Origin of the sequence: Mycolicibacterium arenosum (assembly GCF_024320865.1) — a bacterium.
In the GTDB taxonomy this organism is placed as follows: Bacteria; Actinomycetota; Actinomycetes; order Mycobacteriales; family Mycobacteriaceae; genus Mycobacterium; species Mycobacterium arenosum.
On sequence record NZ_JANDBD010000001.1, the window covers coordinates 567,768 to 748,067 of the forward strand.

The 180,300-nt window shown below is 65.3% G+C and carries 168 protein-coding genes, 1 tRNA gene, 1 rRNA gene and 1 pseudogene; 102 read left to right on the forward strand and 69 right to left on the reverse strand.

The window, feature by feature from the left end; translation table 11 throughout:
- Window positions 1-431: 431 nt before the first annotated feature.
- Complete coding sequence (locus tag NM203_RS02800; RefSeq protein ID WP_255058079.1) at window positions 432-725, reverse strand: hypothetical protein; 294 nt, start codon at window positions 723-725, stop codon at window positions 432-434.
- A gap of 87 nt (window positions 726-812) precedes the next feature.
- Here NM203_RS02800 and NM203_RS02805 point away from each other — a divergent pair, with 87 nt between their 5' ends.
- Window positions 813-1,217: a DoxX family protein gene (locus tag NM203_RS02805; RefSeq protein WP_255058080.1), complete on the forward strand. Its 405-nt coding sequence runs from the start codon at window positions 813-815 to the stop codon at window positions 1,215-1,217.
- Between the two features lie 3 nt (window positions 1,218-1,220).
- Here NM203_RS02805 and NM203_RS02810 read toward each other — a convergent pair whose 3' ends face one another.
- Both NM203_RS02810 and NM203_RS02815 read right to left on the reverse strand, forming a co-directional pair.
- The gene (locus NM203_RS02810) at window positions 1,221-1,985 is read right to left on the reverse strand and encodes an SDR family oxidoreductase (protein WP_255058081.1); all 765 of its coding nucleotides are present in this window, start codon (window positions 1,983-1,985) and stop codon (window positions 1,221-1,223) included.
- A 26-nt stretch (window positions 1,986-2,011) separates the two neighbouring features.
- Window positions 2,012-2,932, reverse strand: a complete 921-nt coding sequence (locus NM203_RS02815) for a sugar-binding transcriptional regulator (protein ID WP_255058082.1) — start codon at window positions 2,930-2,932, stop codon at window positions 2,012-2,014.
- 157 nt (window positions 2,933-3,089) lie between these two features.
- Here NM203_RS02815 and NM203_RS02820 point away from each other — a divergent pair, with 157 nt between their 5' ends.
- From NM203_RS02820 to NM203_RS02850, 7 genes are all read left to right on the forward strand, one after another.
- Window positions 3,090-3,728 (forward strand): SIS domain-containing protein, encoded by a 639-nt coding sequence (locus NM203_RS02820; RefSeq protein ID WP_255058083.1) that lies wholly within the window; start codon window positions 3,090-3,092, stop codon window positions 3,726-3,728.
- The gene (locus tag NM203_RS02825; protein WP_255058084.1) at window positions 3,725-5,218 is read left to right on the forward strand and encodes an FGGY family carbohydrate kinase; all 1,494 of its coding nucleotides are present in this window, start codon (window positions 3,725-3,727) and stop codon (window positions 5,216-5,218) included. The genes NM203_RS02820 and NM203_RS02825 overlap by 4 nt, the downstream gene beginning before the upstream one ends.
- The gene (locus tag NM203_RS02830) at window positions 5,215-5,901 is read left to right on the forward strand and encodes a beta/alpha barrel domain-containing protein (RefSeq protein ID WP_255058085.1); all 687 of its coding nucleotides are present in this window, start codon (window positions 5,215-5,217) and stop codon (window positions 5,899-5,901) included. Before NM203_RS02825 ends, NM203_RS02830 begins: the two co-directional genes overlap by 4 nt.
- On the forward strand, window positions 5,898-6,935 hold the full coding sequence (locus NM203_RS02835; protein WP_255058086.1) for an NAD(P)-dependent alcohol dehydrogenase: 1,038 nt from the start codon (window positions 5,898-5,900) through the stop codon (window positions 6,933-6,935). Before NM203_RS02830 ends, NM203_RS02835 begins: the two co-directional genes overlap by 4 nt.
- Window positions 6,932-8,467, forward strand: a complete 1,536-nt coding sequence (locus NM203_RS02840) for a sugar ABC transporter ATP-binding protein (RefSeq protein ID WP_255058087.1) — start codon at window positions 6,932-6,934, stop codon at window positions 8,465-8,467. The genes NM203_RS02835 and NM203_RS02840 overlap by 4 nt, the downstream gene beginning before the upstream one ends.
- Window positions 8,464-9,498 (forward strand): ABC transporter permease, encoded by a 1,035-nt coding sequence (locus NM203_RS02845; protein ID WP_255058088.1) that lies wholly within the window; start codon window positions 8,464-8,466, stop codon window positions 9,496-9,498. Before NM203_RS02840 ends, NM203_RS02845 begins: the two co-directional genes overlap by 4 nt.
- A 62-nt stretch (window positions 9,499-9,560) precedes the next feature.
- A complete protein-coding gene (locus NM203_RS02850; RefSeq protein WP_255058089.1) occupies window positions 9,561-10,604 on the forward strand; it encodes a substrate-binding domain-containing protein in 1,044 nt (347 codons plus the stop codon).
- A 137-nt stretch (window positions 10,605-10,741) separates the two neighbouring features.
- Here NM203_RS02850 and NM203_RS02855 read toward each other — a convergent pair whose 3' ends face one another.
- The 9 genes from NM203_RS02855 to NM203_RS02895 all read right to left on the reverse strand — a co-directional run bounded on the left by NM203_RS02855 (window position 10,742) and on the right by NM203_RS02895 (window position 17,675).
- A complete protein-coding gene (locus tag NM203_RS02855) occupies window positions 10,742-11,395 on the reverse strand; it encodes a class II aldolase/adducin family protein (protein ID WP_255058090.1) in 654 nt (217 codons plus the stop codon).
- Window positions 11,392-12,429, reverse strand: coding sequence for a zinc-dependent alcohol dehydrogenase (locus tag NM203_RS02860; RefSeq protein ID WP_255058091.1), 1,038 nt, complete (start codon window positions 12,427-12,429; stop codon window positions 11,392-11,394). Before NM203_RS02860 ends, NM203_RS02855 begins: the two co-directional genes overlap by 4 nt.
- Window positions 12,426-13,961 (reverse strand): xylulokinase, encoded by a 1,536-nt coding sequence (locus NM203_RS02865; protein ID WP_255058092.1) that lies wholly within the window; start codon window positions 13,959-13,961, stop codon window positions 12,426-12,428. The genes NM203_RS02860 and NM203_RS02865 overlap by 4 nt, the downstream gene beginning before the upstream one ends.
- Window positions 13,958-14,782 carry a DeoR/GlpR family DNA-binding transcription regulator gene (locus NM203_RS02870; RefSeq protein WP_255058093.1) on the reverse strand — a complete coding sequence of 275 codons (825 nt, stop codon included), beginning with the start codon at window positions 14,780-14,782 and terminating at the stop codon, window positions 13,958-13,960. Before NM203_RS02870 ends, NM203_RS02865 begins: the two co-directional genes overlap by 4 nt.
- Before the next feature lie 54 nt (window positions 14,783-14,836).
- Window positions 14,837-15,361, reverse strand: coding sequence for a M15 family metallopeptidase (locus tag NM203_RS02875; protein WP_408633291.1), 525 nt, complete (start codon window positions 15,359-15,361; stop codon window positions 14,837-14,839).
- A gap of 26 nt (window positions 15,362-15,387) precedes the next feature.
- A complete protein-coding gene (locus NM203_RS02880) occupies window positions 15,388-15,561 on the reverse strand; it encodes a hypothetical protein (RefSeq protein ID WP_255058094.1) in 174 nt (57 codons plus the stop codon).
- Window positions 15,561-16,535, reverse strand: a complete 975-nt coding sequence (locus NM203_RS02885; protein ID WP_255058095.1) for an alpha/beta fold hydrolase — start codon at window positions 16,533-16,535, stop codon at window positions 15,561-15,563. The genes NM203_RS02880 and NM203_RS02885 overlap by 1 nt, the downstream gene beginning before the upstream one ends.
- 235 nt (window positions 16,536-16,770) lie before the next feature.
- Entirely contained in the window at window positions 16,771-16,959 is a 189-nt protein-coding gene (locus NM203_RS02890) for a hypothetical protein (RefSeq protein WP_255058096.1), read from the reverse strand.
- An 83-nt stretch (window positions 16,960-17,042) separates the two neighbouring features.
- The gene (locus tag NM203_RS02895; RefSeq protein WP_255058097.1) at window positions 17,043-17,675 is read right to left on the reverse strand and encodes a cutinase family protein; all 633 of its coding nucleotides are present in this window, start codon (window positions 17,673-17,675) and stop codon (window positions 17,043-17,045) included.
- 173 nt (window positions 17,676-17,848) lie between these two features.
- Here NM203_RS02895 and NM203_RS02900 point away from each other — a divergent pair, with 173 nt between their 5' ends.
- Together NM203_RS02900 and NM203_RS02905 are read left to right on the forward strand one after the other, a co-directional pair.
- Entirely contained in the window at window positions 17,849-18,493 is a 645-nt protein-coding gene (locus NM203_RS02900; protein ID WP_255058098.1) for an MmpS family transport accessory protein, read from the forward strand.
- Between the two features lie 236 nt (window positions 18,494-18,729).
- Window positions 18,730-21,336, forward strand: coding sequence for a PEP/pyruvate-binding domain-containing protein (locus NM203_RS02905; RefSeq protein ID WP_255058099.1), 2,607 nt, complete (start codon window positions 18,730-18,732; stop codon window positions 21,334-21,336).
- 149 nt (window positions 21,337-21,485) lie between these two features.
- On the opposite strand, the gene NM203_RS02910 is transcribed toward NM203_RS02905, so the two are convergent.
- Entirely contained in the window at window positions 21,486-22,061 is a 576-nt protein-coding gene (locus tag NM203_RS02910; RefSeq protein ID WP_255058100.1) for a hypothetical protein, read from the reverse strand.
- A 794-nt stretch (window positions 22,062-22,855) separates the two neighbouring features.
- Between NM203_RS02910 and NM203_RS02920 the strand changes: the two genes are divergently transcribed.
- The 7 genes from NM203_RS02920 to NM203_RS02950 all read left to right on the forward strand — a co-directional run bounded on the left by NM203_RS02920 (window position 22,856) and on the right by NM203_RS02950 (window position 28,821).
- Window positions 22,856-24,019 (forward strand): tyrosine-type recombinase/integrase, encoded by a 1,164-nt coding sequence (locus tag NM203_RS02920; RefSeq protein ID WP_255058102.1) that lies wholly within the window; start codon window positions 22,856-22,858, stop codon window positions 24,017-24,019.
- Between the two features lie 177 nt (window positions 24,020-24,196).
- Window positions 24,197-24,415, forward strand: a complete 219-nt coding sequence (locus NM203_RS02925; RefSeq protein ID WP_255058103.1) for a MerR family transcriptional regulator — start codon at window positions 24,197-24,199, stop codon at window positions 24,413-24,415.
- Between the two features lie 136 nt (window positions 24,416-24,551).
- Complete coding sequence (locus tag NM203_RS02930; RefSeq protein ID WP_255058104.1) at window positions 24,552-26,309, forward strand: AAA family ATPase; 1,758 nt, start codon at window positions 24,552-24,554, stop codon at window positions 26,307-26,309.
- A 649-nt stretch (window positions 26,310-26,958) separates the two neighbouring features.
- Window positions 26,959-27,450 carry a hypothetical protein gene (locus NM203_RS02935; protein WP_255058106.1) on the forward strand — a complete coding sequence of 164 codons (492 nt, stop codon included), beginning with the start codon at window positions 26,959-26,961 and terminating at the stop codon, window positions 27,448-27,450.
- Window positions 27,447-27,938, forward strand: coding sequence for a flagellar hook-length control protein (locus NM203_RS02940; RefSeq protein WP_255058107.1), 492 nt, complete (start codon window positions 27,447-27,449; stop codon window positions 27,936-27,938). Before NM203_RS02935 ends, NM203_RS02940 begins: the two co-directional genes overlap by 4 nt.
- 7 nt (window positions 27,939-27,945) lie before the next feature.
- Window positions 27,946-28,098 (forward strand): hypothetical protein, encoded by a 153-nt coding sequence (locus NM203_RS02945; RefSeq protein WP_255058108.1) that lies wholly within the window; start codon window positions 27,946-27,948, stop codon window positions 28,096-28,098.
- 33 nt (window positions 28,099-28,131) lie between these two features.
- Entirely contained in the window at window positions 28,132-28,821 is a 690-nt protein-coding gene (locus tag NM203_RS02950) for a recombinase family protein (RefSeq protein WP_255058109.1), read from the forward strand.
- Between the two features lie 87 nt (window positions 28,822-28,908).
- Here NM203_RS02950 and NM203_RS02955 read toward each other — a convergent pair whose 3' ends face one another.
- Window positions 28,909-29,559 carry a hypothetical protein gene (locus NM203_RS02955; RefSeq protein ID WP_255058110.1) on the reverse strand — a complete coding sequence of 217 codons (651 nt, stop codon included), beginning with the start codon at window positions 29,557-29,559 and terminating at the stop codon, window positions 28,909-28,911.
- 275 nt (window positions 29,560-29,834) lie between these two features.
- Here NM203_RS02955 and NM203_RS33455 point away from each other — a divergent pair, with 275 nt between their 5' ends.
- Window positions 29,835-29,975: a hypothetical protein gene (locus NM203_RS33455; protein ID WP_408633283.1), complete on the forward strand. Its 141-nt coding sequence runs from the start codon at window positions 29,835-29,837 to the stop codon at window positions 29,973-29,975.
- A gap of 142 nt (window positions 29,976-30,117) precedes the next feature.
- On the opposite strand, the gene NM203_RS02965 is transcribed toward NM203_RS33455, so the two are convergent.
- Both NM203_RS02965 and NM203_RS02970 read right to left on the reverse strand, forming a co-directional pair.
- A complete protein-coding gene (locus NM203_RS02965) occupies window positions 30,118-30,777 on the reverse strand; it encodes a cation diffusion facilitator family transporter (protein ID WP_255058112.1) in 660 nt (219 codons plus the stop codon).
- Window positions 30,774-31,133, reverse strand: a complete 360-nt coding sequence (locus NM203_RS02970) for an ArsR/SmtB family transcription factor (protein ID WP_255058301.1) — start codon at window positions 31,131-31,133, stop codon at window positions 30,774-30,776. Before NM203_RS02970 ends, NM203_RS02965 begins: the two co-directional genes overlap by 4 nt.
- 85 nt (window positions 31,134-31,218) lie before the next feature.
- Between NM203_RS02970 and NM203_RS02975 the strand changes: the two genes are divergently transcribed.
- The 8 genes from NM203_RS02975 to NM203_RS03010 all read left to right on the forward strand — a co-directional run bounded on the left by NM203_RS02975 (window position 31,219) and on the right by NM203_RS03010 (window position 36,559).
- Window positions 31,219-31,815, forward strand: a complete 597-nt coding sequence (locus NM203_RS02975; protein WP_255058302.1) for a class I SAM-dependent methyltransferase — start codon at window positions 31,219-31,221, stop codon at window positions 31,813-31,815.
- A gap of 130 nt (window positions 31,816-31,945) precedes the next feature.
- A complete protein-coding gene (locus tag NM203_RS02980; RefSeq protein ID WP_255058113.1) occupies window positions 31,946-32,179 on the forward strand; it encodes a hypothetical protein in 234 nt (77 codons plus the stop codon).
- A complete protein-coding gene (locus NM203_RS02985) occupies window positions 32,176-32,889 on the forward strand; it encodes a hypothetical protein (RefSeq protein WP_255058114.1) in 714 nt (237 codons plus the stop codon). The genes NM203_RS02980 and NM203_RS02985 overlap by 4 nt, the downstream gene beginning before the upstream one ends.
- A 27-nt stretch (window positions 32,890-32,916) precedes the next feature.
- The gene (locus NM203_RS02990; RefSeq protein WP_255058115.1) at window positions 32,917-33,744 is read left to right on the forward strand and encodes a hypothetical protein; all 828 of its coding nucleotides are present in this window, start codon (window positions 32,917-32,919) and stop codon (window positions 33,742-33,744) included.
- A 118-nt stretch (window positions 33,745-33,862) separates the two neighbouring features.
- The gene (locus NM203_RS02995; RefSeq protein WP_255058116.1) at window positions 33,863-34,081 is read left to right on the forward strand and encodes a hypothetical protein; all 219 of its coding nucleotides are present in this window, start codon (window positions 33,863-33,865) and stop codon (window positions 34,079-34,081) included.
- Between the two features lie 32 nt (window positions 34,082-34,113).
- A complete protein-coding gene (locus NM203_RS03000; RefSeq protein WP_255058117.1) occupies window positions 34,114-34,662 on the forward strand; it encodes a hypothetical protein in 549 nt (182 codons plus the stop codon).
- A 104-nt stretch (window positions 34,663-34,766) separates the two neighbouring features.
- A complete protein-coding gene (locus NM203_RS03005; protein WP_255058118.1) occupies window positions 34,767-35,039 on the forward strand; it encodes a hypothetical protein in 273 nt (90 codons plus the stop codon).
- On the forward strand, window positions 35,036-36,559 hold the full coding sequence (locus tag NM203_RS03010; protein WP_255058119.1) for a terminase large subunit domain-containing protein: 1,524 nt from the start codon (window positions 35,036-35,038) through the stop codon (window positions 36,557-36,559). Before NM203_RS03005 ends, NM203_RS03010 begins: the two co-directional genes overlap by 4 nt.
- 40 nt (window positions 36,560-36,599) lie before the next feature.
- Here NM203_RS03010 and NM203_RS03015 read toward each other — a convergent pair whose 3' ends face one another.
- Together NM203_RS03015 and NM203_RS03020 are read right to left on the reverse strand one after the other, a co-directional pair.
- Window positions 36,600-37,586 (reverse strand): hypothetical protein, encoded by a 987-nt coding sequence (locus NM203_RS03015; RefSeq protein WP_255058120.1) that lies wholly within the window; start codon window positions 37,584-37,586, stop codon window positions 36,600-36,602.
- A 9-nt stretch (window positions 37,587-37,595) separates the two neighbouring features.
- Window positions 37,596-37,892 (reverse strand): hypothetical protein, encoded by a 297-nt coding sequence (locus NM203_RS03020; protein ID WP_255058121.1) that lies wholly within the window; start codon window positions 37,890-37,892, stop codon window positions 37,596-37,598.
- Between the two features lie 1,610 nt (window positions 37,893-39,502).
- Between NM203_RS03020 and NM203_RS03030 the strand changes: the two genes are divergently transcribed.
- The 15 genes from NM203_RS03030 to NM203_RS03100 all read left to right on the forward strand — a co-directional run bounded on the left by NM203_RS03030 (window position 39,503) and on the right by NM203_RS03100 (window position 55,693).
- A complete protein-coding gene (locus NM203_RS03030; RefSeq protein ID WP_255058122.1) occupies window positions 39,503-40,795 on the forward strand; it encodes a PucR family transcriptional regulator in 1,293 nt (430 codons plus the stop codon).
- Between the two features lie 779 nt (window positions 40,796-41,574).
- Entirely contained in the window at window positions 41,575-42,033 is a 459-nt protein-coding gene (locus NM203_RS03035; protein ID WP_408633284.1) for a MaoC family dehydratase N-terminal domain-containing protein, read from the forward strand.
- Window positions 42,030-42,458, forward strand: coding sequence for a MaoC/PaaZ C-terminal domain-containing protein (locus NM203_RS03040; protein WP_408633285.1), 429 nt, complete (start codon window positions 42,030-42,032; stop codon window positions 42,456-42,458). The genes NM203_RS03035 and NM203_RS03040 overlap by 4 nt, the downstream gene beginning before the upstream one ends.
- 1,102 nt (window positions 42,459-43,560) lie before the next feature.
- Complete coding sequence (locus NM203_RS03045; RefSeq protein WP_255058304.1) at window positions 43,561-44,271, forward strand: MlaE family ABC transporter permease; 711 nt, start codon at window positions 43,561-43,563, stop codon at window positions 44,269-44,271.
- Entirely contained in the window at window positions 44,268-45,125 is an 858-nt protein-coding gene (locus NM203_RS03050; protein ID WP_255058124.1) for an ABC transporter permease, read from the forward strand. Before NM203_RS03045 ends, NM203_RS03050 begins: the two co-directional genes overlap by 4 nt.
- Before the next feature lie 5 nt (window positions 45,126-45,130).
- Window positions 45,131-46,591: an MCE family protein gene (locus NM203_RS03055; protein ID WP_255058125.1), complete on the forward strand. Its 1,461-nt coding sequence runs from the start codon at window positions 45,131-45,133 to the stop codon at window positions 46,589-46,591.
- 39 nt (window positions 46,592-46,630) lie between these two features.
- Window positions 46,631-47,659, forward strand: coding sequence for an MCE family protein (locus tag NM203_RS03060; RefSeq protein ID WP_255058126.1), 1,029 nt, complete (start codon window positions 46,631-46,633; stop codon window positions 47,657-47,659).
- Window positions 47,656-49,017, forward strand: a complete 1,362-nt coding sequence (locus NM203_RS03065) for an MCE family protein (protein WP_255058127.1) — start codon at window positions 47,656-47,658, stop codon at window positions 49,015-49,017. The genes NM203_RS03060 and NM203_RS03065 overlap by 4 nt, the downstream gene beginning before the upstream one ends.
- Window positions 49,014-50,333: an MCE family protein gene (locus tag NM203_RS03070; RefSeq protein ID WP_255058128.1), complete on the forward strand. Its 1,320-nt coding sequence runs from the start codon at window positions 49,014-49,016 to the stop codon at window positions 50,331-50,333. Before NM203_RS03065 ends, NM203_RS03070 begins: the two co-directional genes overlap by 4 nt.
- Before the next feature lie 5 nt (window positions 50,334-50,338).
- Window positions 50,339-51,472: a virulence factor Mce family protein gene (locus NM203_RS03075; protein WP_255058305.1), complete on the forward strand. Its 1,134-nt coding sequence runs from the start codon at window positions 50,339-50,341 to the stop codon at window positions 51,470-51,472.
- A gap of 2 nt (window positions 51,473-51,474) precedes the next feature.
- Window positions 51,475-52,929, forward strand: a complete 1,455-nt coding sequence (locus NM203_RS03080; protein ID WP_255058306.1) for an MCE family protein — start codon at window positions 51,475-51,477, stop codon at window positions 52,927-52,929.
- Window positions 52,930-53,079: 150 nt separating this feature from the next.
- Window positions 53,080-53,556 (forward strand): Rv1363c family protein, encoded by a 477-nt coding sequence (locus tag NM203_RS03085; RefSeq protein WP_308212799.1) that lies wholly within the window; start codon window positions 53,080-53,082, stop codon window positions 53,554-53,556.
- On the forward strand, window positions 53,553-54,218 hold the full coding sequence (locus NM203_RS03090) for an Rv1363c family protein (RefSeq protein ID WP_255058130.1): 666 nt from the start codon (window positions 53,553-53,555) through the stop codon (window positions 54,216-54,218). Before NM203_RS03085 ends, NM203_RS03090 begins: the two co-directional genes overlap by 4 nt.
- 7 nt (window positions 54,219-54,225) lie before the next feature.
- Window positions 54,226-54,711 (forward strand): CAP domain-containing protein, encoded by a 486-nt coding sequence (locus NM203_RS03095; protein ID WP_255058131.1) that lies wholly within the window; start codon window positions 54,226-54,228, stop codon window positions 54,709-54,711.
- Window positions 54,712-54,844: 133 nt separating this feature from the next.
- The gene (locus tag NM203_RS03100) at window positions 54,845-55,693 is read left to right on the forward strand and encodes an alpha/beta hydrolase-fold protein (RefSeq protein WP_255058134.1); all 849 of its coding nucleotides are present in this window, start codon (window positions 54,845-54,847) and stop codon (window positions 55,691-55,693) included.
- A gap of 60 nt (window positions 55,694-55,753) precedes the next feature.
- Here NM203_RS03100 and NM203_RS03105 read toward each other — a convergent pair whose 3' ends face one another.
- A complete protein-coding gene (locus tag NM203_RS03105) occupies window positions 55,754-56,383 on the reverse strand; it encodes a TetR/AcrR family transcriptional regulator (RefSeq protein WP_255058308.1) in 630 nt (209 codons plus the stop codon).
- Between the two features lie 792 nt (window positions 56,384-57,175).
- Here NM203_RS03105 and NM203_RS03110 point away from each other — a divergent pair.
- On the forward strand, window positions 57,176-58,213 hold the full coding sequence (locus NM203_RS03110) for an ABC transporter ATP-binding protein (RefSeq protein WP_255058135.1): 1,038 nt from the start codon (window positions 57,176-57,178) through the stop codon (window positions 58,211-58,213).
- 209 nt (window positions 58,214-58,422) lie between these two features.
- Window positions 58,423-58,866, forward strand: coding sequence for a hypothetical protein (locus tag NM203_RS03115; protein WP_255058136.1), 444 nt, complete (start codon window positions 58,423-58,425; stop codon window positions 58,864-58,866).
- A 405-nt stretch (window positions 58,867-59,271) separates the two neighbouring features.
- Here the strand turns inward: NM203_RS03115 and NM203_RS03120 are convergent, their stop codons facing one another.
- Window positions 59,272-59,859 carry a TetR/AcrR family transcriptional regulator gene (locus NM203_RS03120; RefSeq protein ID WP_255058137.1) on the reverse strand — a complete coding sequence of 196 codons (588 nt, stop codon included), beginning with the start codon at window positions 59,857-59,859 and terminating at the stop codon, window positions 59,272-59,274.
- 49 nt (window positions 59,860-59,908) lie between these two features.
- On the opposite strand from NM203_RS03120, the gene NM203_RS03125 reads away from it, so the two are divergent.
- Window positions 59,909-60,907 carry an AF_0692 family protein gene (locus NM203_RS03125; RefSeq protein ID WP_255058138.1) on the forward strand — a complete coding sequence of 333 codons (999 nt, stop codon included), beginning with the start codon at window positions 59,909-59,911 and terminating at the stop codon, window positions 60,905-60,907.
- Window positions 60,908-60,986: 79 nt separating this feature from the next.
- A complete protein-coding gene (locus tag NM203_RS03130; protein ID WP_456299309.1) occupies window positions 60,987-61,451 on the forward strand; it encodes a YqeB family protein in 465 nt (154 codons plus the stop codon).
- Between the two features lie 428 nt (window positions 61,452-61,879).
- On the opposite strand, the pseudogene NM203_RS33580 reads toward NM203_RS03130, so the two are convergent.
- The 3 genes and pseudogenes from NM203_RS33580 to NM203_RS03145 form a co-directional block, all read right to left on the reverse strand.
- Window positions 61,880-62,073 (reverse strand): annotated as a pseudogene (locus tag NM203_RS33580) (transposase); the annotation flags it as partial.
- A gap of 44 nt (window positions 62,074-62,117) precedes the next feature.
- Window positions 62,118-63,146 carry an LLM class flavin-dependent oxidoreductase gene (locus tag NM203_RS03140; RefSeq protein WP_255058140.1) on the reverse strand — a complete coding sequence of 343 codons (1,029 nt, stop codon included), beginning with the start codon at window positions 63,144-63,146 and terminating at the stop codon, window positions 62,118-62,120.
- Window positions 63,146-63,739 (reverse strand): TetR/AcrR family transcriptional regulator, encoded by a 594-nt coding sequence (locus NM203_RS03145; protein ID WP_255058141.1) that lies wholly within the window; start codon window positions 63,737-63,739, stop codon window positions 63,146-63,148. The genes NM203_RS03140 and NM203_RS03145 overlap by 1 nt, the downstream gene beginning before the upstream one ends.
- A 426-nt stretch (window positions 63,740-64,165) precedes the next feature.
- Here NM203_RS03145 and NM203_RS03150 point away from each other — a divergent pair, with 426 nt between their 5' ends.
- Window positions 64,166-64,795, forward strand: coding sequence for a TetR/AcrR family transcriptional regulator (locus tag NM203_RS03150; protein ID WP_255058143.1), 630 nt, complete (start codon window positions 64,166-64,168; stop codon window positions 64,793-64,795).
- Between the two features lie 456 nt (window positions 64,796-65,251).
- Here NM203_RS03150 and NM203_RS03155 read toward each other — a convergent pair whose 3' ends face one another.
- The 9 genes from NM203_RS03155 to NM203_RS03195 form a co-directional block, all read right to left on the reverse strand.
- Window positions 65,252-66,142 (reverse strand): alpha/beta fold hydrolase, encoded by an 891-nt coding sequence (locus tag NM203_RS03155; RefSeq protein WP_255058145.1) that lies wholly within the window; start codon window positions 66,140-66,142, stop codon window positions 65,252-65,254.
- A 58-nt stretch (window positions 66,143-66,200) separates the two neighbouring features.
- Complete coding sequence (locus NM203_RS03160; RefSeq protein ID WP_303624023.1) at window positions 66,201-66,638, reverse strand: PaaI family thioesterase; 438 nt, start codon at window positions 66,636-66,638, stop codon at window positions 66,201-66,203.
- A 370-nt stretch (window positions 66,639-67,008) separates the two neighbouring features.
- Window positions 67,009-68,610: an AMP-binding protein gene (locus NM203_RS03165; RefSeq protein WP_255058146.1), complete on the reverse strand. Its 1,602-nt coding sequence runs from the start codon at window positions 68,608-68,610 to the stop codon at window positions 67,009-67,011.
- A 32-nt stretch (window positions 68,611-68,642) separates the two neighbouring features.
- The gene (locus tag NM203_RS03170) at window positions 68,643-69,068 is read right to left on the reverse strand and encodes a Zn-ribbon domain-containing OB-fold protein (protein ID WP_255058148.1); all 426 of its coding nucleotides are present in this window, start codon (window positions 69,066-69,068) and stop codon (window positions 68,643-68,645) included.
- Entirely contained in the window at window positions 69,065-70,231 is a 1,167-nt protein-coding gene (locus NM203_RS03175) for a thiolase family protein (protein ID WP_255058149.1), read from the reverse strand. The genes NM203_RS03170 and NM203_RS03175 overlap by 4 nt, the downstream gene beginning before the upstream one ends.
- 312 nt (window positions 70,232-70,543) lie before the next feature.
- Window positions 70,544-70,981 carry a hotdog family protein gene (locus NM203_RS03180; RefSeq protein ID WP_255058150.1) on the reverse strand — a complete coding sequence of 146 codons (438 nt, stop codon included), beginning with the start codon at window positions 70,979-70,981 and terminating at the stop codon, window positions 70,544-70,546.
- Window positions 70,978-71,484, reverse strand: a complete 507-nt coding sequence (locus NM203_RS03185; protein ID WP_255058151.1) for an FAS1-like dehydratase domain-containing protein — start codon at window positions 71,482-71,484, stop codon at window positions 70,978-70,980. The genes NM203_RS03180 and NM203_RS03185 overlap by 4 nt, the downstream gene beginning before the upstream one ends.
- Window positions 71,485-71,925: 441 nt before the next feature.
- Window positions 71,926-73,089 carry a thiolase family protein gene (locus tag NM203_RS03190; protein WP_255058152.1) on the reverse strand — a complete coding sequence of 388 codons (1,164 nt, stop codon included), beginning with the start codon at window positions 73,087-73,089 and terminating at the stop codon, window positions 71,926-71,928.
- Window positions 73,080-73,877, reverse strand: coding sequence for a FadR/GntR family transcriptional regulator (locus NM203_RS03195; protein WP_255058153.1), 798 nt, complete (start codon window positions 73,875-73,877; stop codon window positions 73,080-73,082). Before NM203_RS03195 ends, NM203_RS03190 begins: the two co-directional genes overlap by 10 nt.
- Before the next feature lie 19 nt (window positions 73,878-73,896).
- Between NM203_RS03195 and NM203_RS03200 the strand changes: the two genes are divergently transcribed.
- Window positions 73,897-75,063 (forward strand): acyl-CoA dehydrogenase family protein, encoded by a 1,167-nt coding sequence (locus NM203_RS03200; RefSeq protein WP_255058155.1) that lies wholly within the window; start codon window positions 73,897-73,899, stop codon window positions 75,061-75,063.
- Window positions 75,064-75,132: 69 nt separating this feature from the next.
- Here the strand turns inward: NM203_RS03200 and NM203_RS03205 are convergent, their stop codons facing one another.
- The 4 genes from NM203_RS03205 to NM203_RS03220 form a co-directional block, all read right to left on the reverse strand.
- A complete protein-coding gene (locus tag NM203_RS03205) occupies window positions 75,133-76,689 on the reverse strand; it encodes an acyl-CoA synthetase (RefSeq protein ID WP_255058157.1) in 1,557 nt (518 codons plus the stop codon).
- Window positions 76,690-76,824: 135 nt separating this feature from the next.
- Entirely contained in the window at window positions 76,825-77,979 is a 1,155-nt protein-coding gene (locus NM203_RS03210; RefSeq protein ID WP_255058158.1) for an acyl-CoA dehydrogenase family protein, read from the reverse strand.
- A 59-nt stretch (window positions 77,980-78,038) separates the two neighbouring features.
- Complete coding sequence (locus NM203_RS03215; protein WP_255058159.1) at window positions 78,039-80,057, reverse strand: acetyl/propionyl/methylcrotonyl-CoA carboxylase subunit alpha; 2,019 nt, start codon at window positions 80,055-80,057, stop codon at window positions 78,039-78,041.
- 5 nt (window positions 80,058-80,062) lie between these two features.
- A complete protein-coding gene (locus NM203_RS03220; RefSeq protein WP_255058161.1) occupies window positions 80,063-81,664 on the reverse strand; it encodes an acyl-CoA carboxylase subunit beta in 1,602 nt (533 codons plus the stop codon).
- A 141-nt stretch (window positions 81,665-81,805) separates the two neighbouring features.
- On the opposite strand from NM203_RS03220, the gene NM203_RS03225 reads away from it, so the two are divergent.
- On the forward strand, window positions 81,806-82,984 hold the full coding sequence (locus NM203_RS03225; RefSeq protein ID WP_255058311.1) for an acyl-CoA dehydrogenase family protein: 1,179 nt from the start codon (window positions 81,806-81,808) through the stop codon (window positions 82,982-82,984).
- 88 nt (window positions 82,985-83,072) lie between these two features.
- Here the strand turns inward: NM203_RS03225 and NM203_RS03230 are convergent, their stop codons facing one another.
- From NM203_RS03230 to NM203_RS03240, 3 genes are all read right to left on the reverse strand, one after another.
- The gene (locus tag NM203_RS03230) at window positions 83,073-83,843 is read right to left on the reverse strand and encodes an enoyl-CoA hydratase/isomerase family protein (protein WP_255058312.1); all 771 of its coding nucleotides are present in this window, start codon (window positions 83,841-83,843) and stop codon (window positions 83,073-83,075) included.
- A 13-nt stretch (window positions 83,844-83,856) separates the two neighbouring features.
- Window positions 83,857-84,681: an enoyl-CoA hydratase/isomerase family protein gene (locus tag NM203_RS03235; protein ID WP_255058162.1), complete on the reverse strand. Its 825-nt coding sequence runs from the start codon at window positions 84,679-84,681 to the stop codon at window positions 83,857-83,859.
- Between the two features lie 434 nt (window positions 84,682-85,115).
- Entirely contained in the window at window positions 85,116-85,553 is a 438-nt protein-coding gene (locus NM203_RS03240; RefSeq protein WP_255058163.1) for a MaoC family dehydratase, read from the reverse strand.
- Window positions 85,554-85,832: 279 nt separating this feature from the next.
- Between NM203_RS03240 and NM203_RS03245 the strand changes: the two genes are divergently transcribed.
- From NM203_RS03245 to NM203_RS03270, 6 genes are all read left to right on the forward strand, one after another.
- Window positions 85,833-87,326 carry an acetyl-CoA acetyltransferase gene (locus tag NM203_RS03245; RefSeq protein WP_255058164.1) on the forward strand — a complete coding sequence of 498 codons (1,494 nt, stop codon included), beginning with the start codon at window positions 85,833-85,835 and terminating at the stop codon, window positions 87,324-87,326.
- Complete coding sequence (locus tag NM203_RS03250; protein WP_255058165.1) at window positions 87,323-88,420, forward strand: zinc-dependent alcohol dehydrogenase; 1,098 nt, start codon at window positions 87,323-87,325, stop codon at window positions 88,418-88,420. Before NM203_RS03245 ends, NM203_RS03250 begins: the two co-directional genes overlap by 4 nt.
- A gap of 49 nt (window positions 88,421-88,469) precedes the next feature.
- The gene (locus NM203_RS03255) at window positions 88,470-89,021 is read left to right on the forward strand and encodes a carboxymuconolactone decarboxylase family protein (protein ID WP_303624151.1); all 552 of its coding nucleotides are present in this window, start codon (window positions 88,470-88,472) and stop codon (window positions 89,019-89,021) included.
- A gap of 483 nt (window positions 89,022-89,504) precedes the next feature.
- Entirely contained in the window at window positions 89,505-91,058 is a 1,554-nt protein-coding gene (locus tag NM203_RS03260) for an acyl-CoA synthetase (RefSeq protein ID WP_255058167.1), read from the forward strand.
- A gap of 138 nt (window positions 91,059-91,196) precedes the next feature.
- On the forward strand, window positions 91,197-92,648 hold the full coding sequence (locus NM203_RS03265; RefSeq protein WP_255058168.1) for a flavin-containing monooxygenase: 1,452 nt from the start codon (window positions 91,197-91,199) through the stop codon (window positions 92,646-92,648).
- A gap of 432 nt (window positions 92,649-93,080) precedes the next feature.
- Entirely contained in the window at window positions 93,081-94,007 is a 927-nt protein-coding gene (locus NM203_RS03270) for an LLM class flavin-dependent oxidoreductase (protein ID WP_255058170.1), read from the forward strand.
- Window positions 94,008-94,043: 36 nt separating this feature from the next.
- Here the strand turns inward: NM203_RS03270 and NM203_RS03275 are convergent, their stop codons facing one another.
- The 6 genes from NM203_RS03275 to NM203_RS03300 all read right to left on the reverse strand — a co-directional run bounded on the left by NM203_RS03275 (window position 94,044) and on the right by NM203_RS03300 (window position 99,887).
- Complete coding sequence (locus NM203_RS03275) at window positions 94,044-95,189, reverse strand: acyl-CoA dehydrogenase family protein (RefSeq protein ID WP_255058171.1); 1,146 nt, start codon at window positions 95,187-95,189, stop codon at window positions 94,044-94,046.
- Between the two features lie 92 nt (window positions 95,190-95,281).
- Window positions 95,282-95,545 carry a hypothetical protein gene (locus NM203_RS03280; protein WP_255058172.1) on the reverse strand — a complete coding sequence of 88 codons (264 nt, stop codon included), beginning with the start codon at window positions 95,543-95,545 and terminating at the stop codon, window positions 95,282-95,284.
- Window positions 95,546-95,684: 139 nt separating this feature from the next.
- The gene (locus NM203_RS03285; protein ID WP_255058174.1) at window positions 95,685-96,515 is read right to left on the reverse strand and encodes an SDR family NAD(P)-dependent oxidoreductase; all 831 of its coding nucleotides are present in this window, start codon (window positions 96,513-96,515) and stop codon (window positions 95,685-95,687) included.
- 56 nt (window positions 96,516-96,571) lie between these two features.
- Window positions 96,572-98,308 (reverse strand): acyclic terpene utilization AtuA family protein, encoded by a 1,737-nt coding sequence (locus NM203_RS03290; protein WP_255058175.1) that lies wholly within the window; start codon window positions 98,306-98,308, stop codon window positions 96,572-96,574.
- Window positions 98,305-99,117 (reverse strand): TIGR03084 family metal-binding protein, encoded by an 813-nt coding sequence (locus tag NM203_RS03295; protein WP_255058176.1) that lies wholly within the window; start codon window positions 99,115-99,117, stop codon window positions 98,305-98,307. The genes NM203_RS03290 and NM203_RS03295 overlap by 4 nt, the downstream gene beginning before the upstream one ends.
- Window positions 99,118-99,119: 2 nt before the next feature.
- Window positions 99,120-99,887 carry an enoyl-CoA hydratase/isomerase family protein gene (locus NM203_RS03300; protein ID WP_255058177.1) on the reverse strand — a complete coding sequence of 256 codons (768 nt, stop codon included), beginning with the start codon at window positions 99,885-99,887 and terminating at the stop codon, window positions 99,120-99,122.
- A gap of 473 nt (window positions 99,888-100,360) precedes the next feature.
- Here NM203_RS03300 and NM203_RS03305 point away from each other — a divergent pair, with 473 nt between their 5' ends.
- Window positions 100,361-101,818 carry a cytochrome P450 gene (locus NM203_RS03305; protein ID WP_255058179.1) on the forward strand — a complete coding sequence of 486 codons (1,458 nt, stop codon included), beginning with the start codon at window positions 100,361-100,363 and terminating at the stop codon, window positions 101,816-101,818.
- 826 nt (window positions 101,819-102,644) lie between these two features.
- Here NM203_RS03305 and NM203_RS03310 read toward each other — a convergent pair.
- A complete protein-coding gene (locus tag NM203_RS03310; RefSeq protein ID WP_255058180.1) occupies window positions 102,645-103,430 on the reverse strand; it encodes a TetR/AcrR family transcriptional regulator in 786 nt (261 codons plus the stop codon).
- A gap of 68 nt (window positions 103,431-103,498) precedes the next feature.
- Between NM203_RS03310 and NM203_RS03315 the strand changes: the two genes are divergently transcribed.
- Window positions 103,499-104,644: an acyl-CoA dehydrogenase family protein gene (locus NM203_RS03315; RefSeq protein WP_255058181.1), complete on the forward strand. Its 1,146-nt coding sequence runs from the start codon at window positions 103,499-103,501 to the stop codon at window positions 104,642-104,644.
- Window positions 104,645-104,722: 78 nt separating this feature from the next.
- On the opposite strand, the gene NM203_RS03320 is transcribed toward NM203_RS03315, so the two are convergent.
- On the reverse strand, window positions 104,723-105,844 hold the full coding sequence (locus NM203_RS03320; protein WP_255058182.1) for an adenylate/guanylate cyclase domain-containing protein: 1,122 nt from the start codon (window positions 105,842-105,844) through the stop codon (window positions 104,723-104,725).
- Window positions 105,845-105,857: 13 nt separating this feature from the next.
- Window positions 105,858-106,520, reverse strand: a complete 663-nt coding sequence (locus tag NM203_RS03325; protein ID WP_255058183.1) for a TetR/AcrR family transcriptional regulator — start codon at window positions 106,518-106,520, stop codon at window positions 105,858-105,860.
- 237 nt (window positions 106,521-106,757) lie between these two features.
- Here NM203_RS03325 and NM203_RS03330 point away from each other — a divergent pair, with 237 nt between their 5' ends.
- Together NM203_RS03330 and NM203_RS03335 are read left to right on the forward strand one after the other, a co-directional pair.
- Window positions 106,758-107,555 (forward strand): enoyl-CoA hydratase-related protein, encoded by a 798-nt coding sequence (locus tag NM203_RS03330; protein ID WP_255058184.1) that lies wholly within the window; start codon window positions 106,758-106,760, stop codon window positions 107,553-107,555.
- Window positions 107,556-107,565: 10 nt separating this feature from the next.
- A complete protein-coding gene (locus NM203_RS03335; protein WP_255058185.1) occupies window positions 107,566-108,300 on the forward strand; it encodes an SDR family NAD(P)-dependent oxidoreductase in 735 nt (244 codons plus the stop codon).
- Between the two features lie 336 nt (window positions 108,301-108,636).
- Here NM203_RS03335 and NM203_RS03340 read toward each other — a convergent pair whose 3' ends face one another.
- The 7 genes from NM203_RS03340 to NM203_RS03370 form a co-directional block, all read right to left on the reverse strand.
- A complete protein-coding gene (locus NM203_RS03340) occupies window positions 108,637-110,145 on the reverse strand; it encodes a carboxylesterase/lipase family protein (RefSeq protein ID WP_255058186.1) in 1,509 nt (502 codons plus the stop codon).
- Between the two features lie 128 nt (window positions 110,146-110,273).
- Complete coding sequence (locus tag NM203_RS03345) at window positions 110,274-111,680, reverse strand: aldehyde dehydrogenase family protein (RefSeq protein ID WP_255058188.1); 1,407 nt, start codon at window positions 111,678-111,680, stop codon at window positions 110,274-110,276.
- 158 nt (window positions 111,681-111,838) lie between these two features.
- Entirely contained in the window at window positions 111,839-113,026 is a 1,188-nt protein-coding gene (mftD, locus tag NM203_RS03350; protein ID WP_255058190.1) for a pre-mycofactocin synthase MftD, read from the reverse strand.
- A 2-nt stretch (window positions 113,027-113,028) separates the two neighbouring features.
- Window positions 113,029-114,243, reverse strand: coding sequence for a mycofactocin radical SAM maturase (gene mftC / locus NM203_RS03355; RefSeq protein WP_255058191.1), 1,215 nt, complete (start codon window positions 114,241-114,243; stop codon window positions 113,029-113,031).
- Window positions 114,240-114,524: a mycofactocin biosynthesis chaperone MftB gene (gene mftB / locus NM203_RS03360; protein ID WP_408633286.1), complete on the reverse strand. Its 285-nt coding sequence runs from the start codon at window positions 114,522-114,524 to the stop codon at window positions 114,240-114,242. The genes mftC and mftB overlap by 4 nt, the downstream gene beginning before the upstream one ends.
- 2 nt (window positions 114,525-114,526) lie before the next feature.
- A complete protein-coding gene (mftA, locus tag NM203_RS03365) occupies window positions 114,527-114,616 on the reverse strand; it encodes a mycofactocin precursor MftA (protein WP_255058193.1) in 90 nt (29 codons plus the stop codon).
- Between the two features lie 181 nt (window positions 114,617-114,797).
- Window positions 114,798-115,811, reverse strand: a complete 1,014-nt coding sequence (locus NM203_RS03370) for a helix-turn-helix domain-containing protein (protein ID WP_255058194.1) — start codon at window positions 115,809-115,811, stop codon at window positions 114,798-114,800.
- 124 nt (window positions 115,812-115,935) lie between these two features.
- Here NM203_RS03370 and NM203_RS03375 point away from each other — a divergent pair, with 124 nt between their 5' ends.
- From NM203_RS03375 to NM203_RS03425, 11 genes are all read left to right on the forward strand, one after another.
- Window positions 115,936-116,256, forward strand: a complete 321-nt coding sequence (locus tag NM203_RS03375) for a 2Fe-2S iron-sulfur cluster-binding protein (RefSeq protein ID WP_255058195.1) — start codon at window positions 115,936-115,938, stop codon at window positions 116,254-116,256.
- Between the two features lie 21 nt (window positions 116,257-116,277).
- On the forward strand, window positions 116,278-117,669 hold the full coding sequence (locus NM203_RS03380; RefSeq protein ID WP_255058196.1) for a cytochrome P450: 1,392 nt from the start codon (window positions 116,278-116,280) through the stop codon (window positions 117,667-117,669).
- Window positions 117,666-118,874, forward strand: coding sequence for an NAD(P)/FAD-dependent oxidoreductase (locus NM203_RS03385; protein WP_255058197.1), 1,209 nt, complete (start codon window positions 117,666-117,668; stop codon window positions 118,872-118,874). The genes NM203_RS03380 and NM203_RS03385 overlap by 4 nt, the downstream gene beginning before the upstream one ends.
- A gap of 696 nt (window positions 118,875-119,570) precedes the next feature.
- Window positions 119,571-119,981: an SCP2 sterol-binding domain-containing protein gene (locus NM203_RS03390; protein ID WP_255058313.1), complete on the forward strand. Its 411-nt coding sequence runs from the start codon at window positions 119,571-119,573 to the stop codon at window positions 119,979-119,981.
- 36 nt (window positions 119,982-120,017) lie between these two features.
- Window positions 120,018-121,646 carry a long-chain fatty acid--CoA ligase gene (locus NM203_RS03395; protein WP_255058198.1) on the forward strand — a complete coding sequence of 543 codons (1,629 nt, stop codon included), beginning with the start codon at window positions 120,018-120,020 and terminating at the stop codon, window positions 121,644-121,646.
- 43 nt (window positions 121,647-121,689) lie between these two features.
- Window positions 121,690-122,796 carry an NDMA-dependent alcohol dehydrogenase gene (locus NM203_RS03400; protein ID WP_255058199.1) on the forward strand — a complete coding sequence of 369 codons (1,107 nt, stop codon included), beginning with the start codon at window positions 121,690-121,692 and terminating at the stop codon, window positions 122,794-122,796.
- A 409-nt stretch (window positions 122,797-123,205) separates the two neighbouring features.
- Window positions 123,206-124,297 carry a BtrH N-terminal domain-containing protein gene (locus NM203_RS03405; protein ID WP_255058314.1) on the forward strand — a complete coding sequence of 364 codons (1,092 nt, stop codon included), beginning with the start codon at window positions 123,206-123,208 and terminating at the stop codon, window positions 124,295-124,297.
- Between the two features lie 752 nt (window positions 124,298-125,049).
- A complete protein-coding gene (locus tag NM203_RS33460; RefSeq protein ID WP_408633287.1) occupies window positions 125,050-126,168 on the forward strand; it encodes a hypothetical protein in 1,119 nt (372 codons plus the stop codon).
- Window positions 126,165-126,689: a PaaI family thioesterase gene (locus NM203_RS03415; RefSeq protein WP_255058200.1), complete on the forward strand. Its 525-nt coding sequence runs from the start codon at window positions 126,165-126,167 to the stop codon at window positions 126,687-126,689. Before NM203_RS33460 ends, NM203_RS03415 begins: the two co-directional genes overlap by 4 nt.
- A gap of 15 nt (window positions 126,690-126,704) precedes the next feature.
- Window positions 126,705-127,145, forward strand: a complete 441-nt coding sequence (locus tag NM203_RS03420; RefSeq protein ID WP_255058315.1) for a PaaI family thioesterase — start codon at window positions 126,705-126,707, stop codon at window positions 127,143-127,145.
- Window positions 127,146-127,203: 58 nt separating this feature from the next.
- The gene (locus NM203_RS03425) at window positions 127,204-128,094 is read left to right on the forward strand and encodes an alpha/beta fold hydrolase (RefSeq protein WP_255058202.1); all 891 of its coding nucleotides are present in this window, start codon (window positions 127,204-127,206) and stop codon (window positions 128,092-128,094) included.
- A gap of 21 nt (window positions 128,095-128,115) precedes the next feature.
- Here the strand turns inward: NM203_RS03425 and NM203_RS03430 are convergent, their stop codons facing one another.
- The 3 genes from NM203_RS03430 to NM203_RS03440 all read right to left on the reverse strand — a co-directional run bounded on the left by NM203_RS03430 (window position 128,116) and on the right by NM203_RS03440 (window position 132,298).
- A complete protein-coding gene (locus tag NM203_RS03430) occupies window positions 128,116-131,142 on the reverse strand; it encodes an MMPL/RND family transporter (RefSeq protein ID WP_255058316.1) in 3,027 nt (1,008 codons plus the stop codon).
- A gap of 29 nt (window positions 131,143-131,171) precedes the next feature.
- A complete protein-coding gene (locus NM203_RS03435; RefSeq protein ID WP_255058203.1) occupies window positions 131,172-131,606 on the reverse strand; it encodes a DUF6188 family protein in 435 nt (144 codons plus the stop codon).
- 98 nt (window positions 131,607-131,704) lie between these two features.
- Window positions 131,705-132,298: a TetR/AcrR family transcriptional regulator gene (locus NM203_RS03440; protein ID WP_255058204.1), complete on the reverse strand. Its 594-nt coding sequence runs from the start codon at window positions 132,296-132,298 to the stop codon at window positions 131,705-131,707.
- A 154-nt stretch (window positions 132,299-132,452) separates the two neighbouring features.
- Between NM203_RS03440 and NM203_RS03445 the strand changes: the two genes are divergently transcribed.
- Window positions 132,453-133,070, forward strand: coding sequence for a TetR/AcrR family transcriptional regulator (locus NM203_RS03445; RefSeq protein ID WP_255058205.1), 618 nt, complete (start codon window positions 132,453-132,455; stop codon window positions 133,068-133,070).
- A 514-nt stretch (window positions 133,071-133,584) separates the two neighbouring features.
- Here NM203_RS03445 and NM203_RS03450 read toward each other — a convergent pair.
- Entirely contained in the window at window positions 133,585-134,559 is a 975-nt protein-coding gene (locus NM203_RS03450) for an AAA family ATPase (protein WP_255058207.1), read from the reverse strand.
- A 71-nt stretch (window positions 134,560-134,630) separates the two neighbouring features.
- Here NM203_RS03450 and NM203_RS03455 point away from each other — a divergent pair, with 71 nt between their 5' ends.
- From NM203_RS03455 to NM203_RS03465, 3 genes are read left to right on the forward strand one after another with little or no spacing between them, the layout of a single operon-like run.
- Window positions 134,631-134,954 (forward strand): helix-turn-helix domain-containing protein, encoded by a 324-nt coding sequence (locus NM203_RS03455; protein WP_255058208.1) that lies wholly within the window; start codon window positions 134,631-134,633, stop codon window positions 134,952-134,954.
- Window positions 134,951-135,400 carry a hypothetical protein gene (locus NM203_RS03460; protein WP_255058209.1) on the forward strand — a complete coding sequence of 150 codons (450 nt, stop codon included), beginning with the start codon at window positions 134,951-134,953 and terminating at the stop codon, window positions 135,398-135,400. Before NM203_RS03455 ends, NM203_RS03460 begins: the two co-directional genes overlap by 4 nt.
- Entirely contained in the window at window positions 135,379-137,364 is a 1,986-nt protein-coding gene (locus NM203_RS03465) for a S8 family peptidase (protein ID WP_255058210.1), read from the forward strand. Before NM203_RS03460 ends, NM203_RS03465 begins: the two co-directional genes overlap by 22 nt.
- 91 nt (window positions 137,365-137,455) lie before the next feature.
- On the opposite strand, the gene mobF is transcribed toward NM203_RS03465, so the two are convergent.
- Window positions 137,456-143,338: a MobF family relaxase gene (gene mobF, locus NM203_RS03470; RefSeq protein ID WP_255058211.1), complete on the reverse strand. Its 5,883-nt coding sequence runs from the start codon at window positions 143,336-143,338 to the stop codon at window positions 137,456-137,458.
- A gap of 396 nt (window positions 143,339-143,734) precedes the next feature.
- Here mobF and NM203_RS03475 point away from each other — a divergent pair, with 396 nt between their 5' ends.
- Window positions 143,735-144,202 (forward strand): hypothetical protein, encoded by a 468-nt coding sequence (locus tag NM203_RS03475; RefSeq protein WP_255058213.1) that lies wholly within the window; start codon window positions 143,735-143,737, stop codon window positions 144,200-144,202.
- Between the two features lie 79 nt (window positions 144,203-144,281).
- On the opposite strand, the gene NM203_RS03480 is transcribed toward NM203_RS03475, so the two are convergent.
- The 3 genes from NM203_RS03480 to NM203_RS03490 all read right to left on the reverse strand — a co-directional run bounded on the left by NM203_RS03480 (window position 144,282) and on the right by NM203_RS03490 (window position 146,051).
- Complete coding sequence (locus NM203_RS03480) at window positions 144,282-145,178, reverse strand: nucleotidyl transferase AbiEii/AbiGii toxin family protein (protein WP_255058214.1); 897 nt, start codon at window positions 145,176-145,178, stop codon at window positions 144,282-144,284.
- Window positions 145,175-145,753: a type IV toxin-antitoxin system AbiEi family antitoxin domain-containing protein gene (locus NM203_RS03485; protein WP_255058215.1), complete on the reverse strand. Its 579-nt coding sequence runs from the start codon at window positions 145,751-145,753 to the stop codon at window positions 145,175-145,177. The genes NM203_RS03480 and NM203_RS03485 overlap by 4 nt, the downstream gene beginning before the upstream one ends.
- Before the next feature lie 124 nt (window positions 145,754-145,877).
- Window positions 145,878-146,051: a hypothetical protein gene (locus tag NM203_RS03490; protein ID WP_255058216.1), complete on the reverse strand. Its 174-nt coding sequence runs from the start codon at window positions 146,049-146,051 to the stop codon at window positions 145,878-145,880.
- 132 nt (window positions 146,052-146,183) lie between these two features.
- Here NM203_RS03490 and NM203_RS03495 point away from each other — a divergent pair, with 132 nt between their 5' ends.
- Complete coding sequence (locus tag NM203_RS03495) at window positions 146,184-146,339, forward strand: hypothetical protein (protein ID WP_255058317.1); 156 nt, start codon at window positions 146,184-146,186, stop codon at window positions 146,337-146,339.
- Here the strand turns inward: NM203_RS03495 and NM203_RS03500 are convergent.
- On the reverse strand, window positions 146,336-146,545 hold the full coding sequence (locus NM203_RS03500) for a helix-turn-helix domain-containing protein (protein ID WP_255058217.1): 210 nt from the start codon (window positions 146,543-146,545) through the stop codon (window positions 146,336-146,338). The two genes, NM203_RS03495 and NM203_RS03500, sit on opposite strands and share 4 nt — an antisense overlap.
- A gap of 106 nt (window positions 146,546-146,651) precedes the next feature.
- Between NM203_RS03500 and NM203_RS03505 the strand changes: the two genes are divergently transcribed.
- Window positions 146,652-147,242: a helix-turn-helix domain-containing protein gene (locus NM203_RS03505; RefSeq protein WP_255058218.1), complete on the forward strand. Its 591-nt coding sequence runs from the start codon at window positions 146,652-146,654 to the stop codon at window positions 147,240-147,242.
- A 39-nt stretch (window positions 147,243-147,281) separates the two neighbouring features.
- The gene (locus NM203_RS03510; RefSeq protein ID WP_255058219.1) at window positions 147,282-148,475 is read left to right on the forward strand and encodes a site-specific integrase; all 1,194 of its coding nucleotides are present in this window, start codon (window positions 147,282-147,284) and stop codon (window positions 148,473-148,475) included.
- Window positions 148,476-148,670: 195 nt separating this feature from the next.
- Here NM203_RS03510 and NM203_RS03515 read toward each other — a convergent pair whose 3' ends face one another.
- A complete protein-coding gene (locus tag NM203_RS03515; RefSeq protein WP_255058220.1) occupies window positions 148,671-151,430 on the reverse strand; it encodes a tetratricopeptide repeat-containing protein in 2,760 nt (919 codons plus the stop codon).
- A gap of 300 nt (window positions 151,431-151,730) precedes the next feature.
- Window positions 151,731-151,803: transfer RNA gene (locus NM203_RS03520), tRNA-Arg, on the reverse strand.
- 203 nt (window positions 151,804-152,006) lie between these two features.
- Between NM203_RS03520 and argS the strand changes: the two genes are divergently transcribed.
- The 6 genes from argS (at window position 152,007) to rho (ending at window position 160,747) form a co-directional block, all read left to right on the forward strand.
- Window positions 152,007-153,659 (forward strand): arginine--tRNA ligase, encoded by a 1,653-nt coding sequence (argS, locus tag NM203_RS03525; RefSeq protein WP_255058221.1) that lies wholly within the window; start codon window positions 152,007-152,009, stop codon window positions 153,657-153,659.
- Window positions 153,656-155,077, forward strand: coding sequence for a diaminopimelate decarboxylase (gene lysA / locus NM203_RS03530; RefSeq protein WP_255058222.1), 1,422 nt, complete (start codon window positions 153,656-153,658; stop codon window positions 155,075-155,077). The genes argS and lysA overlap by 4 nt, the downstream gene beginning before the upstream one ends.
- Window positions 155,078-156,403: a homoserine dehydrogenase gene (locus NM203_RS03535; protein WP_255058223.1), complete on the forward strand. Its 1,326-nt coding sequence runs from the start codon at window positions 155,078-155,080 to the stop codon at window positions 156,401-156,403.
- Entirely contained in the window at window positions 156,400-157,479 is a 1,080-nt protein-coding gene (gene thrC, locus NM203_RS03540) for a threonine synthase (protein ID WP_255058224.1), read from the forward strand. Before NM203_RS03535 ends, thrC begins: the two co-directional genes overlap by 4 nt.
- A 15-nt stretch (window positions 157,480-157,494) precedes the next feature.
- Window positions 157,495-158,439: a homoserine kinase gene (gene thrB / locus NM203_RS03545; RefSeq protein ID WP_255058225.1), complete on the forward strand. Its 945-nt coding sequence runs from the start codon at window positions 157,495-157,497 to the stop codon at window positions 158,437-158,439.
- A 310-nt stretch (window positions 158,440-158,749) separates the two neighbouring features.
- Window positions 158,750-160,747, forward strand: a complete 1,998-nt coding sequence (rho, locus tag NM203_RS03550; RefSeq protein WP_255058226.1) for a transcription termination factor Rho — start codon at window positions 158,750-158,752, stop codon at window positions 160,745-160,747.
- Window positions 160,748-160,810: 63 nt separating this feature from the next.
- Here rho and NM203_RS03555 read toward each other — a convergent pair whose 3' ends face one another.
- Window positions 160,811-161,434 (reverse strand): TetR/AcrR family transcriptional regulator, encoded by a 624-nt coding sequence (locus NM203_RS03555; RefSeq protein WP_408633288.1) that lies wholly within the window; start codon window positions 161,432-161,434, stop codon window positions 160,811-160,813.
- A gap of 110 nt (window positions 161,435-161,544) precedes the next feature.
- Between NM203_RS03555 and fadD1 the strand changes: the two genes are divergently transcribed.
- Entirely contained in the window at window positions 161,545-163,125 is a 1,581-nt protein-coding gene (gene fadD1 / locus NM203_RS03560; RefSeq protein ID WP_255058230.1) for a fatty-acid--CoA ligase FadD1, read from the forward strand.
- Here the strand turns inward: fadD1 and NM203_RS03565 are convergent.
- Entirely contained in the window at window positions 163,106-163,543 is a 438-nt protein-coding gene (locus NM203_RS03565) for a MarR family winged helix-turn-helix transcriptional regulator (protein WP_255058231.1), read from the reverse strand. The two genes, fadD1 and NM203_RS03565, sit on opposite strands and share 20 nt — an antisense overlap.
- Before the next feature lie 66 nt (window positions 163,544-163,609).
- Between NM203_RS03565 and NM203_RS03570 the strand changes: the two genes are divergently transcribed.
- The 16 genes from NM203_RS03570 to NM203_RS03645 all read left to right on the forward strand — a co-directional run bounded on the left by NM203_RS03570 (window position 163,610) and on the right by NM203_RS03645 (window position 177,171).
- Complete coding sequence (locus NM203_RS03570) at window positions 163,610-164,227, forward strand: maleylpyruvate isomerase family mycothiol-dependent enzyme (protein ID WP_255058232.1); 618 nt, start codon at window positions 163,610-163,612, stop codon at window positions 164,225-164,227.
- Between the two features lie 143 nt (window positions 164,228-164,370).
- Window positions 164,371-164,610, forward strand: a complete 240-nt coding sequence (gene rpmE, locus NM203_RS03575; RefSeq protein ID WP_255058233.1) for a 50S ribosomal protein L31 — start codon at window positions 164,371-164,373, stop codon at window positions 164,608-164,610.
- A gap of 93 nt (window positions 164,611-164,703) precedes the next feature.
- Window positions 164,704-165,777: a peptide chain release factor 1 gene (gene prfA / locus NM203_RS03580; RefSeq protein WP_255058234.1), complete on the forward strand. Its 1,074-nt coding sequence runs from the start codon at window positions 164,704-164,706 to the stop codon at window positions 165,775-165,777.
- Entirely contained in the window at window positions 165,774-166,643 is an 870-nt protein-coding gene (gene prmC / locus NM203_RS03585) for a peptide chain release factor N(5)-glutamine methyltransferase (protein WP_255058235.1), read from the forward strand. The genes prfA and prmC overlap by 4 nt, the downstream gene beginning before the upstream one ends.
- 5 nt (window positions 166,644-166,648) lie before the next feature.
- Complete coding sequence (locus NM203_RS03590) at window positions 166,649-167,311, forward strand: L-threonylcarbamoyladenylate synthase (protein WP_255058236.1); 663 nt, start codon at window positions 166,649-166,651, stop codon at window positions 167,309-167,311.
- A gap of 31 nt (window positions 167,312-167,342) precedes the next feature.
- On the forward strand, window positions 167,343-168,536 hold the full coding sequence (locus NM203_RS03595; RefSeq protein WP_255058237.1) for a glycosyltransferase family 4 protein: 1,194 nt from the start codon (window positions 167,343-167,345) through the stop codon (window positions 168,534-168,536).
- A 262-nt stretch (window positions 168,537-168,798) separates the two neighbouring features.
- Window positions 168,799-169,266: an ATP synthase subunit I gene (locus NM203_RS03600; protein WP_255058239.1), complete on the forward strand. Its 468-nt coding sequence runs from the start codon at window positions 168,799-168,801 to the stop codon at window positions 169,264-169,266.
- Window positions 169,267-169,271: 5 nt separating this feature from the next.
- The gene (atpB, locus tag NM203_RS03605; RefSeq protein ID WP_255058240.1) at window positions 169,272-170,045 is read left to right on the forward strand and encodes a F0F1 ATP synthase subunit A; all 774 of its coding nucleotides are present in this window, start codon (window positions 169,272-169,274) and stop codon (window positions 170,043-170,045) included.
- Window positions 170,046-170,120: 75 nt separating this feature from the next.
- The gene (locus tag NM203_RS03610; protein WP_255058241.1) at window positions 170,121-170,378 is read left to right on the forward strand and encodes a F0F1 ATP synthase subunit C; all 258 of its coding nucleotides are present in this window, start codon (window positions 170,121-170,123) and stop codon (window positions 170,376-170,378) included.
- Window positions 170,379-170,390: 12 nt separating this feature from the next.
- Window positions 170,391-170,903 carry a F0F1 ATP synthase subunit B gene (locus NM203_RS03615; protein ID WP_255058242.1) on the forward strand — a complete coding sequence of 171 codons (513 nt, stop codon included), beginning with the start codon at window positions 170,391-170,393 and terminating at the stop codon, window positions 170,901-170,903.
- On the forward strand, window positions 170,904-172,235 hold the full coding sequence (locus tag NM203_RS03620) for a F0F1 ATP synthase subunit B/delta (protein ID WP_255058243.1): 1,332 nt from the start codon (window positions 170,904-170,906) through the stop codon (window positions 172,233-172,235). It begins immediately after the preceding gene.
- 47 nt (window positions 172,236-172,282) lie between these two features.
- On the forward strand, window positions 172,283-173,929 hold the full coding sequence (gene atpA, locus NM203_RS03625; RefSeq protein ID WP_255058244.1) for a F0F1 ATP synthase subunit alpha: 1,647 nt from the start codon (window positions 172,283-172,285) through the stop codon (window positions 173,927-173,929).
- A gap of 12 nt (window positions 173,930-173,941) precedes the next feature.
- Window positions 173,942-174,871: a F0F1 ATP synthase subunit gamma gene (locus NM203_RS03630; RefSeq protein WP_255058246.1), complete on the forward strand. Its 930-nt coding sequence runs from the start codon at window positions 173,942-173,944 to the stop codon at window positions 174,869-174,871.
- Window positions 174,872-174,894: 23 nt separating this feature from the next.
- On the forward strand, window positions 174,895-176,325 hold the full coding sequence (atpD, locus tag NM203_RS03635; RefSeq protein WP_255058247.1) for a F0F1 ATP synthase subunit beta: 1,431 nt from the start codon (window positions 174,895-174,897) through the stop codon (window positions 176,323-176,325).
- A 30-nt stretch (window positions 176,326-176,355) separates the two neighbouring features.
- Window positions 176,356-176,721 (forward strand): F0F1 ATP synthase subunit epsilon, encoded by a 366-nt coding sequence (locus NM203_RS03640; RefSeq protein WP_255058249.1) that lies wholly within the window; start codon window positions 176,356-176,358, stop codon window positions 176,719-176,721.
- Window positions 176,722-176,727: 6 nt separating this feature from the next.
- Window positions 176,728-177,171 carry a DUF2550 domain-containing protein gene (locus NM203_RS03645; RefSeq protein ID WP_255058250.1) on the forward strand — a complete coding sequence of 148 codons (444 nt, stop codon included), beginning with the start codon at window positions 176,728-176,730 and terminating at the stop codon, window positions 177,169-177,171.
- Between the two features lie 9 nt (window positions 177,172-177,180).
- On the opposite strand, the gene NM203_RS03650 is transcribed toward NM203_RS03645, so the two are convergent.
- The gene (locus NM203_RS03650; protein ID WP_255058251.1) at window positions 177,181-177,759 is read right to left on the reverse strand and encodes a cob(I)yrinic acid a,c-diamide adenosyltransferase; all 579 of its coding nucleotides are present in this window, start codon (window positions 177,757-177,759) and stop codon (window positions 177,181-177,183) included.
- A gap of 82 nt (window positions 177,760-177,841) precedes the next feature.
- Between NM203_RS03650 and murA the strand changes: the two genes are divergently transcribed.
- Both murA and NM203_RS03660 read left to right on the forward strand, forming a co-directional pair.
- On the forward strand, window positions 177,842-179,095 hold the full coding sequence (murA, locus tag NM203_RS03655; RefSeq protein WP_255058253.1) for a UDP-N-acetylglucosamine 1-carboxyvinyltransferase: 1,254 nt from the start codon (window positions 177,842-177,844) through the stop codon (window positions 179,093-179,095).
- A 338-nt stretch (window positions 179,096-179,433) separates the two neighbouring features.
- A 16S ribosomal RNA gene (locus tag NM203_RS03660) occupies window positions 179,434-180,300 on the forward strand; the annotation flags it as partial.

Here is a 180,300-nt window from a genome sequence, read left to right on the forward strand (position 1 = left end):
GCAGAATTGACGCCACCGTGACCTCTCAGCTACGTAGATACCGTTTCATGACAACCATCGGCTGATGCCTTGCCAAAACATACCATCCGTACGCAATAGGTGGTAGTGAATGCAGTCGCGCAAACGGTTGCGGGCATGATCAAGATCAGTTCGAGCCCGCAGGTGGGATGCATCTTATGACGTTTGACGTGCTGTTTTGATGCTGAACCTCGGAGGTGGACCGCGGCAGGATCGTCACCTCACGGCAATGCAAACACGCGCTGTCGTCGATTCTCTGTTGCTAAGCTCACTAATTTGCTGACTCGTCGTGCCCGTGAGCGATTTGTCGCAAGCACGTAGATCTGGCGAAGAGTGAGCCGATTGCGCATGGCGCCGACGCGGTCCAGCGCCGGATGCGTTCGACTTCGATCCGGGCGCCGATCGACGGCGGTTTAGGCTGTCGCGCGTCCTCGCGCCGCGTCCAGTTCGCGAAGCAGCGCGTCGACCTCGGAGCGCTTCTCGGCGGGCACGATCAGTGAGTAGAACGAGCCGACGCCGATGGTCAGTTGGAGCAGGTGCTCCTTCTCGCCGCCGAAGAGCTTCTTGCGGCGCGTCAGTTCCTTGATGTCGGTGCCGGAGTACTTGTCCGCGGGATTGCGGCCGATCGAGTTGTTCGCCCTGAGCTTCTCGACCCACACCCCGTCGATCACGATGCTTTCGCCGTTGATTCCGTCGATGCGAAACATGAGTGGGATCGTAGCGTCGGGGCGCGCTCCTATGAGTCGTCTATGAATGCGGTGACGCGCGACCGTGTGCTGGCGACCATGGTGTCCATGTCCACGCAGACCGCACCGCGCACGCTCGACACCCGCCTCACGTCGCAGTCCGCCATCGCTCTCGGCGTGTTCCGAATCGCCGTCGCCCTGCTGTTCATGGTGCACGGCACCGCGAAGCTGTTCGGCTGGCCGACGGGGTCCGCCGCCGCGCTCGGCGCCTGGCCGATGTGGTGGGCGGGCGTCCTCGAGCTCGTGCTGGGGCTGGTGATCGCGATCGGTCTGTTCGCGCGGCAGGTCGCGTTCATCGCGTCCGGAATGATGGCGGTTGCCTACTTCTGGCGCCACTTCCCGGAGAGCTTCTGGCCGAGTGTCAACGGCGGCGAGGCCGCCGTGCTCTTCTGCTTCGTGTTCCTGTTGCTGGTCTTCACCGGTCCCGGCGCGCTCACCGTGTCACGTCGCTAGTCGCTATTTGATGGTGTAGCCGCCGTCGATCAACAGGTCGGCCCCGGTGATCATGCCCGCCGCGTCGGAGGCGAGAAACACTGCGGCGGCGGCGATTTCGTCGGGGTAGGCGAACCGTCCCATGGGGATGAGCTCCTTGAGAGCATCGCCGCGCGGCCCGCTCCACGCCGACTTGCCGAGTTCGGTGAGCACCACGGTCGGCGAAATGGTGTTCACCCGGACGCCGCGGCCGCCCCACTCGGCGGCGAGCACCTTCGACACGCCGACGACGCCGAACTTCGATGCGCAGTAGGCCACATGTTGATCCAGTGCCACCGTCGCCGCCTGCGATGCCATGTTGACGACCGCACCGGCGCCCGCGGCGAGCATGTGCTTGCCGACGGCCTGGCAGACGAGGAACGTGCCCTTCAAGTTGATGTCGATCGTTCTGTCCCACATGTCGAGTGACAGGTCCTCGGCGGGTGCCAACAGGGCCACTCCCGCGCTGTTGACCAGGATGTCGATGCGTCCGAACGTCGCCACGACGCCGTCGACCGCGGCGGTCACGGACGTCGGATCCGATACGTCGCAACGGAATCCGCGTGATCCGTGACCGACGGCTGCCGCGTGTTCTGACGCCGCGTCCTCGTTGAGGTCGACGACGGCGGCCGTCGCGCCCTTGGCGACGAGGGCGGACACGATCGCCGCGCCGATTCCCGATGCGCCGCCGGTCACCAGTGCGACCTTGTCGGTCAGCGGGAAGTCGAGATCCACACGGGGTTCCGTCATGTCGGCTGTTTCCTCTCGGTTGGCGGTCATTCGAGTACGGCGGCCGCGATCTCGGTGTCGGTCACCAGGGCCGAGACCAGCCCGGACAGCAGCACGGCCCTGGTCGCCTCGATCTTCGCGGTGCCCGCGGAGATGGCGACGACGGTGGGGATCGCGCGCAGGCCCTCTTCGGTGATGCCCATGCGGCGTTCGTCGAGTCCGGCCACCCGCTGGCCCTTCGCGTCCAGCAGCAGGCCGCAGGTTTCGGCGCGGACCCCCTCGTCGTACAGTGCGCTCGCCTCGTCCTCCGACACCGACGTGTACACCTGGGACGCATCGGGATTCCAGCCGCCGACCGACACCAGCGCACACGTCACCCGGCCGTGGTTGGCGAAGGCGTCCTCGATCTGCGGGGTGCTCGCCAGGCTCGCCGCGGTGCGCGCGTCGGCGACGACGTAGGGCGCGTACAGCGGCCACGACCGGCCGCCGGTCACTTCGCTGATGCGCCGCGTCAGGTCGGCGCCATTGGATGTGAGCCCGCCGGCGAGTCCGGTGAGCTGGACGACGTCGCACTGCGGAAGTGCGCTGAGGTACGGCGCGATGCGCGTCATCGTGCGACCGCAGTCGACACCGATCACGTCACCGTCGCGCAGGATCGACTGCAGGAGTTCGGCCATGGCCTTGGCGACGGCCTCCACCCGGTCGTCGGTGTTCTTGGACTCGGCGGAGACGGCGTAGGCGTGCTGTAGCGCGTACTTACGCTGCAGTTCGGTCGACAGCGCGACGTCGATCGAACCGGGATCGTGGATCGTGATCTCGACCATGCCGGACTCGAGCGCCTCCTCGAGCATGCGGGCCACCTTGAAACGCGACAGTCCGAACTCCTCGGCGATCTCGACCCTGGTGCGTCCCTCCAGGTAGTAGCGCCGTGCGATCACCGCACGCTGGAACAGCTCATCGGCTCCCACGACGCCCCTTTCTCCGGCTCCACCGATCATCGCTCATATGAGCGCGACGGCTTGACATATGAGCGAAGCGTAGACGATGATCCACATCACAATCAATCACATGAGCAGTGTGTATCTCAGATGAGCGCGGGAACTCCGACAGCGTAGGAGGCGGCCGGTGAACGGACAGGACGACGAGTTGGCGGTACTCGCCGGCTCCGTGCTGTCTCGGGAATCGGCGGCCGTCGCGGCGCTGGTCGGAGCCGTGGAAGCGGGTGTCGTCGCGCTCGCACATCGGGTCCTCGGCATCGCGGGCAAGGTCGTCACGACGGGGTCGGGCACTTCGGGCGTCATGGCCGAGCGGCTGGCCCACCTGCTGTCCGTGTGCGGGACGCCCGCGGTGTACCTCCCCGCGATGGACGCGCTGCACGGCGGGATGGGTGCGATCACCGCGTCCGATCTGGTCCTCGCGATCAGCAAGACGGGACGGTCCACCGAACTCGCCGACCTCGTCCGACGCCTCGTCGAACGGGGGGTCGACGTCGTCGCGGTGACCGAGAACGCCGATTCGCCGCTGACCGGTGCGGCGAGCACCGTCGCGCTGCTCCCGCCGACCGCACCGGATGCCGACCCCGGCGACATGATCGCGCTCGCGAGCACGCTTGCCGTCGGAGCGTGGGGCGACGCCCTCGCCGTCGTCGCGATGGCGCTGCGCGGACACACCCTGCGCGACGTCGTCGACAGCCACCCGGCCGGTGGAGTCGGGCACCGCGGCCACCCGGCGGGCGACGCGACGGCGCCGGTGGTGAGCGTATGAGCGTGAATCCCGTTGTCCTGGGCGTCGATTCCTCCACCCAGTCGTGCAAGGTCGAGGTCCGCGAACTGGCATCCGGGCGCCTGCTCGCCCGCGGGTCCGCGCCCCACCCTCCCGCATTCCCGCCGAACAGCGAACAGCACCCGCGGGCGTGGATCACGGCTTTCGTCGACGCCGCCCGCGACGCGCTTCGCCGCTGCGCCGATCCGGTACAGGTGCGCGCGCTGGCGGTGGCGGCCCAGTGCCACGGCCTGGTGCTGCTCGGAAACGACGGACAGCCGTTGCGACCCGCCAAGCTCTGGAACGACACCACCGGAGCACCGAACCTCGCCCGACTCACGGCCACGATCGGTGCCGACGCCTGGCTGCGCCGTATCGGGTCCACGCCGACGGCTGCGTTCACCATCGCGAAGGTGGCCTGGATCGCCGAGCACGAACCCGCGACCCTCGACCGCGCGGCGACGATGCTGCTGCCGCACGACTACCTGACCTTCTGGCTGACCGGTGCCGCCGTCACCGACCGCTCCGACGCGTCCGGCACCGGATACTTCGATTCCGTTCCGGGGGAGTGGCTTCCGGAGTACCTGACCCTCGCCGGTGGCGACCGGGACTGGGTCGCCATGCTGCCCGAGGTGCTCGGCCCGTGCCAGGTGGCGGGCCGGGTGCGTCCGGTGGCGCTCGCCGACCTCGGGCTGGACGGTTCCGACATCCTCGTCGCCGCGGGTGGGGGTGACCAGCACGCCGCGTATCTCGGACTGGGCCTCACGGACGGCGACCAGTACATCGGCATCGGCACCTCCGGAGTGATCGCCACGTCGTCTCGTGCCCCCGTCTACGACGGCAGCGGAATGATCGACGGTGTCTGCGATCTCACGGGCGGGTACCTCCCGTTGGTCAGCACGCTCAACGCCGCGCGCGTCGGTGACGTCGCCGCACGACTGCTGGGCACCGACCACACCGGACTCGCCGACCTCGCGCTCGCCGCGGGTGACGCGAGAGGCCCGGTCCTGGTGCCGTTCCTCGACGGTGAACGCAAACCCGACCGTCCCGATGCGCGCGGTGCACTCGCCGACGTGACCTCCCACACCACCCGCGAAGAGGTGGCCCGCGCCTTCGTCGAGGGGCCGCTGCTGTCGTTGATGAGCGGCCGGGATCAGCTGTCCCGCTGCGGGATCACCCTCGACGGCGTAACGGCCGTCGTGGGCGGGGGCGCGCGTTCGCCCGCCACCCTGCAACTGCTCGCGGACCTGCTGGACGACGAGGTGCTGGTGTTCGACGCCGATGAGGCGACCGCTCGCGGGGCCTGCATCCAGGCGGCTGCCGTCGCCGCAAGGACCGATGTCGCCGGCTTGGTCGATCTCGCGAAGTCGTGGCAACCCGCTGTGCGGCAGAGGGTTTCGCCCCGCGCACGCACGCGCGATGTGACGGCGCTGCGCAACCGGTGGGCCGAACTGGCCGCATCGCCCATCCTCGACTCGGGGGTGTCCGCATGAGCGACGCCTGTGAGCGAATCGACGGCCACGGCGCGACGCGCATCGCCGAATGGCGGGACCGGTTCCCCGGCCGCGTGGCGGGATCGGTGTACGCGGCGGCACCCGCGGAACGGGTGCGCACAGCGCGGGAGCTCGCCGACGCCGGTCTGGACGTACACGTCGACCTGATGGCGAGCGATGAAGGCCATCCCGCAGGGGTCGGTCTCGGCGAACTCCGCGAGATCGCCGCGACCGTCCAGCGCTCGCGTATCGGCGTCCACCTCATCGGGTCGCCTGCATTCGTGGACACCGCTCTGCCCGAGGTGCTCTCGACTAGGCCCGGCAGGGTGTTCCTGCCGTGGCACGCCTTCACCGCGGAGCGCGCCGCGACCGTGCGGGGAGTCGGCAGCGCCGCGTGGATCGCGATGTGGGACGAGTGGGACGGCATCGGCTCGACCGCGTGGCCCGCTCAGCCGGACGGCGCGCTGGTGATGCTCATCGAACCAGGCACGTCCGGCACCTGCAGGCCGAGCCAGCTCGCCGTCGTGTCCGCCTGCGCGTCCGACATGCCCGTGCACGTCGACGGCGGCGTCACCGAAGACGTTGCGCCGCTCTGTCTCGCGGCGGGCGCCCAGTCCATGGTCGTCGGGCGCGCGCTGCTGACGCCGCGTCCCGTGAACAGCACAGCAAGGAGTACGACATGACCACTTCGGTCGAACCGACCCCCGCCACCATGCGAGCCAGCGTCATGACGGGCGTGCGCACGCTGGAGATCGAGGACCGGCCGGTGCCGGCGCCCGGTCCACACCAGGTGCTCGTCGAAGTGGCCGCCGTCGGGGTCTGCGGCTCCGACGTGCACTACTACCGACACGGCAGGATCGGCGACTTCGTCGTCGACGCGCCGATGATCCTCGGCCACGAACTGTCGGGCCGGATCGCGGCCGTCGGAGACGGCGTGGATGCCGGCCGAATCGGGCAGCGCGTCGCGGTCGAGCCTCAGCACCCGTGCCGACGCTGCAAGCAGTGCACAGCCGGCCGCTACAACCTCTGCCCGGACATGGAGTTCTACGCCACGCCGCCGATCGACGGCGCCTTCTGCCGGTACGTGCTGACCGACGACGACATGGCCCACCCGGTGCCCGACTCGATGTCGGACGACGCCGCAGCACTTCTCGAACCGCTGTCGGTGGCGATCGCCACGATGCGCAAGGCGCACGTGGTGCCCGGAACGTCGATCCTCATCGCGGGCGCCGGACCGATCGGCGTCATCTGCGCCCAGGCGGCGCGCGCGTTCGGTGCGTCGCGCATCGTCGTCACCGATCTCCTCGCATCGCGTCGCGAGAAGGCGCTGCAGTTCGGCGCCACCGAGGTACTCGACCCCGCCGCCGTCGACGTGACCGCCATCGAACCCGTCGACGCGTTCGTCGACGCGACCGGCGTGCCCGTCGCCGTCGTCAGCGGCATCAAGGCCGTCGGACCGGCAGGCCACGTCGTGCTGGTCGGCATGGGCGCCGACGAATACGCACTGCCCGTGAGCCATATCGCGAACAACGAGATCACCGTCACCGGGGTGTTCCGCTACACCGACACCTGGCCGGCCGCGATCCATCTGGTGGCGAGCGGCGCCGTCGACCTCGACGGCATGGTGACCGGCCGCTACGACCTCGAGCACGTGGGCGAAGCTCTCGACAGCGACACCGACCCCGAGAGCCTCAAGTCGATCGTGGTGCCGTCGTGACCGGGGCGTTGTTGCGCTGCAGCGACATTCACAAGAGCTTCGGTGGCGTGCCGGTACTCAAGGGCATCACGCTGGACCTGCAGCCGGGCACTGTGACCGCCCTCGCCGGCGAGAACGGTGCGGGCAAGTCGACCTTGATGAAGATCATCAGCGGGCAGTACACCGCCGACTCAGGTGAGGTGGCCGTCGGCGATACCACCCTGACGTCGGGCAACACCAAGGACGCGGTCAAGCACGGCGTGGCGATCGTGCCCCAGGAACTGGCGTCGATCGAGGACATGACGGTCTACGAGAACCTCTTCGTAGGAAGGGAACTCAAGGTCGGTCCGTTCCTTAACCGGCGCGCGATGATCGACGAGGCGCGTGACGCGCTGGCCGTGTTCGGCGTCGACATCAACCCGTCAGCGCGGATGGGCACGCTGCCGGTCGGTCTGCGCCAGATCGTCGAGATCGTCAAGGCCGCTCGCACCGGTGCGCAGGTGGTGATGCTCGACGAGCCCACATCGGCGATCTCCGAGCGTGAGGTCGAGGGGCTCTACAAGATCGTGCGGCAGCTGCGCGAGCACGGCGTCGCGATGGTGTACACCACCCACAAGATGGCCGAGATCCGTGCCATCGCCGATCGCGTCGTGGTGTTGCGCGACGGCGGGCTGATCCTCGACAAGGGCATCGGCGACGTCTCCGACGACGACATCGTGACGGCCATGATCGGCCGCGAACTCGACACGTTGTTCCCCGATCGCCCGGAGCCCACCACGGAAACGGTGTTGGAGGTCAAGGACCTTCACGTCGACGGTGCAACCGAGCCGGTGTCCTTCACCGTCAGGTCCGGCGAGATCGTCGGGCTGGCAGGTCTCGTCGGCGCGGGACGAACCGAACTGCTCGAGGCGATCTTCGGTGCCCGGCACTCGGGTTCCGGTGAGATCGTGGTGCGCGGCAAGCACGTCAAGCGCAATCAGCCGGCCGCCGCGATCACCGCGGGGATGGCCATGGTGCCCGAGGATCGCAAGCTGTCCGGCGTCGTGCTCTCGATGAGCGTGCTCGACAACGGCACCTTGCCGCGGCTGTCGGCGTTCTCCGTCGCCGGGTGGCTGCGCGGTAAGGCGCGCACCAAGGCCGTGTCCGACGTGATGGCATCGGTCCGGTTGCGCAGCAACGGGATGAGCCAGGAGGTCGGCACTCTGTCCGGCGGCAACCAGCAGAAGGTCGTGCTCGCCCGCTGGCTGACCGGCGACGTCAACGTGCTGCTGCTCGACGAGCCCACCCGCGGTGTCGACGTCGGCGCGCGCAGTGAGATCTACCGCATCGTCACTGAGTTCGCCGCCCAGGGCATGGCCGTGGTGATGGCGTCCTCGGACATGCCCGAGATCGTCGGGCTCTCGCACCGCGCGTTCGTCATGCGCGACGGCGCTTTCGTCGGCGAACTCGACCGAGACGCGCTCGACCATCCGGAGGTCCAGGAGTCGGTGTTCCGGCTGGCGACCGCCCTCGAAGCCAAACCCACGTCCCCGAATCAGGAGAAGGCATCATGACCACACCCGTCGACGCGCAGCCGCCCGGTCCGTCGGCCGCGCCGATCGTGGCGTCACCCACCACCGGCGAGCCGGTGAAACTGTTCTCCCGGCAATGGATCTCGGACACCCTGCTGCGCTACTCGATGGTCATCATCGTGCTGATGGTGATCGCCTACTTCAGCTACCGGAGCGCGCGGTTCGCCACCCCCGACAACCTCATCACCATCCTGGTGGCGGCGGCGCCGTTCGCACTCATCGCGCTCGGGCAGACGCTGGTGATCCTCACCGGCGGCATCGACCTCTCGGTCGGCAGCGTGATCGCCGTGTCGGCGATGGCCGGTGCGGCAACGGCCAAGGCCAACCCCGGCCAGGTCTGGATGACGGTGACCGTGGCGATGGCGGTCGGCCTCGCGTTCGGTTGCATCAACGGGGTCCTGGTGTCGCGCATCAACGTTCCGCCGTTCATCGCGACGCTGGGTACTTTGACTGCCGGATCCGGCGTGGCGTACGTGATCGGCGGTGGCGCGCCGATCAACGGCCTGCCCGCCGAGTTCGGTTCGATCGCCAACACCAAGATCCTCGGCCTGCAGATCCCCGTGCTGTTGATGATCATCGGCATCGTCGCACTGGCGGTCATCATGAAGCGCACCTCCTACGGCATGCGCGTGTACGCCGTGGGCGGCAACCGCAACGCCGCCGAGATCGCCGGTATCAACGCCAAGAACGTGTTGTTCAGCGTGTACGCGTTCTCCGGCCTGCTGGCCGGCCTGTCGGGTGTAATGCTGGCATCGCGCGTCATCTCCGGTCCGCCGAACCTCGGGCAGGGCTACGAACTCGACGCCATCGCCGCGGTCGTGATCGGCGGGGCGAGCCTGATGGGCGGCCGCGGCAGCATCTGGGGCACGGTGCTCGGCCTGTTCATGATCATGACGCTGAACAACGGCCTCGACATCCTGGTCGTGCCCGCGTACTGGCAGGACGTCATCAAGGGCGTGCTGATCGTCGCCGCGGTCGCGGTCGACGTGTGGTCCTCCAGGAGGCGTACTTGACGCCAATCGGATAGCCCAGCGCTGCAGAACATTCAGTGTCAATCGAAAGAGAAAGAGAACCCATGAGATCCATTGCGAAGATCGCAGCCATCGCCTCGGTCGGCGCGCTGGCCCTGACCGCCTGCGGCGCGGGCGACACCACGGCCAACTCCGACACCAAGCGCATCGGCGTCTCGGTGTACGACATGAGCTCGTTCATCACCGCGGGTAAAGAGGGCATGGAGGCCTACGCCAAGGCGAACAACATCGAATTGGTCTGGAACTCCGCCAATCTCGACGTGTCGACCCAGGCCAACCAGGTCGACTCCATGGTGAACCAGGGCGTCGACGCCATCATCGTCGTCCCCATCCAGGCCGATTCGCTCGGCCCGCAGGTCGCCACCGCCAAGTCCAAGGGCATCCCGCTGGTAGCCGTGAACGCTGCGCTGAACAATCCGGACGTCGCCGCGAGCGTGCAGCCCGACGACGTCGCCGCGGGTGCGCAGGAGATGCAGATGATGGCCGACCACCTCGGCGGCAAGGGCAACATCGTGGTGCTGCAGGGACCGCTCGGGCAGTCCGGCGAGATCGACCGCACGAAGGGCATCAAGCAGGTGCTCGCCAAGTACCCCGACATCAAGATCCTGGCGATGGACACCGCCAACTGGAAGCGCGACGAAGCCGTCAACAAGATGAAGAACTGGATCTCCGGCTTCGGTGACCAGATCAACGCGGTCGTCTCCGAGAACGACGACATGGGTCTCGGTGCGCTGCAGGCGCTGAAGGAGTCCGGCAAGACGGTGCCGATCGTCGGTATCGACGGGATCGAGGACGGTCTGAACGCCGTCAAGAGCGGTGAGTTCATCGGCACCTCGCTGCAGAACGGCACCGTCGAACTGTCGGCGGGCCTGGCTGTTGCCAACGCGTTGGCCAAGGGCGAGCAGGTCGACACCAAGCCGGTGTACGTGATGCCCGCTATCACCAAGGACAACGTCGACGTCGCGATCGAGCACGTCGTCACCGAGCGGCAGAAGTTCCTCGACGGGCTCAGCGAGCTGACGACCAAGAACCTCGAGACCGGCGACATCGCCTACGAGGGCATCCCCGGTCAGACGGCGCCGCAGTAGTTTCCTGCGCGAGCAGTCCGTTAGCGACTCGCAAGCTCGCCGCTAACGGCTCCAACAAAATCCCCTGAATTCTCGCGATTCAGGGGATTTTGCTGGAGCCGCCGGCCGGTCCGCTCGCGGACCGGCCGGCGGACTGCTCAGCGGGAGGCTGAGCCGGCTTGCTGGCCGTACCCGGAGAGTCGGCGGGCGACGTCGGCCAGTTCCTCGTCGTCCAGAACCCGCACGGGGGCCCCGCTCGCCATCGCGCGCAGCTGGACGTCGCAGATGTACTCGAGATAGGGCACCCGGTCGAGAACCTTCGGGAGTGCCTGCCCGGTGAGCACGGCGCCGTGGTTGCCCATCAGCGCCGCGGTGCGGTCCCGCAGGGCGGCGGTCACGTTGTCCGCCAACTGCCGTGTGCCGAAGCCTGCGTACGGCGCTACCCGAACGGTGCCACCGAATAGCGCCGTGTAGTAGTGCGATCCGGGCACCTCGTCGACGACGGTCGAGAGCGCGGTCGACGCGGGGGCGTGCGTGTGCACGACGGCCGTGTGCTCACTCGCCCCGTACACCGCGAGGTGCAGCGCGAGCTCGCTGGAGGGCTCCAGCGTGGCCTCGACAGCGTTTCCGTCGAGGTCGTGAATTCCGACGTCTCCCGCCGACATCGCCTCGTAGTCGACGCCACTCGGTGAGATCACGACGAGATCGTCGACCCGAATGGAGACGTTGCCCGCGGTGCCTACGACGAGACCCGACCTGCTGAGATGGCGGCACGCGTCGACGACCTGCTGCCGCTCGTCACCCAGCCTCATGGCTCGAGGATGTACTTGGAGCCGCGGCCCGCGGCCATGTCCTCGAGGCTCGCCACCAGGGCGTCCAGCGGTCGGCGCTCGGTCACCAGCATGGAGCCGTCGACCTTTCTGCTCGCCAGTAGTTCGACGGCGGTGCGGACGTAGTTCGGCGTGTGGTGGAAGACGCCCTTGAGCGTGTACTCCTCGTAGTGCATCGCGCTCGAGTCGACGGAGAACGGTGCGCCCTTGGGTGTTCCGCCGAACAGCACCGCCGTGGCACCGGGGCGCAACGTGCGGACGGTCTGCTCCCAGACCTGTGGCAGGCCGACGGCCTCGATTCCGACGTCGGCTCCGCGGGCGAACGGGGTGTGGTTCTTGATCAGTGCGACGCGATCCTCGAAGTCCGCGACATCGGACAGGTCGACGGTGTCGACCGCACCGGCCTTGATCGCCTCCTGCAGTCGCCACGGCGACTGGTCGACGGAGATGACGTTGGCGCCGCGCAGGGTGGCCAGCCGCACGAACATGAGACCGATCGGACCGGCTCCGTGCACGACGACGGTGTCGCCGAGTTCGATTCCGGTTTCCGCCATGCCGTGCACGACGGTGGCCAGTGGCTCCAACGGGGCGGCATCGGCGAAGTCGAGGTCGTCGGGCAGCTTGTATGTGTTGCGCGCGACGATCGCCGCCGGGATGACGACCTCCTCGGCGAACGCGCCGTTGAGGAATTCGAGGTTCTCGCAGAGGCTCTCGCGGTTGCGGATGCACGCCCAGCAGTAGCCGCACGGCACGGTGTTGGCGGCGGTCACGCGGTCGCCGACGGCGAACGTGTCGACACCGTCCCCGACGGCGGTCACGACGCCGGCGAACTCGTGTCCGAATCGCGACGGCAGGGTGGGGAAGAGCTTGGGGTGGCCGCGCCGGTACGACTTGAGGTCCGTGCCGCAGGTGGCGGCCGCCTTCACTTCGACGAGCACCTCGCCGGGAGCGGGTTCGGTGGAGGCCACGTCCTCGAGCTGTAGCTCGCCGGGGCCGTAGAACATGGCCGCTCTCATGATTGGTCTCCTCGTGCTTGGTCGGATGATGGGAGGTCCGGTAGGTCGTGCAGGGTGTGCAGGAGATCGCGGGCCTCGTCGAAGACCCGCGTGTAGACGGACCGAAGCGCCTTGTACTGGGCGGCGTTTCGCGCAATCGGTTCGACAATCGCGTCGGTCCTGGCGACGGCCGACGCGGCCTCGGGGAGCGACGGGTACTCGCCGATCGTGTCGAGGGCGATCGCAGCGGCGCCGAGAGCGCTGACCTCTCCTGACGCGCACACCTCGAGGGGGCGGTCGAAGACGTCGGCCAGGATCTGGGTCCACAGCGGGCTGCGGGCACCGCCGCCCATCGCGCGGATCACGTCGACGCGCTGACCGCGAGCCCGCTCCAAACCGTCGAGCTGCGAACGCAGTTCGAGTGCGATGCCCTCCAGCAGCGATCGGTAGAAGTGGGCGCGGGTGTGGCAGCCCTGCCACCCCAGCGTCATGCCGGATGCGCGACCGTCCCAGTGCGGCGTCTGCGCACCGTTCCAGTAGGGCAGCGTGAGCAGCCGTTCGCTGCCCACGGGGACCGCGGCGGCAGCGCGTTCCAGGGCGGGGTCGGGGGCGCCTGCCAGATCCAGGTCACCGAATTCGCGGCGGAACCACGTCGACAGGAACGTGCCGGAGGAACTGAAGGTTTCGACGGTGGTCTGCCCCGGCATCGCGGAGACCATCGACCGATACGCGCGAGAGGGGAGGTAGGACGTGGTCTCGCTACCGATCACGACGGCTGTGCCGAGGACGAGGTACGCCACTCCGGGATCCGTCACACCCAGCCCAATCCCGGCGGCCTGGCCGTCGCCGGTGCCCGCCACGACGGTGACGTCGGGCCGCAGACCCCACGCGTCGGCGAGGTCGGCTCGCAGTGGCCCGAGCGACGTTCCGGTCGGTACCAGCTCGGGAAGCTGATCGCGCTGCAGCCCGGCGAGTTCGAGTAGCTCGTCGCTGTAGTCGCCGGTGGCCTGGTCGAGCAGCGCCAGCGGATCGACGGATGCGGTGCTCGAGACCCAGCGTCCCGTCATGGCGTGCACCAGGTACGAGTGAGTGTCAGCAACGCGGCGGCAGCGCGCCAGCGTGTCGGGCTCGCGGTCACGCAACCAGAGCAGCTTGTAGAGGCCGGGTGTGATGTCGGCGGGCTTGCCCGACAACAGCTCCACCCGCTCGGTGCCGTATCGCCGGGCCTCGGCGTCGGCACGGCCGTCCATCCACAGGATCGCCGGCCGAATGGGCGTCTCATCGGCGTCGAGGCAGACGAAGCTCTCGCGCTGGTGGGTCACGCAGACGGCCGCCACCGCGCGGCGATCGCCGATCTCGTTGAGCGCCTGCTGAACTGCGCGATCGGTGGCCCGCCACCAGTCCGGCGCGTGCTGCTCGAACCAGTGCGGCGCCGGGCTGCGGGTCTCGAGAGGCTCGGAGCCCGACCCGACGTGCTGCCCTTTGCCGTCGACGATGATGGCCTTGGCGGCCGTCGTCGAACAGTCGACCGCGATCACGAGCGGTGACGTCATCGTCGCTCTCCGTCCGTTGGGGTGGTGTCGCGTGGGGCGACGACGACGTTGGCGCCGCCGTCTTCGAGGCGGGTGAGTTCGTCGGCGTCGATGCCGTCGTCGATCACGACGGCATCGAAGTCGATGAGGTCGCAGATGCGGTGGATCGCGCGCCGCGCCACCTTCGTGTGATCGACCATGAGCACCCGCAGTTCGGCGCTGTCCATGAACGCCCGCTTGAGATCGGCTGCGGCACTGGACGGATGGAAGCACATCCCGCGCGAGACCGCGGGCACCGACATGAACAGCACGTCGTAGTGCATGTCGCGAAGCGCGCGGACCGACTGCGGTCCGACGAACGAGGAGAACTCGGGAACGTAGTCGCCGCCGATGGCGTTGAGGCGGACTCCGGGATCGGTCGACAGTTCGTTGATCGCGGGCAGGAAGTTGGTGACGACCGTCAGCGGCAGGTGTCCGAGGAGAGTGGGCAGCAGGTGCAGTGCGGTGGTGCTGTCGTCCATCGCGACGGCCTGCATGTCGACCCGGCTGGCGGCCCAGTCGAAGGCGGCCCTGGCGACGGCCTGCTTCTCGGCGAGGTTGAGCGCTTTGCGTAGGTCGATATTGCGTTCGAACGCCTCGCTCGGCGGTGCTTCAGCCCCCGAGCGGACCTTGCGCAGCCTGCCCTGGGCGTGCAGTTGGTCGAGGTCGCGGTGGATGGTCATGGTGCTGACGTTGAAGTGGTCGGCGAGTTCGTCGATGCGGGCGACACCCCGAGTCCGGACGAACTCGGCGATCTCGGAGCGCCGGTGCTCGTGACTGCTCGCTCGAGTCGGGGTGGCCACGTGCGTAACCTAACACGAAACATCACACAGATAACAGATCAGGTGTGATGTTGGTTAGCCCGCCGCATTCGGCCGCAACGGCGGGCAGGCGCCGCCGTACGCGGAGGCGAGTTCGAAATGCCAGATCTCGTTGGCGTAGATCTGGCACAGCCCGAAGCGCTGGCCGTTGGCGAGCAGCCAGTTGTCCGCGTCGGTCGGGCCGATGTCAACGGCCTCGCCCGTGACGTGTTTGGAGACCTCGGGAGAGGCGACGTACTGCGCGGCGATCTCGGCACTGCCGTACTGGACGACGGCATCGGCGAACAGTTGTCGCTGGAACTCTGGGGAGCGCCACCCCGACGTGAGACCGATGGTGACGCCGTCGACGGCGGCAGCGGTGGTGGCCTGCCGCACCGCGTCGAGCAGCGCGGGATCGAGGCGGTTGACCGCCGGCGTCGACGGGTCGAAGGGGCTGAGCAGTTGACCGGCCGGCAGATACCCGTCGCCGGGAACGGCGACGGCCGGCGCCGCTGTGAGCAGCAGCGCGACCGGTACCGCGCTGATACCGATGACGACGTCGCGAAGCGTTCTCAAGCCCACCACGCTACCGCCGTCACCCTGATGGTTCAGCCGGCCCGTCGCAACTCCGCCACGAAGGACTGACCGAGGTTGTCCACCACGCTCCAGCTGTAGGGGCCGATCATCGACGTGACTCCGAGCATGTGGACGGCGCGGCGGGCGTCGTTCTCGCACCTGATGCCGTCGACCCGCGATCCGCGGGAGGTCGTGACGCTCCACATCACGCACCCCGCGAAACCGCGTAGACGGGTGGGTCGTTGCGCAGCAGCGACGCCATGACGTGCTGGTCGTAATCGGCCGGTGCGGTCGAGTCGATGAACCGCTCGACGGCTGCGACGAAGCGGTCGGGGTGGTCGTGGTGCGGCATGTGGCCGGAGTCCTCGAAGATCTCGAGCTCGGAACCGGGCATGGCGTCGTGAGCGATTCGGGCGTGACTGACGGGGATGACCATGTCGTCCCGACCCCAGATGATCTGCTTGGGAACGACGTCCACCAGGTAGCTCCGATCGAGCATGGTGACGAACTGGCCGTGACCGTCGACGGCGCTGCGCAGGGTGCGTGAGAACGCCGACAGGGCGGCGGGATCGCGGAGCCGTTCGATGACCCGCAGGAGGTCGGGGATGTCACGACCGACCGGGGTGGACCCCAGCACGGCTTTGGCGGCGCGACCGAAGAGCCGCAGGGCGGGTACCGCGCCGGGGATGCGCAGCGCGGCGAGTGCCTCGGCGCCCATCGGCATCGCGACCAACTTGAGTGCGGGGCTCACGTCGGTGGTGACGCCGCCCGCGGCGACCAGGACGACGCGCTCGACGAACTGCGGGTACTGGTAGAGGAACTGCGCCGCGACACCGCCGCCGAGGGAGTGGCCGACGACCGTCACACGATCGATGCCGAGCGCGGTGAGCAGGTCGCGCATGCCGTTGGCGAAGGCTGCCAGCGAGTAGTCGGCGCGCGGCTTGTCCGATTCGCCGTGACCGAGCAGGTCCGGCGCGATGACGGTGAAGCGCTGGGCGAGCTGGGCGTGGACGGTGCTCCAGGTGGCGGAGTCGTCACCGACGCCGTGGATCATCAGGAGCGCTGGCCCGGAGCCGGCGATGCGGTACGCGCGGCGGTGGCCGTGGATGGTGCGGAAGTGCAGGGTGGGCTCCGCGTCTCCGGTTACCGGCCGAAGGTTTGGCCGGGTGTGGTTCTGCATCGTGGACTCCTCTCAGGTGGGTTGTTGAGAGAAGACTGCCGGTTGCTACTTGACGAATTCTTGGCTTGCTCTCGGTGTTCGCGCTGTGCTTTAGTCGGGCACGGATGGCCTTGCCGTCCGCAGCGCGCCGCTGTTCGCGGACAAGCGTGAGAAGTGTTGTACAGCAGAAACATAACGCGAACCCGCCGCACGAGTGCGGCGGGTTCGGGAGGAAAGGAGTGCGACGGTTGACGGGCTAGCCGGCGCGCCGTAACTCGGCGATGAAGGTCTGGCCGTAGTTGTCCACGACGCTCCAGCTGTAGGGGCTGATCGCGGAGGCGTAGCCGAGCATCCGTACGGCTTGCCGGGCGTCGTTCTCGCTCGCGATGCCGTCGACGCGGCAGCCGCGCGACGTGGTGACGGTCCATCGTGTGGTGTTCTGCATGGTGAGCTCCTCGTCAAGTGTGGCTGTTGAGAGGAAGCCTGCAGGGCGCTGCTTGACGAAAACTTGGCGAATTCTGGGTGCCGCTAAAGCTTTCCGGCGGCGTAGCTGGCGGCCTGATCGATCAGGCCGGAGCTGAGATACGACGGTTGCAGATGCGACGGCCAGTCGATTCCCCGCCCGCAGATGGGGTCGCCGTCCGCGCACTGATCGATCGTCCGTCCGGCGAAGGCAGGGGCCGGTCCGAGACGCTTACCGGCGTTACCGAACAGTGCGATCGCCGCGATCTGCCGGTTCGCGCTCGACGAAACCCCGCCTCGGGCCATCAGATCGGCCGCCGTGGCCCCCAAGGAGTAGCCGCCGAGAACCAGGCGCGTGTTCGGACAACTGCTCGCCATGGATTGCGCGTGGGCGCGCATGTCGTCAGCGCCGCTGGCTGCGCTCAAGTCCGCGGGGTAGTTGACGCCGTAGACCCCGACGGACAACGAGGTCTGCGAGCGCAGCGCATTGACGAGTGCATCGCCGATCTGACCGACGCCGGGCGGCTCCTGTCGGCCGCGTGCGAACACCACCTCGACGTCGGGGCAGGACGCCGATGCGGTGGGAATCGGAGGTGCTGTCGATATGGCCGGGGCGATCACCGCAGCGGTGGCGAGGAGTGGAGCGGCCACCAGGGTGAGGACGCGGCGCGCGGTTGGTGTTATCGCGGAAGGTCCCATAACGACTCTTCGGCGTCGAAGCGGCGACCGTTACGTCGCGGCGGTGCGTCCTTTTTCCCAGGTCAGCCGCCGAAAGAGTAGGGAAACTACCCATTCCTTTGCCGGGTCGCGACGTTAATATTCAGACATTCATCTCGATCCACAGGAAGAGCTGGGGGAGTGTCATGCACGGGTTGACGAAATTGATGGCGGTACCGACGTTCGCTGTGTTGCTCGCGGCAAGCGTCGTGTCGGTGGCGCCGCCGGCGGCAGCCGCGCCGCCGCAGGTCACGTTCGAGGCGTTCGGGTCCGGGTCGGCGACCACCATCGACCTGGATCCCTCCCCGGCCGGCGGGACGATCTTCGATGCGCCGCTGCCGTTCTCGCGCACCGTGCCGCTCCCGTCGGGGACGACTCTGCTGCAGGTCGTCGTCGTCGGGAGCACGGACGTGAACCCCGGCTGCCGGATCAAGATCAACGGAAGCGTCATCGTCGAGAAGCCGGTCGGAGCCGATGCGCACTGCGTCGCCGATATCAGCGACATGTCCTTCGGCGACACCGACGAGCCGACGCCGGGGGCGCCCAAGGGAATCACGTACGAGGTCAAGGGCTCGGGGACGGCACTGACCATCAACATCGAGCCGGGCGGCATCCGGCTCGAGAACGTGTCGTTGCCGTTCACCAAGACCGTGCCCAGCGCCCCCGGCCAGCTGCTCGAGATCGCTGTGGTACCCGGCGGAGACCTCGAATCGAACCCCGGCTGCCGCATCACCGTCGACGGGGTGGTTCGGGCGGACAAGCCCAATGGCAGTGACGGGTTGTGCGTCGTCGATCAGTGAGGTCGTGCGGCCGCGGTGGGTGCTTCGGTCTGATCTGAGCGCGGCCGACGTACGGCTACCACGTCAACGACCGCGTGCTCAAGGGAGTTCGCGCGTCACAGTTTGCGAAAGACGTTGGCCGCGAGACCCTGTCGGCGCACCACTCGCGCCGCGCTCAGGCGCCGTGTGCACGCCCACCGCAGCTGAGGGACTTCCGGCCCTGTCGACGACATCGTCGGATGGGTACGTTGCACGCCATGACCGACGCGATGATCTGTCGGCTGACCGACTCCAATGCCACCGATCCAGATCGCACCGGAGGCAAGGGAGCCAATCTGGCAGTGCTGACGCGTGCGGGCTTGCCGGTGCCGGCGGGCTTCGTGGTCTCGACCGCGGCCTACCGTGAGTTCGTCGAGGAACACCGCCTCGACGCGGTCATCCAGCGTGAGCTCGCTGACATCGGCGATCCGGACACCGTCGACGCTGCATCGTCGCGCCTGCGCCGCGCCTTCGAGTCGGCGCCGATGTCCCCCGGAGTGCGCAACCGGCTCGCAGCGGCCGGTACGACACTCGGCGACTGTCCCCTGGCTGTCAGGTCGTCGGCGACCGCCGAGGACCTACCCGAGGCCAGCTTCGCCGGACAACAGGACACCCTGCTCAATGTCGTTGGCGCTGAGGCCCTCTGCGACGCGGTTCGGCGATGTTGGTCGTCACTCTGGACTGCGCGAGCGATTGCATATCGACGCGACCAGGGGATCGGGCACGAGAACATCTCGGTTGCCGTCGTCGTGCAGCAGATGGTGCCCGCCGAAGTGGCGGGTGTGCTGTTCACCGCTGATCCGGTGTCCGGGCGGCGGGATCACGTCGTCATCGAGGCCGCAGCCGGGCTCGGCGAAGCGGTGGTGGGTGGGGGAATGACGCCGGAGCGCTGGATCATCGACGCTCCCACGCGCGAGGTACTGACCCGGCCCGCCCGCGCCCTGTTGGTTCCCGAGCACCTCGACACCCTGATGGACCTGGCGACGCGTTCCGCCCGTCTGTTCGGGACCCCACAGGACATCGAGTGGGCTGTGCACGACGGGCGGTGCTGGCTGCTGCAGTCCCGGCCCATCACATCCCCGTTTCCGATACCGCCGGCCACGGTCCCCGGTTTACGCGTGTATCTGCCGGTCATGCTCTTCGCCCAGGGCATCGCCGAACCGATGACACCCGCGGGCAATACGTTCTTCCGTGCGATGGTCAGCGGCTGGTTTCGATTCTGGATCTCCGGGCAGCGACCCGGAGAGATCGACGAAGCGCCCGCCTTCCTGCCGATCGTGGCGGACCGCTTGTTCCTTGACGCCACCGCAGTGCTACAGCGTCCACGAGTAGCGGCGCGGCTGGTGGCCAACTTCAGGCTGAAGGATCCGACGGGGAGTGAAGCGCTACGAATGTGGTTGTCGCAGAACAACGATCGCCTGCCACAGCCGAACGGGCCGACGCTTCCTTGCGGGCTGGTCCGCTGGATTCCCTCGCTACTGCTGGATGTCACGGCCTCCCTTGTCGCCCCCGCACGCGCTCGTCGACGACTGATCGCCGGTGCCGACAGCGCCATAGCGCGCCTCGACGCGCACGCCATCGGGCTGTCCACCCCGCAGGAGCAGCTGAACTTCGTGGAACGCGTGCTGCCCGCGGCGACCTGCGACATGATGTTGCGCCAACTGGCTGCCGCGTACGCCGAGTGGCTGACACGAGTCGTCATCCAGCGATCGGTGCGGCGCTGGCTCGGGTCGTCGCAGGGGTTCGACCCGGTGGTGCGCTGGCTGCCGCACGACCCGACCATCGCCATGGGCGCGGCGCTGGCCCGGCTGGCGCGCGATCACGCGGCCGCAGGCATCGAGCCGTCACCGGGCAGCCCGGGTGTCGCGGAGTTCCTGGCCACCTTCGGTCATCGCGCGCCGGACCGGGAAGTCGACCTCGGTCTGCCGCGGCTCACCGACGATCCGACGTACGTGGTGGAACTCATCAACGGATACCAGCGCTCCGGTGAGTTGGACACCTTCGAGGCCGGAGCCGAGCAGTCCCGCACCGCAGCCGCCGAACTGGTCGCCGACGTCAGGCGGATACGAGGCCCGCTTCGGGCCGCCATCCTCAAGAACCTTCTCGGCCGCCACACCGAGCTCGGCGGGTTGCGCGAGCGGCCGAAGTTCGACATGGTGCGCGCGATGGCCCTTGGTCGGCGCACGCTGAAGCGCTGCGCCGCAACACTGGTCGATCGAGGACTTCTCGACGACCCCGACGACGTGTTCTTCGTCGACGGCGCCGACGTGCGCGTCGCGCTGGCGGGCGGCCCGCGCGACCTGCGCGCACTCGCGCGGGCCAACCGTCGCTCGTTTCGGCGTGAACTTGCCCGCCGCCTCGTGCCCCGCGTGCTGACCAGTGACGGTGAGGCCGTCTACGCTTCGGCCCCAACTTCGTCCGACGACACGAACCGCATGTTGGTCGGGACCCCGCTCTCACCCGGTGTGTACGAAGGCGTGGTTCGGGTGCTGGACTCTCCGGTGGGTGCGACGTTGCAGCCCGGCGAGGTCCTCGTGGCGGCCAGCACCGATCCGGGCTGGACTCCGCTGTTCCTGCTCGCTGGGGCCCTGGTGATGGAGGTCGGTGGGGTCGTGTCGCACGGCGCGCTGGTCGCCCGCGAGTACGGAATCCCCGCGCTGGCCGGGATCACGGACGCGATGACACGACTGCACACCGGACAGCGCGTCCGCGTCGATGGCACCGCGGGGCGCATCACGTTGATCGAACCGACTAGTGACGAGGGGCAGGGTGTCGAGTCGGTCACGGCGGGCCGACAACCGAGTCGGGGCCTAAGCCGCTCATAGCGTTTACGCGGTCAAACGAACTGGGGCGATGGGTGTTTGGGGCGGGCGGCGTGAATCCGCCGCCCAGGGAAGGAGACCCGATGATCCCCGCGCACCTCCTTCGGCAGTTGGTCGCCGCTGCCCTGGCTCTGCGTACGCCTAGAAGCACATCAAGAGTGGGGCGGTCCCATCATGCCGCCGGGTCCCATCATGCCCTGCATCATCGCTGGCATCCCGTCGCGGACGAAGCCGGTGACCTCGCGGGCGTGTGCGCGGATCACTTCTATCAGGTTGGGATCGTCTGCCGTTTCCTCGGCAATCACTCCCGTCGGGGTGAGCGTGAGTTGGCGTCGGTAGCCGCCTGCGTTTCGGAAGAGGGTCGGCAGGGTCTGGCTCATGCACATGACCTCCTCGCCCTGGCCGATATGGGAGTACATGCTCGATACGTGCGCCTGTAATTGAGCAGTAAGGTCGGGCGAATCCGATTCGGTGATGGTGCGCACGCCACCTGCAATTTCTTCCACCGTGCGCCTGATCTCATTGTGCCGAGCGAACATGTCCATATAGACCCGCATGTCCGCTGGCCCGCCCATCATGCCGCCGTCGCCGGGCCCGTTGGTGAGCCGGAGGTCCGGCGTCCGCGGTTCGAACATGTTGCGGATGACGTATCCAACGCCTAGAACACTGCCCGCCGCCAACGCGCCCAACGCAGCAAGCGCCGTTCGGCGATTCATCGACTGCGCCATCACAACCTCACTCGGCAGCGGCCTATGGCCGTGGTGTAGTGGGAGCCGTCGTCGTTGGCCACTGATCCGGTCCCGTCATTCCGCCAGGACCCATCTGGCCAGGACCCATCTGACTTGGGCCCATCATCATCCCCGGCTGGTGGTATCCGACACGGAAACTGCCGGATGAGCTCCTCCCGATGAAAAAACCGGAGAAGAACACCACAGCGACGATGAACACGACACCGGCGACGATGCCCACCCAGGCCGCGACGGATCCCGCCCCGTTGCGCCTGTCGTCGTGCGGCGGCGACCCAGCGGCGCGCTGTTCCCCGGCCACTGTGCTCCGTTCTGCCCCCGACATCAAAGGTCCCGTCATCGCGCAATCGTAATGCTCTCAGAACCATGCCCCGTAGGGTATTTTTCCTCTAAGTTGGCGTAGGGCGAGGGTCTATTCATGATCGGTTTCGACCGCTAACACCGGTCAATGACGATGAACTCTCCGGCGGCCATGGCGCTGCCGGTATCGCGCGAGAACTTGGCGGGTGCGGTCGCGCTGTTACAGCGGCAGGGAGACGCCGTGGCGTTGTGCCCCCGCTACGGCAACGAAGGCCAACTGCGATACGTGTATGTGCCTGGTGCCCCCGGCAGGATTCGAATTAGCCGACGAGTACCGTGCAATATTGCCGGTGACCATGCCAAACACTCGAATACCTGCATCTACCAGCTAGTTTCGACGTTGCGAACCGTGAGGTTCTGTCGGGTTCCGCTATGGTCACTATTGCACGGAGATTGCACGGCGACGGGAGTAGAGCATGGCGGGTCAGAGGACGGCGGCGAAGGCCGAGCGCACGCGGCGGTCGTTCGGGCGGATGCGCCAGCTACCCTCGGGCCGCTGGCAGGCGTCCTACCTCCACAACGCCGCGGTCTATAAGGCGTTGGCCACGTTCCCGACCAAGAGCAGCGCGGGGCACTGGCTACAGGCCGAGGAGGACTTGATCGACCTCGACCGGCGACGACCGGGGGAGTGGACGCCACCCGCCGAACGAGCCGCCCGCAGGCAGGCCGAGAAGCTGACGCTGCGCACCTACGCCAACACGTGGCTGGACAACAAGACCAAGCTGGCCCGGCGCACCCGCGACAACTACCGGGGCCACCTCGACAACCACATCCTCCCGGCCCTCGGCGACCTCGGGCTGGCCGAGATTACGCCCGAACACGTCCGCACATGGTTCGCCGGGCTGGGCACCGAGCACGACACCCGCAACGCGCAGGCGTACGCGGTCCTCAACGGCGTTTTCAACACCGCTGTGGCCGACGACCTCATCGACCGCAACCCGTGCCGGATCAAGGGCGCAGCACAGGTGAAGCACGCCAAGCGTTCGGTGGTGCTGCTCGACGCCGCCCAACTGACCGAGTTGGTGGCCGCGATGCCCGACGACGCCCGTCTTGCCGTTCTGCTGGCCGGGTGGTGCGGGCTGCGCAAGGGGGAGGTGTTCGCGTTGCGCCGTTGCGACATCGCCGCCGACGGGTCCACGGTGCGCATTGAACGCGCGGTGACGTACCGGGAGGGCAAGTTCGAGGTGGGGCCGACCAAGACGCGCGAGTCGCGGCGCTTGGTGTCGGTGCCGCCACACGTCCGGCCCGCTGTCCTCGACCACCTCGACCGCCACACCGCCGAGGGCGACGAGGCGCTGGTGTTCACCGAACCGTCCACGGGGTCGTTCGCGGGGGAGAAGCGGTTCCGCACGGCGTGGGAGGCCGCGCGCGAGGCAATCGGGCAGCCGCAGTTGCACTTCCACGACCTGCGCCACGCGGCGGGCGTGATGGCCGCGCAGACTGGCGCGACGTTGCGCGAACTGATGGACCGGCTCGGCCACACGTCGCCGAACATGTCGATGCGCTACCAACACACCGCGGAGGGCCGCGCCGCCGCGCTGGCCGACAAACTTTCCGCGCTAGCCGCGACAAACCCGTAAACGTCGGGATTGTCAGTCGCCCAACGCAATTCGGTTCGGCGTGTTCCGCGCGGAATGTGGCGCAACCTCACGAACCCGCGCTATATTCGTGATGGTTTCGGCGGAACTGTGCCCGCCCTACCCGAGAGGGCCAACCGGCTCTACTCGGTTACGGCGAGGTCAGAGGAGAGACCCGTTATGTCCCGCACCGCCACCATCCCCGAGTACGAATCGCTGCGGTCGGCGTCCGCCCGCACCGGCTACTCGATCTACACGTTCCGCGAGAAAATCGCCAGCGGCGAGTTGCCCGCCTACCGGATCAGCGACAAGCCCGGCAGCGCGATGCGGGTCAAGGTCGCCGATGTCAACGCGCTGCTGCGCCCGGTGATTCCTGTGGAGATTCAGGCTGCGCGGTGAGTGGCCGCACACCAAAAGTCAACGCGCACATAACCGTAACGCGGTGATGCCGCACCAGCCGCGTGCTTGGCCTCGCCCGCGATGTGCCGGTGCGGCACCACTTCCAAGGACTCCCCATCGCCACGAAGTAGGAGACATGACCGAGAATACCTCCCCCGGCGGCAACCGCGCCGATGCCGCCGCCGGGGCCACCGCCAACGGCCACCGCAGCCGTGCCGACGACCTCCTCGCCGCCATGCCCGCCGAGTTCGGCAAGGCCACCGCCCGGCTGCGGCGGGATGGCGATGCGCACACCGGCGACGACGACGGCAAGACCGACGTGAACGGCCTGCGCCCCGGCGACGACGGTTACAACCCGTACAACAGGCCGTCGGTCAACGCCAAGCACGCCGCCGCTGCGAAGGTGCAGGAGGCCAGCGAGAAACGGCTGCGACGGTGGGCGTCTCGCCGTTACCCGGTGCGGGCTCTCGATGGGCGCACCGAGCCGTGGGCGCGCGCACTCGCCGCCGACATCGCGCGCCGCAACGCCGGGCGCGATCCGGTCAAAGACACGCCGGACATGATGTTCAGCGGCGACAAGGCCGTGAACGCGGGCGCGACCGACGCCCACCTCGCCGCGCTGTCGGACCTGACGCCCGACGAGATCGGTGCCTTGAAGATCGAGGCGGCGGCGATCCGCGAGTACCACCGCGCGCAGGTGCGTCGGAAAGCGGCGGCGATGGCGACCCCGCGCCACCCCCTGGCCGAGGTCATCCGCCACGTCTCCGACATAGCCAACGACCCGCCGACCGGCACCCTCATCGACGGGCTGATCTACGAGCAGACGGTCACCCATTGGGTCGGCGACGGCGGCACCTACAAGACGTTCACGGTGCTCGCGCTGGCGTGCTCGGTGGCGGCTGGGCGCGACTTCACCCACCAACTGAAAGTGCCGCAGAAACACCCGGTGCTGTACTTCTGCGCCGAACGCCGCCACTACGGCATGGGCGCGGATGTCGCCGCGTGGTGCCAGCGCGCCGGGCTCGACATCGCCAGCCTGGACCTCCTCGGTTGGGACGACGTGGTGCAGTTGGCCGACGACGAGTGGATGGCCGAGTTGGTCGAGTTCGTGAAGGCGCGCGGCATCAAGCTCATCGTGTTCGACACCCAGCGCAAGGCCACCAAGGGCATCGAGGAGAACTCGTCCACCGACATCGGCGCGGCCCTGGCCAACGCCCAGAACCTGGCGATGAGGGCCAACGCGGCGGTCATCGTGATCCACCACACCGCGCGCGGCCAGGACCACGCCCGAGGGTCCAGCGTGGGGCGCGACGACACCGACGCGACGGTGGTGCAGAAGGCGACCGGGCCGAACGAGGCTGAGTTTCGCATCGACAAGCACAAGTCCGAGGCGACCGGCACGCGCTACCCGGTGAAGGTCGAGAAGGTGGGCGGGACGATGCCGCCCACCGAGGGCCGGGCCGGGTACGGCTACACGACCCTGGTGGCCACCGCGCGCGACCCGCTGACGATGGAGGAGACCGCCGACAAGGTGGCGGCGGCGCTCACCCAGGACGACAAGATTCTGGTGGCGGTCGTCAACGACGCCGACGACGGCCCGCTCTCGCCTGCGGAGGTGACCCGCCGTGCCCAGGCGCGCGGGTGCCAACTCGGCAAGGACGCGGTGGCCACCCACCTGGCGAGGCTGGCCAAGGACAACTACGGGCGACTGGTGACCCAACACGTCAACCCCACCAACGGGCGGCGCACCTACTCGCCGAAGCCCGCAGCCGACGACACCGGCCCCACCGACGTGAGCGCCGAGGTGGTCGACCTGACGGCGCGGAGGCGCGGCGGGAAGTCGGCGCAGACGGGCGCCCCGACACCGCCCGATACACCGCCGCCCGGCGACTGAGCGGGCTACAGCGAACATGCAGTTCACAGCGTTGGCGTCAAACTTCGCGGCATAGCCACGAACTTAGCCACCAGTCCGCGAACACCTGGTCAGCGGCATTCCAAACATTAACCACAGAGGCGAATCATGCGAACAGCGACCACCCGGCCCGCGTCGAATCAGCGTTTGCGCAGGTCAGAGGGGTGCAACTTCGCGGCACCGGGTCACCGCGAAGTGAGCCGCGAAACCGGGGTTCGCGGCATTCGCGGCAATGCCGATAACGCTGGTTTATGCCCTCTGACCTGGGGTTCGCGGATGTTCGCGGTTTTGCCGATGAACAGTTCCCACTTCGCGGGTGTTCGCGGCCCCGCTATAGGGATAGCGGGACGCACCCGAGAGGGCCGGTATTGGAGGGTGGCCGTCGAAACCAACATCGACCTGTCCGCCACATCCGGCGGGCGCGGTGACGGCGGGCGGGGCGGTGGACCGAACGGTGGCGGTGGACCGAACGGTGGCGGTGGACCCGGCGGCGGTGATGCAGGGCGGCGGTGGACCCTGACCACAGCACACCCGACCGGGGCGGTGGCCGCGAATTGCCCAGCACCGCAACGGCTTAACCCCGTAAAAGTCGGCATTCTCCTCGGCGCGGTTTGTTGACAAGATGTTGACCATGACGAACCGACTCGAAGCGCGGCACCGTGCCGAGCAGGCGGCGCGGATGAGTTTCACGGGGGCGACGTGGCAGGAAATCGCCGACGCGCTCGGGTACCGCAGCCGCCAGGCCGCGCAACTGGCGGTGAAGCGGTTGGACGACGCGGCCCCGGCTGAGACCGTCGAACAGGCACGCGCCCGGCACGACGGCGCGCTGCAACTACTGCAACGGCGCAACTTCAGCCGCTACCTCCACGCCATCGAGGACGGCGACGACGACACCGCCCTCGGGTACAGCAAGGAGCTACGGGGCATCGTCACCGAACGAGCCAAGATGGCCGGGGTCTACGCGCCCGCCCGCACCGAGGTGGACGTGAACGTGACCCACGACGCCACCGCCATCATCGACCGCATGGAGTCCGAACTGCTGGCGCTGGTCGCCAACCGCCCGCCGCAGAACGCCATCGGCGGCAACATCATCGACGCCGCCGTTGAGGAGATCGAACGATGACGACCGTGACCCCCGAGGACACCATCAAGGCCGCGTCATCCATCGCGCGCGACGTGGCAGAGGGCGCGTTGTCGCCGACCGCGTTGCAGGACCAGGCTGTCGCGGAGTTGCGCGAGATGGTCGGCACCGTCGTCGGGCCGGACGACCCCGCATGGTCGCTGCAATGCGACATCGCCCGCCAGGTACTCGCCCTCGACGGCGTGCCCGCCGACGAACTGGCCGAGTGGTTGGCCGTCGCGCGCCAACGGGCCGGTGAAGCGGTCAGCACGCCCGCCCCTGCCGACACCCCGCCTGACCCGGTTCCGCTCGTCAGCGTGGCGCACGACCCCGAGACGGTGCCGTCCGACGACGCCGACGACGCAGCCGTGCCGGACATCGCCGACGAGCCGGCAGTGGTCGCCGTGGTCCACCCCGTGCCGACATCGCCCCGGCCCGACCACTACGACCCGACAGCCGCGTGGCTGGCGGGCAACACCCGACGGGATTGACCACGCCATGAAGCGCGCCGACATCGCCACGACCGCACGCCAACTCAGGCTGATCCTCGAAGCCATCGAGCGCGGGGAGTTGGAGGCCACCGCGACCGAACGCGCCCGCCTCGAAGGCGCGGCGGCGGCACTCGATGCGATGACGGGCGACAGTCTTTAACCCAAACGGTCATTTGCGTTATACGATGGCGGCATGACCGCACCCCGCACCCGCCGCCGTCGCGTCCAGACCGCGCCCGTCGGCACCGTCGTCGCCTACGTCCGCGTGTCCACCGAGGAGCAAGCGGCCAGCGGTGCCGGACTCGACGCGCAGCGCGCCGCCATCGCCGCCGAGTGCGACCGCCGGGGCTGGACCGTCGTCGGGTGGCACGCCGACGAGGGCATCGGCGGCGGCAAGGCCATCGACGCCCGGCCCGGCCTCACCGCCGCGCTCGACGCCGTGGAGTCGGCGCAGGCGGCGGTGTTGATGGTGGCCAAGTCCGACCGCCTGGCGCGCAGCCTGCCCACCCTGCTCGACGTGCTCGACCGCACCCAACGCGCGGGCGGCGTGGTCGTCGCCGTCGATGGCACCGTGGACACCAGCACGGCGGCGGGACGGTTCACCACGCAGATCATGGGCAGCGTGGCCGAACTGGAACGCGGCCTCATCAGCGACCGGACCAAGGCGGCGCTGGCCGTCCGCAAGGCGCAGGGTGTGCGGCTCGGTCGCCCAACCACCGTGCCGCCGTCGGTGGTGGCCCGCATCGCCCGCGAACGCGCCGCGGGGGCGACGTGGGCAACCATCGCCGACGGCCTGAACGCCGACGGCACCCCGACCGGCCAGGGCGGGTCGAAGTGGTTCCCCAACACGGTCGCCCGAATCCACAAGCGAGCGGAGGCGTGAACCTGCTGCCCCGAGAAGGAGACCGATGATCCCTGCGCACCGCTTCGGCGGTTGGTCGCCGTTGACCGTGCCTCTGCATAAAGCACATCAGGAGTGGGGCGGTCCCATCATGCCGCCGGGTCCCATCATGCCGCCGGGTCCCATCATGCCGCCGGGTCCCATCATGCCGCCGGGTCCCATCATGCCGCCGGGTCCCATCATTCCTTGCATCATCGCTGGCATTCCGTCGCGGACGAACCCGCTCACCTCTTGAGCGTGGGCGCGGATTACCTGGACGAGGTTCGGGTCGTCGGCTGTTTCCTCGGCGATCACGCCCGTTGGGGTGAAGGTCAATTGACGGCGATAGCCTCCGGCGTTTCTGAACAGGGTTGGCAGCGTCGAACTCATGCACATGACCTCTGAACCTTGTCCCAGATGGCTGTACATGCTCGAAACGTGCGTTTGTAACTGTGTCGCCAGGTCCGGCGAGTTCGATTCGGTGATGGTGCGCACTCCACCTGGTATTTCTTCCACCGTGCGCGTGATCTCATTGTGCCGAGCGAACATGTCCATATAGACCCGCATGTCGGCGGGACCGACACCCATCATCCCGCCGTCGCCGGGCCCGTTGGTGAGCCGCAGGCCCGGCGTCGGCGAGTCGATCATGCTGCGGATGACATAGCCCATGCCTAGGACACTGCCCGCCGCCAACGCGCCCAACGCGGCTAGCGCCGCTCGGCGGTTTATCAACTGCGCCATCGCGACCTCCGTCGGCAGGGGGCTACGGCCGTGGTGTAGTAGGAGACGTCGTCGTTGGCTGCTGACCCGGCCACGGATAGTTCGGGCCCATCGTTCCGCCGGGGCCCATCGTTCCGCCGGGGCCCATCATTCCGCCGGGACCCATCATGCCTGGTCCCCACTGGCCAGATGGTCCCGTCTGGCTGGGCCACATCATCCCGGGCTGGTGATAGCCATCCCTGAAAGTTGCGGTGTTTCTTCCTATGAAGAACCCGGCGAAGAACACAACGGAAACGATGAAGACGACACCGGCAACGATCCCCACCCAGGCCAAGATCGAGTTCGGCCTGCTGCGGCTGGCGTCGTATGGTGGCGACGCCGCAACGGCGCGTCGCTCCGCTGCCTCTGCGGGCGACCCATCGGACGCGGGTTCGTGAATGTCACTCATGATGGAATCGTCGCTCGCCCTGGATCCGGCGGGGTAGGGCATTTGTGCCTCTTCAATTGGGGCACAGTGCTGTCTTTTTCAGTCCGCGGACCGGCCAGAGCAGCGCGCTTGTCCTCCGTGGCGCGCTCCGTTCAGTCGTCGTCATTGTCATCGTCGTCCTCGACCAGTTCGCCCTCCCAGGCTTCTTTGCCTTCGTGGATGGCGAACGCGGCGATGACGAAGCCAGCAACGGGGTCGAGCCAAGCGGCGCCCGTGAGGGCGTAGAGCCCTACGCCGAGCAGCGTGGAGATGCTCAGCAGCACACAGATTCTCGTCTCAGCGGCGTCGGCGAGAATGAGGTTGTCCTTGAGTTGGGTGCCGACCTTCTTCTTGGCGGCAGCCAGCACCGGCATCACGATGATCGACGCCACCAGCAGACCGATGGCCAGCGGCGAGCTTTCCGGTTCCTCGCCGCCGATCAGGCTGCGGATGCCCTCGATGGTGACGTAGGCGGCGAGCAGGAAGAACGTGCTCGCGACCAGCTTGAGAGCGATGCGCTCCTTGCGTTCGTCGGCGTGGCCGTGGCGCAGCCGGGCCGACAGCCGGATGGCGACCAGGACGGCGGCGATGGACTCGATGGCTGAGTCGATGCCGAACCCGACTACCGACACTAGGCCGGCCATCAGCCCGGCGGTGATGGCCACCGCGCCCTCGATGACGTTGTAGCCGACCGTGAATTGAGCAAGGCGAAGCCCCCGGCGAGTGAGCCGTTCGGTCTCGGCGGCGGTCAGTGTCGTGTCCGGTGTGCTCATCGAGTCGTCCTATCGGTGCCGTAGGTGGGGCAGAGCGCGACGGTGTTGCCTGTCGCGGCGAGGAGGGTCTCAGCAGCGTCCAGCAGGTCGAGCAGCTCGGGCCGGGCCAGTGAGTAGAACATCTGCCGCCCCTCGGGGCGTCCGTTGATCAGTTCGCAGTCGCGCAGGCAGGACAGGTGCGAGGAGACCGTCGATTGCGGCAAGCCGAGCGTCCGCACCAGATCGACCACGCGCGCCTCGCCGCTGCTTAGGTGGCGGACGATGGCCAGCCGGGTCGGATCGGACAGGCCGTGGAATAGGGCCACTGCCCCCGCCAAGTCCTCGCGTGACGCCGGAGGGACGCTGCTACTTTTCATCGGCATTTCACGATGATAGCTTTCGATCTAGATTAATCAACTTCTGCCGATGACACCGGCAGGTAGCGATGAAGCGAGGTATCCGGTGAAGCTCAACGCCATCGAACGGGCCGCGATGAACAACCCCATCCGCGCCGCCCATCAACACCATCGGGAAGCGGCGTGGTTCCGCCGTCTGGCCGGTGGCGACCTCGCGGGCCAGGACGTGCTCGAAGTCGGGTGCGGACGCGGAGTCGGGGCCGAGGTCATCCTCGACCGCCTCCACGCAAGCCGTGTCACCGCGTTCGACCTGGACGAGGCGATGGTGGACCTTGCGCGCCAACGCCTGCACGGTCGTCCGGTGTCGCTGTCGGTCGGTGACGCCTGCGAGATAAAACAATCCGCCGCCAGCCAGGACACCGTGATGGACTTCGGCATCATCCACCACGTGCCGCAGTGGCAGGAGGCCATTGCCGAGATCGCCCGCGTGCTGCGCCCCGGCGGGCAACTGTTGTTCGAGGAGGTTCCGCGTCACATGCTCGACACGTGGGCGTTCCGCACCCTCACCGTGCACCCCAGCGATAACCGTTTCGACGCAGAGGAGTTCGCCGCCGAGCTGGCCCGTCACGGTCTGCACGGCACGGCTCTCATCGAGCAGCATCTCGGCGGAATGCTGTTCGTGGGTGCTGCTCGAAAGTCCTAGAACCGGCCTCGGGGCACGTCCAGTTTCCCGACCTTTACGGGTTATCTTTTTGTTCCGCAACATGTTTCGTGACACACCCATGATCGCAGCCTCGACCGTCGGTGCACCGTCGGCGTCTATTGTCGCCACTATGCAGAGCACGCTCCTCCCCGACCCGACGGCGCTGACCCCGGCGCAGTGGTCGGGCCGACTGGCCGCATATCTGGCGCGCGGTCGCGGAAATGACGACCCTGATGTCTTGGCCTGTCGTGCTGCGTTGAGCTACTGGCGCACCCGCCGCGCCATCGACGCCGAAGCCGGTCAGATAGCACCCGGCCACATCGACGCCCTGACGGCCTGCCTCCGCGCGGCGGTGGCCCCGTGAACGACATCCCGTCTCACGTCATCGCCCGGCGCGGCACCCCCGCCGCGCTCGCCGCACTGCGTCCACAGCCGCCGCGCCGGTATTCGCAGGCCGAGTTGCGCGAGCGGCGGCATATCGGGCTTCCCGCCGCCCACTACGACGGCACCTGGTCGCTGGCCCGCGAGATCGCTGATGTGGTCGGCCCGTTGGCGCAGCGCATCGCCGCCTACGACCGGCCCACAAGGTTCATGCGCTCCACGGCCACGGTGCCGATGCTCGCCGAGGCTGTCCACGAACTGGTCGGCGTCGTCGTGGGGTGGGTGGCCGAGGCGGATGCCCGCCGCCGCACTGCGCATCTGGCCAACGAGCCGGGCAAGCGCAAGTACGCCATGACCACGCTGGTGGACCTCGCCCCGCGCCCGGCTCTGCCCGACATCACCGAGAAGGACATGGCGTCCGGCGCGTGGGCGGCGGCGGTGGTGGCGATGGCCGAGGCCGTCGATGCCGAGTTCTCCACACTGTTGGCGCGGTCGCATCCGCCCAACGCCCCCACGCTGCGTGGCCAGCCTTCCCGCTCCGACCAGTTGGCGCGGTTGCTGGCCCGCACCATCGACCGCGCCGCGTTGGCTCTGCAACGCCGCCTCAACCGCGACGACTACGCCGACCACCGCCCGACCGAGACCGACCGGGCGCGTGCCGAGTTGGCCGCGCTGGGCATCGACACCGACTAAGCGCCAAAGACATTCGAGGAGACACCGATGACCACCGCACTACCTGACTTCCCGGTCGCCACCCACCCCGCGATGCTGCCTGTGCACTTCGAGGTTCCGGCGGTCAATCCGGCACCGCAGGGTCTCTACCCGGCGACGTTCTGGACCGACGACACCGGCCCGACGCGCTGGCTGAATGGCGTCGAGGTCCGTGGCGCGAACTACGGCGGTGCGGACGCCGCCGGGGTGTGGGAGGCGGACTGGTGCACACCGCCCGCCATCGACGGCGACGACCGCAAAGAGGGCACCCGCCCACCGATCCTCGACCCGTTCGACCCGGTGACGGTCTGGGGTTACGACGAGTGCGACCTCACCGAGCCGTCGCGCACCGAGGTCCGCGCCCGCGCGGCGCAGATCATGCGGTTACAGGAACAGCCGATGGTGGAGCGGGAGTTCGCCGAGCGGCTGTTGACCGACGCCGCCGATACGGCGGCGGGCATCGTCTCGGCGGTGGACCTGACCCTGGCCCTCGGCCACCTTGAGGCGGCGTTCGCCGAGACGAACACCGTCGGGTTCATCCACGCCGGGGCGCAGTGGGCGGCGGTCGCTGCCGAGGCGCGCCTGGTGAGCCGCACCGGCACCGGCTGGACGACCCCGATGGGCCACCGCTGGGTGTTCGGCGGCGGGTACGTCGCGGGGCTCGGCGACACGCTGGTGGCCACATCGCAGCCGTTCGGGTGGCGCAACACAGTCGCGGTACGCGAGGCAATTGACGAGCGGCACAACACGTTTGCCGCCATCGCCGAGAGGTCGGTCACCGTCGGTTATGAGGCTGTCATCGCGGCGGTGTCGGTGACGCCCGAGGTGACGCCGTGACGATGACCGCCGAGCGTGAGGCCGACACGGTGACCGGCGCGGACATAGCCGACGGCATCGACTACGACGGCCGCGTTGCCAGTCGTGCGGCGGGCCGTGCTGGCACTGGAAGGGCAGCGTGTGGGAGTACACCTGCACCGACTGCATCGACCGCCACCTGGACGAGTCGGCGGCGCGGTGGGCTGTCCGCATGGCCAAGGAGCGCGAGAAGAACGCACGAAAACTATTGCAAAGCAACGATTCAGAGCCATCGGTCATGGCGAATGGTCGGCGTTCCGACGGCGACGGCCCGGTTGTGTACCGCGCCGCCGTCGGAGCGTCGGCCACCACGCCGTAGCCGCCACCACCACCATTAGGAAGGACACCACCATGACCCGTCGCAAGCCCCCGCTGACCCTGGCCACCATCACCCCGCGCGAACGGCACCACCTCGAAACGTGCGTTCACGAAGCGGCCCACGCGGTCCTTGGTGTCACCTTCGGTGGCCAGCTGCGCAGCGCGGCGGTGTCCAACAGCCGCGTGTGGGGTGTCGAAGGTCTCGCGTCGTTCGCCGACACGCCCCACGGGCGTGACCCCGAGATCGCTTATGCGGGGCCGTGGGCACAGGCCAAGTTCCGCGCCGGTGGCCGCGACAACCGCCCGACTCAGCGGCAGGTGTTGGCGATTCTCAACCGTGGCGGCGGGTACAAGGACGACCGGATGCTGATCGCTTCCGGCGGCACGCATCTGGGGCACTTCGTCACCCCGCTCATCGAGCGGACATGGCCCGCTGTGATGCGTGTGGCGCGGCGGCTCTACGACACCGGGGAGGCGACCCACGCCGACGTGTGCGCCGCGCTTGGCATCACCGACGGCGGTGGGCCGACCAGTGCGCAACTGGCCGGGCTGCGGTCCGGTATGCACCGCGTGCCCGCCTGACATCGCCGCGCCGCCGCGCTCCGATTGGCCTCGGACGATTGCGGCGGAACAGTCCGCCACAACCGCACGGGTAGGCACCTCACCATCGACACAGAGGAGACACCGTGACCAGCCCCACCGCCACCCCGTCCGCAGACCGACGGTTCCACGACTTCTGGCTGCCCGACTACTGCCCGCAGTGCAACCCGGCGGGTCACAACGCCGACCGCTGCGTGCGCTTGGCCACCGAGACCGAGCCCGATGCCGTTACGTGGCGCGGCGGCAACGGGGTCGTGTGCGAGTACGTGTGTGATCGCTGCGGGCACCAATGGCGTCGGGCCGACCTGTGGACCGCCGCGTGCGCCGGTTTCAAACCCAACCGACGGAAGGCCGCATGACCACGACGACCGACCGCCTGCGCGACCCCATCGCGTCGATGACCGCCGCCCGCGCGCTGCGGGCGGCGCGTGGCCGAGCGGTGCCCGACACCCCGGCAGAACTGGCCCGGCGGCTGGACCCGAAGTTCGTTGTCACTCCGACCATTCGACTGTTGTCCGACCTCGCCGTGCGGTCGGTGACAGCCTCCGACCAGCGCGACATCGTGACCACCCCGCCGCGCACCGGCAAGTCGCGGCTGCTGGCCATCTGGACGGTGGTGTCGGCGCTGATGCGCGACCCCGACCTACAGGTGGTGCTCGTCAGCTACTCCGACGAGTTGGCGCAGGCGCACAGCCGTGAGGCGCGGCAACTCATCAACGAGCACGCCGACTACCTCGGCATCCGACTGGCCCAGGACAAGACGGCGGTGGGCCGGTGGCGCGTGGAGGGCCGTGCGGGCGGGCTGCTGGCCACCGGCATCAACTCCGGCGTGACCGGGTTCGGTGCCGACCTGCTCATCGTGGACGACCCGGTGAAGGACGCCGCCGAGGCCGACAGCGCGGCGCACCGCCGCCGCGTGATAACCGAGTACCGCTCCACCCTGGCCACCCGTGTCCATCCCGGCGGGTCGGTGCTGCTCGTGATGACGCGGTGGCACGAACGCGACCTCGCCGGTGAACTGCTCGACGCCGAGCCGGACGTGTGGACCCACACCAACGTGCCCGCCGTCGCCGATACTGGCGTCCCCGACGCGCTGGGCCGCGCGCCCGGTGTGGCCATGACATCCGCACTCGGTTTCACTGCAGAGCACTTCGCCGCCGCCCGCCGGACTTCCGGTGAGCGGGCATGGTTTTCGCTCTACGAGGGTGTGCCGTCGGCACCCGAGGGCGGTCTGGTCAAACGGGGGTGGCTGGACACTTGGCGGCTCCCCACGGCCCCGCTCGGCCCCGTCAAGACAGTGGTGGGCGTGGACCCCTCCGACTCGGGTTCCGGCGATGCTTGCGGCATCGTCGCGGCGTCGATGACAGCCGAGGGGGTGGTGGCCGTCATCGCCGACATGTCCGCGCCGATGACGAGCGACCAGTGGGCCAGAGCGGCTGTCGATCTGGCCGTGGACGTGGGTGCGTCCGAGATCGCGGTGGAGGGTTTCGCCGCCCGCGAGACGTACCAGCGGGTGGCCAAGGACGCACTGCGCCGCGCCAGGCTGCCCCGACCAATCAAGGTGACGACGTGGCCACCGAAGGGCAGCGGGCGCGGTGGCGGCGACGCGGTGGCCCGGTCGGCGGCGCTGCTACAGGGACTCGAAACAGGCACCGCCCGAATCGCGGGGCATTTACCGGGTTTGGAGGGCGCGGCGATCACGTGGCAGGCCGGGCAGCACCAGCCGGACAGCTTCGCCGCGCTCGTCGTCGCCCACGACGTGCTGGTGCACTCCATCGGGCAGCAGATCTACATCGTGTCTCCGCTTGATGTCGAGCGCCGCGCCCGCGCGGGCCAGGTGCCGCCGCCACCCGCGTGGATGCGCCGCCGGATCACCTGAGGGCGAGGGCGCAGGCCGATGCCTCTGCCAACGGCCAGCCTTACCGGCTGGCCGCCTTGTCTAGAAAGCCGCGTTTGACCTCTTCGTGCGAAAGCCCGGTTAGCGAGATGTCGAGAATCGAGGTGAGTGTCCGGAAGTGTGGTGAGTCTCTGACCTGGTTTATAGTCTCGGCTTTGACTGTCCCCCGCTTCCGATCGCACTCGATGCATAGAACACCGAATGCTTCACCGTGAACGTCACGCCTGAGCTTCGTGGCCGTCATCACGACAGTGTGCAACTTCAACGCTTCAGCTTCTGATCTGGAGAAGCCGTAGGACTCCACCTGAGTGTCAATCCAGTCCTGCCGGTCGGCGGGGAACGTAACGTTCGTTTTGTCGTCGGCGGCGCGCCAGACTTTCCCAATGAAGCCTTGCGTGTCGGGGTACGAGGTGCGTCCCACTGCCGCGTAGTCCTCATTCGGTGAGACTCGCCCTACGAGGTAGAACTTGTCGTCACTATGCCGGTACACCGAAAGCCGGGTATCGCCCTTGTAGATCTCGATGTCGTTCGCCAAGTCTCGCAATAGGACGTTGACGACATTAATTAGGTTCGTCGTCCGGTTGTCTATCTGTTGATTACACTGCGTGACCTCGCGTCTCAGCTTCTCGTTGTCGGTGTCGAGTTTCAATAGGGTCGGGCGGTGGTGACGGCGGTTGTGGAAGATTGCGCTACCCGCGAGCAGAAGCCCGAACACAACGAGCGCGAGAACAACCTTTCCGTTCCATTTGTAAGACGGCCCGATGCTTGCAACGCAAAAAGTGACCGCGCTTGCGGCAGTCAGGGCATCAGCAAGGTATTCATCGACACACAGACGGACGGTCTTGCGAACACGCTCGGGTATCCGTGGGACTAAGTACCTGCGGACCAGCAGCCATAGTCCAACGATTAGCAGCGAGCCGGCGGCCGCAGTGACGAATTCCAAGTGCAGCAACCACAGTCCAACGATCAGAAGTACGACGACGGCCGCAGTCGCAAACACCAAGTGCATCGGCGTACGTCAGGCGAGGGTGAGTTCCCGTTGTCGTTCTCGGACTTCACCTTGCCCAAAGTGACCACGGAGAATCTGCTTGATGGCCTCGACGGCTCTCTCGGCGTCCGCATCAGCCTGTTCGGCGTCGCCGCTCGTCATCGCGAACTTGATGATGAAGCTGTCGTCGTCCCCGCCTTCCACGCGAACGTCTGACACCCCATACTCGGCGGCGTTGAAGGTTTGCAGAGCATCGCGAACCTCACGAATCGCGGACTCAAGGACCTGCTCCTTGACCCCGAAATACGCATTCGACCGAATCCCCACGCGGCGAACCTCCTTCGGCTGTGGTGCCTGTTGCCGTTATGCAGCACGTTACCCGCTACAGCGATACAACGGCTGGATTGATGGTACGTATTGCGACCGACACCAAAATGTTGCTAGCTCGAGCTGAGCGTTGCGGCCAACACGGGCTGAGTGCGTTTCGTCGGCAATCGGAGGCTCAGGACCGGCGCAATCCGACTGACTTCGGCGGCGAGATTGCACGTAAATTGCACGCGCTGGTCAGAAATATCGTCTGACCTGGTGCCCCCGGCAGGATTCGAACCTGCGGCCTTCTGCTCCGGAGACGGATTCAACCTGGTTTCGGCGGTCCAGCGGCGGTTGTCTACGTCAGCGGTTGCGCACAGTTTTGTGCCGCTGAACTGCGATTTCAGTTTCCTGTAGTCCGCCGGGGTGCGCGGTCGTTCGCTGACGAGTTCTGGTTGAGTTGTGTCACCCTCGTGTCACTCTCACCCGGACATGCACTTGGCGGAGCGAAGCAACGACCGGAATGCAGATGTCGGCGCGGAATCCCTGCCGTATGGTCGTGGCCAGGTGTTGGCGTCGTGCGTCGGCGCCACCGATCAGGTTCGCCGACACGTTAGAGTAACCATCGGTGCGCCTGACCCGCCCCGTGTAGTGCATTCCGCTGCGACGTTTGAGGGTCGGGCGCAAATCGTTCATTTGAACAAGGGGTTAGGGATTTGAATCCCTTCCTCCTGGCGCGGTGATGAGTCGAGTCACGGGGTTACATCTGAGTCGCGTGGCGAATTCGTCGAGGAGGCGTTGTGCGTCGGCGATGGTGGTGGGGTGGGGGCGTGCTTTGAGCCAGCGTTTGAGGGTTTGATGGAAGCGTTCGATTTGCCCTGGGTTTGGGGGCGGCCGGGGTTGCCGTTCTTCTGGGTGATGCCGAGGTTGGCCATGAGGTGTTCGAAGTCGTTGTGGCCGTTGGTGAATCGGGATGTGTAGACGGTTCCGGTGTCGGTCAGTGATGGTCGAACTCTACTGCCGTGTCTGACCCTGCACACTGCGGATCTAACAGTAGGTCGGCCCGTGTGGCGCTGCTGGTGGAATGCTTGATCTTGTCGCCGCCACGGTCGTGGTGGACGGTCAACTCAGAGTTGCTCGACGTGCCCGAATACGAACCTCAGGGTCGTTGACCAATGTCCCGGAACGCCGCACCCGGCGTGTACCACCGTGCCAAAGATGCGATCGAGTCATAGCGCTAGTCGAGCAAACCGCCGCCCAGGCACACTGCGCTAACCACCTGGCGTCAATCCAGGTGTGTTCACAGCGACGGATTCGCCTTTGCATGTTCGAGTGCGAGAGGATCCTCACCGATAATCGCCAATCTCCGAGAGATTGCCGGACTTGAGAGGAGTAGGGCGCGCACGGGTTGAACCATCAGGGCACACATCGAGAGAAGAGTGAATGACAACACAAACGACATTTGTCGCCCTCTCATGTTGGTCGCCTGCTGGTGAACAGGTCGACTGGCGCGGCCACATGCGGTACCTCGACCGTATTGCCCTTCTGCAGAGACAGCTACGTCGCGGGCCGCCAAAGTCATGGAGATTTTTGTGCTCCGAACACAATCCGAGCGATAGAGTCGACCGGTGACGGACTCGGCCCAACCGCATCAGGCGTTGACCGACCACATTGCCCAAGTACTCGGTGGACTGGGTGAGAAGCTGCGTGACCTCCCCACGTCGATTTTCGGGCTTCTGAGCGCTGAAGTCACCGAGTTAAGCGGCGACGGACAACTCGAGGATCTGCTGAACGAGACGGTGTCGGCAAACGTCGAGACATGGTTCACCGCACTTCGCCACGACATCCCGATCGACATGGTCGAACCTCCTGCTGCCGCGCTTGAGCACGCTCGACGGATGGCTCAGCGCGCTGTTCCTGCCAATTTCTTGCTCCGCGCCTATCGACTCGGACATCAACAGGGCCTGCGATTCGTCATCGGAGAGATCAGGAGGTCGGGGCTGCCGGCCGACACGAAACTCGACCTCTATGAACACATCACTCGGGTGTCGTTCGGCTACATCGATTGGGTTTCCGAGCAGGTGCTCAGCACCTATCAGGATGAATACGCAGTTTGGGAGGAGGATCGCCGAAGCGCTCGAACGCAAATCGTGCGGGATGTACTCGGTGGCGCAACAGTCGACGTTGCGGCGGTGTCCGAAGCGATCCGTTATCCGCTAGGCGCACTGCATGTCGCCGTCGTGTTCTGGTGGGATGACCCGCAGGGGGGCGACAGGACGCAAACTGATACCGCGAGGGCCATATTGCGGCGCGCCGCTGACGCCGTTGGCGCCTACTCCACTCTGTACATCTCGGTCGATAGCGTGCTGTCGTGGGCGTGGATTGCTGTGGCCGACCAGCAGTCGGCGGTGCGTATTCGCTGGTCGATGGAGTCGCATCAGAGCGCAGTCCGGGTGGCTGCTGGCGCACCGCTGACCGGCACCGATGGATTTCGACGATCGCACTCTCAAGCGAAAGGAGCCCGAGATCTCGCTATCGCCACCAAGAACACGGACGCTCAATTCATCTCCGCGACCGACGCTGGCGTTGCGCTCTGCTCACTGTTGCTCACCGATTTCGAGGCGATGAGAGCATTTGTCAGCGACACTCTCGGCCCGCTCGCCAATCGCTCGGTAGCCGACCGTCGGCTGCGAGAAACCACGGCCGCTTTCCTACGCCTGGGATCGAGCTTCAAGGCCGCGGCCGAGGAATTGCACCTTCACGCGAACACCGTAAGGTATCGTATTGAACGAGCAATTGAACGGCGCGGTAGCAACTTTCGCGATGACCGTCTCGACGTCGAAGTCGCCCTCCTTCTGTGTGAGCTCATTGGAAGCCCCGTGTTGCGTAGCGATACCAGCGGGCCAGCCGACATCGAGTGAAGCGCCGACCTCAGTTGGGGCCGTGATCTAAGTTGTGTGGGGAACCGCTAGTGGTGTTCCTTGTTTGGCGTTGACGTGTGCCTGCTCACCTATCAAAGGTTTGCCCTTTGGACCGACTCGGGAGGGGTGACCGGGCGGAGGCAGGAGTGCAACTACCGCCAGGCGAATGGGGAGCCTGTGCTCGGATCGCCGCAAGTTTGATGTAGGCGGTTAGCGCAGTAGGGCTTTCGCCAACTACGACACAACTCTTGACGCCCCTACGCACGGGCGGGACCTCCCCATCCCCTCCGTGGGCCAAATTCACAAGAACTTGATCCGATCGACTATTGGGACCCACGCCGCCGATGGAGGTTGATTGTTAAGGGGCATTCCTCGATGACGGGATCGAGTGATTGATCGCAGTTGTCGCGTTCGAAGCGCACGACGGCAAAGCATGGGGCGCCGCTGAACAGCGCATAGTCGTTGGTGCCGGTGGCCACGACCAACGTTCGTGTCGCGGTCGTCGAACGGTGGTGCCGAAGCTCGCAGCGCGATCCTCCCCACGGGCCCAGATGGCTGCGCGGCCTACTCACGGTGGACTCGGGTTGCGTGACTACATCCGCGGCAGGGTGCAGAAACGCCACCCATTAAGCGCTACCGTGTGAACACCTAATAACCTTCGGAATGCCCTGCCAACTACGAGAGGAGCCCTGGGGTCGAGCACCTCGATCCCATCCCTTCATCGAATATCTGTCTCTCCGGCCCCATGGCCGTGAACACACATTAGAAAGAGAGCTGACATGCCGATAGGCCCTGGTGTGATCGGAAAAACGATGCCCGATACGGTCTTGACGATCGAGGCTGGCAGGCTGCAGTTTTTCGCAAAGGCTACCGGGCAAACCGACCCCGTTTACCTAGACCGTGAAGCCGCCGAGGCCGCTGGGCACCCCGATCTCCCGGTCCCGCCGACGTTTCTCGCTGCGATCGAACTCGCACAGCCGGACCCTTTTGCCTTCCTTGCCGACCTCGGGGTGGATCTGCGTAGCGTCCTCCACGGAGAACAGGCGTTCACGTACTACTCCACGGCGTATGCCGGCGATACGTTAGTCGCGAAGACTCGCATCGCCGACGTGTACACCAAGAAGGGCGGCGCTTTGGAGTTCATCGTCAAAGTCACCGAGATATCCAAGGATGACGGAACCGCAGTCGCTGAGATGACCAACGTCGTCGTCATCCGCAACCTGCCAGGCTCGAAATGACCTCATCGAAGCGGGAAAATGAGATGACCTTTACAGACACCATCACGGTCGGCACGGCCCTGCAGTCACTGGTCTTGCCTCCGATCTCACGCACTACGCTGGCTCTGTTCGCCGGCGCGTCTGGTGACCACAACCCGATACACATCGATATCGACGTGGCCAAGTCTGCGGGGCTCGACGATGTTTTCGCGCACGGCATGTTGTCGATGGCCTACCTGGGTCGTTTGTTGACAAACTGGGTGCCCCAGGAGCGGATCCGCTCGTTCCGCGTGCGGTTCGCGGCGATAACCCCTGTACACGGCAACATCACTTGCACCGGCCGCGTGACTTCGGTCGATGGGGGCAACGCAACACTTGAACTAAAGACGGCATTGGACGACGGAACGGTCACCCTCGTCGGCGATGCGGTCGTGGCTACCGGTTGACTCGAACGTGTCATCAGGATCGCACGGTCGGTTCGCGGCACTGGGTTGCCGATCGATCACCTAGTGTCGGAAGGTCCGCGGAGTTCGTTCGACCTTGGCCGTAGCATTCTGCGGCAGTTCGTCCTGACCACTGCCACGTGGCGCTCTCGTTGTCGGCGATGTGCTGACGACGGAACCCGTTGACCCGCGCGGCGCGATTTCGGCGGCACCGTCGGTGGCGGGTCGTCCGAACGTCAGAGGAATTTAATGCAAGTTAATCGCAACGTCAGAAGAATTTAGTGCAAGTTAATCTCATTCTGAGCGGTACGCATTCTTGATTCGGCTGGCGAGCACATCTTAGGTTGCGGCTTCGATGCGAGTCGCGGGGCTACGTCGTGCCGTGGCAACAGCAGCCCTGGCGTTCGAGTACCGGAGCGCACACCGCCAGTCAGCGATCCCTTCGCCGTACGGACATCCGAACAAGCACTTACGGGCCCGTCAATCGGCGCCATCAGTCGCGGCGCTGTGCATGTGCCTTCAACGCAGACGGGCTGAATATCGCCCGTTGGAATCACGCACGGGTGTACCAATCGCGACCGGCCTTCTCTTCGGATTGGCTTTCGATTCTGGCTTGTGAGGACGCTCCGCCGGCGTGGCCGCCAACGCGAGAGCAGCGACCGCAATGTTCATCGCCGGAATGCCGAAGCAGCGTCAATTGCTCTGCGAGACATGTTGATTAAGTTCGCAAGGATCGGGTCGGGGTGGAGCTGTGCAAGACCCCGAGGTTGGTCGCCGAAATTGTCGGTTAGGTCAAATTGCCTGCGGTGCAGGAAAACCGACATCGGCTTGTGGAGTTCCAGTTTTTAGTCTAGGTTCAGTTCGGTCGTGAGCCACGTCACTACGACGACACCTGCGGTTACACCGAAAATTTCACGAAAGGCGAACCGTTGAGCCTGTTCGAAGTCAATGTGGGCGTGTCCCCACCGGGCCTACGGTCGGCCATAGCGGCAGCTGACGCGGAGTTCCCAAGTTGCTCATTCGGTCCGGCCCGAACGCAGGTCGGTTAGTGGCGTCCTTCGGCCTTGCCGCAAAGCCCCTTCGCGGTTTCGGCGGATTCATCGCGATGTCGCTCGACACATTCGCGTGCATGTTCCAGCGTCCGTTCGCGTGGCGTGAGTACCTGCTTCAAACGTGGTTCGTAGCACGTGTCTCGTTGATCCCGACATTGATGCTGTCTATCCCGCTCACAGTGCTCACGGTGTTCACCTTCAACGTACTGCTGGTCGAGTTCGGAGCCGCCGACTTCTCAGGCACAGGCGCCTCTCTGGGAACCGTGAATCAGACGGGGCCGATCGTGACTGTGCTCGTGGTTGCCGGCGCAGGTGCCACCGCGATGTGCGCCGACCTCGGTGCGCGCACCATCCGCGAAGAACTCGACGCCTTGCGGGTGATGGGGATCAATCCGATTCAAACGCTGGTCGTGCCGCGCGTCCTGGCGGCCACTACGGTTGCGCTACTTCTGTCCTCTCTGGTCATCCTTGTGGGATTAGCTGGTGGATTCGTTTTCTCGGTCTACTTCCAGCATGTGACGCCGGGGGCGTTCGTCGCGGGGATGACGCTGATAACCGGCGTCGGTGACGTCGTCGTCTCACTGGTCAAGGCGACCTTGTTCGGCCTGACCGCCGGCTTGATCGCGTGCTATATGGGCACTTCGGTGGGTGGAGGCCCTGCGGGCGTCGGAAACGCCGTGAACGAGACGGTGGTGTTCTCCTTCATCGCCCTGTTCGTCATCAACGTGATTATCACCGCAGTCGGCTTCCAGGTGACGCTATGACCACGAAATCAACTCTGCAAAAACGCCTTCCGCGATTTTCGCGTCAGCTCAGGAGCCTGGGTGACAGTGCCGAGCAGCTCGGTGGCCAGGCCGAGTTCATCGCTACGACGATGGCCTCCATAGGGTTTGCTCTCACGCGTTACAAGAGCGAGACCATCCGCCTCGTCGCGGCGATGAGTCTGGGAACGGGGGCGCTCGTCATGATCGGCGGCACGACTGCGATCGTCGGGTTCCTAACGCTGTCGACTGGCGCGCTCGTCGCGGTACAGGGATACAACCAGTTCGCCGATGTGGGCGTAGAGGCACTCATCGGCTTCGCGTCGGCGTTTTTCAACGTTCGTTTGATCGCGCCCCTGACTGCGGCTGTCGCCATGGCGGCAACGATCGGCGCGGGGGCGACGGCACAGATTGGAGCGATGCGCATCAACGAAGAGATCGACGCGTTGGAGGTGATGGGGATCCGATCGGTGGCGTACCTGGCCTCCTCGCGAGTCGCTGCAGCGGTTGTGGTGGTGGTTCCGCTCTATTGCGTCGCTGTCATGGCGTCCTTCCTGGCGGCGCGATTCGGAACGACGTTCTTCTACGGGCAGTCAACCGGTGTCTACGATCACTACTTCTACACGTTCCTGTCGACGTCGGATCTGCTGTGGTCCTTCGCCTTGGCGCTCGTCATGGCCGTCGTCATCATGACCGTCCACACCTATTACGGCTACAACGCGTCGGGCGGCCCTTCCGGAGTCGGCGAAGCTGTCGGTCGTGCCGTGCGCACCTCGATGATCTGTGCCGCAGCGGTGGTTCTGTTCACGTCACTGGCGATCTACGGCCAGACCGGCAACTTCAATCTGGCGGGATGACTTCGATGACCCAGAAGGACACCGGGCGTAGGCGCAAACTCGTTTGGGCAGTGGCGCTTGTGGCGGCGGTGGTGCTGTTCGTGTATGCGACAATGGGTTTCTTCACACAGACCTTCACCAGCTATTCGCGCGTTACGCTCACCTCCGACCGGTCCGGCTTGGTCATGGAACCCGGTGCCCGAGTGAAATTGCGCGGCGTTCAAGTTGGCGAGGTCGGCTCCGTCAACAGCGGTCGGGATTCCGTCAGTCTGACACTGAACCTGTTTCCCGATCAGCTCCAGTACATACCAGCCAATATCGAGGCGCGGATTCGTGCCACCACGGTGTTCGGTGCTAAGTACGTCGATCTGTCGTATCCCCGCGATCCCAGCCCGCAGCGCCTCGCGGCGGGGGCAGTACTGAAGTCGGAGAATGTCAGCACTGAGGTCAACACTGTGTTCGAGAACCTGGTCGGACTGCTCGACAAAATAGATCCGGCGAAGCTGAACGCCATTCTTTCCGCACTGGCGGAGGGTGTCCGCGGACAAGGAGAACGCATCGGCGAGGCGACCACAGCGCTCAATGAGGTTCTGCAGCAGTTGAATCCACGGGCGGAAGTCATTCGGGACGACTGGCGTGCCCTGAAGGGATTCTCCGACACGTACGGCGCGGCAGCTCAGAACATTCTGAGCACACTTGATGCCGCAAGTATCACGAGCGCGACGCTGACGAATCAGGCAGACCAGCTAGACGCCCTGCTGCTGGGCGTCACCGGATTCTCGAACAGTGGAATCTCGTTGCTGGGACCGAACAAGGACGACTTCATTCGCGGAATCAACGATCTTGAGCCGACCACCGCGCTGCTCGCCAAATACAACCCTTCGTACCTGTGCCTGCTGCTCGGTACAAAGACGGTGTTGGAAAGTTACGACTTCCCAGCGATCACTGGCGGACGCAACGGGAAGTCCCTGATCGTCGACGCGGCACTGCTGTTCGGAGATGACCAGTACCGGTATCCCGACAATCTCCCCATCACCGGGGCGAAGGGTGGACCTGGCGGTCAACCGGGCTGTGGATCGCTGCCCGATGTCGCGAAGAACTTCCCGGTGCGCGCTCTCGTGACGAACACCGGTTGGGGCACCGGAATCGACTATCGCCCCAATCTCGGTATCGGGCGACCTTTCTACATGGATCTGTTGCCCACCACCCGTGGGTACCCCCAGCCGCCGGTCCTGCGAGGACAAGACCGGGGGGCAGCACCGGGACCCATCCCCTACCCCGGAGCGCCGCCATACGGCGCGCCGATGTACGCGCCCGACGGCACACCGCTGTATCCGGGCATCCCCCCTGCGCCCGGCCCCATGGAGCCGCGCGAACCTGGTCCGCCACCTCCTGGGACTGAGCCGTTCGTTGTTCCCAATCCCGCTGAGACACAACCGTTCCCGCCGGCAACACTGCCGCCGGTGCCGGCCGCGCCATCGCCGTGACGTGCCGGTCGATGATTGACCCCGGATGGAGAGGACACCGTGAGAGATAACCTGTCAGGCGCCGTGGTGCGACTGATCGTGTTCGTCGTGGTCTGTCTGCTGGGGACGTTCGCGCTTCTGGCGATCTATGCGCAGCTTCGCTTCGAGAAGGGCAGTACGTATAGAGCGCTGTTCAGTAACGTCAGTGGTCTGGAGGTGGGCAACTTCGTCCGCGTCGCAGGCGTTGAAGTGGGGAAGGTAACGGGCATCTCCGTGACCGGCGATAACACCGCCGCCGTCGAGTTCAACGCGAGCGACACGGTGATCCTGACCGAAGGCAGTGGAGCCGCGATCCGCTACGACAACTTGATCGGCGGCCGGTATCTGGAACTCCTCGAAGGGGCGGGCGGGACTCGGAAACTGAATCCGGGGAGCACCATCGCACTCGACCGGACAACGCCGGCGTTGGATCTGGACGCGTTGATCGGCGGCTTCCGACCGCTGTTTCGGGCCTTGGATCCCGACCAGGTGAACAAGCTGTCGGGCCAACTGATCGACGCGTTCCAGGGTCAAGGAGGCTCCATCGGGTCATTTCTGACGCAGACTGCGGCGTTGACGAACACATTGGCTGACCGTGACCAACTCATCGGCGAGGTGGTCGTCAACCTCAACACGGTGCTCGGCTCATTGGCGGGTCAGGGCGACCAGTTCGCGAAGGCGGTGGAATCGCTGTCATCGCTCGTGGCCGGGTTGAACGGCCGCAAGGAGGACCTCAGCAACGGGTTGGCATACGCGAACGCGGCCGCCGGATCGATCAGTGATCTCCTCGATGCGGCGCGTCCGGCGTTCAAGGAGACGGTGACGCAAACCGACCGTGTCGCGACCACCGTTCTGAACGACAAGGACTACTTCGACGACTACCTCAACACGCTGCCGGATGCCTATCGGATGCTCGGTCGTCAAGCATTGAACGGCGACTACTTCAGTTTCTACATCTGCGACTTGGTCTTGAAGATGAACGGGAAGGGTGGCCAGCCGGTGTACGTCAAACTGGCCGGGCAGGACACGGGAAGGTGCACACCGAAATGAAACCCTTCTCCGAACGCAATCCGGTGACGCTCGGGCTCGTCGGCGCGGTCGTCATAGCAGCGATTGTCATCGCTGCACTCCAGTTCAAGAGCCTTCCGTTCTTCTCTAGCGGTCGCACCTACTCGGCCTTCTTCGCGGACGCGGGCGGGCTGAAGACCGGTGCCGCGGTGCAGGTCGCGGGCTTCCAGGTCGGCGAGGTACGCAGTATCACACTTCGCGACTCGCACGCGCTGGTCACGTTCGACGTGTCCGACGACATCAGAGTGGGAGACCGCTCGGAAGCGGCGATCAAGACCAAAGCGCTGCTAGGCAGTAAGACACTTGAAGTCACGCCCCGCGGTGACGGAGAACAGCACGACATCATTCCACTGGAGCGCACGACCTCGCCGTACCAACTCCCGGATGCTCTGGGAGATCTTTCGGCGACCATCAGCGGCCTGAATACCGACCAGCTCTCCAGCTCGTTAACGGTCCTGTCACAGACATTCGCCGACACGCCACCACAGATTCAGGAAGCAGTTCAGGGCGTAGCGCGGTTCTCGCAGACGCTCGCCGAACGAGACGCGGACTTGCGGTCGCTGTTGAGTAATGCGAATAAGGCGACGGGAATCCTCGCGGAGCGCAGTGACCAGATCGTCAGTCTGGTGCACGACACCAACGCCCTGTTGGCCGAACTCGAGAGTCAGAGCAGCGCGCTGGATCAACTGTCCAACAACTTCGTCGCACTAGCGCAGCAGCTGAGGGGATTGATCGCGGACAACCGTGAGACGCTCAAGCCCGCCCTGGACAGGTTGAACGGCGTCCTCGCGATCATCGACAATCGCAAGGCCAAGATCCAGGAGGCGTTCCGGGGCCTGCGCGACTATGCGACCGCCCTCGGTGAGGCAGTGTCCGCGGGGCCGTTCTTCAAGGCGTATCTGTCGAACCTTCTGCCCGGCCAGTTCGTGCAGCCGTTTATCGACGCCGCGTTCTCCGATTTGGGACTCGATCCGAACGTACTCCTGCCCTCTCAGCGCGTCGATCCTGAAACAGGGCAAACTGCCACCCCGCCACTGCCGGTCCCCTACCCGCGCACCGGTCAAGGTGGCGATCCGAATCTCAATCTCCCCGATGCGATCACCGGTAATGCCGGCGATCAGGGATGCGGACCGCCGGGGGTGCCGCTGCCGGGTCCGACGGGCTGCTACCCGTACCGCGAACCGGAGCCGGCACCGCCGCCTGGCAGTGCACCACCTGGACCGCCGGCGATCGTTCCCGACGCGCCTCAGCCGAGTCCCGTTTACGTCCCAGCACCGGGCGAACCGCCGGCTGGTCCCGCGCCGGGACCCGCACCGACCGAAGGGGGGCAGGGCCAGTGAGTATTCGCAACGGACGCATCGGCGTGGCCGTCGTTCTCGCGCTCGTCCTGATCGCCGGAATCGCCGTCGTTGTCCTGCGCCAATCCGGGGTCGGTCGGACCCACCTCGTCGCGTACTTCAACAACAGCAACGGCATCTTCGTTGGAGACGAAGTGCGTATTGTCGGCGTGCCGGTGGGCGGAATCGATGAGATCCAGCCGGAGCCGACACGAGTCAAGATCAGTTTCTGGGTCGACGATCAGTACAAGATCCCCGCCGACGCGAAGGCCGTGATCCTTTCTCCGACGCTGGTCACCTCGCGTGCGATCCAGCTCACGCCGGCCTACACCACGGGACCCGTGATGGCTGACAATACCGTCATCGGGCAGGACAGAACTGCCGTCCCAGTGGAGTTCGATGACTTCCGTGAGCAACTGCAGAAACTCAACGAAGCGCTGCAGCCGACCCAGCCGGGTGGAGTGAGCCCACTCGGAGCCTTTGTCAACACGACCGCGGACAACTTGCGCGGGCAGGGCGCGAACATTCGGGACGCCATAATCAAACTGTCTCAAGCAGTTTCGGCGTTGGGGGACCACAGTGGGGACCTGTTCTCCACACTGAAGAACCTGTCAATCCTCGTCTCGGCGCTGCGGGATTCCTCCGACGTGCTGTCACAGTTGAATCGCAACCTCGCCAGCGTCACGAACTTGGTCGCCAACGATCCCAACGAAGTCGGGAATGCCGTGCGCGAGCTGGCCGGTCTCGCGGGAGAGTTGACGGGTTTCGTCCACGACAACCGCGAATCATTAGGCGTCACCGCAGATAAACTGGCCTCGGTCTCGCAAGCACTGAATGACAGCATCCCGGATATCAAAGAGGCCCTGCACGTCGTTCCGAACACGTTGCAGAACTTCATCAACATCTACCAGCCGGCACAGGGCACATTGACGGGCGCCCTATCGGTGAACAACTTTCAGAACCCGATCACCTTCCTTTGCGGTGCGATTCAGGCCGCGTCAAGGATGAACGCCGAACAGTCGGCGAAGCTGTGTGTGCAGTATCTGGCACCGATCATCAAGAACCGCCAGTACAACTTCCTACCAATCGGTCTCAACCCGATCGTCGGTGCCACCGCGCGCCCGAACGAGCTCACTTTCAGCGAGGACTGGATGCGCCCGGATTACGTGCCGCCACAGCCACCACCGGCGTCGAGCCCGCCGCCACCTCCCGCCGCACCCGGCGCGCCGCTGCCCGCGGAAGCTCCGCTGTCGGCTGCACCAACCAACCCGGGGGACGGCCTTGCGGGACTCATGGTTCCAGCCGGAGGGGGAGGGTAGTGGCGATGCATACTTCGCCCTGCCGGTCTCGCATCGCGATCGTGCTGATTTCGGTTCTCGCGGTGTCGGGTTGCGGCTGGAGAGGCCTGAACACCCTGCCGTTGCCTGGTACTGCGGGCGGCGGCCCAGGTGCCTACACGATTCAGGCGCAGCTGCCCAATGTCACCAATCTGCAACCCAACTCGCGTGTCCGAGTCGGCGACGTCCTAGTGGGTAACGTTACGAAGGTCGAGATGCAGGGCTGGCACGCACTTCTCACGATCTCCCTCGATGAAGACGTCGACCTGCCCGCCAACGCCACGGTGAAACTCGGGCAGACGAGCCTGTTCGGCTCTCTCCACGTCGAGCTGGCACCCCCGCTCGATCAGCGTCCGGAGGGTAGGCTCCATGAGGGGTCGTTGATTCCCCTGTCGTCCGCTAGTACATATCCGAGCACTGAGCAGACTCTGGCGGCGATCTCCACGGTGCTGAACGGCGGCGGGGTTGCGCAGGTTCAGGACATCACCGAAGCTCTGAGCACTGCTTTCGACGGCCGCGCGGACGACTTGCGGAGCCTCATCGGGCAGCTCGATCAATACGTCGGTCAACTGAACGACCAGAAAGACGACATAATCGCCGCCGCCGACAGCCTGAACAAACTCGTCGGTCAGTTCGCTGCACAGAAGCCGGTCGTCGACAAGGCTTTGAAGACCATTCCGGACGCCCTCGCGGTGCTGAGCGATCAGCGAGACGCGATTAGTGAAGCCATCGACAAGCTCGGTAAATTCTCCGCTCTCACAGCAGACTCGGTGAACCAAACGAAGTCTGCCCTGGTCAAGGAGCTTGAGGACCTCGCGCCGACACTGCGTGCGCTAGCCGACGCCGGTCCCGCCTTGACGCAGTCACTCGACCTTTTGACAACCTACCCCTTCCCCAAGAGCACGATGGGGAAGTGGATTCGCGGCGACTACGCCAACCTCACCGCAGTGATCGATCTGACGCTCAGCCGAATCGACTCGTCGTTCTTCACAGGCACCAGATTCGAGGGAGACCTGACCGAACTGGAACTCCAGTGGGGTCGTACCATCGGCCAGCTGCCCAGTCCGTACACCGCAGCGAATCCGCTGGTGGTGCCCTACCATCTCAATCAAGGGCCCTAGCGATGCATCTATCGAGGCGTGTAGTCATCCAGATAACGATCTTCGTGGTCGGCACTTTGGTCGCCGCGTCCATCATGGTGTTCCACTACATGGGACTGCCGAACTACCTGTTCGGAGTCGGCCACTACCGAGTGACGCTCAAGCTCCCCAACGCCGCTGGGCTTTACGCCAACGGCAACGTGACCTATCGGGGGACCGAAGTCGGCCGGGTGGAGCGACTTGACCTAACCGACACCGGTGTTAACGCGGTGCTGTCGATGAGGTCCGGCGTCGACATCCCGGCGGACCTGGACGCAGAGGTGCACAGCCAGTCCGCTGTCGGTGAGCAGTTCGTCGCGTTGCTACCCCGCAGTGCTAACGGACCGGCCCTGAAGAACGGCGACGTTATCCCCATTGATCGCGCCTCTGTTCCACCCGACATCAACTCGCTTCTAGAAGCGACCAATCGAGGAATCCAGGCGATTCCCCATGACAGTCTCAAAACCGCGATCGATGAGGCGTATACCGCGGTGGGTGGACTCGGTCCAGAGTTGTCCCGTCTCGTCAAGGGCACGACGGCTCTCTCGATCGACGCGCAACGCAATCTGGACGCTCTGACTACCCTCGCTGATGAGTCTCAACCGCTCCTGAACTCGCAGACCAGCACCTCGGACTCCATTCAAGCCTGGGCTGCGCATCTCGCCACCGTTACCGATGAACTGAAAGGGCAGGACGCCGCTGTTTCGACTGTACTGTCCGCTGGACCGGCCGCCGCCGACGAAACTCGTGCGCTGTTCGACCGATTGCAGCCCTCGCTTCCCGTTCTGCTCGCCAACCTGGTGAGTCTCGATCAAGTCGGGCTCGTGTACAACGACAACCTCGAGCAGATCCTCGCACTCATTCCCCAAGGCATCTCCATCCTGCAGGGTGCCGGCTTAGCGAACCGCGACACCAAGCAGGCGTACAGCGGTGGATACCTCAGCTTCAATCTGAACTTGAACCTGCCGCCGGCGTGCACGACGGGCTTCCTGCCGCCGCAGCAGCAGCGGGCACCCACCGATGTCGATTTCCCCGATCGGCCGTACAACCTGTACTGCCGAGTGCCGCAGGACTCGCCGTTCAACGTCCGCGGGGCGCGCAACATCCCCTGCGAGAGCAGACCGGGCAAGCGGGCGCCGACGGCGGCGATGTGTGAGAGCGACGAGAACTACGTCCCGCTGAACGACGGGTACGCCTGGAAGGGCGATGCGAATGCGACGTATTCAGGACAGCCAATCCCGCAGCCACCCACGGGCGCACCAGGTTCGGCCCCGCCCACGCAGGCGGCGCCACCGCCCCTCGCCGTCGCTGACTACGACCCGGCCACTGGCACCTACATCGGACCGGACGGCAAGACCTACACCCAAGCCAATCTCGCTCGCGACGCCGGTGAGCAACAGACGTGGCAGGACCTGCTACTACCCCCGAAGGGCCCGTGATCAACCGTGGTTACTCGAACCGAGGAAGAACGTTCAGACTGCGACTCGTCGGATGACGACGTCGAGGACGAATCCGAGAACATGGACGACGGTGGGGTTGACGAAGAAGTCGGTGACGGCGAGATAGGCGATTCAAGCGGAGTCCGGCGGATGTTCCGCACCGCAGCCCTGGTCGGCTTGGTCCTTCTGCTGGCCATGGCCGGCCTGGTGGGCTGGCTCGGTTACCTGGGGTACCAGGATCACCGAACGTCGGCGAGTCGCGCGTTGTTCGTCCAAGTCGCGCGACAGGGCGCTGTCGACCTGACCACGATCGACTGGAACCGCGCGGACGCGGACGTCGAGCGCATCCTGTCCGCTGCGACGGGGACGTTCCACGACGACTTCGCTCAGCGCTCCCAACCGTTCGTGGACGTGATCAAGCAGACGAAATCCACGACCACCGGCACCGTCACCGCAGCCGGCCTGGAGTCCTCCTCAGAGACCGAAGCTCAGGTGATGGTGGCTGTCAGTGTGCAAACAACGAGCGCGGCCGTTCCTCAGCAGGGTCCCAGAGCATGGCGGATGCGGATCGGCGTTCAGAAAGTGGGAGACGACGTGAAGGTGTCTAACGTGGAGTTCGTTCCGTGACCGAGTCGAACGCCTCCTCGATGACTCTCGCGCAAGAAGACGGAGAAAGCCTGCCTGAACAGGGCGAATCATCTCCAGATAACGAAACGGACGACGGGGCGCGGCACGCGACCGAGGAATCCGGGAGCGTGCCCGCCACCGCCGAGTCGGCATCGCCCAGCAGCGGTACAGGACGCCGGAGATCATTACGCGGTGTCATGACGTTCGGTGTTCTTCCCGCACTCATCATCGTGCTGGCCGCCGCCGCCGGTTACCTCTCGTATGTCGACAGCTCTGCTCGCGCTTCGCGGGCAAGCGCCATCTCCTCGGTTCAGGCAGCGACGGATGGCACGATTGCGCTGCTCTCGTACACCCCCGACACGGCGGAGGCAAAGCTGACCGCTGCTCGAGACCTGCTCACAGGAAGCTTCAGGGATGATTACACGGCCCTGACCAACGATGTCGTCATTCCGGGCGCTATCCAGAAAGGTATCTCGGCCACCGCCAAGGTACCGGCAGCCTCAACCACTTCGGCCAGTGCCGACCATGCTGTAGTCCTTGTGTTCGTCAACCAGACGGTTGTCGTCGGCGGAGGCGCACCGTCGCAGACGGCATCGGCAGTCGAGGTCACGATGGAAAAGTCAGGGGACCGCTGGCTCATCTCAGGTTTCGATCCGAAGTGATGTCGCGATGACCTCGAAAAGATCGGTTGCGTTGGTCGTTGTGACGTCGGCGTTGCTCGGCTGGGTCGTGCCTGCTCCGGCCGCGCACGCCGACAACCGACGTCTTAACAACAGTGTGGCCGCCAACGTCTACACCATCCAGCGTCAGGCTGGCTGCACCACTGACCTGACCGTTAACCCGCAACTTCAGCTGGCGGCGCAATGGCACACGAATGACGTGCTCAACAACCGATCGCTCGACGGCGACCTCGGATCAGACGGCTCCACTGTCGCGATACGGGCTGCGAATGCCGGCTATCAGGGAAACGTCGCTGAGACCGTAGCCATCAACCCCGCGCTCGCGATCAGTGGCATCGAGATTCTGAACCAGTGGTACTACCGATCCGACTACATGGCCATCATGTCCAATTGCGCCTTTACCAACATCGGGGTCTGGTCAGAGAACAGTCTCGACCGAACCGTTGTCGTAGCCGTCTACGGGGAACCAGCCTAAACCAGCCGAGAACGGAGCTTGAAACGTGAGAGCTAGGTGTATTCCGACTGGTCACCGGCGGAGGCATTCGAACGGGACGCGACGCGCTGAAGTAGCCTTATCGATTAGAGCCCTCCGAATCGCCCTCGCGATCATGATGACCAGCTGTCTGTGGTCGGCATATCAGGCCAGAGCCGAACCGCCGGCGATCGAGTACCTCCAGGTGCCCTCTGCGGCGATGGGCCGCGACATCCCGGTGGCGTTTCTCGAAGGGGGCCCCCACGCTGTCTACTTGCTCGACGCCTTCAATGCCGCACCCGACATCAGCAACTGGGTGACGGCAGGCAACGCGTTCACGACCCTTGCTGGAAAGGGCATCTCTGTCGCTGCACCGGCCGGGGGGGCCTACAGCATGTACACGAACTGGGAACAAGACGGAAGTAGGCAGTGGCAGACATTTCTGTGTGACGAGTTGCCCGAGTGGCTCGCCGCCAACAGAGGACTCGCCCGCGGTGGACACGCGATCGTGGGAGCCGCTCAGGGTGGATCAGGCGCAATGGAGGCGGCAACATTTCGGCCCGATCGATTCCGGTACGCAGGTTCGATGTCGGGATACCTGGCCCCCGAAAGAACAGGGGTTGATGGCGCAATCACCGCCGGCCTCCAGCAGTACGGCGGCGTCGACATCAGAAACATGTGGGGGCTTCCGCAATTGGGCCGATGGAAGAATCACTCGCCGAATTCCCACGCACAACTGCTGGCGAGCAACAACACGCGGCTGTGGGTGTTCAGTCCGCAGACGCTTGTGTCTTCGGATCCAGCGGGCATGATCGGCTATCCGGAAATCGCACAGGGGACCAACAGGACTTTCTACGCGCAATACCGAGCGGTCGGCGGCATGAACGGCCACTTCGACTTTCCCGTCACTGGAGACCACGGCTGGCCTAGCTGGGCCCCCGAACTGGCGGCGATGTCGAATGACCTCGCACAGTCGATTAGGTGATCACGTCGGCTGGATGGGAGCGGTGATGCAACGCCTTCGACGCGTGAATTACGTCGTCCGCTAGTTCGCGTCCGAGAGTCCGTGGCGAATGATTGACTGTGCGTTGGCAACGACCGCTTCGAGAGACCCGCGGCGCTCGTCCCACCATTCGACAGACCAGTTCATCGCACCGAGGATCAGCATCTGCGCGATATACAGATCCAACTCGGGGCGCAGACCCCCTTCGCGAGCAAGATCATTGATCAGCCGGCGCCAGGTCTCCCCATAGCGCTCCTCCTCCCGCATCTGGCGCTTTCGGATGCCTGGTGGAACCTGTCCGGCATTGCGAATCGAGGCACGCGAGTAATGAGAGATCTCCAAAGCATGACGGAGGTGCGCCTCGACCGCGACCATTAAGCGATCCAACGCCGCCGTACCGTCTGCCAGATCAGCCAGGGCGCGGTCGACGTTCTCGCGGACGTCCGCGATACCCGCCCACATCACCTCTTCGATCAGGTCGTCGCGCGAACTGTAGTAGTAATAAATCGCCGGCGCTTGAACCTCGGCCTCTGCCGCAACATCCGTCAAGCGAAGACCGGCGTAGCCCTTCTTGCTCAGCAAGTACGCAGCGGCGTCGAGGATTCTCGCGCGAGTCAGTGCGGATTTCTGAGCGGGTTCGGCGTTCGCAGCGCCGGTAACAGCTTGACGCACCGTAAGAGGTTTTCGCTTGCCCACAAAGTAACCCTATGTCGAAGTCACCGCGCGCGATGCGCATCGTCAACAGCGACTTCCTCGTCATCGGCGAAGACGCCTCACCCGCAACGCGCGTCGCTGGTCGCCCAGTTCGCGCCTCGTTCATGCAACCGGCCGCAGTGACGAGTTCAGAGCTCGGAGTTGTGCCCGGAAGAAACAATCGCAAATTCGACCGGGGCCGTCATTTTGACGCACAATTCAATTTTGCAGTGCTTGCGGGACTGCGACGAGCAACATTAGGCCGATTTCTCACATCTTTCGACTTGTGCGACCGCTTTTCGTTCGTTTAGTCTATGTTCAATTATCCACGTTCAATTATCCACGTCATCGGTACAGTGCGCGTACCGCAGACGCCTGGGGCGGAGGTTACGGAAGGTGCCACACAGGATTGACCATCCTCATGTTGGACCCGTTTCTGCAGCCGTAATCGGGCGACGCTGTGGATCTTTACTACGCGGCATCGCCGTCGGTCTTGGGGCACTGATCGTCGTGTCGGTGATTACTGCCGGTGGAGCCTCTGCTCAACGCGAAGACCCCTGCGACTTGGCGGTCACTTTCATCTGTCGGTTGATCCCGATGGCACCGGATCTTGATGAGGATCTCGATCTCACACAGAACCCGCCGCCAGTGGAACCAGCACGCCCTTCAGACCTGGGACCAACGCAAGCCAATGGCTGTGTGGAGGCCTGTCCATGATTCCCGAAGACGCCGCGGTTGTTCCGCCCTACACGCCAGAGAGAGGGGTGGGACGTGGGTATCGGTGTACAGGTTGAGGGATTGACGAAGTCCTTCGGTTCCCAGCGAATCTGGGAGGACGTCACCTTCGAGATCCCTGCCGGTGAGGTCAGCGTGCTGCTGGGCCCGTCGGGTACCGGTAAGTCGGTGTTCCTCAAGTCGCTGATCGGGCTGCTGCGTCCTGAGCGCGGCAAGATCCTCGTCGACGGCACCGATATCATCCAGTGCTCCGCGAAGGAGCTCTACGAGATCCGCACGCTGTTCGGCGTGATGTTCCAGGACGGCGCCCTGTTCGGGTCGATGAACCTCTACGACAACACGGCGTTCCCGCTTCGTGAGCACACGAAGAAGAAGGAATCCGAGATCCGTCAGATCGTGATGGAGAAGCTCGACCTGGTCGGTCTGAGCGGCGACGAGATGAAGTTCCCCGGTGAGATCTCCGGCGGTATGCGCAAGCGCGCCGGGCTGGCCCGTTCGCTGGTGCTGGATCCGCAGATCATCCTGGTCGACGAGCCGGACTCCGGCCTGGACCCGGTCCGTACGGCCTATCTGTCGCAGTTGTTGATCGACATCAACGCGCAGATCGACGCCACGATCCTGATCGTGACGCACAACATCAACATCGTCCGCACCGTGCCCGACAACATGGGCATGTTGTTCCGTAAGCACCTGGTGATGTTCGGCCCCCGCGAGGTGCTGCTGACCTCAGATGAGCCGGTGGTCAAGCAGTTCCTCAACGGTCGTCGTCTCGGCCCGATCGGTATGTCGGAGGAGAAGGACGAGTCGACGATGGCCGAGGAGCAGGCGCTGGCCGACGCCGGCCATCACGATGGTGGTCTCGAGGAGATCGAGGGCGTGCCGCCGCAGATTCAGGCCACACCGGGTATGCCGTATCGTCAGGCCGTCGATCGCCGCCGGGCCCGTGTTCGCGAGATCATGCACACCCTGCCGCCCGCCGCGCAGGAAGCCATCCACCACGAGTTGGCCGGTGAGGCGCGGCATCGTGCGAGGGAAGAGGCCGCAACAGTACCGGCGTTGGGGCTTCAAGTATGACCGCGGTGCGACCGCTTCAAAAGGAGTTCGAACGACTCGCGGCGGAATTGCTCGCGGGACGCTATCCACCGGCGCCGGCGCGGGGACCTCAACCTTCAATTACGAGGGAAGCGATCTGTCAGTACGCGATAGAGTTCGTAGACCGTGACGGTCTTGAAGCGCTAACAGTTCGGCGACTCGCCGCTGACCTCGAGATCTCTACTCGTACGTTGTACAAGCGGATCGGCAGCCGTGCGAACCTGGTCGCTGAGCTCATCGAGATGCATACGGGGCGCATCCAGTTCGAGTTCCATCCCTGCGGTACCTGGGAGGACATGATCTGGGATTGGTGTCAGCAGTTGCATCGGTCGCTAGCTTCCCGACCTCACCTCACCCTGATGGCCCAAGGTCGGGTGCCCGCCGTGATGAGGTCGTCGGTCCAAGCACTGATTGCAGCCGTCGTGCGGGACGGGGTGCCGGTTGAAGTAGCTGGAGAGTGCTGCTGGTCTCTGGCTGACCTCACAATCAACGACGCAGTGGAGCTGGCGCGAGAGATGACCGGCGGCGAGTCGGTCACAACGAATGGTTCCGTTCAGCTCTCGAAGCGCACGTCCGACGCGATCAAATGGGTGCTGCGCGGGGTTGGCGCAGCGATTGAGTCGCCCGACCGCTAGCCCGTTCGAACTCCGTGGCGTCGTGGCAAGACGCGACACCCGTTGCTCGGCAATTCCGAAACGCATTAACGCACACCGTACTCGAAACTGCACGCCTCCGCCGGACCCTTGCCCGCCGTCTTGGACGAGGCTCCGACGAGGGCCTGCCGCTCACCGCGGTGGTTTGATCGCCGATCTGGGAGTCGTTTGCTCACGAATTTCGGAGTCGCTGGCGTGCAGTAGTAGGCGAATGTGCTTACGGATTCGGGTCGTCTGGTCACCTCGGCGCTGACATGGTCCGACCCGTACATGACAGCGGTCGCCGCCGCTCCCGCACGCACGGCGACCGGCGTGACCTACCAACGGAAGCGCTACGCGGCCCGCTGCGGCGGTCGATGTCGCTTCGAAGGCAACGACGTTTGGTTTTCACGTTGTACCGAGAAATCGCGCGACGATCAGCCGTAACATCGGGATGGGGTCACCGTCACCGTCTCCCGCGTGCAGGTACACCGCATCGACGATTCGCCGAATCCAGGTGGCAGCCACGTCGATGTCGAGGTTGTGATCGGCTTGCCCGACCCGTACTGCTTGTCCGACTAACTTCGCAAGCCCTTCCTGCACGACTGCCTCATTCGCGGCGACGATCTCCATTAGTTGCGTATCGTTACCGACTCGCCGGAGCAGCTCGACCAGCAGTCGCGGCGCCAACTCGTCACGCGCAGGTGCGGCAAGAACGGTGACCACATCGAGTATTGATGCGGCCGGATTATCAGTCTCGGCGTGGGCTTGGAACAGGCGCCGCGACGCCGCGATGTCGTCTTCGAAGATCGCTCGAAAAATTGCCGACTTGTCCGGGAAATAATAGAAAAGGCTTCCAGTGCTGATGCTGGCCGCTTGGGCGATCTGCGCTGTCGAAGTCTCCGCGAACCCATACCGTGCAAAGAGCTCGGCGGCCGCTGTCGTCACGGCTTCGCGCCGGGCGCGATGTTGCTCAGTGTTCACCGTTCTCGCCACAGGGCAATCATAAACTGACTAGTCGAAGTATTGCTGTATGCTGGGCGCCGTGTCCCGATTGCAGCGGCTGGCACCCGTCGTCGGCCTCTTCGTGCTCGCCCCCTTCGTCGGCGAGTTCCTTCTGGGAAACTTGACGCTCGCCCAGTTTCCGATCGGCACACTCCTCGCGCCGCTGTATGGCGGCGGCGCCGTGCTGGTACGGGAGATCGCCCGTCGGCGCGGAGGAGGCTGGCCGATGATGGCGTTGCTGGCGTGTGCCTATGCGCTCATTGAGGAAGGCACGTTGGACCAACTGCTGTGGAACCCCGCCTACGCCGGTGTCGACAGCTTCCACACTTCGACCTATGTGCCGATGCTCGGTACGAGCGTGGAACTCGTCCAGACCGTCGTCGCCCTGCACGCGGTGTGGAGCATCTGCATCCCGATCGCGTTGGTTGAGACCTTCGTTCCCGGCCGCCGCACCACGCCGTGGCTCGGTGTGACCGGGTTACTCACCGTGTCGATTGTTTTCGTTCTTGGTGCTGCATTCGTGTTCTGGGGTAATTACGCGGAATACCGGTTCCTCGCCCCCGCACACCAGCAGGTCCTCATCGGCACCGCCGTGGTCGGCCTCGTCGTCGCCGCGTTCTCAGTACGCTCACGCACTCCGACGGGGGACGGCGGCCGAGCGCCGTCGCCGTGGATCCTCGGCACCGCAGCCCTGGTGACGACCAGTGCCTACTGGATGGCGTCGGGTCTCAGCACCGCCGGTTGGGGCGAATGGATCGGCGTTGCACTGTGGAGCCTGATCGTCGCGGTTATCGTGCCGATGGTTCTGCGTTGGTCGCGATCACCCGACTGGGGTTCTCGCCATCGCTTCTCGCTGGCCGCTGGAGCCACCCTCACCTACGTGTGGCTGGCGTTTCCCGTCGTGCCGGCAGGTGGTGGTTCCGTTGTCGTCGACCTCATGAGCAACGCGGTCTTCGGTGCCGCCGCGGTCGTCGTGCTGTTACTAGCGAGCCGCGCCGCGGCCCGGTCGGATCGTGCCCTGATGGCAGAACAGCGATGACGACCGCCCGACCCATCTGGAGGTGCGAGCTGTGAACGATCCAAACCCCGCCGACGGCATTGCGTCAGCTGACGATGCGGTGTCGGTACTCGAACTCAGTGCGGGGGAACGCAATTGGGCTGTGCTAGTCGGGGTGGTCGCCGGCGTCGCGGTCGGCATCGCACTCCCGCTGGCGTGGGGTTGGTTACGCAACGTCGACTGGATCCCTTTTCACGGCATCGCCGAAGCGATCATGGGCGCGCAGTTCGCGGCAGCGGCCATCCTGCGGCCAGTCGTGCTTGGGCTGACAGGCGGAGCGATCGTGCTGGTATGGGCGGTCAGACAGCCGCGGCTGACGATCTCCAATAGTGCGATCGAAATCGAGCGCCGCGGTCAAAAGCGCGTCATTCGCCGTGAACAGGTCGCCGGCGCTTACCTTGAGGGCTCAAAGCTCATCATCGACTCGACTGAGGGCCGACGGTTATTCGACGAAGAGGTCGAGGGCGCGAAGAAACAGGCAGGGCCCGCGTTCACAGCGCACGGTTACCCGTGGGAGTCGCGCTGACTTCCAAAGCCGTTCGTGGCACCCAAGTTTGCGCAGTTTCGAGCTTCAAACGATCGAAGATCCGCTTGGCGTTGCGGCGCTGCTCGTGTGGGGCAGTCAACTCCGCGCGCAGCCAGTGGTCGATGACGTCGCGATGTTAATCGATCCCGCTGCCCCGACTGGGGTAGTGGTTCGGCTCGGCCCGCCATGCCGGCCTCAGGACCTTCTGCACCGTCGTCTACGAGACCCGGTACTCGCGCTGAATCGCCCGCGCCGACTCCCCGAATCAGCAGTCAGAGTCACCGCGGCGTTGGAGCGGCTGCTGGTGGGTGCGAGCGGCCTACGAGGTCTGTCTGTGGATCGGTGGCGTCTTCGCCACCGTGCTCGAGGCAAGAGGTAACGCGCCATGAGTCGACGGCCGTACTCGCCAGTACCACGCGGCCCGCCTCCCTCGTGTGGCTTCGCGAGACCGCCGACGTGGCGGCGGTCAAGGTGGCGTTGATACTTCTGACGATGTGAGGCTCGAACGTTGCGGCCCGATCGCGGGCACGTCGACGTCGATGCTTCCGCACGCATCGGTCAGGACGGTCTTCGATCGGGTTCCGTTGCGGGAAGTGCCACTTCCGTGTCCAGCCTGGTGGTGTGGGGTCTCGTCGGCCCTGGTGGCTTGACATCGTTGGTCGATTCTCATCTTGGCGGCCGCTTGCCGGGGGCGCATTCGCGGATGAGGCTGTCGATGTTCTCCTGTACGCGTTCCGGCGCGATACCGACTGACGGTGCGTACAGCATGATGTGGTCGAGGACACCTTCGTACCGGGTCAGTCCGCGACGCACTTGGTCTGCTGTGCCCGCTACGCCCATCGCGTCGATCATGTCGTCGGTGACGGCGTCGAACATCGCTTGAAAGTTGTGTTCAGCGAACGCCTCTCGAATGATTCGGCCTTCGGCGCTGAAGCCGTTCACGTCGAGGACGGTCTCATATGTTCGCACCGACGAGTAGAACGCGATCTGCTGGGCGAGTTCGCGTCTTGCAATGAGCGGATCGTCGTGGATCGAGCACATGACCATTGATATGACCTCCACGTCGGCGGGATTCCGCTCGGAGTGAGCAGCGCCTTTGGCAATCGCCGGCCGAACGATCTCCTCGACGTACTTGGTGGTGAATAAAGGATGTCCAGCAAGGCCGTCGGCGACGCGTCCGGCAACTTCACACATGCGCGGGCGTACGCCGGCGGTAATGATCGGGATATCGCGCACAGGCGGTTCGACTTCGCCGGTCGGAACTAGATGCATTGTGTAGAAGCGCCCGTCGTGATGTACGGGACCGTTGTGCAGATTCCACACGCGGCGCAGTAAGGTCACAAGTTCCTCCATACGCACTGCGGGCGCGGAAGTGTCGGGGACGCCGTGCCAGTCGCTCATCATTCGTTTGGTTCCGTTCCCGATGCCCAGGATTACTCGTCCGTTCGAGAGTTCATCCAGGTCGCGTGCTTCGGTGGCAAGGACCAACGGGCTGCGTCCGACGCCGTAAAGGATCGACGATCCGATTCGGCATTGGCGTGTGCTACCTGCCATCGCCGCCATGGAGATCGACCCTGAACGCGTGTAGAACTCCGACGCCCATACCGCGTCGAACCCGGCCCGGTCGGCCGCATCCGATGCTGCCGCAAGCGCGGTTAGGTCTGCGCCGAGAACGGACACTCCGTATGTCGTCATCACTGATCCTCCCGTCGGGGCCGAAGCCCTTCGATTACAACGCTGTGCAACGCGGAGCCCACGGCGGCCCCGTCGAGGCGATGGTCGTTAACGAGGTACATGAGTGCTCCGATCGTCACAGCGCCGAAGAGGGCGATCGACGCGGCGCGCGGGTCTGATTGGGGTGCAAGGGATCCATCGGTCGCCCCGGCCACCAGCAGCGCTTCGACGGGCTTCTGGTAGGCCACGTTGATCATGTCGGCGATGGTCGGCATTCGACCGGCCCTGCCCAGCTCACCGATCAGTGCGCGGCACACGGCGGGGCGGCGCGCCATGATCTCGATTTGGGCATGGATGACGTCCTCGAGGCGTTCGGCCGCGGGTTTAGAGGTCGCGGCGACGGCGCTAACGGCGCGCGATGTTTCCTGCAGAAGGTCTTCGAGGAGGAAGGCGAGAATGTCTGCCTTCCCATCGAAGTAGTAGTAGAGCGTCGCTTTGGGGACGCCCGTCACCTCGGCAACCTCGTCGATTCTGGATTTGTCGAGTCCCCGCTCCGCGAACAAATCGGCTGCAGCGCGGAGTCGTTCGGAAATCTGCGGTGGAACCCGTCGCATTGATCTTTCCTTGACCTGACTATTTAGACTGGCAGTCTAACGCGTTGGAGTACGACGAAGGAAGGGTGCGTGATGGCGGCACGGACGCATCCGCAATTGAATGCGGTGCCGTCGAGTCCCCGCACAGTCAGGTAGGAGACCCGAGTGTCGTCCTCGTTTGATGGCGCCACAGTCCGTCTGCCGAAAGGTCGTCCAATCCGGGTTCGACGACCTTACGGACGACTCGCCTACGCGGTAATCGAGACATCCAGGGATGGTTGCCAAATCACGTGGCGTCACCGATGGGCGTCGAAACCTGACCGATCGGTTTGCACCGAGATCGGTGTCGTTGGCACAGTTCGATCATCGCCGTGGACGGATTCATCTCGAGCGACTGTCACACCTGTCCATCTGTGGACGTTGTGTCCATGCCGTTACACTGGGCGCATGGTTGTCGAGCCCGCCAGGGTGTCGTTTCGTCGGCACCTCCGCTCTGAGGCATTGCGAGCTGCACAGGAGCTGGCGATTCAAAAAGGTTGGGAGAAGGTGCGATTCAGTGAGGTCGCGTCTCTCCTTGGCGTGTCGCGCCCGACGTTGTATCGAGAGTTCGCCAGCAAGGCCGAACTTGGCGACGCGTTGGTGATGCGCGAAACGCACGTGTTTCTGGATGGCATCCGCGAGGTTCTCGAGGCCAATGCGGCGGACGTTCGAAGCGCCATCAGTGCGGCCGTGCTGTACACACTGGATGTCGCCGTAGAAAGCCCACTACTGCGCGTCGCTCTTGCGCTCTCAGATGACGATTCCCGCGTGGACACCGGAGTTCTGCCGTTGATAGCAACATCGACGACGATGTTGGAGTCTGCTAGCGCCCAACTCATCGGATGGATCCAAGCGCACCTTCCACACCATCCTCCGGCGGAGGTCACCTCTGCCGTTGACATTCTCATCCGACTCACCGTCAGCCACCTCGTATTGCCGGCCTCCTCGGCCGACACCAGCGTGTCGATCGCCGAGCAGATATCGTTGTCGGTGTTTCGTTACCTCGGCCTGGAGAACACGCTGGAGACGCGAGGTTAGGGCGGCGGAGCTGGGCGATGGGGACATCGGAACGACGAACCGATCTGCCGGATGGGCTCGCTCACGGCCCCGTCAACTGTATCCGTGCGATCGCACCCGGAAGTCGTCGTCCTTCCCACCGCACCACGCCGCCACCAACGATGGTGGTCGGTACAACTAGCAGTCGAGTACTGCGCCGAGTTTCTCGGCAGCCTCGCTGTGTGGTGCAGCCAAACGCAGGCGCTTCGCCCGCGCGAGCAGTTCGGGAGTTAGTGTGCAGTTGGTCGAAGGGCCCGAGCGCGGGCGCCGTTCCTAAGCGGCATCGCCGCTACGTGGACGTCTGAGCGTCTCAAGTCCGACGCTCTTGTCGCGGGGTGGACGGCCTTGCCCGAGAACATGGCTGGAGCCCGGAAGTCGTCGCCATGCGCCCGATTGGGAGTGGCACCGCTTTCGACGTCGTCCGACCGGCGTCGATGCCTACAGGGTGCAGCGGCCGAGGAAGTCGGTGACGGCGGCTGTGAAAGCGTGGTTGTCATCACCGGCGATCATGTGACCCGTGCCAGACACGTCAACGGTTTCGGCGTGGGGGACTAGCTCCGTGAACTCGTCCACGGTGCTCTGAGACACGACGTCGGACAAGAGTCCGCGTACCAGGAGTATCGGTACCGTGACGCGTCGGGCTCCGTCGATCAGCAGGCGACTGATCGCGTCGAACTGCTCGGTTCCCGCGGTCGATTCGTCGCGGAGAAAGTCGAAGTTTGAGTGAATGAACGCTGGGTCCCAACGCCACATCCACCGGCCGTCGTTGCGTTGCCGCAACACTTTATTGAGGCCGTCGACGTTGTCGGGTCGCGCGCGATGCGGGTTGTATGCGGCGATGACCTCCGCGGCCTCATGGAGGCTACCGAACCCCTCGGGGTGGGCCGACATGAACGATACGACACGTCGCGCACCCTGAAACTCCAACCGGGGGGTGACGTCCACCAGCACGACCGCAGCCCACATCTGCGGGGGTGCGAGCAGATGCGCACCTAGAATCGTCATGCCGCCCAGGGAAGCACCCACCACAGCGGGTGGCTCGTCGGCGCTGAAATGATCGCGAACGGCGATCAGGTCAGTCGCCAGTCGCTCGACGTCGTATCGGCCCGCCGGGTCCCAGTCACTGTCACCGTGGCCGCGCGCATCATAAGTGACGACCGAGTACCCACAGGAATGAAGGCGACGCGCTGACGCGCTCCACGCGTGGCGGTTCTGGCCGCCGCCGTGCAGGAGAATCACCACAGGATGCGCGCCACCGTGGCGGTAGTACTCCGCGGCCAACGTGATTCCATCGGCGGTCCGGACGCGATGCTGAGCGACCGAGATCATGACACGGTGTCGGCAAAGCCGGTGTTCAACTGCAACTTGCAGTCGGCGACGGAGACGATCACTGCGTGCTGACGATCGTCACGGTGCCCTGGGCGGCGCAGACGGCCTTGTCGCCATTGGATATGTCGATCCGTGCCACGCCGCTGCGCTTACCCAGTGACACGATGTCGGCGACGGCGACGCACACGCCACTGGACACGGGTCTGAGCAAGTTGAGTTTGAACTCGGTGGTCGCCACCCAGGATCCCGCCTGGATGACGGGGTAGAACACGACCCCGAGGCAGTGATCGACCATCGCGGTAAGACATCCACCGTGTAAGTTGCCAAACGGTGTTAACAGTTCCTCGCGGGTGTCCATCTCTGCGACCAGTCGGCCGGCAGTGAGTTCGGTGTGCCGGAAGCCCAAGAATGTCGAGAGGCCACCAGCGGTGTTCGCCGATCTGAGCATCTGCTCGGCGATCTCCTCGTCGAAGTGCGCAAACTTCACATTAACCATCGCCTATCCCCGCCCTCATAGTCGTTAGCACCCTCCGTGTCGGAACAAGCCCAGCCACATGTGAGTCATCGTTCACTTTCATGACCTTACCCGGCGGTGTGGTGGGAGTGGCATACAGCCTGCCAGTGCGGCACGTATTAAGGTGTGGCTCCCACCTGATGTGCCCCGCAGGACCCCGTCGCTGGCCCTTGCCATCAATAGGCGACGGCTGACGAGTTCTCGCCGTTCGAACGACGCGGCGCTTGGATCGTGCGTAACGACCGAGCAACGCGCGCGGCGCCGAGCACGTTGCGGGCTCGCGGCGTCCCAACAGTGGTAACGACTTGCAATAGTGTACGGAACTGCCGTCCGCGACTGACCGGCCTGCGCGTCATTTGTCGAAGTGGTGGCTGTGCTGCGCCCGCAGCACATTCTTCTGGATCTTGCCGGTGGCCGTACGTGGCATCGCGTCGGTGAACAGTACGGCCTTTGGCACCTTGAACCCCGCGAGCCGAGTGCGCGCGGCGGCGATCAGGTCCTTCTCGGTGAGCACCACGCCGGACTTGGGCGTCACGATGGCTACGACCGCCTCCGACCAACGCTCATGGGGGAGTCCGATCACCACCACCTCCTCGATCCGTGGCTCGACCTCGTAGAGCGCCTTCTCGACTTCGATGGAGGCGATGTTCTCGCCGCCGGACTTGATCACGTCCTTCTTGCGGTCGGCGAACCAGAGCAGCCCGTCGGCATCCACGTGCCCCACATCGCCAGAATGGAACCAGCCATGCGCAAAAGCCTCGGCCGTCGCGTCCGGGTTTCGCAGATACCCCTCCATGGCGTGCGGGCCGCGGTACACGATCTCGCCGGTCTGGCCGGTCGGCAGGAGATGGCCGGCGTCGTTCATGATCCCGACCTGAACGTTGGGTACGGGCAGACCAACGGATCCGGCGTGGCTGAGCTGGTACTCGGGCGGAAATATCGTCGTGAGCGGGTTCATCTCCGTCTGGCCGAAGCCCAACGCGAAGTCGCAGCCGAACACCTCGATCGCCCGGCGCAGTTCGGTGTCGGGCATCGGTGCCATGGCGTAGAGCGCCAGCCGTAGGGTCGTCAGATCACGCTTGCCGATATCCGGGTGATCCATCATGGCCCGGTACATCATCGGCAGTCCGAAGATCTGAGTGATCCGCTCGGTCTCGATCGTGGCCAGCAGGGCGGCAGGATCGAATGCCCGCATCAGCACGAGCGTGCCGCCCATGTAGAACAGTCCGGTCGTGAAGCCATTGAGCTGCGCGGTGTGAAAGAGCGGCATCATCGCCACCGAGCGCTCATCGCCGTTGATTCCAAGCATCAGCGGGGCGTTGAGGGACTCGATGTAGACGGCGACGTGACTGCTGACCACTCCCTTTGGAGCCGACGTGGTGCCGCTGGTGTAGAGGTAGCTGATCGCGTCGCGGTCGCCCACTAGGCACTCGGGCTCGGTGGTGGCGGCGCCGCCGACGAAGGCGGTGAGGTCCTGCCACCGGCCCGTCGCCGCCGGTTGCCACAACGCGCCAGTGCCTGGTGCGACGATAACGTCGGTCACCGTTTCGCCTCCGAGCCGCCCTAGGGCTGCGGCGACGAGTTCTGCGAGCTGGCTCTCCACGACCACGCCGCGGGCCCGTGAGTGTTCGAGGACATAGCTCGCCTCTGGCGGACCCCACGACAGATTGACCGGGACGCAGATGACGCCCGTCTTGGCGCAGGCGAAGTACGTGGTTAAGAACTCGATGCTGTTGCCACTGGCCAGCGCCAGTACGTCACCGCGCTCGTAACCGGCCGCGAGCAGCGCGTGGGAGAGTCGGTTAACCTCGTCGTTCAACCCGCGGTAGGTCACACGGCGCGCACCGTCGATCACGGCTTCGTGGTGGGGTCGGCGCCAGGCGGCTCGAGTCAGCATATCCCCGACGTTGACCCGATTGACGATGTTGGCGGCGAGGTCGTGATCCGTGGTCACCGTGCTCCTCTCGCAGAATGTCCTTCGGGCGCTCAAGCGGGGACGAACCGAACCATCCCAAAGTCGCCGATGCGCTCGAACGCCGCGCGCACGGCCATTCCCGCTACGACGGTGGCGGGGTCGCAACCCTCGACGGTTGACAGCATCTGAGGGCCCTCGGCGAGGCGGACCATGACGACCGGGTAGGGCACCGACCGAGGGAGCTCGTTCCACGGAGGGCGGCTGACGACCGCGGCGACGAGGACCGTTGCGTTGCCGGACAGGTCGGTCCACTTCAGCTCGGCCGAGTGACAGCCGGGACAGAACGGGCGCGGATAGTGGAACAACTGTCCGCACGCGGTGCACTGGCGCACGGCGAGCCGACCGTGGGCGGCGGCTTCGTAGTGGCCGCGATTGACGTCGTCGATGCGGGGGAGTACCTCGGGGTCGGCTAGTCCGTCTAAGTAGGTGGTGGTCATGATCCCTCCAGGATGACGGTGACGTGACTGCAAAGCATGGACCCGTAGGCGTGGACGACCGCGAGGTCGGTGCGGTCGACCTGGATGCCAGCGGCACGGCCGGTCATCTGTTGGTATGCCTCGAGTATCCCGCAGATGCCCGAAGCAGTTCCGGAGTGACCGAAGCGTAGTAGCCCGCCGTTGGTGTTCACCGGTAGTCGACCGCCGGGGCGGGTGGCGCCGTCACGGTAGAGGTCGACGGCCTTGCCCCGCTCGGCGAGGCCGAGTTCCTCGAGCAGCATCAGCGGGTTGGAGCTGAAGGCATCGTAGAGCTGCGCGAGCTGGATATCGGCGGGTGCGATCCCTGCCTGCGCGAAGGCGGCTGCGCCGGAGCGGACCGCGCCGGTTCGCGACAGATCCGGCATCGAGGTGAGGAACCCGTGGGTATGCCCTTCCCCGATTCCCACCACGTTGACTGGTCGATGCGGCAGGCTCGCCGCCAGTTCCGGCGAGACGACGACCATGGCTCCGCCACCCTCGCAGGGAATGGAGCAGTCGAGGTAACCGAACGGCCCGGCGATGTGCCGTGCGTCCAGCACCTGCTCCACGGTGAAGCTTCCAGCGTCAGCGCCGATTGCGGTGGGATGCGCCAGCGCCCATTCCTGCTGGGCCACTACGGCCTCCGCAAGCACCTCGCGACCTTGACCGACCCCGTCGAGCCATGCTTGCGCGATCAGCCCGTAGAGGGTGGGGATCGACGGCGCGTAGGGCAGCTCGTAGTCCGGATGGCAAGTCATCGTCATCAATCGTTTGCCGACGTCGCGGATCGGCGGAAACACCCCGGCCGAGACACACAGGACCGCCGAGCATTGACCGGACTGGATCGCCCGAGTAGCGACGCCGAGCATGGCGAGGTGACTTCCGCCGCCCAATTGGACACCGAGTTGCAACCCCAGCTGATGGAACCCGAGCGAGTCCTGGATCTCCTCGGACAGGAAGGTGTGCTCGATCGACTCGCCCATCATCGAGCCCACGCAGATTAAGCCGTCAATGTCGGAGGCCTGCATCCCTGCATCGCGTAGCGCGGCGACGGCGGACTCGAGGTGCAGGTCCAAGAAGGGGCGGTCGAGACGGCCGGGGGTGACCTCCGCGAATCCGGCAAGCGTGGCGAGTGGTGCTGGCATGCAAGGAGACGTTAGCAGTCACTAACATTCGCGGCTAGCAAGTGAGTGCTCGACGCCGACGACAGGGTGTCGCGTGCCTCCCACGTACTGCTACACGAACGAGACCAGACCTCTCACTAGCCGCCACGCAGCGCCTCACAACGGAGACCAACCGCGGCAGCATATTGACGCTCGCGTTTTGCGGCGCATCGGCACTGTGCCCACGCCGGCACCTAATCCGCGCGAGAGGCAATGTTTTGACGGCGGTGCTGCTGAAAGCGCAGGGAATGAAACGACACCGCTTCGCTCGTGCGAGGCAATGAGCACACCTATCTATCCCTGCGGGAGTTGTAGAGTCGCCTCGCTGGGCACGCACGGCCCTTCCTCGCTGGAGACCATTAGCTCGAGGTCGACCAGGCTGGCGCCGTCCACCTCGCGCTTGCCGATCACGCGCCCGGTGAGGGTGGCGATCTGACCGGGGTAGATCGACTTGATCATCGAGATCTTGCGTCGTCGCAGCAGCGCGTCGGGACCGGCCCAGTCGCACAGGCCGCGATCGATGAAGCCGTGGAAGAACAGTGTCGACAAGTAGATCGTCTGCTGGCCCTGGCTTTTCGCGTACTCGGGGTTGTGGTGGCCGGGAAACCAGTCCCACGTGGACGCCGCGTTCATGCAGATCCGTTTGTAGGTAATGGGGATCGAGACAGGGGTGATCTCATCGCCGACTTCGACGTCGTCGAAACGTAGTCCGGTTGTCGTGTCGTTGCTCATGGCTTCTCCTCGATCCGATCCCCGTCGCCGCCGGTGATGTCGTACCGGAACAGCACGTTGGTGTTGCGCGCGATCACCTCGCCGTGCTGGTCGCCGAAGGTGGTCAGCGAGGTGATGAAGACACCAGTGCCGAGTCGGGTCGTCTTCTCCGGCGAGATCGAGACGATCTCCTCGACGATGGACACGTGGTCGCCGATTCGAGGCCGACGTTCCAGCTCGGTGGTGGTAGAGGCGTTGATGATGTGGTGCCCGGGCAGGGGCACGTTGAATGCGAACAGCGAGTCGTCGCGGTGTAGGTGCTCGGGGGTCCACTGAGGATTGAACCCTAGGGTCATCAGCAAACCCGGTGGGCACTCATCGCCCTCCCAGTATCGCGGATTCGCATCTTCCACGAGCGAGCAGTAATAGAGCACCAAAGACCGGTCGATCGGAAACCAGGCTTGTCTGGGCTCCGAGGTTCGACCGACCCAGGCTCGGCCCTCTTCGAGGGTTCCGAAAGCCATTCCGAGACCCGTGAGATCAGTGGCGGCAGTACTCAAGATCACCCTTTCCTTCGGTGCGTGGTCCGGCTGTGAGCCGAACCCCATGCTCCCGATGCCCGGCATCTCACCGGATCGGAAGGACTGTTCGAGCCCGACCCGGCGGACCCTCGGCGGTCTTCCTGGAATTCACCGCCGCAATTGTGAAACCTCCAGGCGGGTAGGCCATTTGGATGTTCAAGACCACGCCGATCGTACCCCACGATGTGCGAATGGAAGGCGGGCTCGCGCGCCGATTTCGGCAAACGTCGGCGTCTTGACAGACCGGAATGCGGTGCGGCGTTGGCTCGGGAACCGCGGAGCACTCGCCACGGTGGCGTGGGTGTGGTTCAACGGTCGTGGCGGCACTGGCGGACCGATTGGACGCCGGGGCATCGCGCGAAGGACCGCGGGTGGTTCCATCGCCTAATCGGGAGCGGAGAGGATCGTGACGACGCATGCTGCGGGCCCGTCGCCCAAGGAACCGCCTGCGTTCTCGGCAAGACCGATTCGCGCTCCCTGCACCTGGCGTGCGCCGCCTCGGCCACGCAGCTGATCGGCGAGTTCCACCAGCTGAGCCGCTCCGGTGGCGCCGATCGGATGGCCGCGCGCCAGCAGTCCACCGGAGACGTTCACCGGAGTCGAGCCGCCAATGCCCGTGGCGCCGTCGCGGGCGAGTTTGGCACCCTCGCCCGGCGGGGCGATGCCAATCTCCTCGGCTATGACGAGCTCGGCGGGTGATGCGGCGTCGTGCACCTCGAACAAGTCGATGCCGTCTGGACCTACTCCAGCTTGCTCGAAGGCGACCCGGGCGGTGCGGCCAACAACGTCGCCGTCGTCGCCGACCCGTGCCGCCCCGACCGCCGAGGCCAGCACTCTCACGGACGCTCGGTCGCCGCGACGGGCCAGGTCGGTTCGTGTCAGCACGCAAGCGGCTGCACCGTCGCCGATCGAGGAGCACATCGGCCGCGTCAGCGGGTCGACGATCGTGCGCGCGGCTAAGATTTCGTCGGCGGTGAGCGCAGTGCGGTTCTGCGCGATCGGGTTGAGGCTGCCGTTGTGAAGGCTCTTGGCAGCCACCAGCGCCAGATCGCGGACCGACGCCCCGGTCCGCTCGAGGTAGGCGCGCGCCTCGGCCGCGTAGATCTCCATGAACACCGGGCGGGAGCCGTCCTGCCGCCCGACCAATTCGACGTCGACGGCAGTGGCGAGCGCCCGCGGCGCGCGTGTGCGGTCCGTGCTGGTCATCTTTTCGGCCCCGACGACCAGGACATGGTCGTATGCACCCGAGGAGACGGCCATGGCCCCGAGATGAAATGCGCTGGAGCTGGACGCGCAAGCGTTCTCGACCGACAGCATCGGTCTGCCCGCTACGCGCGATCCGCGTAGTGCGGTGTGAGCCCGGATCATCTCCTGTCCGGTGAGGACGCCGGCAGCGGCGTTGCCGAAGACGACTAGGCCGATCGCCTCGGGGCCGACCCCGGCATCTGCTAGCGCTGCGTCGGCTGCCTCGGCGGCCAGTTCGCGCAACCGGGTATCGACGAACATGCCGAACCGGGTGATACCGGTGCCGATGATCGCTACGTCCACGTCGCGACATCCCTTCTTTCCTGGAGGTCAGGTAATTCATCCACGTCGGGCCACAGCACCCGCTGATCGAGGGGTCGCCCCGCACCCTCGCGCAGCCGGTCGGTCGTGGCGGAGAGCACGGTGATTGCGTATTCGGACGCGCTGGCGGCGTCGCCCGAGCCAATCGCGGCCAGGAGGGAGCCGCGCGCCTCATCGGATCGATCCCCCTGCTCCGGTTCCGTCTGGTCGAGCGCGTCACCCATCCAGGCCAGTGCGGTGAGGACCAGCTCGAGTACGTCATTGCCGGTGGCGGCCGCGAGGAGTCGGTGAAACTCGAGGCGCTCGCGCTGTCGGCGATCGGGTTCCGTTGACGCGGTGAGACGGGCATGGCAGGCGTGCAGCATGGCGAAGTCTGTCGCATCCCTGCGTTGCGCGGCCATCCGGGCCGCAAGGGGCTCCAGCACCGCGCGCGCCTCGAGCAGGCCGCGCAAGGTCGTGCCGCGGAACTGCAACGCGATGGCCAACGCACTGCCGACCACGCGTGGCCCGGGCCGCGCGATTCGGGCGCCGCCACCGGGTCCTGTGCGGACGTCGATGGCGCCGAGGTAGGACAGCACGCGCAGCGTTTCTCGCAGCGATCCGCGCGAAACGTCGAAGTAGCGCATCAGGGTCGGCTCCGATGCCAGGCGATCACCGGGAACGAGCCGCCGCGCGACGGCCTCGCGCATCATTCGGCGCGCCGTCACCCGGGGTATGGAGTTCCCTGACGTGGCCGTGGTCGGACTCTCGACGCTCGACAGACCTGCCATGGTCTCGTAGCCTAGTTCGATGCAATCTGGTACACCAGATAACCCGTTCGTCTTTTCCCCTGAGCACGCGGAATTCGAGGCGTCGGTCGGGGCGCTGGGGCGTCGGGAGTTCTACGACGGCTATCTCGCGCGAGCGACCTCGGAGAAAATGTGCTGGGACGAGCTCAGGGCACTGGGTAGGCATGGGCTGCTCGGGATGACGCTCCCCGCCGCCCACGGGGGACAGGATGCCGACGTCATTTCGGTTGGTATCGCCTGCGAGCAGATTGCCCGTTCCGACTTCAACCTTGCCTACCTGATATTCGGCTCCGTACTTCTCGACGGCCTGCTCGCAGGCCTACCCGCGCATGTGGGCGAGCCCGTAGTGCACGCGGTGGCCGCTGGCGAGCAGGTGGTGTGCCTGGCGCTGACCGAGCCTCGAGGCGGCTCTGATGCGGCCGGGACTTCGGTACGCGCCCGGCCAGTCGACGGCGGTTTCCGGTTGGCGGGGGAGAAGACCTCGGTGACCCTCGGCGCCCACTCCAGCCATGCAATCGTCGTCGGCACCGTCGACCCGGCGCAGCGCTCCCGTGGCACACGGCGATTGCTCGTTTCGCTCGACGACCCGACGATCAGCCGGCAACGATTTGCCGACCCCGGCTTCCGGCCGCTGAGCCGGGTCGGACTCAGCTTTGACGATACGTTCGTTCCGGCCGACCACGAGATCACCGACGGCGGCAGCGGCCTAGCCGCTCAGCTTGCCGACTTCGACCTCACGCGGGCGTTGCTGGGTCTCATGGTGCTTGGAGCCGCCCACCGCGCGATGTCCTCCACCATCGAGTGGGTGCGTCAGCGTGAGGCGTTCCGCGCACCGATTGCCAGCTATCAGGGGGTGTCGTTCACACTCGCCGAGTGGGACACCCAGCTCGAGGCGGCGCGCTGGCTGTGCTACCGAACGCTCGGTTTGCGGGCGGCCGGGCGGCCGCATTCCAGGGAGGCGGCGATGTGCAAATGGTGGGCACCGCGCATCGCGGTCCAAGCGATCAACGACTGCATCATTCTGCATGGGCATGTCGGGTGGTCCACCGAGATGCCATTACAACAGCTGTTGCTCGACGTCAGCGGGCTACAGATTGGCGATGGGACACCACAGATCCAGAAGCTGGTAATCGCCCGCCACCTCATAGGCCGCGAGCACGTGGGCTGACCACGCAGGACGGGCCGCCGCTCGCCGGGTCCGCATTGAACAGCTGTGGTTGCAATCTCGCTGAACACGTCAGCGCACGACGACGCCGCCCTGGACGCCGGTGAAGCGCTTTCTCAGCTCGGTCTTGAGGAGCTTGCCGGTGGCGTTGCGGGGCAGTTCGGTCGTGAGGTGCACCTCGCGCGGACATTTGAAGTGCGCCAACCGGTCGCGGCACCAGGCGATCAATTCGTCGGCGGTGGGCTCCCTCTCCGCGGCTGGGTCGGCCACCACCACGGCTACGACGCGCTCGCCCCACTTCTCGTCCGGACCACCCACTATCGCGGCGTCCAGCACACCGGGGTGACGGAACAGCACCTGCTCCACTTCGATGGGGTAGACGTTCTCGCCGCCCGAGATGATCATGTCCTTCTTGCGATCGACCAGCGTGATGTAGCCGTCGGCGTCGATCCGACCGAGGTCGCCGGTGTGGAACCAGCCGCCCCGGAATGCCTCCGCGGTGGCCGACGGCATCATCCAGTATCCCGCGAACACGTTGGGCCCGCGCACCAGGAGTTCGCCGACGGTGTCGATCGGTACGTCCCGGTCGTCGTCGTCCACGATTCGGGCGTCGACGTGCATCGCGACCCGGCCGATCGAGCCGGCCCGCGTGGTGACGCTGGCGGCATCTAGGACCGAGACCATGGGAGCGGTTTCGGTCATTCCGAATCCCTCGGTGAAGCTGACGCCGCGCTGTTGCATGAAGTCGATGACGGTCAGCGGCACGGGCGAGCCGCCGCCCATCGCAAAGCGCAGTGCCGAGAGATCGTAGGAGTCGAAATCGGGAACCTGGGTCAGTGCCGACCACATCGCCGGCACCATGAACTGGATTGTGGCCCGACTCTCGGCCATTGCCTTGAGTGTGCACACCGGGTCGAATGAGGGGAGGATCACACTCGTACCACCGACGTAGAGCAATGGCAGCGTGTGCACGCCCAGTCCCCCGATGTGGAACATCGGGGCGACGGCCACGGTGACGTCGGTCCCGTGCAGGCCCGTGTCGGCGCCCATCACGTTGATGGCGTTCCACTGCAGGTTGTCGTGAGTGAGGATGGCGCCTTTGGGACGACCGGTGGTGCCCGAGGTGTACATGACGAACGCGGGGTCGCGGCCGCCAACGTCACCGTCGAGAGGTTCCGGGGCGCCGCTGTCGTGCAGGTCGGGGTAGGCAATCTCGCCGGTCGCCGCGGCGCCTCCGACTCGGACGGTGTGGCGAACCCGAACTCCCGGCCCGGCCAGCGCATCGATCGCCGGTGCGGCGAGCGGTTCGTGGAAGACGAGAACGTCGGCGCCCGAGTCGGCGAGAATGTAGCCGATTTCCGGACCAGCGAGGCGAACGTTGATCGGGACCATAATCGCGCCGATCTTCGCGCTGCCCAGGAGAATCTCGACGAACTCGACCGAATTCATCAAGAGTGCGGCTACCCGGTCTCCCTTGCGGACGCCGAGCCGCAGCAGGCTCGAAGCCACCTGATTCGTGCGGCGTTCGAGGTCCGAGAAGGTGAAGCGCTTGTCACCTTGGACAAATGCTGTGCGCTGCCCGTTCAGGAAGGCCCGTTTGGCGACCCACTGGCCGATACCGCGATCCACGCATGACTCCTCTGCTGCCACATCGGCGGCTCGTTGTATCGGGAGTTACTCGGTGAGGGCCGGACCTTCTACGCATGCCTAGTCCCCGCCAGGTCCGCCCCGGCGGCCGAGGCGGGTAGCGGCGGGCTAAGAATCTCAGTAGGACCGTGGCAGTTTCAAGCTGTGCTGCGCGACGTAGTTAAGGATCATCTCTCGGCTGATTGGCGCGGTGCGCATCAGGCGAGCAGGGCCCCATAGGGTGGCCAGCCCGTACTCGGTGGCCATCCCGTTGCCACCGTGGGTCTGGATTGCCTGATCAAGCGCCAGGATGCCAGCCTCGGCTGCAGCGTACTTGGCCATGTTCGACGCTTCGCCCGATTCTGGGTCGCCGGCGTCGTGCAGCGCCGCCGCCCGTTGGGTCATCAGGCGGGCCAGTTCCAGCTGAATCTTGGCGTGCGCGAGGGGATGTGACACGCCTTGGTGTGATCCAATCGCGACGTCCCACACCTTGCGCTCGCGCGCGTAGGTGGATGCCTTGTCGAGCGCATAACGCCCGATGCCATTCCCCAGGGCAGCGCCCATGATGCGTTCGGGGTTCAGGCCCATGAACACCTGACGCAGACCGTCGTTCTCAGTGCCAATCAGGTTCTCGGCGGGCACCCGTACGTCGTCGAAGAACAGAGTGAACTGCTTTTCCGGCGTCACGGCTTGCACCGGAATGATGGTCTTGGTCAGCCCTGGCGCATCTGTCGGTACGACGAAGAGGCTCAGCCGTCCCCGGCCGTGATCGTCGGTCTCGGTCCGGCCGACGACCAGGATGGCCTCTGCCTCGTCGACGCCGGAGATGTAGTACTTGGTGCCGTTGAGTACCCACTCCTCGCCGACGCGCTTGGCATGGGTCGAGATTTTGTGCGAGTTCGAGCCGGCATCGGGCTCGGTGATCGCAAACGACATGATGATCTCGCCGCTGGCAATCCCCGGCAGCCAGCGAGCCTTGAGTTCGTCGCTGCCGAAAGCCTGGATGATCGAGCCGCAGATGGTGGGTGAGACCACTGTCATCAGCAGCGGACAGCCTGCTGCGGCGAGTTCCTCACCGACGATTTGCATGTCGTAGATGCCGCCGCCGCCGCCGCCGTACTCCTCGGTGATGTTCACCCCGAGAAATCCTTGCTTGCCGACGGCCTGCCAGAGTTCGGTGCTCTTTTCGCCAGCGAGAGACTTGGCCACGTAGTACTCATGCCCGTAGTCCTTGGCGATCTCGGACACGGCCTTGCGGAGAGCCTGCCGTTCCTCGGTCTCGTGCAGTTCCATTTCGCTCCTCACTTCAGGGGCACCCGCTGCCGGGACCGGCGACGGGTGGGTGTTCATCCTCAGGTTTCCTCTGCGGCAGAGTCGGCAGCGCCGACCACGGCGAGCGGGTCGCCGGTGGAAACCTGTTGACCCAGCTCCACCGACAGCTCCTCGACGACTCCGTCGAGCGGGCTGGCGATGGTGTGCTCCATCTTCATCGCCTCCAGCACGACCAGAGCCTGCCCTGCAGTAACGGTGTCACCTGCGGAAACAGGCAGGCGAATGACTGACCCCGGCATGGGCGCCATCAGCGACCCTGCCGGCTTGAGTGTGCTCGGGTCGAGGAACCGCGGAACCGTGGTAAACGTCGTGGACCCGGCAGGACTGTCGACGTAAGCGATGTCGCCGTCGAGGACGACGTCGTAGCCGCGTCGCAGTCCACCGATCTCCAAGACCACCCGTTCGGGGTTCTGCGCGAGCACGGTGACGTCGTCGATGCGCTTGCCATCGACTTCCACCTCGACGCCGTCCCGTAGCAGCGCATAGCTCACGTACCGCTCGCGTCCATCGGCGGTCGCCCATCCGGTGGCTTGCAGTTGGGACGGGTTGTTACGCCACCCCGCGGGCAGCGTCGGCTGGACGGGGGCCGCGGCGCGGCGGGCTGCGACCTGGGCAAACGTGGCCGCGACGGCGTGCAAGCCCTCCCCGTCACCATCGATGAGGGCTGCTCCGAGTTCGGCGACATCGTGGCGATCGAGGAACCCGGTGTCGGTGCCGCGCCCAGCGAATTCGCTGTGTCGCAGAACGCGGACCAGCAGATCTCGGTTGGTGGTGAGTCCGTGGATCCGAGCATCGGCGAGCGCGGCGGACAGCGTGCCGAGCGCTTCGGCACGAGTGGGGGCCCAGGCGATCACCTTCGCCAGCATTGCGTCGTAATGGTGGCTGACCACCGAGCCGTCTCGCACGCCGGAGTCGACGCGAACCCCGGCATAGCTGGGAATCCGCATGGTGCGCAGTGTCCCGGTCTGAGGCAGATAATCCGCGGTGGGGTCTTCGGCGTACAGCCTGGCCTCGACCGCGTGGCCGGTGATCTGCGGATCGCTAACCTCGGCGGGCAGTGGCCGACCCATCGCCACCAGCAACTGCAGGCGCACGAGGTCGAGACCGGTGATGAACTCGGTGACCGGGTGCTCGACCTGCAATCGAGTGTTCATTTCTAGAAAGGCGAATGTGTCGTCGTCATCGCCGCCGTTCGCGTCGAGGACGAACTCGACGGTTCCGGCGCCGACGTAGCCGACCGCCCTCGCCGCAGCGACCGCCGCGGCGCCCATCCGTGCGCGCAGTTCTTCGCCGACGACGGGGGAGGGTGCTTCTTCGATGACCTTCTGGTGGCGCCGTTGCACCGAGCATTCCCGCTCGAATAGGGAGACCACGGTGCCGTGCATGTCGGCCATGACCTGGATCTCGACATGGCGGGGGCGCTGCACGTACTTCTCGAGGAACACCGTGCCGTCGGCGAATGCCGACTTCGCTTCGCGGGACGCCGAGGCAACGGCCTCGTCGAGCTCTTCGGCCGATGCGACGACGCGCATCCCCCGCCCGCCACCACCCGCGCTCGCCTTGACCAGTAGCGGATAGCCGATGTCGGCCCCCAGCTTCCGTAGCTCGTCGTCGGCCAAGTCGGTGGCATCGCCGCCCGGTAGGACCGGCACGCCAGCGGCGGACATCATCGCCTTGGCCGTCAGCTTCGAACCCATGGCGTCGATGGCATCCGGCGGCGGGCCGACGAACACGAGTCCTGCGGTGGCGCAAGCCCGTGCGAATCCCGCGTTCTCCGAGAGGAATCCATAACCAGGGTGGACGGCATCAGCGCCGGTCAGATGAGCCGCGGCGATTATCCGGTCGCCGTTCAGGTAGGTCTCCGCAGGCGAGGAGCCCGGTAGCCGAACGGCCTCGTCCGCGTCGTCGACGTGCCACGCGTCCGCGTCCGCGTCGGAGTACACGGCGACGGTGGCGATGCCGAGGTCACGGCAGGTGCGAAATACGCGCCGGGCGATCTCTCCCCGGTTGGCCACGAGCAGCTTCGTGATTGCGGGCATCGCCATCACATCCGGAACACGCCGTAGCCATGCTGGCCACGGATCTCGTCGTTGTGCACCACGGACAGGCAGAAACCGAGAACGGTGCGGGTGTCGCGGGGATCGATGATCCCGTCGTCGTAGAGCCTGCCGCTGTTAGCCAGTGCCAACGACTCCTGTTCGATCTGGTTCTCGACAGCTGCGCGCATCTGGGTGTCGGCTTCCTCGTCGAATGGGAGTCCACGGTCGGCGGCCGACTCGCGGGCGACGATCGACAGCACACCGGCAAGTTGAGCCGGTCCCATGACGGCCGAACGCGAGTTGGGCCAGGCGAAGAGGAAGCGGGGCGAGTAGGACCGTCCGCACATCCCGTAGTTGCCTGCGCCGTAGGACGCGCCCATCACGATCGTCAAGTGCGGGACCGTGCTGTTCGAGACGGCGTTGATCATCTTGGCGCCGTCTTTGATGATGCCCCCTTGCTCGTACTCTGCGCCCACCATGTAACCGGTGGTGTTTTGCAGGAACACCAGCGGCGTGTCGATCTGATTGGCCAGCTGAATGAACTGGGCGGCTTTCTCGGCCTCCTCGCTGAAGAGGATGCCCCGAGCGTTCGCCAGGATCCCCACCGGATATCCGTGAATCGAGGCCCAGCCGGTGACCAGTGAGGTTCCGTAGAGCGGCTTGAACTCGTCGAACGCCGATCCGTCCACGATGCGGGCGAGGACATCGCGCGGATCGAACGGGACCTTGGGGTCGACCGAGGCGATCCCGAGGAGCTGGTCGGGATCCAGTAGCGGTGGGGTCGGCGGCTGAGTTGGGCCTGGGCCACGCTTGCGCCAGTTCAGTCTTGCCATGATGCGCCGCCCGATTCGGATGGCGTCCTGCTCGTCCTCAGCCAGGTAGTCGGCCAACCCGGAGGTACGAGCGTGCATATCCGCACCGCCGAGTGACTCGTCGTCGGACACCTCGCCCGTGGCCATCTTCACCAGCGGCGGACCGCCGAGGAAGACCTTGGACCTGTTGCGGACCATCACCACGTAGTCACACGTGCCAGGGATGTACGCACCCCCTGCCGTCGAATTGCCGAACACCAGCGCGAGCGTCGGCAGCCCGAGCGCACTGTGCTGGGTGAGATCGTGGAACAACTGGCCACCTGGCACGAAGATCTCGGCCTGAGTGGGCAGGTCCGCCCCTCCCGACTCGACGACGTTGATGATGGGAAGGCGGTTCTCGCGGGCCACCGCCATGCCCCGGAACACCTTGCGGAAGGTATAGGGGTTCGAGGCTCCGCCTCGCACCGTCGGGTCGTGGGCGATGATCATCGATTCGACACCCTCGACGATGCCGATGCCGACCACGACACTGCCGCCGACGGGAAACTTCGTGCCCCACGCCGCAAACGGGCACATTTCCAGGAACGCGGTGTCCGGGTCGATCAGCAGTTCGACACGTTCGCGAGCCAGCATCTTGCCGCGCTTGCGGTGTCGCGCAACGTATTTCTCCCCGCCGCCGCCATTGGCTAGTGCGAGTTGCGTAGCGATCGCATCGAGCTGCGCCGCGAGTCCCTCGCGATTCTCGAGGTACTCCGGCGCGCGGATGTCGACCCGGTCGGGCAGGACGTCAACCAATTTTCCTCCAGATGACATCGACGTCGATCTCTTAACCGGCTACGTTAGTGGTTAGTAACATCCGATGACAACGGGGTCGGGGCGAAGTGCGGAGCGCCACCTCGCCCGGACGCTTAACGTCAGGAGCGCGCCCAGATGACCATGATCAAGCCGGAAGAGCGCGAAGCGAGTGACGCCGCAGTGGATCCGTGGACGACGCCGGAGCGCATCTCGTTGCGCGACCTGGCCACGTCGTTCACCCGAAAGGAAATCGTCCCCCACCTTGAAGCATGGGAGGAGGCCGGCGAGTTGCCCCGCGATCTGCACCGCAGCGCAGCCGCCGTGGGGTTGTTGGGCATCGGTTTCGCGGAAGAGGTCGGCGGCTCCGGCGGAGACCTACGTGACCTGGTGTTACTCACCGAAGCCGTGATGGAGGCCGGCGGCTCGTCAGGTGTCTTAGCCAGCCTGCTTACGCACAACATCGCCCTCCCACACATGGCTGCACACGGCGATCCCGAGCAGATCCGCAAGTTCGTGGCGCCGACACTCGCCGGTGAGAAGATCGGCAGCCTCGGCATCACCGAGCCCGACACGGGTTCCGACGTCGCCGGCATTCGGACCACCGCACGCCTCGACGGCGACGAGTACGTGGTCAACGGCGCGAAACTATTCATCACCTCGGCAGTTCGGGCCGATTTCGTCACCACCGCCGTGCGTACGGGCGGCCCGGGGGCGTCGGGCATCTCATTGTTGGTCGTTGAGCGCGGTACCGAGGGCTTCGCGGTCTCACGCACCCTCAGGAAGATGGGCTGGCTGTGCTCCGACACCGCCGAGCTCGGTTTCTCGGACGTTCGAGTGCCGGTAGCCAACCTGGTAGGTCCGGAAGGCAGCGGTTTTCTGCAGATCATGCAGCAGTTCCAGGTAGAGCGTGCGTTCATCGCCGTACAGTGCTACGCGACCGCCCAGCGTTGCCTCGACCTGACGCTGGAGTGGGTCAAGCAGCGCGAAACCTTCGGCCGTCCGCTCTCGACCCGTCAGGTTGTGCGGCACAAGATCGTCGACATGGCCACCGCCGTAGATGTGGCGCGCACCTATACCCGAGCCGCTGTTGATCGCATCATCGCGGGTGACACTGACGTTCGAATGGTCTCGATGGCAAAGAACCAGGCCGTGGAGGCCTGCGCCCTTGCCGTCGATACAGCTGTGCAACTCTATGGAGGCATGGGCTATCTGCGCGAGACCGAGGTCGAACGCCACTACCGCGACTCGCGAATCCTGGGTATCGGCGGAGGCACCACCGAAATCATGAAGGAGATCATCGCGAAGCGGATCGGCCTCTGAGCCAACCAACCCCGGGGCCATTCGTTGCAGGAACCTGGCCCGATCCTGAGCCTTTCCGGTTATTTGCCTATGGGCCGACCACGTCGCGTCACCTTGTGTCGAAGGTCGGAGAGCGGCGTTCGGTGAAGGCACGGAAGCCCTCGCGTGCGTCGGCAGTGGCGAAGAGGTCCGCAACCGCGTCGCGTTCGCATTGAATTCCCTCTGCCGTCGATAGATGGCCCGTCTGCAGCAGGAGGGACTTCGTCACCGACGCGACTCGTGCTGCGCCAGTGGCCAATTGCGCGGCGATGCCACCCGCCGTCTCAAGCAGAGTGTCGGCGCGGGAGAGGCGGTTCACCAGTCCGAGGGCGTGGGCCCGCTCGCCGTTGATGACGTTGCCCAGCATCAGCATCTCGGTGGCTACCCCGACAGGGATGAGTCGCGGCAATCGCTGCGTACCACCCGCGCCTGGGAGCACGCCGAGTTTGGCCTCGGGAAGTCCGAGTGCGGCATCGGGTGTCGCGACCCTCAGGTCGCATGCCATCGCCAGCTCGAGGCCGCCGCCCAACGCACTGCCGTGTATTGCGGCGATCACGGGCAGCGGGCTGGCGACGAGGACGTCGAGTGCGTCGGTGAAACCACGAAGGAAGGCCGTGAAATCGTCACGGCCACTGAAGGTTTGAATCTCGGCTATGTCCGCGCCTGCGCAGAATGCGCGGCCGGAGCCGTGCACGATCACTGCACGCACTGAGGTTTGTGACTCCAGCGAGCGTATCGCGGCAGCGAGCTCGATGTAGGTCTGCGTGCCGATGGCATTGAGCCGGTCGGCGCCGTCGAGTTCGAGCCAGGCCACTGCGCCGTCGATGCGGATGGCGATCATGGTGGACACGGGGTTAGTCGACCTTTGCGGATTCGAGCGTCGAACCCAGGTTCGTGAAGTCTGGCGCGCGCTTCTCTCGATGCGCGGCGAGACCTTCCCGGACTTCCGGACCACCGAAGCCGATGAATTCCAGTCCGAGCGACGCCTCGAAGGACGGCCCGAAGACCCGGAACCATTGGTTGAGACTGTGTTTGGTCCAGCGGATCGCCGTTGATGCCCCCGCGGCGAGGTTTGCCGCGATCCTCGTCGCCTCGGTGAGGACGTCGTCGTCGTCGACGCACTTGGACACGAGGCCGATGCGCTCGGCTTCCTCGCCGCTCAACGTCTCGCATGTGAGCAAGTAGTACTTTGCCTTGGCCATACCCGCCATCAGCGGCCAGCAGATGGCGGCATGGTCCCCGGCGGCCACGCCGAGGCGAGTATGGCCGTCGATGATCTTCGCGGTGCGGCCGACCACCGAGATGTCGGCGAGGATTGCGACGACCAGGCCGGCGCCAACGGCTGGGCCACGGACCGCCGAAATGACCGGCTTACCGAAACTCACCATGTTCATCACCAGATCGCGTGCCTCGCGCATGATCTGGACTCGACTGGCGTAGTGGTTGATCATGCCGTCGAGCAGGTCGAAGTTGCCGCCGGAGGAAAACGCCGTGCCTTCACCGCGGACGAGTACGGCTCGCACGCTGTCGTCCCTGTCGATCGTGGGCCACATGTCGGCGAGGTCGCGGTGCATCTGGGGGCCTACGGAATTCAACCCCGGCGCATCCAACACAACATGCAGTACGCCGTCACCGGTGGGTTCGAAGCGCAAGCTCGGAAAGTCGTCGTAGTTGGTCATGAACGCCCCTTTTGCATCGTTGAGAACGGCTGCTCACTCGTTGGGTGGAGTAACGGGCCTCGGACTAGTGCTCCGAGGTTTCCATCGTCGCGTCCTGGAATGGTAACGGACGCACACCGGCGGCCTGGTCGAATCGCGCCGGGGCCTCTCGACGACGCTGATTGGGCTCTTTGTTTCATTTCCGTATGCCGAGATCCCGTCGGACCACGCGTCGGCGGGGCAGCTGCACCCGATGCACGGGCGCGGGAGTTGGCCTGCTCACCGCTAGCCGACCAACCTGGATCATATTGGAAAAGCGCAAGATTCACACCGACGCACGGGCCATTGAGCGAACGTCGATGCCACCTCGCGACGGAGACTTGGGCACTCGCGAAGGTCGTGCGGTCCTCGCCCGAGTTCACGTGCACGCCAAAGACACTCCGGCGGAGATGATTTCAGTCGTCGCCCTCGATGAAGTCCGCGCCGCGAATGAGCCGAACCGGGGTGTACACCAGAACTTCGTCGTCGTGCTGGTTGCGGACGCTGACTGTCGCGGAGACGACGCCGCGACCAGGTTTGCTCGACGCGCGCGACTCCGTGACGGTGCAGAGGGCCAGGAGCGTGTCGCCGACGAATACGGGTCGCTTGACCGACAGTTCCATGTGCATGAACGCCAGGCCCGTGCCGTTGAGGAAGTTGGTCTGCACGATCAAACCCTCTGCAATGCAGTAGATCAGAGCGCCGGGGACCAGCCTGCCGCGGTATCCGCCCGCGGCGGCGTGCGAGGCGTCGTAGAACAATGGTTCGTTGAGACCGCCGAGATTAATGAACGTCGTGAGGTCGGACTCGGTGATGGTGCGCTTCGCGGTCTTGAAGTCGAAACCTTCCGTCATTTCTTCCCATGTCCTTCCGCGAACTAGTGGTTCGACTTCGGCGCTGGATTGGTGGACTGAGGTCACGAGAGTCCTTTCGTCGGGTCGCTGACATTGTGGATGGGACGACTATTCGGTGGGGCCCGTCCGGGCGTCTTCCGTCCAGTGATGCGCTTTAGAACGTGTAATCCGTTCGTCCAGACACGAAGTGAACGGGCAGTTGTCTTCCGCGAGCGTGCTGTGACACTATCGGAGATGTGTCACAAATGGAGACATTGACCGTGGAAGTGACCTAACCCGGTGGTCTTTTCGCCACGCACTCCGGTTGTCGTCGGAGTCGGCGAGTTGACACACCGCGGCAAAGGTGCCGCCGATCCCATCGATTTGGCTTCAGCGGCCGCTCGCCGAGCACTGCAGGATGCCGGCGCCGCGATCGGACATCGGATCGACACCGTGGCGACGCCCGGCATTCTGCTCATTCCGCGCGACAACCCCGCGTCGAGAATTGCTGAAGCCACCGGGCTTACTCCGAAACATCGCATCAGCTGTCCGGTCGGCGGAAATACGCCCCAGTACCTGGTCGAGAGACTGGGCAATCGTATTTGGCGCGGTGACAGCGACGCCGTGTTGGTTGTCGGGGCAGAGTGTGGCGCGTCAGCGCGCAGGATCACCTCGACTGACGCGCCGTTGGAGCCGATGGCCATTGCGTGGCGCGACGAATCGTTGGGTGACGCACGCCCGGGACTCAGCGAACCGGAGATGCGCGCCGGGTTGCACTGGCCACACGAGGTGTACCCCATCTTCGAGTCGGCGATGGCGGCACGGGCTGGCAGAACATTCGACGAGCAACGCCGCTGGTTGGGCAGTTTGATGGCTCCGTTCACACTCGAGGCGTCACGACATCCAGAACAGTCCTGGTTTCCCCGCGCCCGCAGTGCCGATGAACTCAGTGGGGTCTCACCGGTCAACCGAATGGTGTGCGAGCCGTACCCGAAGCTGCTCAACAGCATCATCGCCGTCGACATGGCGGCCGCCTTCGTCCTCTTGGCCGCCGAAGTCGCGGAAGAACTCGGAGTGCCGCGTGACCGATGGGTCTTTCCCTGGTCGGCGGCCACCTGCAATGACGTGTACTACCCAGTCCAGCGCCCGGATCTGGGCCGTTCCGCGGGAATCAGAGCCGCTGGCGGCGCAGTGCTCGCTGCCAGCGGACTGTCCATCGACGACGTCACGTGGTTTGACTTCTACTCGTGCTTTCCTTCCGCGGTCGAGGCAGCGATCGAAGCCTTCGATCTCGACACCGCGGACGCCCGCGGATTCACGGTGACGGGCGGATTGCCCTACCACGGGGGACCGGGCAACAACTACGTCAGCCATTCGATCGCGGAAATGGTACGACGCTGCCGAAGCGCGCCGGACGCCGTCGGACTCCTGTCCGGACTTGGCTGGTACATCACGAAGCACTCGTTGGGTTTGTGGTCGGCAACGCCGCCGCCAACTGGATGGCAGACACCCGACATGGTCCGGGCGCAATCCGCAATCGACGCCACGTCGCTTGCCGTCGCTCCGCTAGCCGACGCCACCGGAAAGGCGACGATAGACGGGTACACGGTGGTCCACGACCGCGACCACGGACCGTCACGGGTGCCGGTGTTCGCACGCTTGCCCGACGGCCGCCGCGTCGCGGCACGCAACGACGATCCAGAGGTGGCAATGGCTATGTCAAAGAAAATGATGGTCGGTTACCCGATCACCGTTCGCGGCGGGGACGAGCATGTCGAGTTCGAACTGTCATGAACGCCGACGTGCTCGTCTTGACGAAACCGCACACCCTCGAGCGGCGTAACCTCGCGGTGCCCCGCGTCGATGACGAGTCGGGGCTCCTTCGGATCGAGGCATGCGGTCTCTGCGGGACCGACCACGAACAGTTCGACGGACACCTGCCTGCCGATTACGCCTTCATCCCCGGACACGAAGTGGTCGGCGTCATCGAAGAGGTTGGCGACGCCGCTCGAGCGCGTTGGGGCGTGTCTCCGGGTCAGCGAGTCGCGGTCGAGGTCTTTCGATCATGCCGAGAGTGCGACGAGTGCCGCCATGGCGAATATCGCAGGTGCGTACGCAACGGGCTGGCCACGATGTTCGGCTTCGTCGACGTAGAGATCGCGCCCGGACTGTGGGGCGGTTATGCAACTCACCTCCACTTGCCGTTCGATTCCATGCTCTTGCCCATCCCGGACGGACTCGATCCGATCCTCGCGACGTTGTTCAACCCACTCGGCGCAGGGATCAAGTGGGCAGCCACGTTGCCCGAGACGCAGCCGGACGACGTCGTGGTCGTACTCGGACCGGGAATTCGCGGGATCTGCGCAGCCGTGGCTGCCAAGGAGGCCGGTGCGAAGTTCGTCGCGATGACCGGACTCGGTCCTCGCGACCGACCTCGTTTGGCCGCAGCACGCAACTTCGGCGTCGACCTGACCATCGACGTCACCCAGGATGACCCCGTGCACGCCCTGCAACGGGCCACCGGCCGCCTCGCTGACGTGGTCGTCGACGTTACGGCGAAGGCACCAAGCGCTTTTGCGGACGCCGTCGCACTCGCGCAGCCCGGCGGACGCGTGGTAGTTGCCGGCACCCGTGGCGGCGGCGGCGCACCGGGCTTCGAGCCGGACCTCCTCGTCTTCAAGGAGTTGCGCGTCTTTGGCTCTCTGGGGGTCGACTACCCCGCCTACCGGAGCGCCATCGAATTACTGGTGTCGGGGCGCTGGCCATTTGCTCAATTGTCAAGAGAAGTTACGGGATTCGCGGGCTTGCCGCGGTTGCTCGACGCCCTCGCCGGAGCCGAGCCGGAGCACTGTCCCGCCTTGCACAATGTCTTTGCGCCCAGTGTCTGACCGCGTCCAACCGAGAGGATCCATTGTGAGTAAGGGAAATCGGGTTGAAATGCTCGATCCGGAGGACGCTCGCCGGCGCGCCGCCGAATGCGGAATTCCTGAGGGCATGGCCGAATTGTCGGTTTTCCGAATCGCCCTCCATCAACCCGGCGTGGCGGTCGCCCTGAACGGAATGCTGGAGGCATTGCTATGGAAGGGCGTGCTGGATGCGCGGTTGCGAGAGCTGATCATCATGCGGATCGGCTGGGTCACCGGCTCGGTCTATGAGTGGACGCAACACTGGAGGGTTGCCCGGTTGCTCGACGTGCCCGAGCATGACCTGCTCGCGGTGCGGGACTGGCGGAACACCAACCACTTCGGCGAAGTTGAGCGGGCGGTACTAGCGGCGACCGACGAGACCTTGCGCGACGGCACGATCTCGGATGAGACCTGGACTGCCTGTGAGCGTGCATTGCTTGGGAACGAAGCGGTGCTCGTCGAACTCGTCGCCGCGATCGGAAATTGGCGGCTTTTCTCCGCCCTGCTGCGGTCCTTGGACGTTCCGCTCGAAGATGGCGTCGACCCGTGGCCCCCAGAAGGTGCTCGACCTCCCACTGGTTAGACCACGTCGATGGTGTGGGGCGCGGGCCCTGTGCGTCGCGTCAGGCGGTGTGTGGTTGCCAGCATTGGGCCGGTCGGGACGGGTCCATATGAGGTGGATACGCAGGGCGCTATCTCCGAGAGTCGGTGTCGGTCGCGAAGGTTTGCGTTGCGGACGGACGCGGCCGCCGACGTATGCCACCAAATTGGCCAACCAACGGTCGGCGACCCCGTCCGTCCGTAGCACTTGGGCGGCCGCAGCTCACGGTGGCACCACGGGTGTGCCGCCGCCGTTGCGTGAACGCCGAGACGTCGTCACTCGCCTGTCGGCTGCGCCACCCGCCTACGGAAGTTCAATCGGTGGTCGGTTGCGCTCGGGCATGACGCTAGCCGAAGTGCCTCCTGTCTTCGACGCCGAAATGTTAGTGTCTGATAACGTTCGAGCGCAATGCGCCATCAGGTGTTCCGTCGCAAGCCCGCACCCCGCGTGTGAGGAGGAAGCGCAATGTATCTCACTCAGGGCTTGCACAGGGCGATGCAACAACATCCCGACCGCCTCGCCACCGTCGACGGGGATCGGACATTTACTTATGCCCGTTCCGCCCAGCGAACTGCGAAGCTGGCGAGCGCTCTTCACTCGATTGGTGTCAAGCCGGGCGATCGCGTCGGCATGCTTGCGCTCAACTCTGACCGCTACCACGAGTACCTGTTGGCGGTACCGTGGGCGGACGCAGTTCTGAACCCGATCAACATCAGGTGGAGCCCCGCAGAGATCGGCTACGCCCTCCGTGACTCGCAAACCAACGTCCTGTTCGTTGACGACGCCTTCAGCCCGACCGTGCCGGCGCTGCGTGCGTCGTATCCTGGCCTGCACACCGTCGTCCACTGCGGAAACTCTCCTACGCCGGAGGGGATGTTCTCCTACGAGGACCTCATCAGCAGCGGCGAAGTCATCGACGACGTGCGGCGCGCCGGCGATCAGTTGGCGGGCGTCTTCTACACCGGCGGCACCACTGGGCTACCCAAGGGCGTGATGCTCAGCCACGCCAACCTGATGACGTCTGTGCTGGGGATGCTCAGTGTGGGAAGCTTTCTCAGTTCTGAGGGGCGATTGCTTCACGTCGCCCCTCTGTTCCACCTCGCAGACTTGGCCGCGTGGGCTGGGCAGACGGCCGTCGGTGGAACCCACGTTATGCTCTCGACTTTCGATCCGACCGCCATCCTTCAGACCATCGAACGCCAGCTGGTCACCGACGCACTCCTGGTGCCAACCATGTTGCAGATGGTCGTCGACCATCCCGCCGTCGGAGAGTACGACCTCGCCAGCCTCCAGAACGTGATGTACGGCGCGTCGCCAATCTCCGAGGCCGTGCTGTCGCGTGCCATGAAGACCATGAGCTCGGCGCGGTTCATGCAGGGCTATGGCATGACGGAATTGTCTCCCCTGGCCACTTTCCTGCGTCCTGAGGACCACGATCGTCCGGATCTACTGCGTTCGGCCGGTCGCGCAGCGCCCTGTGCCGAAGTAAAAGTCTTCGACTCCAATGATCGGGAGTTGCCGCCGGGGCACATCGGTGAAATCGTCGCGCGTGGCGGCAACGTGATGCTGGGGTACTGGAACAAGCCGGACGAGACCGCGAGCGCGCTGCGGAACGGGTGGATGCATACCGGTGATGCGGGATACATGAACGAGCGAGGTTATGTGTTTCTCGTCGACCGCCTCAAGGACATGATCATTTCGGGTGGCGAGAACGTCTACTCGACTGAAGTCGAGAACGCTTTGTGCGAGCACCCCGCGGTGGCGGCTTGCGCGGTCATCGGCGTCCCCGACGAGCTCTGGGGTGAACGTGTTCACGCGGTCGTCGTCCTGGCCGAGAACTCCTCGGCGACAGCCGAGGCACTAAGGGATTTCTGCAAGACCCGGATCGCCGGATACAAGGCCCCCAGAACGGTTTCGTTTGCCGATGCGCTGCCCCTCTCGGGTGCTGGAAAGGTGCTGAAACGTGAACTCCGCGAACGATTCGGCGAAGATCGCCCCAGCAAAGCGGACAGTTACTAGGTGCCGTGCGCACGTTTTGCCGAATGGCAGCTTGGCCACCGGTTATGAACAAGACCAAGTCGTCGGTGCGCTCAGCGCGCGTAGCGCTGATGACGACCGGGACATCGTGGACGTGGCACTTCGGTTTAGGTGGTAGTGGTGACTGAGCAACGGCCCGTGAAAGTCGCAATCATCGGTGCAGGCATGTCGGGATTGTGCATGGCGATCAAGCTGCAGGACGCCGGAATCGACTCGTACACCATATTCGAGAAGGCTGAGGACGTCGGGGGCACCTGGCGCGACAACACCTATCCGGGGTTGACGTGCGACATCCCGTCGCGGTACTTCTCCTACTCGTTTCGGCCCAACCCGAACTGGTCTCATCTGCTGCCGGAGGGGCCTGAGATTCAGGCCTACTTTCAGCAAGTCGCCGACGAACGGGGCATTCGCGGGCACATCAAGTTCGGAACCGAGGTCATCTCTGCCCGGTACGACGACGGGCACTGGCGGCTGACCACTGCCCAGGACGAAGAAACATTCGACGTGCTCGTCACCGCGACCGGCGTGCTGCGCGTACCGCGCTATCCAGACATTCCCGGACAGGCTGATTTCGCCGGGCCGGTGTTCCACTCCGCTAGATGGGACCACTCGATTCGGTTGGCGGACAAGCGGATCGGTGTCATAGGGACGGGCTCAACGGGGATACAGATCGTTGCCGCACTCGGCGGCAAGGTGAATAAGCTGGCGATGTTCCAGCGCACGGCGCAGTGGGTTTTTCCGATGCCTAATCCGCGTTATTCACCTGTGGTCCGAGCAACGTTGACACGCTGGCCGGTGATGAACCGTCTGAGCTATCGGTTCTGGGGCCTGATAGTCAGGCACTTCTTCGGTCGCGCGCCGATACGTCCTGGAGTTCAGCGCCGCGTGGTGCAGGCGTTGTGTCGATGGAACTTGCGCCGTTCAGTGCGCGACCCCCAGTTACGCGCGAAACTCACCCCCAGGGACCAGCCTATGTGCAAGCGACAGGTCATGGCATGGGACTTCTACCGTTCTGTCCAGCAACCCGGTGTAGAGGTGGTCACCGAGGCAATCGACCACATCGAGCCTCTCGGCGTCGTCACCGCCGACGGTGTGTTGCACGAGCTCGACTTGCTCGTCTACGCAACGGGGTTCGACGCTCGCGCCTATGTGCGCCCGCTGACGGTGATCGGCGAAGGCGCGGTCACCCTCGAGGACGCGTGGGCCGATGGCCCTGTGGCGTACCGGTCCGTTGCGGTACCTGGATTCCCGAACATGTTCATGCTGATGGGTCCGCATTCGCCGATCGGCAACCAGTCGCTGATACCGGTAGCCGAGGACCAGGCCGATTACGTGATGTGGTGGATCAACCAGATCCGCGAGGGCCACATCGTATCCGCCGCACCCACCGCACTCGCTACCAGGGACTACAACGACAGCATGAAATCAGCTATGCCGCAGACGATCTGGGTTAGCGGGTGCAGCAGCTGGTATCTCGGCAAGGATGGGCTTCCCGAGCTGTTCCCGTGGACTCCCGAGCGGCACCGCGAACTCCTGCGTACACCTGTCTTGGCAGACTTCGACGTCCGATGAGCGTCGCCTCGCTTACATTAGCGGACCGCTCATCGAGCCCGGTGAGGCGCAGCTCCTCCGACGCGCGCTGTGAGCACACCGGCGATCAGGAATGCCACCGCGCTAGCCCAAACCGGGCGCGCCATCGACACGCGCGCGTCGGTGACACGGGTGATCCGGCGGACTACGCCGTCGATTCCGCTCATGCGCCGAGGTTGCCGAACCGTCCGGCGAGAGCCGTCACGGCAGGCCACCGTCGAACAACCATCGCATATGGCCGTGGTCTGCCGACACGGCCGAAATGAGCTGCAGTGGAACTCAATCGAATGGATTACCCAGGATGACCAAACCCATCGCCGTTACTTTTTCCGTCCAAGGGCGAGCCCCGCTCGAGCAGACCGTTCCCGCGAGCGACAAACGGCTTCGCGTGATCGGCGCCTCGTGAACTCGCCCGTGACGGTGAAGGACGCCGGGTTCGGCGTCATGCTTCCGAGTTTCGACCCGCTGCGGTTGGGCGCACCGCCGCTGCTGGCCGCGGCCCGCCTCGCCGAAGATCTTGGGTTTGACTCAGGCTGGGTGGGTGATCATTTGAGCTTCCATCCGCCGGTGCTGGAACCGTGCGGGGTACTCGCGGCAGTTGCTGCCGTCACGCATCGGCTGATTCTGGGCACCGGTGTGTTGCTCCTTCCGATGCGCAATCCGGTATGGACGGCCAAACAACTCGGGACGGTCGCCGCACTCGCGCCCGACCGACTGATCGTGGGTGTCGGCGCGGGTGGGGAGAACCCGGTGGAGTTCGAGGCCGCGGGGTACTCCGTTGCACAACGAGGCCGCAGACTTGACGAGGCGATGATCGTGCTCGATGCGCTGCTGCGTGGTGAAGCAGTGAACCATCCCGGTCCACTGCTTCCGGTGCGTTCTCCCCAGCTGGACCCGGTGCCATCGTCTCGCCCACCGCTGGTGGTCGGCGGCCGGTCCGTACATGCGTTGCGCCGCGCGGCTCGGCTCGCCCAAGGCTGGCTCGCGGTGTGGCTCACTCCCCGTCGAGTGCGTGCGGCTGTGGAAGATCTACGGGCGCATGCCGAGGAGTTCCGCAGGCCCATGTGCACGACGGTGATGTTGACGTTCGTACACGTTACCGATGATGCGGAAGCAGGTCGTGCCGAGCTTCAACGATTCGTCGCCGGTCAGTACGGCATGCCCGTCGAGGCGATCGAGCGTTGGTGCGTGATCGGAGGAGAGGCGCGGGTGGCCGACATGCTCGCGGAGTACCGTGATGCCGGCGCCGAGTCATTCGTGATGCTGCCAACTGCGGCGAACGTGCTGACACAGTACGAGCGCCTCGCCGCGGTTCGTGAGAGGTTTGCGGCTACAACCTGAGATTCGGCAGCGTCGCCAACCCGAACGTGCAGCCGGCTACGGAGCGAATTCCCGCCCCAACAGGTGGCGTGCGACAACCAGTTTGGCGACCTGAGCCGTTCCGTCGGCGATTTCGAACGCCAGCACGTCGCGCAGTCGCTGGCCTTGCAGACTGTCCGTGCCCCATCCAGCGTGGCCAAAGGTGAGCAGCGCCTGGTGGACGACTTCGCCCGCGGTCTTGGGTGCGAACCACTTGGCCATGTTCGCGGCCACCGTGTGGTCCAATCCCTGGTCTTTGCGCCACAACGCCTCGTAACAGATGTGGCGCGCTCCGGCCAGCCTGGTGGCCTGCTCGACCAGCGGGAAGGCCACTCCCTGGTGGCGACCAATCGGGCTGCCGAAAGCCTGCCGCGTGCGCGCGTACTCCAGCGCGTCGTCAAGCGCTGCCTGGGCGATACCGACACACATAAGGCCGATCACCGCCCGCGAGTAGTCGAAGCCCTGCATAACCGACACGAACCCGGCGCCTTCTTCCCCAATCAGTTCGTCGCGACCCACCGATACGCCGTCGAAATGCAATGAAGCACGTCCGATGGCCCGGCCGCCGTGGTCGTCGAGTGCGGTTCGCGCGACCCGCTCGTCGTTCAGGTCCACGTAGAACGCACTGACCCCACGAGCCCCGGGTCCTCCCGTGCGCGCGAAGACCACACCAGTGTCTGCCGACATTCCACCTGAGATCGACGTCTTCTCGCCCCTCAGCCGCCAGCCCGCCCCTTCGCGCTGTGCCCGCAGCGACAGGTTTGCCGCGTCAGACCCGTGATCTGGCTCGGTCAACACCAGCGCCGTTAGCGCTGTCCCCTCTGCGAGGGGAGGTAGCCAACGCGTCAACTGCCCTTCGCTGGCGTTGGCGATCAAGATGTCAGAGACGAGGCCGGCGATCAGCAGGACGTAGCAGGCGTTGATGTCGGCCCGCGAGAGTTCCTCGGCAGCTATACCCGTCATGACGGCGTCGGCACCCTGGCCGCCGAAACGCTCCGGAATGCGCAGGCCGGTCAATCCCATGGCCGCCATCTGACGGGGCAACTCCGGGCGCATCCGTGAGGCTCGGTCATCGGCCTGATAATGCGGTGCGAGTACCCTCTGAGCGAAGGTTGCGACTTCACGCCGGAACGCTTCTTGGTCTTCGTCGAGGGCGTAGTGCATTGTGCGACTCCTGCATACCTAGCTTTGCCAGGGAAATGTTGTCACGACGAAACGGTGCGTGACGCCATGTTAACTCAACGGACGGCGTCAGTTCACGGCGTTATCGGCGCCCGCGTGCGCCTCGCGACGCCGCCCGTCGGCGGCGTCGGTGAGCATCCCAGATAGCCGAAATCGATCTGGCACTCCACGCCGGAATCACCATCGGCGACCCGCACCGTGATGTCCTTGCAGCCGAAACCGCAACGCTGCGTGGCGAATCGGTTGAGCGTGTGGTACCGCACCGGGCAGCCTTGGTCGGCCAGCAGCGTCTCGAACTTGGTGATCGTCATCGGCCGCAGCCGGTCGTCGCCCGCCACACACGCGGACCGACGATCGATGCTGCCATAGGTCGTTCGTCCCGAAAGCTGTTGTGCGACTTAACTGATCGAAAGACGTCGGGCACCGCAGACTGCGGATCCCGTCCCGTAGTCGGCGGCGCCGCCGTTGATGCCGAGCTCAGGCGTTGAACCCGCCGCCGCAGACCACGACCTGCCCGCTGACGTAGTCCGACTCGGGAATGCACAGGAGATAGACCGCCCCGGCTGCGTCGGCCGGAGTACCCGCCCTGCCCAATGGGATGCCGTGCTCCATCGATTGCAGGAGCTCTGGATTGACCCCGACCGCCAGCTGTCTGCCCTGGATGTCAATCTTGCCGTCGCCGCCGGCCGGGACCTCGGTCAACCGGGTCCGGATCAAGCCGAAAGCGACCGCGTTGACGGTGACGTTGTAGCGACCCCACTCCTTGGACAACGCCTTCGTGAGGCCGATGACCCCCGCCTTGCCTGAGGAATAGTTGGCCTGGCCCGCGTTACCACCGGTACCCGCGATCGACGAGATGTTGACGACCTTTCGACACGGTACGACGATGCCAGCGGCCTTCTCCTTCTTAGTGGCGGCGCTGATGATCGGTTGCGCCGCGCGCAGTATCCGGAACGGCGCTTTGAGGTGCACGTCGAGGATTGCATCCCACTGGTCGTCGCTCATCTTCTGAATGACCGAGTCCCAGGTGTAGCCGGCGTTATTGACGATGATGTCGAGACCGCCGAACGCGTCGACCGCGGTGCCGACGAAACGCTCAGCGAAGCCATCCTCGGTCACGCTTCCGGCACACGCGACCGCAGCGCCTCCGGTCGTCTCGATTGCGGTGACGGTCTCCTTCGCCGGATCCGGGTCGAGGTCGTTCACCACGACCTTGGCGCCGTCTCTCGCGAGCTTCTCGGCGATGGCACGCCCGATCCCCCGACCGGAGCCCGACACAAGGGCGACCTTGCCGTCCAGCTTGCCCATTTTCGTTCCGTCCTTTGATCTGGGTGCAGCCTGCGGCCGCGCCTGTTTGGTGCTGGTCAGCTCGCGCTGACCAGGGACTGCGGGATGTCGACCATCCGGGAGCGCACGTACTCTCCGAGACCCTTCGCCTGGGCATCCAGACGGGTCGAAGACGCTACGCCTTGGCCCAACAGGCCGTGAACGACAACGTTGATCGCCCGTAGGTTGGGCAATTCGAACCGCTCGATGCGTAGCTGTGCCGCTTCTGGGCCGAGTAGCACGCGTAGCCGATCGACGTTCAGATACTCGCGGGCCCAGGCGTATCCGGCATCGTCACGGGCCCACAGACCGATGTTGGCGTCGCCGCCCTTGTCTCCTGATCGCGCGCCGAGCACTGAACCAAGTGGTGCGCGGCACGTCGGCCCGGCCGGCGATGCGATGGCCGCGCGATCGGCGACCTCCGGGGTCGGCACGGGACCGGTCGGCGGGTCGGCAATCCGTAGACGCTCACCATCCGGCATCACCACAACTTGCGTCACGCTGGACCTTGGGACGGCCGCAGGCCGGTATACGCCGAACGCCGACTCCGACGTGGGTGGTGTGGTGGTGTGGAAGCCGGCGTATCCGGCCAGAGCAATCTCCATGATTCCGCTCGAGAACGCCCGGCCGACCTTGCGCGGGTCGGAGTCCTTGACCGTGATCCGCAGGTGCGCGCAGGCCTGGTCGTTGGTGGGGGCGTCCATGGCGTCGAATCGCAGCAACCGGACGTCGACCTCCGCGAAGGAGTCTCTGCCGCCGAGGACGTCGAACAGCTGCTCCTGCGCAAACTCGGATTTTGCCTCCAGGTCAAGGCCGGTGAGCACCATCGTCATGGTATTCCGATAGCCCCCGACGTCGTTGAGCGCCACTTTCAGAGTTTCCGGCGGTGGGCTGCCGACGGCTCCGGTGATCGCCACCCGGTGCTCGGCCTGTTGGGTCAGACCGACGGTGTCGAAGTGCGTGACGACGTCCGGTCCCAGATAGGCGGGCTCGGCTATCTCATAGAGCAGCTGGGCGGTGACCGTGCCGACCGACACCAGCCCGCCGGTGTCGGCGTGTTTGGTGATCACCGAAGAGCCATCGGCCGCGACTTCCGCAATCGGGAACCCCGGGTAGCGACGGTCGGTGATCTCGTCGAGGAAGGCGTAGTTGCCGCCGGTGGCCTGCGGGCCGCATTCGATGACGTGGCCAGCTACGACCGCACCAGCCAGCCGGTCCCAGTCGGTGTGCCCCCATCCGTGCCACCAGGCGGCCGGCCCGACGACGAGTGACGCGTCCGTCACGCGTCCGGTGACGACCACGTCGGCGCCGGCGCCCAGCGCTTCGGCAATACCCCAACCTCCGAGGTATGCGTTGGCCGAGACCGGCGCTACCGCACCGACCGGAGGGGTGATCTCGGTGAGGTTGGCGCGCAAGTCGTCACCCTCGACATGGGCGACGCGAACGGAGACGCCGAGCCGTTCTGCGAGCTCGCGTAGCGCGAGGGCTAGCCCGGCCGGGTTCAGCCCACCGGCATTGGCCACGATCTTGATACCGCGATCGGAGCAGGTGCCCAACACCTGTTCCATCTGGGTCAAGAACGTGCGGGCAAAACCGCCCGCCGGATCCCTCGACTGCGCCTTCGCCAGAATGAGCATCGTCAACTCGGCAAGGTAGTCACCGCAGAGTACGTCAATGCCCTCGGCTCCTGTGCCGCCTTCGACCATCTCCCGCGCCGCGGCGATCCGGTCGCCGTAGAAGCCGGAGCAATTTCCGATCCGTACCGGGCGCCTCACGCCGCACCGCCGTCGAACTGCCCTGCGGCACGCCCTGCACCGGGGGGGCCCGCGAAGGCCTGCGCGATGGAGAGCCACTCGTCGGCGATGGGACCAGTGGTTTCCAGTGCGGTGTCGTCGCGATGCCGTCGCTGGGTGACGAGTAGACAGAAGTCGTACGCGGTGCCGGAAACCTCATTGGGAGCGTCGTCTGGGCCCCATGTCCAGAGCGCGCCTGACGGTGCGGTGAGCTCGACGCGAACCGGCTCCGTCGGCACCTCTAGACCGTTGACCATGTAACTGAAGGCCCGCGCCCCCACGCCGATGTGTGCGACATGGCGCAACCTGTCCGATGGTGCGCGTGTCGCTCCAAGGGCGTCGGCGACGTCCTGGCCGTGCGCCCAGGTCTCCATTATCCGCGCGGTCAGTGAGGACGCGGCGCTCATGGGTAGGCCGAACCATGGCACACGCATGGAGGGGTCGATTTTGCCGAAGGCGGCGATGAGTGCGTTGCGAGCGCCGTCGAACCAGGACAGCAACTCCAGCGCCGGCATCGGCCGGTATCGCTCGGCGATGGAGTCCGGAGAGACCCGGCCGTCGGCAAGCATGGGCAGCACCTCAGCCGTAAACCCCTCGGGGTCGGTGGCCGAGCGCACGGCGACGTCGTCGAAGAACGCGAGATGGCTGATTTGATCCCGGACGGCCCAACCTCTGGCCGGGGTGGGGGCATCCCACCCGGTCGGGCCGTCTGGCAGGTCGGCAATCAGTGTCATCAGGTCTGCGGTCTCTGCTTCGATGTCGGCGATGACGGACTCCATGGCCACGGCCACGACTAGCGTCCCGTCCAGACTGGCGTCCGCTTCTCACGAAAGGCGGTGGGACCCTCCTGCGCGTCGGCGCTGTGGTAGACCGGCTCCCATATCTGGTCCGCGAGGTCGTAAGCCTCGGCAAGGTGGTGCTGCGCCGAGAGGTACACCGTCTTCTTCGCCGCAAGCACGGACAATGGTGCGTTGGAGGCGATTCGCACGGCAATCGCCTGAGTTCGTGCCCGTAGCTCCGACGCGGGCACGACCTCGTTCACCATGCCCACTTCGCGGGCGCGCTCGGCGGAGATCGGGTCGCCGGTCATCAAGATCTGCAGCGCAAGGCGCGGCGGCAGCAACCACGACAGAGGTGCTGCCCACGGCGCGCCACGACCTACCTTAACCTCGCTGACGGCGAAGGTGGCATGCTCCGCCGCGACGACGAGGTCGCACTGCTGGGCGAGCAGGAAGCCGCCTGCGAAGGCTACGCCGTTGACCGCCGCGATGGTCGGCTTGACGACGTCGATGTTGTGCCCAAACTGCGGGGCGAAGTCGGGCGGCGGGACTGTGAGCGACGTCTCCGACATTTCCTTTAGATCCCCGCCTGCGCAGAAGGCCTTGTCGCCCGCCCCCGTTAACACCATGACCTTGGCCGAGTCGTCGGCGTTGAAACGGTGGACCGCGTCGAAAAGTCCCAGTCGGACCGCCGCATTGAGCGCGTTCCGTGCCTCGGGCCGGTTGATCGTCAGCCAGGCCACTCCGTCCACGAGCTCGTACCCGATCGCTTCTTCGCTCATCAGTCTCCGTCCACGATTGACCGAGACCCTCAATGTGAGGGACTGTTCACTCGCCGAACGCTACCTGGCGTAGAGCGGTGATGGCCAGATGGTGGACGATCCGAGGACGTCGTTCCCGCTTCTTCGCCGCACCCGTCTTGGTGCTGACGGATGGAGACGTCTCGTCCGTCATTGCAGAGGTTGGGATTGGGCGACCACCGATGGCGGACGGCCGGGATCGACCCGAATTCGCGGCCGCGTCGCTTCGGCGGTGGCCAACCCGTGTCCGTGGTCAGCCACTGTCCTGCGTGTCCGCGGCGGAGCCGACCCCATCGGTTAACAGCCCGTCCACTTGCAGAGGGTTCAATCGAACACCCTTAGATCCGCTGGCAGTCGAGCGGTGATCGTCACAAACGTTGACGAAATCGGCTTTCTTGTAAAGGATGGTGGCTCCCGCCGAGATCTGATCTCCACGACTGACAAAGGGGTACCCCATGGTTACGTCACCGTTCGCACCGGCAAAGAAGGCCCGTGAGCGATTGTCGTCGGTGCTGTTGGCTCCCGTCCCGCAGAGCGTCGAGCGGGGCATTCTGGAGTTGAGCCGACGGTGGCCTGTTCGCGAACTTGCCGCGCCGCCTATTGGCAGCGGATTGAAGCCAGTTATCGGCGATAACGGGTGGCCTGTGCTCGGACACACGCTCGACTACATTCGCTTCGGGTCTGACCTCAGCAGAGAGCGGTACGAAAGATTCGGATCGGTCTCATGGATGGGGGCTTTCGGTACGAAGATGGTAGTCATTGCGGGTCCACAGGCGACTCAAGAAGCACTCACCACCAAGGCCAAGTCGTTCTCCCAAGATGGTTGGGGCTTTCTCATCGACGCGTTCTTTCATCGCGGGCTGATGCTGATGAGCTTCGACGAGCATCTGATGCATCGGCGAATCATGCAGGAGGCGTTCACGCGTCCGCGCTTAACCGGTTACGTCAAACAGGTCGGCCCCTCGGTTCGTGCCAGCGTGCCGATGTGGCCGACTGGGTCGGGCGTCCGCTTGTATCCCTTACTGAAGGACCTAACGCTCGACGTCGCGACCGATGTGTTCATGGGCGGCCGCGGCAAGCAGGACAGCGGTTCGGTCAACCGGGCATTCATCGCGACCGTGCGTGCCGCCAGCGCGATCGTGCGTGCTCCACTGCCCGGTACGCGGTATCGCGCAGGGATACGCGGCCGACGTGTGTTGGAGGAGTACTTCGCTCGGCATTTGCCGGCTGCGCGGTCGGGGCAGAGCGATGATCTGTTCGCCGCGCTGTGCGAGGCGCGGGCCGAAGACGGTGAACAGTTCACCGATGCCGACATCATCAACCACATGATCTTCCTGATGATGGCCGCGCATGATACGTCCACCATCACCACCGCGGCGGTGGCGTACTTCCTAGCGAAGAACCCCGAATGGCAGGAACGAGTTCGTGCCGAGTCCGATCGTCTCGGTGACGAGCTGCCGGGCATCGAGGACCTCGAGGGACTCACGACGATGGACATCGTCATCAAGGAGTCGCTCAGACTTGTGGCACCCGTACCATTGGTCATGCGTAAGACGGTGGCGGACACCGTGATCGACGGCCACTACATTCCATCGGGGATGCTCGTCGCTGTCACGCCGGCTGTCAACCACTTCGCTCCAACGGTGTGGACTGAACCGGATCGGTTCGACCCGACGCGCTTCGAAGCGCCACGGCGGGAGGACCAGACTCACCGCTTCGCGTGGCTTCCGTTCGGAGGGGGCGCGCACAAGTGCATTGGAATGAACTTTGGCACCCTTGAGGTGAAGGCGATCCTGCACGAAATGCTGCGGGAGTTCACCTGGAGCCTCGACGACGGCTACCACGTCCGATGGGACAACACCTCCCTGCCCATTCCGGTGGACGGACTCCCGATTACGTTGCGACGTCGATAGCCGTGCCGAGACCAACGGTGGCCGCCGTTACTGGTGCGGCCGCGGGATCCGTTGAGAGATCGCGCGTTACCTCGCCGGCAGCCGGCCACAGAGTGCTGCTCACTGATGTTGACGGCGCTGCACCACGGCGTGCTGCTATCGAGGGCGGCCAGAGCACATCGAGTGCTCAACACGACATGCGGAGTCCGTCGCTCCATCGTGACGGGCTTCACAGGCCTCAGCCTCGGGTCGTCGTCTGGCGGTAGGTGAACAACGCCGGGATCCTGATAGGAGGGGAGCCTTAGCGTCACCCGTACGACGAGATTGCATCGATCCTCGGCGTCACGAGCCGTGGCATCGTCGCAGAAACGTACGCCGCGATGTGGGCCAAGGGCGTTGACGAGAGTGCGATCCTCAATGTCGCATCACTGGCTGCCATGGCTCCCGTCCGGGACTCGCCATTCACGCAGCCACCAAGGCGGCCGTGCTGTCGTTCACGACGTCGTTGCAGGGTGACCTCGACCATGCGGGATTGCCCATCCGCGCCCGTGCGCTGCGCCCTGACGTCGTGAGCACGAAAAAGGCTCAACGATCGAGTTGCCGATCTTGGCGCATCGCTGCTGTTCACCGGGCCGAGTCCGACGGATGCCACGGACGCAGCGCGCGGGATTCGAGCTACTGAACAGTCGGCGGGTATTCGTGGGCGTTCAGCGGTGGACCTGAGACGTCGTCCGCGCTAGTGACGCCGCCCCCCCACTTGGGTAGGAACGCTAACGCGCTATTGCGTGTCGGTGAGCGGCGCCAAAGCAGACAACGTTGACACCGTGTCGACGATATCTGCGATCGTTCAACGGGACGCGCCTCGCGTTTCGCGTGGTGTGGGCGCGGGCCCATTCAGCGGTGCGTCCGGATCGAGTGCGGTTCCGAGTTCCCGTAGCCGGTCGTCGATGATCAACCACGTCTGCCGGGTCAACCGAACGACTAGATCGTCGAGAGTGGAGTCTCGGTGATCCAGCCACCACAGCACAGATGCGTCGATGAGGCCCACGATGGCGGCGACGTTGCGGTCGGCAGCGCCGGCGTCGTCTCCGTAGCGTGGAAAGTAACGCGCACCCGCCTTCGCGAGTTCGGACGCGAAAGCGCTAACGCCGGGCGCCGTCTTCTCGTCGCTGCGCCGATAGTGTCGGTTGACCAGAAACCGATACAGGTTGGGATGCTCGTCGGCCCACATGACGTGCTGACTGACGGGTGCGGCAATTACGTCCAGCGGTGATCCCGTGACGTCCAGGCTGACGCGAATCTTGGCGGTGAGCTCGCGGTGGACATGGCGCGCAACGGCGAGATCGAGTTCTTCCTTGCTCGCGAAGTGGCGGTAGAAGTGCGTGCGGCCCAAACCGGCTTTGCCAGCGATTTGGCCCGTGAGGGCGTGGGGGCCATTCTCCTCGATGGCGGCCAGCGCCGCTTCAATGATCTGGCCGCGACGTAAATCGCGACCCGGCAACCTGCTGGTTGCGCGGCGTGCCGCGGTGGTGTCCGCCCAATGCGTTCGCTCCACGAGGCTCACCGTAGCGCCCCGCGTGTCTGGATGTTCTGGGTACGAGTTGTACCCAGTAGCCAGAACGTGGTACACCATGTACCCGTAGCGCACACGCGAGACCCAACCGGGATCGGTGCGAAAGCAGACACAGTGAGGACGTTCGAATGGCCGCGAAACGCTCTAGCTGGATGGACGACGACCTCGATGCACTGCGAGACATGGCGCGCGCGTTCTGCGAGAAGGAGGTTGCGCCGCACATCGATCGCTTCATCGAGCAGCACCATGTCGATCGAGAGTTGTGGACTCGCGCGGGCGAGTTGGGGCTGCTGTGCATGTCGATCCCGGAGCAGTACGGCGGTGGTGGCGGGACGTTCGCTCATGAGGCGGTACTGATCGAGGAACAGGCTCGGATCGGCGACACAGCGTGGGGCGCCCCGCTGCACAGCGGCATCGTGGCCCATTATCTGCTCGACTACGGCACCGATGAGCAGAAGGAACGCTTCCTTCCTCGACTGGCTAGTGGCGAGATGGTGGGGGCCATCGCAATGACGGAGCCGGGCACGGGTTCCGACCTGCAGTCGGTCACAACCAAGGCGGTGCGTGTCGGCGACGAGTACGTCGTGAACGGGTCCAAGACTTTCATCACCAACGGCGCGCAGGCCGACCTGATCATCGTGGTGGCCAAGACCGATCCGAACGCCGGAGCGAACGGAATCTCGTTGATGTTGGTCGAAGGCGACCGTCCGGGGTTTCGACGCGGTCGGGTATTGGACAAGGTCGGCCAGCGTGGTCAGGACACCTCCGAGCTGTACTTCGAGGACGTACACATCCCCGTTGAAAACCTCCTCGGCACGACCGAAGGCCAGGGCTTCATTCAGTTGATGCAGCAACTACCCCAGGAGCGATTGATCCTCGCGCTCGGCGCAGTGACTCAAGTGGAGACTGCGCTCGAGTTCACCGTGGAGTACACGAAGGATCGCCAAGCGTTCGGCAAGCCGGTCTTCGCTTTCCAGAACACGAAGTTCAAACTTGCCGAGGTCGCTACCGACGCCCACATCGGCCGTGTGTTCATCGATGATTGCGTCGCCCGTCACCTGCGTGGCGAACTCGACATCCCCACGGTCGCGATGGCGAAGTGGTGGACTACCGAGCGCGCCATGGTTGCCCTCGACGATTGCTTGCAACTCCACGGAGGATACGGCTACATAAACGAATATCCCATTGCCAGGATGTGGGCAGATGCACGCGTCCAGAAGATCTACGGCGGGACGAACGAGATCATGAAGGAAATCATTGCCCGCTCGCTCTGAGCAGAGATCAAGCGAGTTCTGCACAAGCCGAACGCTGGAGGTCGGACCGGAGCGAGCCCCGTGTGGCTTGCGCTGTTCTCATTCATGAGTGCTCGCTCGCCTAGCCCGAAACAGATTCACCTTGTTGCTCACGCCCTTCAAGCGGCGTGAGCCCACAGCCGACCACTGGATACCTGCGGTGTCTTCGACGATCGCCTGGGTGGATTCCGCGACCAGTACGGTGCCGGGCCGCGCGACCGCGGTCACCCGGCTGGCGAGGTTGACGGGGCTGCCGAACCAGTCTCCCGCGCGCGTCACCGCAGATCCGGATGCCACGCCGATCCTCAAAGGGGGCAGATCGTCTGCCGACGCGGCCTCGGCAAGGTCCAGCACCGCCGTCAAGAGCGGCGTTGGTTCGGGAGAGACCAGCATGACGGCGTCTCCGACGGATTTTACGAACCTCACCGGTGTGCACGTTGCCGTGCGCGCAGTGTCCGCGAGGCGACGCGCGAGCCTCTCCAAGTCGTACGGCGAAAGCTGCTCGCCCAATTCGGTGAAACCCACGACGTCGGCGAATGCGACGGTGACGTGACGCGCTCCGGGTAACTGTCCGGCAGCGCGTTCTGCGGCGGTGATCGCCTCTGACTCCAATGAGCTGCGAAGCCTCATGAGGAACAGATCACCGATCATAGCCAACAACTCCGGCCTCGCTCGTTGCGCGAATGCCTGCGAGGCCTCGGCGAACTCGATCTCGTCCTCACCCGGAACGAGCAACAAGTTGAGCACGGAATCGCGCATCATCTCGGCAGCGTGCCCGAGCCCCTCCGTGAGAGCCCGCAGGACGGCGACGGTCTCATCCGGGGTGACACCCATCCCGATGAAGACCTTTGCGCGCGCGATCGCGTCCGCGTCGGCCTGTAGCAAAACCGCGGTGTCGAGGTCTGCCGGTCTGGGTAAACCGGCAGCGGCGATCAATCTGTTGAGGAGTTCCACGTCCATCCCGGTGGCAGCATTCAGCTCTCGGAGCGAAACGTACAGCCTGTCATCACCGAGGACGCGGATCGTAGGTAGCAGTAGCGGTGTCGAAACCGACGACCGGACCTGCTCGACCGTGAAGCCTTGGGCGAGAAGCCAAACGATGAGGTCCACCCGCTCGTCTCTGGTGTTGCCTTCGAGACCGTCGAGAAGGCCCAGTTCCGCGAATTCGTTGATCGTTGGCACGTCCCGGACGCGTCTAACTGCGCGTCGAGCCACGGTGTGGACCGGACAGCGCGGCGGCCGAGGCACCCGACTCGCGGTTCGATGCGGGAACGCCGAGCACGGCGTGACCCATTGACGCAATCAGTACCGAGGTCAGCTCAGGAGCGAGGCCAGTCCCGCGATAGTGCAGGATCGACTGGATGGCGCCGATCGCACCGTGAACCATTGCGCGAATCTCTATTTCGTCGATGTCAGGCCGCAATTCATCAACGAGGTGAACCCACTCTTCGAGGTAGAGCCGTTGCTTACGGCGCAGCCTGCTCTGCTGCTGATCGGGCAGATTGTGGACTTCGCGGTAATAGACGATGGCCAACTCCCGCTGATCCATCACCAATGCGACTTGGTCGGCTACCAGCCCTGTTAACGCTTCCGCCTCATCGCGCGACTGCTCGACGATAAACGTTGCACGCTGCAGCAGGCTGTCCACGACACGTTCGAACAAGGCTGCGAGCAAGCCGCCCTTGCTGTCGAAGTGGCGGTATATGGCCGGACCGACCACACCTGACGCGACCCCGATATCGGCCATCGAAACCGCATGGTATCCGCGCTCGGCAATCAATTCTGCTGCCGAGGCGAGAATCCGCTCACGGCGCTCGCCACCGACCCGACTTCGTCCGGCGACGACCTGTCTAGTCATCGCTACTCCCTCCGCCTTCGACGGGGGTGCTCGGAACCCAGCTGGTCACTATCGAACGTTAACATCTCCCCACCAGCTGAGGAGGGCGTGAAAGCGGGCACCGATACGAAAACCCGGGGCTCCGGGCGCATTGGCGGCGTATTGACGACGAATGCCGATCGCCCTACGTTCAGCACATGTGAATTAGTATTCACGAGGAGAACAACCTACCGGCGAGATTGCTGAAGAGGAGAGGCAGTGGCTGACCAGTACGAGGACATCCGTTACGAGGTCGAAGGACGCGCGGCGATCGTGACCATCAACCGTCCCCACCGCTACAACGCGTTCCGCGGCAAGACCGTCGAGGAACTTATCAAGGCATTCCGTAGCGCCTGGGCGGACAGTGGGGTACAAGCCATCGTCCTCACGGGGGCGGGGGAGAAAGCCTTCTGCACTGGCGGCGACGTCAAGCAACGCGCCGAAACCGGCGACTACGGGCCAACCGAGAGCGGCATGTTCGAGATTGGCAACCTGCACAAGCTCATTCGCGACGTACCGAAACCCGTCATCGCCGCGGTCAATGGACTCGCCATCGGCGGTGGGCACGTGCTGCACGTGCTTTGCGATCTCACCATCGCCGCAGACACCGCCAAGTTCGGCCAGGCCGGACCCCGTGTAGGTTCCTTCGATGCCGGCTTCGGGTCAGCCTTCCTTGCACGGGTCGTCGGCGAGAAGCGCGCCCGAGAGATGTGGTACCTGTGCCGCCAAGTCGACGCGGACACCGCCGAACGGTGGGGCCTGGTGAACTGGGTGGTCCCTGCAGGCGAACTGATGGATGAAGCCAGGGTGGTGGCTGCGGAGATCGCCGAAAAGAGTCCGACCGCCATTCGCTTCCTCAAGCAATCGTTCAACGCCGACACCGATCATCAGGCGGGCCTCAGCAACCTTGCCATGTCCGCGCTCGATCTGTATTCGCACACGCCCGAGGGGTTGGAGGGCGCGACGGCCTTCGCCGAGAAGCGCAGTCCTGACTTCGCCAAGTACGCCAAGGCATGAGGGCGCGGACATGACAGACAACATCGTCGTCGTCACCGGAGCTGGATCCGGAATCGGCAAGGCCGCCGCGCTAGCGTTTGCGCGGCAAGGCGACAAGGTGGTCGCAGCCGACCTCGATCTGGACGCCGCAAACCGCACGGCGGAATGCCTCCCCGAATCGATATTCGCGATGTCGGTAGATATCGCGGACCGCGCGACGGTCGATCAGCTTCGCCTTCAGGTGCATTCCGACGTCGGTGTCCCGAACGTCCTGGTGAATGCTGCGGGATGGGATCGAACCGATGGATTCCTGAACGCCAGCACGGAATTCGCCGAGCGGGTGGTGGGCATCAACTACCTAGGCCCCGTGCACATGTGTAGCGCATTTCTGCCGGGGATGATCGAGGCGGGAAACGGCGGCTGGGTGGTCAACGTCGCCAGCGACGCTGGGCGGGTAGGTAGTTCCGGGGAAAGCATCTATGCCGGTGCCAAGGGCGGCGTCATCGCGCTGACCAAGTCTCTTGCTCGCGAGATGGCCAGGCATGGGATCAACGTCAACTGCGTGTGCCCAGGTCCTACCGACACTCCGTTGTTTCATGCTCAGGCCGAGAGGCTGCAAGAAGCCTTGATCAAGGCGATACCGTTCCGGCGGCTGGCGCGCCCCGAGGAGGTGGCTGCGCCGATTGTCTTCTTTGCCTCTGAGGCTGCGTCATTCATCACCGGTCAGGTGATCAGCGTAAGCGGAGGCCTGACTATGGCGGGCTGAACGAGCCCGCGTCAGCTGGCGGCGATGGTCAACGTACGAGGTTTCCTGGCTTTCCATCTTGATATCGCCGGCGGACGACCAGCTTTGGCAAGGGCATACCGTTGGCGCTGGGTACACCTCGGAGGACTTGCAGTTTCAGCGGCTCGTCCGTGACTTCGTTCGGGACAGGATCACCCCGAACCACGAAAGCTGCGAGCTGGGGTCTGCCTGGACCTGTCGATGTACGGCGGCCCAGAGCGTAATCGACTATCGCTATCTGGGCACCGTCGTCGAAGACACCTGAGCGAGCCTGAGGCGGCTAGCGTGAGGCCTCGGGGTTACGCTGGTCACTACCCGTCAGCGGGCAAGGGCGTTGAACCCTTCCCAGGCCTGGCGGCGGGTGGCGTGGGGATCGTTCTCCACGCGTGAGGTCTGGTCGAAGACCATTACCGCACGGGAGTCGTGGGTGTAAGACGGCCAGCCCTTTCCTGGGACTCCGTGGCCGGCGAACGCAACCCATCGGCCTTGCATGTCGTCGCTCACGCGCACGGCCGACCGGTGGTCGGATCCGGCGCTGAGAAGCCGTCCGAAATGCGTGCGGTAGACGTCAAATACGGCAAGAAGCTCCGTCGCATGGGTTGCACCCAGGCCTGACCACTGCAATGTCCGGGGGGCGTAGTCGTAGCGATACAGGTAGGTAGGGGCGTACCGACCGTGGGATTCGGCGATCTGCCACAGTGCCGAGCCGAAAGCGAAGTCGCCTCCTAGTTGGATACAGGCTGCCGGGGCCGGATACTCGGGATAGGCGGACGTAATACGTTGGCGGTCAGTGGGTTCGGCCCCCGCTAGTAGATGCTCGATCTTCGCTCGGTCCGTTGGAAGAAGTTTGAGAAACCGGGTGAATAAACGGCCCTCGTCCGCATTCGTGCCTACGATGAGTGGCACGCGGTGCGCCTTACCGTCCAACATGGCTTGAATGGGATCGAGCGGGAGATAGTCGGTTCCCGAGGTGGATCCCACAGGGTAACCGCCCGCCAAGTCCGCAGCACTCACGGCGATCAAGCGATCGAATGCCTTCACCAGCTCGGCTGGACGTGCCTTCAACAATAGGCGCGCGGCGTCCTTCTTGGAGGCGCCGAAAGTGGATGCGAACTTGACGGCAAACTCCGTTGCCAACTCCTTCGAACGGAACAGTCCGCCCGCTGGGCTTTGTGAAATAGCCTGTGCAAAAAGGCCTTTGGCCGCTGGCACAGCCATCAATGTGGCGACAGCGTGCGCTCCTGCGCTCTCCCCGAATATCGTCACGTTATCGGGATCGCCGCCAAATGCCGCGATGTTCTCGCTCACCCATGTGAGCGCTGATACCAGGTCGCGCAGGTACAGGTTGTCGTCGATGCGGATGTCGTCGGTAGACAGTGACGACAGGTCGACAGCACCCAATGCGCCCAGGCGGTAATTCGCCGATACGTACACGCAACCTCTGCGGGCGAGGGACGCTCCGTCATAGATCGGCGTTGCGGAACTGCCCAGGAAGTAAGCGCCGCCGTGAATGAAGAACATCACTGGCAAAGGCCGGTCGAAGTCGCCTTCAGGTGCAACGACATTGACGGTAAGGCAGTCCTCGCTCGTAGGCTGGAATCTGCCCGGGCCGAGGATCGTGTATCGGCGCGGCTGTGGAGCGCAGTAGCGGAATCGGTAACAGGGTCGTATTCCGGCCCATGGTTCGACACGCTGGGGGGCTTTGAACCGCAATGCGCCGACCGGCGGCTTCGCATAGGGGATGGAGCGCCAACGGGTGACTCCGTCGCGCGTGAAACCTTCGATGGCGCCCGAGGCGATGTTCGTGCTGACCGTCCTGGCTGCCATTTCTCGACAATAGCGAACAGGTATTCACTTCGGTGGGGAAATGATTCGAGGGGCAACCCTAGCCGGCTTCGCGCTTGGCCATCTGTGATCACTCGACGGTTGCGTGGGGCGGTGGGTGGCTCGCTTAATCAGAAGAGCTTGCGCGCCAGCTTCCACGCCCTATCCGTGTACGGCGGGTAGATGATGGCGGTCAGATCGGGTCGGGTGGGCTTGGTCAGCACCGACTTGCGGTGGCTGAACTCCTCGAACCCGAATCTGCCGTGGTACGCACCCATCCCTGAGGGGCCAACGCCGCCGAATGGCAGCTTTGTAGTGGTGAACTGGAACAGCAGATGATTCACCAGCATTCCGCCTGCCGACACTTCCTTGATCACGCGCTCGCGGACAGCCTTGCCTTTGGTGAACAGGTAGGCCGCCAGCGGTTTGGGCCGGGAGTTTACGAATTCGATTGCCTGGTCCAGAGATTGGACGGTGACGATCGGCAGGATCGGTCCGAAGATCTCATCGATCATCAGTGGCTCGTCCACTGCAGGGTCCACGACGACGGTGGGCTCGATCTCGACGGCAGCAGCGTTCGAGCCCCCGCCGACGGCAACCGTTCCCTTGGTGGCCGCCAGTGCCGCGGTCAGCCTGTCGAAGTGGCGTTCGTTGACGATGCGCTTACCGGTACTACCCGCCTCGAAGCTGACGACGGCTTCGCCGATCCTGCGGACCAGTTCGTCGCGAATGGAGGCATCGGCCAGCACGTAGTCGGGCGCGATGCAGATTTGACCGGAGTTGATCAGCTTGGTCCAGGCGATACGTTTGGCGGCTACGGCAATGTCGGCGTCCGCTGCGACGATGACGGGGCTCTTGCCGCCCAATTCGAGCGTGACCGGCGTGAGGTGTGTCGCTGCCCCTTCGTAGACCTTGCGCCCGATCTCGGTGCCGCCTGTGAAGCACAGTTTGTCGAAGCCTTGCGCGATGAGTTCCTGGCTCACCGTGGCGTCCCCTTCGACGACGGTGATGGCGGTCGGGTCGAGGTATCGCGGCACCAGATCGGCCATGAGCGCCGACGACGCTGGCGACACCTCGGACGGTTTGAGGACGACGGTGTTTCCCGCGGCGATAGCGCCCACCGCGGGACCCAACGTCAGCGCGAAGGGGAAGTTCCACGCACCGATGACGAGCACCGTGCCGAACGGCTCGTACTCAATCCAGGCGCGGCCGGGCAACTGCGCCATCTCCAATAGTCGATGCTTGCGCTTGGTCCACTTCGCGACGTTCTTCGCGGCATCCGCGGCTTCACCTGCAGGGCTGGCGATGTCGGCCAACCACGCCTCGAACGGCTTCCGACCAAGATCCTGGTCCAGTGCTGCCGCGATGGCGGGTTCGTTGTCGACGATGAGCCGGTGCAACCCCTCCAGCTGGCGTTTCCGCCATGCCACGTCGCGGGTGCGGCCGGTGGCAAACGTCTTGCGGAGCCTGGCGACGATCGTCGGAATGTCCGCGGCGTCGACGGACGGGGTGGGTGGGGAAGTCGCTTCTGCGGTCATGGGGGTCCTTCCTGACCCGGTGGATATCACGATGTTAACCAGCAGTCCGGTCCGTGGCCACAGATTCGCCGAGCTCAGTGGCTGCGGCTACCCGACCTCTGGCCAGATAGTGAACCGTCCGTAACCGGTCAACCGATCGAACGCACTGAGGTGCCGCGTCATGACACTGGCGGCACTCCCAACGCTCGAGTGAAGCCGTCAGGAATCAAGATGTCGTCCGGCGCGAGATCACGGGTCGACGCCTTGCCGAGGCCCATCAACGCCGAGTCGATTCCGCTGCGCAGGATGTCGAGGACGTTCTCGACGCCCGACTGTCCCTCGGCCGCCAGCCCCCACAGGTAAGCGCGGCCGATCATGACAGCACGGGCGCCAAGTGCGATCGCCTTGACGACGTCGCTGCCTCGGCGGATGCCGCCGTCCAACAAGACCTCGACGTCGCTTCCGACTGCGTCGGCGATCGCGGGGAGCGCGCGGACGGCCGCTGGTGTCCCGTCCAGGTTGTTGCCGCCGTGGTTGGACACGGAGATTGCCGAAACGCCAATGTCTACAGCACGTTTGGCGTCATCGACGCGGATGATGCCCTTCATCATGAACGGCCCACCCCAGAGTTCGCGCAGCCATGCCATGTCCTCCCACGTGGGAGGCGGAGTGCCCATCCATTCGCCGTAGACGCCGAAGAATGGTGGACCGAGCTCACCCTTGGGGCCCTGGTTGGGAACCCGCAGGTTGGGCGGGCTGACGGTCTTGCCAAAGCTCCAGAGCCAGCGCGGTTTCGTCAGCACCTCGGGAGCCAACCTGAGCATGGTCTTGAGATCCATCTGTTCAGGGATCTTGGGGCTGCCCCAGTCACGACCGTGGGAGAAGCTCCAGTCGGTCGTCACGATCAGCCCCACGGCCCCTGCATCCTTGGCGCGCTGCACGCGTTGGGCGATCGCGTCGCGGCCACCGAGCCAGTACACCTGGAAGAACAGTTTGTCGTTGGCGGCGATGACGTCTTCGATCGGCTTGCTAGCGAACGATGACAGGCCCATCGCCGTACCGCGCGCGGCGGCCGCCCTGGCCACCGCAACCTCCCCGTCGGGGTGGACGGCTTGTACGCCGGTGGGCGATATGAGCACCGGCAGCGCGATGTCCTGCCCCATAACCGTCGTCGCCAAATCGCGCTTCTCCAGCGCTCCGATGACATGCGGTGCGAAGCCGAGCTCACTGAATGACTCGACGTTGTCGGTGACGGTCACACCCTTCTCGCTCGCCGAGATCAGCGAGGAGTAGACGGACTTCGGCAGCCGCTTCTTCGCCCTCTGCTGGGCGATGGTGACCGTTTCGAACCACGTGTCGCGAGCCACGATCAAACAGGACTTTCGTTGCAGTAGCGAATAGGCGTTGTTGCCGGGGTGAGTACGGTGGGTGGACGCAGCGACAGAGTCAGTGCCACCGGGGCTACCTGCTTGCGGGGAGCGCTGCGCGAGTGATCCCCACAGGGGCGGGGTTTTTGCCGTACTGCGGCCAGTGCGCTCTCGCCGTGGCCGACGACACACTCCGGGTCGGGTCCGTCAAGTGGCAGACCGGTGAAGAACTTGGCGGCCATGCAACCGCCTCGGCAGGCATCGAAGTGACCGCAGCCATCGCAAGCGCCAGCCGATTGTGGCTCGCGCAGCTCGCGGAACAGCGGCGCATACTTCCACACCGCGTCGAACCCGCCGTCGGACAACACATTTCCAGCCAGGAATCGGTCGTGGATGGCAAACGGGCAGGCGTAGACGTCACCGATGGGGTCAATGAGACAAACCACTCGCCCGGCGCCGCACAGGTTCAGTCCGGCCAGCGCGCCAGGAGCACCCAGGCCCGACAGGTGGAAGAAACTATCGCCGGTGAGAACGCCCTCGCCATGAGCGACCAGCCAATCGTAGAGCTGCACCTGCTGATCGGAGGTGGGGTGCAACTCGTCCCACACGTCGGCGCCGCGACCCGACGGGCGCAGACGGGTGATGCGCAGCGTCGCCCCGTACGTGTCGGCGAGTAACTTGAAGTCGTCGAGCTGACCGACGTTGTGACGGGTGACGACGACGGAGATCTTGGCATCCTGGAAGCCCTCGGCAGCCAGGTTGTCCAAGGCCTTGATCGCCATCGCGAACGAGCCCTTACCGCGCACGGCGTCGTTGACCTCGGCGGTCGCACCGTCCAAGGAAATCTGCACGTCGACGTAGTCGCTGGCGGCGAGCTTGGCTGCGATCTTTCGGTCGATCCGCACGCCGTTGGTCGAGAACTTCACGCCCACATGATGTTCCGTGGCGTAGTCGACCAGCTCCCAGAAGTCGGGACGCACCGTCGGCTCGCCGCCGCCGATGTTGACGTAGAACACTTGCATGCGTTCGAGCTCGTCGATGATGTCCTTGCACTGCTGAGTGGAAAGCTCGCGAGGATCGCGCCTGCCGGAGGCTGACAGACAATGCACGCACGCCAGGTTGCACGCGTAGGTGAGCTCCCAAGTAAGGCATATTGGTGCGTCGAGCCCCTTTTCGAACTGCTCGATCAGACGGGGAACCGGTGCGACCGTTGTCATGCATCACCTTCAGGGACGAGAATATTGGAGTCGATGAGCACACCAAGGGCGTGTAAGTACGGCGCTTCCTGAGTGGCATCTATTGCAGCTGCCCGGCAGGCGGACCGAAGGTCGGGATACTCACCCAGAGATTGGACGATTGCGACGATGGTGCGGTTCTTGAGGAACGACAGCTTTCGTGTCCCGAAGTGGTAGAGCAGCGCTCCAAACGGTTCGGGTCGAACGGCGACCTGCGGATGTAGCCGCCAGGCTCCGACGAGATCCTGTGCGGGCGACGTCACTGTCAGTAGACCCCGCACATCCCGTCGATCGACACCGCCTCGACAAGGGTCTCGGTAACCAGCTCGGTCTCGGGCTGCGCGTCGTCGTCCATCTGAAACTCCCTGGTGTGATGAAGGTCTCCACTGTGGTCGTCAAAGCGACACTATGGCAGCGGGTGGTGAAACGGAAGAGCGATTCGAAATTGAGTTCAAAAATGCCCGGAGGGCCTCACGTCTACTCGACGGTCCGACCGGGCGACCACGTCCGGTTGCCTAGGGAGTCGCTGGAATGGCTCAGCGCCGCGCTAGTCGAAACTCCCTGGGGGAGAGGCCGGTCCATCGTTTGAAGGCGTGCGAAAAGTTGGTCGGATCACCGTATCCGAGCTCCGTGGCTATTTGACTCGCCGACATCGATCGAGTGAGTAGTAGCAACACGGCACTCTCACGCAGACATGACTCGCGCAACTCGCGAAATGTGGTCCCCTCTTCGGCGAGGCGCCGCTTGAGCGTGCTCGTCGACACGGAGAGCTCGTCGGCGACCGACTGGCTACTGCGCTGCCTCGGATTCTTCTCCAGAAGCTGTCTCACCTTGGCGGAATACGATGTGCCCCCGCTGCGCTGGTCGAGACTCCGGGTGAGGTCGACGATGGCGAGACGGTAGGCGACGGGATCCGAGAACCGGCACACCTCGCCGAGGGTCTCCGCGGGAATACGGAGGTAGGACATTGGAGCGTCGAACAATAGACGTCCGGCTAGCGACAGGTTGTCCTCGTGCTCGGCCATGACGACGGGTGCTGGCCAACCGATGTGAAGCGTGATGGTTCGCGCGTCGTCGACGAGCATGTCCAGCAGCCGCAACAACACCGACCCGCAGTAGGTGACGGCCAGGGCGTCTAGAGCCGGATCGCTCGTGTGGCCGGTGAGCCCAACGGTGAGGCCTCGGTCACTTTGGCGAAAGTGTGGACTAACGGCGGTGGTAATCAATGGTAGAAAATCGAGCAGTTTCATGATTTCGGCCACCGATCCTGCGCTGACCAGTGGAAAGCTCAACGGGCCGAAGGACGTCAACTGCGCCTGGCCGGCGAACGCGAATCCGAGCAGAGTTGCCTGGTTTACGTCGAGACCGGGGTAGACCTCTTGAAACCACCGCAGCGGAGCCTGAAGGCCATGCTTAACCAGCGTCGAGTCGTCTACCTCTTCACGCGCCATGATGCGGCGGAGGCGCCCTACGGCTGGTAGGTCTAGGGCCTTGCTCTCGAGCAGTTGAACGAACGCCAGTGGAGGTACGCCCACATCATCGACCCTCAATGCCGCGGCCTCCCTGAGCCAAATTCACAAGCTTATGACTCCACCGAGCATAGCCCCGACGCGCATTCCCGGTCACAGTTGTAGTGACGTGGAACACTCGCGGACAACGTATCAGGAGTTAACTATGGCAGTCGTCACGTTCGTCTCCCACGACGGAGACAAGCACGAGGCACCTCTCGAGGAGGGCCAGTCACTGATGCAGGTCGCCACCAACAATGCAATACCCGGCATCGATGGCGACTGCGGCGGCGAGGCCGCGTGTGGCACCTGCCACGTCGTCGTCGATCCGCAGTGGTCCGAGCAGGTGGGTCTATCCGGCCCAGCCGAAGAGGAAATGCTAGCGATGAACCCCGAGCGTCAGCCGACCTCCCGGTTGTCCTGCCAGATGCCGGTTTCCGAGGAGTGGGACGGCTTGATCGTCCAGACGCCTGAATTCCAGATGTGATCAGAAAGTGAAGGTGAACCGATGAGTATCTCAAAAGCAATCACCGACAAGGTTCAGTCGACCGTCCCGATCGACCGGCAAATTCAAGGCGCTCACCTGTACGACAAGGCGAGGCGTTGGGTGACCCGGACCAACGGGAAGAAGATCTTCACCGAGGCTCCCATCCCGCCGGTGGAGGATGTCGATCTGCTCGACATCGACATGAGCAATCCGTTCCTCTACCGCCAGGGACTTTGGCAGTCGTATTTCGAGCGTTTGCGCAACGAAGCCCCGATTCACTTCCAGCCCACCAGCCCATTTGGTCCATTCTGGTCCGTCACCCGGCATGCCGACATCGTGGCGGTCGACAAGAACCACGAACTGTTCTCCGCGGAGCCGTTCATCATCATCGGGAGGCCGCCTCGCTTCATGGATCTGGCGATGTTCATCGCGATGGATCCGCCGGAACACGATAGGCAGCGGGCGGCCGTCCAAGGGGTGGTCGCGCCGAAGAACCTGCGAGAGATGGAGGGACTGATCCGCTCGCGCGTTCAAGAAGTGCTGGATGGCCTGCCAGTGAATCAGCCGTTCGACTGGGTGCACACCGTCTCGGTCGAATTGACCGCTCGGATGCTTGCGACGCTGTTGGACTTCCCCTACGAGCAGCGCCGAAAGCTCGTCTACTGGTCAGATCTCGCAACATCGATGGAGCAGGCCAACGGCGGGCCCTCGGATAATGACGAGGTGTTCGAGGGCATGCGCGACATGGCGCAGGGCCTGAGTGCGCTATGGCACGACAAGGCCGCTCGAACGGCGGCCGGGGAGGAACCCGGCTTCGACTTGATCACCATGTTGCAGAGCAACGACAGCACGAAGGATCTGCTCAGCCGCCGGCCGTTGGAGTTCCTCGGCAACCTGGTGTTGCTGATCGTCGGAGGTAACGACACGACACGGAACTCGATGAGCGGTGGCGTTCTCGCTCTGAACCAGTTCCCCGACCAGTTCGAGAAGTTGAAGGCGAATCCCGACCTGATTCCCAACATGGTCTCGGAGGTCATCCGCTGGCAAACCCCGCTGGCATACATGCGTCGGATCGCCAAGGCCGACACCGTGTTGAACGGGCAGTTCATCCGCAAGGGCGACAAGCTGGTGATGTGGTACGCCTCGGGCAACCGTGACGAACGCATCTTCGATCGGCCGGATGATCTGATCATCGACCGGGCCAACGCTCGCAACCACATCTCCTTCGGCTTCGGTGTGCACCGATGCATGGGCAACCGCTTGGCCGAGTTGCAATTGCGGATTCTGTGGGAGGAGTTGTTGACGCGCTTCGATGACATCCAGGTCGTCGGTGAGCCCGAGTACGTGCAGTCCAACTTCGTGAGGGGCATCAGCAAAATGATGGTCCGCCTCACGCCGAAATCCGACACGTGACGCCGGAGCGGGCGGTCATCGTCGGGGCCAGCCATGCCGGGGCTCAACTCGTGGCGAGCCTGCGACAGGAGGGGTGGACCGGCGAAATCGTTCTCATCGGCAACGAGTCGGCCCTGCCCTACCAACGCCCTCCGCTGTCGAAGGCTTACTTGGCGGACAAGTGCGCACCCGGTGATCTCGCCATCCGCAAGGCCGACTTCTACGCGAAACAGAGCATCGAACTGGTCGATGCGACGGTGGAAGCGATCGACCGCACGGCTGGTCGTGTCGCACTGAGTACTGGTGATTCACTTCGCTACGACAAGCTCGCGCTGTGTACCGGCGCCCGGCCTCGCCGGCTCTCAACCCCTGGGGCCGATCTGGACGGGGTGTACTACTTGCGGACCGCCGCAGACGTCGAGCTGATTCGAGAGGCCACCAGTCCTGGGCGCCGGGCCGTAATCGTCGGCGGCGGCTACATCGGTCTCGAGACTGCGGCTTCACTGCGTGCCCTGGGTCTGGAGGTCACCGTGCTCGAGGCGGCGGAGCGGGTTCTCGAACGGGTCACCGCCCCGGACGTATCGGCGTTCTTCGACCGGATCCACCGGGAGGAGAATGTCGATATCCGGACGGGTGCGCTGGTCGAGGGGTTGTCTGGCGACGGCAGCGTGCGCGAAGTAATCCTCGCCGGTGGGGAGACGATTCAAGCGGACCTCGTCATCGTCGGCATCGGCGTGGAGCCGAACGTCGAACTCGCTGCTGCCGCCGGTCTCGCTGTCGACAACGGTGTCGTGATCGACGACCAGACTCGGACCACCGACCCGGACATCGTTGCAGCAGGCGACTGCGCGAGCCACGACATGGCCCGTTACGGCCGTCGTATTCGCCTGGAGTCGGTAGCGAGTGCTGGCGAGCAGGCCAAGGTCGGCGCCGCCACCATGTGCGGGAAGTCGAAGAAGATTGCGGCTCTCCCCTGGTTCTGGTCGGATCAGTACGACCTCAAACTGCAGATCGCAGGCCTCAACACCGGATACGACGAAGTCGTGCTTAGCGGCGATCCGGCCAGGGATCGCGATTTCACGTGCTTCTATCTCCGTGCCGGCGAGCTCGTTGCCGCTGACTGTGTCAACCGCCCCCGTGACTTCGTGTTCAGCAAGCGCGCGATCACGCAGCAGATCCCCGTCGACCGCGCCGAGCTCTTGCTTGCGGGCTCTGCAAAAGAATGACGGTGCCGTCAGCCAGCCCGGTGTAGCGGAATATCACGTTCGCTGCCAAGGCGGCAACGCGGGCGAGCAGGTCGAGCAGGTCGAGCAGGAATGGATCTTGTTGGCTGTAAAACGTTTTTGCAATCGAATGGTGGGCCAGTGTTGGAATCAAGAGTCGTCGCCGCTCGGGAAACCGGACTCGTGAAGCGGCACCTCGAGGTGGGAGGCGGTGCATTTGCGCCTTCTGTTGCCAGCCTGCGCCTTCCCGTCTCAGCCATCGGGACAGCGTCCTCGGGCGGCAGTGATGATGCCGCTTCTGCGTCAGCGGTGGCCAGGCGGGCCGTACACGGGAGCGATCGTGGAACGGCGTTCCTGGTGAGCGTAATCATTCGCCATGTCTCGGCCGCAGTGAGCGAACGGCGCAAGGTTTGGTTCGTCGACGACGAGGATGGCGAAGACCCCTTCGGTGTTGGCATCGCCCGGAATGGGTCGCCGAGCGATCACCCGTTGCTTGCTATTCCCACGCGTCCTGGGGTTCGGCGACGACCCGAGTCGCACTGGCCACGGCTAATGGTGTCGAGCCCTCGGTTGCAGAGGCGAGCATCGAGAAAATGGAAAGTGACTGCCCATTCACACACTGCTATGGTGAACGTCACAACCAGAGCCTGATCAGCCGTTTGGAATTTCTTGGTGGCTACTACGAGGTGGAGGTCGATGATGGCGGTTTTCAAGGACGACAACGAGGTTTACGCCTTCATGGGTGGGATCTTTCGGCTGGGCTTAGAGAAGGAGGGGTTGGGCGACAAGCTGGCGGGTTCTGGCGTGGTGTTGCGGGTGCATTACACCGACCCGGATGCGGTGGTCACGGTGGACATGCCCAACCGAGTGGTGGAGACGGGGGCCGATAGCGCTGCCGTGCCCAACGTGGAGCTGTTCATGTCGGCCGACACCGGGAACAAATTCTGGTTGGGGAAGGTGAACCTGACGTTGGCGATGGCGAAGGGGACGGTGCGGGCGAAGGGGCCGGTGCCGAAGTTGATCAAATTGATTCCCCAGGCGAAGAATCTATTTCCCGAGTACCGGTCGATGCTGCAGACTCAGGATCGGCAGGACCTCATCGATGCGTGACCGTCGCCTGAGCATCGGTCCTCGGATGGGGGTGCGATGAAGAGCACAATGCAGGACGTCGCATTGACGGTCGCTGGGATCGTGTCTCACGCTGCGGCGATTCACGGTGATCGTGAGGTGCTGACCGCGCGAGGGCCCGGTCAGATCTCTCGCGTGTCATATCGCGAGGCGGGGGAACGGGCGGCGCGATTGGCGAATGCGTTGCGAGAGATCGGTGTTCGAGGCGACGAGCGAGTCGCGACGTTGCAGTGGAGCAATCAGGAGCATCTGGATTGCTATGCGGCGGTGCCGTCCATGGGCGCGGTATTGCACACGTTGAATTTGAGATTGCCGCCTGAGCAACTGACGTGGATCGCCAACCATGCGGTTGATCGGGTGATCGTCGCCGATGACACGGTGCTTCCGTTGTTGGCGGCGGCATTGCCGTCGATGACGTCTGTGCGCACGGTGTTGGTGACTGGGTCGGGGGACCTTGCTGCGGTCGAGGGGTGCGGCAAGGACGTTCTTCGGTACGACGAGGTGGTGGCGGGCCAGTCGAGCACGTTCGAGTGGCCGAGCGTCGAGGAGACGTCGGCTGCGGCCATGTGCTACACCAGCGGTACCACTGGACACCCGAAAGGCGTTGTCTACAGCCATCGTTCGACATGGTTGCACTCTCAGGCGGCGTGCACGGCGAATGCGTTGGGCATCGGCCATGACGACACGGTGTTGGCGATCGTGCCGATGTTCCATGCCAATGCGTGGGGGTTGCCCTACGCGGCGATGATGGCAGGTGCGGAGCTTCTCTTGCCGGACCGTTTTCTACAGGCTGCGCCGCTGGTGGAGATGATCGAGGCCGCACGGCCGACGATGGCTGGGGCGGTACCGACGATTTGGACCGACGTTCTGCATTATCTGCGTGACAATCCTGGTCACGACATCAGTTCCTTGAAGATGGTGGCATGTGGTGGTTCAGCGGTGCCGCGATCGTTGATGACTGCCTACGACGAGTTGGGTGTCCGGATCGTACAGGCGTGGGGGATGACGGAGACCTCCCCGCTGGCCGCGGTCGCTCTGCCGCGGAGTTCGGATTCCCCGGAGAGGGCGCTTCATCTGCGGGGAACTCAGGGCAGGGTGGTGGCGGGCGTGCAGACCCGCATCGTCGATGATGCCGGTGTCGAACAGCCCTGGGATGGGAATTCGGTGGGGGAGATTCAGATTCGGGGGCCGTGGATCACGGGGTCTTATTACGAGCACGACGGCCCGGCGGTGTCGCCGGACGGGTGGTTGCTTACCGGGGACGTCGGGGCGATCAGCGCCGAAGGTTTCATTACCTTGACCGATCGCTCCAAGGATGTGATCAAGTCCGGTGGGGAGTGGATTTCCTCAGTGGAGTTGGAGAACGAGTTGGCCGCTCACGATGCGGTACGCCTCGCCTCGGTGATCGGGGTGCCCGACGACAAGTGGCAGGAACGGCCGTTGGCGGTGGTGGTCCTGCATGCCGATTGCACCGTGACCGCAGCGGAGTTGTCGGAATTCCTGCGACCGCGGGTGGCTAAGTGGTGGTTGCCGGAACGGTGGGCGTTCGTCGCCGATATCCCGCTGACCTCCACGGGCAAATTCGACAAGAAGAGACTGCGACGCCAGCACGGCGACGGTGATCTCGCCGTCCAGATGCTGACGTGAATCGGCAGACCATGACTATGACATCGACGTGGAGGAGACGTACATGAAGACACGCGCTGCGGTGCTGTGGGGTTTGGGTGAGAAGTGGGAGGTCGAGGAGGTCGAGTTGGATCCTCCCGGCCCCGATGAGGTGTTGGTCCGGTTGACCGCGAGTGGGTTGTGCCATTCCGATGAGCACCTTGTGACCGGTGACCTGCCATTTCCGCTGCCGGTCGTGGGTGGTCACGAAGGGGCGGGGACGATCGTCGAACTGGGTGCTGGTGTCGATGACCTCGCTGAGGGGGATTCGGTCATTCTTACGTTCCTGCCGTCCTGTGGGCAGTGTTCCTATTGCGCGCGGGGGATGGGAAATCTGTGCGACTTGGGCGCAGCGTTGATGATGGGACCGCAGATAGACGGGACCTACCGATTCCATGCCCGTGGCGAGGACATCGGTCAGATGTGCCTGTTGGGAACGTTCTCCGAGTACTCCGTGGTGCCGAAGGCATCGGTGGTCAAGATCGATCAGGGCACGCCGTTGGATAAGGCGGCGTTGATCGGTTGCGGTGTGACTACGGGCTACGGCTCTGCGGTGCGCACCGGTGAGGTGCGGGCCGGGGACACCGTCGTCGTGGTCGGAGCCGGTGGTATCGGAATGAATGCAATTCAAGGCGCCCGTATCGCTGGCGCGTTGACCATCGTTGCGGTCGACCCGGTTGAGTTCAAGCGTGATAAGGCCGGCAGCTTCGGCGCTACGCATGCGGTCGCCACCATTGACGAGGCCTGGGCTTTGGTCAGTGACCTCACCCGTGGCAAGCTCGCCGACGTGTGCGTGTTGACCACTGACATCGCCGAGGCATCCTATATTGCCGAGGCGCTGTCGTTAGTGGGCAAGCGTGGCCGGGTGGTCGTGACCGCGATCGGCCATCCCGAGGAAACCTCGATGTCGGGCTCGCTGCTGGAACTGACGCTGTATGAGAAGCAGATCCGCGGTGCGCTCTATGGTTCGTCTAATGCCGCCCACGACGTCCCGCGGTTGGTCGAACTCTACAACTCTGGATCCCTCAAGCTCGATGAACTCATCACGCGGGAGTACACCCTAGATCAGATCAACGAGGGTTACGACGATATGCGATCGGGCCGCAACATTCGGGGACTCATCCGGTACTGAGCCAGCACGAACACAAGCGAACCCCACGCGACGCAGCGGCAACGCGTCACCACGCGTTGGTCTGCAGTGTAGCCATTGTGGCCCGATGCTGTTTTGAATCGGAGCGGTCGGCTTTCGATGCGGTCGGCGGTCCATCGTCGTGCTGGGTGGGACGGATGGCCGCCAATCGAATCCCGGTGATCATCGCGGGGGTCGGTTCTACGCTCGATCTGGTCTCCCGCCGATCTCGTGCTGATGGTCGGTGCAGAGAACTCGGTTCGGTGGGCTCGGCGTGCTTTTGACGAACCTTGGCGATCTCGTCTTCTGCTTCAACAGCTTTCGTGCTTTCGATCCGACGATCAGTGACCTGGCCGGCCGGATCGACCTGCGACCCGTCAGCTCGACACACTGCCACCACGAGGAGCCCACGATGACCACAGTGCAGATTCCGTTCCGCCATAGGAAGGGAGGGCATTGCGGTTCGGGCGCACTCCGCGACCTCACCGAATGGGCCGAACTCGGCTGGGGGGCGCAACAACTCAGTGAAGGCTTGGTCTTCGCCCTTGGGGGCGCCCTGAGCTTCTCGTATGTCCGCTCGTCGCAGTTGTCTCCACGGGCCTACCTGGTGGGGCGGGGTACTGATATGGAGGACGACTACTTGGCCCGGATCGGCGCACGGTTCGTAGTTCAGTCGACCGATGACCCAGACGCGGGATGGGCTCTCGTGACCGATGAGGTCGACAGGGGCCGACCGGTAATGGTCTGGGCGGACATTGGCGAACTCCCCTATCTGCGCGTCCGGTTGCACATGAGCCGCCATGACATCGTGATCGTTGGATACGACGATGAGAAACAGATGGCGTACGTCATAGACAACGACCGCGACACCACGCAACTGGTGCCGTACGACAATCTGCGACGAGCACGCTCGTCGATCGGGTTCCCCACGCCGACCCGGCACACGACGTATCACATCGATTGGCCCGACCGACTGCCCGATCTCCCGCCGATTGCGGGCTCGGCGCTGGCGGCAAGTGCCGCGCTCATGCGCCGGGGCGTGATGGCTGAGCCGGCCCCGTACGTCGCGACGGCTGAGTTCGAGTGCTCGGGGCTGAAGGGCGTGCAGCGCTTCGCAGACGACCTGCGTCAGTGGCCGGCGCTGTTCGACGACGATGCACTGCCTGCGGCCTTGTTCGGACTCGGAGCATTCATCGAAAAAGCTGGTACCGGAGGAGGGCTGTTTCGCGCGCTACAGGCACAAGGCTGTCAGACTATCGCCGAACTCCTTCGCAACGACGCTGCTGCCGATGCGGCGGCGGCGGCGGTCAGGTCATCCGAGGCGTGGTCTGCTTTGGCCACCGCGGCCACGAACGCGGATACATCGCCACACCGACGCTGTCTGGCTGCGGCCGACGTCGCCGCGGTGATCCCGGAGGCCGAGATGCGCCTCGTCGAAGCGCTTGAGAAGGCCAGTCGATCGCTCGGCGCTATCGTCGAGTCCGTAGATGGAGGCCGTCGATGAGTGATAACGAGATCGGATCCACCTTCTTGGAACCACCGGTTTGTCGAATGGCAGCACGACGACATTCGGCGCTTGAAAGAGAGTGCAGTCGGCGTCGCGCGTGATCCTGCGCATAGCGAGGTTCATCTTCACTGCGGTGCGACACGAGCGCGGTATGACCCAGGGCTGCTCAGGATTCAACCGGAACCGACAAACGAGAAGCCGCGTCCCGATCTCCGGCTGGTGAATCGCGATGTCGTTGCTAGACGAACGTGCTCGCAGCAGTGAGATTGAGTCCGTCAGCTGGACCTTCAGCTATGGGTGGTGACCCTGCGGCTCCGCGACAGGGGCGGACCGGCTGGGCGTAACTACGACGCCTGGTGCTCCAAACCTCTTGTCGCGTTTGTGGTGTGCGTATCGCGCGTGTGCCGCCTGCGCACGTAGCCCCCAGGCAATGGCGGTGTACTACCGACGAAAGTGTTCGAGTTCAGGCGGAAGAGGCGGGCGAGAGAGGTGTTCTGTGATGCGGTTGACGGCGCGGTGGAAACATGGCGTCGGCTAGGTGTTAGTGCAGAGTGGCGGTGGTGCAGCCCGCTGCTGCGGCGACATCCCCGAACTCACAATATTGAGTTCGTATCTCGGCGTACAGGTCGACAGCCGCGGGAGGCCGTCAGTAACTCGACGTGGAATCGTGTGCATTGCCCTATCCCATTCGACAGGTTTAGACTCTGAGTCTAAATCCGTTGTTGACCGTGACGGGGAAGGGAGTCGTCATGGCCACCGTACGTGTCCGCTACGACCCGTTTGACGCCGAGATCCTCGACGACCCCTATCCGACCTACCCGTTGTTGCGCGATCTGCCGGGCGTGTCCACAGCCGATCGTGACCGGTTTCGTATGTGGTCGAGCGAGCTGGTGCAGGTCGACGTGACCCACGGGCAAACCACTGATGCGCTCGCGGCCGTGGCGTCGATATACGCCTACTTCACCGAGTTCCTCGCCGACCGCCGCAAGACCCCACGCGAGAACCTGATGTCGGCGTTGGCCAACGCCACGGTCGACGGTGTGGGGCCCGACGGCGAGGTCCTCGGATTCTGCGCGCCGCTTCTCGCGCGCACGCTTACCAGGCAGTGTCAGGAGACTCATTCGCCGGGGGACCGCGCCGGGTTGCTGTGGTTTGCGGCAGACATCGCACTCATCGCCGTTACCGAGGCACCCGTACGATGCTGGACTGACTTGTGGGGCCTGGCGTTCGTCGCGGTCGGCGGCATCGGAACGACGGTCTTCGTGCTCGTCGAGCTTCGGCACGAGCACGCGATAGTGCACCTGCTGCTCATCGCTGTTGGCCTCTACCTGGTCAGTCGCCTCGGAGTGGAGGCCACTTACCCCGATTTCCTCGGGCCGCTGCTGGCCATGGGCGCGGGACTGGGGCTGATCACCGCGCCCGCGACAACCGCCATCGTCGCGGCGACGCCGGTGGAGAAACACGGCGTGGCCGCTGCGGTCAACGACGCCAGCCGCGAGATCGGCGCCGCCGTCGGTGTGGCCATCGCCGGCAGTGTTCTGGCTGCTGGATACACCAATCGCATTGAACCCGTGCTTCCCACGGTTGCGTCGGCAGCGCGCGAACCGATCTCGGATTCTCTGGCCGCAGCGCTTCAGGTCGCCCAGCAGGCCGGTCCCTCCGCGCAGCAGGTCGCCGACATCGCTCGAGCAGCTTTCGTGCACGGCAACAGTCAGGCCGCTCTGGCGCTTTCGGCGATCACGGCCATCAGTGCACTCGTCCTCGGGGTCTGGGCACCCGGCCGCCCGCCCGCGACTACACGACGCCGCCCGAACGTCACCGGCGACGGGCGGCAGCTTGACCCATCGACAGAATCGAGCGCCCGATGAGCGGGGCGGTGAGCCTTGAACCGGAGCGGTTGCCGCCGCACACGCCGACGTGCATGGGGTGCGGCCCCGACAATCCCAACGGCCTGCAGATGACCGTGTTCCGGTCCGGGCGCGAGGTCTACACCGATCTGGTTTTCGACGACAAGCACGCAGGAGCACCGGGTCTCGCGCACGGCGGGGCCATCGCGGCGGCCTGTGACGACCTGTTCGGCTTCACTTTGTGGATCGCCGGCACCCCTGCCGTCACCCGCGATCTGTCCGTTGGCTACCTCCGACCGGTGCCGCTGTACCAGCCCCACCGAATCGTCGCGCGCGTCGACAACCGCGAGGGCCGGACGCTGCACGTCAGCGCGACCGGGACCGGACAGGACGGCATTGTTCGCTTCACCGCCACGGCGACGTTCGTCGCGGTGGACGCCGAACACTTCGCCGCGCACGGTGACCTCGGCGCATTCGGCGAGATGCTCGAGCGATTCGTTCGACAGGGATCGTCGACTGACGACAACAAGCGTGAGGACTGACAGGACATGCCAACCGTGACATTCGCGCACTTCGACTCCGACATCGCCGATCAGCTACGCCAATCGGCCGACACGGCTGGTGGACTGTCGACCTTCCTGGACTTTCGACACATCGAACTCACCGCCGGTCGTCTGGTAGCGGAGATGGCGACCCGCGACGATCTGCTGACACCGTTCGGCAACCTGCACGGCGGATGCCTGTCCGCGATGGTCGACCACTGCCTCGGTGTCGTCTTCTACCCCGTTATCCCGGCGGGATCATGGGTCGCCACAACCGAATTCAAGCTGAACCTGTTGCGCCCCGTGTCCGACGGGGTGTGCACCGCCGTGGCCGACATCGTGTCGCTCGGAAAGCGCAGCGGGGTGGCGCGCATCGACATCTCTAACGGCGACAAGGCCGTTTGCGCGGCGCAGGGCACCGTCACCATCGTGGGCGCCGCCGGCGGCGGACAGTGAGCACCGGCATGGCCTGTCGTGCGCGGCGGGCGCAGCCCCACAACCCCACCCGTGCACCATGACACCCGTTGCGCTGCAACGGGTCCGAACCGTGGACGGGATCACCCTGGCCGCCGACTATTACGGCTGCGATGCCAGCCGTCCGGTTGTGCTGCTCGCGCACGGTGGCGGTCAGAACCGGCACGCGTGGAGCACGACAGCGCATCGACTGCAATCGCGTGGGTACTCCGTGGTCGCCTACGACACGCGGGGTCACGGCGACAGCGATTGGGACCCGGCCGGCCGGTACGACATGGAGCGACTCGCGACCGACCTGCTCGCCGTTCGCGACCACTTCAGTGGGGATACCCCGCCCGCCGTCGTGGGTGCCTCGCTGGGAGGGATGACCGCTTTGGGCGCACATCTACTGAGTTCCGGGGCATCGTGGGCGGCGGTCGTGTTGGTCGACGTCACGCCACGGCTGGAATTCGAAGGCGCTCGTCGCGTCGTGTCGTTCATGGCCGCACACCCCGACGGATTCGGCACGCTCGACGACGCCGCCGAGGTGATCGCCGCCTATAACCCCCATCGCGTGCGCCCCGACAATGTCGAGGGCTTGCACAAGGTGCTGCGACAGCGTCCCGACGGCCGCTGGGTGTGGCGGTGGGACCCGGCGTTCGTTCACTCCAACTTCGAGTTCCTCGGCGACGGCGCGACTTCGGGCACCGAGCAGTTCGACGCGATCAACCACTTGCTGATCGACGGTGCCCGACGCGTCACCGCCCCAACACTTCTGGTGCGCGGCCTGTTGTCCGACGTGGTTTCCCACGCCACCGTCGAGGAGTTCAAACAGGTGGTCCCGCACGCCGAGACGGTCGACGTGTCCGGTGCCGGTCACATGATCGCCGGCGACGACAACGACACCTTCGCCACCGCTGTCACCGAGTTCCTCGACCGCTGCGCGTGGTAGGCCCTCAGCGCCGCGCCTGTTCTATGAGGCTGTGGCGGTGGGGCGTTGCGGCCACCAGCTGGCCTCGCGGAGCAGGACGGCGATCGCGGGAACGGTGAGTGTGCGTACGACGAGGGTGTCGAGCAGAAGACCGCAGCCGATGATGAACCCGGCCTGGATCATGATGGCGATGGAGCCGACCATCAATCCGAACATGCTGACGGCGAAGATGATGCCGGCCGAGGTGATGACGGAGCCGGTGCTGGCCACGGTGCGAAGCACCCCGACGCGGATGTTGCGGGAGGACTCCTCCTTCAGACGCGAGACCAGGAGCATGTTGTAGTCCGCACCCACAGCGACCAGGATGATGAACGCCAGTAACGGCACCGGCCAGGCGATTTCGTGGCCGAATCCCCACTGGAAGACCAGTACCCCGAGACCCAGGGAAGCAGCGTAGTTCAGCACCACCGTGCCGAGAAGGTAGAGCGGGGCGAGCAGTGCGCGCAGCAGCAGCACCAGGATCACGCCCACGATGACCAGGGTGGCGGCGGCCAGCCGGGTGAAGTCGGCGGTCAAAAGTCGCTGAATGTCGGAGTTAACCGCCGGGAATCCGGCGACCGAGATGCGAGCTTGAGCCAGTGAGGTATTGGGTCGGGCGTCCTCGGCCACGGCGACGATCCGGTGGGACAGGCGGATGGCGTCGGCACTGTAGGGATCGTTGCTGGATTCGATGAGGAACCGCGCGGTCCTGCCGTCGCGGGAGAGGAACCGTTCGGCGACGTCGGCGAACTGTCGGTTCTCGAAGACGTTGGGAGGCAGGAAGAATCCGCTGGAGGAGTCGGAGCCGTCGCTGGCCCGTGCCGAGTTCTGAAGTTGGGTTGCGATCTGGCTCATCCCGCTGAGCATCGCGATGTTGCTGTCGGCCAGGGTCTGTACACCGGTGGCCAGCGCTTGAGCGCCGGAGGCGAGCTGACCGACGCCGTCTTGGAGTCGGCGCACCTTGCCGGCCAGATCAGCGGGGCTGCCGAGGGTGCCGAATGCGCGGTCCAGCGAGGTGACGGCGGTTTGGACGTCGGCCAACGTGTCGGTAGCTGAAGCGTTCTGGCCGACGGTGTCACCGAGCTCGGCGACTTGAGTGAAGAATCCTGCGTCGCGCAGCGTGACGAGGACTCGGACTTGGTCGCGGATCTGTGCGCACTGCGGTGTGGTCGCACACCACGGTGAGGTGTTCAGGACGTCGGTCAGGGGGCCGATGGTGGCGATGGCGCCGTCGGCCTGCGTGGCGAGCGGGCGCAGGCCGGGACCCGAATGCAGCGCTTGATCGACCGCCGGCGCCGTCGCCGAGAGTTGGTTCAGCAGCGGCCGCAGTCGGTCCATCTGGTGGCCCGCGGTCTGTGCCTGATCGAGAATCGCGGTCAGCGGGGTCAGCGCGGCCCGCAGGGTGGTGTCGAGTTGGGCTAGGCCGCCGGCGAGTTGGTTTGCACCGTCGGTGAGTTTGGCCAGATCACCCTTGCGGTGCTCTCCTTGGTCTACGGCGCCGGTCATCTTGTCCGCGATTTGTCCGTTCTGCCAAGCTAATTGGGCTTGCTGCAGGCGTTCCCCCGTAGGGCGGGTGACTCCGGACACCTTCGTCACCCCCGGGACCTGGGCCACGCGCGAAGCCATCTCATCGAGATCCGCCAGCCCCTTGCCCGTGCGCATGTCGGTGGGGGACTCCACGACGAGGAATTCGGCGATGACGATGTCCTTGCGAAAGTGTCTGTCCAACAGCTGATATCCCTCGTTACTGGCTGTGGTCGAGGGTTGTCCCTTGCGGTCGTCGTAGCTCAACGTCATCGTTGTCGCCACAGCTGACAGTGCCAGCAGGAGGACCAGGCTCGCGAGTAGCAGCGGTACCGGCTTGCGCACGACCGCCACCGCTACCGAGTTCCAGTAGCGCCGGGTGCGATCGGACTTGGGTTCGCCGATGCCGCGTTCGGCAGCCAGCGACAGAACCGGTGGAAGTAGTGTGACGGTCGCCAGGAATCCGACCATGACGGCCACGGCGCAGGCCGGCCCCATTCCTGCGAACACGCTCAGGTGGGCGAATACCATTGCGGCGAAAGCCAACGCGACCGTGGCGGCCGAGGCCAGGATGACACGCCCGATACTCGCGGTCGCGTGTTCCACGGCTTGCTCGGGATGAACGCGTGCGCGGCGCTGTTCGTGATAACGGCTGATAAGGAAGACGGTGTAGTCGGTGCCGGCCCCCAGCAGGATCGCCGTCATGAATGCCACTGTGAACTGCGATACCGGCATACCCAACTCGCCCAGTGCCGAGAGCACACCGCGCCCCACGGCCAGGCTGATGCCGATCACCAGTAACGGCAGTAGGGCGGTGAACACCGAGCGGTACACGATGAGCAGGATCAGTGCGATCAATCCTGCGGTGGCAACGGAGATGAAGAGCAGATCGTGTTCGGCCTCGGCGATCTGGTCGCTGAACGTCGACGGTGGACCGGTCACCCGCGCCGTCGTCGAAGATCCGTCGAACACACGGGCCACGATCGAACGGACCGCGGAGACCGACTCGGCGGCTGCCGGATCACCCAGGGTTCCCTCAACACCGACCGGTAGATACCAAGCCTTGCCGTCCCGGCTGAGCGCCTGGGCCGCGGTCGCCTCATCGGCCAACAGATCCTGTACGAGAAGTACGTGGTCATGATCGGCACGCAGTCGTGACACCACGTCGGCGTAACGTTGCCGCGCTGCGGGCGTCAAGCCGGCTGGGTCCTCCATCGCCACGAACAACATGGTTTTGGAGCCCTGTTCCCCGAAGGCCTCGCTCATCCGGTCGAGCGTCTGAAAGGACCCCACGTCACGTGGGATCAGCTGAACCGACTGCCGCTGAACCACGGTCTCCAGCTGGGGGAACAGCAGCGCGAGCACCACCGCCAGGCCGACCCACGCGCCGATGACCAGCACCTTGTGCCGCACCGTGAATCGAGCCAGGGCGCCGAGTCGCTCGCTGTACTCACCGGATGTTCTCGCGGCCGACACCGAGCGCTCGCGTACCCGAGCGGCGGCCACGTCCTGCGTGTTCGGGTCTCCGCCGTCGCTCAACGTTGCACCGCGGGGCGGTCGGAGACCAGGTCCTCCTCGGGTAGATCGTGACGCACGACCCGGACCCGGCCGCGCGGCAGGCACGCCATGTAGCCGTGGCGCTTGCCGTACAGCTCCCATGCCGTGAAGTGCTCGTCGGCGGCCACCGTGAAGCGGTAGCCGTTTGAGAATTCGATCCGCAGGGTGCCGTCGTCGTCACAGCTGGCGTGAGTGCAGACGCTGCCGGCGAAGTTCAGTAACGGGCGTTGATGACCCGGCACGTCCATAGGGTCGACGATCACGTCCTCCGCCGGATGCGTGCCCAGCGCGGGCAGCGACAGTCGCAGCGGCCGCGTGATGACCAACTCGTTGTAGTCCTCCAGGTTGAGCACTAGACCGCCGTCCAGGCTGACGCGCTGAACCCCGCACGCTTCGATCCACTGGGTGATCATGACAACCCCTCTCCGCTGATCCGGGCAAAACGATACTAGCAGTATCTCTGCGCTACCGACAGTAGCGTTTCTCTCGAATCGTTTGGGAGGGTTGGCGACTACTCCTCGCCACCGAAGATCAACGCGATGCTGCGCTCGAGTCGTATGGAGACATCTCCGGCGGAGACGCCATGCCGAACCCACGCAATCAGGCTGGCCAGCCAGATGTTGCTGACGATGCCGGCGAGCCGGTGGTGGCTCGGGTTCGGTTCCCCGCCGGCGATCGCTCGCCCGATCAACTGCTCTATGACGGCCTCTGCGCGGTCCACCTCGGCGCTCGCGCTGCCGTCGGCGAATACGAATGCACGGGTTACCGCCTCGGTCAGCGCCGGTCTGGTATGACATTCCTCTAAGAGGCGAGTGTTCAATCGTGTGACTCGCAACCGCGACGATCCCGCCGTATCGCCCCAATCCCGTTCATTGCCAATGCGTTCGAACTCTCGCGTCAGCACCGCTACCAGCACGTGGGACTTCGAAGGGAACACGCGATAGAGGGTGCCGACCGCGATTCCGGCGGCATCGGCGACGTTCCGCATCTTCACCGCGTCGTATCCACCGCTCGATGCGATCTCCGCCGCGCAATCGAGAATGATCTCGCGCTTGCGGCCGACCTCGGCGAAGCGCTCCGCTTTGATCGATCCGATTGTCGCCACAGGCGATCCACCTTTCGACGCGGGCTCGTCGGTAACGGCGGACCGTACGGTCTTCAACGACCTCAACGGGACTGACGGTATCGCTACGCTACTGTTGGTACCATAGCGCGATGCGAGCCGAAAAGCCCAGGCGATCCGCTCGAGGTAAACGGCGTTGAACGACTACGTCCCTCCTGACGACGCCGCCGATCCGCGTCGCGCGCGGTCGCGAACCCGCCTGCTCGACGCCGCGGCACATCTGCTCACCACGGGCGGGGTCGAGGCGGTCACGATCGACGCTGTCACCAAGGCTTCGAAGGTCGCGCGAACCACCCTCTACCGCCACTTCAACAGTTCGTCACATCTTCTTGCCGCGACGTTCGAGCGTCTGCTGCCCCAAGTCACCCCTCTGCCTCCCAGCTCGGTTCCGCTGCGCGAGCAGCTGATCGACTTACTCACACGACAGGCGGCCCTATTCGCCGAAGCACCCCTTCACCTGACCACCCTCGCCTGGCTCTCACTGGGGTCCGCGTCTACGGGCGACGACGACGCCGGGCATACGCAATCACTGCGTGCGAGGGTGGTTGACCAGTACCGGCAGCCGTTCGACACCATCCTGCAGAGTCCCCAGGCGCACGACGAACTCGATGACTTCGACATCGAACTCGCAATGTGCCAACTCGTCGGGCCGCTCGCATTCGCACGCATGACAGGACTTCACGCGATGAGCCGTCACCACTGCGAGGACATCGTCGATGACTTCCTCAAGGCCCATCGGCACCCGCGCTCGTAGATCGGTTAGCGTCCGCCGTCGCATTCGAGGCAGCCTCGGCTCGGCGGAATCTCATTGCACGCAATGCAGATCGGAAACCAATCCATCTGTGCGGGAGCACCTTTGGGTGTCGGCGTCCGGCTGAGTGCGAGACGATCTGGACGATGCCCGGCGTCGATCGGCCGCGATGCCGACCTCGCGACCGTTGAGAATGTCGGCACCTGCATCGCATCAACCGCACCTACCGCGCACGGGCGGCCCACACCGCGAACCACCGCATCTGGGTCGACGAACCCTTAGGGCGCCCCCTCGACCACTCTGACACTCCACTGTGACTCATTGCGATGGGCGGCCACTCGTTCGGCGAGAGTCCTTGTCTGACAGTGCGCTATGGCACGGGGACCGCCGAGGCACGGCAAGGCCAGTGACAAAGCCGCGCGCACGCAACTGACGGAATCGGGCGTTATCGGCGTGGTGCTCTCGGTTCGAGAGCCGAACATGATCGCGATGGCCGGCCCGGCACGAAGGTCGTCGCTCAGGGCGTGGGCTTCGGTGCGCGAGCTCCTCGCTCCGCGAGCCTGGCGGCAATGCCTTCGCGAGTCGGCCGGTCCGAATCGCTCAGGATCGCGTCCTTATATGCGTCTTCAACGGCGGCCCTAATGTCGGCGAACGATAGATCGTCAGCTTCTTTGAGCACGGCACTGGTCGTCTTCAGGCGCCAAGGGCGCATCAATCGATTGAGGAGTTCGCGACGCTGCTCGTCCGTTGGCTCGGGCAATTCCAGGACATCATCGAAACGGCGGAACAATGCGGTATCAAGAGCATGCCCTGTGTTGGTCGCCGCGATGAGCAGGCTGTCGCTGACATCGGCATCCAATAGCTGCAGGAATGTCGTGACGACGCGCTTTATCTCGCCAACATCGCTGTCATCGAGCCGCGTGCGTCCGAGCGCGTCGAATTCGTCGAACAGATAGACCCCTCGGACACGGGTGGCTTCTGCGAACACCTCGGTGAGCGTGCCTGCGGTCTCCCCGAGGTACTTGCTGAACACCACCTCGAGTCTGACGCGGATCAAGGGCAGCTTGAGTTCCCCAGCCAGTGCCTGGGCCGTCATGGTCTTTCCGCATCCCGGCGGGCCGTGAAGAAGGAGACGCCGTCGAGGCCGGAGGCCGTGGTCCGCCAACACCTGCGCGCGCCGCTGTTCAACCACGTAGCGGTCGAGACTCTTTCGAGTCGCGGGGGAGAGCACCAGGTCAGAGAGTTTGGTGTCGCTGTAGCCAACGGCCAGTATTTGCTCGAGGTTCCGAGGTGCTCTCGCCAACGGTGTAGCACGTGCGGGCGAGTCGGTCCGTGTTCCCTCGATTCGCAACTCACGGAGCCGCTCCGCCAGTCGAGAATGGCCGGCCCGCGATTCGGCGGCAATTACCTGGTTAAGGAGGTTCGAGAAACGTCGATCGTCGCCCGTGTAGTGCGCCCTGACCAGCTCGGTCAGGTACTCGGCGTTCGTCACGGCTCACCTCCTCATGGGTAGACTACGGCCTCGGCCGACAAAGTATTATTTTACTTCTAGAATGAGCAGTTATGCAGCAACGCGGCCGACCGGCACGCGCAACGAGGTCTCGCGAGGAGTTGGCTCGCGCGCTCGTCCGCACGCTCGGCGTCGCGCGGCAGGAGGCGGGCCTGACTCGGCCTCGATTGGCGGAGTTGAGCGGAGTATCCGTGCACACGATCGCCAAGATCGAACAGTCAGCCGTCACGGATCCCGGCTTCACGGTCGTAGCCGCGCTTGCCGGCGTGCTGGGGATTTCGTTGGATCTACTCCACCGGCGCGCGAAGGACTCTGCATCATCGGCTGGCGTGTCACGCTCGACTGACTTCACGGCAGAGACAGAATCGGCACCGTGATCGTCAACGGACTCGCGCTTCTTCCGCTGAGGCAAGCTGAGATGGAGCCGTTTCAGAGCCGCCGCCAAGGGCGCACGCCCGACGCGCCGGAACGGAACCGCAACCAACACGCATCTCACGTTCTCGAGCAGATAGACCGCGTTTCCCAGCAGATATCGGCCGCGAAGGCTGAGTACCCGAGTGACGAGTCGGGAGCGATCGTCACGGCACTGGGCCCGAACCTCGATGACCCGAACGTGTCGCGCCAGATCATCACAGACAGTCCTGGCGGCGAGCTGCTGGTCAGCGATCAAGGGCGAGTTGTTTTTCGAGTTGAGGATGATCTCGCGGGCTTGCGCGCGAAGGCGACTGCCTACGCCAATGAGGATACGAAGGGGGAAATCCCAGATACAGCAATCTCATTGCCCGCATTAATGAGATCTCGATGGCAACGATCGCCGACTTGAGCCTTGGTGAAATCTCGAACGACATCACGGACGAGGAACGCCTCTGGGTGGAGATCTGGACACGCGGCGGTACGGGCCTGAGCACGGCGGAACATGAGGCGATCGACGCTACAGTCGCCGCCTTCGCGGCGTTGACGACGGAGCCCGCCGGTCCGCTCCCAGTTTTCCGCGGTCCTGAACGCGACGTCCACGTGGTGCTTGCGAGCGGTGAGTCGCTGAAGGCGCTTCCAGTGCTGCTCCCGGATGCAGCCGAGGTACACATAGCTCCGACTGTGTTCCCGATCGTGATGGCCGAGGCGCAAGACGCAAGCGGTGAGGTCGCCGACGTGTATCCCCCGCCTCAGAATGCTGTCGCCGTGGCGATCCACGACAGCGGCATCGATGGAGCGCATCCATACGTAACGCCAGCACTCCTCGGTGCCGACAGCGTCGTACCCGGAACAACCGGTGCAGCGGACGTCGATGGCCATGGAACCGCAATGGCTGGTGTCGCCGCATACTCGACGCTCGCAGATGGTGTAGCCGAAGGTGAGCTCTATCCAGACGCGTGGCTAGTGGGTGTGCGGCTGCTCGAGTCCGCCGCGGAGCCAGGAGGTGACCCCGAGCGAGGTGTGCTGTGGGCGGATCGCACCACGGAGTCAGTGGAGGTCGCCGAGACGCTCGCCGGCGACCGACCCGTGGTTCACAACCTGAGCATTGGTGCAGACAACACCACCGTCGGCAGAAATGACCGCACCGCGTGGTCGGTCGCAGCCGACGTTCTCGGCTGGAATCACGGGGACGGACGGCTGCTAGTCGTCGCGGGCGGGAATGCCGAAACCATCACCGACCGAGACGATTACCCGTCCATCAATCTTGGACCCCCGTTTCTCCAACAACCCGCGCAGGCTTGGAATGTCGTCACTGTCGGTGGATACACAAGTCTCGACACCCTCACCGTTGAGGATGAGGGCTATGGATATCCGGCACCCTTGGCGGTCCGCGGACAACTGAGTCCCCACAGCCGGACAGCGGCTGCTGCGAACAGTCCGATCAAGCCCGACATCGTGATGGAAGCGGGGAACACAGCGCCTGGGGGCGGGCTCGAGAATCCCGAAGCGCAGGGACTCAGCATTCTCACGCTGCAGTCGACTGCGGGCATCTCGGTCTCACTTCTCCGCCGCACCTGCAAAACCAGTCCGGCGGCGGCCGCGGCGTCGAACGCGCTCGCCCGCATCGCTTCACAGCACCAGAATCTGACACCTGCGACGTGGCGAGCGCTCCTGGTGCACACGGCCCGCTGGCCCCAATCCGCCCTAGCGCAGCTCTCAGACAGGCGAGATCTCTTGCGCGCCTTCGGCTACGGTGTCCCGCGTCCGGAACGGGCAATGTCCAGCGACTCGAATCGGCCGATCATGATCTACGAGGGAAGCCTCATTCCCAGTAGGCATGACGAGAAGAAGGCCGATCGACGTGCCGACTTCATCGAGTTGCCTTTTCCTGATGATGAGTTGGACGCCATCGGTGAATCCAATGTTGAGCTCACGGTTACGTTGTCGTACTTCGCCGAGCCGACAGACAACCTAACCCGCCGGTCCTATGTTGGCGGTCGCCTCCGCTGGGATCTGCAGGGTCCGACTGAGACCGCCGACAGCTTCCGCGCCCGTATCAATCGCGTCGTCCTTGACCAGGGCGTGCCCCCAGGGAGTGGTTCCTATGCCTGGGAGATACCTCCGGACGACAGATCCCGCGGGACGTTGCAACACGATTACGCGACAGTGCCCGCCGCGAATATTGCAGGCACGCGATTGCTCGCCGTGTATCCGGTACTCGGGTGGTGGGAAGATTCGCAAAAGGGTTGGGAAAAGGTTCTTCCGTACTCAGTTGTTGTGAGTGTCGACCTCGGCGACGTCGACATCGACCTACACGGCATTCTCGCCGAAGCCCTCGTCCCCGCCACGGTTCCAGTGGAACTCGATGAATAGCCGTTCCGTCGTCTGCCGGCTGCTCGGTTGAAACTGAGAGCGCGGCAGTCCTCGAACGGCTTCAGCCCCGCGGTCACACGCGATGCGGCAGTCAACGCTCCAATCCGAAGGTCGGACGTTGTGTCTGTCTTTCTGTCACGCGCCAGATGGACTCGTCGACTCGACTGCTAGACGCGTGCTGTCTACGCAGGCGTTCGCGTTCAGCGAGGCTTGAGGCCACGTCTGGCTCCAGCAGTCGGGAGTCGCAGCGCAGCGCCTGGTCGAGAACCGGGTCGAAGTCGGGTTGGTTGGCGCGCCTAGAGGGGGTCGCCGCATCGACGCTGAGCGTGACCGACCAGGGCAAGTCACCATGCAGGAGTCTGAGTAGTGGCCAAGACGGTGCGGGAGGCCAGCCGTGGTCGTCGCCATCAATTAAGACGAGTCGGGCGTGGCGCTCGGCGATATGTTCGGCGAGGTCGACGAGGACTGCCGGGTCTGCATGCGCGGCATGGTCGATGACAAGGGTTGTATTGGAGTCGATTTCGCGCTCTCGCCGAACGATCTGTCCATGGACATCGGCGAGCATGAGTGAGGTGCGCTCATGCCCACTGGGCACGGGCGGGTGCTCATCGGCGGCAGAGCACAACGTGATTGCGTGCCCCTGTTCGGCGGCCGAGGCGCGCAAGATGTCGAGGGCTTCGCGAGCGGTGTCGGAGTCGCCGGCGTGGACGGCAGTGACGGTGAAGCCACTGCGAGCGAGGTTGGTAATCCCGCGTGCCGTGAGTTCGGGGAGGTGTTGGACAGTATCGGGGTCGATGTGGATCGCGCGTTCGAAGCGGTAGTCGCCGGCGGCGCGCAGCATGGCAAGTTCAGTGTGCAGCTCGTCGATGTGATCGAGAATGTAATCAGTGGTGCGGGTTTCGCCTTCGGCAAAGGCTTTTGCGGTGGCAGATTCAGCGCGGTCGAGTTCAATGACGAGTTGGTCGCGGTGTGCGCGCGCCGCGGTGACTGCGGCGAGGTCGTCGGCGATGGCCCGCTTGCGGGCGGCTTCGACCGTCTCGTCGGTGACGATCCGGTCGGCGCCTCCCGCGGCGTCGGCGCGTTGGGTCATCACCTCGGCAAGTTCGTGGTGGAACCGTTGTGCCGGTGAATGATCGGGTATCGCGAGGGTGGCGAGTTTGACGGCGGCTCGGGCAGATTCGATGTCGAGCGCGTCCATGTGCGCGTCGGCCTCAGCCAGCGTGAGCTGGTCCTGCGTGTAGCGCAGGTAGTCGAGGGCGTGTTGGTAGTCGGTCTCGGCGTCGGCCCAGCGGGCGAGGACGTCCTGGACGGCGATTGCGTAGGGCCGGTCGGCAGCCGCACGTTCCCGTAGTTCCCGTAGCTGTTCAGCGGCGGCGCGGACAGCCGGGCCGTCGTTGCGGCGAACGCGGTCCTGTAGTTCGCGGAGGTGTTCGGTGGCGAGGTGTTTGGCTTCGCGTAACGCCCTGACGTCCGCCACCACCTCGTTGAGGGGGCGGGGTGCCGGTCGTTCGGTGAGGAGCTCGTCGAAGGAGAGCACGAAATCCACTGCGCCGTCGTCGAAGAGATCCGGTGGGAGATCCTCGATGTCCGTCGGCGGGATGAGGTGCCCGCCGTGACCGAGTCCGAGCATCTCGAGCAGGACGTCATCGGGCGGCACCGTGGCCAGTTGGTGCGGGTCGGGCACCCAATGTAGCAAGACTTCTTCTTCGTCGATGTCAACGGGGATGTCGGCGTCTAGGCACGCCGGAATGTCGTTGTGGTCGTAGGGGTTCGGGTTGGCGAACAGGTCGATCGAATAGGTGAGCAAGCGGGCGCACTGGTCGGGCCGGATGGTGTCGTCGTGGTCGCGGAGGTGCTCGTGCGCCAGCTGCAGCAGTTCGATCGGGGTCCAGCGTTCGGGGTCGGCGGTGTCGATCGCGACGACGAGACCGCCGAACGCGGGGTCGGCGGTGATGGTTTCGGCTGTCGCCGAGCCGAAGACGCGGTGCAGGTCCGGTAGCCAGTCGGGCCGCAGGTAGTCGGTGCGGGTGTCGAGGGTGGCGGGGTGGAGTCGTCCGGACAGGCGCCACCAGAGGGCGGCGCCGGGCATCTGGTCGGGCAGTGGTCCGTCGGCGGCGGCGTCGGCGAGGAGTTGTCGGACGTCGACGTCAGTGCGCGCGACCTCGGCCAAACGGCTGGCGAGTTGCGGCCAGTAGGGGTCGCGCCGGATGCGGGGATCGAGCCGGTCCAGATAGTGGAAGCGACGATGATCGGTTGCGGTGCAGCCGATTTCACGGGTGGCCAGGTCCGCCAGCAGGTTCTGGGCGCGGCGATCGCGAGTGGCGTACTGCTCGGGCCCGGTGAGTCGGGTGTCAGGGTCGGGTACATCGTGGGCGGCGCGGAACACCGCGATCTCCGCCCTAACCCCCGCATTCGCGGTGACGAGAGGGCGGGCCCAGCGGGGCGCGGTGGCGGCATCCCAACCGGCGGCGGTATGCCGGATCTGCTCGGCGAGTGTGGTGACGAGGTCGCGGCGCGCGTGCAGGTAGTCGGCCCAGTCGGTGCTGTCGACGAGCGCCTGGGGGAGGGGTGGCAGCCAGCGCAGCGGTCCGGCATCGCGGGTGTCGGCGCCGGGTTCCAGGCGGTAATCGAGGACGGCGGCGGGGTCGGCGACGTTGGCGAGATCGCCCTGTGCGGCAGCGGCTTCCAATCGCCGGATGGGGTCGTGGCCGGCGATGGCGAGCAGCGCCAGGTGCAGGCGCAGGGTCGGCCATCCGCCCGCGGCAGTCAGATTCGGATGGATGGTGTCAGCGGCGGTATCGATCGCCGCCATGGAGGCAGCGCCGAGGTGGTGTTCGGCCAGTGCGCCGATGGCGTGGACGTACATCCGGGATGCGTGCCCGAGGCGTTGGAACGGGTCTTCGGCGGTTCGTTGTTCGGTGGTCGCCGAGACCGCGGCGCCGTCGCGGGCGAGGACGCGTTGCAGGACGTCGAGGGCGGTGTCGGGGTGGGTGGCTTTGGGGGTGAGGACGCGGTGGGCGTCGGTCTCGGCGGTCGGCAGGTAGACGTGGTTCTCGTCGGTGGCGCGTGTCATGGCGGTGTAGAGCTGTTGGCGGGTCAGCCGATCCGACCCGACGACGTGGCAGCTTCCGGTCGTGGTCTTGGAACCGATGGTCATGCCCTGGGAGGCGTCGATCGTCGACGCGTACCCGAGCGTCGTGTAGGCCCGGACGTACCAGGCGGGCAGCGTCGTCTTCTGGCCGGTGTCGAGGCGCGCGACCGTCAGTCCGCCGTCGCGGGTGACCTTGTCGACACGCCAGCGGTAGCCGTTGCGGACGAAGTCTGTGCCCCCCAGGCGCAGGGTCCGCTTGTTGCGGCGGGTCGCCACTACGTCACCCACCGACGCACGCAACCCGTCGGCCAACTCGGCTTCGCGGAGATCCGCGGGCCGAATCTGCTTGCCCTCTGGAACCATTCGCTGAAGGCGGTCGAGGCGGGCGCGTTCGTTGAGTTGGGTGACGATGTCGTTGGTGGGGGCGAGCATTGCACTGTCGTAGCCGCGGTTCCGGTCGTCGGCCCAGGCTCGGTAGACCTGGTGGATGACGGTGTCGTCGGAGCCGACGTGGATGCGGTGCTGGTCGGCGTAGAACGCTAACCCCGCCGGATCCCCCTCCCGCAACGCCAACCCGGCGTGCGCTTCGGTGCGAGACCGGAACCGGATCACCTCGGTCAAGGTCAGCGCGCCGTAGGTGGCGTCGATATCGCGCAACACACCGCCCGCCGAGACGGAGGCCAGCTGCTGGTCGTCGCCGATCAACCTGACGCTGGCGCCGCGGGCGAGAGCGGTGGTGATGACGGCGTCGAGCTGTCGCGTGCCGGCCTTGCCTGCCTCGTCGAGGATGATCAGCGTGTTCTCGTTGATGGCGTCGAACCACTGTCGCGCCGGATCTTCGTGGGCGTTTGGATGGCTTTGTAGCCAGATGAACTTGTCGACGGTGTCGCACTCGGAACCGATGTCCTCGCGCAGCAGCTGGGCTTGATTCGCACCGGGGGACAGGCCGAGAACGGTGCCACCGGACTCCACCCACGCACGTGCGAGCGCGGCCATCGCGGTCGTCTTCCCCGACCCGGCGGGAGCGAGCGCGAGCTGAACCCGCGCACCGGAGCAGGCCATCTCGCGGACGACGGCGCGCTGGCCGGGGTTGAGTTCTGTTCCGCTGGTGGCCTTCAATCCGAGCAGCGCGAGGTTGACTGTCTCGTCGTCGATGCGGCGGCCGTCGCGTTGTCCGGCGGCGTGCAGGATGCGTGTCTCGGCGGCCAGGATCTCCGCACTGGTGAACAGGGCGGTGCCGTGCGTGGTGTAGACGCTGGCGCCGTCGCGGCGACGCAGCACCGCCGGCTCACCCAATTCGGCGTCTGTGATCCGGGCGTGTGCACGGCTCAACGGTTCGGCAAGAGCGGCCGCGGTAATGGCCTCCGCGAGATGCGCATCGGACGCCATTCCGACAGTGCGGATGCGGCGTTGGGATTCCGCGTAGACGTGCGCGAACTGCCAACTCGACCGTGATGAGGAGACGGTGTCGACGACGAGGCGGGCCTGTTCCGCCACCCATCCCGGCGTCACCGTCACCGTCTGCTGAGGCACACACGCGTGGACGCCGACGAGCACCGTCGACAGGGCGTACTGGGAGCCGAGGTGTTCGATGGCCTGGGTGCGCCACTGCTGCCGCTGCTCGGCCAACGACCTGGGTTCGTGCTTGGCGACGCGGGTTTCCAGCGTCGCCTGCTGATGAAGCGAGATGGCTTCGATGGTGGTGGGTTCGCGACCGTGATCGCTCTGAAACCGCTTCGCCAATTCGGTGTACCGGTCCCGAATCAACGCTCGTCGGGTGGAGAACATCTCGCACAGATCGGCGGGGATGCCGACGATCTCGCGCACCGGACGCTTGCCGCGTTCGGATGAGAGTCGTTCCTCGAAGACGACGCCGGCGAGCTGGGTGGCGTACGCCTCGAGGCGGGTGTTGTAGAACTCCGAGGCCGCGACCGTGGTCTTGAACAACGGCCGTCCGTCCAATGCGAGCCACCGCGGAACACCGTCGGCGCCGAGGGCGCGGACCTTGTTGGAGACGGCGATGTGGGTGTGCAGATCGGGGTCTCCGGCGCGGCTGTCGCGGTGCACGAAGCGCGCGGCGATGAATCCTTCGGTGTCGAGTTGCGCTACTCCTTGGGCGCCGATGCGGGTGAAGGCGGCATTGTCCTGGAGGAACTCGAGGGTGTCGGCGACGGCCCGATCGTGGCACTGCTCCAACGTCTTCGACAGCTCCAACGGCGCCAAAGCCCACAGCACCGAGAAGCTCTTCACGGGGCTGAACGTCAGGTCGTAGCCCGCGGTGGAGGTGGTCTGATCACGCGACTGGGTGGCGATGAACCCCGTCAGTTCCCGCTCATCCGACGGCACGCGCCCGTACTCCGAATGAAACATGTCCCGCGCGATGACAGTCCGAAGTCGAGCCCGTAGTGCGTCGTCGATAGGGGCGTTCCACGGGAGGCTCTGGCTGAGATTGTGGTCGCGGAACGCCACGGCCAACCGGCGCTGCAGTTCGGTGGACGCGTCGTTGATGAGGAACGGCCGACCCAGGTTCACCGCGGCGGTCGCGGCGCCTTTCCCGGCTCCGCGCAGGATCAGGTGTTCGGCGATACGACCGGCATTCGGGTGCAGTCCCAACCCGAACAGGGCGCGCATCTGGTCCTCGGTGACCTGCGATCCGCGGCCTACCCGCCAGAGTTCGGTCTCGAAGTCGGAGGTGAGTTCGCGGCCCGCCGGGGTGTGGAAGGCGTCGAGTCCGCGGCCGGTCCACTCGCCGGGTGACTCGCCCTTGTCGGAGTAGTAGTCGGCGAGCGTTGTGCGGCCGCGGTTTTCGTCGTCGTGCGCGGCGGTCTGCCGGACCAGATACACGTATCCGTCTCCGGCGGTGAGCTTGTGGATGCTCATCATGACCGCGTCACAGCGTGACCATAAGACGGTTACCCCACGGGTTTTGCGATCGTAGATCGCACCCCGTCTGAACAGGAGTTATGCCGCTGTCGTGATCGCATCAGATGCGATTGGCCACGATCTACCGGCGTGCAAGAGGTGTGTGGTGCGCAAGCGGGGCCGGCGGGCCCGCGATGTGGGCAGGGGCCGAGGGGCGGAATCGGGACGACCGAGCGATCGGTGGTTGGTTCCAGGTTGACTCGGTCGACGGTGCCTGGGGCGGAGGAGCGTCGGAGTTGGCGTCGGGGCGTGGAATGGCTGCGGGTTGGTTGTCGCCGCGCGCCGCCGCGCCGCAGGCGCGGCGGCGCGCACCCAAGGCCGGCGGAGCCGTGGGGTGATCGGCTTAGCATCGCCGGTATGGACGGGACGACGAGTCGCAAGCAGGCGCGGGCGAGGGTGCTGGAGCGGCAGCGCGACGCGGCCGCGGCGCGAGAAGCACGGGAGCGGGCCAACATCGGCGATCTGACGGAGTTCACGGTGCAAGCCGCGCGGGCTGCCGAGGTTGACGGGTGGCTGGCGCACAGACTGGAGGCGCTGCACGCCGAGGCGGAGCGGCGCCGCGACACTCACCGCCTGGCGGCGGGGCTGGCGCTTCGGCGGATGCGGTTGCGCGGGGAGACGATTCCGGGTATCGCCGATGCGGCCGGTGTGTCTATCGGTCGGGTGCGCGATTTCCTCAAGATGGCCGCACGATCCGACGCGGGCGATCAGCCCGCTGCGGCAGTGGCCTCAGCGCAGGTGCCGCCGCTGCCCACGCCGATGGACCAGATCGCTGATGGGCGTGCTGTTTCCGCGCGGGATGCGGCCGACCGGCAAGGAACGTAGCGGCGTCGTCGGGGCGGTCAATGGCTGTGCGGGCACGACCGTGCCGATGCTCGTCGACAGGAGCGGCGCACCGAGCGGGTTACTGCCACGCGGTCCGGTCGGGATCCCATACCTGTGCGGAGGCGTCACCGGTCAGCACGGGGTCGGCGAATTCGATGACCGACTCGATGACTGGGTGCAACCGCGGTGGTAGATCATCTCGGGTGTGACGTCGTCGCCACTGTTCCCATTTCGGTTGAGACAGATCGGCGTAACCGTCGAGGACATCGGCGAGACTCGCGAGTGCGACAACGCGGTGCGCGGCGACCTCGCGGATCGCGTCGCGCAGGGTGGACCCCGACACGGAGTGACTGCGCGTGAGGGTCCAGATATCGCCGAAGTCCCGCCACCGTGTGTTGGCCGTGCCGCGTTGCACCGCGGTGACGATCTTCTCGGCGAGCACCATGTGCAGCGGGTAGCCCCGCAACTCGATCGGGTCACCATCGAGTAGTCGCGGCACGGAGACAATGTCCGGTCCGGGAATGATCGGATCGCCGATGTTCACGTCGACGTGAAAGCGGAGACGCACCTTGCCGATCCGCGCGTCGACACTCACGCGGACACCCGAGTAGTCGTCCTCCTCGCGGATGACTTCGGCAGTGGCGCCGGCGGTGCTGAACTGGACACCGTCATCGATCGGAAGTGCTGCCTCGCAAACGTTCACGATCTGAGAAAGGACCGACGACGGGGCGTTGCTGATGTTCTCCGCCGCGAGATCGACGTCGCGTGTGGGGCGTCGGTTGCCGAACGCGGCGAGCAGTACACCGCCTTTGAGGATGAAGTCGTCGCGGGCGTCGCTGGTGGCCAGGCGCGCCAGGAACCCCTCCAAGGCGTACAGGTCGAGCAGTTCCTGGGTGTTTCGCCCGCTCGCCTTGGCGCGTTTCTGGAGCTCGCGGTACGCCCGTTGGCCGGCGTCGTCGCGCGGACCGGCGTTCACAGCAGGATGCTCAGTGCCTGCTGCAGCGCGCGCTGCGCGTGGGGAAAGGACCGCGCCATCCGCAGGATCTCCGATGGTTGGCCGCCGTGGCGCAACCAGCGCTTCAGCGCGTCGTTCGCCTGGTCGACTCCTTCGTGGTGCTGGAGGCGGTAGGTGTCGATGATCGTTCGGGGTGCTGAGTAGAGCCCGATCGTCCGATCGCCATCGATGTCCAGTTCCTCGCGACCGATGTCGAACGTGTCGGTGGCGAAGCGGTGCCAGCTGACATGGGCGGTGACCTTCGGGGCCCAGTCGCCGCGGGGGATGGCGATGTCGATTGCGGCGGGGATGTCATCGGTGAGGTCGTGTCGGACGAGTGCTGATCGCAGCGCGATGGTGGCACGAGGTGCCGCGGAGGCGATCTCGACGAGTTCCTCATCGCCGTACCAGTCGCTCTTGCGGTAGAAGCCGCGCGCGATCGGCGTGATCCGCCCATCGAGTCGAAGGGTTTGCAGCTGCCGCTTGCTCATGTGTTCCAGCGCTTCGGCCGATCGAAACGTTGGCGGCAGACGGGAGAGGATGTCATCGCTATCCATGTCGACCTCGTCCCAAATCCTTCACAGTGGTATATGGACTGTATAGGATTCGGCACGCGCTGTCGACGGTGTTTGGCTGCGCGTGCACGTCATCTGCGGTCGCCTGCGTCGGGCATCAGCGCGATCAACGCTGGGGCTGTTGCTGTTTCGCGAGGTAGGCGTCCACGGCGGCGGATCGGCGATGGCCGGCGGGAACGACGCGGCCCTCCAACTTCGCTGATGCCTTTGTGGACCGCACGCCGGCCTTCTTGACGGCAGCCTTCGACACCACCACCGTCTTCGGTGTGGTGCGCGCCATCAGTTCACCTCCATGCGTCGTGGGTCTCGGTTGAGGTTATCGGCGTGCTGGCGGTGATGGCGATGCCATTACCGGCCCTCGCTCTGGCGGAGCGGCCTCCGCGGGGTCAGACTGCCAAGGGGAGGTGCAAGCGTGTCCGATGCCGATGAGATCGCCGACGCGATTGAGCAGAGCCTCGCCGCTGCGGACTACGGTGCCGCGCTGTCCGCTCGCGGCCTCACGCTGGTGGCGCTGAACGACGCAGGCGAGATCGTCGAGTACCGCCCCGACGGCGGCCTCTCGCACTAACTCTCGAGCGGGACCGACTGGCGGTCGAGGTTCTCGATGAACTCGACGATCGCCGCCTCTGATATCAACCGGCGTCGGCCGACCTTGACGCTGCGCAGCTGGCGGCTGGCGATGAGTCCGAAGGCGGTCGAGCGGCCGACGCGCAGGCGCTTCATGACCTCTTCGACGGTATGCAGTTGGGCCGGGGTGGTGTGCGTGGACTCCATGCGAGCTCCTGTGTCGAAATGAGACAGAACCCGCAGGCCCTGCGCCTATGAAGTGTGTCTACTCCTCTCTTCAAGTTTGCACAACTGCAAGATAGTCTGTGTCGATATGAGGCAAGAATGGGCAGACGAGCTGCACCGACGCGTGGCCGCGGCGATCAAAGCCGCACGCTCCGGGCGGTCCGCGCAGTGGCTCGCTGACGAGACCGAACGGATCGGCTTTCCGATCACGCGTGCGCAGATCGCCAACTACGAGAGTGGCCGCAAGAAGGGGCTCGACCTCACGGAGCTGCTGATGCTGGCTGCCGCACTGCGTGTGCCACCCGTCGTCCTGCTGTTCCCCGACCTTCCCGACGGGCCCGTCGAGGCCCTTCCCGGTATCACGGTCGACAGTTGGGATGCCGCGGCGTGGTTTTCCGGCGAAGCGAGAGCTCCGGATGCCGGGGCGGGGGAGAAGCCCGAAACCGCGGAGTCCAAGCGCATCTGGGCCGTGCGCGAGCGGTTGACGCAATTGGCGTCCATCGGTCGCTTCTACGACTGGATCAAGGAGATCGGCAAAAGGTCCACGCCGTTGAGGCCCGGCGATCCCGAGATGCGCGCCTTCAAACTTCAGCTGGAGAGCCTTCGTGACGAGGTCGCTCGACTCGAAGAGATCATTCGTGAAAACGGGGGTGTGCTCGATGCTTCAAGCGCAGTCTGACAAGACGACGACGAACCAACAGGGGAACGGGGATTGGTGATGGCGAGCTCAAGGCAACAGCTGCCTCCGCAGATCAAGAAGGTCGAAGTACTCGACCGCACGACGGGTAAAACCGTTGTGCGATATCAGGTTAGGGTCGATGCAGGCATCGATCGCGTGACGGGTACTCGCCGACAAGTCCGCCGACGATTCAAGACGGAGCGTGAGGCGCGCGAGGAGCTCGGCAAGGTCAGCGACCAGGCCGCTATGGAGACGTTCGTGCCGCGCAAAGCCGTCACCGTCGAAGACATGTGTGCGGACTGGCTTGCGTCGCTGCACCATGCTCGCGCCACCACGCTCAACGCCCTGACCTACGCTCTGGCACCGCTGCGCGAACGCCACGGCACGATGCCGGTACAGAAGCTGACCCGACCGGATCTCGACCGCCTGTTGAAGGACCTGCGCGATGGCGGCACCGTCACCGCCAAGGGGCATACTCGACGCAAGTGGTCGCCGCGGTCTCTGAACAAGGCGGTCGACGCGTGGCGCTCGATGCTGGACTACGGAGTCGAGCGTCGCGAGCTCGCGCACAATGTCGCGGCCGCGATCAAGAAGGCTCCGAAGGCGCACTCCGAGATGGCCACCTACACCCCCGACGAGATCGGCCGTGTGTTGCGCGCCGCCGACGACGATCGCAACGGCCACCTCTGGTACCTGGCGCTGTCGGGGCTCCGGCGAGCAGAGATCGCCGGACTGCGTTGGAGTGACATTGATTTGGATGCCCGGACGCTCAGCATCGCCCGCAATCGGGTTCAGGCCGGGGCCGGCAACGTGGTCGAGAACGATCCGAAGACTCGGTCGTCGCGGCGCACGCTGCCCCTCGACGACGGGCTGGCCGCGGTGCTGCGTCGGGCCTCGGCCCGGTACGCGCAGGAGCGCCTCGCCCTCGGAGCTGGGCACTGCGATTCCGGCTACGTCGCCGTCAGCACGACCGGAGAGCCGTACACCCCCGATGCCCTGACGCGGAAGTGGGGCTCGATCTGCAAGGCCGCGAAGGTGCCGCCGATCCGGCTGCACGACGCGCGCCACTCCTGCGGAACGGCGATGCATCTACGAGGGGTCCCAGTGGCCGTCATAGCGAAGTGGCTCGGCCATGCGAACCCGTCGATCACAACGAGTTTGTACGTGCACAGCCAGGACGATGCGCTGAAGGCCGCCGCAGTGAGTTTGGGCGGAATCATTAAGTCAACATGACGCTGGCGCTGGACTGGAGCCACACGACGATGTGGGCACGACTCGGCGGCCAAGCTTTGGAACCCGGCTCCGAGACAGCGAGTGTCGAGATCGGTCCGCGTCGTGGCGGGCAGGCGTACGGCGCCATGACTCAGAATCGCTGTACGCGTTGTCTATTGGTTACTCACGTACTTGAAGAACGTAACTCCAGACTCGTCATGAGTTGTACATTGCTGCATATATTGCCTCGCCTCTTGTGCGGACGCGCTCGGCAGTGGTGGCGAGTCGGGCGGACTGCTCAACGGGGATTGCGATCAACTCCTCCAGAGCGCGCATGATGTGTCCGAGGCCGTGGGTAAGCGGGACACCGAGGTGCTCGTTTTCTAGCGGCATGGCGATGAGCTCCTCGATAAGCTGCAGAGCTGGATCGATTTGTCGTCGGTGGAGTGCGACGATCACTTCGACGCAGCTCACGGTGACTTCGTCGTAGCTATTGGCGCTGTCCCTGAGGGTGGCGACCAACGAGTCGACGGAGTCGAGGTCACGTGCCTCGATAAGGTCCCAGATTCTGTCCATCACGACGTTGGGCCTTACCTCGTCGCTCGGATCCCGAGTGACCATCTGATCGATAGCCTTGATCGCCTTGTCGATGATCGCGTCATTTCGGTACTCGGGACGTTTGTTGAGGAAAGAACGCAACGGGTAGGCGCGCTCGAATGCAGTGCTGGCGGCGCTCCCGCCGAACGACTCACAGCTGAGCAGCGTGCGCACCGCGAGCACGGCAAAGGGCGCCACAGTGGCGGGTGGCATGCCGGCGATGCTGAGGTCGATCACGATTCCTGACACCGCGACTAGGGCCATCACATCGCGCAGCCGATCCCGCGGCATCTCAGCCAAGTCGAGCACGACGCCGCGGGCGAGGTTCACAGAGGAATTGAAGTCGCCGCGGCTCATGCGACAAGTCGCGAGTTCGAGCTGCAGCATCAGCCTGGTGAACTGGAACATCTTCACCTCATCCGGATGGTGGAACTCGAACCGCGAGACCTTCACGATCACAGACAACAACGCGTCGGCGTGTGCTGCCAACTGGTCCACGGCGAAGAACGCATTGCGCCTGCGCATTTCGGTTAGCCAGCCGAGCAGGGGATGCAACATCATGATGATCTGCTCACTGAGGCGTGCCGGTGGGATGTCCCGAAGGAAGATGTCACGCAGCACCTCGTGCACGAGGGGATGGATCCGGATGGTCTCGGCCGCTTCATTGTTCGCGTTGAAGTTGTCGACGAGGACGACTCTTTGAGCGAGAGACTGCGTGCGAAAGATGCTGATGTACCGGCGTTGTACGGCTGGCTCCGCCTCGGCGGGCATCGGTAGTTCGTGAAGTCGCAGGACGATGGACTCGGGAAACGCAGCAATAAGAAAGTTCAGCGGGATCTTGTCGGGCGCGATCAGCGCAGCGCGGTAGAGAAGGGCTTGAGCGATCCGCATCTCATCTGGCGAGTTAGAACCGAGTCCATCGCCGAGATGGCCGACGGCGTGCCGGATCGCCGCGTAGAGCGTGGCATTGCTGACTCCAGGAGGCACGGCGCCCTCGTCCTCAAGGGCATCCAATTCGGCGAAGTACGCCGCGGACAGTTCGGCGACTGTTCCGTCGGCGTTGCCGAAGTACGTTCCCGCCATGCTCACCGCCAGCGGGATCAACCCGAGGCGATTGACCACATCTCGCACTCCCGGATGCTCGGTGGACGGTTCCAAACCGGCGTGGGCGGCAAAGCACGCCATCGCCTCGTCGGCGTTGAACGTCGGGATCTTGATCTTCGGAACCGTTGGCCACCAAGCTGTTTCGTTCGGGGTGGTGATAACGATATTGCCGTTCCCGTACTTGGGGATTAGGGACTCGATTGCCTGGCGGGACGGTGCGCCGTCGAAAACGATCAGCCACGGGCCGCGATTCCGGGCGAGAGCGTCGTGAAAGGCACTGGTCGGGTCTGCCTTATGGCCGAGACGGGTTCTGGTCAGCTCCTCTGCGCAGCGCCGCGCATCGGCCATCATCGTGTCGTTTTCGCGGCAATCGATCCAGCATATGAATTCGAAGGCGTTGTAGTGCAGATGGCAGAAGTCTGCCGCAAGCGCCGACTTCCCGTAGCCGGTGGTCCCGGTCAGGATCGCCACGCGGGGCTGCCGGCCGTCCGCGTTGCCCGACAATGCGTCGGCGATCTCATCGAGCTGCTTGACGCGCGGAACGGTTGAGCTAAAGGTCGGGACGCCGCCGATCGGAACTCCCCAGTCGAAGCTGCCCAACGCGTGTGCAACCGCGGCGTCGGGTGTCCTCAGGAGCTCGAGGAGGTCGGATGCGGGGAATCGTTCAGTCGTTGTGCCGGCCGCTGACCGGAAGATGTGGTGTAGCAGGACAATCGACACCATGCGGGAAGTGGCTTTGCCCTGGCTGAGCACCCGGTCTGCACGGGCCGAGCGGACGTGCCCGGCGACTGAAGCGGCGAGATCGTCCGCCGACCTGGCGTCCACCAGAATGAACCGGTTGGATCGTGGTGTGTCGAGATCCGGTTCCTGATAGGCGAATCGGTCGAGCGAGGACCCGTCGGCCTCGGTGAGTATGCACCTTTCGGCCAGTCCTGCAGACAACGGTCTGTTGGTGAGCAGATGGTTGACACCATCCGAGGCGGCGCCCAAGCGTCGCATCACGTCACCGGCCTCACCGGGGTGCAGCTTGTTGTTCAACGGGTCGCTTGAGCCCTTGACTTGGATGCGCTCGACGACGACGCCGCGGTACTCGACCGCGAAGTCCACGATGTCTGGATCCTCGCCGCTGCCGCTCGTGGCGAGCGGGGTGGGCTCGATTAGCAGCGCTACCTCGTCGGCGTCCACGTCCGCGGCGTGGAGGTAATTCAGGAAGTAGTCGGCGGTGGCCAGGTATTGGTACAGGAACCCGTACGCCGAACTTCGTCCGCCAGTCATCGGCCGCTCCATGGGTGGGGCGGTCCCTCCACCCCGTCTCCGATGTTAGTACATACGTTCGACATCCGATTTAGCAGACGGTGCGGTGCCGCATTTACGGGGGTGCCCGTGGCCGACATAGCGAAGTGACTCGGCCACGCGAACCCGTCGATCACAACGAGTTTGTACGTGCACAGCCAGGACGATGCGCTGAAGGCCGCCGCGGTCAGTTTGGGGGAAGTTGTGTCACCCTCGTGTCACTGAGGCCGTTTTCGAGCCTGAGTGGCCCGGCGAGAAATACATAACGCCTGGTAGAAAGGGTGCCCCCGGCAGGATTCGAACCTGCGGCCTTCTGCTCCGGAGGCAGACGCTCTATCCCCTGAGCTACGGGGGCGCAGTGCGGAAACCGCTACGCCATTGGGCCTCGACAGCCTAACGCATCGCGCCGCGCGCTCGACACCGCCGGTCGCAGGCTCGCCGACTGTTGGCTCGTGTCACGCCCGGGGCGCGATCAGCGTGGCGGTAACCAACGTTCGGCGGGGCAGCTGGGGAAACTGATTCGGGGCAGGCCCACCCCAGACCATAGGATGGACCCCCGTGACCCCCGCCGATCTGGCTGAACTGCTGAAGACCACCGCCGCCGCGGTGCTGGCCGAGCGCGGCCTCGACGCCGCCGCCCTGCCCGACGTGGTCACGGTGGAGCGTCCGCGCAACCCCGAGCACGGCGATTACGCGACCAACCTGGCCCTTCAACTGGGCAAGAAGGTCGGCGCGAACCCCCGCGAACTGGCCGGCTGGCTCGTCGCCGCACTCACCGCCGCCGACGGCATCGCGGGCGCGGACGTCGCGGGCCCCGGCTTCGTCAACCTCCGCATCGAGACCTCCGCGCAGGCCGTCGTCGTCGGCTACGTGCTCGCCGCGGGTGCCACGTACGGCGGCTCCGCCGAACTCGCGGGCCGGAACGTCAACCTCGAGTTCGTGTCGGCCAACCCGACCGGACCCATTCACATCGGCGGCACCCGCTGGGCCGCGGTCGGCGACGCACTCGGACGGCTGCTTGCCACCCAGGGCGCCGCCGTCGTCCGCGAGTACTACTTCAACGACCACGGCGCACAGATCGACCGCTTCGCCCGGTCGCTCGTCGCCGCCGCGAAGGGGGAGCCCGCTCCCGAGGACGGCTACGCGGGCGACTACATCGCCGACATCGCCGCGAAGGTGCTCGAACAGGCCCCCGACGCCATGGCCCTGCCCGCCGCCGAGCAGCAGGAGACGTTCCGGTCGATCGGCGTCGATCTGATGTTCGCCCACATCAAGTCGTCGCTGCACGAGTTCGGCACCGACTTCGACGTCTTCACCCACGAGGACTCGATGCACACCAGCGGCCGAGTCGATCAGGCGATCGCGAAGCTGCGCGAAACCGGTGCCATCTACGAGAAGGACGGCGCAACCTGGTTGCGCACCACCGAATTCGGTGACGACAAGGACCGCGTCGTCATCAAGAGCGACGGCAACCCGGCCTACGTCGCCGGCGACCTCGCCTACTTCCTGGACAAGCGCCAGCGCGGGTTCGACCTCTGCATCTACATGCTCGGCGCCGACCACCACGGCTACATCGCCAGGCTCAAGGCCGCCGCGGCGGCGCTCGGCGACGACCCCGACACCGTCGAGGTGATGATCGGGCAGATGGTCAACCTGGTGCGCGACGGCCAACTGGTCAAGATGAGCAAGCGCGCGGGCACCGTCATCACGCTCGACGACCTCGTCGACGCCATCGGTGTGGACGCCGCGCGGTACTCGCTGATCCGGTCGTCGGTGGACACGCCCATCGACATCGACCTCGCGCTCTGGTCGTCGGCGTCCAGCGAGAACCCCGTGTACTACGTGCAGTACGCGCACGCCCGGCTGTCGGCACTCGCGCGCAGCGCCGCCGACCTCGGACTGGCCGCGGACACCTCGCACCTGGACCTGCTGGTGCACGACCGCGAGGGCACGCTGATGCGCAGCCTCGGCGAGTTCCCTCGGGTGCTGAAAACCGCTGCTTCCCTTCGGGAACCGCACCGGGTGTGCCGGTATCTCGAGGACCTGGCCGGCGACTACCACCGGTTCTACGACTCCTGCCGTGTGCTGCCGATGGGCGACGAGGATGCCACCGAGCTCAACGCCGCACGGCTCGCGCTGTGCGAGGCGACCCGGCAGGTCATCGCCAACGGTCTGCAGATCCTCGGCGTGACCGCCCCGGAGCGGATGTGAACGCGCACCCCGCCGGACCACGCCACGCGGACGAGGTCCATCACCACGGCGCTCCCGCCCGCCCGCAGTCCGTCGCGCAGATGCTGACGCTGGCTCCCCACGTGTGGCCCCGCAACGCCGTTCGCGGCGACAACGGCGCAGTCACGATCGCCGGCGTCTCCGTCGCGCACCTGGCGCAGGAGTACGGCACCCCGCTGTTCGTGATCGACGAGGACGACTTCCGCTCGCGCTGCCGCGACATCGCCGCGGCGTTCGGCGGCGGCGAGTACGTCCGGTACGCCGCCAAGGCCTTCCTCTGCACCGAGATCGCCCGCTGGATCGACCAGGAGGGCCTCGCGCTCGACGTCTGCAGCGGCGGTGAGCTCGCCGTCGCCCTGCGTGCCGACTTCCCTCCCGAGCGAATCGCTCTGCACGGCAACAACAAGTCCGTCGATGAGCTGACCATGGCCGTCGACGCCGGCGTGGGCCACATCGTGCTGGACTCGATCACCGAGATCGAGCGCCTCGAGGCGATCGCCGGTGCCGCCGGTGTCGTGCAGGACGTGCTGATTCGCGTCACCGTCGGCGTCGAGGCGCACACCCACGAGTTCATCTCCACGGCGCACGAGGACCAGAAGTTCGGCCTCTCGCTGGCCAGCGGCGTCGCGATGGACGGTGTCCGCCGCGTGTTCGCCGCCGACCACCTGCGACTCGTCGGCCTGCACAGCCACATCGGCTCGCAGATCTTCGACGTCGCCGGCTTCGAACTCGCCGCGCACCGCGTCATCGGTCTGCTGCGCGACGTCGTCGCCGAGTTCGGCGTCGAGAAGACCGCCCAGATCGCATGCGTCGACCTCGGTGGTGGCCTCGGCATCTCCTATGTGCCGCAGGACGATCCACCCCCGATGTACGAACTCGCCGACAAGCTCAGCGCCATCGTGCGCAACGAGTCGGCCGCGGTCGGCCTGCCCGCGCCGAAGCTGGTGGTGGAACCCGGCCGCGCCATCGCGGGACCCGGCACCATCACCCTCTACGAGGTCGGCACCGTCAAGGACGTGGCGATCAGCCCGACCGCCCACCGGCGCTACGTCAGCGTCGACGGCGGGATGAGCGACAACATCCGCACCTCGCTCTACGCCGCCGAGTACGACGCCCGGCTGGTGTCGCGACTCAGCGATGCGCCGCCCACACTGGCCCGCATCGTCGGAAAGCACTGTGAGAGCGGCGATATCGTGGTTCGGGACACCTGGGTGTCCGACGACATGACACCGGGTGACCTCATCGGGGTCGCCGCGACCGGTGCGTACTGCTATTCGATGTCGAGCCGGTACAACCTGCTCGGCCGTCCCGCGGTGGTCGCCGTGCGGGACGGCGCGGCGCGGCTGATCCTGCGCCGCGAAACAGTCGACGACCTGATCAGCCTGGAGGTGACCGGATAGATGAGTGATCGCGAAAAGCCGATCGGCGTAGCGGTATTGGGACTGGGCAACGTCGGCAGCGAGGTCGTCCGGATCATCGGCGAGAGCGCTGCGGATCTCGCCGCGCGTATCGGCGCTCCGCTGGAACTGCGGGGGATCGGCGTGCGGCGCGTCGCCGACGACCGCGGCGTTCCCGTCGAACTGCTCACCGACGACATCGCGGCGCTCGTCGCGCGCGACGACGTCGACATCGTCGTCGAGCTGATGGGCCCGGTGAAGCCCGCCCGCAAGGCGATTCTCGCCGCGCTCGAGGGCGGCAAGTCCGTGGTCACCGCCAACAAGGCGCTGATGGCGCAGTCGACGGGTGAGTTGGCGCAGGCCGCCGAAGCCGCCCGCGCCGACCTCTACTTCGAAGCCGCTGTGGCCGGGGCGATCCCGGTGATCCGGCCGCTCACGCAGTCGCTCGCCGGTGACACCGTGCTGCGCGTGGCGGGCATCGTCAACGGCACGACGAACTACATCCTGTCGGCGATGAACGACTCCGGCGCCTCCTACGATTCCGCGCTGGCCGACGCCACCGACCTCGGGTACGCCGAGGCCGATCCGACCGCCGACGTCGAGGGGTACGACGCGGCTGCCAAGGCCGCGATCCTGGCGTCCATCGCGTTCCACACCAGGGTCACGGCCGACGACGTCTACCGCGAGGGCATCACCAAGGTCACGGCGGCCGACTTCGAATCCGCTCGCGCGCTCGGCTGCAACATCAAGCTGCTGGCCATCTGCGAGCGACTCACCAACGACGAAGACAAGCAACGCGTGTCCGCCCGCGTGTACCCCGCGCTGGTACCCAACGAGCACCCGCTGGCGTCGGTCAACGGCGCGTTCAACGCCGTCGTCGTCGAGGCCGAGGCGGCGGGCCGACTGATGTTCTACGGCCAGGGTGCCGGCGGTGCGCCGACCGCGTCGGCGGTGATGGGCGATCTCGTGATGGCCGCGCGCAACCGCGTCCAGGGCGGCCGCGGCCCGCGTGAGTCGAAGTACGCCAAGCTGCCGATCGCTCCCATCGGTTTCATCCCGACGCGCTACTACGTCAGCATGAACGTGGCCGACCGGCCCGGTGTGCTGTCGACGGTGTCGGCGGAGTTCGGCAAGCGCGACGTCAGCATCGCCGAGGTACGCCAGGAGGGCATGGTCGACGGAGAGGGGCAGCGCTGCGGCGCGCGCATCGTCGTCGTCACCCACCGCGCGACCGACGCGGCGCTGTCGGAAACCGTTGAGGCGCTTGCCGACCTGGACGTCGTCCAGACGGTCAACAGCGTGCTGAGGCTGGAAGGAACCACAGAATGAGCGTCAAGGCGCCAGTGCACACTCCGTGGCCCGGCCTGATCAGGGCCTACCGGGACAGGCTGCCCGTCGGCGACGACTGGACACCGGTCACGCTGCTGGAGGGCGGCACGCCGCTGATCCCGGCAAAGCGACTGTCCGAGATCACCGGCTGCACCGTGCATCTCAAGGTCGAGGGACTCAATCCGACCGGTTCGTTCAAGGACCGCGGCATGACGATGGCTGTCACCGACGCGATCGCCCGCGGCCAGAAGGCCGTGCTGTGCGCGTCGACCGGCAACACGTCGGCGTCCGCTGCGGCCTACGCCGCGCAGGGCGGCATCACCTGTGCGGTGCTGATCCCGCAGGGCAAGATCGCGATGGGCAAGCTGGCCCAGGCCGTCATGCACGGCGCCGAGATCCTCCAGATCGACGGCAACTTCGACGACTGCCTCGAGTTGGCTCGGAAGCTGACCAACGACTACCCGACGATCGCGCTGGTGAACTCGGTCAACCCGGTCCGTATCGAGGGGCAGAAGACCGCGGCCTTCGAGATCGTCGACGCCCTGGGCTACGCGCCGGACGTGCACTCGCTGCCGGTGGGCAACGCGGGCAACATCACCGCGTACTGGAAGGGCTACCGCGAGTACCACCGGGACGGCATCATCGAGACGCTTCCGAGGATGCTGGGCACCCAGGCCGCCGGCGCCGCGCCGCTGGTCACAGGCGAGCCGGTGAAGAACCCCGAGACGATCGCGACCGCGATCCGCATCGGCTCGCCGGCATCCTGGCACTCCGCGGTAGCGGCCCAGCAGGAGTCGAACGGTCGTTTCGTGGCGGCTACCGACGACGAGATCCTCGAGGCGTACCGCCTGGTGGCCAAGGCCGAGGGTGTCTTCGTCGAGCCCGCATCGGCGGCCAGCATCGCGGGCCTGCTGAAGGCGGTGGAGGACGGCTGGGTCGCGAGGGGCTCCACCGTGGTCTGCACTGTGACCGGCAACGGTCTCAAGGACCCCGACACCGCGCTCAAGGACATGCCCACGGTCACGCCGGTGCCGGTCGATCCCGCCGCCGTCGTCGCCAAACTCGGTCTCGGATAGCGGAGCGATTCGGACGTGACGCAGAATCTGCCAAGCGGGTTGACCGCGGGTGCCGTCGTCGCGGCGTCGAGCGCCAACCTCGGTCCCGGTTTCGACAGTCTCGGCCTGGCGCTGAGTCTTTACGACGAGATCACTGTCGAGACAACCGATTCCGGTCTGACCATCGACGTGGAGGGGGAAGGAGCCGGGCAGGTTCCGCTGGACGCCTCGCACCTCGTGGTGAGGGCGATCAGGCACGGCCTGCAGGCGGCGGGTGTCGGGGCGGCGGGCTTGAAAGTGCACTGCCGCAATGCGATTCCGCACTCCCGTGGCCTCGGATCGTCCGCCGCTGCTGTGGTGGGCGGGCTCGCAGCCGCTAATGCACTTGTTGCGCAGTCTGATTCGGCTCCGCTCACCGACGTCGAGTTGATTCAGCTGTCATCGGAGTTCGAAGGTCACCCCGACAACGCCTCGGCGGCCGTGCTCGGCGGCGCTGTCGTGTCGTGGACCGACGGTGAGGGCCCGTTCCCGCGCTACGCGGCCGCGCCACTGCGTCTGCATCCCGACATCCGATTGTTTCCCGCGATCCCGGAGATCCGGTCGTCGACCGCCGAGACCAGGGTGCTGCTCCCGGACCACGTCTCCCACGTCGACGCACGGTTCAACGTGAGTCGGGCGGCACTGCTCGTCGTCGCGCTCACGGAGCGGCCCGATCTGCTGCTGGAGGCGACCGCCGATCGGTTGCACCAACCGCAACGGGCGGCGGCGATGCCCGCGTCGGCGGAATATCTCAAGATCCTTCGTCGTTCGGGTATTGCAGCGGTGCTTTCCGGGGCGGGACCTGCGGTGATCGCGTTGAGCGACGGCCCGGATCTACCCGCCGAGGCGGTGGAGTTCGGCACCGCGAACGGGTTCACCGTCAGCGAGATGCGCGTCGGCGAGGGCGTCCGCTGGGCGTCCGGCGTCACCGTGAACGGTTGAGTCGGAAACGCCAGGCGAATTCACACATGCCACACGCGAACCAGGTGTTGTCTTGCTTCGAACACCGAAGCGGGTTATCCTCGCTGCGTCCAGCAATCGCAGCGTCTGTACCTGCGCCGACACTAGGACGACCACTCTCCTTTAGGTGTTCAATCTCGTGAACTGACAGTTCGCCCATGCCGGCGAACTCCGGCGATCACCACTGCACAGGCGATGGTGATATCGACGGCTTCAGCCCTCGGCCGTGCCGAATAGCTGAATGCAATGAGCCCTCGCACATCGAAAGCAGCGAGGGAAGGAAAGGAAATCCGTGACCGATACGGACCTCATCACGGCTGGTAACAGCGACGACGTTGCGCTGCCCGACCCCGTGACCGCAGACACCACCGAGCAGGCAGCGCCCGCTGAGGCCGCTCCGGCCGCTGCTGTCGCCGCGAGCGACAAGGGCGGGTCTCTGACCTCCATGGTGCTGCCCGATCTGCGCGCGCTGGCCAACACGCTGGGCGTCAAGGGCGCCTCGGCGATGCGCAAGGGCGAGCTGGTGGCCGCCATCCGCGAGCAGCGCGGTGAGTCCAACGGCCGTCCCGCCGAGGCCGCGGCCCCCGAGGCTGCAGCCCCGCAGGCCGAGGCCCCCGCACAGACCGACGCTCCCGCCGAGGGCGAGAAGCCGGTTCGGTCCCGCCGCCGGGGCGCATCGCGCCAGGCGGGTGCGCCCGAGGCCGATGCCGCGCCGAGCGAGGCGGCTGCCGATGCCGCGCCGCAGCAGGCCGAGAAGCCCGCGAAGCAGGACAAGCCCGAGCAGTCCGACAAGGCCGATAAGTCCGACAAGGCCGATAAATCCGACAAGGCCGAGGACAAGAGCGAGGGCGGTAGGGACTCCGGCCAGCAGAAGTCCGGCGACACCAACGATCGCAATGACGGCGGCAACAACAATCGCGGCGGGAACAACAACAACCGCGGCGGTGGCAATAACAGCGGCAACAACAGCGGTGGAAACAACCGCGGTGGCGGCAACAACAACGACGACGATGACGACGACGAGGGCCGCGGCGGGCGCCGTGGCCGGCGTTTCCGCGATCGTCGTCGCCGCGGTGACCGTCAGGGCGGTGGCGGCGAGGGTGGCGACACCGAACTTCGCGAGGACGACGTCGTGGTGCCGGTCGCCGGCATCCTCGACGTCCTCGACAACTACGCGTTCGTGCGCACCTCCGGATACCTCGCGGGCCCCAACGACGTCTACGTGTCCATGAACATGGTGCGCAAGAACGGCCTGCGCCGCGGCGACGCGGTCACCGGTGCCGTGCGCGTGGCCCGCGAGGGCGACAGCGGAGGCGGCGGCAACCAGAACCAGCGGCAGAAGTTCAACCCGCTGGTGCGGCTCGACACCGTCAACGGCGGACCGGTCGAGGCAGCCAAGAACCGTCCGGAGTTCGGCAAGCTGACCCCGCTGTACCCGAACCAGCGACTGCGTCTCGAGACCACGCCGGAGAAGCTGACCACCCGCGTGATCGATCTGATCATGCCGATCGGCAAGGGTCAGCGCGCGCTGATCGTCTCACCGCCGAAGGCCGGTAAGACGACGATCATGCAGGACATCGCGAACGGCGTCGCCAAGAACAACCCCGAATGCCACCTCATGGTCGTGCTCGTCGACGAGCGCCCCGAAGAGGTCACCGACATGCAGCGCTCGGTCAAGGGCGAGGTCATCGCCTCGACGTTCGACCGGCCGCCGTCAGACCACACCCAGGCGGCGGAGCTCGCCATCGAGCGCGCCAAGCGCCTCGTCGAGCAGGGCAAGGACGTCATCGTGCTGCTCGACTCGATCACCCGCCTCGGCCGCGCGTACAACAACGCGTCGCCGGCGTCGGGCCGCATCCTGTCCGGTGGCGTCGACTCGACGGCGCTGTACCCGCCGAAGCGGTTCCTCGGCGCGGCCCGCAACATCGAGGACGGCGGATCGCTGACCATCATCGCCACGGCGATGGTCGAGACCGGCTCCACTGGTGACACGGTCATCTTCGAGGAGTTCAAGGGCACCGGTAACGCCGAGCTCAAGCTCGATCGCAAGATCGCCGAGCGCCGTGTGTTCCCGGCCGTCGACGTGAACCCCTCGGGCACTCGGAAGGACGAGCTGCTGCTGTCGCCCGACGAGTTCGCGGTCGTGCACAAGCTGCGTCGGGTGATGTCGGGTCTCGACCCGCACGCCGCCATCGACCTACTGATGAGCCAGCTGCGCAAGACGAAGACCAACTACGAGTTCCTGGTGCAGGTCTCCAAGACCACTCCGGGCAACATGGACCACGACTAACACGCGAGAGAGAAGGCCCGCCGCGCTATGCGGCGGGCCTCTTTCGTGTCACGCGCGCCCGAATCACACGGACGGATCCGCTCGCAGCCCCGGCATCACGTAGCGCCGGACGTGCGTCAGCACCGCGTCGGAGTCGGCGGCGTCGAGGGTGTCACCGGGTACGGTTGCCAGCGAGATGATCACGCGCGCAACCCATTCCGATGCCTCGGCGATGTTCGTGTCGACGTGGACGTCGCCGGCGTCGCGGGCCGCGATCAGGTAGCGCGTCCAGAAGTCGGCGAGATCGGGAACCAGCCCCTGGACGCCGGCGCCCGCGCACGCCGCGAACTCCTCGGGCTCTTCGAGGCGAAGCTTCATCAGCAGGGCGCCCGGATCGTCGTAGGCCGTGCGACCGTGCCGGATGCCGGCGGCCAGTTGGCGATCCAGCCCATCGACCCGCTCGAGTAGGGCGTGCGCATCCGACCAGTAGGCGTTGTTCAACCGCACGATGGCGGCGCCCAGCAGCGTCACCTTGTCGGGGAAGTGCCGGTACAGCCAGCCGCGCGACACGCCGGCGACCTCGGCGACCTCGGACACCGTCGTCGCGCGAATGCCCTTGGCGCGTAGGCACTCCTCGGCCGCGTCGATCAGTCGGTCGCGGACGCTCCTACGCACCGTCGGGGTGGTCACCGGGCGGCTCCTGGTCATTCCTCAGCGGGGGCGGGGGGAACGGATGCATTCTCCCAAGGGGCACACGGTACCGTGTGACGGACGGTGGTAGACACTTTTCGGAATCTGTTCACGATCAAGGTGGATCAATGGCGGACACGCTGCAGCAACTGCTCCGCGAGCGGGCTGACGACGACTCGGTGGGGCTGAAGTTCGGCGAGCGGACCTGGACGTGGCGCGAGCATCTCGCGGAGGCCGCCGCTCAGGCGTCCGCGCTCATCGCCGCCGCGGATCCCGACCGTCCCCTGCACGTCGGCGCGCTGCTCGGCAACACCCCCGACATGCTGCGGGCGCTCGCGTCCGCCGGACTCGGTGGGTTCGTGCTGTGCGGCATCAACACCACTCGTCGCGGCGCGGCGCTGGCCCGCGACATCACCCGCGTCGACACCCAGATCCTGCTGGTCAATCCCGAGCATCGGAGCCTGCTCGACGGACTGGATCTGGGTGACGTCAGAGTCATCGACGTGACCAGCCCGCAGTGGGCCGCCGAGGTGGCCGCCGCGCCGCCGCTGGTGCCGCACCGGGAGTCCGCGCCCGACGACGTGTTCATGATGATCTTCACCTCGGGCACCAGCGGCGAGCCCAAGGCCGTGCAGGTTCCCCACGCCGTGGTGCTCATCGCAGGGATGGCCCTGGTGGCCAAATACGACGTCGGAACCGATGACGTCGGATACCTGTCGATGCCGCTGTTCCACTCGAACGCCGTGTACGCCGGATGGGCCGTGACGCTGGTCTCGGGTGCCGCCATGGTGCCCGCGAAGTTCTCCGCGTCGCGCTTCCTTGACGACGTGCGCCGCTACGGCGTGACGTACATGAACTACGTCGGCAAGCCGTTGGCCTACATCCTCGCCACCGAGGAGCGTCCGGACGACCACGCCAACACGCTGCGCGTCGCATTCGGCAACGAGGCCAGCGACCGCGACATCGACGAGTTCGCCCGCCGCTTCGATTGCACGGTGTGGGACGGTTTCGGCTCCACCGAGAACGCGATCATCGTCATCCGGGAGGACGGCTGCCCGGCCGGCTCGCTGGGCAAGGGGTACCCCGGCGTGGCGATCTACCACCCGGACACCGTGACGGAGTGCGATGTCGCGGAGTTCGACGAGCACGGCGCGCTGAGCAACGCAGATGCCGCCGTGGGGGAGTTGGTGAACACGACCGGCAGCGGACTGTTCCGCGGCTACTACAACGATCAGGCCGCCACCGACGAGCGGATCCGGCACGGCATGTACTGGTCGGGCGATCTGGCCTATCGCGACGCCGACGGCTGGATCTACTTCGCGGGCCGCAGCGCGGACTGGCTGCGGGTGGACGGCGAGAACATGGCGACCGCCCCCATCGAGCGGGTGCTGGTGCAGTTCCCTGCGGTCAGCCGCGCGGTCGTCTACGCGGTTCCCGACGAGCTTGTCGGGGACCAGGTGATGGCCGCGATCGTGCTTCGCGACGGGGCCGAGTTCGACGCGAAGGCGTTCGAGGCGTTCCTGTCGACGCACGAGGAGATGTCACCGAAGGCGTGGCCGCGGCACGTCTGGATCACCGACGAGCTGCCGACGACGGCGACGAACAAGATCCTCGAGCGCGAGCTGGTCGCCCGCGGGCTCGACGTCGAGGGCGGCGTGCTGTGGAAGCGCGACGGGTCCCACTACGCCGTCACTGATAGGGGTCGGTGATCTCACGCAGGGACATCAGCATGTCGCGCAGTCGGCGGTAGTCCTCCGGCCCGACGTGGGCCCGCCACTCGGCTTCGACCTTCCGCACCTCGGCGGCGGCCGCGGCGCAGAGCTTCTCGCCCCGCTCGCTGAGCACGATCAACCGCGCCCTCGCATCCGAGGGATCGGGTCGGCGTTCCACGTAGCCGCTGCGTTCGAGCTCGTCGATCAGCGCGCCTGCGGTCTGTTTGGTCACCTGCGCCTGCTCGGCCAAATCGGTGATCCGGGTTCCAGCCGGGCTCAGTCGCTGCCCGATTCTGCACTGCGCGATTGTGAGGTCGTCGAACCCCGCGTCGCGTAGTGCGTCCATCACGCGGGCTTCGGCGGCCCGGTGCGCGATGAACAGCAGCGTCGCGGTGTTCGGTTGATCGTCGGCCACCCGTTGACTTTAGTACGGATCCCTGTCTATTTTAGTCAGGAAACCTGACTAGTCGTGGAGGCTCGAGTGAGTGACGACGAGATCTGGCGGCACATCGATCAGCAGCGCTCCGACCTCGCTGACTTCCTCGAGACGCTCACCGCCGACCAGTGGAGCACGCCGTCGTTGTGCGACGGCTGGACCGTCCGCGACGTCGCGGTGCACCTGACCCAGTCCGTTGCGCCGTGGCCCCGGATGGCGTTCGAAGCCGTGCGCTCGGGGTTTCGGTTCAACGCCATGGTGGCCAGGATCGCCAGGGAGGACGCCAGCACGCCCGAGGAGGTCGTCGCGACGTTGCGAGCGATGGTCGGCGGTCGCAGGCGGCCACCGGGTACGGCGCCCGCTGACCCGCTGATGGACACGCTGGTGCACGGCCAGGACATCGCCATCCCGCTCGGCGTCAGCCGAGACATTCCGCGGCAGGCCGCGGTCCTCGCCGCCGACCGGGTGTGGACGATGGGATTCCCGTTCCACGCCAGGAAGCGGTTTCCCGGTGTCGCACTCGTCGCCGACGACGCGGACTTCCGGATCGGCGCGGGCGAACCGGTGACCGGCGCCATCGGCGACATCCTGCTCGCGTTGGCCGGCAGGCAGGAGGGGTTGGCCGGCTTGTCGGGTCCCGTCCCGGCGGCCGCGTACCGCTGAGAAACGCCGGAATAGCGGCCGGTCCGTCGGCGTTTATGACTCTGACGGCTGACCTGGCATAATTGCCCGTTGACACCTCGGCTCCGGTTCACGTCCGAAGACATTTCGGGCGACCCGGCGCCACTGATCAAGAGGACCAAGAAATGAAATCGGGTATTCACCCCACCTACGTCGAGACCACCGTGGTCTGCGGCTGCGGCAACACCTTCCAGACTCGGAGCACCAAGGAGAGCGGCCACATCGTGGTCGAGGTCTGCTCCCAGTGCCACCCGTTCTACACCGGCAAGCAGAAGATCCTCGACAGCGGCGGCCGCGTTGCCCGCTTCGAGAAGCGCTACGGCAAGCGCAAGGCCGGTGCCGACACGGAGACCGCCGACAACTAGCTGCGTCAACGGCGCCTGATCTGTCGCATTCGCGTCAGGTTCGGGCGCCGTTGTCGTTCCACGGATGGTCCATCGCAACGCAAGGAGGTGCGCGTGAGCGACAACGCTCCCAGGATCGAGGCGCTGCTCGCCGAGTACACCGACCTCGAGACCCAACTCGCCGACCCCTCGTTGCATGCCGATGCGGCCGCCGCGAAGCGAGTGGGCCGACGGTTCGCCCAGGTGGCGCCGATCGTGGCGACCCACCGCAAGCTCGAGGCGGCGCGCGGCGATCTGGAGGCGGCAAGGGAACTCGCGGCCGATGACGCGTCGTTCGCCGAGGAGGTTCCCGAGCTCGAGACGCGCGTCCAGGAACTCGACACCCAGCTCACCGACCTGTTGGCCCCGCGCGACCCGCACGACGCGGACGACGTGGTGCTCGAAGTGAAATCCGGTGAGGGAGGCGAGGAGTCGGCCCTGTTCGCCGCCGACCTCGCCCGGATGTACATCCGCTACGCGGAACGCCACGGCTGGTCGGTGACCGTGCTCGACGAGACGTGGTCGGACCTCGGCGGCTACAAGGACGCCACCATCACGATCGCCAGCAAGGGCGACTCGGCCGACGGCGTCTGGTCCCGGCTGAAGTTCGAAGGCGGCGTGCACCGCGTGCAACGCGTGCCCGTCACGGAATCCCAAGGGCGCGTGCACACCTCGGCAGCCGGCGTCCTCGTCTACCCGGAACCCGAGGACGTGGCCGAGGTGCAGATCGACGAGTCCGACCTCCGCATCGACGTCTACCGGTCGTCCGGCAAGGGCGGTCAGGGCGTCAACACCACGGACTCCGCCGTCCGCATCACGCACCTGCCCACCGGGATCGTCGTCACCTGTCAGAACGAGCGTTCGCAGCTTCAGAACAAGGCGCGCGCCATGGTGGTGCTGGCGGCCCGGCTGCAGGCCCTCGCCGAAGAGCAGGCCTCGGCGGACGCGTCCGCGGACCGGGCCAGCCAGATCCGCACCGTCGACCGCAGTGAGCGCATCCGGACGTACAACTTCCCGGAGAACCGCATCGCCGACCACCGGATCAACTTCAAGGCGCACAACCTCGATCAGGTCCTCGACGGCGAGATGGACGCACTGCTCGACGCGTTGGCCGCCGCCGACAAGGAGACGAGGCTGCAGGAGGCGTGACGGCGTCCCGGCCCGGGGCGGGCGGAAACACGCTGCGCCGCGCGATCGACGACGCCGCTCGCACGCTCCGCGAGGCGGGGATCGCCAGCGCGCGTGCCGATGCCGAGAACCTCGCCGCGCACGCCGCGGGGGTCGACCGCAGTCGGCTGATCATGGTGGAACCCGACGACGGCTTCCTCGGCCGGTACCGCGTCCTCGTCGCCGCGCGCGCCGACCGCATCCCGCTGCAGCACCTGATCGGGAGCGCGGGCTTCGGCCCGGTCACGCTGAGCGTCGGCCCCGGAGTGTTCGTGCCGCGCCCGGAAACCGAGGCACTGCTGGAATGGGCTCTCGCCCAACCGCTTCCGGATCGGCCGCTCATCGTCGACCTGTGTACCGGGTCCGGCGCGCTGGCGGTGGCGCTGGCGCACGCGCGGCCCGGTGCGCGGGTGATCGCGGTCGACGACTCCGACAGCGCCCTCGACTACGCCCGGCGGAACGCCGCCGGGGCCGCCATCGACCTGGTCGCGGCCGATGTGACCGCGCCCGGTCTGCTCGCCGCCCACGACGGCGCCGTCGACCTCATCGTCGCGAACCCGCCCTACATTCCCGAGGGTGCCGAGCTGGAACCCGAAGTAGCACAACATGATCCGCACCACGCGCTGTTCGGCGGTCCGGACGGCATGGCCGTCATCGAGCCGATCGTCGCGCACGCCCAGCGGCTGCTGCGTCGGGGGAGCGGCCGTATCGGCATCGAGCACGACGACAGCACGTCGGCCGCGACGGTCGCGGTGTTCGACCGGGCGGGGATGTTCACCGACGTGACGGCGCACCGCGACTTGACGGGTCGACCGCGGTTCGTCACGGCGACGCGGGTGAGAAGGTAGGAGTCATGGCAACCGAGGTTTTCGACTGCTCCGACGCCGAGCAGCGGCGGAAGGGCATCGAGACGGCGATCAGCGCTGCCAAGAGCGGGCGGTTGGTCGTGATGCCCACCGACACCGTCTACGGCATCGGCGCCGACGCCTTCGACAGCGCGGCCGTCGCCGCGCTGCTGTCCGCCAAGGGGCGCGGCAGGGACATGCCGGTGGGGGTGCTCGTCGGCTCCTGGCACACCATCGAGGGGCTGGTCTACTCCGTTCCGCCCGCTGCCCGCGAGCTCATCCGCGCCTTCTGGCCCGGTGCCCTGAGCCTCGTCGTGCGCCAGGCGCCGTCGCTGCAGTGGGATCTGGGCGACGCCAACGGGACCGTGATGCTGCGCATGCCGCTGCATCCCGTCGCGATCGAACTGCTCCGCGAGGTCGGGCCCATGGCGGTGTCCAGTGCCAACGTCTCGGGCCGCCCGGCGGCAGTGACCGCGGCCGATGCCCGCGACCAACTCGGCGATCTCGTCAGCGTGTACCTCGAGGCGGGCACGTCGGTCAACGAGGCGGCGTCGACGATCGTCGACCTGACCGGTGCGCAGCCCCGCGTCCTGCGCGAGGGCCCGGTGACGGCCGCGCAGGTGGCCGAGGTCCTCGGCGTCGAGGCTGATTCCCTCTCGGCGGCCGACTGACCACTCAGCTTCGTCAAGTACGGTTCTTCGAGTGGTGAGTGAGGCGTTGGGCACGGTGACGCTCGCGCTGAACGACCGTGGCGCAGGCGTTCCGCTGCGGGAGTTGGCCCTCGTCGGCCTCACCGCGGCGGTCGTCACCTACCTCGCCACCGGGTGGGTGCGCGCCATCGCGACCCGGCTCGGCGCGGTGGCCTACCCGCGCGAGCGCGACGTGCACATCGAACCGATCCCGCGCATGGGCGGCCTGGCGATGTACATCGGCGTCGCCGCGGCCGTCTTGCTGGCCTCGCAACTGCCCGCTCTCACAAGGGGTTTCGTCTACTCGTCGGGCATGCCCGCCGTTGTGGTCGCCGGCGGGCTGATCATGGCGATCGGGCTCATCGACGATCGCTGGGGACTGGACGCGCTGACGAAGTTCGCTGGCCAGATCACCGCCGCAAGCGTGCTGGTCACCATGGGCGTCGCGTGGAGCGTCCTGTACATCCCGATCGGCGGCGTCGGCACGATCGTGCTGGACCAGGTCACCTCGATCCTGCTCACACTGGCGCTGACCGTGTCGATCGTGAACGCGATGAACTTCGTCGACGGCCTCGACGGTCTCGCCGCCGGCCTCGGCCTCATCACCGCGGCGGCCATCTGCATCTTCTCGATCGGACTGTTGCGCGACCACGGTGGCGACGTGCTCTTCTACCCGCCCGCGGTGATCTCGGTGGTGCTGGCGGGCGCCTGCCTGGGCTTCCTGCCGCACAACTTCCATCCCGCGCGAATCTTCATGGGTGATTCGGGATCGATGCTCATCGGCCTGATGCTCGCGGCCGCGTCCACCACGGCTGCGGGGCCCATCTCGCAGAACGCCTACGGTGCCCGCGACGTCTTCGCGCTGCTGTCGCCGTTCCTGTTGGTGGTTGCCGTGATGTTCGTGCCCGCTCTGGACATGTTGCTGGCGATCGTGCGACGCACCAGGGCCGGCCGCAGCCCGTTCAGTCCGGACAAGATGCATCTGCACCACCGACTGCTGCAGATCGGCCACTCGCATCGGCGGGTGGTGCTGCTGATCTACATGTGGGTCGGCATCGTCGCACTGGGCGCCGCGAGCACCATTTTCTTCGACCCCCGATACACCGGTGGGGTCATGCTCGCGGCCATCGTCGTCGCGGTCGTCATCACGCTGATTCCGTTGTTGAGACGCGGAGAACCCTTCACAGGTGGTGGCAGGGAACTCTAATACGACGAAAAGTAGTAGGCCCCCTTTTGGGCCGTTTACCATGTGGTACGTTACTGGCAGAACCCGAAAAACCTCGCGGGTTGCCGGCCCGGCCCATCGGTTCGCAAGACCGATTCGGCGCCGATACACGACCGACATAAGGGAGCTACCCCTTGGGTGATTCCAGCGCGCCCGTCGCCCTTCGATACAGTCGTCGGGCACGCACCGGAACATCGTTGTTCATGGGGTTCCTCTCGAGGACCCGCGGGATTGAGGTGAAGCAGTGACCACCCCAGCGCAGGATGCGCCGTTGGTGTATCCCGCCGTCGCCTTCAGGCCGGTGCGATTGCTCGTCGTGTGCCTCGCGCTCACCGCAGTCGCGGTCGCCGCCTCCTGGTACATCGGCAGCCCGCTCTTCGGCGTCTTCTTCGGCATCGGACTCGGCCTGGGTTTGCTCAACGCGATGCTCGTGAAGCGCGCGGTTGACGCGATCACCGCCGAGGACCATCCGCTGAAGAAGAAGATGGCCCTCAACTCGGCGACGCGGCTTCTCGTCATCACCGCCGTCGCACTCACCATCGCGTTCATCTTCAAGAACAACGGCGGACTCGGCGTGGTGTTCGGACTCGCGATCTTCCAGGCGCTGCTGGTGCTCAGCACCAGCCTGCCGATCCTGAAGAAGATCCGCACACAGGGTCTGGACGTCCTGGACACCGATTCGAAGGCTCGAGACGAAGGAAAGTTGAGCTGACTGCAATGACTGGGACGACCGTAACGCTCCTCGCCGCTGAGGAAGGTGGCGCCGCCATTCAAGTCGGACACCACACCATGGTGTTCGAGCTGTTCGGGATGACGTTCAACGGCGACACCATTCTCGCCACCGCCATCACGGGCGTGATCATCATCCTGCTGGCCTTCTTCCTGAAGTCGAAGGTGACCTCGACGGGTGTGCCGGGCGGTGTGCAGCTGTTCTGGGAGGCACTCACAATCCAGATGCGCGGGCAGATCGAGGCCTCCATCGGCATGAGGGTCGCACCGTTCGTGCTGCCGCTGGCCGTCGCCATCTTCGCGACGATTCTGATCTCCAACTGGCTGGCCGTCCTACCGCTGCAGTACGGAGTGGGCGACACGGCGCACGAGCTCTACAAGGCGCCGGCCTCCGACATCAACTTCGTGTTGGCGCTGGCGGCGTTCGTGTTCATCGCCTATCACGCGGCCGGCTTCTGGCGCCGCGGCCCGAGCCACCCGTGGAAGGTGCTCAAGGGCCACGTCACGCTGATGATGCCGATCAACCTCGTCGAGGAGATCGCCAAGCCGATCTCGTTGGCACTCCGACTCTTCGGCAACATCTTCGCGGGCGGCATCCTCGTCGCACTCATCGCGATGTTCCCCTGGTACATCCAGTGGGCACCCAATGCCATCTGGAAGACGTTCGACCTCTTCGTCGGCCTCATCCAGGCGTTCATCTTCTCGCTGCTGACGATCCTGTACTTCAGCCAGGCGATGGAGTTGGAAGACGACCACCACTAGCTAACCGACCTGCACGACCAGTAGGACCAAATAGTCCTGGTGGCACCGCCACCAGAAACCAAGGAGGAAAAAGGAATGGATGCAAACGCCATCATCACGGCGGGTGCGCTGATCGGCGGCGGGCTGATCATGGGCGGCGGCGCGATCGGTGCCGGCATCGGTGACGGTATCGCCGGTAACGCGCTGATCTCCGGCATCGCCCGCCAGCCCGAGGCGCAGGGCCGCCTCTTCACGCCGTTCTTCATCACCGTTGGTCTGGTGGAGGCCGCGTACTTCATCAACCTGGCATTCATGGCGCTCTTCGTGTTCGCCACGCCGGCCTACTCGGGCTAGTCAGCCGACAGCATGGGTGACCTCACCGTAGTAGTTCCTGCGACGATCCTCGCCGCAGAAGAAGGTGGCGGGCAGAGCAACTTCCTGCTACCCAACGGCACCTTCTTCGCCGTGCTGCTCATCTTCCTGATCGTGCTCGGCGTGATCGCGAAGTGGGTCGTGCCGCCGGTCAGCAAGGTGCTCGCCGAGCGCGAGGCGATGCTGGCCAAGACCGCTGCGGACAGCCGCAAGTCGGCCGAGCAGGTGGCAGCAGCCCAGGCGGATTACGACGAGGCGATGGCGGCGGCGCGCGGCGACGCGTCCGCCATCCGCGACGAGGCGCGCAACGCCGGCAGGCAGGTGATCGACGCGAAGCGCGCCGAGGCCAGTTCCGAGGTGGCCGAGACCGTGAGCCGGGCCGACGCCACGTTGTCCGAGCAGCGCACGGCGACCGAGTCGGAACTGCAGTCCTCGGTCGACGGACTGTCGACGACGTTGGCCAGCCGCATCCTCGGCGTCGACGTGAAATCAGGCGGGAGCCAGTAGATGTCGATTTTCATCGGGCAGCTGATCGGCTTCGCGGTCATCGCCTTCATCATCGTCAAGTGGGTCGTCCCGCCGGTGAAGGGGATGATGGCAAAGCAGCAGGAGGCCGTGCGGACCGCGCTCGCCGAGAGCGCTGCGGCGGCCAAGAAGCTCGAAGACGCCGACGCCATGCACGCCAAGGCGCTCGAGGATGCCAAGGCCCAGTCGGCGAAGGTCACCGAGGAGGCCAAGCACGACTCGGAGCGGATCGCCGAACAGCTCAAGGAGCAGGCCGGTGTGGACGCCGAGCGCATCAAGGCGCAAGGCGCACAACAGGTTCAGCTGATGCGTCAGCAGCTGATCCGGCAGCTCCGCAACGGACTGGGTGAGGAGTCGGTCGAGAAGGCCGCCGAACTGGTCCGTGCCCACGTGGCCGATCCCGCGGCGCAATCCGCGACGGTGGACCGCTTCCTGGCCGAACTCGACGAGATGGCGCCGTCGACGGCCGTCATCGAGACCGGGGCATCGGCCAGGCTGAGGGCGGCCAGCCGCGACGCCCTCGCGGCGCTGACCGAGAAGTTCGACGAGGTCGCAGGGCGGCTCCGGGAGCCCGGACTCAACACGTTGGCAGACGAATTGGCCGCCGTGGTCACACTGCTGGTCACCCAGCCCACCCTCAACAAGCACCTGGCGGAGCCGACCGACAACGCGTCGGCGAAGGTCCGGCTTCTCGAGCAGGTGTTGTCGGGCAAGGTCGACGACCACACTCTCGACCTGCTTCGCACCGCCGTCTCACAGCGCTGGTCGGCCGAGGCCGACCTCGTCGACGCCGTCGAGTACACCGCGCGGCTGGCGCTGCTGCGTCGCGCCGAGCTCGCCGACGAGGTCGACGAGGTCGAGGAACAGCTGTTCCGGTTCGGCCGCGCGGTCGACTCCGAGCCGCACCTCACGGTGCTGCTGAGCGACTACTCGGAGCCCGCCGAGGGCCGAATCGCGCTGCTGCACAGAGTGCTCGGTGACGGTGTCAACGAGACGGCGAAGGCCCTGCTGACGCAGACCGTGGCACTGCTGCGCGGTGAGCGTGCCGACGAGGCCGTGCTGGACCTGGCCGAGCTCGCGGTTGCGCGACGCGGCGAGGTGGTCGCTCACGTCACCGCGGCCGCAGACCTCTCGGATGCGCAGAGCGCGCGGCTCACCGAGGTGCTGACCCGGATCTACGGACATCCCGTCTCGGTGCAGCTCAACGTGGATCCCGAGCTGCTCGGCGGCCTGACGGTCGCGGTCGGCGACGAGGTCATCGACGGCTCCATCGCGTCGCGCCTCGCGGCCGCACAGACACAGCTGCCCGACTGACAACCCTTTAGACCACCCGCTAACGCAAGGCAGGAAGACGAACAACCATGGCAGAGTTGACAATCTCCGCTTCTGACATTGAGAGCGCCGTCGAGGATTACGTATCGTCGTTCTCCGCCGACACCGAGCGCGAAGAGATCGGCACCGTGATCGACGCCGGTGACGGCATCGCACACGTCGAGGGCCTGCCCTCGGTCATGACCCAGGAGCTCCTCGAGTTCCCCGGCGGCGTGCTCGGCGTGGCGCTGAACCTCGACGAGCACAGCGTCGGCGTCGTGATCCTCGGCGACTTCGAGAAGATCGAAGAGGGCCAGCAGGTCAAGCGCACCGGCGAGGTGCTCTCCGTCCCGGTCGGCGATGCCTTCCTCGGCCGCGTGGTGAACCCGCTGGGGCAGCCGATCGACGCGCAGGGCGACATCGAATCGGACACCCGTCGTGTGCTGGAACTCCAGGCCCCGTCGGTGATTCAGCGTCAGGGCGTGAGCGAGCCGCTGCAGACCGGCATCAAGGCCATCGACAGCCAGACCCCGATCGGCCGTGGCCAGCGTCAGCTGATCATCGGTGACCGCAAGACCGGCAAGACCGCGGTCTGCGTCGACACCATCCTCAATCAGCGTGAGGCGTGGGCCACCGGCGATCCTAAGCAGCAGGTGCGCTGCGTCTACGTCGCGATCGGCCAGAAGGGCACCACGATCGCCAGTGTGAAGCGCGCGCTCGAAGAGGGTGGCGCGATGGAGTACACCACCATCGTCGCCGCACCGGCATCCGACGCCGCGGGCTTCAAGTGGCTTGCGCCGTACACCGGTTCGGCCATCGGTCAGCAGTGGATGTACGACGGCAAGCACGTTCTCATCGTGTTCGACGACCTCTCCAAGCAGGCCGACGCCTACCGCGCGATCTCGCTGCTGCTGCGCCGCCCGCCGGGTCGCGAAGCCTTCCCCGGTGACGTGTTCTACTTGCACTCGCGTCTTCTCGAGCGCTGCGCGAAGCTCTCCGACGAACTCGGCGGCGGGTCGATGACGGGGCTGCCGATCATCGAGACCAAGGCCAGCGACATCTCGGCGTTCATTCCCACGAACGTCATCTCGATCACCGACGGCCAGTGCTTCCTGGAGTCCGACCTGTTCAACCAGGGCGTGCGACCGGCCATCAACGTCGGTGTGTCGGTGTCGCGCGTCGGTGGCGCCGCGCAGATCAAGGCGATGAAGGAGGTCGCGGGCAGTCTCCGCTTGGAGCTGTCGCAGTACCGCGAACTCGAGGCGTTCGCCGCCTTCGCGTCGGATCTGGACGCGGCGTCCAAGGCTCAGCTGGAGCGCGGTGCCCGCCTGGTGGAGCTGCTCAAGCAGCCGCAGTACACGCCGTACTCCGTGGAAAACCAGGTCGTCGCGATCTTCCTCGGTACCAAGGGCCACCTGGATTCGGTTCCCGTCGAGGATGTTTCGCGCTTCGAGCGGGAGGTGCTCGAGCACGTCAAGGCGTCCCACGATGACATCCTCACGGAGATCAGGGAGACCAAGAAGCTCTCCGAGGAGACCGAGCAGAAGCTCACCGACGTCATCAACGAGTTCAAGAAGGGCTTTTCGGCCACTGACGGCAGTTCCGTCGTCGTGAACGAGGCGGAGACCGAGGCGATGGACGAAGAGGACGTCGAGAAGGAATCCGTCAAGGTCCGCAAGCCGGCACCGAAGAAGTAGGTAGGCGACTACATGGCAGCCACACTGCGCGAGTTGCGCGGGCGCATCAAGTCCGCCGGGTCGATCAAGAAGATCACCAAGGCCCAGGAACTGATCGCCACGTCGCGAATCGCGAAGGCGCAGGCCCGAGTCGAAGCGGCTCGTCCCTTCTCGACCGAGATCACCAGCATGCTGACCGAACTCGCGAGCGCCAGCGCGCTGGACCACCCGCTGCTCGTCGCGCGGGAGAACCCCAAGCGCGCCGGTGTGCTGGTGGTGTCGTCGGACCGCGGGTTGTGCGGAGCGTACAACGCCAACGTGCTCCGGCAGTCCGAGGAGCTGTTCTCGCTGCTGCGCGAGGAGGGCAAGGATCCGGTGGTCTACACCGTGGGACGAAAGGCGTTGGGCTACTACAGCTTCCGCAATCGCGAGGTGACGGAGTCCTGGACCGGGTTCTCCGAGCGGCCGACGTACGAGAACGCCCGCGAGATCGCCGACACCCTGGTGAACGCGTTCATGTCGGGGGTGGACGACGAGGGCGACGATCCGGGTGCGGATGGAATCCTCGGCGTCGACGAGCTGCACATCGTGTTCACCGAGTTCAAGTCGATGCTCTCGCAGAACGCCGCGGCGCGGCGGATCGCGCCGATGGTGGTCGAGTACGTCGGGGACGACGAGCCCGAGGACGGTCCGCAGACGCTGTTCTCGTTCGAACCCGATCCCGAGACGCTGTTCGACGCTCTGCTCCCGCGCTACGTGGCGACACGTGTCTACGCGGCACTGCTCGAGGCGGCCGCATCGGAGTCCGCATCGAGGCGCCGCGCCATGAAGTCGGCCTCGGACAACGCCGACGATTTGATCAAGGACCTGACGCTGATGGCGAACCGCGAGCGTCAGGCCCAGATCACCCAGGAAATCAGCGAAATCGTCGGTGGCGCCAACGCGCTGGCCGACGCCAAATAGGCATCGTAGGAAGCGAAGAGGAAATGACTGCAACCGCCGAGAAGACAACGACGGGTCGCGTGGTTCGTATCACGGGTCCCGTGGTCGACGTGGAGTTCCCCCGTGGCTCCGTACCCGAACTGTTCAACGCCCTGCACGCCGAGATCAGCTACAAGGATCTGGCCAAAACCCTGACTCTCGAGGTTGCGCAGCACCTCGGTGACAGTCTGGTGCGCACGATCTCGATGCAGCCGACGGACGGACTGGTCCGCGGCGTCGAGGTGTCCGACACCGGCAGGTCGATCTCGGTGCCGGTCGGCGACGGGGTCAAGGGCCACGTGTTCAACGCCCTCGGCGACTGCCTCGACGAGCCCGGTTACGGCGAGGACTTCGACCACTGGTCGATCCACCGCAAGCCGCCGCCGTTCGCCGAGCTCGAGCCCCGTACCGAGATGCTCGAGACCGGCCTCAAGGTCGTCGACCTGCTCACCCCGTACGTGCGTGGCGGCAAGATCGCCCTGTTCGGTGGCGCGGGCGTCGGCAAGACGGTGCTGATCCAGGAGATGATCAACCGCATCGCCCGTAACTTCGGTGGCACCTCGGTGTTCGCCGGCGTGGGGGAGCGCACCCGTGAGGGCAACGACCTCTGGGTCGAGCTCGCGGACGCCGACGTGCTCAAGGACACCGCCTTGGTGTTCGGTCAGATGGACGAGCCGCCCGGCACCCGTATGCGCGTCGCGCTGTCAGCCCTGACCATGGCGGAGTACTTCCGCGACGAGAAGCAGCAGGACGTGCTGCTGTTCATCGACAACATCTTCCGGTTCACCCAGGCCGGTTCCGAGGTCTCGACGCTGCTCGGCCGCATGCCGTCGGCGGTGGGCTACCAGCCGACTCTTGCCGACGAGATGGGTGAGCTGCAGGAGCGCATCACCTCGACGCGTGGCCGCTCGATCACCTCGATGCAGGCCGTGTACGTGCCCGCCGACGACTACACCGACCCGGCTCCGGCCACGACGTTCGCGCACCTCGACGCGACGACGGAGCTCAGCCGTAACGTGTTCTCCAAAGGCATCTTCCCGGCCGTGGATCCGTTGGCCTCGAGCTCGACGATCCTCGACCCCGCGGTCGTCGGTGATGAGCACTACCGCGTCGCGCAGGAGGTCATCCGAATCCTGCAGCGCTACAAGGACCTCCAGGACATCATCGCGATTCTCGGTGTCGACGAGCTGTCCGAAGAGGACAAGCAGCTGGTGAACCGGGCGCGTCGCATCGAGCGCTTCCTGAGCCAGAACATGATGGCGGCCGAGCAGTTCACCGGCCAGCCGGGTTCGACGGTTCCGCTGAAGGAGACCATCGAGGCGTTCGACAAGCTCTCGAAGGGCGACTTCGACCACCTGCCCGAGCAGGCGTTCTTCCTCATCGGTGGACTCGACGATCTGGCGAAGAAGGCCGAAAGCCTCGGCGCCAAGCTGTGATCGCTTCTCTAGCTCGAAAGGTGGTGTGCCATGGCTGAACTGCACGTGGAGATCGTCGCCGTGGAGCGTGAGCTGTGGTCGGGTGACGCGACGTTCGTCTTCACCAGGACGACCGCCGGCGAGATCGGCATTCTGCCGCGGCACATCCCGTTGGTAGCCCAGCTCGTCGACGACGCGATGGTCCGCGTCGAGCGCGAGGGCGAGGACGACCTTCGCATCGCGGTCGACGGCGGCTTCCTGTCGGTCACCGAGGAGGCGGTCCGGATTCTGGTGGAGAACGCCGAGTTCGAGTCCGAGATCAATGCGGACGACGCCAAGCAGGATTCCGAGTCCGACGACGAACGCACCGCGGCATGGGGCAGGGCGCGCTTGCGCGCCCTAGGCCAACTCGACTGACCGCCGGTGAGCGCGCTCATGATGTTCATGGTCGCGCTCATCGGTGTGCTCCTGATCGTCGTCGGCGCACTGTTCTATCGCCTGTGGAAGCTGCGTCAGGTCGGTGGCACCGCCGCCATCCTGCGCGATGCGCCCGCCGTTGGCGGGCACGGCTGGCGCCACGGCGTGATTCGGTACCGCGGTGGTGAGGCGGGTTTCTACCGGCTGTCGAGCCTGCGTTGGTGGCCGGATCGGCGGCTCTCCCGGCGCGGTCTCGAGGTTGTCTCGCGGCGCGCCCCCAGGGGTGACGAGTTCGACATCATGACATCCGAGATCGTGGTGCTCGAATTGCGGGACACCCATCCCGACAGTCGCCACGGCTATGAGATCGCTCTCGACCGGGGGGCGTTGACGGCCTTCACCTCCTGGCTGGAGTCCCGGCCATCGCCGCGTACGCGGCGGCGAGGCTAGTTCCGGGGACTATCCGGGCGTCTTGCCGCCGGGCTGCCACAGCACGTCGCCGTCGGGGTTGGCAACGCGGGACAGGATGAACAGCAAGTCGGACAGCCGGTTCAAGTACTTAGCGGGTAACACGCTGATGCCGTCACCGTGCTGCTCGACGGCCCGCCATGCCGACCGTTCCGCGCGCCTCGCCACGGTGCGTGCCACGTGCAGGTACGCCGACAGCGGTGTACCGCCGGGCAGCACAAAGGAATTCAGCGCCGGGAGCGACTCGTTGAATTCGTCGCACCACGTCTCCAGGCGGTCGATGTAGTCCTGCGAGATCCGCAGCGGCGGGTACTCGGGGTTCTCGACCAGCGGAGTGGAGAGGTCGGCGCCCGCATCGAACAGGTCGTTCTGGATTCGTAGGAGGACGCTGCGAATCGGCTCACCGGGCTGACCCACGGACACCGCGACGCCGAGGGCCGCATTGGTCTCGTCGCAATCCGCGTAGGCCTCAAGGCGGGGGTCGTTCTTCGACACCCGGCTGAAGTCGCTCAAGCCGGTCGTTCCGTCATCGCCGGTACGCGTATAAATGCGGGTCAGGTGCACTGCCATGGGCGCAACCGTACTCGGTTACGACCTTCTCCCGAGCGCCTGTGGCAGTCGGAGGGTCGTTGACTGCCCTAAAATAACCCGCGTGAGCGAGCGTTTCGTGGTGACCGGCGGATCCCGGTTAGCTGGCGAAGTCGCCGTCGGGGGAGCCAAGAACAGCGTGTTGAAGCTGATGGCGGCTGCGCTTCTGGCGGAGGGCACCAGCACGATCACCAACTGCCCGGACATCCTCGACGTGCCGTTGATGGCCGAGGTGTTGCGCGGATTGGGGGCCACCGTGGAGCTCGACGGCGACACCGTGCGCATCACGTCGCCCGACGAACTCAAGTACGACGCCGATTTCGCGGCGGTGCGGCAGTTCCGGGCCTCCGTCTGCGTGCTTGGACCCCTTGTCGGCCGCTGCAAGAAGGCCAAGGTCGCGCTACCGGGCGGGGACGCCATCGGCTCTCGGCCTCTCGACATGCACCAGGCAGGTCTGCGCCAGCTCGGAGCGCGGTGCAACATCGAGCACGGCTGTGTCGTCGCCGAGGCCGACCACCTCCGGGGAGCGGAGATCCAACTCGAGTTCCCGTCGGTCGGGGCCACCGAGAACATCATGATGGCGGCGGTGCTCGCCGAAGGCGTGACGACGATTCACAACGCGGCGCGCGAGCCCGATGTGATCGACCTGTGCGAGATGCTCAACCAGATGGGCGCCCAGATCACCGGCGCGGGATCCTCGACGATGGTGATCACGGGCGTCGACGTGCTGCATCCGACGGAACATCGGGTGATCGGCGACCGTATCGTGGCGGCGACCTGGGGGATCGCCGCGGCGATGACCAGAGGCGATATCTCGGTGACCGGTGTGGATCCGCAGCACCTGCAGCTGGTGCTGCACAAGTTGCACGCTGCCGGAGCGACAGTCACGCAGAGTGACGACGGGTTCCGCATCGTCCAGTACGAGCGGCCCAAGGCAGTCGACGTCGCGACCCTGCCGTTCCCCGGCTTCCCAACGGATCTGCAGCCGATGGCGATCGGATTGGCGTGTGTCGCCGACGGAACGTCGATGATCACCGAGAACGTGTTCGAAGCGCGGTTCCGCTTCGTCGAGGAGATGATCCGGTTGGGCGCCGATGCGCGCACCGACGGACACCACGCGGTGGTGCGCGGCATCACCCAGCTCTCGAGCGCGCCGGTCTGGGCGTCGGACATCCGGGCCGGCGCGGGCCTGGTGCTCGCGGGTCTGGTCGCCGACGGCGACACCGAAGTTCACGACGTCTTCCACATCGATCGCGGCTATCCGCTGTTCGTCGAGAACCTGAAAAGCCTTGGCGCAGAGATCGAACGGGTCACGTGACCAGGCGATTTTGGGACTGCTGTGGCGTGAGGTATGGTTGTTCCTACGAGTTCGGAGCGCCTAGCTCCTTCTCATCAAGCCCTCGGCCGCGGTCGTAAGACCGGAGGACGGGGCTTGATATCTCCCCAAAGCTGGTGTACAGTAGTGGGGTTGCCTCAAAACCGGGAGATATCGGTTTGCGGGTGTGTTGTTTGAGAACTCAATAGTGTGTTTGGTGGTTTTTGTTTGTTGTTTTTTGTCGTGCTTCTTGTTTTCCCGTTTGTAGGGGTGCGACGTTGTTTTTTGCCAGTTTGATTACTGGTGTTAGGTCAGATTTTTCTGAATTGCCTTTTAGGTTTTGTTTGGAGAGTTTGATCCTGGCTCAGGACGAACGCTGGCGGCGTGCTTAACACATGCAAGTCGAACGGAAAGGCCCTTCGGGGTACTCGAGTGGCGAACGGGTGAGTAACACGTGGGTGATCTGCCCTGCACTTCGGGATAAGCCTGGGAAACTGGGTCTAATACCGGATATGATCATCGGCTTCATGGTCGGTGGTGGAAAGCTTTTGCGGTGTGGGATGGGCCCGCGGCCTATCAGCTTGTTGGTGGGGTAATGGCCTACCAAGGCGTCGACGGGTAGCCGGCCTGAGAGGGTGTCCGGCCACACTGGGACTGAGATACGGCCCAGACTCCTACGGGAGGCAGCAGTGGGGAATATTGCACAATGGGCGCAAGCCTGATGCAGCGACGCCGCGTGGGGGATGACGGCCTTCGGGTTGTAAACCTCTTTCAGCACAGACGAAGCGCAAGTGACGGTATGTGCAGAAGAAGCACCGGCCAACTACGTGCCAGCAGCCGCGGTAATACGTAGGGTGCGAGCGTTGTCCGGAATTACTGGGCGTAAAGAGCTTGTAGGTGGTTTGTCGCGTTGTTCGTGAAATCTCACGGCTTAACTGTGAGCGTGCGGGCGATACGGGCAGACTAGAGTACTGCAGGGGAGACTGGAATTCCTGGTGTAGCGGTGGAATGCGCAGATATCAGGAGGAACACCGGTGGCGAAGGCGGGTCTCTGGGCAGTAACTGACGCTGAGAAGCGAAAGCGTGGGGAGCGAACAGGATTAGATACCCTGGTAGTCCACGCCGTAAACGGTGGGTACTAGGTGTGGGTTTCCTTCCTTGGGATCCGTGCCGTAGCTAACGCATTAAGTACCCCGCCTGGGGAGTAC

What these genes read in the sequence shown, in the direction of transcription:
- NM203_RS02800 (WP_255058079.1), bottom strand. Translation starts at nt 725, where the DNA reads ATGTTTCGCATCGACGGAATCAACGGCGAAAGCATCGTGATCGACGGG.
- NM203_RS02805 (WP_255058080.1), top strand. Translation starts at nt 813, where the DNA reads ATGTCCACGCAGACCGCACCGCGCACGCTCGACACCCGCCTCACGTCG.
- NM203_RS02810 (WP_255058081.1), bottom strand. Translation starts at nt 1,985, where the DNA reads ATGACGGAACCCCGTGTGGATCTCGACTTCCCGCTGACCGACAAGGTC.
- NM203_RS02825 (WP_255058084.1), top strand. Translation starts at nt 3,725, where the DNA reads ATGAGCGTGAATCCCGTTGTCCTGGGCGTCGATTCCTCCACCCAGTCG.
- NM203_RS02830 (WP_255058085.1), top strand. Translation starts at nt 5,215, where the DNA reads ATGAGCGACGCCTGTGAGCGAATCGACGGCCACGGCGCGACGCGCATC.
- NM203_RS02835 (WP_255058086.1), top strand. Translation starts at nt 5,898, where the DNA reads ATGACCACTTCGGTCGAACCGACCCCCGCCACCATGCGAGCCAGCGTC.
- NM203_RS02845 (WP_255058088.1), top strand. Translation starts at nt 8,464, where the DNA reads ATGACCACACCCGTCGACGCGCAGCCGCCCGGTCCGTCGGCCGCGCCG.
- NM203_RS02850 (WP_255058089.1), top strand. Translation starts at nt 9,561, where the DNA reads ATGAGATCCATTGCGAAGATCGCAGCCATCGCCTCGGTCGGCGCGCTG.
- NM203_RS02855 (WP_255058090.1), bottom strand. Translation starts at nt 11,395, where the DNA reads ATGAGGCTGGGTGACGAGCGGCAGCAGGTCGTCGACGCGTGCCGCCAT.
- NM203_RS02860 (WP_255058091.1), bottom strand. Translation starts at nt 12,429, where the DNA reads ATGAGAGCGGCCATGTTCTACGGCCCCGGCGAGCTACAGCTCGAGGAC.
- NM203_RS02865 (WP_255058092.1), bottom strand. Translation starts at nt 13,961, where the DNA reads ATGACGTCACCGCTCGTGATCGCGGTCGACTGTTCGACGACGGCCGCC.
- NM203_RS02880 (WP_255058094.1), bottom strand. Translation starts at nt 15,561, where the DNA reads ATGTGGAGCGTCACGACCTCCCGCGGATCGCGGGTCGACGGCATCAGG.
- NM203_RS02885 (WP_255058095.1), bottom strand. Translation starts at nt 16,535, where the DNA reads ATGCAGAACCACACCCGGCCAAACCTTCGGCCGGTAACCGGAGACGCG.
- NM203_RS02890 (WP_255058096.1), bottom strand. Translation starts at nt 16,959, where the DNA reads ATGCAGAACACCACACGATGGACCGTCACCACGTCGCGCGGCTGCCGC.
- NM203_RS02895 (WP_255058097.1), bottom strand. Translation starts at nt 17,675, where the DNA reads ATGGGACCTTCCGCGATAACACCAACCGCGCGCCGCGTCCTCACCCTG.
- NM203_RS02905 (WP_255058099.1), top strand. Translation starts at nt 18,730, where the DNA reads ATGACCGACGCGATGATCTGTCGGCTGACCGACTCCAATGCCACCGAT.
- NM203_RS02910 (WP_255058100.1), bottom strand. Translation starts at nt 22,061, where the DNA reads ATGGCGCAGTCGATGAATCGCCGAACGGCGCTTGCTGCGTTGGGCGCG.
- NM203_RS02920 (WP_255058102.1), top strand. Translation starts at nt 22,856, where the DNA reads ATGGCGGGTCAGAGGACGGCGGCGAAGGCCGAGCGCACGCGGCGGTCG.
- NM203_RS02925 (WP_255058103.1), top strand. Translation starts at nt 24,197, where the DNA reads ATGTCCCGCACCGCCACCATCCCCGAGTACGAATCGCTGCGGTCGGCG.
- NM203_RS02930 (WP_255058104.1), top strand. Translation starts at nt 24,552, where the DNA reads ATGACCGAGAATACCTCCCCCGGCGGCAACCGCGCCGATGCCGCCGCC.
- NM203_RS02935 (WP_255058106.1), top strand. Translation starts at nt 26,959, where the DNA reads ATGACGAACCGACTCGAAGCGCGGCACCGTGCCGAGCAGGCGGCGCGG.
- NM203_RS02940 (WP_255058107.1), top strand. Translation starts at nt 27,447, where the DNA reads ATGACGACCGTGACCCCCGAGGACACCATCAAGGCCGCGTCATCCATC.
- NM203_RS02945 (WP_255058108.1), top strand. Translation starts at nt 27,946, where the DNA reads ATGAAGCGCGCCGACATCGCCACGACCGCACGCCAACTCAGGCTGATC.
- NM203_RS02950 (WP_255058109.1), top strand. Translation starts at nt 28,132, where the DNA reads ATGACCGCACCCCGCACCCGCCGCCGTCGCGTCCAGACCGCGCCCGTC.
- NM203_RS02955 (WP_255058110.1), bottom strand. Translation starts at nt 29,559, where the DNA reads ATGGCGCAGTTGATAAACCGCCGAGCGGCGCTAGCCGCGTTGGGCGCG.
- NM203_RS33455 (WP_408633283.1), top strand. Translation starts at nt 29,835, where the DNA reads ATGAAGACGACACCGGCAACGATCCCCACCCAGGCCAAGATCGAGTTC.
- NM203_RS02965 (WP_255058112.1), bottom strand. Translation starts at nt 30,777, where the DNA reads ATGAGCACACCGGACACGACACTGACCGCCGCCGAGACCGAACGGCTC.
- NM203_RS02970 (WP_255058301.1), bottom strand. Translation starts at nt 31,133, where the DNA reads ATGAAAAGTAGCAGCGTCCCTCCGGCGTCACGCGAGGACTTGGCGGGG.
- NM203_RS02980 (WP_255058113.1), top strand. Translation starts at nt 31,946, where the DNA reads ATGCAGAGCACGCTCCTCCCCGACCCGACGGCGCTGACCCCGGCGCAG.
- NM203_RS02990 (WP_255058115.1), top strand. Translation starts at nt 32,917, where the DNA reads ATGACCACCGCACTACCTGACTTCCCGGTCGCCACCCACCCCGCGATG.
- NM203_RS03000 (WP_255058117.1), top strand. Translation starts at nt 34,114, where the DNA reads ATGACCCGTCGCAAGCCCCCGCTGACCCTGGCCACCATCACCCCGCGC.
- NM203_RS03010 (WP_255058119.1), top strand. Translation starts at nt 35,036, where the DNA reads ATGACCACGACGACCGACCGCCTGCGCGACCCCATCGCGTCGATGACC.
- NM203_RS03015 (WP_255058120.1), bottom strand. Translation starts at nt 37,586, where the DNA reads ATGCACTTGGTGTTTGCGACTGCGGCCGTCGTCGTACTTCTGATCGTT.
- NM203_RS03035 (WP_408633284.1), top strand. Translation starts at nt 41,575, where the DNA reads ATGCCGATAGGCCCTGGTGTGATCGGAAAAACGATGCCCGATACGGTC.
- NM203_RS03040 (WP_408633285.1), top strand. Translation starts at nt 42,030, where the DNA reads ATGACCTCATCGAAGCGGGAAAATGAGATGACCTTTACAGACACCATC.
- NM203_RS03045 (WP_255058304.1), top strand. Translation starts at nt 43,561, where the DNA reads ATGTCGCTCGACACATTCGCGTGCATGTTCCAGCGTCCGTTCGCGTGG.
- NM203_RS03050 (WP_255058124.1), top strand. Translation starts at nt 44,268, where the DNA reads ATGACCACGAAATCAACTCTGCAAAAACGCCTTCCGCGATTTTCGCGT.
- NM203_RS03055 (WP_255058125.1), top strand. Translation starts at nt 45,131, where the DNA reads ATGACCCAGAAGGACACCGGGCGTAGGCGCAAACTCGTTTGGGCAGTG.
- NM203_RS03065 (WP_255058127.1), top strand. Translation starts at nt 47,656, where the DNA reads ATGAAACCCTTCTCCGAACGCAATCCGGTGACGCTCGGGCTCGTCGGC.
- NM203_RS03075 (WP_255058305.1), top strand. Translation starts at nt 50,339, where the DNA reads ATGCATACTTCGCCCTGCCGGTCTCGCATCGCGATCGTGCTGATTTCG.
- NM203_RS03080 (WP_255058306.1), top strand. Translation starts at nt 51,475, where the DNA reads ATGCATCTATCGAGGCGTGTAGTCATCCAGATAACGATCTTCGTGGTC.
- NM203_RS03085 (WP_308212799.1), top strand. Translation starts at nt 53,080, where the DNA reads ATGTTCCGCACCGCAGCCCTGGTCGGCTTGGTCCTTCTGCTGGCCATG.
- NM203_RS03095 (WP_255058131.1), top strand. Translation starts at nt 54,226, where the DNA reads ATGACCTCGAAAAGATCGGTTGCGTTGGTCGTTGTGACGTCGGCGTTG.
- NM203_RS03100 (WP_255058134.1), top strand. Translation starts at nt 54,845, where the DNA reads ATGATGACCAGCTGTCTGTGGTCGGCATATCAGGCCAGAGCCGAACCG.
- NM203_RS03140 (WP_255058140.1), bottom strand. Translation starts at nt 63,146, where the DNA reads ATGACGACATACGGAGTGTCCGTTCTCGGCGCAGACCTAACCGCGCTT.
- NM203_RS03145 (WP_255058141.1), bottom strand. Translation starts at nt 63,739, where the DNA reads ATGCGACGGGTTCCACCGCAGATTTCCGAACGACTCCGCGCTGCAGCC.
- NM203_RS03150 (WP_255058143.1), top strand. Translation starts at nt 64,166, where the DNA reads ATGGTTGTCGAGCCCGCCAGGGTGTCGTTTCGTCGGCACCTCCGCTCT.
- NM203_RS03155 (WP_255058145.1), bottom strand. Translation starts at nt 66,142, where the DNA reads ATGATCTCGGTCGCTCAGCATCGCGTCCGGACCGCCGATGGAATCACG.
- NM203_RS03160 (WP_303624023.1), bottom strand. Translation starts at nt 66,638, where the DNA reads ATGGTTAATGTGAAGTTTGCGCACTTCGACGAGGAGATCGCCGAGCAG.
- NM203_RS03170 (WP_255058148.1), bottom strand. Translation starts at nt 69,068, where the DNA reads ATGACCACCACCTACTTAGACGGACTAGCCGACCCCGAGGTACTCCCC.
- NM203_RS03175 (WP_255058149.1), bottom strand. Translation starts at nt 70,231, where the DNA reads ATGCCAGCACCACTCGCCACGCTTGCCGGATTCGCGGAGGTCACCCCC.
- NM203_RS03180 (WP_255058150.1), bottom strand. Translation starts at nt 70,981, where the DNA reads ATGAGCAACGACACGACAACCGGACTACGTTTCGACGACGTCGAAGTC.
- NM203_RS03185 (WP_255058151.1), bottom strand. Translation starts at nt 71,484, where the DNA reads ATGGCTTTCGGAACCCTCGAAGAGGGCCGAGCCTGGGTCGGTCGAACC.
- NM203_RS03195 (WP_255058153.1), bottom strand. Translation starts at nt 73,877, where the DNA reads ATGGCAGGTCTGTCGAGCGTCGAGAGTCCGACCACGGCCACGTCAGGG.
- NM203_RS03200 (WP_255058155.1), top strand. Translation starts at nt 73,897, where the DNA reads ATGCAATCTGGTACACCAGATAACCCGTTCGTCTTTTCCCCTGAGCAC.
- NM203_RS03210 (WP_255058158.1), bottom strand. Translation starts at nt 77,979, where the DNA reads ATGGAACTGCACGAGACCGAGGAACGGCAGGCTCTCCGCAAGGCCGTG.
- NM203_RS03215 (WP_255058159.1), bottom strand. Translation starts at nt 80,057, where the DNA reads ATGCCCGCAATCACGAAGCTGCTCGTGGCCAACCGGGGAGAGATCGCC.
- NM203_RS03225 (WP_255058311.1), top strand. Translation starts at nt 81,806, where the DNA reads ATGATCAAGCCGGAAGAGCGCGAAGCGAGTGACGCCGCAGTGGATCCG.
- NM203_RS03230 (WP_255058312.1), bottom strand. Translation starts at nt 83,843, where the DNA reads ATGATCGCCATCCGCATCGACGGCGCAGTGGCCTGGCTCGAACTCGAC.
- NM203_RS03235 (WP_255058162.1), bottom strand. Translation starts at nt 84,681, where the DNA reads ATGACCAACTACGACGACTTTCCGAGCTTGCGCTTCGAACCCACCGGT.
- NM203_RS03240 (WP_255058163.1), bottom strand. Translation starts at nt 85,553, where the DNA reads ATGACGGAAGGTTTCGACTTCAAGACCGCGAAGCGCACCATCACCGAG.
- NM203_RS03250 (WP_255058165.1), top strand. Translation starts at nt 87,323, where the DNA reads ATGAACGCCGACGTGCTCGTCTTGACGAAACCGCACACCCTCGAGCGG.
- NM203_RS03255 (WP_303624151.1), top strand. Translation starts at nt 88,470, where the DNA reads ATGCTCGATCCGGAGGACGCTCGCCGGCGCGCCGCCGAATGCGGAATT.
- NM203_RS03260 (WP_255058167.1), top strand. Translation starts at nt 89,505, where the DNA reads ATGTATCTCACTCAGGGCTTGCACAGGGCGATGCAACAACATCCCGAC.
- NM203_RS03275 (WP_255058171.1), bottom strand. Translation starts at nt 95,189, where the DNA reads ATGCACTACGCCCTCGACGAAGACCAAGAAGCGTTCCGGCGTGAAGTC.
- NM203_RS03285 (WP_255058174.1), bottom strand. Translation starts at nt 96,515, where the DNA reads ATGGGCAAGCTGGACGGCAAGGTCGCCCTTGTGTCGGGCTCCGGTCGG.
- NM203_RS03300 (WP_255058177.1), bottom strand. Translation starts at nt 99,887, where the DNA reads ATGAGCGAAGAAGCGATCGGGTACGAGCTCGTGGACGGAGTGGCCTGG.
- NM203_RS03305 (WP_255058179.1), top strand. Translation starts at nt 100,361, where the DNA reads ATGGTTACGTCACCGTTCGCACCGGCAAAGAAGGCCCGTGAGCGATTG.
- NM203_RS03310 (WP_255058180.1), bottom strand. Translation starts at nt 103,430, where the DNA reads ATGGTGTACCACGTTCTGGCTACTGGGTACAACTCGTACCCAGAACAT.
- NM203_RS03315 (WP_255058181.1), top strand. Translation starts at nt 103,499, where the DNA reads ATGGCCGCGAAACGCTCTAGCTGGATGGACGACGACCTCGATGCACTG.
- NM203_RS03325 (WP_255058183.1), bottom strand. Translation starts at nt 106,520, where the DNA reads ATGACTAGACAGGTCGTCGCCGGACGAAGTCGGGTCGGTGGCGAGCGC.
- NM203_RS03335 (WP_255058185.1), top strand. Translation starts at nt 107,566, where the DNA reads ATGACAGACAACATCGTCGTCGTCACCGGAGCTGGATCCGGAATCGGC.
- NM203_RS03340 (WP_255058186.1), bottom strand. Translation starts at nt 110,145, where the DNA reads ATGGCAGCCAGGACGGTCAGCACGAACATCGCCTCGGGCGCCATCGAA.
- NM203_RS03345 (WP_255058188.1), bottom strand. Translation starts at nt 111,680, where the DNA reads ATGACCGCAGAAGCGACTTCCCCACCCACCCCGTCCGTCGACGCCGCG.
- mftC (WP_255058191.1), bottom strand. Translation starts at nt 114,243, where the DNA reads ATGACAACGGTCGCACCGGTTCCCCGTCTGATCGAGCAGTTCGAAAAG.
- mftA (WP_255058193.1), bottom strand. Translation starts at nt 114,616, where the DNA reads ATGGACGACGACGCGCAGCCCGAGACCGAGCTGGTTACCGAGACCCTT.
- NM203_RS03375 (WP_255058195.1), top strand. Translation starts at nt 115,936, where the DNA reads ATGGCAGTCGTCACGTTCGTCTCCCACGACGGAGACAAGCACGAGGCA.
- NM203_RS03380 (WP_255058196.1), top strand. Translation starts at nt 116,278, where the DNA reads ATGAGTATCTCAAAAGCAATCACCGACAAGGTTCAGTCGACCGTCCCG.
- NM203_RS03390 (WP_255058313.1), top strand. Translation starts at nt 119,571, where the DNA reads ATGGCGGTTTTCAAGGACGACAACGAGGTTTACGCCTTCATGGGTGGG.
- NM203_RS03395 (WP_255058198.1), top strand. Translation starts at nt 120,018, where the DNA reads ATGAAGAGCACAATGCAGGACGTCGCATTGACGGTCGCTGGGATCGTG.
- NM203_RS03400 (WP_255058199.1), top strand. Translation starts at nt 121,690, where the DNA reads ATGAAGACACGCGCTGCGGTGCTGTGGGGTTTGGGTGAGAAGTGGGAG.
- NM203_RS03405 (WP_255058314.1), top strand. Translation starts at nt 123,206, where the DNA reads ATGACCACAGTGCAGATTCCGTTCCGCCATAGGAAGGGAGGGCATTGC.
- NM203_RS33460 (WP_408633287.1), top strand. Translation starts at nt 125,050, where the DNA reads ATGGCCACCGTACGTGTCCGCTACGACCCGTTTGACGCCGAGATCCTC.
- NM203_RS03415 (WP_255058200.1), top strand. Translation starts at nt 126,165, where the DNA reads ATGAGCGGGGCGGTGAGCCTTGAACCGGAGCGGTTGCCGCCGCACACG.
- NM203_RS03425 (WP_255058202.1), top strand. Translation starts at nt 127,204, where the DNA reads ATGACACCCGTTGCGCTGCAACGGGTCCGAACCGTGGACGGGATCACC.
- NM203_RS03435 (WP_255058203.1), bottom strand. Translation starts at nt 131,606, where the DNA reads ATGATCACCCAGTGGATCGAAGCGTGCGGGGTTCAGCGCGTCAGCCTG.
- NM203_RS03455 (WP_255058208.1), top strand. Translation starts at nt 134,631, where the DNA reads ATGCAGCAACGCGGCCGACCGGCACGCGCAACGAGGTCTCGCGAGGAG.
- NM203_RS03465 (WP_255058210.1), top strand. Translation starts at nt 135,379, where the DNA reads ATGGCAACGATCGCCGACTTGAGCCTTGGTGAAATCTCGAACGACATC.
- mobF (WP_255058211.1), bottom strand. Translation starts at nt 143,338, where the DNA reads ATGATGAGCATCCACAAGCTCACCGCCGGAGACGGATACGTGTATCTG.
- NM203_RS03475 (WP_255058213.1), top strand. Translation starts at nt 143,735, where the DNA reads ATGGACGGGACGACGAGTCGCAAGCAGGCGCGGGCGAGGGTGCTGGAG.
- NM203_RS03485 (WP_255058215.1), bottom strand. Translation starts at nt 145,753, where the DNA reads ATGGATAGCGATGACATCCTCTCCCGTCTGCCGCCAACGTTTCGATCG.
- NM203_RS03490 (WP_255058216.1), bottom strand. Translation starts at nt 146,051, where the DNA reads ATGGCGCGCACCACACCGAAGACGGTGGTGGTGTCGAAGGCTGCCGTC.
- NM203_RS03500 (WP_255058217.1), bottom strand. Translation starts at nt 146,545, where the DNA reads ATGGAGTCCACGCACACCACCCCGGCCCAACTGCATACCGTCGAAGAG.
- NM203_RS03505 (WP_255058218.1), top strand. Translation starts at nt 146,652, where the DNA reads ATGAGGCAAGAATGGGCAGACGAGCTGCACCGACGCGTGGCCGCGGCG.
- NM203_RS03510 (WP_255058219.1), top strand. Translation starts at nt 147,282, where the DNA reads ATGGCGAGCTCAAGGCAACAGCTGCCTCCGCAGATCAAGAAGGTCGAA.
- NM203_RS03515 (WP_255058220.1), bottom strand. Translation starts at nt 151,430, where the DNA reads ATGACTGGCGGACGAAGTTCGGCGTACGGGTTCCTGTACCAATACCTG.
- NM203_RS03535 (WP_255058223.1), top strand. Translation starts at nt 155,078, where the DNA reads ATGAGTGATCGCGAAAAGCCGATCGGCGTAGCGGTATTGGGACTGGGC.
- thrC (WP_255058224.1), top strand. Translation starts at nt 156,400, where the DNA reads ATGAGCGTCAAGGCGCCAGTGCACACTCCGTGGCCCGGCCTGATCAGG.
- NM203_RS03555 (WP_408633288.1), bottom strand. Translation starts at nt 161,434, where the DNA reads ATGACCAGGAGCCGCCCGGTGACCACCCCGACGGTGCGTAGGAGCGTC.
- fadD1 (WP_255058230.1), top strand. Translation starts at nt 161,545, where the DNA reads ATGGCGGACACGCTGCAGCAACTGCTCCGCGAGCGGGCTGACGACGAC.
- rpmE (WP_255058233.1), top strand. Translation starts at nt 164,371, where the DNA reads ATGAAATCGGGTATTCACCCCACCTACGTCGAGACCACCGTGGTCTGC.
- NM203_RS03590 (WP_255058236.1), top strand. Translation starts at nt 166,649, where the DNA reads ATGGCAACCGAGGTTTTCGACTGCTCCGACGCCGAGCAGCGGCGGAAG.
- atpB (WP_255058240.1), top strand. Translation starts at nt 169,272, where the DNA reads ATGACTGGGACGACCGTAACGCTCCTCGCCGCTGAGGAAGGTGGCGCC.
- NM203_RS03610 (WP_255058241.1), top strand. Translation starts at nt 170,121, where the DNA reads ATGGATGCAAACGCCATCATCACGGCGGGTGCGCTGATCGGCGGCGGG.
- NM203_RS03615 (WP_255058242.1), top strand. Translation starts at nt 170,391, where the DNA reads ATGGGTGACCTCACCGTAGTAGTTCCTGCGACGATCCTCGCCGCAGAA.
- NM203_RS03620 (WP_255058243.1), top strand. Translation starts at nt 170,904, where the DNA reads ATGTCGATTTTCATCGGGCAGCTGATCGGCTTCGCGGTCATCGCCTTC.
- atpA (WP_255058244.1), top strand. Translation starts at nt 172,283, where the DNA reads ATGGCAGAGTTGACAATCTCCGCTTCTGACATTGAGAGCGCCGTCGAG.
- NM203_RS03630 (WP_255058246.1), top strand. Translation starts at nt 173,942, where the DNA reads ATGGCAGCCACACTGCGCGAGTTGCGCGGGCGCATCAAGTCCGCCGGG.
- atpD (WP_255058247.1), top strand. Translation starts at nt 174,895, where the DNA reads ATGACTGCAACCGCCGAGAAGACAACGACGGGTCGCGTGGTTCGTATC.
- NM203_RS03640 (WP_255058249.1), top strand. Translation starts at nt 176,356, where the DNA reads ATGGCTGAACTGCACGTGGAGATCGTCGCCGTGGAGCGTGAGCTGTGG.
- NM203_RS03650 (WP_255058251.1), bottom strand. Translation starts at nt 177,759, where the DNA reads ATGGCAGTGCACCTGACCCGCATTTATACGCGTACCGGCGATGACGGA.